Source organism: Gelidibacter maritimus, from assembly GCF_014062315.1.
GTDB classification, from domain to species: domain Bacteria; phylum Bacteroidota; class Bacteroidia; order Flavobacteriales; family Flavobacteriaceae; genus Gelidibacter; species Gelidibacter maritimus.
Genome location: NZ_JACGLT010000007.1, coordinates 1 through 230,686, shown reverse-complemented (window position 1 = coordinate 230,686; position 230,686 = coordinate 1). Strand labels below are relative to the sequence as shown.

The 230,686-nt window shown below is 37.8% G+C and carries 176 protein-coding genes and 1 tRNA gene (1 of these 177 cut by a window edge); 50 read left to right on the top strand and 127 right to left on the bottom strand.

Annotation, left to right across the window (positions count from 1 at the left end; all coding sequences use genetic code 11):
* The 21 genes from H3Z82_RS10960 to H3Z82_RS10860 form a co-directional block, all read right to left on the bottom strand.
* A protein-coding gene (locus H3Z82_RS10960) for a sulfatase family protein (RefSeq protein ID WP_182205543.1) crosses the window boundary here: on the bottom strand, nt 1-859 show its 5' portion. 746 nt of this gene lie to the left of the window's left edge; 859 of the gene's 1,605 nt are visible here — the first part of the coding sequence; it begins with the start codon at nt 857-859; the stop codon falls past the left edge of the window.
* A 240-nt stretch (nt 860-1,099) separates the two neighbouring features.
* Nucleotides 1,100-2,671: an arylsulfatase gene (locus H3Z82_RS10955; protein WP_182205542.1), complete on the bottom strand. Its 1,572-nt coding sequence runs from the start codon at nt 2,669-2,671 to the stop codon at nt 1,100-1,102.
* Between the two features lie 79 nt (nt 2,672-2,750).
* On the bottom strand, nt 2,751-3,026 hold the full coding sequence (locus tag H3Z82_RS10950; protein WP_182205541.1) for a hypothetical protein: 276 nt from the start codon (nt 3,024-3,026) through the stop codon (nt 2,751-2,753).
* 28 nt (nt 3,027-3,054) lie between these two features.
* Nucleotides 3,055-5,517, bottom strand: a complete 2,463-nt coding sequence (locus tag H3Z82_RS10945) for a DUF4982 domain-containing protein (RefSeq protein ID WP_182205540.1) — start codon at nt 5,515-5,517, stop codon at nt 3,055-3,057.
* 219 nt (nt 5,518-5,736) lie between these two features.
* On the bottom strand, nt 5,737-6,990 hold the full coding sequence (locus tag H3Z82_RS10940) for a glycoside hydrolase family 27 protein (protein WP_182205539.1): 1,254 nt from the start codon (nt 6,988-6,990) through the stop codon (nt 5,737-5,739).
* Between the two features lie 88 nt (nt 6,991-7,078).
* On the bottom strand, nt 7,079-10,192 hold the full coding sequence (locus tag H3Z82_RS10935; protein ID WP_182205538.1) for a glycoside hydrolase family 2 TIM barrel-domain containing protein: 3,114 nt from the start codon (nt 10,190-10,192) through the stop codon (nt 7,079-7,081).
* A 35-nt stretch (nt 10,193-10,227) separates the two neighbouring features.
* Complete coding sequence (locus tag H3Z82_RS10930; protein ID WP_182205537.1) at nt 10,228-10,878, bottom strand: SGNH/GDSL hydrolase family protein; 651 nt, start codon at nt 10,876-10,878, stop codon at nt 10,228-10,230.
* Nucleotides 10,879-10,906: 28 nt separating this feature from the next.
* Nucleotides 10,907-14,263: a glycoside hydrolase family 2 TIM barrel-domain containing protein gene (locus tag H3Z82_RS10925; protein WP_182205536.1), complete on the bottom strand. Its 3,357-nt coding sequence runs from the start codon at nt 14,261-14,263 to the stop codon at nt 10,907-10,909.
* Nucleotides 14,264-14,502: 239 nt separating this feature from the next.
* The gene (locus H3Z82_RS10920; RefSeq protein ID WP_182205535.1) at nt 14,503-15,681 is read right to left on the bottom strand and encodes a PNGase F N-terminal domain-containing protein; all 1,179 of its coding nucleotides are present in this window, start codon (nt 15,679-15,681) and stop codon (nt 14,503-14,505) included.
* 77 nt (nt 15,682-15,758) lie between these two features.
* Nucleotides 15,759-17,984 (bottom strand): GH92 family glycosyl hydrolase, encoded by a 2,226-nt coding sequence (locus H3Z82_RS10915; RefSeq protein WP_182205534.1) that lies wholly within the window; start codon nt 17,982-17,984, stop codon nt 15,759-15,761.
* Nucleotides 17,981-20,314 carry a GH92 family glycosyl hydrolase gene (locus tag H3Z82_RS10910; RefSeq protein ID WP_182205533.1) on the bottom strand — a complete coding sequence of 778 codons (2,334 nt, stop codon included), beginning with the start codon at nt 20,312-20,314 and terminating at the stop codon, nt 17,981-17,983. Before H3Z82_RS10910 ends, H3Z82_RS10915 begins: the two co-directional genes overlap by 4 nt.
* 196 nt (nt 20,315-20,510) lie before the next feature.
* Nucleotides 20,511-21,860 (bottom strand): alpha-L-fucosidase, encoded by a 1,350-nt coding sequence (locus H3Z82_RS10905; RefSeq protein WP_182205532.1) that lies wholly within the window; start codon nt 21,858-21,860, stop codon nt 20,511-20,513.
* A 2-nt stretch (nt 21,861-21,862) separates the two neighbouring features.
* Nucleotides 21,863-24,193, bottom strand: a complete 2,331-nt coding sequence (locus H3Z82_RS10900) for a glycoside hydrolase family 20 protein (RefSeq protein ID WP_182205531.1) — start codon at nt 24,191-24,193, stop codon at nt 21,863-21,865.
* A 92-nt stretch (nt 24,194-24,285) separates the two neighbouring features.
* On the bottom strand, nt 24,286-25,308 hold the full coding sequence (locus tag H3Z82_RS10895) for an isoaspartyl peptidase/L-asparaginase family protein (protein ID WP_182205530.1): 1,023 nt from the start codon (nt 25,306-25,308) through the stop codon (nt 24,286-24,288).
* A gap of 11 nt (nt 25,309-25,319) precedes the next feature.
* A complete protein-coding gene (locus H3Z82_RS10890; RefSeq protein ID WP_182205529.1) occupies nt 25,320-27,566 on the bottom strand; it encodes a GH92 family glycosyl hydrolase in 2,247 nt (748 codons plus the stop codon).
* Nucleotides 27,567-27,572: 6 nt separating this feature from the next.
* Nucleotides 27,573-28,688: a putative glycoside hydrolase gene (locus tag H3Z82_RS10885; RefSeq protein ID WP_182205528.1), complete on the bottom strand. Its 1,116-nt coding sequence runs from the start codon at nt 28,686-28,688 to the stop codon at nt 27,573-27,575.
* Nucleotides 28,689-28,710: 22 nt separating this feature from the next.
* Nucleotides 28,711-29,877 (bottom strand): glycoside hydrolase family 18 protein, encoded by a 1,167-nt coding sequence (locus H3Z82_RS10880; RefSeq protein ID WP_182205527.1) that lies wholly within the window; start codon nt 29,875-29,877, stop codon nt 28,711-28,713.
* Between the two features lie 88 nt (nt 29,878-29,965).
* Nucleotides 29,966-31,027, bottom strand: a complete 1,062-nt coding sequence (locus H3Z82_RS10875) for a carbohydrate-binding family 9-like protein (protein ID WP_182205526.1) — start codon at nt 31,025-31,027, stop codon at nt 29,966-29,968.
* 200 nt (nt 31,028-31,227) lie between these two features.
* Entirely contained in the window at nt 31,228-32,193 is a 966-nt protein-coding gene (locus tag H3Z82_RS10870) for a glycoside hydrolase family 130 protein (protein ID WP_182205525.1), read from the bottom strand.
* A 461-nt stretch (nt 32,194-32,654) separates the two neighbouring features.
* Nucleotides 32,655-34,532 carry a sodium:solute symporter family protein gene (locus H3Z82_RS10865; protein ID WP_182205524.1) on the bottom strand — a complete coding sequence of 626 codons (1,878 nt, stop codon included), beginning with the start codon at nt 34,530-34,532 and terminating at the stop codon, nt 32,655-32,657.
* Nucleotides 34,533-34,538: 6 nt separating this feature from the next.
* Nucleotides 34,539-36,803: a GH92 family glycosyl hydrolase gene (locus H3Z82_RS10860; protein ID WP_182205523.1), complete on the bottom strand. Its 2,265-nt coding sequence runs from the start codon at nt 36,801-36,803 to the stop codon at nt 34,539-34,541.
* Between the two features lie 211 nt (nt 36,804-37,014).
* Here H3Z82_RS10860 and H3Z82_RS10855 point away from each other — a divergent pair, with 211 nt between their 5' ends.
* Nucleotides 37,015-38,079: a sensor histidine kinase gene (locus H3Z82_RS10855; protein ID WP_182205522.1), complete on the top strand. Its 1,065-nt coding sequence runs from the start codon at nt 37,015-37,017 to the stop codon at nt 38,077-38,079.
* Between the two features lie 46 nt (nt 38,080-38,125).
* Nucleotides 38,126-38,836, top strand: a complete 711-nt coding sequence (locus H3Z82_RS10850) for a LytR/AlgR family response regulator transcription factor (protein ID WP_182205521.1) — start codon at nt 38,126-38,128, stop codon at nt 38,834-38,836.
* A 462-nt stretch (nt 38,837-39,298) separates the two neighbouring features.
* Here the strand turns inward: H3Z82_RS10850 and H3Z82_RS10845 are convergent, their stop codons facing one another.
* The 10 genes from H3Z82_RS10845 to H3Z82_RS10800 all read right to left on the bottom strand — a co-directional run bounded on the left by H3Z82_RS10845 (nt 39,299) and on the right by H3Z82_RS10800 (nt 54,875).
* Complete coding sequence (locus H3Z82_RS10845; RefSeq protein WP_182205520.1) at nt 39,299-41,212, bottom strand: SusD/RagB family nutrient-binding outer membrane lipoprotein; 1,914 nt, start codon at nt 41,210-41,212, stop codon at nt 39,299-39,301.
* Nucleotides 41,213-41,257: 45 nt separating this feature from the next.
* Nucleotides 41,258-44,389 (bottom strand): SusC/RagA family TonB-linked outer membrane protein, encoded by a 3,132-nt coding sequence (locus H3Z82_RS10840; protein ID WP_182205519.1) that lies wholly within the window; start codon nt 44,387-44,389, stop codon nt 41,258-41,260.
* A gap of 424 nt (nt 44,390-44,813) precedes the next feature.
* The gene (locus H3Z82_RS10835; protein WP_182205518.1) at nt 44,814-46,868 is read right to left on the bottom strand and encodes a family 20 glycosylhydrolase; all 2,055 of its coding nucleotides are present in this window, start codon (nt 46,866-46,868) and stop codon (nt 44,814-44,816) included.
* A 74-nt stretch (nt 46,869-46,942) separates the two neighbouring features.
* Nucleotides 46,943-48,124, bottom strand: a complete 1,182-nt coding sequence (locus H3Z82_RS10830; RefSeq protein WP_182205517.1) for a glycoside hydrolase family 27 protein — start codon at nt 48,122-48,124, stop codon at nt 46,943-46,945.
* Nucleotides 48,125-48,143: 19 nt separating this feature from the next.
* Nucleotides 48,144-50,228 (bottom strand): GDSL-type esterase/lipase family protein, encoded by a 2,085-nt coding sequence (locus H3Z82_RS10825; RefSeq protein ID WP_182205516.1) that lies wholly within the window; start codon nt 50,226-50,228, stop codon nt 48,144-48,146.
* Nucleotides 50,229-50,260: 32 nt separating this feature from the next.
* Nucleotides 50,261-50,956 (bottom strand): LrgB family protein, encoded by a 696-nt coding sequence (locus tag H3Z82_RS10820; RefSeq protein WP_182205515.1) that lies wholly within the window; start codon nt 50,954-50,956, stop codon nt 50,261-50,263.
* A complete protein-coding gene (locus H3Z82_RS10815) occupies nt 50,940-51,350 on the bottom strand; it encodes a CidA/LrgA family protein (RefSeq protein WP_235982433.1) in 411 nt (136 codons plus the stop codon). The genes H3Z82_RS10820 and H3Z82_RS10815 overlap by 17 nt, the downstream gene beginning before the upstream one ends.
* Before the next feature lie 234 nt (nt 51,351-51,584).
* Nucleotides 51,585-52,706: a sialidase family protein gene (locus H3Z82_RS10810; protein ID WP_182205514.1), complete on the bottom strand. Its 1,122-nt coding sequence runs from the start codon at nt 52,704-52,706 to the stop codon at nt 51,585-51,587.
* Nucleotides 52,707-52,726: 20 nt separating this feature from the next.
* Nucleotides 52,727-53,503, bottom strand: coding sequence for a creatininase family protein (locus H3Z82_RS10805; protein WP_235982432.1), 777 nt, complete (start codon nt 53,501-53,503; stop codon nt 52,727-52,729).
* 217 nt (nt 53,504-53,720) lie between these two features.
* Nucleotides 53,721-54,875, bottom strand: a complete 1,155-nt coding sequence (locus H3Z82_RS10800) for an AGE family epimerase/isomerase (RefSeq protein WP_182205513.1) — start codon at nt 54,873-54,875, stop codon at nt 53,721-53,723.
* Between the two features lie 130 nt (nt 54,876-55,005).
* Here H3Z82_RS10800 and H3Z82_RS10795 point away from each other — a divergent pair, with 130 nt between their 5' ends.
* Entirely contained in the window at nt 55,006-55,725 is a 720-nt protein-coding gene (locus tag H3Z82_RS10795; protein WP_182205512.1) for a FadR/GntR family transcriptional regulator, read from the top strand.
* On the opposite strand, the gene H3Z82_RS10790 is transcribed toward H3Z82_RS10795, so the two are convergent.
* The 7 genes from H3Z82_RS10790 to H3Z82_RS10760 form a co-directional block, all read right to left on the bottom strand.
* Entirely contained in the window at nt 55,722-56,171 is a 450-nt protein-coding gene (locus H3Z82_RS10790; RefSeq protein ID WP_182205511.1) for a YhcH/YjgK/YiaL family protein, read from the bottom strand. The two genes, H3Z82_RS10795 and H3Z82_RS10790, sit on opposite strands and share 4 nt — an antisense overlap.
* A gap of 28 nt (nt 56,172-56,199) precedes the next feature.
* Entirely contained in the window at nt 56,200-57,360 is a 1,161-nt protein-coding gene (locus H3Z82_RS10785) for a sialidase family protein (RefSeq protein ID WP_182205510.1), read from the bottom strand.
* 375 nt (nt 57,361-57,735) lie between these two features.
* On the bottom strand, nt 57,736-58,641 hold the full coding sequence (locus H3Z82_RS10780) for a dihydrodipicolinate synthase family protein (RefSeq protein WP_182205509.1): 906 nt from the start codon (nt 58,639-58,641) through the stop codon (nt 57,736-57,738).
* A 285-nt stretch (nt 58,642-58,926) separates the two neighbouring features.
* The gene (locus H3Z82_RS10775; protein WP_182205508.1) at nt 58,927-60,435 is read right to left on the bottom strand and encodes a RagB/SusD family nutrient uptake outer membrane protein; all 1,509 of its coding nucleotides are present in this window, start codon (nt 60,433-60,435) and stop codon (nt 58,927-58,929) included.
* Nucleotides 60,436-60,446: 11 nt separating this feature from the next.
* A complete protein-coding gene (locus tag H3Z82_RS10770) occupies nt 60,447-63,713 on the bottom strand; it encodes a SusC/RagA family TonB-linked outer membrane protein (protein ID WP_182205507.1) in 3,267 nt (1,088 codons plus the stop codon).
* Nucleotides 63,714-64,159: 446 nt separating this feature from the next.
* Complete coding sequence (locus H3Z82_RS10765) at nt 64,160-64,876, bottom strand: SDR family oxidoreductase (RefSeq protein WP_182205506.1); 717 nt, start codon at nt 64,874-64,876, stop codon at nt 64,160-64,162.
* A 20-nt stretch (nt 64,877-64,896) separates the two neighbouring features.
* The gene (locus H3Z82_RS10760; protein WP_182205505.1) at nt 64,897-65,358 is read right to left on the bottom strand and encodes a carboxymuconolactone decarboxylase family protein; all 462 of its coding nucleotides are present in this window, start codon (nt 65,356-65,358) and stop codon (nt 64,897-64,899) included.
* A 437-nt stretch (nt 65,359-65,795) separates the two neighbouring features.
* Here H3Z82_RS10760 and H3Z82_RS10755 point away from each other — a divergent pair, with 437 nt between their 5' ends.
* The 3 genes from H3Z82_RS10755 (at nt 65,796) to H3Z82_RS10745 (ending at nt 67,445) form a co-directional block, all read left to right on the top strand.
* On the top strand, nt 65,796-66,212 hold the full coding sequence (locus H3Z82_RS10755; protein ID WP_182205504.1) for a hypothetical protein: 417 nt from the start codon (nt 65,796-65,798) through the stop codon (nt 66,210-66,212).
* A 157-nt stretch (nt 66,213-66,369) separates the two neighbouring features.
* Nucleotides 66,370-66,915 (top strand): type ISP restriction/modification enzyme, encoded by a 546-nt coding sequence (locus tag H3Z82_RS10750; RefSeq protein WP_182205503.1) that lies wholly within the window; start codon nt 66,370-66,372, stop codon nt 66,913-66,915.
* 17 nt (nt 66,916-66,932) lie between these two features.
* On the top strand, nt 66,933-67,445 hold the full coding sequence (locus tag H3Z82_RS10745) for a GNAT family N-acetyltransferase (protein WP_182205502.1): 513 nt from the start codon (nt 66,933-66,935) through the stop codon (nt 67,443-67,445).
* Nucleotides 67,446-67,525: 80 nt separating this feature from the next.
* On the opposite strand, the gene H3Z82_RS10740 is transcribed toward H3Z82_RS10745, so the two are convergent.
* The 20 genes from H3Z82_RS10740 to H3Z82_RS19740 all read right to left on the bottom strand — a co-directional run bounded on the left by H3Z82_RS10740 (nt 67,526) and on the right by H3Z82_RS19740 (nt 85,123).
* Nucleotides 67,526-67,852, bottom strand: coding sequence for a 2Fe-2S iron-sulfur cluster-binding protein (locus H3Z82_RS10740; protein WP_182205501.1), 327 nt, complete (start codon nt 67,850-67,852; stop codon nt 67,526-67,528).
* A gap of 112 nt (nt 67,853-67,964) precedes the next feature.
* Nucleotides 67,965-68,261 carry a hypothetical protein gene (locus H3Z82_RS10735; RefSeq protein ID WP_182205500.1) on the bottom strand — a complete coding sequence of 99 codons (297 nt, stop codon included), beginning with the start codon at nt 68,259-68,261 and terminating at the stop codon, nt 67,965-67,967.
* Between the two features lie 150 nt (nt 68,262-68,411).
* Nucleotides 68,412-69,056, bottom strand: coding sequence for a carboxymuconolactone decarboxylase family protein (locus H3Z82_RS19825; protein WP_394368106.1), 645 nt, complete (start codon nt 69,054-69,056; stop codon nt 68,412-68,414).
* Between the two features lie 24 nt (nt 69,057-69,080).
* Entirely contained in the window at nt 69,081-69,497 is a 417-nt protein-coding gene (locus H3Z82_RS10720) for an OsmC family protein (RefSeq protein WP_182205499.1), read from the bottom strand.
* A 105-nt stretch (nt 69,498-69,602) separates the two neighbouring features.
* Entirely contained in the window at nt 69,603-69,947 is a 345-nt protein-coding gene (locus H3Z82_RS10715; protein ID WP_182205498.1) for a cupin domain-containing protein, read from the bottom strand.
* 214 nt (nt 69,948-70,161) lie between these two features.
* Complete coding sequence (locus H3Z82_RS10710) at nt 70,162-70,548, bottom strand: group III truncated hemoglobin (RefSeq protein ID WP_182205497.1); 387 nt, start codon at nt 70,546-70,548, stop codon at nt 70,162-70,164.
* Between the two features lie 2 nt (nt 70,549-70,550).
* Nucleotides 70,551-70,973: a cytochrome C gene (locus H3Z82_RS10705; RefSeq protein WP_182205496.1), complete on the bottom strand. Its 423-nt coding sequence runs from the start codon at nt 70,971-70,973 to the stop codon at nt 70,551-70,553.
* A gap of 4 nt (nt 70,974-70,977) precedes the next feature.
* On the bottom strand, nt 70,978-71,247 hold the full coding sequence (locus H3Z82_RS10700; RefSeq protein WP_182205495.1) for a hypothetical protein: 270 nt from the start codon (nt 71,245-71,247) through the stop codon (nt 70,978-70,980).
* Nucleotides 71,248-71,250: 3 nt separating this feature from the next.
* Nucleotides 71,251-72,258, bottom strand: coding sequence for a cbb3-type cytochrome c oxidase subunit II (locus H3Z82_RS10695; RefSeq protein WP_182205494.1), 1,008 nt, complete (start codon nt 72,256-72,258; stop codon nt 71,251-71,253).
* A gap of 13 nt (nt 72,259-72,271) precedes the next feature.
* Nucleotides 72,272-74,071 carry a cbb3-type cytochrome c oxidase subunit I gene (locus H3Z82_RS10690; RefSeq protein ID WP_182205493.1) on the bottom strand — a complete coding sequence of 600 codons (1,800 nt, stop codon included), beginning with the start codon at nt 74,069-74,071 and terminating at the stop codon, nt 72,272-72,274.
* Between the two features lie 816 nt (nt 74,072-74,887).
* Complete coding sequence (locus H3Z82_RS10685; RefSeq protein ID WP_182205492.1) at nt 74,888-76,465, bottom strand: T9SS type A sorting domain-containing protein; 1,578 nt, start codon at nt 76,463-76,465, stop codon at nt 74,888-74,890.
* 31 nt (nt 76,466-76,496) lie between these two features.
* Nucleotides 76,497-78,014, bottom strand: a complete 1,518-nt coding sequence (locus tag H3Z82_RS10680) for a CshA/CshB family fibrillar adhesin-related protein (RefSeq protein WP_182205491.1) — start codon at nt 78,012-78,014, stop codon at nt 76,497-76,499.
* 95 nt (nt 78,015-78,109) lie between these two features.
* Complete coding sequence (locus tag H3Z82_RS10675) at nt 78,110-78,697, bottom strand: hypothetical protein (RefSeq protein ID WP_182205490.1); 588 nt, start codon at nt 78,695-78,697, stop codon at nt 78,110-78,112.
* A 479-nt stretch (nt 78,698-79,176) separates the two neighbouring features.
* A complete protein-coding gene (locus H3Z82_RS10670) occupies nt 79,177-79,338 on the bottom strand; it encodes a hypothetical protein (RefSeq protein WP_182205489.1) in 162 nt (53 codons plus the stop codon).
* Nucleotides 79,339-79,438: 100 nt separating this feature from the next.
* Nucleotides 79,439-79,978 (bottom strand): hypothetical protein, encoded by a 540-nt coding sequence (locus H3Z82_RS10665; RefSeq protein ID WP_182205488.1) that lies wholly within the window; start codon nt 79,976-79,978, stop codon nt 79,439-79,441.
* A 154-nt stretch (nt 79,979-80,132) separates the two neighbouring features.
* Entirely contained in the window at nt 80,133-80,825 is a 693-nt protein-coding gene (locus H3Z82_RS10660; protein ID WP_182205487.1) for a hypothetical protein, read from the bottom strand.
* Between the two features lie 115 nt (nt 80,826-80,940).
* A complete protein-coding gene (locus tag H3Z82_RS10655) occupies nt 80,941-82,287 on the bottom strand; it encodes an McrC family protein (RefSeq protein WP_182205486.1) in 1,347 nt (448 codons plus the stop codon).
* A complete protein-coding gene (locus tag H3Z82_RS10650) occupies nt 82,287-83,855 on the bottom strand; it encodes an McrB family protein (protein ID WP_182205485.1) in 1,569 nt (522 codons plus the stop codon). The genes H3Z82_RS10655 and H3Z82_RS10650 overlap by 1 nt, the downstream gene beginning before the upstream one ends.
* 172 nt (nt 83,856-84,027) lie before the next feature.
* On the bottom strand, nt 84,028-84,891 hold the full coding sequence (locus tag H3Z82_RS10645; protein ID WP_182205484.1) for a hypothetical protein: 864 nt from the start codon (nt 84,889-84,891) through the stop codon (nt 84,028-84,030).
* Between the two features lie 109 nt (nt 84,892-85,000).
* Complete coding sequence (locus tag H3Z82_RS19740; protein ID WP_262890695.1) at nt 85,001-85,123, bottom strand: hypothetical protein; 123 nt, start codon at nt 85,121-85,123, stop codon at nt 85,001-85,003.
* Nucleotides 85,124-85,515: 392 nt separating this feature from the next.
* On the opposite strand from H3Z82_RS19740, the gene H3Z82_RS10640 reads away from it, so the two are divergent.
* The gene (locus tag H3Z82_RS10640; RefSeq protein ID WP_182205483.1) at nt 85,516-85,839 is read left to right on the top strand and encodes a hypothetical protein; all 324 of its coding nucleotides are present in this window, start codon (nt 85,516-85,518) and stop codon (nt 85,837-85,839) included.
* Nucleotides 85,840-86,062: 223 nt separating this feature from the next.
* Here the strand turns inward: H3Z82_RS10640 and H3Z82_RS10635 are convergent.
* A tRNA-Leu gene (locus H3Z82_RS10635) sits at nt 86,063-86,144 on the bottom strand.
* Nucleotides 86,145-86,293: 149 nt separating this feature from the next.
* Between H3Z82_RS10635 and H3Z82_RS10630 the strand changes: the two genes are divergently transcribed.
* The 7 genes from H3Z82_RS10630 (at nt 86,294) to H3Z82_RS10600 (ending at nt 94,571) form a co-directional block, all read left to right on the top strand.
* Nucleotides 86,294-87,685, top strand: coding sequence for a dipeptidase (locus tag H3Z82_RS10630; protein ID WP_182205482.1), 1,392 nt, complete (start codon nt 86,294-86,296; stop codon nt 87,683-87,685).
* A 186-nt stretch (nt 87,686-87,871) separates the two neighbouring features.
* Nucleotides 87,872-88,240, top strand: coding sequence for a BlaI/MecI/CopY family transcriptional regulator (locus H3Z82_RS10625; RefSeq protein ID WP_182205481.1), 369 nt, complete (start codon nt 87,872-87,874; stop codon nt 88,238-88,240).
* Between the two features lie 178 nt (nt 88,241-88,418).
* Nucleotides 88,419-90,578 carry a M56 family metallopeptidase gene (locus H3Z82_RS10620; protein ID WP_182205480.1) on the top strand — a complete coding sequence of 720 codons (2,160 nt, stop codon included), beginning with the start codon at nt 88,419-88,421 and terminating at the stop codon, nt 90,576-90,578.
* 506 nt (nt 90,579-91,084) lie between these two features.
* Nucleotides 91,085-92,434: a Gfo/Idh/MocA family protein gene (locus tag H3Z82_RS10615; RefSeq protein WP_182205479.1), complete on the top strand. Its 1,350-nt coding sequence runs from the start codon at nt 91,085-91,087 to the stop codon at nt 92,432-92,434.
* A gap of 13 nt (nt 92,435-92,447) precedes the next feature.
* On the top strand, nt 92,448-93,266 hold the full coding sequence (locus tag H3Z82_RS10610; RefSeq protein ID WP_182205478.1) for a 3-keto-disaccharide hydrolase: 819 nt from the start codon (nt 92,448-92,450) through the stop codon (nt 93,264-93,266).
* A gap of 99 nt (nt 93,267-93,365) precedes the next feature.
* Complete coding sequence (locus H3Z82_RS10605) at nt 93,366-93,959, top strand: 3-keto-disaccharide hydrolase (RefSeq protein ID WP_182205477.1); 594 nt, start codon at nt 93,366-93,368, stop codon at nt 93,957-93,959.
* Nucleotides 93,960-94,124: 165 nt separating this feature from the next.
* Nucleotides 94,125-94,571 (top strand): YybH family protein, encoded by a 447-nt coding sequence (locus H3Z82_RS10600; protein ID WP_182205476.1) that lies wholly within the window; start codon nt 94,125-94,127, stop codon nt 94,569-94,571.
* A gap of 336 nt (nt 94,572-94,907) precedes the next feature.
* Here H3Z82_RS10600 and H3Z82_RS10595 read toward each other — a convergent pair whose 3' ends face one another.
* From H3Z82_RS10595 to H3Z82_RS10585, 3 genes are all read right to left on the bottom strand, one after another.
* Nucleotides 94,908-95,189 carry an STAS domain-containing protein gene (locus H3Z82_RS10595; protein WP_182205475.1) on the bottom strand — a complete coding sequence of 94 codons (282 nt, stop codon included), beginning with the start codon at nt 95,187-95,189 and terminating at the stop codon, nt 94,908-94,910.
* A 275-nt stretch (nt 95,190-95,464) separates the two neighbouring features.
* Nucleotides 95,465-97,720 (bottom strand): S9 family peptidase, encoded by a 2,256-nt coding sequence (locus H3Z82_RS10590; protein WP_220459173.1) that lies wholly within the window; start codon nt 97,718-97,720, stop codon nt 95,465-95,467.
* 260 nt (nt 97,721-97,980) lie between these two features.
* Nucleotides 97,981-99,708: a DUF885 domain-containing protein gene (locus H3Z82_RS10585; RefSeq protein WP_182205474.1), complete on the bottom strand. Its 1,728-nt coding sequence runs from the start codon at nt 99,706-99,708 to the stop codon at nt 97,981-97,983.
* 377 nt (nt 99,709-100,085) lie between these two features.
* Between H3Z82_RS10585 and H3Z82_RS10580 the strand changes: the two genes are divergently transcribed.
* Complete coding sequence (locus H3Z82_RS10580) at nt 100,086-100,235, top strand: hypothetical protein (RefSeq protein ID WP_182205473.1); 150 nt, start codon at nt 100,086-100,088, stop codon at nt 100,233-100,235.
* Nucleotides 100,236-100,306: 71 nt separating this feature from the next.
* Here H3Z82_RS10580 and H3Z82_RS10575 read toward each other — a convergent pair whose 3' ends face one another.
* From H3Z82_RS10575 to H3Z82_RS10520, 12 genes are all read right to left on the bottom strand, one after another.
* Complete coding sequence (locus H3Z82_RS10575) at nt 100,307-100,885, bottom strand: PhnA domain-containing protein (protein ID WP_182205472.1); 579 nt, start codon at nt 100,883-100,885, stop codon at nt 100,307-100,309.
* 115 nt (nt 100,886-101,000) lie between these two features.
* Complete coding sequence (locus H3Z82_RS10570; RefSeq protein WP_182205560.1) at nt 101,001-101,363, bottom strand: MmcQ/YjbR family DNA-binding protein; 363 nt, start codon at nt 101,361-101,363, stop codon at nt 101,001-101,003.
* Between the two features lie 88 nt (nt 101,364-101,451).
* Nucleotides 101,452-102,279, bottom strand: a complete 828-nt coding sequence (locus H3Z82_RS10565) for a DUF4412 domain-containing protein (protein ID WP_235982431.1) — start codon at nt 102,277-102,279, stop codon at nt 101,452-101,454.
* A gap of 552 nt (nt 102,280-102,831) precedes the next feature.
* On the bottom strand, nt 102,832-103,536 hold the full coding sequence (locus H3Z82_RS10560; protein WP_182205471.1) for a hypothetical protein: 705 nt from the start codon (nt 103,534-103,536) through the stop codon (nt 102,832-102,834).
* Between the two features lie 112 nt (nt 103,537-103,648).
* Entirely contained in the window at nt 103,649-104,575 is a 927-nt protein-coding gene (locus H3Z82_RS10555) for a hypothetical protein (protein ID WP_182205470.1), read from the bottom strand.
* Nucleotides 104,576-104,706: 131 nt separating this feature from the next.
* Entirely contained in the window at nt 104,707-107,751 is a 3,045-nt protein-coding gene (locus H3Z82_RS10550) for a hypothetical protein (RefSeq protein ID WP_182205469.1), read from the bottom strand.
* Nucleotides 107,752-107,773: 22 nt separating this feature from the next.
* The gene (locus H3Z82_RS10545; RefSeq protein ID WP_182205468.1) at nt 107,774-108,346 is read right to left on the bottom strand and encodes a hypothetical protein; all 573 of its coding nucleotides are present in this window, start codon (nt 108,344-108,346) and stop codon (nt 107,774-107,776) included.
* An 11-nt stretch (nt 108,347-108,357) separates the two neighbouring features.
* Nucleotides 108,358-109,746 carry a T9SS type A sorting domain-containing protein gene (locus H3Z82_RS10540; RefSeq protein ID WP_182205467.1) on the bottom strand — a complete coding sequence of 463 codons (1,389 nt, stop codon included), beginning with the start codon at nt 109,744-109,746 and terminating at the stop codon, nt 108,358-108,360.
* Nucleotides 109,747-109,751: 5 nt separating this feature from the next.
* The gene (locus H3Z82_RS10535; RefSeq protein WP_182205466.1) at nt 109,752-110,276 is read right to left on the bottom strand and encodes a hypothetical protein; all 525 of its coding nucleotides are present in this window, start codon (nt 110,274-110,276) and stop codon (nt 109,752-109,754) included.
* Between the two features lie 11 nt (nt 110,277-110,287).
* Nucleotides 110,288-112,990, bottom strand: coding sequence for a T9SS type A sorting domain-containing protein (locus tag H3Z82_RS10530; RefSeq protein WP_182205465.1), 2,703 nt, complete (start codon nt 112,988-112,990; stop codon nt 110,288-110,290).
* A gap of 36 nt (nt 112,991-113,026) precedes the next feature.
* Nucleotides 113,027-113,851 carry a DUF4412 domain-containing protein gene (locus H3Z82_RS10525; protein ID WP_182205464.1) on the bottom strand — a complete coding sequence of 275 codons (825 nt, stop codon included), beginning with the start codon at nt 113,849-113,851 and terminating at the stop codon, nt 113,027-113,029.
* Between the two features lie 3 nt (nt 113,852-113,854).
* Nucleotides 113,855-114,268, bottom strand: coding sequence for a hypothetical protein (locus H3Z82_RS10520; RefSeq protein WP_182205463.1), 414 nt, complete (start codon nt 114,266-114,268; stop codon nt 113,855-113,857).
* Nucleotides 114,269-114,353: 85 nt separating this feature from the next.
* Between H3Z82_RS10520 and H3Z82_RS10515 the strand changes: the two genes are divergently transcribed.
* Together H3Z82_RS10515 and H3Z82_RS10510 are read left to right on the top strand one after the other, a co-directional pair.
* The gene (locus tag H3Z82_RS10515; RefSeq protein ID WP_182205462.1) at nt 114,354-114,905 is read left to right on the top strand and encodes an RNA polymerase sigma factor; all 552 of its coding nucleotides are present in this window, start codon (nt 114,354-114,356) and stop codon (nt 114,903-114,905) included.
* Nucleotides 114,902-115,633, top strand: a complete 732-nt coding sequence (locus H3Z82_RS10510; RefSeq protein ID WP_182205461.1) for a tetratricopeptide repeat protein — start codon at nt 114,902-114,904, stop codon at nt 115,631-115,633. Before H3Z82_RS10515 ends, H3Z82_RS10510 begins: the two co-directional genes overlap by 4 nt.
* On the opposite strand, the gene H3Z82_RS10505 is transcribed toward H3Z82_RS10510, so the two are convergent.
* From H3Z82_RS10505 to H3Z82_RS10480, 6 genes are all read right to left on the bottom strand, one after another.
* Nucleotides 115,610-118,666, bottom strand: coding sequence for a CHAT domain-containing protein (locus tag H3Z82_RS10505; RefSeq protein ID WP_182205460.1), 3,057 nt, complete (start codon nt 118,664-118,666; stop codon nt 115,610-115,612). The two genes, H3Z82_RS10510 and H3Z82_RS10505, sit on opposite strands and share 24 nt — an antisense overlap.
* 114 nt (nt 118,667-118,780) lie before the next feature.
* Nucleotides 118,781-119,530 carry a cyclase family protein gene (locus tag H3Z82_RS10500; RefSeq protein WP_182205558.1) on the bottom strand — a complete coding sequence of 250 codons (750 nt, stop codon included), beginning with the start codon at nt 119,528-119,530 and terminating at the stop codon, nt 118,781-118,783.
* 54 nt (nt 119,531-119,584) lie between these two features.
* On the bottom strand, nt 119,585-119,947 hold the full coding sequence (locus H3Z82_RS10495) for a hypothetical protein (protein ID WP_182205459.1): 363 nt from the start codon (nt 119,945-119,947) through the stop codon (nt 119,585-119,587).
* 322 nt (nt 119,948-120,269) lie between these two features.
* Nucleotides 120,270-121,436, bottom strand: a complete 1,167-nt coding sequence (gene hemW / locus H3Z82_RS10490; RefSeq protein ID WP_182205458.1) for a radical SAM family heme chaperone HemW — start codon at nt 121,434-121,436, stop codon at nt 120,270-120,272.
* 324 nt (nt 121,437-121,760) lie between these two features.
* The gene (gene ruvC / locus H3Z82_RS10485) at nt 121,761-122,372 is read right to left on the bottom strand and encodes a crossover junction endodeoxyribonuclease RuvC (RefSeq protein ID WP_235982430.1); all 612 of its coding nucleotides are present in this window, start codon (nt 122,370-122,372) and stop codon (nt 121,761-121,763) included.
* Complete coding sequence (locus tag H3Z82_RS10480) at nt 122,373-123,014, bottom strand: outer membrane beta-barrel protein (protein WP_182205457.1); 642 nt, start codon at nt 123,012-123,014, stop codon at nt 122,373-122,375.
* Nucleotides 123,015-123,185: 171 nt separating this feature from the next.
* Between H3Z82_RS10480 and H3Z82_RS10475 the strand changes: the two genes are divergently transcribed.
* The 3 genes from H3Z82_RS10475 to H3Z82_RS10465 are packed head-to-tail and all read left to right on the top strand — an operon-like array spanning nt 123,186 to nt 126,062.
* Nucleotides 123,186-124,010 (top strand): hypothetical protein, encoded by an 825-nt coding sequence (locus tag H3Z82_RS10475; RefSeq protein WP_235982429.1) that lies wholly within the window; start codon nt 123,186-123,188, stop codon nt 124,008-124,010.
* Nucleotides 124,007-125,134 (top strand): glycosyltransferase family 2 protein, encoded by a 1,128-nt coding sequence (locus H3Z82_RS10470; protein ID WP_182205455.1) that lies wholly within the window; start codon nt 124,007-124,009, stop codon nt 125,132-125,134. Before H3Z82_RS10475 ends, H3Z82_RS10470 begins: the two co-directional genes overlap by 4 nt.
* Nucleotides 125,135-125,183: 49 nt before the next feature.
* Nucleotides 125,184-126,062 carry an outer membrane beta-barrel protein gene (locus H3Z82_RS10465; RefSeq protein WP_182205454.1) on the top strand — a complete coding sequence of 293 codons (879 nt, stop codon included), beginning with the start codon at nt 125,184-125,186 and terminating at the stop codon, nt 126,060-126,062.
* On the opposite strand, the gene H3Z82_RS10460 is transcribed toward H3Z82_RS10465, so the two are convergent.
* The 8 genes from H3Z82_RS10460 to H3Z82_RS10425 form a co-directional block, all read right to left on the bottom strand.
* Complete coding sequence (locus H3Z82_RS10460) at nt 126,059-126,466, bottom strand: hypothetical protein (protein ID WP_317172445.1); 408 nt, start codon at nt 126,464-126,466, stop codon at nt 126,059-126,061. The two genes, H3Z82_RS10465 and H3Z82_RS10460, sit on opposite strands and share 4 nt — an antisense overlap.
* An 832-nt stretch (nt 126,467-127,298) precedes the next feature.
* Nucleotides 127,299-128,435, bottom strand: a complete 1,137-nt coding sequence (locus tag H3Z82_RS10455; protein WP_182205452.1) for a tetratricopeptide repeat protein — start codon at nt 128,433-128,435, stop codon at nt 127,299-127,301.
* 7 nt (nt 128,436-128,442) lie between these two features.
* A complete protein-coding gene (locus H3Z82_RS10450; protein WP_182205451.1) occupies nt 128,443-128,997 on the bottom strand; it encodes a hypothetical protein in 555 nt (184 codons plus the stop codon).
* Between the two features lie 7 nt (nt 128,998-129,004).
* Complete coding sequence (locus H3Z82_RS10445; protein ID WP_182205450.1) at nt 129,005-131,323, bottom strand: M56 family metallopeptidase; 2,319 nt, start codon at nt 131,321-131,323, stop codon at nt 129,005-129,007.
* Nucleotides 131,324-131,325: 2 nt separating this feature from the next.
* A complete protein-coding gene (locus tag H3Z82_RS10440) occupies nt 131,326-131,688 on the bottom strand; it encodes a BlaI/MecI/CopY family transcriptional regulator (RefSeq protein ID WP_182205449.1) in 363 nt (120 codons plus the stop codon).
* A gap of 652 nt (nt 131,689-132,340) precedes the next feature.
* On the bottom strand, nt 132,341-133,009 hold the full coding sequence (locus H3Z82_RS10435; RefSeq protein WP_182205448.1) for a response regulator: 669 nt from the start codon (nt 133,007-133,009) through the stop codon (nt 132,341-132,343).
* 6 nt (nt 133,010-133,015) lie between these two features.
* Nucleotides 133,016-135,046, bottom strand: a complete 2,031-nt coding sequence (locus H3Z82_RS19775) for a tetratricopeptide repeat-containing sensor histidine kinase (RefSeq protein ID WP_182205447.1) — start codon at nt 135,044-135,046, stop codon at nt 133,016-133,018.
* Nucleotides 135,047-135,178: 132 nt separating this feature from the next.
* Nucleotides 135,179-135,352: a hypothetical protein gene (locus H3Z82_RS10425; protein ID WP_182205446.1), complete on the bottom strand. Its 174-nt coding sequence runs from the start codon at nt 135,350-135,352 to the stop codon at nt 135,179-135,181.
* A gap of 1,104 nt (nt 135,353-136,456) precedes the next feature.
* Here H3Z82_RS10425 and H3Z82_RS10420 point away from each other — a divergent pair.
* Nucleotides 136,457-137,569 (top strand): mechanosensitive ion channel family protein, encoded by a 1,113-nt coding sequence (locus tag H3Z82_RS10420; protein ID WP_182205445.1) that lies wholly within the window; start codon nt 136,457-136,459, stop codon nt 137,567-137,569.
* A gap of 445 nt (nt 137,570-138,014) precedes the next feature.
* On the opposite strand, the gene H3Z82_RS10415 is transcribed toward H3Z82_RS10420, so the two are convergent.
* The 10 genes from H3Z82_RS10415 to H3Z82_RS10370 all read right to left on the bottom strand — a co-directional run bounded on the left by H3Z82_RS10415 (nt 138,015) and on the right by H3Z82_RS10370 (nt 156,423).
* Nucleotides 138,015-138,959: an NADP-dependent oxidoreductase gene (locus H3Z82_RS10415; protein ID WP_182205444.1), complete on the bottom strand. Its 945-nt coding sequence runs from the start codon at nt 138,957-138,959 to the stop codon at nt 138,015-138,017.
* 773 nt (nt 138,960-139,732) lie between these two features.
* A complete protein-coding gene (locus H3Z82_RS10410; RefSeq protein ID WP_220459172.1) occupies nt 139,733-142,207 on the bottom strand; it encodes a hypothetical protein in 2,475 nt (824 codons plus the stop codon).
* An 11-nt stretch (nt 142,208-142,218) separates the two neighbouring features.
* Nucleotides 142,219-143,958, bottom strand: a complete 1,740-nt coding sequence (locus tag H3Z82_RS10405) for a hypothetical protein (protein WP_235982428.1) — start codon at nt 143,956-143,958, stop codon at nt 142,219-142,221.
* 1 nt (nt 143,959) lies between these two features.
* The gene (locus H3Z82_RS10400) at nt 143,960-145,282 is read right to left on the bottom strand and encodes an MFS transporter (RefSeq protein ID WP_182205443.1); all 1,323 of its coding nucleotides are present in this window, start codon (nt 145,280-145,282) and stop codon (nt 143,960-143,962) included.
* Nucleotides 145,282-146,331 (bottom strand): glycoside hydrolase family 130 protein, encoded by a 1,050-nt coding sequence (locus tag H3Z82_RS10395; protein WP_182205442.1) that lies wholly within the window; start codon nt 146,329-146,331, stop codon nt 145,282-145,284. The genes H3Z82_RS10400 and H3Z82_RS10395 overlap by 1 nt, the downstream gene beginning before the upstream one ends.
* A 252-nt stretch (nt 146,332-146,583) precedes the next feature.
* Nucleotides 146,584-148,071, bottom strand: coding sequence for a RagB/SusD family nutrient uptake outer membrane protein (locus H3Z82_RS10390; RefSeq protein WP_182205441.1), 1,488 nt, complete (start codon nt 148,069-148,071; stop codon nt 146,584-146,586).
* A gap of 18 nt (nt 148,072-148,089) precedes the next feature.
* Nucleotides 148,090-151,113 carry a SusC/RagA family TonB-linked outer membrane protein gene (locus H3Z82_RS10385; RefSeq protein WP_182205440.1) on the bottom strand — a complete coding sequence of 1,008 codons (3,024 nt, stop codon included), beginning with the start codon at nt 151,111-151,113 and terminating at the stop codon, nt 148,090-148,092.
* Between the two features lie 203 nt (nt 151,114-151,316).
* The gene (locus H3Z82_RS10380; RefSeq protein WP_235982427.1) at nt 151,317-155,483 is read right to left on the bottom strand and encodes a hybrid sensor histidine kinase/response regulator transcription factor; all 4,167 of its coding nucleotides are present in this window, start codon (nt 155,481-155,483) and stop codon (nt 151,317-151,319) included.
* 178 nt (nt 155,484-155,661) lie between these two features.
* Complete coding sequence (locus H3Z82_RS10375) at nt 155,662-156,156, bottom strand: hypothetical protein (protein ID WP_182205439.1); 495 nt, start codon at nt 156,154-156,156, stop codon at nt 155,662-155,664.
* Entirely contained in the window at nt 156,157-156,423 is a 267-nt protein-coding gene (locus H3Z82_RS10370) for a HipA N-terminal domain-containing protein (RefSeq protein ID WP_182205438.1), read from the bottom strand.
* A gap of 915 nt (nt 156,424-157,338) precedes the next feature.
* On the opposite strand from H3Z82_RS10370, the gene H3Z82_RS10365 reads away from it, so the two are divergent.
* Nucleotides 157,339-157,626, top strand: a complete 288-nt coding sequence (locus H3Z82_RS10365; protein ID WP_182205437.1) for a GNAT family N-acetyltransferase — start codon at nt 157,339-157,341, stop codon at nt 157,624-157,626.
* 729 nt (nt 157,627-158,355) lie between these two features.
* Here H3Z82_RS10365 and H3Z82_RS10360 read toward each other — a convergent pair.
* The 8 genes from H3Z82_RS10360 to H3Z82_RS10325 all read right to left on the bottom strand — a co-directional run bounded on the left by H3Z82_RS10360 (nt 158,356) and on the right by H3Z82_RS10325 (nt 167,676).
* On the bottom strand, nt 158,356-159,192 hold the full coding sequence (locus tag H3Z82_RS10360) for an alpha/beta hydrolase (RefSeq protein ID WP_182205436.1): 837 nt from the start codon (nt 159,190-159,192) through the stop codon (nt 158,356-158,358).
* 132 nt (nt 159,193-159,324) lie between these two features.
* On the bottom strand, nt 159,325-160,638 hold the full coding sequence (locus H3Z82_RS10355; protein ID WP_182205435.1) for a DUF4374 domain-containing protein: 1,314 nt from the start codon (nt 160,636-160,638) through the stop codon (nt 159,325-159,327).
* Nucleotides 160,639-160,656: 18 nt separating this feature from the next.
* Nucleotides 160,657-163,041: a TonB-dependent receptor gene (locus H3Z82_RS10350; protein ID WP_182205434.1), complete on the bottom strand. Its 2,385-nt coding sequence runs from the start codon at nt 163,039-163,041 to the stop codon at nt 160,657-160,659.
* A 36-nt stretch (nt 163,042-163,077) separates the two neighbouring features.
* A complete protein-coding gene (locus H3Z82_RS10345; protein ID WP_182205433.1) occupies nt 163,078-163,899 on the bottom strand; it encodes a siderophore-interacting protein in 822 nt (273 codons plus the stop codon).
* Between the two features lie 83 nt (nt 163,900-163,982).
* Complete coding sequence (locus H3Z82_RS10340; protein ID WP_182205432.1) at nt 163,983-164,918, bottom strand: siderophore ABC transporter substrate-binding protein; 936 nt, start codon at nt 164,916-164,918, stop codon at nt 163,983-163,985.
* 12 nt (nt 164,919-164,930) lie between these two features.
* Nucleotides 164,931-165,698, bottom strand: a complete 768-nt coding sequence (locus H3Z82_RS10335) for an iron ABC transporter ATP-binding protein (protein WP_182205431.1) — start codon at nt 165,696-165,698, stop codon at nt 164,931-164,933.
* Entirely contained in the window at nt 165,695-166,645 is a 951-nt protein-coding gene (locus tag H3Z82_RS10330; RefSeq protein WP_182205430.1) for an iron chelate uptake ABC transporter family permease subunit, read from the bottom strand. Before H3Z82_RS10330 ends, H3Z82_RS10335 begins: the two co-directional genes overlap by 4 nt.
* Complete coding sequence (locus tag H3Z82_RS10325; RefSeq protein WP_317172444.1) at nt 166,642-167,676, bottom strand: ABC transporter permease; 1,035 nt, start codon at nt 167,674-167,676, stop codon at nt 166,642-166,644. Before H3Z82_RS10325 ends, H3Z82_RS10330 begins: the two co-directional genes overlap by 4 nt.
* Nucleotides 167,677-168,040: 364 nt before the next feature.
* Between H3Z82_RS10325 and H3Z82_RS10320 the strand changes: the two genes are divergently transcribed.
* Nucleotides 168,041-168,793 carry a helix-turn-helix domain-containing protein gene (locus H3Z82_RS10320; RefSeq protein ID WP_182205429.1) on the top strand — a complete coding sequence of 251 codons (753 nt, stop codon included), beginning with the start codon at nt 168,041-168,043 and terminating at the stop codon, nt 168,791-168,793.
* Between the two features lie 26 nt (nt 168,794-168,819).
* On the opposite strand, the gene H3Z82_RS10315 is transcribed toward H3Z82_RS10320, so the two are convergent.
* The 5 genes from H3Z82_RS10315 to H3Z82_RS10295 all read right to left on the bottom strand — a co-directional run bounded on the left by H3Z82_RS10315 (nt 168,820) and on the right by H3Z82_RS10295 (nt 174,553).
* On the bottom strand, nt 168,820-169,203 hold the full coding sequence (locus tag H3Z82_RS10315; RefSeq protein WP_182205553.1) for an acyl-CoA thioesterase: 384 nt from the start codon (nt 169,201-169,203) through the stop codon (nt 168,820-168,822).
* Nucleotides 169,203-169,769 (bottom strand): PAS domain-containing protein, encoded by a 567-nt coding sequence (locus H3Z82_RS10310; RefSeq protein ID WP_182205428.1) that lies wholly within the window; start codon nt 169,767-169,769, stop codon nt 169,203-169,205. Before H3Z82_RS10310 ends, H3Z82_RS10315 begins: the two co-directional genes overlap by 1 nt.
* Nucleotides 169,770-170,253: 484 nt before the next feature.
* A complete protein-coding gene (locus H3Z82_RS10305) occupies nt 170,254-170,895 on the bottom strand; it encodes a porin family protein (RefSeq protein WP_182205427.1) in 642 nt (213 codons plus the stop codon).
* Nucleotides 170,896-171,027: 132 nt separating this feature from the next.
* Nucleotides 171,028-171,423, bottom strand: a complete 396-nt coding sequence (locus tag H3Z82_RS10300; RefSeq protein WP_182205426.1) for a response regulator — start codon at nt 171,421-171,423, stop codon at nt 171,028-171,030.
* Nucleotides 171,395-174,553, bottom strand: coding sequence for a PAS domain S-box protein (locus H3Z82_RS10295; RefSeq protein ID WP_220459169.1), 3,159 nt, complete (start codon nt 174,551-174,553; stop codon nt 171,395-171,397). Before H3Z82_RS10295 ends, H3Z82_RS10300 begins: the two co-directional genes overlap by 29 nt.
* A gap of 588 nt (nt 174,554-175,141) precedes the next feature.
* Between H3Z82_RS10295 and H3Z82_RS10290 the strand changes: the two genes are divergently transcribed.
* Both H3Z82_RS10290 and H3Z82_RS10285 read left to right on the top strand, forming a co-directional pair.
* Complete coding sequence (locus H3Z82_RS10290) at nt 175,142-175,318, top strand: histone H1 (protein WP_182205424.1); 177 nt, start codon at nt 175,142-175,144, stop codon at nt 175,316-175,318.
* Nucleotides 175,319-175,687: 369 nt separating this feature from the next.
* The gene (locus H3Z82_RS10285) at nt 175,688-177,097 is read left to right on the top strand and encodes a sugar porter family MFS transporter (RefSeq protein ID WP_235982426.1); all 1,410 of its coding nucleotides are present in this window, start codon (nt 175,688-175,690) and stop codon (nt 177,095-177,097) included.
* A 56-nt stretch (nt 177,098-177,153) separates the two neighbouring features.
* Here the strand turns inward: H3Z82_RS10285 and H3Z82_RS10280 are convergent, their stop codons facing one another.
* Entirely contained in the window at nt 177,154-178,389 is a 1,236-nt protein-coding gene (locus tag H3Z82_RS10280; protein WP_182205423.1) for an ROK family protein, read from the bottom strand.
* Nucleotides 178,390-178,736: 347 nt separating this feature from the next.
* Here H3Z82_RS10280 and H3Z82_RS10275 point away from each other — a divergent pair, with 347 nt between their 5' ends.
* The 7 genes from H3Z82_RS10275 (at nt 178,737) to pafA (ending at nt 190,982) form a co-directional block, all read left to right on the top strand.
* Nucleotides 178,737-180,881 (top strand): hypothetical protein, encoded by a 2,145-nt coding sequence (locus tag H3Z82_RS10275; protein ID WP_182205422.1) that lies wholly within the window; start codon nt 178,737-178,739, stop codon nt 180,879-180,881.
* 32 nt (nt 180,882-180,913) lie between these two features.
* Nucleotides 180,914-182,110 (top strand): DUF5689 domain-containing protein, encoded by a 1,197-nt coding sequence (locus H3Z82_RS10270; RefSeq protein WP_182205421.1) that lies wholly within the window; start codon nt 180,914-180,916, stop codon nt 182,108-182,110.
* Between the two features lie 20 nt (nt 182,111-182,130).
* Entirely contained in the window at nt 182,131-185,361 is a 3,231-nt protein-coding gene (locus H3Z82_RS10265; RefSeq protein ID WP_182205420.1) for a SusC/RagA family TonB-linked outer membrane protein, read from the top strand.
* Nucleotides 185,362-185,383: 22 nt separating this feature from the next.
* The gene (locus H3Z82_RS10260; RefSeq protein WP_182205419.1) at nt 185,384-187,150 is read left to right on the top strand and encodes a RagB/SusD family nutrient uptake outer membrane protein; all 1,767 of its coding nucleotides are present in this window, start codon (nt 185,384-185,386) and stop codon (nt 187,148-187,150) included.
* Nucleotides 187,151-187,168: 18 nt separating this feature from the next.
* Complete coding sequence (locus tag H3Z82_RS10255; RefSeq protein ID WP_182205418.1) at nt 187,169-187,996, top strand: endonuclease/exonuclease/phosphatase family protein; 828 nt, start codon at nt 187,169-187,171, stop codon at nt 187,994-187,996.
* Between the two features lie 53 nt (nt 187,997-188,049).
* Nucleotides 188,050-189,258 (top strand): AGE family epimerase/isomerase, encoded by a 1,209-nt coding sequence (locus H3Z82_RS10250; RefSeq protein WP_182205417.1) that lies wholly within the window; start codon nt 188,050-188,052, stop codon nt 189,256-189,258.
* Between the two features lie 74 nt (nt 189,259-189,332).
* Complete coding sequence (gene pafA / locus H3Z82_RS10245) at nt 189,333-190,982, top strand: alkaline phosphatase PafA (RefSeq protein ID WP_182205416.1); 1,650 nt, start codon at nt 189,333-189,335, stop codon at nt 190,980-190,982.
* Nucleotides 190,983-191,199: 217 nt separating this feature from the next.
* On the opposite strand, the gene H3Z82_RS10240 is transcribed toward pafA, so the two are convergent.
* The 10 genes from H3Z82_RS10240 to H3Z82_RS10195 all read right to left on the bottom strand — a co-directional run bounded on the left by H3Z82_RS10240 (nt 191,200) and on the right by H3Z82_RS10195 (nt 205,624).
* On the bottom strand, nt 191,200-191,889 hold the full coding sequence (locus tag H3Z82_RS10240; protein WP_182205415.1) for an SGNH/GDSL hydrolase family protein: 690 nt from the start codon (nt 191,887-191,889) through the stop codon (nt 191,200-191,202).
* Nucleotides 191,890-192,112: 223 nt separating this feature from the next.
* The gene (locus H3Z82_RS19820; protein ID WP_394368107.1) at nt 192,113-192,238 is read right to left on the bottom strand and encodes a Fic family protein; all 126 of its coding nucleotides are present in this window, start codon (nt 192,236-192,238) and stop codon (nt 192,113-192,115) included.
* A gap of 579 nt (nt 192,239-192,817) precedes the next feature.
* On the bottom strand, nt 192,818-193,909 hold the full coding sequence (locus H3Z82_RS10230) for a Fic family protein (protein WP_182205414.1): 1,092 nt from the start codon (nt 193,907-193,909) through the stop codon (nt 192,818-192,820).
* A 564-nt stretch (nt 193,910-194,473) separates the two neighbouring features.
* Nucleotides 194,474-197,602, bottom strand: coding sequence for a type I restriction endonuclease subunit R (locus tag H3Z82_RS10225; RefSeq protein ID WP_182205413.1), 3,129 nt, complete (start codon nt 197,600-197,602; stop codon nt 194,474-194,476).
* A gap of 29 nt (nt 197,603-197,631) precedes the next feature.
* Nucleotides 197,632-198,822 carry a restriction endonuclease subunit S gene (locus tag H3Z82_RS10220; protein WP_182205412.1) on the bottom strand — a complete coding sequence of 397 codons (1,191 nt, stop codon included), beginning with the start codon at nt 198,820-198,822 and terminating at the stop codon, nt 197,632-197,634.
* Nucleotide 198,823: 1 nt separating this feature from the next.
* Nucleotides 198,824-201,586 carry a type I restriction-modification system subunit M gene (locus H3Z82_RS10215; RefSeq protein ID WP_182205411.1) on the bottom strand — a complete coding sequence of 921 codons (2,763 nt, stop codon included), beginning with the start codon at nt 201,584-201,586 and terminating at the stop codon, nt 198,824-198,826.
* Nucleotides 201,587-202,139: 553 nt separating this feature from the next.
* Nucleotides 202,140-203,477: a hypothetical protein gene (locus tag H3Z82_RS10210; protein WP_182205410.1), complete on the bottom strand. Its 1,338-nt coding sequence runs from the start codon at nt 203,475-203,477 to the stop codon at nt 202,140-202,142.
* A complete protein-coding gene (locus H3Z82_RS10205; RefSeq protein ID WP_182205409.1) occupies nt 203,470-203,856 on the bottom strand; it encodes a hypothetical protein in 387 nt (128 codons plus the stop codon). Before H3Z82_RS10205 ends, H3Z82_RS10210 begins: the two co-directional genes overlap by 8 nt.
* Before the next feature lie 168 nt (nt 203,857-204,024).
* On the bottom strand, nt 204,025-204,762 hold the full coding sequence (locus H3Z82_RS10200; protein WP_182205408.1) for a hypothetical protein: 738 nt from the start codon (nt 204,760-204,762) through the stop codon (nt 204,025-204,027).
* 613 nt (nt 204,763-205,375) lie between these two features.
* Nucleotides 205,376-205,624 carry a helix-turn-helix domain-containing protein gene (locus H3Z82_RS10195; protein ID WP_182205407.1) on the bottom strand — a complete coding sequence of 83 codons (249 nt, stop codon included), beginning with the start codon at nt 205,622-205,624 and terminating at the stop codon, nt 205,376-205,378.
* 1,202 nt (nt 205,625-206,826) lie between these two features.
* Here H3Z82_RS10195 and H3Z82_RS10190 point away from each other — a divergent pair.
* The 3 genes from H3Z82_RS10190 to H3Z82_RS10180 are packed head-to-tail and all read left to right on the top strand — an operon-like array spanning nt 206,827 to nt 213,594.
* Nucleotides 206,827-209,832: a SusC/RagA family TonB-linked outer membrane protein gene (locus H3Z82_RS10190; protein ID WP_182205406.1), complete on the top strand. Its 3,006-nt coding sequence runs from the start codon at nt 206,827-206,829 to the stop codon at nt 209,830-209,832.
* Between the two features lie 17 nt (nt 209,833-209,849).
* Entirely contained in the window at nt 209,850-211,277 is a 1,428-nt protein-coding gene (locus tag H3Z82_RS10185; RefSeq protein WP_182205405.1) for a RagB/SusD family nutrient uptake outer membrane protein, read from the top strand.
* 16 nt (nt 211,278-211,293) lie between these two features.
* A complete protein-coding gene (locus H3Z82_RS10180; RefSeq protein ID WP_182205404.1) occupies nt 211,294-213,594 on the top strand; it encodes a zinc-dependent metalloprotease in 2,301 nt (766 codons plus the stop codon).
* 119 nt (nt 213,595-213,713) lie between these two features.
* Here H3Z82_RS10180 and H3Z82_RS10175 read toward each other — a convergent pair whose 3' ends face one another.
* From H3Z82_RS10175 to H3Z82_RS10160, 4 genes are all read right to left on the bottom strand, one after another.
* Nucleotides 213,714-213,959, bottom strand: coding sequence for a DUF6520 family protein (locus H3Z82_RS10175; RefSeq protein ID WP_182205403.1), 246 nt, complete (start codon nt 213,957-213,959; stop codon nt 213,714-213,716).
* 77 nt (nt 213,960-214,036) lie between these two features.
* A complete protein-coding gene (locus tag H3Z82_RS10170) occupies nt 214,037-214,474 on the bottom strand; it encodes a MauE/DoxX family redox-associated membrane protein (RefSeq protein ID WP_182205402.1) in 438 nt (145 codons plus the stop codon).
* A 101-nt stretch (nt 214,475-214,575) separates the two neighbouring features.
* On the bottom strand, nt 214,576-215,550 hold the full coding sequence (locus H3Z82_RS10165) for a helix-turn-helix domain-containing protein (RefSeq protein WP_182205401.1): 975 nt from the start codon (nt 215,548-215,550) through the stop codon (nt 214,576-214,578).
* Nucleotides 215,551-215,571: 21 nt separating this feature from the next.
* Nucleotides 215,572-215,937 (bottom strand): DUF7793 family protein, encoded by a 366-nt coding sequence (locus H3Z82_RS10160; RefSeq protein WP_182205400.1) that lies wholly within the window; start codon nt 215,935-215,937, stop codon nt 215,572-215,574.
* A gap of 208 nt (nt 215,938-216,145) precedes the next feature.
* Between H3Z82_RS10160 and H3Z82_RS10155 the strand changes: the two genes are divergently transcribed.
* The 5 genes from H3Z82_RS10155 to H3Z82_RS10135 all read left to right on the top strand — a co-directional run bounded on the left by H3Z82_RS10155 (nt 216,146) and on the right by H3Z82_RS10135 (nt 221,457).
* Entirely contained in the window at nt 216,146-218,548 is a 2,403-nt protein-coding gene (locus H3Z82_RS10155; RefSeq protein ID WP_182205399.1) for an aminotransferase class I/II-fold pyridoxal phosphate-dependent enzyme, read from the top strand.
* A gap of 25 nt (nt 218,549-218,573) precedes the next feature.
* Nucleotides 218,574-219,413: an RteC domain-containing protein gene (locus tag H3Z82_RS10150; protein WP_182205398.1), complete on the top strand. Its 840-nt coding sequence runs from the start codon at nt 218,574-218,576 to the stop codon at nt 219,411-219,413.
* Nucleotides 219,414-219,737: 324 nt separating this feature from the next.
* Nucleotides 219,738-220,022, top strand: a complete 285-nt coding sequence (locus H3Z82_RS10145; RefSeq protein ID WP_182205397.1) for a helix-turn-helix domain-containing protein — start codon at nt 219,738-219,740, stop codon at nt 220,020-220,022.
* 3 nt (nt 220,023-220,025) lie between these two features.
* On the top strand, nt 220,026-220,811 hold the full coding sequence (locus tag H3Z82_RS10140) for a hypothetical protein (protein ID WP_182205396.1): 786 nt from the start codon (nt 220,026-220,028) through the stop codon (nt 220,809-220,811).
* Nucleotides 220,795-221,457 (top strand): P-loop NTPase family protein, encoded by a 663-nt coding sequence (locus tag H3Z82_RS10135; protein WP_182205395.1) that lies wholly within the window; start codon nt 220,795-220,797, stop codon nt 221,455-221,457. Before H3Z82_RS10140 ends, H3Z82_RS10135 begins: the two co-directional genes overlap by 17 nt.
* A gap of 102 nt (nt 221,458-221,559) precedes the next feature.
* Here H3Z82_RS10135 and H3Z82_RS10130 read toward each other — a convergent pair whose 3' ends face one another.
* Nucleotides 221,560-222,192: an N-acetylmuramoyl-L-alanine amidase family protein gene (locus tag H3Z82_RS10130; RefSeq protein ID WP_182205394.1), complete on the bottom strand. Its 633-nt coding sequence runs from the start codon at nt 222,190-222,192 to the stop codon at nt 221,560-221,562.
* Nucleotides 222,193-222,380: 188 nt separating this feature from the next.
* Here H3Z82_RS10130 and H3Z82_RS10125 point away from each other — a divergent pair, with 188 nt between their 5' ends.
* The 10 genes from H3Z82_RS10125 to H3Z82_RS10080 form a co-directional block, all read left to right on the top strand.
* Nucleotides 222,381-222,668 (top strand): hypothetical protein, encoded by a 288-nt coding sequence (locus H3Z82_RS10125; protein WP_182205393.1) that lies wholly within the window; start codon nt 222,381-222,383, stop codon nt 222,666-222,668.
* A 31-nt stretch (nt 222,669-222,699) separates the two neighbouring features.
* Nucleotides 222,700-222,984, top strand: a complete 285-nt coding sequence (locus tag H3Z82_RS10120) for a hypothetical protein (RefSeq protein WP_182205392.1) — start codon at nt 222,700-222,702, stop codon at nt 222,982-222,984.
* Nucleotides 222,971-225,376, top strand: a complete 2,406-nt coding sequence (locus tag H3Z82_RS10115) for a TraG family conjugative transposon ATPase (RefSeq protein ID WP_182205391.1) — start codon at nt 222,971-222,973, stop codon at nt 225,374-225,376. Before H3Z82_RS10120 ends, H3Z82_RS10115 begins: the two co-directional genes overlap by 14 nt.
* Nucleotide 225,377: 1 nt before the next feature.
* Entirely contained in the window at nt 225,378-225,947 is a 570-nt protein-coding gene (locus H3Z82_RS10110) for a conjugal transfer protein (protein WP_182205390.1), read from the top strand.
* 2 nt (nt 225,948-225,949) lie between these two features.
* On the top strand, nt 225,950-226,792 hold the full coding sequence (locus H3Z82_RS10105; RefSeq protein ID WP_182205389.1) for a hypothetical protein: 843 nt from the start codon (nt 225,950-225,952) through the stop codon (nt 226,790-226,792).
* Nucleotides 226,793-226,803: 11 nt separating this feature from the next.
* A complete protein-coding gene (locus H3Z82_RS10100) occupies nt 226,804-227,427 on the top strand; it encodes a conjugal transfer protein TraK (protein ID WP_182205388.1) in 624 nt (207 codons plus the stop codon).
* Entirely contained in the window at nt 227,408-228,337 is a 930-nt protein-coding gene (traM, locus tag H3Z82_RS10095; protein ID WP_182205387.1) for a conjugative transposon protein TraM, read from the top strand. The genes H3Z82_RS10100 and traM overlap by 20 nt, the downstream gene beginning before the upstream one ends.
* 29 nt (nt 228,338-228,366) lie before the next feature.
* Nucleotides 228,367-229,221, top strand: coding sequence for a DUF4138 domain-containing protein (locus tag H3Z82_RS10090; protein WP_182205386.1), 855 nt, complete (start codon nt 228,367-228,369; stop codon nt 229,219-229,221).
* Between the two features lie 342 nt (nt 229,222-229,563).
* The gene (locus H3Z82_RS10085) at nt 229,564-230,202 is read left to right on the top strand and encodes a type IV toxin-antitoxin system AbiEi family antitoxin domain-containing protein (protein ID WP_182205385.1); all 639 of its coding nucleotides are present in this window, start codon (nt 229,564-229,566) and stop codon (nt 230,200-230,202) included.
* The coding region (locus H3Z82_RS10080) for a nucleotidyl transferase AbiEii/AbiGii toxin family protein (protein ID WP_182205384.1) at nt 230,199-230,686 on the top strand (488 nt) is incomplete at its 3' end. The genes H3Z82_RS10085 and H3Z82_RS10080, both read left to right, overlap by 4 nt.

The window sequence follows — 230,686 nt, the reverse complement described above, 5'->3', positions numbered from 1 at the left end:
CGCGCTGCTCTTCATTCATCGTGCCTAAACTTTCACCCAGACGACTCCATTCCTGAATACCCAATTCTTTGACGGTTTGTGGTGTTAATTTGGTATCATTAATAAGCGACATGTGTTTCAAAATTCCCATTTCGGCAGTTTTGGCTGCAGTACCTCTGGTCTTATAATCATCAAATAAGGTTTCTGGTAATGGAAAGGTCTTTTGAGTATATTCCTTATAATACTTTTCACTTGGCAACCAGGCGCGATGTGGCGCTTTGTGCAAGTACATCAACATAAAGGGCTTGTTTGGATCTCGGCGATTTTTCATCCAATCCAAAGTCAGATCAGTTGTGATGTCCGTAACGTACCCCTCAATGATCGTATCTCCTTTTTGAGTAATAAATCGCGGATTGTAATAATCGCCCTGACCAGGTAAAATCTTGAATTCATCAAATCCTTTTGGGTTGTTGCCAAAGTGCAATTTTCCAAACATGGCGGTTTGATAACCTGCTTTCTGAAGAATTTGCGGAAACGTAACATTGGCGGTATCAAACTTACTCAAGTTGTCTATTTTCCCGTTGATATGGCTGTGTTTACCAGTAAGTATCACCGCTCGTGATGGCGCACAAATGGAATTGGTGACCGTCGCATTCGTAAAAAGCATGCCTTCGTCAGCAATCCGATCTATATTTGGCGTATTGATTAACGTTTTGTCATAAGCACTGATGGCTTGATAAGCATGATCATCGGACATGATGAAAATGATATTAGGTTTTTCATTTGACGTATCTTCTGTTTTTGCAGAAGTATTAATTTGCTTACAGCTTACTATGAGCAGGCCACCAATAGCAATGAATAAGTGTTTAAAATATTTCATGTAAAATTTATTTTTAATTTAATGCTTTTCGGTTTTTAAAATCTGCAAAGTATCATCGACCATATCTGCAGTTCTAATATATTTCATTCTTAAGTTTTGACCAATTCGAGGTAACTATTCCAACATCGTTTCAACAGCCTATTCGCTCTGTGGAAACTCTGTGGAACTCTGTGGAACTCTGTGTCACATCTTTTAATACCGATCAAAAATCCTCAATTTCCAATCGTTAATCCCCACTTACTACTTAAAAAGTGCTTCCACCCCATCAATCCTAAAGGATTCATTTTCGGGAGTCTTATGCTCTTTCTTCACAATCTCATAAAATTTCTCCAGCATTTCGGGATGTTGGTCCATGATATTGTGCTCCTCTCGGATATCAGTTTCCAAATCGTACAACTCGACTTCCTTATTGCCGCCTTTTATGTTTTTCCAAATCATTTTCCATTTGCCCATTCTTACGGCGACCTGTCCATTATAACCGGCGAATTCCCAATAGAGGTACTCGTGTTCCTTTTGTTTATCGGTATTTGTCAAGGTGTTATAAAAACTAATTCCATCGGTCGGCGTATCGGTTTGGACATGGGCAATTTCATTAAAAGTAGGCATCATATCATAAAACGCAGACATATGATCGCTGGTCGTTCCTGCCTTGATTCTTGCTGGCCAAGTGGCTATCATCGGTACCCGGATGCCGCCTTCGTAAGTATAGCCTTTCCCCCTTCCAACCTGTTCTTGCAATTCCCCTCCACTGTTGAACCATACCGGATCTGCACCGCCATCATTTGCCGGACCATTATCTGATGTAAAAATAATTAAGGTGTTATCATATAAGCCTTCGTCCTTTAAGTAGCTCACCAATTTCCCAACATTTTCGTCCAAGTAAGAAATCATAGCCGCATAGGACGCATGCGGATACCGTGTTGGAAAGTAACTTCCGCGCTCTTTCTTGAAATAATACGGATCTTCATCACCGAACTTATCAACGTAATAATCCACCCATTTTTGTGGGGCTTGCAACGGCACATGTGGAATAGGGCTGGCCCAGTACATAAAAAACGGCTGCTTTTTATTCTTATCAATAAAAGCCATCATCTTTTCAAAAATCAATTCAGGACTATAATCGGGTTGTTGGTATTTCGCATAGGCCATCAATGAAAATTCATCGCTATCCTTGGCTAAACCTTCATGAGGCGCTACGGTATCATTTTTAAGGTGGTAGCGGATTTCATTTTCGTACAAATGCACGGGAGTGTAGGTATGCGCTAATCTTTGACAATTGTATCCAAAGAAATAATCGAAACCCATTTCGGTAGGAATGGATTCAGTCTGCGGTGCACCCAATCCCCACTTTCCAACAATTCCTGTCTTATAATTGGCCGATTTTAATAAATCAGCAATAGTAACCGTATTTTTTGGCATTGGGCGTTGACCTTCCAAAGTGGAATCGGCAATCATGGCACGATAGTTCCAGACGTTCCCACGCTCTGTCCATTCATCATTACCACGGATACTCGCATGGCCGCCGTGCAAACCGGTCAGTAGTGATGCTCGAGCAGGTGCACATACCGGCGAGGCTGAATAATGCTGGGTAAATAGCATCCCTTCTTTGGCTAAGGCATCAATGTTTGGCGTTTCAATTTTAGTCTGTCCGTATACGCCCAAATCGCCGTAACCCAAATCGTCCGCAAGTATATAAATGATGTTTGGTTTCTGAGATATCGCCACATGTTCTTGGTTGGCTACTTTCCCGTTTTTACATCCCCACATGAAAACCATGCAGCTTAAAAAAATAAAGATTCTTAATAGTTTCATTTTTTATCTGTTTATTTTGATATAATCGATTCTTAATAGAAGCATTTAATCTCAATTGTGAGTTATGGAGTTTATTGTTTTAAAAAAAGCTGCCTACTGTAATGGTTAAGCAAATCGCTAAAGCAATAACACTAATTAAAGTCAGGATTTTTATTTTATGTTTTACAAGATGGTGTATTCCAATAATTATAAATATTATTTGAGCCAGCATAAAAGGAATTGAGAGCATTTCTTGAAAAACACCAATGATTACAATATCTACTTGATATTTATAAAGTATATAAATACCAAAAAAATAAAGAATTATTACAGAATTTATGATGATAAGATTTCTATCTGTGATTAGCTGCTTCATTTTCGTTCATTTTGCAATAGATTAAATATTAAAAATGATTCGTTGCAATGTTTATTTTTCCTGTTTTCAATCCCTTTCCTGAAACTGTTAATACAATCTCACCTGCATCTTCAGCCGATTGTACAAGAACCACTAATTTACCACTAAATAATTTCATAGTGGGCAAGTGGAACATCTCCAATGAGGTTGCATCGCCATTAGCGGCCGCTCTGTACGATCCAGTGCCCTTGACGTCGAAATTTAATTGATTGGTAGCGGTAGGACATGGAATTCCGTTTTTATCAACTACAGATACCGTAACAAATGCCAAATCCTTACCGTCTGCTTTAAGCTCAGTTCTATCAGCTTCCAAAACAAGTTGATAGGGCTTGCCTGCCGTATGTGTTTCTTTTTCTGCCACAGCGTTTCCATTAGCATCGTAGGCCACGACTTTTATAGTGCCTGGCTCATATTTGACGTCCATCCACATTAAACGATACCGTTGGGTTGGTGTACTCTTATTTTTAGTTTGAATGCCCATGCTTTTTCCATTCACGAACAATTCGGCACTATTATAACTGGTATAGACAAATACAGGTGTTACTTCGCCCTCTCGGCCTTCCCAGTTCCAATGTGGGAGCATGTGCAAGGTGTCATCGTTGATATTCCAACGGCTTCGATACAAATAGAATCGGTCCTTAGGCAAGCCAGCCAAATCACTGATTCCAAAGTAAGAGCTTCTCGATGGCCATTTATCATCATACGGTGTGGGTTCGCCTAAATAATCAAAACCGGTCCATACAAACTCGCCAATCACCCATGGTTTATCATCCTGCAACACAAAATCTTCATCCGGAATGTTAGACCAACTACAGGCTTCCAAATCATAGGAGGAGGATTGCAAATCAGGATATTGTTTCATTTTTGCTTCTACCACTGGGAATTTATAGATGCCACGGGAACTCACAGTAGATGCGGTTTCTGAACCTAAAATCATACCCTGCGGAAAGGCTTCATACGCTTCTTCATATAAGTGCACACGGTAATTCAACCCTGGAATATCCAAAACGGCTCCAAATCCTGACGCTATTGTGGCCTTAACCTGATCCATACCCACAGTGACCGGTCGGGTTGGGTCTTCACGATGGAAAATGTCCTGCAACCATTTGGCGCGTTTGGCGCCTTCGCTTCCCCATTGGTCAGGCACTTCATTTCCGGAACTCCACATGACAATACTGGGGTGATTTCTGGTGGCATGCACCAAATTGACCACATCTTTTTCAGCATCCGTATCAAAATACAAATGATAGCCATTTTCTACTTTGGGTTTTGCCCATTCGTCAAAACTTTCTGCTAAAAACAAAAAGCCCATTTCGTCACACAGTTCCAATTGTTCCAATGAGGGCATGTTATGGGAACTACGAATGGCATTGGCACCCAGGTCTTTTAAAATGGTCAATTGTCGGCGTAATGCTGCGGTATTAATGGCTGTGCCGATAGGTCCCAAATCGTGGTGCAGACAAACGCCCTTAAATTTGATGATAGAATCATTCAGGCTAAATCCTTTCTTAGCTTCGTAATTTATTTTCCGAATCCCAAAACGGGTCATGGTTGCATCCTTTAGAACATCATCAGAATATAGTTGCGACGTGGCTGAGTAAAGATACGGATGGTCCGGACCCCATAATATAGGATTGTTTACCGCAATGTTTTGTTCAAATTCGTTGCCATAAATAGCATTAGTGGTATCCTGTGAAACGAGGTTGCCCTCAGCATCTTTAATTTGGGTAATTAATTTTAAGTTTTCTCCAGAAACTTTAGTCTTGACATTCACTTTTGCTACCGTAGCAGTGATTAATGGCGTGGTAATAAATGTGCCCCACTGATCAATGCTGTTCTTGTTTTTGACAATCACTCGGACGTTGCGATATAAACCCGCGCCAGGATACCAACGTGATGATTTTTCACGATTGGACAATCTGACCGCTAAGATATTATCTTGATTTGCTCTAATATATTCAGTAACATCAAAATAAAAATAGCTATATCCGTAATTCCAGCTGCCCACTTTTTTTCCGTTAAGAAAAATTTCGGGTTCGCTCATAGCCCCTTCAAATAAGAGAATGACTTTTTTATCTTCGGAAAAATCTGGAACAGAAAACTTGGTACGGTACCACCCCACCCCAATATAAGGCAAGGCACCAGTGCGGCCAGTTTTTTCAGTGGCCACCTGCTCGTTGTTTTGGACAATGGCGACGGTTTGCTTGTCTATTTCTTTGTTGAACGGACCTTTGATGGCCCAATCATGTGGCACAATAACGTTTTCCCATTTCGAATCGTTAAAAGCCTCTAAATAAGCATTCTCAACATCGCCTTTATGAAAACGCCAGTTTTTTTCTAAGGTCAACACTTCTCTGGTTTTTTCTTGAGCACATACAGATACGGTCAATGCCATACACAAAGCGACAAGCAGGGTGTTCTTTTTTCTTATAAAAACATCAGCAATCTTCATTTTGGACTTAAAATATATTTATATATCATTTAGACGACACCTTAAATCATCATTTATAGATGATCGATACACCGGTATTTAAGATGTCGCCTCTACGAGGCTTATTTTTACTAATTTTCATTGGCTACAAAGATGTCATCCCTATGGGATTTCTGAGCTCCTGCCTGCCTGCCTGCCGGCAGGCAGGAGCGACATCCCAACGCACCATAATATTAATTCTTATTTATTCTGAAACACATTGAATGGTTTTGACGTACCATCAAGAGTCAAAACTACAACGCCGTGTGAAGGCACTTGAAAACCTAAAGCCTTATCTGTACTCGTCTCAAAGTCCTTCTTTGCCCATAAATCGCGATAACTATAACCTTCTGAAGGGTCCAAACCTACAGTTTCTAAATCAAAAGAAATCATTGCCGTTCTATTTGATCTGTTCAACAAAGTGACCGCCACTTTTCCGCTCATCGTCGAGATTAACGGTTTTGCCCAAACTTCCAAATCGCCACGATCAACCAGTCGGCGCGCCTGATAGACCAATGGATCTTGATTGAGCGCAATAATCTCTTCATTGGTCAATATGGATATGGTTTCATCGGTCATATATCGCAAATCATTTCCTGCTAAAAGTGGCGAATTCATCATACACCACATGGTAAAATGTGTTTTATCTTCTTCATAAGTCATTCCTCTCCCCACTTGTAACATGTCCATATCATTGACATGGCCGGGAGACGAGTATTTCCACAAATCGGCATTCAAATCGATGATGTTTAGAATCGAACTAAATTCGTTGGAAATATCACCTGAAATCCGCCACGAATCCGCAATTTGCAGTGCCCACTCGCCTGGAAATTCCCAACGGCAGATATTAAAAACCGTATTGGGTTTGATCTCTTTGATGATATTGGCGATTTGTGTGTAGCGGGTTTCTTCATCAAGCCCAAGCCAATCGCCACCGCACCAATCGACTTTAATGAAATCATAATTCCAATCGTTGAGCATCAGTTTCAAATCTTTACGATCGTGCCCCATCAGTCCAGAGCCAACACCAATAGTGTCATTGTCCCAATGCGACGCACAGGTATTGATGCCGGCGTCAGAATAGATTCCAGCTTTTAAACCTTTGGAATGGATGTAATCTGATATCACTTTCATCCCATTTGGAAACCGAACAGGATGGACGAGCAAGTCACCATGTTCATCACGACCGGCAAAAAAACCATCGTCCACATTGACATAGGTGTACCCAGCCTGCGCCATCCCCGAAGACACCATAAAATCTGCTTGTGCTTTGATCACTTCTTCGTTAATATCGACGTGAAAATTATTCCAACTGGACCAGCCCATAATCGGAGTTTGCGGGTTCAATAGGGCAGGTGAACTATTTTCATTTAAATCAAACGGTCTTGGATCTTGCTCTTGGTTTTTACAAGATACAAGCATCATAACCACAAAAAAGAGACAACATCTGATCATTTCAATATATTTTAAAAAACCAATATCGACTTTCTGCGTGTTGCATTAAAGTCGATATGGCATTTTTTTATAAACTTATTTTAATTAACTATTTCTCAATAGGTACTATCCAATAGGAGTAAGAATAGTCCTTATATGGCAGCATGTATTCTGGTAAAGGCAATCTTCCCCAACTATTGATACTCCCCAGTCCCTGTTGGAAACCATCAATATTGACAAACACTTCTTTGCGCGGATCAATTTCTCCCGCATGCTCTTGTTTTCTTTCGTCGCCACTGTGTAAATCGTCTTCTCTATAATTAAGCGCGGACACCGAAAAAGGTTCTTCACTCACAAATTTAATTCCCGATCCATCTTCCATTGTGAGTTCAGCCCAACGAACGTCCAATTTATTACCAGTTTCCTGTGGTCGGATGTATGGGAAGTACTGCTCCTCAATGGTTTGTTGGTACAGCCCTACTTTTGCAGCATGCTGTCTATCGGTGTAGGCTTCAAAAGGTCCTTTGCCGTAATAAGTAATATTCTTATAGGTTTCTGGCAGTTCTAATGTGTTGCCAAATTTATAGAAATTTGAATGCTCTCCTTTTAACGCTTTCAATTGGTTGGATACTTTTACCGCACCGTCCCCATTTACCACGAAGGTTTCAATAAGTTTGGCATCGCCGCCAAACAAGTCTCTTGTAAATGTAATTTCAATTTCAGTTTTTGAAAGCTGTTTTACTGACGTAGTAACCTCGCCACTTGTACCTGCATGTTTCCAAGCTTTATATCTTTTTTGTGTTCCAGCTCCATAATCATTATCGGTTGGCGCACGCCAAAAGTTGACTTGCGGACCTTTTTCCAATAAATTTTTATTGTTGTAATTAAAGTCGGTGATCGTACCTACTTTTTGATCAAAAGCAATCGAGAAATTGTCGCCTGTAACCGTTATGACGTCGCCCTGTGTCTTTGAACTTACCGAAGCAGTCGTAGCTTCGGGAACTTGAACCTTTCCTTCCTGAAGCTTAAATTGCTCATAAGCGACAACATAACCTGCATTTAATAAAGGTTCGTCTGACTTTAATGATGCAGACACATTTAGGAAATATTCAACACCTGTTTTAAGTTGGGTATTAAACGGAATTTTGATTGCATTTTTCTCCTGTGGTGCAACATCGATGGTTTCCAAAGTTCCTGATTCTACAACCTCACCATTGGCAATTATTTCCCAATTCAATTTATAGTTTGATAAATCTCTGAAAAAGTACCAGTTTTTAAGATCGATTACGCCTTTGGCCAAGTCATTTTCATAGAACTTAATTTCTTGTTGAATGTGTGCAACTTCGTGAATATGCGGATTTGGTCTTCGGTCTGGTTGCACCAATCCGTTATTCAAGAAGTTATTGTCACTTGGTGTACCTTCCGGCCCAAAATCGCCACCGTAGGCAAAGATTTCACGACCATTCTTTTCTATCTTAAGACCTTGATCTACAAAATCCCATATAAATCCACCTTGTAATTTATCGTATTTTTCATATAAATCCCAGTATTCCTTAAATCCGCCCATACTATTGCCCATAGCATGCGCATACTCACATTGAATGTAAGGCTTGGTTCTTCTATCATTCTTTGCATAGGCTTCTGCATCGGCGGGTGTTTCATACATTGGCACATACAAATCTGTGTTCCATTCATGGACGGCACGCTCGTGCTGTATTGGTCGTGTATCATCGATCTTTTTAGCCGATAAATACGTTTGGTAAAAGTTGTATCCATTTCCTGCTTCGTTCCCCATAGACCAAATGATGATCGATGGGTGGTTTTTATCGCGTTCCACCATCCGGTTTACACGCTGTAAATGCGCTTCTAACCACGCTGGATTGTTAGCTAAGGTTCTATCCAAGGCATATCCCATCCCGTGCGATTCGATATTGGCTTCATCTACCACGTAAATTCCATATTCATCACAGAGTTCATAAAAATAGGGGTCGTTTGGATAATGTGCCGTTCTTACCGCATTGATGTTGTATTCCTTAAAGATTTGAATATCTCTAAGCATATCTTCGCGTGAAATGACGTGTCCGGTATTTGGATCATGCTCGTGACGGTTGACACCCTTGATTAAGATAGGCTTCCCATTGACCAAAAAATTGCTGCCTTTAACTTCAGTCGTACGAAAACCGAGTTTTCTGGAAATGGCTTCGATGACATTTCCTTTTTTGTCTTTGACAACAATATTGAGTTGGTATAGATTCGGGATTTCAGCAGACCAGGTCTTTACCTGTGGAATGGTTTTAATGAAACTGAAGGTTTTGCCGGAATTCGGGTTTAGTTCATAAGCCGAGGTCGCGCTATACACCGATTGGTTATTTCTCGTAATTTCTACATCTATGCTTCCTTTTTGCTTTTTAGAATCAATACTTTTCAAATCTACCGATAGATCAAAAACGCCATCGGTATAGTTATTTTCCAGTCCGGCTTTTGCAAAATAATCTTCTATTTGGATATTTGGTCGTGCGTATAAATACACATCGCGCTCAATACCTGAAATTCTCCAAAAATCTTGACATTCCAAATAACTCCCATCACTCCAACGGTACACTTCTAAAGCGATACTGTTGTGTCCAGGTTTGACAAAATTGGTCACATTAAATTCTGCCGGCAATTTTGAACCTTGGCTGTAGCCCACTTTTTTTCCGTTGATCCAGATGTAAAACGCCGATTTCACTGCACCAAAATGAATAAAAATGTCTTTACCATTCCAATTGTTAGGCAGTTCAAAGGTTCTTTTATAAGAACCTACAGGGTTATCGCCATCTGGAATTTCTGGTGGGTTCAATTCGCCTTTTTGAAACGGATAAGTGGCATTCACATAAATAGGAATTCCAAAGCCTTCTACTTCCCAATTGGAAGGTACTTTAATCGTGTTCCAGTTTGAGGTATCAAAATCTTCTTTATAGAAATCCGTTGGACGTACTTCAGGCGTATCACTGTAATTAAACTGCCATATGCCGTTTAACAACATATAGTTGTCGGCTTTTGAGACATCATCTTCCTTCGCCAATTCTAACGAATTATAAGGAAAAAAAGTGGCGCGTGCATCCAACTTATTAATGCCTACGACATCAGGATTTTCGATGACGGGATCGAGGTTTTGTGACTGTACGGATGGTAATCCGAAACAAATCATAAAACCGAGGAGTATTGATTTATAGATTTTCATTTTGATATAATTTAAAAATGATTTTACTTTTTTCGTCAGTTGACGTATTTATCCAATATGCTTTTCCACTTTTGATAGCCTTCCTTGCTTAAATGCAGCCCATCATAAGTGTATTCCGGTTTTAAATATTTCTTAGCATTCCTCATGGGCTTATGCAAATTGATATAGCTTATGCGCTGTGCTTTAGCCAGCATTTTTAATCTTTTATTGGTGTCAATTATTTTTTGATGGTTGCTTTTATGACCAGAAAACTTGTCGCCAACATCCGGATTTACAGGCATAATGCTCTGCAGGTATATTTTTGTATTTGGCGATTGCTCTTTAATCTGTTCAATAATTTTCTCGATGTTATTTACCACATCCTCCATACTTTTCCCTCTGGCCAAGTCGTTCGTCCCGATCAACAAAAAAACCTTATCGGGTCTTGAGGAAGTTACTTCATTCAATCGGAATAAAATACCATCAGTAACATCGCCGCTGATACCTCTGTTCACGGCATTTATATCGGGAAATAAAACCTTCCAATCGCCACCTTCAGTAATGCTGTTCCCCAAAAAAATAATTTCATTTTCGGTATCCAGCGTATTCTCAAATACTTCCTTTCGCTTGTAATAATGGTCGGAATACTGTTGCGCATAACCAATACTTACAAATGCGAGTAAAAATATGATGAGAAGTTTTTTCATGCCTATGCTATGTCAGTTTTAATTTTGATTACTTCAGATTTCCATAGAGTTTACTCCAAGTAACAAAGTCTTCTTTTGTGCCATTTTCAAATGGAATTAAATAAAAACTATAGGTATGTTTGGTATCGCCTTTCATTTGATATTTTTCCATCGGCCTGCCTCCCCAACTATTATCACCTGCAAGTCCGCGTTGTCCTAAATCAACATTTAATTGGACTAAATCCTGTTCTTTAATATCATTGATATGTTTGGATGCGTTGATTTGTGGAATACCATCAGTCCTAAATTCTTCTTCCAAGACATCCGTACCGCTATAAGCAATACCAGCCGTGGTGTCAAAATCCTCGTTTGGCATGTGTAGGGCACCAATGCCCAAGCCTTGAAGTTGATTTGCTGCAACAACCAATAAACCGCTGTTATCGGCATCAGAGAACGCCGACCAGCGCACATCTACTTTGTATCCGTTTTCCTGCGGACGCACATAAGGCACGTATTGATCACTCACAGTCGATTCGTACAGATCAATGAAGGCAGAAGCTTTTCTGTCTATATAGTTTTCCCATGGGCCACGACCGAAAAAGGTCATGTTCTCGTATTTTTTTGGGAGTTGCATTCGCATCCCCACACGTGGAATATCAGCCGAATAATCAGTTTCATTTAATGTGTTATCAATTTTGACCACACCGTTTCCAAAAATATGATACTGCGATTCAAATGTGGTTTCTACGCCTGGTAAATTGTAGGTCACATCAATAGTAACGCTGCCATCATCATTAGACTTAGAAGTCAGCTTTGCTACTTTCATAAAAAGTGACGCCTTTTTCCATTCGATATTTTTGGCTTGCATCTGGCTACCAAAATCATTATCGGTTGGAGCGCGCCAAAAATTCGGTTTTGGACCATTGCCATCCTTCAATAATTCATTGCCTTCAAAAACATAGGATGTTATTTGTCCTTTTTCTTTATCAAAAACCAAGTTTAAGTTCTTGTTGGAGACCTCAAGATTATTTTTGGAATCCTTAATTTTCAATGTGCCTGTATTTCCGATCTGGGTAATTTCCTTTTTATATTTTCGAGACAACGGAATTTGTTCATGAGCGACTTCAAATCCTTTAGGAAGAATGCCCCAAGGCGCTTTTGTCGTTGCTGAAATTTCAACAAAATATTCGGTGTTCGCTTTGTAATCGACGTCTTTTAAAGGGATTCTAATCAATTTCCCAGTATGGGTTTCAACCGAAATGGTTTCAAACGGAATGGTTTTTAAAACGTTTCCATCTGCTTTTATTTCTGCGGTAAAATCAAATTGATCTAAATCGGTAAAATCATATAAATTCTCAAGCAATACCCGTAATTCATCATGGCGATTGATGCCCATTTCTTTGAAATTGATGAACTCATGTACTTTTTTAACTTCGTGCAAGGCAGGTTGAGGCGTCCGGTCCGGGAATACAATTCCGTTATTCAAAAACGAGTTATCTGTTGGCATGTTTTCACCAAAATCACCACCATAGGCATAAAAGCGTTCCCCATTTTCGTCGGTTTTCCATATAGATTGATCCACCCAATCCCAAATAAAACCACCTTGCAGATTGTCATATAATTCGATGATGTCCCAATATTCTTTAAAATTACCAGTACTATTTCCCATTGCATGAGCATATTCACTCGGGATATAAGGACGGTCTGTTTTGGTTTTTCCGATCATTTCAAAAGTTGCCGGAGTTGGATATTGTGGCACGAGAATATCCGTATTGGAATCCATGTCCCAGATACTGCCGTCATAATCCTTATAAGGACGCTCATATTGAACTGGACGTTTGGACCGGTCATTCTTCTTCATTTGGTCATAACCTTCAAAGAAGTTGACTCCGTTTCCAGCTTCATTCCCCATAGACCATATAATAACCGACGGATGGTTTTTATCACGTTTTACCAAACGTACCATTCTATCCACATGTGCATTTTCCCAACTTGGTTTTTTAGCCAATGAATACTTACCGTAATACATACCGTGCGATTCTATATTGGCTTCATCAACCACATACAACCCATACTCATCACACAATTCGTAAAAGCGTCTTTGTTGTGGATAGTGGCTCAAACGAACGGCATTGATATTGTTTTCTTTCCATAGACGAATATCTCTCATCATCAACTCTTCATCCACAACGTGTCCAGTTTCAGGATTCGCTTCTTGGGTATTCACACCTTTTAAGGTAATCCGTTGCCCATTGACCAAAAGTAAACCTTGCTTAATTTCAACCGATCTAAAACCAATTCTTGACGTGGTCACCTCAAGCGTCTTCCCTTTATTATCTTTTGTTTCAATCAGTAAGGTATATAAGTTAGGGTGTTCTGCACTCCATTGTTTAACGTTGGGAAGTGTGGCCGAAAATTCGACAGGACTATTATTTGATGTTTTTGCGGCAAATGGTTTTGACTCCGAGGCCACTATTTTATCATTAGCATCAAGCAACTTATAAGAAACAGTACCGTTAGCGGTTTTGGAAAGATGATTCTCCATGGCCACATAAAGTTCAAAAACACCATCCTTATAAGCACCATCCAAAACGGAAACTACTTCGTAATCCTGGATTCTTACTTTTGGTTGCGCATAAACATAAACACTTCGCTCGATTCCGCTTATTCTCCAGAAATCTTGACATTCTAAATAGGATCCATCCGTCCATCTAAAAATTTGAATGGCAATTTTGTTCTTACCTGGCTTCGCCGCATCTGTAATATCGAATTCTGCCGGTAATTTACTGCCTTGAGAATAACCAATATATTTTCCGTTAAGCCACACAAAACCACCTGATTTCATGGCACCAATATGTAAGAATATTTCCTTGCCATCCCAATCCTTATCGATATTGAAATCGCGAACATAAGTCCCTACAGGATTGTATTCGCTGGGAACTTTTCCTGGGTGTGCAGGATAAATGCGGTCCACAAATTCCATATCATCAGCAACAGGTGCTTTATAATCGGCAAATTCATATTGGTGGTTGACATAAATAGGAATCCCATACCCTTCCACTTCCCAGTTGGACGGTACCTTAATATCATCCCATGAAGATACATCCACGGATGGATCCATAAAGTTTGTTGGCCGATCAGCAGGATTTCTTACCCAATTAAATTTCCAAATTCCATCCAATAATTGATGGTATTTTGGCGTATTGTTCAACGCATCCTTTTCCGAAGTAAACGAAGTAAATGATGCGTGCGCATCCATCTTATTTTCACTAATTACGCCTTCGTTCATAATATAGTGGACGTAATCCGTTATTGGATTTTTTTCTTGAGCATTAACGTTGGAAACCACAAGAAAAACAAGCGCCAATTGGAGGACAGCTGAAGTCGATTTCTTTAAAATTGTCATGAGAATTTTTATAATATACTTGATTAAACTTTCAATAATCATATCGATTCACAATAGCTACATTTTTGAATATATGATAGCATTAGTAAGCGAAATTGATACTGATTATTGCTCCTTTAAGCCCTAAAATTAAGCAATATTTCATCAATAGGATTATGTATGACATATTAAATTTTTCGAAATCGGTTTCGTAAAATTAATAGGTCGTAACTTTTTAAAACATCATATAATGAGACTCCTTATTCATAAGTCAAATACGCCGAAACCAGCCAATGATTCAATTTATCACCGTCGACAGGGGTTGCTGGGATTTTAATTTTTATATTGTGATCACCTACTTTCAAATCGCCTAAATCCACCACCATCGGTTCCACAAAAGACCCTGGACACCAATTGGAACGCGACAAATCTGAAGATGCAATACGCTCTTCGATTTCCTTAATTTCGTATTTTCTGGTTTCCGAACTTATATAAGAAGCCGAATCTTTCTTAATCCACACACCTGAGGTTGGATTAAAACGTCTAAATGAGGCACAATCATCACGCCACGGAATGGTATCCAATACCAATTTTCCATCAAAATAGACACTGTTCTTAATTTTGATAAATTCGTCTCCCCCACTATGCCCACCGTGCCCGGTTGTGATATAATGCAGTTTTACGTTCTTGGCATCCTTTTTTAAGTGAATGGTTTGCTCTAGGTCATTATGGGCAAAATTATCAGGGATTTGCTGTCCGCCCACATAAGGAATTGTATTTACTATCGGCAACACGGACACTTTTTTCTGTTTTCTATCGGAATACGTGAGTTCCATATCAAAATCATAGCCTTCTCCTGTCCATGTATCAATCCAAACGCCCACATAAAATGTACCGGTGACCAAGCTTTCCAAATCGGTGATATCATGTTCCCAAACCACTTGTTTTTCCCATGATGGAATATAAACAGGTCTTCTGTATTTCACTTTGTTATCGCTATAATAACCAACGCCAAATGGGGTCATAAATCGCATTAATTCTACCACAGGACTATAGTTTTTACCAGTAACGAATCCAGCGTATTTATCATCGACATAAGAATCGGTCGGGAATTTTTCGTCCTTTTCAGCAATGGAAAGAATGGATAGTTTTTCTGGATCGGTGACCACAAAACAGGATCCGGATTTGTCCCAACGATCGCCAGCGGAACGCACAGTCAATTTGATTTTGACATCGGTTCCATTTGCAAATGTAGGAACAGTCACCTTTTTATAGACCAAACGTCCATCCATTAATCTGACGGCATCCGTATCTGTGCCTTTTTCTCCAGTAAAATTGAGAGGCTGCTTTTCAAAGACCCTGTAAGTTGAAGGATTTTGGGCGTAGGCTGAAAAGAGCGTCGCAAAAAGGAATGTAATTAATAGAGATCTGAATTTCATTTTCTGTTGTTTTTATATTTTGAAATTATACTTAGCCCTTCCACGTTTTAATAACCTGGCAAGGGTTCGCAAGATGATTATTCCAAAATGACTTTAAGTGTTTTAGCGTTTACCAATTCGTCATGGCTAACAAAATAGCCCTTGTGTTTTTTACCGTTGATTAAAATTTGCTTGATCTGCCCCTTACCAATTCTCTCGATGATCAAGGCGTCGTTTTTATAATAATTAGAATCTAATTGAATAGTGATTTTATCGAATAGAGGTTTCGTAATCGTGTATTTTGGGTCGCCCGGAGACACAGGATAGAAGCCCATCATAGAATAGACCGCCCAAGCCGACATGGTGCCGGTATCGTCATTGCCAGGAAGGCCATCAGCGGTGTTTTTAAAATGTTTTCTAAGCAGTTCCTCAACCATTTTCTGACTGCGCCATTCTTCACCTTTCACATAATTGAACAGATACGGATACGCAATCCCAGGTTCATTGGCCATGTCAAATTGTTCGGTATCAAAAATCTTTTGCAATTGATCCGTAAAACCTTTGTTGCCACCCATTAATTTAACTAATCCAGGTACATCATGCGGAATCATAAACGAATATTGCCAAGCATTACCCTCGATAAAACCGACGTTTTCAGCAAAGTTAGCGCCCTCATTTGGATCGAAAGGTTCGTACCAATCACCATTTTGCAATCTTGGACGCAACATTTTTAAATCTTTATCGAAAAGCTTTTTATAGGATAACGAACGATTTTTAAATCGCTTATAATCGTCCTTTTTGCCCAATGCATTTGCCAATAAAGCGATGGCATGATCGGCCGCATTGTATTCTTGGGTGGTTGACACCGAGCCGCCATGATCGGTGGTTAAATAACCTTTTTCAATATAGTCCTTTAGGCCTGGTCGCAAAGGATTGTTTTCAATCTGATCAGCACTTTTCAACATGGCTTCGTATGCTTTTTCAACATCAAAGTCTTGGATACCTTTTAAGTAGGTATCGGCAATGACAATACTTGCAGGATCGCCCACCATGGTAAAAGTTTCGGTAGAATTTAATTCCCATTTTGGGAGCCAGTCGTTTTCATCGTACATCTCCAACATGCTTTTGATCATATTGCTTTGTTGCTTCGGATATACGAGCGACAATAACTGATGTACATTCCGATAGGTATCCCACAGAGAAAACACGGTATAACGCGTGCCCTTGGTATTTCCGATTTTCCCGGTTTTAATTTCAGGGTAATCGCCATTCCAATCGTTTAAGGTGTTGGGATGGATCTGGGTGTGATATAAGGCCGTGTAAAAAATGGTCTTATCTTCTTTTGTTCCGCCTTCCACTTTAATTTTAGAAAGCGTTTCATTCCATGCGCTATAAGTTTCTTTATAAACATCCTCAAAGGATTTCCCTCCAGTTTCTTGTTCTAAATTTTCACGTGCATTTTCAATACTGACGTAACTTACGCCGATTTTAACCTCAATGGTTTCTGGCTTGTCAAAGTTATAAGTGAAATAACTCCCAATGCTATCGCCTACCACCATTTTAGTCGACTTTTCCATTATTCGTGTTTTGCCATTATAAGTCATCCATTGTGCTTCTACCCCTTCGTAAAATGCTGGTTCCTTCCATACTCCAAAGTTGTCTGCCGGCTTGGAGAACTTCGCAACAAAATAGACGGGATAAGCCGCTTCTGGACTGTTATAGCAAAAAGAGCCTACAGAACGCATGCCTTGAATCTCAGTATCGGATACAATTTGCACCATAGCGCCTTCTTCATTGGTCAGGCCCACGCCTAAATTCAATAGAATATTCGCTGGCCCTTCCGGAAAACTGAATTTACTCACGCCTACTCTTGTTGACGCGGTGAATTCTGCTCTAACGTCGTATTTGTCAATTTGTGTACTGTAATAACCAGCCTTAGCTAATTCGTTTCTGTAAGTGGAACCATATTTTAAATGATCTGTTTCCAACTCGCCCGTAGTCGGCATCAGCAGTAAAACACCTAATTCCGGGCAGCCTACACCACTTAAATTGACATGACTGAACCCCGTGAGAAACGTGTTCTCATGCACATATGGATTGGACAACCACTGACTGTCTTTTTCCAAGGGTAAGTTTTGCGGTCCAGCTACGTTGAACGGACTGATACTTGCCAAGCCCCTTGGTGCGATTGGGCCGGGATAAGTGGCGCCATAATTGGAGGTACCTATAATTGGATTGACATAATCAGCGGGTTCTTCTTGTGCAACACCACTAAAATTGCCACAAAAAATCAAGAGAATAAATAGTAATCTGAACTGTTTCATTTTTTAGGATTATTTTTTGACGTGCTTAATGAATACGGCACGCTTTCTTTGGCAGTTCCCCATGTTTTATTCGGGGTTTTGCCCATATTAAATTCTAATCGTCCTCCGTTTTGAAGGGTATCAAATTTCAAGAATGTTTTATTATATGGTTTCCCATTCAATTCGGCACTTTGAATGTAGACATTGGATTCTGAATTGTTTTTGGCCGTAATTTCAAAAGTGTTGCCATTTTCCAAATGCAATGTGGCTTTTTTAAACAGTGGACTCCCAATGACATACTCATCAACACCAGGCGTCACTGGATAAAAGCCCAAAGCACTGAACACATACCATGCTGATGTTTGTCCGTTATCTTCGTCACCACAATAGCCATCAGGCGTTGCGGAATACAATTTAGACATCACATTTCTAACTTTCTCTTGTGCTTTATACGGTTGATTTGCATAATTATACAAATAGATCATATGCTGGATGGGTTGGTTGCCGTGGGCATAATTCCCCATATTAACGATCTGCATTTCTCGGATTTCATGAATGGTAAATCCGTAGTAGGAATCATCAAATTTTGGTGGCATTTCAAAAACCTCATCCAGTTTTCCAGCAAACTTTTCTTTCCCACCCATCAAACTAATCAAACCGTTAATGTCATGAAAAACAGACCAGGTGTAATGTAAACTATTGCCTTCCGTAAAAGCATCGCCCCATTTTAAAGGATTAAACGGACTTTGGAAACTGCCATCTTTGTTCTTTCCACGCATCCATTTGGTTGAAGGATCGAACAGATGTTTGTAGTTCATCGATTGTTTAAAGTATTTATTTGCCAATTTAGGCTGACCCATTTTTTGGGCCATTTGGGCAATGGTGAAATCGGCGTAAGCATACTCTAAAGTTCTGGCGGCATTTTCATTGATATCTACATCGTATGGCACGTAACCTAATTTATTATAATAGGTCAATCCTGCCCTACCTACGGAGTTCACTGGTCGTCCATCGGCGACGGTGGCATTTTTCAACACCGCTTCCAACAAAATATCAGCATCCATATCTTTGGCTCCTTTTAAATAGGCATCCGCAATAATAGGTGCCGAATTGGATCCAATCATCACATCGCGATGTCCCGGACTTGCCCATTCTGGTAACCAACCCGATTCTTTATAAGTGTTGGCCAAGCCTTGCATGATTTTGCCATTAAGCTCTGGATACATCATATTAAAAAACGGAAAGACCGCTCTAAACGTGTCCCAAAAGCCATTGTCTGTAAACATATAGCCAGGTAAAACTTTGCCGTTATACGGACTGTAATGCATTATATTATCATCAGCATCAAACTCGTAAAACTTTCTTGGGAATAATAACACACGGTATAAAGAAGAATAGAAGGTTCTTAGATTGTCGATATTATCATCTTCAATCTGAATTTTATTTAATTCAGTTTCCCATGCTTGTTTTGCTTTCTCTTTGGTATCTTCAAATGAATCGGGTCCAATTTCTCTGAAAAGATTTAATCGGGCTTGTTCTGGACTAATAAAAGATGATGCTACTTTAACATGGACCACTTCGCCTTTTTTGGTTTTGAATCCAACAATTGCCCCAACGTGCTCGCCTTCACTATTCGTTGAGTTTTCAACCAATTGCCATCCATCTTTCCAAGTGTGATTGATTTCAAAGTCCTTATCAAATTCGGCCACAAAATAGTTGTGAAAATTTTCTGGAACTCCGCCATGATTATTTCGGGCATAGCCGATGATCTTTCGTTCTTCAGGAATAATTTTAACCATGGATCCCTTATTGAAAGCATCGAGGATGATATAGGAGTTTTCAGATTCTGGAAATGTAAATTTAAAACTGGCCGCTCTTTCAGTCGGCGTCACCTCAGCCACCACATCGTAATCGGCTAAATATACCGAGTAATGATAAGGCGTTACCGTTTCTGCCTTATGGGAAAACCAAGATTCCCGTTCATCCTCCTGAAATTTCAAATCGCCGGTAACCGCCATAAATGAGAACGCTGCATAATCATTTAGCCATGGACTCGGTTGGTGGGTCTGCTTGATACCGCGGATTTTATTCTCACGGTATTTATAGGTCCAACCATCGCCCATTTTAGAGGTCATTGGTGTCCAAAAATTCATACCCCATGGCGTGGCAATGGCGGGATAGGTATTCCCGTTGGATAAATCGAACGCAGAGTCCGTACCCATTAAGGGGTTTACGAAATCGACTACATTCTTACTGGCGATGTAGGAGTTCTGCTGTGCTTTGCTATCCTTATTACAGATTAATAAAGCAACTAATAATATCCACGAATATTTAAAAATTGAATTTGGCATTTTCGGTTGTCTGTTGTCGGTTGTCTGTTGTCGGTTATCGGTTGCCTGTTGTCGGTTATGTATTTCCGTTCAATCTGATTGCCGCATCATTCGTTCCTCAATCCTAGTAATGACATCGGCTTATGGTTTTGGCTTTCGAGGTTTAAAGTTTTATTGTTGGTCTTTGTCCTATATTCTTTACTCTTTCATCTAAACTTTAATTCAGCTCCACCGCCTGTCCATGGCCTCTATATAACTTCAATGCATCTTCAAGTTCCACTTCCAGAATGGTTACATTGGCATCCAAATTTTCAGTTTTTGGAACTTCAATTCTTAAAATTCCAGGAATATTATTCCACGCCGCTCCACCGTTTCTCTCAAAACTTAATTCCTGACCGCTTCCAACAACTTTGATGGATTTTATTTTATTTTGAATCCCTTTTAGAGAAATGTAATTGTTAGGGATATCAAATAAGGCCAGATAAATTTTGGTTTCGTCCTTACTTAGCAAAGATGGTCCATAAAAATGACCATAAGGCAAACCAGCTTTTGTACCAAACACTGCCGACTCATGCTTATTGATCCATTTACCCAAGGCTTCTAAGCGTTCCATTTCTGGTGCGCCAATAGTGCCATCTGGTTTTGGACCAATATTCAACAGTAAATTTCCACCTGAAGCAATGACTTCAACAAAAGTTCGGATAATTTGCGATACGGGTTTGTAATTGGTGTCTGATGGAAAGTGTCCCCAATTATCATTCATGGTCATACAAAACTCCCAAGATCCGTCAGGTCGTACCACCGGCACACCCTGTTCTGGAGTACTGTAATCACCATAAGTTTTTAAACGGGAATTGACAATGATATTTGGGTTCCATTTCAATAAGGTATCTTTTGTGGATTCTGCTTGCCAAGCTTCACTTGACTGCTCCCAATCGCCATCAAACCACCATAAATCAGGATGGTATTGATCATTCAATTCTTTGAGTTGGTCATGATTAAATTTCAAAAACCGTTGCCATGGCGACAGTTGATTCTGATTTTTCTGTGGATAGTTTTTGCGAGTATCAGGACGTGGGAACACGACGTCATAATCAGGATGCGACCAATCAATCAACGAATAATACAAACCTACCTTCAGGTCTTCTTTTCGCAAGGCATCTACTAATGGACCAACGAGATCGCGTTTTGCCGGTGTTTTCTCCACCACGTTCAATTTGCTCACTTTGGTATCCCATAGGGCTACCCCATCATGATGTTTTGTGGTCAATACCGCATAGCGTGCGCCTATTTTTTTAAATAATTTAGCCCATGCCTCTGGATCGTAATTTTTGGCGGTAAACTTCTTGCCTTGCGCCATATAATCGTCATACGAAATCTGCTTATGGTACAGCGACCAGGACTCGCCAATACCGTTGACACCATAATACCCCCAGTGCATAAAGATGCCGAGTTTTGCATCGTTGAACCATTCCTCTAATCGGTCTTCCTTTGATAGCTTCTCTTGTGCAGATAATGGACTGCCGATCAAGAGTGCTAAAATTGCTATAATCTTAAAATTTCTCATTGTTAATTTATTATAATTTCATCTACAAAAAGCCACGCATGACCTCCTTTGGGCACGGATTTTAAAACGGTGGCCACAACTTTTACGTAACGTGCCGATTGTTCTTCAAATTCAATGTTAAACGTTTTTAAATCGGACGATGGATTTTTGGCAAATGCTCTTTCTATTGTCCCAACCTCCTTAAAATTCTTGCCATCATCGGAAACAGAAACCGTAACGGATGTTGGAAAATAAATACTTGGCCCTTGATTTTCTAATGTTCCAACGCCTACTTCATGAATAGCCATGGATTCACCTAAATCAATTACAGCTTCCATGTCTTTGCCCAACCAAGCTTGCCAATGCCCATCTTGGTAGTTTTTAGTTGCACGTAATGTATTGACCAATCCAAATTCGCCCTCACCTTGGTAACGATCGTCGTATTTTACCTTAAACGTTACTGGCTTACCCACCGCTTTATGAAATTCGATGGTGGTATTAAATGGCTTGCCAATAGGCTGATTGTCTTTAAATACCGAAGCATGGATTTCAGTGGTTTCAGTAATTTTAATTGGTTCGGTATATTTTGTAGCGTTAGTATTTAATTCTTCATCATTTAAGGTGTAGCGAATGTCGGCATCCGTATATTCGTTTTTCAATTCGACCGAAACTTCCTTTGTATCCATATCAATTTGAATATCTTCCATCACCAAATATGAACTTTTTGCATAATTGATGCCCATCATGTCAAAACGCTTAAATAAGGTTTCAATACGATGAGAAAAATCATCCCAATCGCGCGATTCTTTAGTTGACCACAAAGTTTCTGACAGTGCCGCCAATCTTGGAAAAATCATATATTCTGAATGGTCAGTGGTTTTAATTTGCTCTGACCACAGATTGGCCTGGCCTCCAAGAACATGATTGGCTTCCGTCTCATTCATGGTTTCCACCACTGGATCAAATGTATAGACCTTACTCAAAGGCGTATATCCACCCCAAGCTAAAGGCTCTTCATTCTGTGGGCCTTGATAATGGTCAAAATAAGCATGTGAACCCGGAGTCATAATCACATCATGGCCTTGCTCCGCCGCCTCAACGCCACCTTTGGTTCCTCTCCAGCTCATCACTGTAGCTTCTGGCGCAATGCCACCTTCCAAAATTTCGTCCCAGCCAATCAACCGCTTTCCTTTGGAATTGATAAAACGCTCCATTCTTTTTATAAAGTAACTTTGTAGTTCTTCAACGTTCTCCAAGCCTTCAGTTTTCATGCGCTTCTGGCAATCCGGACATTTTTCCCAGTTGGTTTTGGTTGCTTCATCGCCACCAACGTGAATGTATTTAGAAGGAAAGATATCCATCACTTCCAACAGAACATTTTCTAAAAACTCAAAAGTATTTTCTTTTCCTGCACAATAAATATCGGTGATAGGCCACACACCACCCGACGGCACACCTACTGGCCGCTCATGACAGGACAATTCAGGATACGCAGCAATAGCTGAAGTTACGTGTGCCGGCATTTCAATTTCTGGAATAACTTCAACACTTCTCGTGGCTGCATAAGCTACCAAATCTTTTAACTCCTCTTGTGTATAAAATCCGCCATAAGTGCCTTTCTGTCCTGCGGTGGTCTCTTCACGTCCGTCCCAATGTTTATCTTCCTGATCCACTCTCCATGCGCCCACTTCAGTAAGTTTTGGGTACTTTTTGATTTCGATCCGCCAGCCTTGATCATCTACCAAATGTAAATGCAATACGTTCATTTTAAGAAAAGCCAACCGATCAATGGTCTTTTTTAAATAATCAATTTCAAAAAAATGACGGGATACATCCAACATCAATCCGCGATATCGGTATCGGGGATGATCATTAATCGTTAAATTTGGTATCTCCCAAACGATGTCTGATACTAATTTTGAGCTTTCAATATGTATTGGCAGCAATTGACGTAAAGTTTCCAATCCGTATAAAAATCCAGCATTTCCGCTTGCTGATATTTGTACACGATCAGAATTGACATTCATATGATAGGCCTCATCCTCTAAATTTTCATCCGTAATAAACTGTACAAAATTTGTATTTGGTGCCTGCTCCACGACGCCCAAAGTCCAACCTGCCGCTGTTTGAAATTTATCTGACACTACTGTAACCACTTCTTTTTGTGAAGCTTCGGAGATTACAAATTGTGTTTTGTCATTAAACTGAAATGATCCCTGTTCCAAGGTCAATTCTACAGGTTTTGGGATAATGGCGATATCAGCCTCGGTAAACACTTTGGATTGTTTACTGTCTTGGCATGAAACCATTAGGATTATCAAAATCATCCCCATCAATTGTTTTAATACATTCATTTTTAAAAATTTAATTTTATTATTATCTATTAACATGCCACGCCGTCTATTGTCATGTCCCCTATTGGCCTAATTATAAGTTATTTTGTTTCTTAATCTTCCCAAGCCATTTTAAACGTGGCATCTTCCATACGATTTCCGTTGGCTTCATCATAAATGGCATAGTTGAATCCGGAACGTAAACTGTAACCCGCATGCTCTCCATTTTTGTTGACGGCGATAAATCCAACTTGCAGATATTCCATGTCCTTATGATTTTTATGCTTGTTGAAAATACGCTCCACAATTTCCTTACAAGCTTCAAGTGGCGATTTCCCCTGACGCATCAATTCTACCACCATGGCACTTCCTGCCGTTCTTAATACCGCTTCACCTAAACCTGTTGCGGCGGCGGCTCCAACTTCATTATCTAAAAACAGACCTGCACCGATAATTGGGGAGTCCCCCACACGACCGTGCATTTTCCAAGCCGCACCACTTGTGGTACAACCTCCTGAAATATTGCCATCTTCGTCGATGACCAACATGGAAATTGTATCGTGATTTTCAATATTGATGACGGGTTTATATTTGGATTCTTCCATCCATTTTTTCCAATCTTTTTCTGATTCTGGGGTTAGCAAATTCTCTTCCTTAAAGCCTTCGGACAATGCAAATTGAAGGGCACCTGCTCCCGACAACATCACGTGAGGCGTATTCTCCAATACTTTTTTGGCTACTGAAATAGGATGTTTGATACCTTGCAAAAAAGATACTGATCCGCAATCGCTATTATGATCCATGATACAGGCGTCCAATGTTACTTTTCCGTCCCTATCAGGAAATCCGCCATAGCCGACACTTCTCACTTCTGGATCTGCTTCAGGAATTTTCATGCCAGCTTCAATAGCGTCCAAAGCCGATTTTCCGTTTTTTAATTGCTTCCAAGTTTCCTCGTTGGCCGGTAAACCGTGGTTCCAAGTGGAAATAACCAAAGGCTTGACTGCCTTTTTATTTGACACATTAGCTGCCACAACAGGCTGCTCCTTACTGGTCAAATTATTGCAGCTCAACACTGTGCTAACGCCTATAGTTCCTAAGGCTGCTTTTTTTATAAAATTTCTTCTATCTGACATCGTCTGATTTTTTAATTATATAGTTCTGATGATGGTGCTATTGTATTTTTAGTGGTCTTATTGGGTGTATTTCCCATGTTAAAAACCAATTCGCCACCGGCCATTATCTCTTTATGTGTGATGTGATTTCGATCTATATTTTCACCATTTAGAGAAATGGTTTGAATGTATATATTGTCTTTATTATTGTTCAAGGCTTTTACAGTAAAGGTTTTCCCGTTTTCCAAATTAACGGTGGCTGAATCGACCAACGGTGATCCAAAAGCATATACCCCTTGTGCAGGATTCATAGGATAAAAGCCCAAGGCACTGAACACGTACCAGGACGACATTTGCCCGCAGTCTTCATTCCCACAATGTCCGCTTGGTTCATTTTGATATTGGGTTTCTAAAATCTCCCGAACCAACTTTTGAGTCTTCCACGGCTTTTCAATATAATTGTACAAATAAGCCACATGGTGACTTGGTTCGTTACCATGTGCATATTGACCGATCATTCCCGTACTGAAAATTGGTAATACATCTTCAGGTAGCGGGTTTAAAGTGAACATGGAATCGAGTTTCTTCTCAAATACTTCCTTTCCACCAACGCGATCCGTAAGCCCTTCAATATTGTGCTGAACCGACCAAAAATATTGCCAGGCATTACTTTCGCAGAAATATGGCGAATAATCCTTAGGAACGAAATCCTCAACAAAAGTGCCATCTTTTAGCTTAGGACGCATAAATGTAGTTTGCGTATCATAAACATTTTTCCAATTTTCAGAGCGCTTTATAAAGGTATTATAATCGTCTGTTTTATCCAAGGCTTTCGCGAATTGGGCAATGCACCAATCGTCATAGGCATATTCCAAAGTTTTGGAAACGGACCAATCGTCTTCGTCGTCACCTGCTGGTACATAACCTAAAGCCATGTACTCATCAATTTGTCGAGAAGCATCTGTAGCACTGGCAACACACGCTTGGTAAGCCAAATCGACATCAAAATTTGCGATACCTTTAAAATAAGCGTCCACAATGACGGGAACAGCGTGGTAGCCAATCATCATATTGGTTTCATTCCCTTGCATGGGCCATACTGGTAAAAGACCTGTTTCCTTGTAATGGGCGAGCATGGAATTGACCATATCCGAAACCCTATTTGGATGCATGATGGTGTATAATGGATGTGCCGCTCTATAAGTATCCCATAACGAAAATGTATCGTATCTATCAAAACCTTGAGCATTCATGATGCTATCATTGGCGCCTTTATAATCGCCGTTATAATCACTTAATAAGGTGGGTGCCAACATGGACTGATAGAGCATCGTATAAAAAATATGCTTTTTGGTATCGTCAGCCATACTGATGTTGATTTTATTGAGTTGGATTTCCCATTTGTCTTCTGCCTGGTTTCTTATGTCATCAAAATCGAAATGTGGTGCTTCCTCTTCCAACGATTTGTACGCCCCTTCAATAGTTGCTGTAGATAAACCCGTTTTTAAAATAATTTGGTCGCCTTCTTCGGTGGCATAATCCAAAATAATCTTTGTGTTTTTACCTGTAACAGGCGACTTCGTCAGCGAATCATTTTTAAATAATTGATAAGATTTAAAAGGTTTAGAAAGTTTAATTACAAAATAAACCCGTTGGTCTTTTGCCCATCCTGTAGATTTCCGATAGCCTTCAATAGTGGTGTCATCAACCACATTAAAATGTGTTTCGGTGGGGCTGTCCCAATTTAAGGAATAGCCCAAATCGATGTGAATTTGCGTGCTGTCGTCCTTAGGAAACGTATAGCGATGGACTCCTGTTCTTTCTGTAGTAGTCAATTCAGCTTTAATGTCATAATCCAATAAATCGACCATATAATAGCCCGGTGATGCGGCTTCCTTTTCATGTGAAAAACTTGAAAACGGCTTAAAGTGATTGGCTTCTATACGTTCTGAAAATCGGCTGTTGGTAGGCATGACCAATATATCGTAGAGATCGCCGGCACCTGTTCCAGACAAGTGCATGTGCGAAAATCCGGTAATAATGGAGTCTTGGTAAAAATAACCGGCAATGCGATCCCAACCCGAAATTCCAATATCAGGACTCAATTGAACCATCCCAAAAGGAACGGTTGCACCAGGATAGGTGTTTCCAGGGCCGTCAGTTCCTATAAAGGGATTTACAAAACTGGTTAATTTAACTTGGCTGGATACATCCGCAGACTCTTTGCACTGAAGCAAGAACATTGCAAAAAACAGCGTTAAAAGACCAAACTTTTTCATTTCTACTTATTTAAAACTTTCTTTTATTTCTTTAATGGTTTGCAAAAAGGCATCCGTCAATTGCGGCCCATCAAAGAAAGTCACTCCTTTTGCGCCATTATCCTTTGCGTAATGAATGGCTTCGTTTAACTCTTCCGCAGATGTAAAAGGCGGCAGGAAAACGCCCGTATTCAATCCGACATTTTTAGGCTCTAAATCGGTGACACCCTGTTTGGTGGCGTACCCGATCCAATCAATTTCCTCGTTATAAAATCCGTGGTAAATCATTGGATATACCTCATCAATATGCCATTTATCCCAACGTTGACGTACCATATGATCGGCCATTTCAGGATAAGGAAAAACCGCAGCGGTTAATTTTTTATTGTGTTTGTGGACGATATCATAAGCGTCATTCACCAAATTTCGGATGGCATTCAACCTGAAATTCTTCCATTCCATATCGATGGCGGTGTTTTCACTTTCCAACGGATTTTTATGATGGATTTTTTCGAATTCGCTTATACAGACCTCACAATAGCAAAAATCGAATTCTGCCATTTCCGTGTCCTGTTTTAAATCGTATTTCGGAAGTAAACCGATGGGTAAGAAAATATCTGGAAATCGGATATAATCCAAATGTACACTTTCAATGCCCTCGACCTTTGCCATTTTCTCAACCAAACCTAAAATATGATTTCTGGATGCTTCCCTTGTTGGGCATAACCATTGGTAGTAATTGACATACGGACGGGTATCAAAACAGGATTTACCATCTCGACTGACCATATACCATTCCGGGTGATTTTGAGCAATCGTATCGCCTGGACGATTCACAGCCCACATCCATGCATGAACTTTTAAACCTTCATTGGCTGCTAATGGCACCAAACGCTCTAGTTCCTTTGGATCGGTTGATGTATTAATCAGAACCTCATCAATGCCACCTTCCTTGTATCTTTTAAATTCGGTGGTATAATCGGCATCAGCTTTGTTTTTATTGGAAGTGATCCAGGTACCGAATTTAAAATTATCCTCAGGAGATGACTTAAGATTCAATAGGTTCGCTTGTTTCCTTTCCTGTTGATTGCACCCAATCACAGTTAAAAGTAACGTGGCATATACGAGGAATCTAATTTTCATTGGTGTTTTTTTATACTAATATTTAATGCAAATTTTCAAAAAGCGTATTCAATAGCTCTTGGTCTTTATCTAAACTATATTCCCAGAACATAGCGCCGCCCAAGCCTTTTTCTTTGATATAGTCCGCCTTTAATTTGATTTCTTTTGGTGTATCATAAGAAATAAAAACATGTTCGGTGGGATTCCAGAGGTAAGATGCTTTTGCGGATTCATCGTACATTTTTTCATAGTTGCCCGATTTTAATTTTTCGAGAATTTCCCAGTAGGATATGATATATCCACCTTGATTGGCCGATGCGTATAAAGGGACCTCTGTAGGGGCAACTTTCTCCCATTGACGGCCATAAAAAGGAATTCCCAAGACCAGTTTTTCAACGGGAACGCCCGCTTCGATATGTCGGTCGATGGCTTCTACGCCACTATTGCCGCCGTACTTTTCTTTGTCTGATGGATATAAATTGGCATGGTGGCCCGTTTGAAACATCCAACCTTGGTAAAAGTCATAGCACATCACATTTATAAAATCGAGGTGCTTGTGTGCTTGTCCTAAATTGGTATGGTCGATATAGGCTTGATCGGCTCCAGTGGCGATGGTCAAGAGGTAATGTGTATTGTCTTTCTCACCTTGGACATCCAATGCTTGGCGGATTTCAGCCAAAAGCAAGGTAAAATTGTCTTTATCAGAGGGACGGAAATCATTGTCTTCTGCACGTTGGCCTGGATATTCCCAATCTAAGTCCACGCCATCAAAGTCGTGTTTTTTCAAAAGTTCCACACAGCTTTCTGCAAACTTTTTTCGTGACTCATCGTAGGCTGCCATGGTCGAAAACTGATCGGACCAAACCCAACCTCCTACAGAATAAAGTACTTTTAAATCGGGGTTTTGCTCTTTAAGACCAATCAATGTGGCAATTTTAGCCGCATCGGTTTCCAATTCAAAGGCCGCTTTACCTTCAACAATATTGGCGAAAGCAAAATTGATATGTGTGAGTTTTGTGGCGTCGATTTTCGAGAAATCATAATCTTCATAGCCCGCGGCGTATCCGATGATTTTTAAATCGACATCGGATTGTTTGTCATTTGCTTGCTCCTGATTTGATACGTCATGATTTGTTTCTCCCTTTTTTTCAGAAGCATTGTTGCACGCGAAAAAAAGCGGGATTAAAAAAATGTATTTGATCACTCTCATAATATAATTCTTTTTTAAACCTCTCAGGTTTTCCTCCTACACTGAAGCTTCGGCGGACAGGTAGAAACCTCACAGGTCTTTAACTAATTTATTGACTTAAAAATTCGCCATCCTCTTTTATGATGAGCATTTTATCTGTAAACGGACTTTTTGCTGAAATGGTCCATCCAAAACTATGGGTTTCAATTTTAGGCTGAATAGTTTTTCCTTCGACGACCATTGGGGATGCCGATAGTTGCTCAACCGAAGTTGCCCATTGTTTATTCGTTTCGTAATATTTTTTATGAGCACGGAATAAACCATACATTTCCCATTTGATTTTTTCATCCTTAGGAATTTCAAAGGTATCCTTTCCGCCAGCTTCTGTTGAAGAGAAATATACATAGCCCCACTTTTCAGGCTCGTGCATATTAATGACGCCTTGTGACGACCAGACCCAGTTGTATTCCGGCAGATAGTTGCCTTCGGCATCCTTTTTTCTTCCGTATTTCCCATCGATGATATCATGATCCCAATTAACTCTTGAGAAATTCACCCGCCAAAAATCATCTTTGGGAACGTTTTCTTCGAAATAAGCTTTTTTGAACACATCCCAAGGAATTGCCATTTCAAGTATCCAACCTTTGTCGGTATCCTTCGGGTTGTTCAAGGTGCCATCAATGGTAATGGCCGTTTTCATTCCAGTTGCCGTCCAATCGTTTAAAACTACGTTGCTTTCACGGTAAGGTTTGTTGATAAATAAATCCCAAATGGTGTTGATGGCGTTCACCTCGATTTCATAATAATTATGGGTATCACCGTCGGGATCAACAAAGACCTCGAAATCATTATTGTAGAAAATTATGGCGTCGTGTTCTGTGATATCTGCCCAAACGTGTGGCTCTTCCATTTTTGCCAAAATATAGAAATAAGTGTCGTCCCAAAGCATTTTGACTTGAGTGTCATAAGTTGGTTTTTTAACGCCTTCAATATCGATGAATAGCTTGGTCCAATCCACTTTGTTCCATGAGGCATCAGTATCCTTCCCGTCAACGTTAATGGCGTCAGAGGTGTGGTAGGCGATGTAACTCTCAGGCACGGGAATGCCTTTTGATTGCCCGAAGGTCATCATGGAAATACTGAAAAAGAGGGATGTTATAAATTTAATCATTGAATATTATTATTTATGTGATATGTCGCTCCGTGCTATGATATATCGCTTCGTTCTATGATATATCGCCCCGTTGGGGCTACCATTATTGTCTTGAATGACATGGCATTCATATATCGCCCCTTCAGGGCTAAAATAATCTCCGTATAATTATTTCTAATAATATTGCGGCACTATTTTCATGGACAAACCTATCAATTTTACAAACTATTATCCTTTGTAAACTGCACCACTTCGCTCAATTTCCCAAATGCCATGGCTACAACGGTATCTGCCGCACCATAGTAAATGGCTAATTTATCTTCTTCTATATCATGTAAAGCAGCACAAGGGAATACCACGTTGGGTACATCTCCTGTGGTTTCGTAAAGCTCTGCAGGACCCAATAAATACGGTTGGGTTCTAAATTTTACTTTATCGGGTTGGTTTTCATCTAATAGTGCAGCGCCCATGGCATAACGGAAACCGTTACAGGTAGTGATGACCCCGTGATAAATCATCAACCAGCCTTCATCGGTTAAAATTGGAATTGGTCCTGCACCAATCTTGGTACATTGCCAAGCACTATCCACAAATGCCGTTGTTTTCATGACGCATCGGTGCTCTCCCCAGTATTTCATATCCGGACTATAGCTGATGTAAATATCTCCAAATGGCGTATGCCCATTATCGCTTGGGCGACTCAACATTGCGTATTTGCCGTTGATCTTTTTAGGAAATAAGACTCCGTTTCTATTGAACGGCAAAAAGGCATTTTCGCACTGAAAAAACTCTTTAAAATCGTAGGTATAAGCAATCCCGATGGTTGGTCCGTGATAGCCATTACACCAGGTGATCCAATACCGATCTTCAATCCATACAACCCTTGGATCATATTTATAATCAGATTCGATCATTTCGGTATTTCCTGCTTGCATCACGATAGGCTCATGATTGATCTCCCAATCGATCCCATTTTTACTGAAGCCAGCAAAAATATTCATCTGCACCGATTTGTTATCACATCTGAAAACACCGGCATAGCCATCCTCAAAAGGCACCACGGCACTATTAAAAATACTGTTGGAGGATGGAATATCATATCTATTGATGATTGGATTTTCAGAATATCTCCAAATTACATCATTGCAACCTTCCGGTTTATCTTGCCAAGGAAATGTACTCATATACGGTAATTATTATTTATTGTTATTATTATTCGCTATAGAATCAAGACCGCTGCGCTTATAAAACAAAGAACAAAGACTTGATTGTAACTAATTGACAAACATATATTGTTTAAATTAAAATTGTCCAATCACTCTACTTAGAAATAGTTTCTAAACAGTAAAATGTCATTTTCAAAACCTCGTAATATCCTTTATTTCAAACGGGTCTGTTAACTTTTTATATTTTTTATCGAACACTAATGATTTATTTTCCTAATCCACTAATTTTTGCTCTGGCTACTTTTTAAGTCCTCAGTCGACAGTTGGCAGTTCTCAGCGTTCCATCGGTCATCAATCTTACAGCATTGGCCATGTAGTCTCTCACCACTTATAACTCACCACTCATAACTCACCACTTATAAAAATCCCTAATCTCTAATCCCTAATCCCTAATTCCTCATACCTCAACCCTTTCTCCCTTAATTCGGAATCTTCCGCACCTTATCCAACCAGGTAAACTTCAAAATTATGGAGGTTATCAAAAATACGCCTAAAGAAACAAATGCCTTAGGATAATCTCGGATAATAAAATAAATGGGCAGTATAATCATGCTGGATTGCCAAACAATCCCAATGGCACAATTTAACATGTCAGGCCAAAAGTCGGAATTGCGTTCAATCTTAGATTCTTCTTTCTTTAATTCGTTCAAGACAGGTTTCCAATATCCCCACGGATGCACATTGGAATAGAAGGATTTTAGCACCTCCATATCCGTCGGTTTTGTGAGATAGGTGCCTAAGAAGGATCCCAATAATGACACCCCAAATATGATTGGAAACAAGTAGATTGCCGATACATGCGACAAATCGTAAAGTAATGTGCCTTCAGTAAAATGTTCCTTATTTTGATCCATAAAAAACTGGAGACTGGCAATAATCAATCCCGAAAGCATGCCCCAGAAATAGCCCCAACCATTAAAGCGCCACCAGATCCATTTTAGGAAATTGGCCGCCACATAACCACCAAATAATGAACTGGTAATCCATAAGGTCAATGAGTTGATGGAATCGGCAAAAAAGCCCATAAATACACCAAGGCCGACCACGGCAAAGGATGCAATATGGCTCGCTCTAATATAATGTTTATTCGAAGCTTTTGGCTTGAAGTATTTTTTGTAAATATCATTGACAATATAAGCCGGACCAGCATTGACAAAAGCAGAAAAAGTAGACATAAATGCCGCCAAAAGTCCCGCTAAGAGCAGACCTTTAACGCCAACGGGAACATGAAAATTAACCACTTGTGGCAGTAAAATCTCTAAATCACCCCAGGCTAAGTTTGGATTTTCGGCCATTCCGGGTGCTAAAACTACCAAAGCAATAACCACCACGCCACCGATTAATAAATACCGAGGGATAAACAGCACAAGGTTGGTAAAACCACTCATATAGGCTGCTTCCTTAACTGTCTTGGTTGAGAGGATTCGTTGCATGTCAAAGCTCGGGGTTGGTCCTGCGATACTGGCAAAAAACCCTTTAAACAGGCTCATCCCAATTAAAGCGCCAAACATTTTATAACCTTCTGAATCGACCAAATCATTAAAAGCCTGATATTTTTCACCCCAATGGGTATCCAATTCCCAACCGAAGAAAATATTTTTCCACTCTTCCGTCAGCACGCTGGTAATTTCAATATCGGTAAACGCATAAAACGAATAGGCAGCGACTAAAATGCCTGCCAATACCATGATGCCATATTGCAAAACTTCAGTGGCCACTACCGAGAACATACCGCCTTTAATGGTGTAAATAGTAGTCAGCAATATAATAATAAGGGCATAAGATTGCTCTGAGGTTAACACTTCTGATCCACCCATATGCAGTGCTAAATCCCAAGGCAGAATCACGGTCATGAATTTACCCACACCTTCAAAGAAATAGGCAATAAACCCAATGGAGGCAATCACGGCAAAGAGTGCTACAATTTTATGTGAAGCTCGTCCTGCCCTATCATCACCAAATCGCGTCAAGATCCATTCTGATCCGGTCATAATATTGGAGCGTCGGATCCAAACGGCCAAAAACATCATGATGAAAATTTGATTCCATATTGGCCAGAGCCACATGAGCATAAAACTTTTGGTGCCGTATAGAAAAAGCCACCCAACCATGAGGGCGGTTCCGGAAATATCAAACATTCCTGAGCCGTTGCTCAATCCTAAATAATACCATTTTATGGAATTGCCACCAAGGAAGTAAGAGTCCAAACCTTTGGAAGCTCTTTTGGACATCCATATTCCCACGCCTAATGTTAAAACAATATAGACTGCAATAATTGATACGTCAATAATATCCATTGGCCTTTAGTTGTTGGATGGTTGTGAACTATTATCTACTCCCCAGTTTTTATTGGGTTGGTCACCCATCACAAAATGTAAAGTGCCACCTTTTAAAATCTCTTCATGTGAGATTCTTGTCTGATTAAAATCGTTTCCATTCAAGGTCGCGGATTGGATATAGAAGTTTTTATCCGACACGTTTTCGGCTTCAATGACAAATTCATTGCCCTCTGAAAGCTTGATTGTTGCTTTTTCAAAAATCGGTGTACCAATTTCATAGTCTGCCGACGCTGGATTCATAGGATATAAACCTATTGAACTCAACACGTACCATGCGCTCATTTGTCCGCAGTCTTCATTCCCACTTAAGCCATTTGGAGTGGTGTTATATTGCGTATCCATAATTTGGCGCGCCCAATATTGGGTCCGCCATGGCTGATTGGCATGATTGAACATATAGGCGATATGGTGGCTTGGTTCGTTACCATGCGCGTATTGCCCGATAAGTCCGGTGATGTCTGCGGAAATATTATCGCCGGTAATTTCAGAACTTTCTGTAAATAACTGCTCCAATCGTTTTGAAAATGCGTCATTTCCACCGTGGATTTTAATCAAATCATCCACATCCTGTGGTACAAACCAGCTGTGTTGCCAGGCGTTACCTTCGGTATAATCGGTTTGTTCTCTATGGTTGGAATGTTTTGGATCAAAAGGTTCGTTCCACGATTTGCCATCAACCGATTTTCCACGCATAAATCCGGATCCGGCATCATATAAATATTGGTAGGCTTTTGATCGGTTTAAGAAAAACTGATAGTCTTCTTCTTTTCCTAATTCTTTTGCCATTTCGGCCACACACCAATCGTTATAGGCATATTCCAAAGTAATAGTCACCGATTCATCCAATAAACTGTATGGAATATATCCGTATTTTTTATAGTGATCCAGGCCTCGTTCATCCTGCATCATCGTGTTTTTCATAGCTTCATAAGCTTTTTCAGCATCAAAACCACGAATTCCTTTTTTGTAGGCTTCAACAATCACAGGAATGGAATGGTAACCGGTCATGGTGTTAGTTTCATTTCCATATAAAGTCCAGACAGGTAAAATTTCACGGACTTCATAATACGCCAGCATGGAGTTGACCATATCCGAAACCCGATCTTTAGCAATGAATGTCAATAGCGGATGCTCTGCTCTAAAGGTATCCCAAAGTGACAAGGTCGAGTAGGCCGTATAGTCTTTGGCGGTGACGATGCTGTCATTTTCCAATCGGAATTGCCCATTCTTATCGCTAAAGGTTACGGGTGCCAATTGGGCATGGTATAGTGCCGTATAGAAAATGGTTTTTAACGAATCGTTTGCCGTTTCGACCTCAATGGTTGATAATGCTGATGTCCATAGTTTATCGGCATCGGCTCTGGTTTTATCAAAATCAAAACCACCAAGTCCCATATTGTCTTTTGCGTTATCAATACTCACCGATGACAAGGCTACTTTCGCAAACAACTCCCTGCTTTTTTCAGCAGGATCAAAGAATAATTGGGCCGAAGTTTTAACTCCTTCATTTTCGCCTTCTTGAAACACTTCGCCATCTACATAAATCTTATAGTCTGCTATTGGTTTTGAGAATTTCGCCACGAAAAATACTTTCTGATTATGTGCCCAACCTGTACTATGACGGTAGCCACTAATGGTGTATCGGTCTTCTACTTTCAGTGAAGTAGCCACCGCTTTATCCCAATTGATCGCAAATCCTAAATCGATGACAACGGCCTGTTCATCACCTTCTTTAAATGTGTATTTATGATAAGCCGTTCTCTCTGATGTGGTCAATTCGACGTTGACATCATGATCTTCCAAAAACACTTGGTAATACCCAGGCGTTGCGGTTTCGTTGCTATGATTATAGGTGGATTTATACGCAAGACTATCCCGGGAGATTGGATTTACCGTTAAATCGACCGCTTTATTAATGGGCATAAAAATAATATCGGCCAAGTCGCCAATTCCAGTACCGCTCAAGCTCAAATGACTGAAACCAATGGCTGTATCATCAGAGTAATGGTATCCTGAGCACCAATCCCATGCACTGATTCCGTTTACTGGACTCACTTGCAACATCCCAAAGGGCACGGTTGCACCAGGGTACGTATGTCCATGGCCACCGGTACCGATAAAGGGATCAACATAACTGTTAATTGCAGTTTCAGTTTTTACAGTTTCCGGCTGCTGATTGCAACTAACAATAAAAATTGCGGAGAGAATAAGGAGATATTTATTTTTCATACTTTTATTTTATTCCAAATTATCAAATACGTATTGTGCTTTAGTATCTAACTAATATCACTTGGTTTCAGGAACCTCCCATGCCTTAAACAAAAACTAATTTTTGAAATGGAGTTCACTCCATAAATTTTCATAAATTTAACCACAATTGAAATTAATTTAGACGGACAACACGTTAACTCTCCTGAACATCACGAAATTTTTTATTTAAATGACCTTTAGCTCCAAACGCATCTACAAAATATCATTTTGGCACCACATCATTTTTTGGGTGGTTTATTTTTTGTTCAACACGTTTCGTTGGGGGAGCTACTTTAATGACTATCTATATTCGATAAAAACAAATCTTTTAGGTTTCCCTATCCACATCGCATTATGCTATTTCAATATCTACTTCTTGATGCCAAAGTTTTTGTTCAAAAGAAGGTATATCCCTTACATTGTCCTGATTATCTCAGCCATCTATTTGATGGTTCTCGCCAAATTTAATCTCACTTACTTTTTAATAAGCAACAATGTCTGGCCAGAAGGTCCTGAACCAATAAATCATCTGACACTCAACTACACCATTGATATGATGATTGGAGAGCTTTATGTCATCACGTTTGTCACGGCCATTAAAGTGACTTTAGATTTTTTGAAAGAACAGAAAAGGGTAGCCGATCTTGAGAAAGACCAATTGGAAACTGAATTATTGTTTTTAAAATCGCAGATATCACCGCATTTCTTTTTCAATACACTCAATAACATCCATTCATTGGCATTGGAAAAGTCGAACAAAACGTCCAAAATTATCTTGAGGCTTTCAGAATTAATGCGGTATTTGCTTTATGAAACAAAGTCCAAGCGACAGTCTTTAGAGAAAGAAATTATCTGCATTCAGAATTATCTGGACTTGGAAAAAATCCGCCATGATGATTCACTTGAAGTGAATATGTCCATAGCAGGGGAATTAGAGAATAAAGAAATTGCGCCTATTTTACTGCTCACTTTTGTCGAAAATGCTTTCAAACATGGCGTTAGTAAAAATATTGGCGTCATTAAAGTAGACATAGATTTTAATATTGAAGGAGATTTTCTGTATTTTACCATCACCAATCCATTACCAGCGGTGTCAGATTTTAAAAATGAAATCAATCATTCCAGTGGAATAGGCTTGGAAAATGTGAAGAAAAGATTGATTTTAGGTTATAATAAGGACGATTTTGAGCTTACCATAAAAGACGACCATCATATCTTTGAAGTGAAACTCAAAATAAAAGTGAGCAATTTATAAACGATAAGGCTTAATGCCTTAACCGCTTTGTATTAAAACAAAAACCATGGAAATTAAATGTTTAATTATTGATGACGAGCCCTTGGCTGTTAATGTAATTAAAAATTATTTACAGAAAATTGAAGACATTGAATTGACCGATACCTTCAACAACGCTATTGATGCATTGAACTATTTAAAGCACCATAAGGTTGATGTCATTTTTCTGGATATCAATATGCCGGTCTTGGACGGCTTGAATTTCATAAAAAGTTTAAAAGAACCTCCTTTGATTATCATTACCAGTGCCTATACGGAATATGCCATTGAAACCTATGAACTTGATGTGTTGGATTATTTGGTAAAACCGTTTGAATTCCCAAGATTCATGAATGCCTTAAATAAGGTTTACAGGCGGATGAACATTACCCAACCCTCTTCAGAGGCCGCCACAACGCGTCCTTATCTTTTCATTAAAATTGATAAGAAAAAAATGAAAAAGGTGTTTTTGGACGAAATATTAGTGGTTGAAAGTTTAAAGGATTATTTAAAAATCAATACCACCAACGGGCGATTTCTAATCCACAGCACACTCTCAGATTTTACCAATTTATTACCTTCTACCGATTTTATCAGGATTCATAGGTCCTATACCATTTCTATCAACAAGATTGATGCGGTTGAGGGCAACAGTATTGAAATAGATGGGATGAGATATGTTATTGGTAGGTCTTATCTTGAGGAAGTCAAGGACAAGATTTTAAATTCTTCCATTTAGAATATTAGTACTAAGTATGAAGAATTAAGTATTAAGATATCATGCTTTTTGTACACTATCTTTTCTTCATTTCTTCCATTCGGAGAGCTCTTATACTTCCGGGCGAAAGCACATAGACTACCATTTCCAAAAAGTCCTATCATTCTGAACAAGAATAATTTCTAAAAGATGGACTATTGACGTCATACTTCACCACTTCTTAACATCTGATTTGCATGTATCTAAACTTTTTAATTTAGGGTCATTTTCATTTCTATCTTCACTAATGGCAGAGCATTATTCAAAGCGCATTAGACATCTTAAAGAAATCATTTATCAATTATAAGATGCCGTCAATTCCCCGCTTCGCTTTTTTGTTTTGCCTGCCTGTCGGCAGACAGGGGTTTCACTAAAAAAAGGGAGAACTTTTAAAAGTTCTCCCCTCTGACTAAACATAAAAATAAAAAAATGAAAACTAATTTTCTATTCCTGTTGTGCCCACCATAATGGCGTAAACACTGTATCAGGACCTCCTAATTTGTCAACGGCCTGCGCATACCCACTTGGGATATTACTACCAAAATTAGAAGGGTATTTTAATCTTTGAGCAAAAAACTTAATGCTGCTCGTCATATAATTACCATCGGTTAGGGCTGGCATATTGGTTAATGGCTCTTCAACGGCCGGGTTCTCAAAGAATGGTAAACCAAGTCTTCTCTGATCATTCCAAGTTTCCAATGGCAACCACGGTGTTTGTGCAATAAACTTTTGCGTAATAATTTTTGTCAAAAGATCGTTCTTCACATTACCATCTTCGTACAATCCGTTATCAGGATACTCCAAGTTAAATGTGCCTGCAGCACCAGTATAACCATCATTATACGTCATTGTTACCGATGTAGGTGGTTCTACAGTATGTGTCCAACTAACAGAAGTTCCAATTCTGCTGTAATCTTCTGAAGTTAAATAATCTGATAATTGACCAGACACATTATTATAAGCAAAACTGTCGGCAATACCTTGCTCGTAAGCAGTTTTTCCATCAATTGGCACTGTCCAACCTCTAACGGCGGCTTCGGCAATTAAGAAATAAGACTCCCACGAGGCAAAAAAGATTCTTTCGTTAGAACTGTTTCTATATTTATTGACTAAACGTGGAAGCGCCCCAATATGACCTGCAACTCTATTTATAGCACCTTTATCTCCCCAATTACCTCCAGTGAAAGCATTCCAGGTAAAAGCGGCATCAATTTCCTTGACAACATTGCCAGCATCGTTTATTAAAGTTCTTTCCGTAGTTTCTGCATTATTATCCCAAGATGGATACCCATTAAATTCTGGATTGTCAAGATCGCCTGGTATCGCATACAAATCATAAGCTCTTGGATCTATAGTGTTGTGTAAACCATCAAAGAAGAATCCAGCAGAAGGATCGTTTGTTTTGGTTGTAAAATGATCATCAAACTTAAGGCCCATATAATTGGATGGCTTAATATGTGAATGTTTATCTGCCGATAACACATCTGCAGAAGGAATACCACCTAATCCAATCATTAAATTATTAAGTGTTGATGACAGTCTAAAATCGTTCCATTCTCTCGTCATTACACCTGTGTAATTATCCCATCCTGGTTTTTCTGCAACTGCAAAGTTATCATCTGCCTCAGCAATATATATGTCAGTAGCAGCATCTTCAAATTCAGTTTGTGCTTTTGATGGGTCTGCTTCAGACAAACGCATTGCTAAACGCATTCTTAAGGAATTTCCATACTTTTTCCATTTTTCATAATTATAATTATAAGCTGGATCCAATTTCTTTAATGCATCATCTGGAGCTGAAACTTCAAGATTTAATGCATTGGTTGCTTCTTTTAATTCTTCAAGCATATAGTAATATACTGATTTTACATCTGAATATTCAGGATTAACGCCTTCAAATCCATCGATAGGAACAGGTCCAAAGTTATCGGACATTTCGCTCATGAGGTAAGCACGCCAAATTCTTGCAACCTGTTTAAGATTAGGCGTATGCTCTCCGGCAACACCTGATTCAATTTGCTGATTAGCAACTACAATACCAGCGTTGATAGTTCTTAACCATGACGATACGTAACGGTTGTAATAATCACTTGACCAGTCATCGTTTGGACTCCCCAAGGCTAATCCAGCGGGTCTTGTCATTCCTCCAACACGATCCCAATACAGCGCAAACATACGTTCTGATATATGAGGATCTTGTTGTGCTCCACCAATAGAGTTGTTAATAAAATATTCTATTTGTACCTGGTCGCCACTTGCCGCCACAGGATCTACGTTTATGTCTTCAAAGTCAGAGCAGGATAGAAATGCCAACAGCACTCCACCAACCAAACTTGTTTTATTAAATATTTTTCTCATAACTTGATATATTATATTTTTTGTAACTTAATAGATACATTTATTTTAGAAACTTACAGACAGGTTTAAAAATATACTGCTCGTTGTTGGAGGCGAAAGATATTCAAAGCCTGTAGCGTTTGTAGACGTTGCAAAGACAGACTCCGGATCAACACCATTTAAGTTGTTTTTCAACATCCATACGTTATTTGCGGAAAGTCCTACCTTAAGGTTCTGAATTCCTGAATCTCCCAACCAGTCTTTTGGAATCGTATAGTTGATATTCACGTTTCTTAATCTAACATTGGTGGCATCGTAAATATTAGCCTCGTTAATTCCTAAGTTTCCAGATTTAGTGGCAATGTGCTCCCAGTAAAGTCTTGGAGAAATACCTGTCGAATTGACAGTATATCCACCGGTTCCATCACTTACAACGCCGTCAACTACAATGTCAGCTCTTTCGCCATCAACTACAGTTATAGCAGCCGTTCCAGCTTCTTGGAGCGCATGGTTTGTACCAGAGAAAATCTCACCACCAACACGCGCATCAATCAGAAATCCTAAAGAGAGATTCTTATAGGTGAAGTTGTTAGCAAAACCAAGCATATAATCTGGTTGTTGATTACCTAATTTGAATTTTTCACCGTCAGCACCTGCTACTTCTGGGCGACCGCTAGCATCTACAACAATTTGCCCAAAATAAGGACTGTTTTGATCTTCCACTCTTTTGTACTTCGTACCCCATATTTCACCATAACCGCCTCTTTCAACAGCGAGCACTTCCAAGTTGTCAAAACCTCCTAGTCTGTATTGTGTAACATCATCAGCTAAACTTTCAATCGTGTTTTTGTTTGTTGAATAATTAAGACTTGCATCCCAACTAAAACCTTCAGGATTGTCAACAATTCTTGCATTAAGAGACAACTCAACACCTGTATTCTGTACATCTCCAGCATTAACCATCTTAGCATTATATCCACTAAATGGGTCCAATGGCAATTCAATCAATTGGTTGGTAGCGTTAGATTTGTACCAAGCAAAATCCAATCCTAATCGGTTGTTGAAGAATCGCGCTTCAAAACCAATTTCTTGCGATTTGATCAACTCACTCTTTAAGTCAGGGTTAAAAAGCGTATTGTTTGTACCTGCAGTAATGTTGCCATTAGAATCATTTCCAATCCAATAGCTGTTATAAAGTTTATAAGGTTCAAGGTCATTACCTACAGTTGCGTAAGACGCTCTAATTTTACCAAAGGTTAGCCATCCTGGTAATTCAGAACCTGCTTTTCTAATCATATCCGTAAACACGAAGGATGTACTGATAGATGGGTAGAAAAACGATCTGTTTTCTTTACTTAAAGTAGAAGACCAGTCGTTACGCCCTGTAAAATCCAAAAACAAGAACCCATCATAATTGATTTGGAAAGTTCCATAAATTGAATTTGTTCTTCGTTCTGTTCTACCTTGATTAACGCTTGGGCTATCGACACCATTATTCAAAGAGAACAAGTTTGGAACCACAAGCTCTCCAGAATTTCCGTTAATATAGTTAGAGTTTCTACCCATGATGTTTCCACCAATGGTTGCAGAACCTCCAAATTTACCAATAATATCATCTTGAGCAGCCATCAATAAGAAGCTGAAGTTTTTCTCAATAAAAGATTCCTTTCCAAAACTGTACCGTCCTGTATTATTACCTGGACTTCCAGAGTATAATTTAGACTCGGTGGTAGTGGTATAAATATCAGCACCAGCTCTTGCCTCAGCGCTTAACCAATCAGTAATGTCATATTTTATAGATCCATTTAATAAGAAACGGTCTCTTGCATCATTACTAAGCCTGTTTTGAGCAGACCAATATGGGTTTTCAGCATTTTCAGAAACGAACCATCTCATTTTACCAAATTCATCCGTGGTGTTTCTAAATTGAGTAATATCAACTGATCTTGGTAGTTGTGCTACCGTTCCGTAGGCGTTGTTGTTATTAAGTCCGTTTAATGGTCTATTGCCAGCTTTTGTATTGATATACTGTACTTTCACATCGGTTGTCCACCTTTTAGACTCACCAAATTTTGTGACTGCACGTGTGGTTAAATTCAATCGTTCCAAAGTTGATCCCGGAATATTACTATCATCGTTCAAATAACTTGCAGAGGTATATAAAGATGTACCATCTGTTACCTGCTGTTGGAATGATAAGCTATAGGTTTGATTAAACCCTCCATCATAAAAATTTCCAAGATTATCATAAGCTCTTAATGTTGTTGGGTTCCCTTCCCAATCTACAACAGATTGTCCTTCAATTTTAGGCCCCCAACTCAACTTGCTTATTTCTTCGTAAACCCCTAAATCTCCCTGACCAAACTGGCTCTGAAGTTCTGGTTCGATAAATAACCTTTCAAAACCTGTTGTAGCAGAAAAAGTAATACCTAAACCTTTTCTTGCGGTACCAGTTTTGGTAGTAATTAAGATGACACCGTTACCCGCTCGTGAACCATATAATGCCGCAGCAGAAGCACCTTTTAAAACCGTCATGGTCTCTATGTCATCTGGATTTAAATCTCCTAATCCATTTCCCATGTCTGGCGAAGGATTGAAGAAGTCATTATTATCAGCTCCTGTAAAGTTATCCATAGGAACACCATCCACAACAATCAATGGCTGGTTGTCACCTGTAAGCGAACTATTACCCCTTAGTACAATTTTTGATGAACTGGCAGGACCGTTACTTCCTTTAATCACTTGAATACCGGCAATTTTACCAGATAAGGCATTGGCAACGTTGGTTTCTCTTGCCTCTGAAATTGCCTCACCTTTTACTTCTTGAACGGCGTATCCTAAAGATTTACGTTCTCTTTTAATACCAAGTGCCGTCACTACCACTTCGTCCAATTGACTCACATCTTCAACAAGCGAAACGTTGATTGTGCTTTGACCATTAATGGCAATCTCTTGAGTAGTAAAGCCCACGTAGGAAAACTGCAAAATACCTTCCCCACTTGGTACATCAATACTGTAATTACCATCAAAATCTGTTGTTGTTCCGGTGCTCGTGCCTTTAACTACTACACTAACTCCTGGAAGTCCCAAACTGCTTGCGGCGTCCACAACTACTCCTTTTACCGTTGTTTGCGCCTGCATACCATAAGTGCATAGAATACCAAACACAAACAGTAATTTAAGTACCTTTTTTGTCATAATTTTGTTATAAGTTTAATTTGATTTCTTAAATCAATGTAAAAAACTTGTCATTTATAAATATTTTCGACTAATGACGCTTTTGGAAAGGAGTAGGGCAACATATAACCTTGTAGTTGGCGAATTATTGCCAAATTCGTATTAAAATGCTTCACAATTATGAGATCATCATTCACAGTAAATTATTCTGAAAATTGTAGTGTTTTCTGACTGTTTATTACTGCTTTTGAAACAACCTTTTTGAACTTGGCTAAAAGCAATTATAACTACCCAGCCTATTCCTAATTAAGCTAACTTCTACCCTTTTTTCCTTCCTATCGAGTGAAATGGTAAAATTCTTTAGAAATAGAGAGCAATGCGATTTTATATGATGATTGTCAAATAGTTACAGCTATATCCTAATAAAGATTACACTTTCAACACATTAAAAAATGGTTCTAAATTTTAAATCATTCACCTCTTTTACTTGATTGTTTTCGATGTCTACTGGAACACAAGTGAACATCCATTTCCAAGAGTTGTTATCCTGTGGAATTTTCAAGAGTACCGTATTCCATCCTTTTTTAAGTTGAATTTTTGTAGGTGCTCGGAAAAAATAATCCTCATCAATAAACGGAATTTCATCCGTTCTTGTTCCCAAATTGGGCTGTTTCCAATGGGGAGGTGCTATTTCGACGTTATTGACCCATAGTTTAGGATTCGTGGTGTGCCACTGCCCTTGATCAGGGAAAGGACCTACACGCCGACCCCCAGACCGTGACCAGCCTTGGAAACCTACCCAAAAATCTTGAATCCGATCATCTGGTGAATAGATTTCAGCAGTCGCATAATAGGTGCCGGTTTTTTCAGTAGTCAATGCCGGGAAACCGAAAAAGTGTTTAAAATGCAGCGTGCCGCCAACTTTTGGTGCAGACCATTTATAATTTTTTCCGTCAACATTATAAGAAGCGATCAATTCATTTTCAACTGGAAACTTCAAATTGACATTATTGTTATTCTCAAATGGCCCAATCACATTCCATTGAAAATCGGTTTGCCTGATATATGGGAATTCCTTGTCTTTAAAAAAGAAATCACGATGGACGATGACCTTGTCCTCAAAAGCTTTGAAGGCCTGTAATTCTGGTGTGTTTAAGGCTGGTAATTTGGCCCAATAATCCAGTTTATTCTCTTTTCTTCCTTTCCAAATCGCATCGGCATAGAAAACAATGGAGGGATAAATAGGGTTTTGTTTTAGAATATCTCGTTCATTCGCCACATTATTATCAGGCCAAGCACATAATATGCCTCCCAAAGCAAGTTCATCGCCTTTAGGCTGTCGGCAGGGCTGTTGAAAAAATAAGCGCGACATACCCGCAAAAGGATCCAAATGATTGATATAATTGGCGCGGGAGTCTATAAACCGATGTCCTGGTCTCGGATCAAACTGCGCCCAAAGCTGATTGATGGACGTAGAATCTCCCTTTACCTCAATACCTTCCATCCAAACGATAAGGTCTCTATCATGAGACTTGACGCGATCCATGATTTGTTTTACAAATCCGTCCTCCACGTATTCTTCACGATTCCGGACCTCATCTGTACCGATATGAATGTACGGCATGTCTTCGGCACTCGCCAATGAGCACAATTCATCAAACAAGTTCAATAGGGTAGGTAATGCGCGTTCATCTTTCATAGTTTCAAACCCCATTGCATCCCTAAACGCTCTCGAATGGCCAGGGATGTCAAATTCTGGAATCACCGTGATATGACGGGCTTTGCAAAATGCAAGGATGTCCTTAAATTCTTCCTGAGTATAATATTTACCCTTACCCCGTGAGGTAGCGGCTTCCGATTGCAATTGTGGATACAATTTGCTTTCCAATCGCCATCCTGGATCATCGGTTAAATGCCAATGGAACACATTGTATTTATATTGTGAAAGGACTTCAATCTGCTCTTTTAATTGGTCTATGGATTGGAAATTCCGTCCGGTATCGTGCATAAATCCTCGGATTTTAAATGCAGGCCAATCGGTGATTTCCAACTTTGGAAAAAGACCACCTTGCCCCTGTTTCCTGAAAATTTGCTGAAGTGTTCTTATGGCGTAGTAAGCGCCTTTCTCAGAAGTTGCCCAAATTTTAACATCTCTATCAATACTTAATTTATAGGCCTCCTCAGGGTTATCAACTGGAAGCTGTTCCTTAATAACTTGAATCTTCAGACCTTTGTAAGACTCTTTAATGCCTTGTTTTTTGAAGAATGCACTTATAACATCGGATTCATTTTTAAAATCGGAAGCCCCAATATGAAAACCTTTGAACGCCAACTCTCCTTCACCATAGCTGATTTCTTGTGGTGTTGGGATGATGGGATATTTGGCTTCAAGATGATTTACTTGTTGTGGATTGGAATAGCCGTTGAAAATAAACAACAGCTTTAAAGCCATAAAGTAAATGACTGCTTTAAAGTTGATATTATAAAGAGAAAATTTCATAAGATTTTAATTTACTAAGTCTATAGACCTAACAGGTTTCTAAAACCTGTTAGGTCTTGTTCGACTCAAACTTGTTATTTTGACAATCTGAAGACCACAACATCTCGTGAAGGCACATCAATGGACATCTTGGTGTCCGTAGCACCAACAATCGTATTTTGCCATAGGTCCTTTATTTTATAATCGCCTTCAAAATCCTTGACCCGGATTTTAGACCAATCAATCTCGTAGTTTTTGTCTGTTATTTCCCTATTAAAAAAGCAGATCGCTATGTCCCCATTGGTCAACGGTTTTTGCCAAATTTCAAAATTGCCATAATCTTCAATCTTAAAACCCTGTTTCCCCAAAACGTCTTGATTGATGGCAATTAATTCTTTATTGGTTAAAATACTATGATCTACCTGAGTCATATCCCTCAAATCGTTACCGGCCATTAAAGGTGCGGCCAACATACACCACATGCTAAAGTGGGCTCTTGCTTCATTTTCTGGCATATTGTTATTTCCAACGGCCAGCATATCCGGATCGTTCCAATGCCCAGGACCAGCATATTTTTCTAAGCCCACCTGCATGTCCACCAAGTCCGACCATCCAATGAGATTGCCCCATATATTGCCGTCGTATCTGGCGCCCATATCAATATCCAATGTCGTCCGCCACAGATGTCCTACATCTTTTGCCCATTCCCATGGCTTATTTTCACCCCATTCACAGAGACTAAAAACAATAGGTCTTCCGGCTTTAAATAGCTCATCTCTCATCAAGGTGTAAGAGGCAATGGCATCTTGCCCTTCAGTAAAGCACCAATCGTACTTTAAATAATCGACATCCCATTTGGCATAGGTCTCAGCATCCTGACGTTCAAAACCTTTACTTCCAGGTCGGCCGGCGCAAGTTTTTGTACCAGCATCAGAATAGATTCCGAATTTCAAGCCTTTGGAATGGACATAATCCACCAAACTCTTAATTCCTGACGGGAATTTTTCTTTATCCACGATAATATATCCATTTTCATCACGGCCTATTTGCCAGCAATCGTCAATCACGATGTATTCATAACCAACGTCCTTAAATCCGGTCTCCACCATGGCATCCGCCATTTCCTTGATCACCGTTTCGTTGACGCCGTCGCATTGAAAACTATTCCAGCTGTTCCAGCCCATAGGTGGGGTCAGTGCCAAATTATCGAATTTTTGAGCGGATATCCCATGTGATAAAAAGAACGCTACTAAAAGAAAGAAAAAATTTGTCTTCATGAATTTGATGTTTTATTTATTACATACTATTTGAAAAAGTCGGTGCAGGCAAGCCATAACTATTAATCAGATTACCATCGGAAAAGGGCCTATAACCATATTTGACATATCTCGGATTTTCGATTTCTGGCGACCATACCTGCAAGATACCATTTACAATTTTAGTTTGTGCAGGGACAAATTGTTTATGATCGTTAGCGATAAAAATATCTTGCACACTTGCATTGTTGAATGTTTTTAAACCTTCGCCATGTTTAAAATGAATTTCGAGCGTGTTGTCCATGACATTCACAAAATCCAAAAGCGGCCCAGAATAACCAATGTTAAAACCATAATCATTATGGAGTGCTATTTTAGACAAACGCCGTCCAACAATCCATTTTTTCCTTGGATGCACGTCTGTTTCATTCCCAACATCGTAGCTGACCGCCATTCCCGTATTTGGAATGCTCAGTAAACGCCTTTGTGAATCCCGAAAACTACCCCAAGTTGATCGGTTTAGACTACTTAATTGGACATAATAAAATGGTAATTCCTCATTTTTAAAATGATGGCGCCAATCATTCACCAACATCTTGAATAATTTTGAATGCATCTCAATTTGATCGGCATTGGATTCCCCTTGATACCAGATCACCCCTTTGATAGTGTAATCTCTAATGGGCAGTATACCCGCATCAAATAGAATAGTGGGCTGATAAGGATGTCGAGCTTTTATTTTAGTTTTGGAATGATCTTCCATATTGCGTTCAATTCTATTGGCAACCCACACATCAACCATCGGGTTTAAACGCGTGTCATTGAGAAGATCAATTGTTTCATGTTGTTGCTCCATAGCTTCCCTACTGATCCAACTTTGAGTAGGAGATCCGCCGATGGCGTTACAAATAATTCCGACCGGAACATTTAATTTTTTCTGAAGTGAATAGGCAAAAGCATAGGCCACCGCCGAAAATTTCTCAAGGTCCTTTGTATTTGAAGTGGTCCATCCTGAAGAATCAAAATAATCTGCCGCATTACAATTTTTAAGATCGGCTTCACTAAATTTTTCTCCTGACAGGGTTTTTCCATCCATAGAAAACAAAAACACCTGATCATTTAAGGAATCCTTTAAAACAGTGGTAGCACTTTCCATATCTCTCACCATAAAATCCATGTTGGATTGCCCCGAAGCCAACCAAACTTCACCGATGTACACTTTTTCTATGTTGTGAGATTTTGTGGAGGTGGAAAATTTTAGTGGATAGGGGCCACCGGCTTTCATCGACGGAAAGTCAACGTTCCAGTGCCCATTGAAATCGGCTTTTACACGTTTTGTTTCTTGGTTAAATTGAATGGTTACCGTATCATCATAGTTGGCGGTTCCATTAAAACTTATGGTTTCATTTCGTTGAAGAACCATGTTTTCTCCATAGAGCAACGGCAGTTTTAAATCGCCATAATCCCCAGTGATGGCACTGAATACTTTATTGGCGATAATTTGGGCGCCTTCTTTGGTGGGATGTAAATTATCTGGGAAATACTCTGGAAATCGATATAGAGGCTCGTGTAAATTAATTAAATCAACAGAGGCCTTTGCGGCAATAGTTTCTATTTTTGACTGAATTTCCTTAAAACTTTCCCGCATGCCTTCTTCAAACCAATGATGCCCCGAAAAAGTTGGGGTCATTTTGCAAATGATGACTTTGGGTTTGGTTGGCAGGTTTTTATAAACAGAAATCATATCCAAATAATCCTGTTCAAATTCGTCCTTATGCTTTGGCCAATTGTTATTGCCTTGGTCATTCAACCCCAAATGGATGATGACGATGTTGGGTGCAAAGTTTTGCGAGGCTTTAAACACCTCCTTTTCCCAATAAGGTTTGTGTCCGTTTTTCAGCATAGTAGCGCCCGAAAACCCAAAATTTTCTACCTCATAATTTGAGCCCAATAGTTGCTGAAGTTGTGCCGGATAACTATGTTCTTCCCGTTCCTCAATCCCAGCACCATAGGTGACGCTATTTCCTACACAAGCAACTTTTATAGTTTGGGAAGATAGGGCCAGCGAAAAAAGCAACATCCAAGACATGGTCAGAATCTGGCGATATTTTGAAATTGTCTTCATTATAAAACTCATCTTTTTGGTATTTTCTAAACTCATCCGACCATCCAAATCACAACATAGGGCGCAATCAGAGTGGTCAAGATGCCGTTGACACACATGGCCAATCCGCTATAAGCGCCTGACAAATGGCCGACTTCCAACGCGCGTGCTGTTCCGATGCCGTGCGCTGCAGTCCCTAAAGCTGTTCCCATAGCGGCTTCACTTTTTATGCCTGTTAGTTTCAAGAAACTCGGACCGAAAGCATTTCCAAATACACCAACCGCAATCACCACGCCTGCAGTGAGCGATGGAATGCCCTCTGTAATTTTCGTAATTTCAATAGCAATGGGTGTGGTGACGGATAATGACACTATCGACTTAATAATGACATCAGGCGCATTCAGATAAATTGAAAGTAATGAAACTGACAAAATACTAATCATACCGCCACAACAAACTGCCAAAAGAAAAGGATAAATATTATGTTTGATCAATTGATATTTCTCATAAAACAAAACGCCAAGTGCTACAATTGAAGGCCCTAAGAAAAAGGTCAAATACTTGCCGCCTATATTATAATCGTTAAAACTGACTTCAAACACTACCAAGAACAAAATAATTAATGTGATGGCGATCAAGACTGGATTGAATAACACCAATTTAATTTTTGTCCGTAATGCCCGAGCACCAAAAAAAGCGACCAACGTAAGGCCTATTCCAAAAACCGGAAGACTATAAAACGCTGTCATTTTTCTCAAGTTTTTGCTGTATCAATGCGGTCACATATAAAGTAATCAAAGTGCTTATCCCTACGGCAACCAACAGAATAATCCAATACGATTTAATAAAATCAAAATAAGACATGAGCCCAACACCGAAAGGAATAAAAAATAACACCAAATAATTCAACAAGGTATCAGAGGCAGGTTTCACCGATTCCAGTGTTATCAGTTTTACTTTCAACGCCACAAAAATCAGGATCATTCCCCAAACATTCCCAGGCACGGGTGTTTCCACGAGGTAATTGATCAATTCGCCCAAGCCAAGGAATAAAAACAAGATTAGGAAGGCTTTGAGCATTTTCAACCCGCTCTTGAGCAGATTCATAGTTTTCATATGGACTTTAAATGTCGCTTTACTCATTCGAAACATTTGAAATTTTAAAAGAATAGGCATATTTAGTTGCCAATTCAACGAGTTTGAGATGAGGAGCTAAAATAATCAAATCTTTAGTATTATGTTTAGGATGATGGCTAAACCTGTCAGGTCTAAGTCTTCATTAAACCATATCTACAAGGTTGTCCTCCTTCGGCGGACAGGTGGAAACCTTGCCGAAAGCTTTGGAAACCTTGTAGGAATGTATACTCGTTTAGAAGATTACTTTTTAGGCTTTTTGTAACTATCCTTTCCATCAGTCAACCAATCCAAAGAAAAGCTTACAAAAGGGTTTTTTGTGTACCCATCTTGCTCAAAAAACAAGCCGATATCGCCATTTTCAAGAATAGTCATATCCGAATATGCGGAAGGACCCTCGTAAATGGTTTTGCCCTCCGACCAAGTTTCACCTTCGTCATAGCTAATGCGCACCGTCATATTAACCCGGCCTTTTTCCGATTTGGCATTAGAGAAAAGAAGTCTGTTCTTTTTATATCCATCTTCAATTGCTGTATATCGAATGATACTTGCATTGCAACCCGGATCAATCAATTCTGGAGCTTCTTCAGTGGTCCATGTTTTACCTCCATCGGTAGACGTATGTACATAACGCATACCCTTTCCGTTGACCCGTGCATTGATCATCAAAGTACCATCTGCAAGTTCTATTATTTTTGACTCATCCGCTGGTTGAATTGGCGTATCTATAAAATACCAAGTTTTACCGTGGTCATCACTTCCAAACACATGAAGACCGCTGTTTAAATTGACCATAGTATGCAGCAATTTCCCAGAACGCGTTTGGATTCCTCTACCAGAAGTTATGAATTTAAAATCCTTGTGCCATTCCGGTTTTGCTATCTGAGAGGTGATATCTACAGGTTCACTCCAGGTTTTCCCATTGTCTGCACTTTTCACATAATGAAGGTAATAGATGTCTTTTTCAGTATCTAAGTTCATAAAATTGTAAAACATGAAAATTTCGTTGGTCACATGATCCACAATCAAGGAAGGATCTGAAGCCGATTGTCCATCTGGAAAATCGACCACAGTTTCAATATCAGACCAAGTTTTCCCATTATCAGCGCTACGTCTAATGATAATGTTGATGTCCCTACTCCACTTTAGATCGCCACAACCTGGAACACGCTCATCAATAGCAGCAATGACATCGCCATTTGGCGCAGTTATGATGGCTGGGATCCGATAACATTCAACCCCCTCTGTCATAGACGTGTTGAACAAATCTTGAAATACCGGTGCACCATCTGTGGTGGCTTTTTGGGCTGTTACGCCACAATTAAAAAGGAATATAGAGATGAGTACTACAATTAAGTTTTTCATATTATTAGACTTTAAATTAGTTATTCGTACATATTATATAGATCTGCATGATGCAATTCTTCAAAAAATTCAGCTATATTTTGGACAACGACATCTAAAAATGCTGTGCCCTTTGTTTGGGTAGCTTTCTTCGGGTTCCCCACTCCGGTATCCTCAGTGACATGAGTCCATTGGCGTTGCGCGCTGACCCAACCCTCTTTGAGTCCTTTGATTTTAAATTGTTTAGCACTTCCACTTCCAGCTTGACCCAGCGGCAATACTAAATGAGGTGCAATATGCTGCATTGCTGACGTTTCCAATTCGCCAGCATGGTCTCCCGGTTCATCAAAATAAGGAGTGGCATTGGCCGCTTGCCACCAATTGATTGAACAAACGAAAACTTTCGGAAACTCTACACTCAATTCACGGATCATTTGCTTAAAATTATTGCCTCCATGCGAATTGACAATAACCAATTTATGAATGTCATGCGCATTTAACACCTCAACAACATCTTTTAAAACCGCATATTGGGTACTGGGGTTCATGTTCATGCACAACGAAATATCCATCTGACCCGTATTGACTCCAAAAGGAATAGTTGGCAATACGATGACCTTTGCTTTCTTGTTCCAAGCTTTTTCTGCAGCCGCAATAGAAACATACTCTGCCTGATAATTATCGGTAGCATAGGGCAAATGGTAATTATGGGCTTCAGTGGCCCCCCAAGGCAAAACGGCAACGGTAAAAATGGTTTCTTTCACCGATTTCCAATTGGTTTCTGCCAACACATAAGGTCTTATGGTTTTTCCCATCATAACATATTTTGAACGAGTTCAATCAAATTTAGTTAAAATATAGCCTCCATTAAATGAGACAGCCGTTTTTTAATCAAACGCCATTTTACTCCTATTTTTTTCGACCTGAAGGATCTCTAATCGCTAATGATTTAGTTTCTATTTTACTTATTTACTAGTGGCACGCATTAAAACTGTAGTCTCAAGCTGCTCATAAAAGCATTTGATTTCTGATAATTTATTTTTTTATTCGTTCAAAAGTTTTCCAACATTGGTACATAGCTCTTGGAACATGGAAACAGCCTTTCCATTTTCCGCCTTTTAAATCCAACAACACTTCACCTTGCCTGTTTAAGTAGCCAAACCATTCGCCGTTATCGGCATCCGAAAAGTGTGACCAGGAATACTTGTGGACTTTTTCGTACCAGTCCATAAGCTCCTTCCTACCCGTATGCTCATAAGCTTTTGCCAATGCCACCAAGGCTTCCAGATGGACCCACCAGAGTTTTTGATCCCATTCCAACTGTTGTGGCGGTTTTCCTAAAGCATCCATGAAATAAAAGATACCGCCGTATTTTTCGTCCCAACTATATTCTAATATCCGTAAAATGGTGTCCGCAGCTTTTTCAATAAGTTGCTTGTCTTTCCTTCTCACCCCAATGTCTATCATAAACCACATGGCTTCAATCCCGTGTCCAGGATTTAAGAGGCGTCCGTTAAAGCTATCCTCATGAGAACCGTCCGGACGGACAAATTCGTAGATAAGTCCCGATTCCTTATCCAAGAAAACATTCATGACCTCATTGATGCTGAAATCGATGGTTTGATTAACCTCATCCTCATCCAAAACACCTTCAAGTTCCAATACCAAATTGGATAGAATCATCGGTAGGGAAAAACTTTTTAATGGTCTTTCTCCTGTCGATTTCTCGTAACTCCCCTTCGGATTATCCTTCTTTTTTAATATGTTAAGATAGGTTTTCTTAGCAAGTTGTTTGATCTCATCATCGCCAGATGCAATTGCATATTGGCTAAAAGCCATGGCTGCAAAACAATCAGAAAAAATATTATAAGGCTGTATCAGTGGTTTTCCTTCCTGTGTCGTCGAAAAATAGAAGTTACCCTCCTTGTCCATGCCGTGTTTTCTAATAAAATCAACACCATGTTTGGCCAATGTCAACCAATTCTCATTCTTCTCAACGTTATTATAGAGCATAGAAAAAGTCCAAGCCTGTCGCCCTTGGAGCCACATAAACTTATCAGTATCGTAAACTTCTCCTGTTTTATCCAAACAGGTGAAATAACCGCCGTAAGTTAAATCTATCGAATTTTTCTCCCAAAACGGGATGACATTATTTAGAAGTGTATTTTTGTAGAGTGATGTATGGTCCATTTAAAAGATATTTCTTAAAAATTAATCGCATTTTTTCAGTGTAAACTATTATATTTACATAATATGTTATACATAATACAAACTTAATGAAATTAGAATAATAAATTACATTTGCACAAAATAAATTAGCATGAAAAACCGTGTAGGCCTTAAACCGATAACCAATTTGAGCTTAGTTGACAAGGTAGAAATAAGCATTACTGAATATATCAAATCCAACAAGCTTGAAGTGGGCGATACCATCCCAAAGGAGATGGAGTTTGCCGAATCACTCGGTGTCAGTAGAACTGTTGTTAGGGAAGCACTGACCAGGCTGCGCACTATTGGGATTATCGATTCCAAAAAACATAAGGGGATGGTTCTTTCACAACCGGATTTTATTGAAAATTTTGAGAAGATCATGGAAACCAATTTGGTGGGCGATGATACCTTAAAGGATATTTTTGAGCTGCGATTGATTATGGAAATGGGTATGGTCGATTTGTTATTTGCCCGTAAGACAGATGAGGACATAGAGGAGTTGAGCAAAATAGTAGATGACATGGAAAAAGGCAAAGGCGAAACCCACATTTTCAGCCTTAAAAATGAAGTTGCCTTCCACGGCAAACTCTATGAAATGTCTGGAAATAAAACCTTACACCGACTTCAAAACATCTTACTTCCTGTTTTTCAGTATGTGCATAACCATAAATTGGATGATGCCAAAACCTATATGTACAAAAAGAAATTTGTAACGCATCGTGAACTTTTGAATTATCTTAAAGAAGGTAACAAAGAAAAATTCAGAAAAGGATTGGCCCGCCATTTAGAGCCGCACTTTGACAGAGTCCTTAAGGATGTAGCATTTTAAATTTTAACCTTAATTACTGCTTTCTTCACCTGTGACGGATCTCCGGTAGTTATATCTGGCATGTGAATGTCATTTGGAAAAAAGATGGCAAACATCCCTTTATTAACCGTTATGATGTCATAAGGCTCATCAAACAACATATAATCGTCCACCGCATCATAGGCCTTTTTAGGATCTTGTCCAGTATGCATCGTGACTCCCATTTGCTCGACACCATCAACAATATATTGCACATCAATATATTTTCGATGTGATTCGAGAAGGTTTCCATCGACTTGCTTGGTCGCATACTCCTTAAAAATGACAAAAAGATCATTTCCTTCAATCTCATGTTTGCCCATAGGCAAATCATTGAAATTGGTGTTTTCAATATAATTTAAGGCCTTTTTGATCCCAGGATGGATACTCTTATAAAGATTTGCATTTTCAATTTTGTCCAATATCATTGTCAATTGTTTTTAAGATAAAAAATTATTAAAACCACGCCTTTTTATCAGTTATCCTCTCAGGAAGAATCATCACATCCAAACGCATCCAGCCAGGAGGGCGATTGCCGGGAGTCATTTTTGGAAACCCTTCGCTATCCGATGTCTCAAAGACAATGGCAAGACGACCATCTGACAACTGTGTGATACAGCTATATCCAGCAGATTTATCATACAACAAATGGTCGTTTTCCCAAGTTTTTCCACCATTTAAACTGCGATAAATAAACAGATTTTGACGATCTTCATAGTTGGCACTGCCCAATCCACCAGCAGGTCCAACATAAAACAGCATAGTATCAATACCTAACATACTCCCTTGACAGCCGCCATAGTCGACTGACGATTGCAAACGGAAATCAATATGGCTTTCACCCCATGACATTCCTCCATCGTTACTTACTGCTACCGTTCGTTTACCTTTGCCCGCTCTCAGATTGTATCTCAAAACATTATGGGGCGACTCCGCTATTTGATATTCGCCGCCATCAGGGGCAGCATGTCCCGTTTGCCAAGTTTCTCCATGATCGTCGCTATATATCGTTCTGTTTTTAGAAATTTTCCTGTCGGTTTGACGCGTTGGTATGATCAGCCGGTTCTTAAATTGAAGACCCTGCATTTGAATACCCGCACCAGGCCCAAAACCACCAATATAATGATTGGGTGCCACAATATCTTGGGTTATATTTCGTGGTTTGCTCCAAGTCAATCCATCATCATCTGAAATGACGACCCACGCCGTATTTTTCAGCTTGCTATGATCATCGGAAGGCCATAAAGTTGTAAAAAGAAAGAGTCTTCCAGTGACTTGATCCACCAGGGCCACAGGATCCATGAATGCATCATCCCCACCGTCGGTCAAAAGCTGTATTTCAGACCAACTTTTCCCATGGTCTTCACTTCTCTTCAACGCAATATCTGTTGGCGTCTTATCGGTAGAACTAATTTTCCGCGCTTCTGCAAAGAGCAATAAGGTTCCTTTTTTGCTCGTAGTCAAGGTTGGGATTCGATAGGAATCAATCCCATCATCACCGGCATTAAAAACCGTTGTTTTAGGAATGGTATCAACAGATCTCTCCGAAGCTTCACTGTTAAAAAAACAGACTAAAGATAAAATCAAAACACACTTAAAAATCAATTTGCTGCTCATATCCACAAGTTTTTAGATAATTAAATAATTCATGATTGAAGTCAGTAATAAATTATATGCTTCTTGTAACCATATATTGCACAAATCAGACTAATAGCAGAAATGAAGCCCCATTGTTGCATTTAAAAGGTTTTCGACTGCGCTCAAACTGACAGTGTCTATTATCTTGTTTACTGATTTACACCATTATGAACTCTATAAAAAATGAGCATTGATCTACTCACCTCTTTATCACGAATCAATGGTTTTTGTAATGCCTTGTTTTAGGTAAACATGTGCAATTTTATCCAATATCACATGACAGCTCTTTAAGATAAAAAACCAAGTTTAAATAATCATTCAAACTTGGTTCCATTCAAAATGTGAAAATTGCTATTAATCACTTAGATGCTCTAATAAACCAATGGCATCCAGTTGTTTTCTAATGTCTTTATAAGTATCATCACCAAGAGTCGTATGTGGGAATCGACTTGGGCCACAATCAATGCCCAAGGTTTTCATAAAACCTTTTCCAACGCCGTTAAATCCGCCGTGACCGTCCAAAATCTCCACAAAACGAATCGCTTTCCTCTGCAATTCTGCCGCCTCGGCCATTTTTCCAGATTCAAACAAGTCTTTGATCTTAAGGTATAAGGGCGCCATGTGATTGTAGGTACTCCCTACCCATCCATCTGCTCCCAATGGCAAACTTGAAAGGAAAATTTCGTCAAAGCCAAACAAAAGATTGAACCTGCCATTCTCAAGAGGTTTGCAATGTAAGAAATCAATTAGATTATTATTGGTAAACTTAATGCCTTCAAGATTCGGAATTTCCTTTGATGCCACTTTTAAAAAGTCGAGCATATTTAAATTGGCGCCACTCAAAACTGGAATGTGATAGTAATAAAACGGGAGGTTAGGTGCGCACGCCGCTACCTCCTTACAATATTGAACCAACTTTTCGATATTATTAAGCCTAAAGTAAAATGGTGCCAACACGGCTATTGCGTCCACTTTATCGGCGGCATGGGCCGCCAGTTCCATGGCAACTTTTAAACTTGGGTCTCCAACGTGATCAATAAGATATAGATCGGACGATTTATTTTGAGACCATGCTTTGGTGATTTCTTTCCTTTCATCGGTAGATAATGAAGCGAAATCGCCCGTGGAACCATTCATAAATACACCTGAGATCTTATTTCGAACCAAAAACTTATGATATTCTGGAATGACATTTGTATTCACTGATCCGTCCTGATGCATTGGCGCATAAGTTGCGGCTATGAGGTTTTTTATTTTCATGTTATATAAGATGTCTTAAGGATTATCTTTAACTCCGTAAAATTTCTATTTGAGACTTGCTATCCCGATAACTATCGGGACAACCAACAGAATCTAATGCCCTTCGTTTTTAGAATCTGGGTTCGGATCCCGCCAAAAAGCGGGATTAGTTCAACCATCAAAACTTAGTGCGCTTCGCTTCTATGTTTTGCCTGCCTGTCGGCAGACAGGGGTTTCACTAAAAAAAAGAGAGTTGAGCTATTAACAAAACTCTCTTTTCTGGCTAACTCAAACAAAATTTCTCTACTAATCTGTATAACCTGTTGTTTGGTCCAACAACGGGTTTCTGCCGATCATATCCTGTGTAATTGGCAATAATAATTTATACTCATCACCAGGATTTAAAAAACTAATATTATCTATGACAAAACTGTTTCCAGCACGTCTTAAATCCCACCATCTTTTACCTTCACCGATGAACTCTTTATAGCGCTCCTCTAAGATTGCATTGGCATTGGCAGTTTCTGAACCATTAACATAATCTTGCGTGATCGGATCATAATCAGTACCATACGCGCGCTCACGAATCAGATTAATTTCTGCTGAAGGATCTTCACCCAAGAAGTTTTTAGCTTCAGCCAATAACAACAATACATCTGCGTATCTGTATAACGGGATATCATTGTCAAAAATACGTACTGAACCATCTACTCGTCCCAAGAATTTGTTAAATATTGAACCAAAATATTTTGGCTCATTATAGGTTGGATACCCTGACCCGCCGTTATCATCAATATACAATCTAACGAAAGTTGCATCTTTTCTGTCATCGTCGTTATCATCCAACAATAGTATGGTTTTTTCAGACTGACCATATCTATTTGCGCCATCTATTATGTAATCTGACATGGACGCTCCTTCGTCATTGTACTGAGGATTAATTTCGGTACTTCTACCAGTTAAGCTGTTGTAAAATGTTTCAGCTTCATCTTGCTGGTATTGTACAGCAAAAATAAATTCGTCGTTTTCTTCATTAGGTACTCCCCACAAACTTGAAATACTTGGCTCTAAACTTATTCCCATAGAGGATATCTCCTGAAGCGCTGTTTTTGCTTCTGTAAAATCGGGTATTCCACCTCCAAGCAAATTACCTGACCAGATGTACACATCGCCTTTAAGTGCTAAAGTGGCTGCTTTTGACCAAAATATTTTCTTGCCTTCCCAGAAGCTATCGTCAGATCCAAACGAACTTAAAGAAGCCGCTATATCGGATTTAATTAAATCCATAACATCCGCTTGTGGCGATCTTGGTTTACTCAAACCACTTGGGTCAATCTCCTTTAATGGCTCCAAAATAATAGGCACATCACCCCAGGTTTTTAAAAGCGTGTAATAGTATAACGCTCTTAATCCGTAGGCTTGGCCTAACAAATGTTCCTTTTCGGCTTCATTGGTAAAGGGTACATCCGGTAAATTCACGATAAAATCATTGACTCTGTGAATCCGCGTATAAAGCCCAGCCCAACCTCCAAAAGGAGCCGTTGCCACCGTAATGTTATTCTCAATTAAGCTCTCGTTGAATGGCGACTCAAAAGTACGTCCTCCCCAAATATCACTTCTCATTTCACCCAACAACCATAAATTTCCAGTTGACGCCCTTAAGTTGGCATAGAGTCCTGTATGGGCTGCCTTTGCTCCTTCTTCAGTATCCCAAAACCCCTGTACCGTGAGTTCACTCGGACTTGTTAATTCCAGTTCGTCTGAACACGAACTAAAAGTTACTACCGCAATTAATATATATATATACTTTTTCATATTCTTAAAATTTAAAACGTTACGTTAAGACCTAGTGTAAATGTTCTTGGTACCGGAAACGCTCCATACTGTACACCTCCAAGCTCTGGCGTATCACCACTCATGCTCTTAAAGTAATGTAAATTGGTACCTGTAGCGTAAATACTGAACCGTTGAATGAATCCATTAAAGTATTCCGTTGGCAAGTCATAGCTCAGCGTTACTTCACGCAGAGCCAAATAATCACCCTTTTCCCAGAATTTTTCGTTTCCGTAGTGCTGCAAATCAGTTGCTCCTTCACCTGCACGCCAAACGTTTTTTGAGCCGTTAACAAAAACAAAGCGCGGCCAATCGGTGTCGGTATTGGTTGGTGTCCAAGAATCACCTACTATTTCAGGCTGTGCCAAGTTACCTTGGGTTTGACCATAACCTTTATTGTTGATATGGTTCCAAACCAAATGTCCTGTAGCAAAATCTGTCTTGACAAAAAGATTAAATCTTTTATACTTGACACTGGTGGTAATACCTCCAACAAAATCAGGAGTGGTACGTCCAATTACCTTTCTATCCAAACCATTAATGATACCATCACCATTTTGGTCTACCCATTTTACATCTCCGGCCCAACGCTGGTTACGGCTATTTACAGGCATGTAATCATCTCTAATGCCGTTATCAGCGTCGGCTTCAGCTTGAGTGGCATAGATACCAGCCTGCTCAAAAGCCACTACCAAGTCATGACCAGAGCGTTGCCCCTCTTGGTAACCACCTACCCATTCTTCTTGCCCTGTACTTGGGTTCCAAATCAATGTACCTTCCTGTCTGTTTCGGTCATTGTCATTCTCTGGAAGGTTGATGACATAATTTTTATTGGTAGTAAAGGTCGCACCCAAATTCCAAGTTAAATCAGAGTTTCTAACGATATCGGTATTTAACTGTAACTCAAAACCTTTGTTTCTAATGGTACCGTTGTTAGTTAAAATACCGCTAAATCCTGTATAATATGGCAATGTCAAGACAGCTAATTTATCCTTGATATCTCTTGAATAGACATCGGCGATAAACGATATTCTATCATCAAAAAACGAAATGTCCAAACCAGCATTAAACGTGGTTGATTTTTCCCACACCAGATCTAAGGTTGGCAAATTAATATTTGCATAACCGGTTTGTCCGTTATACACATAAGGAATATTTGGTTCCTGTCCATAAATACCGTAAACGCCATAATTACTCAAAACATCTTGGTTACCATTGACCCCGTAACTTAATCTTGGTTTCAAGCGTGTAATAACATCCTTGATTGAAGAGTCTTTAAAAAATTGCTCGTTATGAGCATTCCACCCAACGGATACTCCAGGGAAAAAATCGTATTTGTTATTTCCCAATCGTGACGATCCATCATAACGATATGTGAATCCGAATAAATAACGGTCGTCATAATCATACAATAACCTTCCAAAAGTGGATACGATAACATACTCTGTTTCATAACTCTCAGGAATATCATCAGCTTCCGCCCCAGCGTTAAGTGTTTCAATCAAATCAGTTGGTGAATTTCTTGTTCCAGCTTTGGTAGTAAATTCATTATTCTTAAAATACTCACCGCCAACCAAGACGTTAAAATTATGATCTCCAAATTTTTTCATATAGTTTAAAGTCCCCGTCAATTGATTTCTCAAGGTGCGCTCTAAACTTACGGCCGCTTCTCGACTTGTTCTTAGCGTACTTGTATTACTACCTGTTCTGTAGGCTCTATTAAAACTTTCGTTATGATTGTTGATGGTAAAATGACTACCAGTTAATGATAAAGTCAAATCGTCCAAAAGATCCCAATCAATCCCCACTGAAGCTGATAAGCGTTGCTCTAAATTCTTTCTGATAAATTTATCCTGATAATAAAGTGGGTTACCAAAACCTTGATTTTGTCCAGGTGCATATTGGTCTGACCAGGTTCCGTCAGGGTTGCTGTCGTAAGTTCTGGAGGTAGCCGCTTGGCCTTGGAATCTTCTAAACACCGTATCATCACCACCTAATGGACTTCTACTTAAATTAGAATGTGAGTACAAGATATTTGAATTGACCTTAAACTTTTCGGTGATGTTATAAGAACCACTAAATTTCCCTGAATATCTTTTGAATCCAGATCCTAAAATCAGACCATCGTTATCCAAAAGTCCCAAACCTAAATAATAGGTTCCTTTTTCATTTCCACCATCAAAAGACAGATAATGGTCTATAGATGCGCTATTTTGATAAATTCGATCGGCTATTTCAGTGTCGTCATAAAAGATGATTTCCTGACCTGGGTTTAAAACATCCGGAATAGATTTCCAACCCGGTTGATTCAACAAATAGCTGTTGGAAGGTGTTAAGAGTTGCGTCGTAAATGGGTCGTTGGTAGCATTATTACCAGTCCCCATACTATTGGCGCCATCTAAGAAAGCTCCAAAAGAATTTGGATCACCTACAACTTCTCTGTACCATGCAATGGATTGTCTGTTGTAATTGATATGGTCTTCAGCTCCAAGATATTTCTGGTCATTTCGCTCGTGGTTGGAACTATACTTATAGCGATAATTGATTGAAGATCTACCAACCTTACCTGTTTTGGTCGTTACCAAAATAACACCATTTGCAGAACGTGCTCCATATATTGCGGTTGCCGCAGCATCTTTAAGCACTTCGATAGACTCAATATCGTCTGAGTTTAGAGCGTAAAAAGACCCTGGAATTCCGTCGATCAATATTAACGGCGAACCTGTACCGCTAAAGCCAGTACCTCCACGCAATATAATCTGTGGCGTAGATCCTGGTTGACCTGTGGTATTTGTCACTCTTAAGCCAGCAATTGTTCCTTGCAAGGCTGTTGCTGGGTTAGACCGTGTTGAGGTTTCTAATATTTGTGTATCCAGCTTTGAAACCGATGTGGTTAATTGCGCTCTACTCTGTTTACCGTAACCTGTAATAACAATTTCGTCAAGCATGGCCGTATCTTCAGTCAATTCGACGTTAATTGTAGTTTGGTTGGCGACAGTAACCTCCTGAGCCTTGAATCCCACATAACTAAACACAAGAATATCTCCTGTATTGGCATTAATAGTGTAGTTCCCGTCAAAATCTGTGGTTGCACCGGTACTCGTTCCTTTAATAATTACCGTGGCCCCTGCCAATGGCAATTGATCTCCAGACGACGTTACCGTTCCCGTAATTGCATTTTCCTGACCAAAACCAAAGATTGGTAAGGCGAAAAGCAAAATAAACATCAAATAAATGACATTCGAATCTTTTTTTCTCATATTAAACAATTTGAATTAGTTAAAAATGGATAGTTAAAGTCTAATCGTATTATGTTATACATAAGGCAATATTATTAATTTAATTTTACTTGACAAAGGATTTATTTAAGAAAGTTTTAACGGATGGAGGGCGGGATTTGGGTCAAGAAGGCATTAGCATTAGGCATTAGGGATGAGGGATTAGTGGGATTAGTGGGATTAGAGGGGAGTGATGAGTGGTGAGTTGTTGAGTCAAGAAGGGATTAGGGATGAGGGATGAGGGATGAGGGATTGGTGGGAGATCTGTGAAGATTTTCGGCTTAAGCATAATATAATTGGTGGCGCAAATATGCGGGAGAGGATTTGTGCTTTATGGAATAAAGAAAGCAGTAGATAAACCAGCTTTTGACACACACTACATGTAATCAAGAAAATAGGTGTAACGAAAGGACAAATTCCACTCTTAATTAATTTTCCGGTGTCTTAGGGTTTAACGGACGTATGGTCATATCACTAATGAGCATGTTGTCTGGCGTTTGCAGAATATGTACCAAAGTATTGGCCAAGTCTTGAGGGTGTAGCATATTTGAATGCGCCGCTATTCCTGAGCTTTCAAAAAAGTGGGTAGCAATAGAACCAGGATTGAAACAGGTGACTTTAATATTATAGAAACGAAGTTCTTTAAACAAGGCATCACTAAAACCCTGAACGCCATATTTTGTAGCGCAATATGCTGCAGATTCGGCCCTGCCCATACTTCCTAAAATAGAGCCGATATTTATTATATGTGACACTTCCTTTTTCTTTTTCATCAGACCAGCAATTTGCGAAGTGATATAATACATCCCATTTAAGTTGGTATTGATCATAGCGTGCCATTCTTCTGAGGGCATCTCGTCTATTTTACCAAAGGAACCGGCTCCCGCATTATTAATTAAAATATCGGGTGTCTTGTTTTCCGAAAATGTTTGGTTGACCCAACTTTTAACGGTTTCAAAATCTGAAATATCCAAAGAAACAGGAATAAATTGCGCCCCCAACTTTTGTTGAAGCGAACTAAGCGCTTGTGTGTTGCGCGCAAGACCATATACCTGAGTTCCGTTTTGAACTAAAGCTTCTGAAATGGCGGCACCAAGCCCGCTGCTTGCACCAGTGACTATGGCTATTTTTTCGTCAAGTTTCATAATTTGATTATTAGTATAAATTAAACGCTTTCATCCGGATTATAGCTTCCTGGCTCCACCCGAAAGCTTATGGCCAAACGATTCCAGCCATTTATGGCGATAATGGACATGGTTAATGCCACGAGTTCCTTTTCCGAAAAATGTTTCGTGACCTCCTGATACAACCCATCTGACATGTCGTTTCCTGAAATGAGCGTCATAGCTTCTGTCCAAGCGAGTGCGGCCCGTTCCCGATCGGTGTAAAACGATGTTTCCTTCCAAGCTGTCAATGCGTATAGACGTTGTTCGGTTTCTCCTGCTTTCCGCGCATCCTTGCTATGCATATCGATGCAATAGGCGCACCCATTTATTTGTGAAGCTCGCAGTTTGACGAGTTCATATAAACTGTGTTCCAAGCTCGAACCAGCCACATACTTTTCCAGTTCCAACATTCCTTTTAGAGCTTCTGGGGCCACGGTTTGATAATTCAATCGTTTTTTCATGTTTTTTTTGGGATTAAAGTGCTTTATAACTAAGTCATTCTATTGCAATTACAAAAATCAGTGGTTGTTCAGGAATCAGTAGTTAACTATAGGCTTCTTGAAGTCGTTTATAGCATAGATCAGACGGCGCATTAGCACATTCAAAATACATTTTGAAAGAAGCTATATAAAGGTAAGTATTTATTTAAACTCGGACAAGTTTGACTGAATTAACATTATTTGTCTTGAAAAGAAAATCAATTGATTAATTTTGTAGTAAATGAAAATGTAATTATTCACCACTCAACATAAATCCTCTTGTTTTTCCTTAAGCTTAAAGGGAATCAAGATGATTTCTAGCATTTAATCCTTTAGGAAAGGTATAAATGGTAGAAATTAGCTTAATTAGATATTGGGTGAATAGTGACACGAAAGCATATTCCTTAATCTAATCCGGCATGAAGCAACAATTTTCCAAATATGCCAACTCAACGGCCAAAAACAATTTCAATTACTGTCGCACGTGCTACAATCATCTCGCAGGTGTTGTGGGCGTTGCAATTACCGGTGCAATGGTAAAACGTGATTATTTAAAAAAATTAGAGACCGCTTATCTGGTCACCAAAAAAGGATGGGAATGGTTTTCACAATTTGATATATCGGAAAACGATTTTAATAAAAGTCGGCGCGCAGTAAGCCGCCAATGCATCGATGGGACGGAACGCCGACCGCATTTAGCTGGACAACTCGGTGATAAGTTGCTGGAGAAAATGCTCCACCGGGGTTGGTTTAAAAAAATCGAAAATTCGCGAGAACTAAAGGTCACGTCTGAAGGCCGTCAGGCATTGCATAGTTATTTGGGGATGGACCTCTAATGGTATTGGCAACTGCAGTAGCGCCGATACTTGGAATCATACCAATCCCCATTAAAGTTTATAAACGAAAGTAAGAACATAAAGGCGTATGCCATTCATCTTGCGCCTCCCTAAAGCAAGATTAAAACGTATGTAAAGTGTCATAAAACCAGGTCTTATGGATTTAAAAAACGATAATCAAACAGTTCGGACAAGTACAACTTTTTCGGTGCCTAAGGATGCACTTTGCCGATACCCAAAAATAGGACCTCCACTTTCTGACATCCCTCAAAATGGCACCCCCAATGTAACCGATATGAACGCGTCGAAGAATCTCTTGAGTCTGGACACCCCGACCATTAAGAGGTTAGAGCAACACTTAAAGCTGACTTTTCTGTCGGAAAAAGACACCTATAATCAGGTCTGCTTGGCTAACAGTCCCGAGGTACGTAACGAGTATAGGGATGTATTTGAGACCAAGGATTTGCTAAATTATATATTTGCCGTTTTACATTCACCTTGCTATCTTGAGAAGTATAAGGAGGTGTCAAAAATTGATATTTTAGAGATCCCTTATCCTAAAGATTCCTCAAGTTTTTGGAAACTGGTTGACCTGGGCGCAAAATTGCGAGATTTAGAACAATCAGAATTGCTATCCGATATAAATCATAGTCTCCAAACTGATAGGATTTTAAAAGTGATAGCCGAACTTAAAATTGAATAGAATTGAACTACCAAACAATGAAAATAACCCAGAGCACAAAAGAGGATATTCCCGAAATTTTCAGACTTTATAAATTGGCTACCGCATATCAGAAAATAAAATTCCCAGAAAACCATTGGCCAAAATTTGATCACGAGCTGGTAGCCACTGAAGTTATCGAAAACAGGCAATACAAATTGATCATCGGGAACAAGATTGCTTGTGTCTGGGCAATTACTTATAGCGATCCACAAATTTGGGAGGATGGCGATAATGACTCCTCCATTTTCATCCATAGAATTGCCACGAACCCCGATTTTAGAGGCAACAATTTCGTAAAACTCATTGCCGATTGGGCCAAGAATTTAGCACAAACACTAAATAGATCATTTATCAGAATGGATACTTGTGGCAAAAATGAACGCTTGATCAAACATTATGAACATTGCGGATTTAAGTTTTTGGGCACAAAAAAATTAAAAGACACCTCAGGCTTACCTTCGCATTATAGCAATGCTGATGTTTGTTTCTTTGAAATTGAATTAGCCTAATATTATTGAGAAAGTCAATAGCGACAGATTGGAATGTTGTCATTGAAAAAATCGACGGGCCTTGATAAAAAAGTGCCATTTTAGGTACGTTCCATTATTTTAAAAACCAGGTTGTGCAGTTCGGCATTGACTGGAATCTGACACGCCAAACGGCTGTTTTCTGCTGTATCATGGATTTTAGAAAGCGTGAGTTTTTCATCAGCATCCATGGTTTGAGAAAGATGGCCTTCAAGAATCTGTATATGGCAAGTACCGCACCAGGCTCTTCCTTTACAATCACCCCAATCTTCGATATATTTATCAAAAAGGAGTTCCATTAAGCTGTGATATTCGTTGGTCCGGAATTGCACTTTGCACGCTTCATCAAACTCATTGATGTAGGTAAGGACATAACTTTCTGATGTCATCTTGTTTTTTTAATCTTTAAATTTTAGGCATAAAAAGAACCCGCAATCAGAAGCGTAATGAATTTCTATTGATGGTCAGCATATTCAATGCCTCATTATTGACAAGTGGTAATCATTCAGTAATTGGATGGTTATCTGCTTTGGAATGACGCAAGCAGGTGGGACAATCCTTGACTTCACTTTGTTTTAATCGAATGCCGTCAATATACTTTTTTACAAATCGTTGAATCCGCATATAACTGCCCTTCCGATTATTGACATCTATTTGCTTGTCTCTGAACACCTCACGGATCTTCGCATCGTATTGCTGATAGCCCCAACACACGGGACATGTGCCCTCAGGAGCTTTGCCTTTGGTTTCACTTTCTGGCTTTCGCAGAAACTGTACTATGTTTTCAATTAAATTCATTGCTTTATGGTTTTAATATTATTTTATCTCAATCTCTTTACATTGGCTCAGCGTTTCGCTATTGAAACTTAAGCCATCTTAAACAAAAGCATAATGCTTTGATGCTTCAGAAAACGGATGCCATAATCACAATGAAGTTTAAAAAGATCTTTATTGATCCAATTTCAGCATTTCTTCCATCGCAATTGACGCGTGGGCATAAGCTGCACCTGCTCGCATTTCAGAAGCAACCCAGATAGCTTCCATCATTTGCTCATTACTGGCACCTTTCATTTTTGCTGTTTTCGTATGGCCCTTTATACAGTTTGCACATTGGGTAACATGTGATATACCGAGGGCGATCAGCTGCTTTGTTTTTTCATCAAGTGCACCTGCACTAAACACGGCATTGCTAAAAGGTCGCCACGCCTCCACCTGTTTTGGTGCCAGATCGGCTTTTTTTCGAGCCATTTCTGGAGTTGATGTAGGATATAAACGTTCTTCCGTATTTCCCTCCATAGCATCTACAGCAATAGACGCATGGGTGTAAGCACCACTTGCCCTGCCTGCAGCAGCCACCCATATAGCTTCCATAATTTCTTCCTTACTGGCACCCTTACGCATGGCTTGCGGGGTGTGCGCTTTAATGCAATACGGACATTGGGTCACATGCGCTACCGCAACCGCAATCAATTGTTTGGTTTTTTCATCCAAAGCACCTGCCTCAAAAACCGTTCGGCTAAAATTTCGCCAGGCTTCTATTTGTTTGGGTGCTAAATCTGCTTTTTTACGGGCTAACTCTTTTGCGTTGTTCATATCTTAATGTTTAATTGTTGATAATTATTGAAGTGTTGCATCCATAGTGATCTTTATACTCAATGCTTTGCTCACCGGACAATTGTCTTTGGCAGCATTGGCACATTCCATAAATTTATCCTGATTGATATTCGGGATTTTGGCCTTGAGCGTCAAATGAGATCCGGTAAGTTCTAATTTATCAGCATCCATGGTCACTTCTGAGGATACGTCAAGTGCATCGGGTGTATAGCCTTCTTTCCCTAAAATGAGGCTTAAAGCCATCGCGAAGCAACCAGCATGGGCGGCTGCAAGTAATTCGTCTGGATTGGTACTCTTGCCTTCACCAAAACGGGAATTGAAACAGTATTGTGACTTGTCCAAAACCTTGCTTTGGGTAGTTAGTTTACCTTCGCCTTCTTTTAAAGAGCCGTTCCATACGGCATTTGCTGTCCTTTTCATTGTGTTATTATTTATTGTTATTGTATATTGTTTTCTTGATTCCTGTTCTATAATCTTGAGTCTTGGTTCTTTGCTCTATATTCTTTGTTCTTTCCTCTTATTATATTAAGAATCCTTAACCACATCTTTGACACGTTTGGCACTATCGCCTTTGTTTAAACTCAATCGGACGATACTATCCTTAACTGCTGTTAGATCATGGGGCACATCGCCACTTAGAGAAATCAAATCGCCTCTATTCAGGTTATGAACTTTACCGTTGACCCCGAAATCGATAGAACCTTCAAAAATCTCAACCACAATGGCAAAGGGCGTTTTGTGTTCTTTCATTACCTGACCCTTCTTAAAAGCAATCCGAATTTCCTTGCCGTTTTCTGTGTCCAATAACACTTGTATGGTTGGTCGGGTTTCGTGGTACTGGATGTTGTTTATTAATGATGCTGTTTTCATATAAGATTTCTTTTTTTAGTTTCCCGCCTTTGCAAATGCTGCCGACGGGTAGTCTTGTTTCTTGTTGTTTGTTTTTCGAACTATGAATTATCTCTGTAAAGTTACGGTTAATTTTAAATAGGACAAAATTATCCGAATTAAAGTTTTGTTATAAAAAATCGCTCTTCATACATATGTAACCAAAGACGATAACAATATGCCATCTCTTGAACTTTTATATTAAAAAAGGATTGTCTTCACGGTACATCTCTATTCGCATCTGAAAAACCTCAGCTATTCGTGATGCGCGCCATTTGGCTTCCGCTACTTTTTCACCTTCAAAATTCTCATCAAGCGTGCTATAAAAAAGTTCCAACCATCTATCAAAGTGCTCTTTCATGACCGGTAGTCTTGCGTGTGGCGGGAACGGACTTCCTGTGTATGTGCGTTCGCCCAATAGCACCGTCTGCCAAAACGTGTACATTTTTACCAAATGTTCAGGCCAACGGTCCTCAATAACCTCATTAAATATAGGTGCCAATAAATGGTCTGAACGTACTTTATCATAAAAAGCATTTACAAGTAATTTAATATCCTCAAGTTTTAAAATTTCGGTCTCCATAATTAGAAAAATGATTTATAAAGTTCAGCATCCCAATACATAATCAGATAGTACAACCCAAAAGCAAAAACGATGATCAACAATGCCCATACCCAAGCCGGAATTGCTTTTGGCGTTTCAGATCCACGGATTATAAAAAACTCAGAGGTTTCACTTCCGTAGGCATTTATGGTAATAGGAATTTGAGCGTCGACGATTTCATTTTCTTTTAATCCCAAAACGGAAATCTCTGGTCCATTTCGCACTACAAAAGGGATTTCACGAACGCCTTCCACATTATTTGACGATTTTGCTACGATCTTTAAGATATGTTTTCCATCGGGAATTTTAGTGGTATCCAATACAATTTTCACCGGTGGCGCAAATGATGCGAACGGCTTTGGGTCGTCGTCCAAAAAAACGGTGATATTTCTGTTGTCTTCCATAGTTTTAAAATCCTTCGTTTTTAACAATATTCTTTATATGATCAGGATCGTCCTCTTTGGGGTTGATTAAAAATTTAATGCTGTAGAAGAGTGTAAATGCCACAATAATTACAGCTCCCCAAATAATATAATAATCCCATTCTCCCGATGGTCCAGTACCATGGGTAATATTTTCAAATCCTTTGGGCTGATTTTCCTTGCAGAGATCACAAGCATAAGAAAAATAGTGTCCCAAGAAAAATAGCCAAGCAAATAATAACAGTCTTGTTTTCATCGTCTATTGATTTAGTTCCATATCTATATATTGTCTCACTTTTGCCACATCTTCTTCAGTGACGACCTCTGAATCATTCCCCCAACTACTTCTCTCATGGGTTAGAATGGCCGCAATTTCAGCATCGGTCAGTTGGTCGCCAAAGGGTGGCATGACGCCATAATCCGTTCGTGCATTATAGCCTTGTATGACAACCTTAATAAGCGTTTCAGTGTTTTTATCGTTTACTATATCACTTCCAACCAACGACGGAAAGGCACCAACAATACCTTGCCCCGTTTCCTGATGACATGCCGCACAGACTTGTGAATAGAGTTTGGCCCCATCCAAGGACTGTTGCCCGCCTTCGGTTCTTTCAGCTTGAATTTTTTTCAAGGCCGGAATAAAGTCGTCAATATCGCCACTTGGCATGTCGGTTTGCTTCAGATATTTTAAATAATCAACCAAGCGTAAGGCATCATAAGAGGCAATTATCTTTTTGCCCGGTTTATTGAAATATGCTTTTGGCACGGCCACCACCTTAGCATCCTTGGGCATATAGGCGCTATCCACTTCCTTAAACAACCACGGATAGGATGGCATTACCGATTCTGGAACCACCGCTCTTGGATTGTATAAATGGAGTAAATGCCAATCTTCACTGGGTTGACGTTTTCCGATATTGGTTAAGTCAGGCCCCGTACGCTCACTACCTAATGTGGATGGCGATTGCCTCCAAAAATCCATTCGTTTTTTACTGTAAAAATAATCGGAAGGGATTGAGGGTCTATCACCCCATACATTGTCCATCTCAATATTACGTACCTGTTGCGTATGGCAGGCCATACAGTTCTCGGCAACATAGACGTTAAGCCCTTCCCGCTGGTGGGCGGTCAGTGGCTGCTCATCAGGAATTGGCTGGGTTTCTTGCATCTGAATAGCGGGCATAATAGCAATAAGAATACTTAAGGCAATAAATACACCGCCTGCCGTAAGCACTAAGTTTTTATGTTCTTTATGAAAATTAAGCATGTGATACGTAGTATTAAACAGTTATTTCTTCTACTTTTTGTGTTGCCGACGGCTTCTTAGTATAACCTTTCACCATATAATAAAAATTATAGGCGAACACCAAGTGCGATACAAACATGAGCGAACCTCCAACGGCACGCCAAACCCAATAGGGCTTCATCAGGATGACCGATTCAATAAAAGGATCGCCATCAATCCAGCTTAAACCTTTGTAGGTACCTCCTGCCATGAGCGACATCATATAGGCAAAAAGACCGATAAATGCCAACCAAAAATGCGCGCCAACAAACACCTGTGCGGGTTCCCTTCCGGTCAGTTTTGGTAAAATGGCATAAATGGACGCCCATAAGAAAAAGGCAATAATGCCATACATGGTCATGTGCGAATGGGCCACGTTAAAATCGGTAAAGTGCCAAACAAAATTCGTGAATCTGAACGCTTGTACACTGCCCTGCATTGAGCCTACAAAATAGAAGATGGTGCCCACCAAGAAGAAAGGTAACACATAACTTTTGGAGATATGGCTCCAACTTCCTTTCATGGTCATTAAAAAGTTAGTGGTACCTGCTACAACCGGTATCACCATGCCCGCACTAAACACGATGGCTATGGTTTGCAACCACCAAGGCAACGGACTGAACACAAAGTGATGGGTCCCGATCATGGTATAGAAGAGCATTTGTGTCCAAAATGCCAAAACCCCTAAGGAATAGGAATAAATAGGCTTGTTCAACGCCGATGGCAAGTAGTAATACACCAAACCTAAGGTGAAGGTCATAAACCACATGCCCACGCCTTGGTGCATATAATAACCTTGGATGACAGTTTCACCCAAGCCATCTTGATAAAAAGGCAAGTAACCAATTATCGCCAATACAATGGTCCAGATCAGCGATGCCAGGATAAACCAATTGGAGATGTATATTTCGGAAATTTTGCGGGTAGCCACCGTTTTATAAAAATTATAGAAGGTCAAAATCAAGCCAATGGCAAACATTAACATCACCGGCCAGATATACTCTCTATATTCTCCGCCCCCGTTATTGATACCTGCCATTAGACATAAACTCCCTATGAATACGGTGGCATTGATCAATCCCCAGGCATACCATGCCCAATTATAATTGTAGATTTTGTTGTTTGAGGTACGAGCTATTACAAAATAGCCAAGACCGATCATCGCTAATGAAGACCATCCCCAAAACACCATATTGGTATGCACTGGTCGCAACCTGCCAAAGCTCAACCACGCTTGGTGGTCCATCTCGGGCCAAAGGAATTTCATTCCCAAATACTGACCAATCAGGGTTCCAAGAACCAACCACAAAGCCGCTGCACCGATATAATAAATAACTATTTTCTTCAACTCCTGAGGTGTCTCAAGGCTAAGTGAGGTCTTTTTCTTTTCATCAAAAAAAGCATTGTTCGGGTCTTTTTCGACACGCTGGATCAAGCCTTTATCATCAATGGCCCTGTTGTCTCCAGAAAGTTCATTACCTTTTAATTTATAAGATAAAGCAGCTTTTCGTTTTTCGAGGATGGCATCAATATCACTCCCCTCCATTGCCACAAGCTCATCATCAAAAGCCATTCGGTTTTTGTCAAGTTGCCGACGTTTCATGGTATCGATATAGCCATTTAATTTCACGAATAATATGATGATCGCCACAATCATCACAATGGCTATCAAAATAAAGGTGCCAATAATTCCGGGACTGGAAAGCCAATTATCTGTGGTGATTTTCTCTTGGGCACTCAATAGATTTGGGATGGCCATTAAAATAAACAGGATTCCTATCTTAAAATTTCTCATAAAGTGATATGTATTATCTTTTCAACCGCTAATAAATTCAATATGTAAATCGGTTTAAACGTGTAGCGACCTCCGAATGTGATTTTATAATTCTCAGCAATACGCTACAAAACCATTATAATATGCAGCCAAACCTTAACAAATTACGATTGTCAACCGAGTACAACTACCCCGCAACAAATCGCAACAATGCGATGGTTAGTGAATCTACAAGAGCGATTCATTTGAATAAATAATAATGGTGTAGTACCTTTCGCTAGGCTTACCCTGCCTTTGGAAAAAGGTCTGTTTAAGAGGATTTTGCCTACTTAAACATAAAAGATCAGATTATGGGAGCAAACAGATCAAACATTTTGACAGTATTGCTCTTTATACAGCAGACCAAGATTTCATTTTATGAAGTGTCACATCAAATTAAACTGATTAGACACATGACCTTTTAATGATGGTCATAAAATATAGATCACGCTAATATTTCACAAAGGTAAGTGCTGAACACATCTAAGACAAATTTATCCGATATAAATTATAGAAACTTTAGTTACGCCGATGAGAATCACAAGAGTTTTCTATTTTTGGCAGACTAAATAACGACACTAAGACAATGATTATCAGATAAAATCTTATGAACAATGCAATTATAAAGAAAAAGAATAAATGAACCCGATTTTAAGTGTGGACCTAATTGGATGTGGTTGGAGCGAAAACGTTAAACCAAAATTGGCGACTCTCAAATTATATGAGAATCGCCAATAGTAGTTCGTTATTCTGTAATTGCGGCTTCAATAGGAGGTGTACCCTCTTATCAATTACAAATTATTTGATAATTATTTTTTTGACTTGATTTTGATATTTATTAGACAGTTTTACTAAATAAACACCCTGACTTAAGCTTGAGACATCTACCGTATTTTTAGCTTTGGTTTTCTCTATATATGCATTTAAAACCGTACGACCTTGAATGTCATACATTACTACCTTGCTATCTGCGCTAAGTGGCCCATTGATATATAAAGTTTGACCAGTGGCATAAATTTGTAAAGTCTCTGTTTCAGACTCCTCAATGGATAAGGCACGCGATTCAAATCTTAAAAAAAATCGTCCGCCACCTGTTATGGCCGTTTTTGAGGTGAAAGCATACGTGGCTTCGTTTAAAAGGGTCAACGTATTGTTTTCTCTATCTTCCAAGTACACTTGAATTTCATTCGGCAAGGTGGTATTCTCTATACTAAAAGTTATTTGATTGCCTTGTGCTACTTTCAGTCCTAATGGCACAACAACGTCATTCATGCTTGCAGTTCCAAGGCTTTGTATAGCCATTTCTTTACCCTTATGATCTTTCACCAAATGCGAATAAACCATGAAATTATTAGCCACACCATCAAAAAGCGCTGCATCATATCCAGGGTCAAGACCTAAGGTGGAAGTCTCACTAAAGTAAATTTCCGTAGCAAAATCGGCAGTGGCGTGTGCCGCTTTTAAGCGCAGCATCTGTTGCGGTGCTGTTGGCCGACCTAGTATAAAGTCGTCACCACCATTAAATACCCGCATATTTTGGGTGAATACAATTTGATTGTTAAGGGCAGATACATCATTAGCGAGTAAGAATGCTTGTCCTGGCGCAATTTTTTCATTGGCAAACGTCAGCCGATTGATAATAATAAAATTACCAATTGTACCACTACCAGAACGCGTGCCACTATTATAACCGTAAATGGCCTCAGCATTTGAATCTAACTTTGAGCTGTTTTCATCCAAAAATTTTTGTGGGTCCAAATAGGTTGGAAAAGGATTTCCCACCGAATTCCATCGGTTTTTACGTGACGTTGTAATTTCTACCGTTTCTGTCTCTGTAGAAACCTTTCCGGAAAATCTCAGCGTTTGTCCTACTTTACGAGCCGCTGCCCGATAACCAATGCCTCGTTGTAACAAAACACCTCCGTTTGTCGCCATATCATAATTTAGATATTTACGGGAAACATTGTCATACGGCCCAAAAGCATATATGGTTTTTTCTGAAGGATGCTGAGGCAAAACATCTGCGTTGGTCAAGAGACCATCCGCACTATAGTTCAAAAAATTGGCGTAGGTTTCTCCCACATTTTTCACAGGCATTGAAATAAGGTCATTACCTCCATTATCGCCACTTTTACCCACAAGATTTACATGACGGTCATAATTGACGATAATGGCATCATTCAATGGCTCGTTTAAAAACAAGGCCGAAAATTGATCTGAGGACGACTTTAAAGTCAGCTCTGAGGCTGAAATTGGCGTACCCGAACTTACATACACCCCTGTGCCAGCACTAACGGTCATGGTGGTGGATATGGTTTGCGAATTAACCGTCATGCTAGAGCATACGATTAAAAAAACGATGTAGAAATTTTTCATTTAAGTAGGTTTTTTTCGAAAAGAGATAGGGCTACTTACTCTTATTCATTAAATTGGGGTTGGCAACTCCTGGGGAGAGGATATAAATGCGATGGTCTTCGACTTCGCCGGTTAAGGCTGTACCCGTAGTTCGAGTGGCATCCTCAACGCTTCCAAAATAGCGTAAGCGCACATAAGTACTATATGGCGTACGAGTAGCCGGAACTGTCCATTCCAACACCACATTACCATCACCATTAGTGGCAATAGTTTTAGTTACGCGCTCGCTCTCATCAAATGTGCCGTTTAAGTCGAAATCAATCCAACCAGAAATCTTATCACCGGCCGTCGCTTGTTTATAAGGAATAGTAGCGGTGATTTTATCGCCAGGCTTATAGAAATCTTGATCCGCAAAACGACGGTATTCTATTGGCCAGGCATCTTCTTCATTAAGTCCTGCAGGTCCAGAAATATCATCGCCAAGTGCATCATCGGAAAAGTTATTGATATGATCAGCATCTGGGGGTGTACTTCCCAAATAACGTCTCGTTCCGCTAATTAATAATCCAGGGGTATAAGATGATGTATTTATGTTTACCGCCGGCCCATTTTCTTGTACACCATCATTTCCAAATGTAATATCGTCAATCAGATGGATAGGTTTTCCGTAGGATTCTGGGGCATCCCCAAAATCATAACCAGAGGTCAACAAACCAAAGGCGATGGCTGTTTTTCCACCGCCCTCAAATTCGGCGGAAAACTCCACGGCATACCCGTTAGCTTTTGTATCATAGGCTGAGTTATTATATTTAAGAAAGGCCACTGCACCTGTTTTGCCATCATTACCCTTTTCAAATAAGATGGATTTGGTACCAGATTGGTTATTTTCTTTTCTCATATTATAGCTTCCTTTGCCTATATCTTTATGAACTCCGGCCACGGTCCAATCTCCATCTCCAGAAGAAATTATATACTCATTGGAAGATAAATCCTCAGCGTCCGCCAATACCATCCCTCTTAGCCTTACAGGCTCCCCATCTGTTGTAGCCTTAACACGAACAACGATGTTGACTTTTCGTCCCTGATCATAGTCATTTATAATACCTGAAGCCATTTTATTATTTGGACTGCCATTGGTCCCGCCGTAGCCCCCCCGATTATACAAAATGTCAAGAAAATCACCTTTTTCTGAGGAGCCCTGATAGGTCCCTGGAATGTAAGAAACAATCTTTTTCCGACTAGTTAAACTTCCAGAAACATCCAACCTTGTAATCTCTGCTTCTACACACATATAACGTCCTCCCCCCAAATCAATACTGCCGTAAGATTTAGAACCAACCCTAAGCTGAACATTAGGCTTCCCATAAGGATGCCTAGAAATACTTTCATTATAATTTGAACCCCAAGTCAGCCAAAACACCCGGTCGGCATTTGGACTTGAGCTCGTGGCCGGATCAGCAAAGGTTCCCGTTAAAGGCTCTCCTGGAAAACAAGGCGATTGGGCAACGCCCTCCCAAGTATAGCCTACGAATATAGCTATCAAAGCGATAGTTTGAATATATCGTTTCATAGTATTCTATTTTAAAAAATGAATAATTACGGTCTGACCGCGAACACGATGTTCATAAAGGTTTTGGAAGACACCACAGCATTGGCCTTGACTTTCTAAGTGAGCACACCTGCGGCACTAAGGGTTAAGGTCTCAAATACAGCCTTATCATAATAGGTAATATAATAATCCAACTCGTTGGCCGGTAAAAGCGGTAAAGAGGTGGTACGGTTCGGACTTGCCACTTCTATAGAATTAAATTGTGCCGTATAACGGTTATAGAGATTTACAGAAAACACGCCTCCAGATTCCGAAAAACCGTCACCAGCAACAAAATGAGACCGATGGGTTGGAATGGCAATAGACGGCATATAGAAAAACTTTGGCATTGTAGCCTTAAGCTGTTGCATGACGCTCGATTCGGTCATCAACCGGTTCCATGATTGGTTCAACCAATAGTAATACCCCGGGGTAAGTCCGCCCACGGTACTGGTATTATAAATCAATAAACTATTGACGTTTCCCGACGCAATAGTAGTTGCATCGGTAAGACCGGTTAATGCAACCTGAGGGATCAACAGACCTCGGTTGTTAGAATGAATATCCAATTGCGAGGATGGACTCGGGTTTTCAGTACCAATGCCAACTTGGGCAAAAAGTAAATGACCTGTCAAGAAGACAAATAAAAGGGTAACTTTTTTCATAGGATTAAGAGATGTAGAATTTGGGATTCTAATTAAAAATTATCACTGAATTAAACTGTCGTATTTTTTTATTTAAAGCCATACGAACCTGCTCTTTTTTTTGAGCGCGCAAATGTAGATATTATTTTTAATTATCCTAAAAAAAACAAATAAAGTTGCATTTATGTTTCATTAGGTTTTTTGCAGATTATTCCACTCTAATTCAGTTGTTTGTGATGCAGATAAAAATCACGCTTTTACTACAAAACATGAGTGTGAGTAGGCTCTGATAACATTTTAAGATCATTTAAAATCAGCCAAATCTAATTTAATATGGATATTACCAACGTGTATGACTTTGGTTTTTTTATAAGTGCGGTAGGCCTGCCATAGTTACCTGCGGCGGCAATAGTATTTACTATTTTGATACTTTGTTTATATATATAGACAAGGTTTCCTTATTTTATTAAACAACTTCGAGATTTTTTCGGAAACGGGAATTACATAGATGGTTTCACCACTTTTCCAGTCATAATCAGCTCTATGCCAACGCCAATACCCACAGCCGAAATAAAATCAATAAGGTCATTCTCCATTGTAAATTGAATGATAATACCTACGACCAATAATATTATTCCGATTACTCTTACTTTATTCATCATGCGTTTTATTTTTTTATTCAGATTTTGAGTCCACTGCCTGGCCGCACTTCGTTCAGGTGCTACAGACCACAGGATTATGCCATTATATTATATAGATTTTTTATTTTAGAATCGTAATTCTTTCATTTTCTAAGTCGGTAATATACTTGAGTTCAAAACGCTGACCTTCGTCCAATTTGTTTATATCAAAGCTATATAGTACGAATTCATATTTTATATCGCTCAATTTATTTAGTTGCGTATAATTTTGTCTTTCGCTCTTTCTCCATTTTTCGAATAAATCCATGATGCGCTTGTCCGCATCAGAAATTTGCACAGCTTTTTTTATACGGTTTATTTCAGCAAGTAAATCAGATTTAAAGACTTTCTTGGATTCAGAATAGCCGTGAGCGTCTAAATAGTTCCAGACTTTATTGTTATGAATCTCGACCGAATCAATCAAATCTTCCACAAAGGCGTCACCCGCCACACCTTTTATTTTAAACGGCCATTTCTTTTCAACGATGCGTTCCGCGTTTTGATTAACAAAATTACCAATACTGAATAAGGTCCAAATTTCGAGGGTATCTGATGTCTTCTCAATTTGAGCAGAGGTCAAATGAGTAATAAACAAGATTAATGGAATTATGAGCTTTTTCATGGCATTCAGCAAAGCAATGTTTTGACTGGGACTTAGGGCTGACACACATCTAAAGTACTAAAAATAGACCAAGCCGGTGGGAATTTTGAAGAAATTTCTAAGTTGGCGGGAACTAAGTCATTATTTTTAATGGTGATGAGAAACGCATTTGATTTTAATAGACTATCTCTGTTATTATTAATCGTTTTATAAAATAGTCGTTGAGATCCACTTTTGATTCCAGCATTCGCTCAGCAATATATTTTGGGTCAATAATTCCTGAAGCGTCACGTACTTTAAGATACTCATTTAGGAAATCCGACTTATTTGCGATTGCGTTTAGGGCTATCGAATATCTTCCATCATAATTTAGTTCATTCCAATTTTTATGAGATTCGATAATAATGGCATCTTCATCAATAGGTTCTTGATCTTGAAGGGATGAAATGGATGTGCCGTATCTAAATGTTCCATCTGCCCGTAAATATTTTCGTTTGATTTTTAAAGTCGGATTATTGTATTTATTGATAGCCAATTTTTCAGAGTCTCGTTCTATCCAAATTGAATCTGGGACACTGTAAATTTCTAATTTTAAATTACTTTTTTCAAAAAGGTTCCTGCTGTCTTCAGAAACTTTTTGCCGAATTTCAGTCTGATTTTGTGATAATTCCTTTAGAAATTGATTGTAAGCCTTTTTTGTGCTTATATTAGGATATTTTCTTTTTAGAACGTCAGATTCAAAGTCATTCACAATATAGGTTAGAGTTTCACTATTCTCTTTACCTAAAATCGCTTCAAATTCCTTTATATCCTTTTGGTTTGAACAACCAAAGGTTAGAATTAAAATTAATAGTAGACTGTGTTTCATGGTTTTTACTGTGTGTTTTAGGTGAAACGTTTATTATATGAAAAGTAAGAGGTTATGAAACACGAAGTCTGATACGGGCCAAAACCCTTAATTTTACTACTGTTTCGACTATTTTCTATATATATCTTTGTTGTGCAATCGCTCTTTCTTTGGTTAATAAATTTAGTTTTAGTTCTATTTCATTTTCATTCATTGTTTTAATGAATTCCTTAAAGTTTTCAGATGACTGTGGAATTGCCAAACCTATTTTTTTTAATATGCCACTTGTCTCTTTAATTTTATATGTTTCAAAAAAGCTTGTCTCTTCATTTGGAAACAATAAAAATCCATTGTCCGAATTAAAACGATACATATATGCTATTGTCTTATAATAGATACTGGTAGCTCTTTCAGAATTTTCCGAGTATGAATGTTGTCGCCCCAATGGCATATATTTTGCATCACCGACGCTTTTCGGTTCAGCTCTGCTTATAAAATCTGGATAAATTGACTGGAAATTTTCGAATAGATAATGGCGATTTTTACCTGTCTTATTTTCAGGATGAATAAATTCGTCCTTTAAAAAGGTGTTCAAATACTCTTCCCAAAGCCAAGCACCATCAAACAACAAACCATAAACTTTATCCTTTTCTTTGCCAAAGGTTATTTTTTCGTGTCTTAAAATTTTTAAACAAATTTTTTGCAACATTGCATATTCTGTGAAATATGGATGTGAAAAAGGTTTTAAATTAGACGATATAATTTTTTGACGTGAATTCTTGTTATAAGAGTTTTGAGTAACAAAATTAAATTTGCTCACGATATCTCGCACTTCACTATCATTTGTTAATATGCCACTACCAAAGCGATGAGTTTTTATATATTCAATTGTATGTCGAATAAGTTGTGTTAAATTATTATTATAACTGTGTTCTCTTGTTGTGTATGCAATCTTTCCCATAAATGGAATGTTTCGAAGAATATGTCTTTTAACATCAATTGCTCCTTTTATATTTGCATCGTTATACTCTTCTCTTCTGTATGCTTTGTACAAACCTTGTGAATATGCTTTCTTTAAGTAATGTGGGAATAGATAAAGTAAGAAATCCCAAATATTTTCTTCGTTAGCTGTTTGGTCAAATTTTAAAAGATTTAGTGAGAATACTTTTTGCAACATATAATGCAAGAAGTAGTCATTTTTATCGTCTTTAGCAAAACGAGAAGAAATTGAAAGTTGACTGGTATTGCGTCCAATAAACCCCATTAAATTATATGTGGTTAAATTCTCTTCATCTAAAGAAAAAATATGTGATTTCTCAACATCATCACGATACTGACCTAAAGATTGAGGAAAAACAAGCAAATCAGGGTTGTCTTTCTGCAAATCAACAAGTGTGCGATTGGCAATGCAGGACAAATCATTAATATTTGGATTGTCGAAACTAATTAATTTTTTTCCGCCATTATTATCTGTTGTCCTCATTAGGCATTATATGCTTTTTTAAGGATTTCTATTCTTTCTTCTCCGTCTGGATATCCACGTAAATATTCTTTTAATAGTGGTTCAATACGGAAATCCCAAACCAAATTAAAATCTTCTCTTGGAATACCGTCCGAATCAAGAAAATAAGCAGCCCCAATATGATAAGAATTGTTTAGTCCTTCAATCAATGAAATTTGCTCATTTAAATTAGCCATTTTATTTTTTGCTTTATCTGGCAAATTCATATTGTCGGCACTTTTTTCTGCTGTAATTTCTACCCAAGTAAAACGTCTTCGCATAGCAAAATCAAAACTTTCAACGCTTCGGTCGATATCATTCATTGATCCAATAATAAAAACGTTCTCTGGAACAAAGAAAACTTCTCTTTCATTGTCGTGTAGATTAGAATATTGGGTTTTGACTGCACCCTTTTTACCTCTGTAACTTGGGTCAATTGAGAAAAACAGTTCTCCAAATATTTTAGAAATTTCTCCTCTATTAATCTCATCTATTACAAAAACAAAATTTTTGATACCGTTTTTAGTGTTTTCTTGTTTATTCACAAACTCTAACAAACCGAAATTAGATTTCAAGTAATTTACTACATCTTCCATATCTTTTTGGAAAGCACCCGAAGGCCTTGCTTGTTTTCCTTGATACGCATCATAAACATTTTTCTTTGTAATAGTAAAGTTGTATTGTGAAGGTGTATTTAATGACGAATATTTTAAAGATTCCTTAGAAGATAGACCGTAATCCCACGAACCAATTTTGGTCAGTACACCTTGTGCAATACTATTTCGAACTTGCGATAATAGGTTTTCCCAAGATTCATCGAAATTGTCAATTACATCTGATAGTTTTGATTCAGATGCTTTTTGACAAAATGATTTGAAAATACCATCTCTTAATTCAAATCCAATGTTACCAGTTTCATCAGGCGCGGTCGGTCTAAGGCCCTCAACAAAATCAGTATAATCGTAAGATGGATGAAATTGTACAAATGCGAATTGTCCACAATCTTCTAATTCTTCATCAGTTTGCACTCCAATCATTTGTTTGGCAATTTGCTTGGCCAAAAACGTTTTTCCTGTTCCTGGTGCACCAGTTAAAATTATGTTTTTATTTGAATTTAATAGTTCTAAATAATCCTTCATTTGCTGTTTGTTCTTTGCTTTTCCAAAAATTCTTTTAATGTCTTCTCCTATCGTGATTTCTTCTAATGTTGTTGCGTACCATTTAATATCTGTTAATTCAAATTCTTCACTTTTTAGCCACTTAATACCTATGGAAGATTTCGAAATTAAGTTTGTAACTATACCGATTTGCTTTATTCTTAGGTAACTTTTCGCATTTGGCTTTCTTCCTTTTACAAAAGTCGATTTTAAAGCAAACATATCCCCAATAGAAATTTGAGAAAATAAATTTGCATATTTTTCTTCCTCATAGCCGTTTTCCCATATGCCTTCATGTATAAACCTATCAATTTGACTTTTTCCTTCCCAAGTAAAGCCACCAATAAAATACCTCATATTTTCAATCAATTTTCCATTTTTTTTATGTTTCAATTTTTTTTCGAGTGTTATGTAATGTTTGGTGTAAAAATAGTTGCGTGGGATAAGCACCTAAAATAAGAAAAATTGACCGAGTCTGTGGAAATTTCGTCCTGTCACTCTTTTTAAGCATGAAGGATTAACGAGTAGGCGAGAACCAAGCAATTATTCTACGCGGTAACTGTTATTATTTTTTCAATTTACAAATCTCTCTTTGTGATTTCCAATTGATCTCTACATTTGGATATTTTGTTCTTAGTTTTGAATTTATTTCTTTTTCAAATTCCATCTCATTTTCTAAATATGTTGAACTATAAAACGAATATATCTCTCTTCCATTTTTTAAGATAGGTTCTTGAGGGTCAAGTAAGGGTTTTAAAATCTCAATAGCCTGATGAATTATCCAAGGAAATGGTCTAATATGCCTGTGCATATGATGATTTAGCCAATTATTAACCCACTCGATTTCATCCCAATTTATTTCTTTCGAATATTCTACTGATTCAAGGGTTTTGACAATTTTTATTAATGATGATAATCCAGTATTTTTTCCTTTACTTGTTGCGTAATCGATTCCAAGTAATCCTCTAATTCTATTTTCTAAAGATAATCTCAAAGAGTATAAAGTCAACAAATCTATTGAGTAGTTATTTTGATTTTGCTCTCTTATTTGATGTTTATAAAATAAATTTTTGGCAAAACTAAAATGTATTGCCGAAGGTAAGGTGTTAGTGCTCATTATAATAAAATCAACTTTTTCATTTTTGTCTAAAAGTTGGACAAAGTTTTTCAAGTCAGCAATCACAATTTTAATCTGCTTTTCAGTAAAATCACTTCCTAAATGAATTAAATAATCTATTGCTGATTGAATATGACATCTTGCAATCAATTGAGCTTCTTTGTCAAACCATTTTACTTTTAAAATATTATTTCTTTTACAATTATATTTTAATGATTTACCCCCTAATTGATTCAAGTAAAAAATTAAATGGTCAACATTTTCCTTGTCTATTTTATTGTAAATATTTTTTAATATTTCCGTTTGTTTCAATTGGAGATAGATTTTCTTTAATGGTTACCGACTAGTATACACGCCACCCAAAAGCACCCCTATCCTTCCTTATCCCCCACAACTTTCTAACAGTCAATACAAAAACAAGTTAGGCATCTTTTTGGTTGGTGTTAATTTCTTCACAATCTACCACCTTTTCACCAACTTTCCAATACGTATATCTACGTATTTCACCCTCCAAACCTTTGATTTTACGAGCTTTATTCGACATTTCTTCGACAATCCTCGCATAAAATCGTATTTAAAGGACCCAAACTCCAACCAATGTCGAACGAAATTGGGAGAAAACCCCCTAAAAACTGTCACAATCAGACAAATGGTGACAATACATGACAATAGGTGACATTACGCGACAATTCACGACATTAGGTGACAACTCACAGCAAAACACGACAAAATACGACTATAGGCGACAATACATGACAGAGGTTTGTGCATTACGAAATAAATCGCAAGACGCTCATTCCGCCATAATTTTTTTATTGCGAATGGCTTGGCAATAGAGTTTCATAAAAAGACATCGAAACGCATGAATTTTACGCCGTTAAAGTTTTATATTTTTAACTTATACACCACTAGAGGTTTTGAATTATGCCCCAACTAATGACCAACATAGACCAACCTGTTCATAAAAAGCCTTTGTTTTTATCGAAAAACTTAAATGAAAAATCATTTTTCTCAAACGTTATTTTTTTTTCGCTAAAATTAATTTCACTTGCCTTTTTAATTACATTTTCTTCTTGTGACAAAAGCTATGATAGTATGGATGATATAGTAGAAGTTATTATCGACCCAACATTAAAAGTAGATACTGTCTTACTTTATAGAGCTGATTTAGGAGACACACTTTCCACGACGGGAAAAATTTTAAATGGAATGTCATTTTATACTAGACGAGAAAAAGTTAAATACTCCCACACCTCGTGACATCACGCCCAGAAGCGTGATCTGCCTACCAATGCCATCATAAAACAAAAAAAGCCTCTCAAAAAATGAGAAGCTTTTAGCGACTACCTTGTAGTTGAAAAAGTGCGGGCGGGGAGACTCGAACTCCCACACCTCGCGGCATCACGCCCTAAAGCGTGACGTGTCTACCAATTCCATTATAAAACAAAAAAAGCCCCTCTAAAAAGAGAAGCTTCGATTTCTGTACAGGTGGGGAGACTCGAACTCCCACACCTCGCGGCACTAGATCCTAAGTCTAGCGTGTCTACCAATTCCACCACACCTGCATAGGTTCCGATTATTATCGGGTTGCAAATATAAACATTCCATTGAATATACAAATAACTTTATTCAAGAAAATTCACTTCATTTTTTGTACTTTTGATTCACTTGGAAATCAACTTCCAAAACATTGGAAATAATTAAATAATATAACATGCAAAACATAGACAGCTACGTAGAAAAAAACAAAGACCGATTTATAAATGAACTGATTGAACTTCTCAAAATCCCGTCCGTCAGTGCAGATTCTGCATTTAAAAAGGACGTTTTAAAAACCGCCGATGAAGTCAAGAAAAGTCTTGAAAAAGCAGGCTGTGATCATGTTGAAATTTGTGAAACTGAAGGCTACCCTATTGTTTATGGTGAAAAAATAATCGACAAAAACTTGCCAACAGTTTTGGTTTATGGACATTACGATGTGCAACCTGCCGACCCGATCGAGTTGTGGACTTCTCCTCCTTTTGAGCCGGTAATTAAAAAGACAGAACTGCATCCTGAAGGTGCCATTTATGCCAGAGGTGCCTGTGATGATAAAGGTCAAATGTACATGCACGTCAAAGCCATGGAGTTTATGACCTCAACCAACCAGTTGCCGTGTAATGTCAAATTCATGATAGAAGGTGAAGAGGAAGTCGGCAGTGTCAATCTCGGTAAGTTTGTAAAGGAAAATCATGAAAAGTTAAAGAACGATGTCATATTAATATCTGACACGGGCATGATTTCAAAAGAAACCCCATCAATCACCACAGGATTGAGAGGCTTGAGTTATGTAGAAGTGGAAGTGACCGGACCTAACCGCGATTTGCACTCTGGACTATATGGTGGCGCAGTGGCCAATCCGATCAATGTATTGACCAAGATGATTGCTGCGCTACACGATGAAAACAACCATATCACTATTCCTGGATTTTATGATAAGGTTGAAAATCTCTCAGACGAAGAGCGTGCGCAAATGGCAAAAGCACCGTTTTCATTGGAGGACTATAAAAAAGCATTGGACATTGATGATGTCTACGGCGAAAAAGGCTATACCACCAACGAACGCAATTCCATAAGACCAACTCTTGACGTCAACGGCATTTGGGGAGGTTATATTGGAGAAGGTGCCAAAACAGTCATTGCGAGTAAAGCGTTTGCCAAAATCTCAATGCGATTGGTGCCACATCAAGATTGGGAGGAAATTACCCAATTGTTTAAGAAACATTTTGAAAGTCTGGCGCCAAAAGGGGTGAAAGTCCTGGTCAAACCTCATCATGGTGGTCAAGGTTATGTGACGCCTATTGACAGTATTGGATATCAAGCCGCTTCAAAAGCTTATGAAGAGACTTTCGGAAAAACGCCAATTCCACAGCGCAGTGGTGGTAGCATTCCGATTGTTTCCCTCTTTGAGCAGGAATTGAAAAGCAAAACCATTTTAATGGGCTTCGGCTTGGACAGTGATGCCATCCACTCCCCTAACGAACATTTCGGGATCTGGAATTACTTGAAAGGGATTGCAACCATTCCGTTGTTTTATAAGCACTTCACGGAGTTGAGTAAAAAATAATTTTCTCGCAGACCTGCAGGGTCGCTGAGGCGCGAAGATTACAGGCCACGAATACACGAATGTTATATAAATATATTCGTGTATTCGTGGCTTTTTTTTATTTTTTACCATAAAAAAATTAATTTTTATTTGCTCACGTTGTTTTTTATTCTACATTTGTAGAACACATTCTAAATATGTAGAACAATGGAACTCACAAAAACAGAAGAAGACTTAATGAACCACCTTTGGAAAATGGAAAAAGCTTTTATGAAAGATATTCTTGAAGCCTATCCTGAACCAAAGCCTGCGCCGTCTACCGTGGCTACTTTATTGAAACGGATGCATGACAAACATTTTGTGGGCTATACACTTTACGGAAAATCAAGGGAATACTATCCATTGGTAAAGAAGAAAGATTATTTCAGCAAGCATGTGAACGGTCTCATCAAAAGTTTTTTTAACGACAGCGCTACGCAGTTTGCTTCGTTTTTCACAAAATCGACCAATCTCACTAAGGCAGAATTGGAAGATCTAAAAGCACTCATCGACAGCGAAATCAAAAAGAAACCATAACCATTCAATTTGAATTTCCGTTAAGGCGAAATGAGACCCAATAACAATCAATAACCTCGGGGTCCGACCGGTACAGGCGGACAAGCCCACGAAGTATAAATAAGGAATTGTCTTTTCGATCGAGGCAACCTAAAGTATTAAAACCCACTGGCGGGAACAAACTTAAAAACAACACATCATGCTTATCTATCTCTTAAAATCTGGCGCATGTTTGGCGATTTTTATGATCTTCTATAAATTCTTTTTAGAGAAGGAGAACATGCATGTGTTTAAACGTTTCTACTTATTGGGGGCGCTCATCATCGCATTTGCAATTCCAATGATCACTTTTACTCAATACATTGAAGTATCCGCTACACCGATGGTCAATGAAACTTTTGAACCCGTTGCTTTTTATACCGAGAGTGTGCCACAAATCGAGCAAACCAATTACTTACCCATTATTTTATGGAGTATTTATGCATCGGGTGTCTTAGTTTTTGGATTGCTGTTTATAAAGAACCTTATTCAGATTATTTTTAAAATCAAACGCAATCCGAAACAAAAATCCAAACAGGTTATCCATGTTCTTTTAAACGATTTGATCACTCCCCATACTTTTTTCAAATACATTTTTTTGAATAAGCAGAAATTTGAAAAACATGAAATTCCGCAAGAAGTATTTTGGCATGAAGAGGCACACGCCAAGCAGAAACACAGTATTGATGTCTTGTTTATAGAATTGCTTCAGGTCATCTTCTGGTTCAATCCGCTTATTTACTTTGCGAAACACGCCATAAAAATGAACCACGAATTCTTGGCAGATCAAGCCGTTTTAGACAGAGGCATTTCAACACCAACTTACCAACACATTTTATTGGCATTCTCATCTCCCGATTGCTATCGGGATGCGTCAGAGAGTCCGTTGGCAAACGCCATCAATTATTCATCAACCCGTCACGTTGCAGGCGTGATCAAAAAACGATTTACAGTTATGAAAACACACACCACAAAACGAAAAATATGGTTGAGAAGTCTTGTGCTTTTGCCATTAATTGCGCTGACCTTATATGGGTTTAGTGAGAAAAAGGAAGTTGTAAAACTCTCAACAACTCAAAATTTAAGTTCAGATACCATTCAAGATATCTTGATCTATATTGATGAAAACAATGCCATTTCACTAAATGGAAATCCTGTTAAAATTGAAGATTTGGAAACTGAGATCAACAATTTAAATCCACATTTATCGCAAGAACTAAAGCACATATTTTTAGATGCAACCATACAATATGTTGATTCTAAGAACACGGAAATAGTGGGAAAAATACAGTCCATTTTGGTGCAAGCCGATGTTTATTCTAATTCAACATCCAATATCAATACGTTAAGCGAATCAGGAAAATCGGAAAAAGCAGATAAAAACCAATACTCTGGGAAAACTCCTGAAGAAGCAATGAGTTTGTATGAAAATCAAATCTTGGCTTTATGGCCACTTGAAGAACTCTCTTCGCCATGGAAAGACGGTATTGAATTAAATAAAGAATCAAAGATTGAACAAATACATGTGACATCAGAACTTATTGATGAATACAATATCATTGCAAAAAGCATTAATTCCACACCTGAAGAAAAGAGATCGGTAAAAATGAAGAACTTAAACCAGATGATGTTCATTTACAACGCTATGTCAAAAGAGCAAAGGCAGGCATCTGAACCTTTTCCAAAATTTGGACCGTTCCAAGTTATCGAAAGCAATCAACAAAAAGCAACTCCCGAAGAAGTATCAGAATATAATAAATTGGCCAAATACTACAATGAACAATCGGATTATAGCTATGTCCTAAAACAAAAGGACATGAAGCGCGTCATTGAGATTTACAATAAAATGGATGCATCGCAAAAAGCCAACGCCGAACCATTGCCAAATTTTCCGCCCCCGCCTCCACCAGCAGCACCAAATCCAAAATCGAAAACAATACAAACTTTACCACCTCCCCCTCCGCCGCCACACGTAAAGCTTACAGCCGAGCAAAAGAAATTGTATATGGAGGCACTAAATAACAGCACTGCAGGACAGACCTATACCTATAAACGTAAAAGTAAAGATGGGAAGGACGGCCATGTTGTGTTCATATCAGATCGCGATGAAATAGATTCACCATCAAAAGCTGCATTAAATCATATAGCTGATATGAAGATTAAAGGCGCACTCTTTTTTTATAATGATAAAGCAATCTCAGCAGAGGAGGCCATGGAGTATGTTAAAACAGTTAGAGAACTTTATATTTCGACAGAACATATCGATAGTAAGCAACCTAAGGTATATATCTCCACCACGCCTATTCCCTCTCAGGATTAGTTCTGACCTTAAAGAGATGTAATAGCATATTCACTCATTTCCAAACCTCTCAGGTTTTCCTCCTTCGGCGGACAAGTTAAAACCTGAGAGGTTTTTTTAATAGCATTAATTTCTAAATCACAATTGTTCGAATAAAATAAGCTCCGAAAGGACAACAAATACTAAGCGTCTATGAAGTCAAAAGATGCCAAAGGAGTTGTTCATCTTAGACATTGATTATCTAAGCCATATCTAAAGAAGAGCTCATAAGTTTTCCTTCTTCGGCGGACAGATAAAACTTATCAGGCTTTTTTGTATGATCTCTGTTGCCCATATTTTCATTTAATGTATTTTAATGAGCAAATACGATGAAATTCTAAAACAAACCATTTCAATTTTCGGTCTATCTAAATTTCAATTATATTCGTATTTCAGAAACTGTAATCCATGCGCAAAATGCAAGTGAAAACAATCACTGCGTTTTCTAAAAGCGCTCAACTCATAATTAAACTATAAACACCTCTTCAATGGAAAAACCCAGACGATTATTTTTGAAAAACCTCGGCTTAGCAGGCGCGGCAGCTGTCTTGACGCCGTCAGCCTTTGCTAAAACACCGGAAGCAATCAATTTTCTTGAAAGAAAAACCTTAGAATCCAACAATCTTAAAACACTAAAAATCGCATTAATTGGTGCCGGCGGCATGGGTGTTGCTGATACCAATACAGCCTTACAGCACAAAAACATAGAACTAGTTGCCGTTTGTGATTTGTACGATGGACGGTTAAACGACGCTAAAAACAATTGGGGCAGCAATTTAATGCTCACCAAAAACTACAAAGACATTTTAAAACGTGCCGATATCGATGCTGTAATCATAGGAACACCAGATTTCTGGCATAAAAAAATAAGTATTGATGCCTTAAATGCCGGCAAACATGTGTATTGCGAAAAACCGATGGTGCACAGTGTCGATGAAGGTCACGAAATTATTGATGCTTGGAAAAAATCAGGCAAAGTGTATATCGTAGGCAGTCAAGGGATGTCTTCCTTGGGCAACGAAAAAGCAAAGGAGCTATTGGCTGCTGGTGCTATTGGTGAGCTCAATTATGCCGAGGGATTTTGGGCCCGAAACTCACCACTTGGCGCTTGGCAATATCCTATTCCAAAAGACGCTTCTACAAAAACGGTAGATTGGAAGAATTATCTTTCCATAAGTAAGGACCTTCCTTTTGATCCTTTACGCTTTTTTAGATGGCGAAATTACCTTGATTATGGAACGGGAATGGCTGGCGATTTGTTTGTACATCTCTTTTCCAGTTTACATTTTATTACAAATTCTTTAGGTCCCAATAAAATTGCCGCAATGGGAGGCTTGCGCTATTGGAAAGATGGCCGAGAGGTACCAGATGTTCTTTTAGGAATGTTTGATTATCCAGACACCAAAGAACATCCAGCCTTTAACCTTTCTTTGCGCTGTAATTTTGTGGATGGCACCAGTGGTACCACCTATTTAAAACTTGTGGGCAGCAAAGGATCTATGGATGTTGAATGGGATCGAGTAACTCTAAAGCGAAACGCAGGTGGTTCTAGCGATGATCCATTTTTAGCTGAAAAAGCCAAAGAAGAAGGAAGCATCCAATCTGATAGAAAAACCATGGAGCCACCATTAACCACCGTGTATAATGCCCAAAGCGGTTATAGAGGCGCCCATTATGATCATTTTGCGAATTTCTTTCATGCCATCCGAAATAATGGAACTGTGGCTGAAGATCCGCTTTTTGGGTTTCGTGCGGCCGCCCCTGCGCTACTCTGTAACGACAGTTATGAGAAAAATGCATTTATTGGATGGGACCCAAAGAACATGAAACTGATTTAATTTTATGATAACTATGAAAAAAACCATGATGAGCGTTTTATTGGCCATATCATTGATTGCCTGTAAAGATTCAAATAACGCACAACAACAAACTGAAGAAGGTAGCTTAACCCAAGAAAAAAGTAAAAGCGCTATTCAAAAGACTGAAGGCGAATGGCTTTATTTGTTTGACGGCACTAGCCTTGAAGGCTGGCGTGGTTATAATGAAGACGAGATGCCTCCAGGCTGGGTTATCAATAATGGTGAGCTCACCTATGACACTGAACTCGGATTGGAACAAGACTACACAGGTGGAAGAGACATTATTTATGGGGCCGAAGAGTTTGACAACTTTGAACTCTACTTGGAATGGAAACTTCCCAAAGGTGGTAATAGCGGCATTTTTTACCACATTAAGGAAGATTATCCCGCGCCTTATGATACAGCTCCGGAATACCAACTGATCGATGATGACAACTATGCTCAAATCCACGATCTGACGGGTTATAATAAAAGCATAGGTCACACCGAAAACCTTTCAGAGTTAAAGCCATTGAATAAAACTGCTGCCGATTATGCTATGCACGCTCCGGATCTTGATAAGAAAAAACTAAATCCTGTAGGTGAGTGGAACAGCAGCAAAATTGTATTCACACCCGAAAAAGTGGAACATTGGTTAAATGGTGAGAAAGTACTTTCTTTTGTACCGTGGAATGACGAATGGGAAGAGAAAAAAAATTCCGGGAAATGGAAGGAGAGTCCTAATTACGGTAAATTCAAGTCTGGTTATATTGGTTTACAAGATCACGCCAGTCCGATTTGGTTTCGAAATATAAAAATCAGAAAATTATAAGAAATGTCAGCCTAAGAAACATTTAGGCTGACATTTTTATTTAAACCGAGGCTCAAACAATCTGAAGTATAGAAAACATTGACCTCATAAATTTGAAATATGAAAAAAATTAGTTTGTTCGCGATAGTTCTTAGCATCGCATTGACCAGTTGCCATTCCGGCAAAGAACTTTTCAACGGAAAAAACCTTGACGGATGGCAAAAATATGGCACCGAAAAATGGTATGTAGAAGATGGTTTGTTGGTCTCTGAAAGTGGACCCGACAAAATGTATGGTTATCTCGCCACTGAAGAAAATTATAAAGACTTTGAAATCACATTAGAGTTTAAGCAAGAAGCCGATGGCAACAGCGGCGTGTTTATACGATCTGAGATTGAAGGCACCAAAATATCGGGGTGGCAGGTAGAAGTTGCACCGCCGAACCTTCATACTGGTGGCATTTATGAATCTTATGGTCGCGGGTGGTTAATAAAACCTTCTCCTGAAAAAGAAGCGGCGCTTAAATACGGCAAATGGAATAACTTAAAGATAAAAGTAAAAGGCAACCAAGTGACCAGCTGGTTAAATGGTGTGGAAATGGTTGATTTCTCCGATGAGAAAATAGGTGCGGCAAATGGCAAAATTGCCTTACAAATCCACGACGGTGGCGGCATTAAAGTGTATTGGAGAAACATCCGATTGAAGGAGCTCTAGCAGAAATTTTCAAGACCGTCAACTTGAATGAATTTATATTTAAATCTAACAGGTTTTCCTCCTTCTGCGGACAGGTAAAAACCTGTTAGATTTTTAAACAGGTATTTGCTGTAAACTTCGGTAGTTTTCCGATGCCAAAATTCAAAAGATCAAAAAACCATTGTTATGAGATTTAGTTATGCATTCTTGTTATTATTTGTGTTTTCTTGTCAATCATACGACAAAACCAATACGTTCCCGTCAGAACGCGAGGCGAGAACTGCCATAGAAAAAGTTTTAGCCGATCAGGAAATTGCCTGGAACAATCATGATTTGGAAGGCTTTATGCAAGGCTATTGGAAAAATGATTCGCTAAGGTTTTTCGGGAGCAATGGTCTTACTTATGGATGGGACAAGGCTCTGGCAAACTATAATAAAGGGTACCCCAGCCCTAATGAGAGTGGCACATTAAAATTTGTCGTTACGGATATCTCAAAGATTGAAAATGCCAATTATCTGGTATTTGGCGAATACCATTTAGAAAGAAACATAGGTAACGCCAATGGCATTTTTACCATTATATTCAAATACATTGATGGGCAATGGAAAATCATTGCGGATATGTCCTGTTGAAATATTTTCGAGCGTATTAATTAAAAAGCATTTACAGATCAGTAAATCAATGCCCAATTTTTATAGAGGTCATAAAAACTAAAATCAGTAAATAAGACAACATATACTGTCAGCGTGCGCATTTGAGAGCTTTCTAAACGCACCTTTTAAGCCTCGATAGCGCTCAGACACATGTTTTAATGATCACAGAGAGCATGTCATCAACTACAAAATTCCAATACATTTATTCTTCTTGAAGCACATCTTCTCGTACTAACTATAGGCAAGTACCATATTAAACATTCGTTTTATACCGTTAAAACGCCATGGAAGATAATCAGCGATTGGGGCTGCTCTTCAAGCAGCAGTTTCCTCAGACTTGAAATGCTCGTACAAGTCATCGCATCCCATTCCTATAATAGAAAGTTTTTTACGTTTAGCGAGCGATTCATTGTGTAATTGAGCCAAAACATTCACTCCATAACGGTCAATACTGGTCAGGCCTTCAATATTTATGACTAACGAATCACATTTATCAAAAATATTCGAAAACTCCTTTTTGAACAGATGAAGATTAAATTTGGTAAGTGTTCCTTTGACTTGAAAAAAAGCAGGGTGTTTGATGATTTCTAAATCCATAATAGCGTAAATTAGGTCGTTAAAAAATAAATTATGCGCTATTAATCATTGGGGGTGAGACAAATATGATAAATAATCTTAAAACTACACAATGTTTTCGACCAACGGTATTTTCATAGGTTTAGCGAAATATAAAGCGTAAGAAATTAGAATCAGAAACACTTAAAACTTTCGGTTTGGATAAAATCAATAATGGTCTTACCTCGGTTCTTGTTCAGAAATCTGCTCATATACCAACTTAAAAGTTTTGGTCCGAACTCAAGCCTATGATTTTTTTATTCCCATTTAAAATCCCAAATTGGCACCTCTCCCTTTAAATGCTCCACAAAATAATTCCATCGTTTTTTGGTAAAATATTTGCTCGCCTTTCCTTGATACCCATGTCGTTGACTTGGAAAAATCAACAAATCAAAATCCTTATCGGCGTTTACTAAAGCTTCGGCTAATTTAAACGTAGCGGAAGGATTGACGTTTTCATCAATGCCACCATGCACCAACAACAATTTTCCTTTCAAATTTTTGGCATTCGTTATATTGGACACCTCGTGATAGGTTGAATCTACTGGCCAACCTTGATACATTTCAGGCCACCAGGCTTTTTCCATTCTAAAATCGTGGTCTGCAGAACTTGCTACACCCACTTTATAAACATCCGGAAAAGCAAGCATTGCCCTTCCAGTATCGAATCCTCCTGCAGAATGACCAAATATCCCAACACGATCAGTATCAATCCAAGGATATTTCTCTCCTAAATGCGTGATGGCCAAAACATGATCTTCAAGGTTATTTCCCATGTTTTTATAGGAATGGTTATGAAATTCTTTTGAGCGCCCAGAGGTTCCCAGCCCATCCACCATCATCACAATAAAACCAAGTTCTGCCAAAGATTGATTCATAAAAGCTCTATCGAACGATTTTGGGAACATTTGCGTATGTGGACCAGTATAGGTATGATCTACTATTGGATAAAATTTGTTTGGATCAAAATTGGTCGGTTTCCAAATGGCACCATAAATAGTGGTTTTTCCATCTTTTGCAGTCAATTGAAATGGTTCAGGGGCCTGCCAATCTTTTGCCACAACCTCAGATACATCGGCCGATGTTAATTCGGCAGTTACTTTCCCAGATTTAGCCAATCGTAAAACGGTTTTGGTCGGACGGTTGACTGTGGAATAATTATCCACAAAATACCTTCCATCTTTGGAAAAAGACACCACGTGATGGGCGTTTTCAGCGGTCAATAAGGTTGTATTTCCCTTGAAATCTACTTTGTAAAGTTGTTGATGATAAGGATTCATCTTAGGATTCTTGCCTGACGCTAAAAAGAAGATCTCTTCCTTGTCTTCACTGACATGTACCACTGAATTGATATAATAGGTGCCTTGTGTCAAAGGAATTGTTTCTGTGGTTTCGATGTCCACCAAATAGAGTTGTCGCCATCCGCTGCGTTCTGACAGAAAAATCACTTTTTGTTTTCCTTCTAACTTTTTAAACCAAAAATTGTCGATATTCGTTGTACTTGTCTCTGCAATGAGCGTCTTCTCGGTATTATTTTTAAGGTCGATAAGTTTTAAAAACTCCTTTTGAAACCCTCTTTCCGCATAGCTGGCTAAAAATTGACCTGACCTCTCCATCCATTGAACAGCCACGGAATTGATATGGGTGCCAGTTGGTAAATCTGTCTTTACTTCCGTTTTACTTTCAACATTAAAAAACACAGGCTTGACAAGAACCATTGTGGTGTCTCCCGGAGAACCTCGATAATAGGATAGTAATTTTGATTTGTAAAGTGAATCGATACTGTGATCCAACAAATACATTTTTTCAGCATTTCTAAAATCGACAACATTGGCTGCAATATATTTGGAATCTTTCGACCAATTAACTCTGAAGTGTTTTGGTCGCTCCGCATTCTCTCCTTCCATGATATCGTACCATCCATAATACGTTGCGTACTCATATTCCTTTTCGCCATTGTGACTTAATTGGTATTCCTGCCCAGTATCGGTCGACTTTATATAGAGGTTATAATCTTTGGAGAACGCAATCCAGTTTCCATCTGGAGATTTGGATTCAAACGGATCCCTTTCATCTTTATCCTCCTTTTCTGCAAGCTGAAGTTCATAGGTTTTTAGATTGAGTGTATAGCTCTTCGATTCAAAATTAAATCTTAGATGTCCATCTTTTGTCCGCTCGATGTTTGAAAGCGATAATTTACCCGACTCAAGATCTTTTTCTTCAATCAGAGATAATTTTTGTGCCAGCCTATTCTGGTCGAACAAAGGTTGCACTTTATAATCTTTAAAATATAAAGCTTTATAAGTCTTGCCGTTTTTGTCATGATCTATAAACCAAAGCCCAGACTCATCCTCAAACCAATACACCTGCGTATAAAGATTATAAACAATTTGATTGTTTAAGTTTTCTGACCTAAAACTCTCAGCCCTTTGGTAGTCTTCTTGAGTGAGTTTTTGTGCCTGGATTTGGGTTGTTAGAAACAACATCAATACTGCATAATAGTACTTTTTCATAATGATCAATTTTTAAGGCCTGAAATCCAAAAGCCGATGGATTGTATTCAAATCCGAGTTTTAGGATGGTAGGTCAAAAGATATTCCCCTAATTACGATAACTATAAACAATAGTCAATTTAGCGTGTCATGCGCTTTATTAATAAAGAAAGACACTTTCAAAAGCCAAGCTCACTTCAGTTTTTCGCTACACATTTTAAGATAAGATACTTAACACACATTGTGTTTTGTAAAAACGATATACAAGACCTTCGTTCAACTTATTTTTTAGACCTCTTGATATAATCATTCACCCGTTCTTCCATAATCGCCAAGGTTACAGTGCCTTGTTCCAGAATAATTTCATGGAAAGCTCTGATGTCAAAATTGGCGCCTAGTTCGGTTTCTGCTTTTTTGCGCAACTCCCTTATTTTCAATTCTCCCATTTTATAAGACAAGGCTTGACCAGGCCAAGAAATATACCTATCTGTTTCCGTATTGACCTCGTGCATAGACAAGGCGGTATTTGACGACATATAGTCCACCACTTGCTCACGGGTCCATCCTTTGGCATGGATTCCGGTGTCAACCACCAACCTACAAGCGCGCCACATTTCGTAGGTCAATTTGCCAAACTGCTCATAAGGGGTTGTGTACATACCCATTTCATCCGCCAAAAATTCGCAATATAAACCCCAACCTTCACCATAAGCGGAGAGGTATAGATTTTTTCTAAACCGCGGAATACTATCGCCCAATTCATTATTTAAACTGCCTTGCAGATGATGACCTGGCACAGCCTCATGAACGGTTAATGCGGGTAGAGTGTACAGTGTTCTGCTGGGTAAATCGTAAGTATTTACCCAATAATAGCCTGGTTCCGTACTTTCTTTTGAGGTTCCAATATAGCGTCCTGCCGTGTATTTTGGAGCAATGGCATCAGGCACTGGCGCCACGCCATAAGGTTTACGGGGCAGGGTTTTAAAATAACGTGGTAATTGGGCATCCGCTCGTTTTGCCATATCGCGGGCAATCATCAGCAATTGCTCAGGCGTTTCAGCATAAAATTGCTTATCTGTTCTTAAAAAATGAAAGAAATCGGCAAAGCTACCTTCAAACTTCAATTCTTTGATAATTTGTTCCATCTCTGCTTTGATCCGCGCCACTTCACGTAATCCAATTTGATGGATATCATCCGCTGTATATTGCGTGCTGGTTGTATAAAAGTCAATTCTATTTTGATAGAACGCCTTTCCATTAGGCGTTTCGGAAACTCCTAACGTTGTTCTTGTTTTAGGGAAATATTCTGTTTCGAAAAAGTTTTTAATCCGCTTAAATTCGGGGGTCACCTTCGTTTCGATGGTTATTTTAGCAGCGCTCAGTACGGAATCCTTTTGAGCTTTAGTCAAATCATTCGGCAAGTTCTTAAATGGTGAATAATAGAAACTATCTTCAAAATCAGACACAATATGATCGTTATAAGTCGATTCATAACCTTTAAAAATGACCAAAGGTTGTGACACTCCTTTTTCCAAACCTTCCCTTAAGTTTTCAAGGTTCTGACTTACAAATTGCGGAATGGCATTCAATCGGTTTAAATACCCTTTGACTTGCGCATAGTTTGCCAACGGCCTGACCTGATAGGTTAGGTTGGTATGAAAGCCAGTGTCGGACAGCAACGGGTTTAAATATTGTTCAAACTTGTAATAATTAATTTTATCATTCAATACAAACCCCAAAAGATCCGCAGAGATTTTTTCGGTTTCACTCAAATCTGCAGTCTCTACCTTATTAAGTTCATCCAGTACTTGCTGGGCAAATTCAGCTTCAGACTTATAATACTCTTTGGTATACAATCCTAAAGGATAGACATGTCTATCGTAACCTCTATGCTGTTCGTATTTCTTAATCACACTATCCAAGACCATCTGAGAGTTTTGAGAAGATGTATTCTGAATCGAAAAAAGGAAAAGTAAAAGTGTGACGAGAATCGGTTGTAAAACTTTCATAAGATATTTCTGATTATGTTTTGGTAACAAGTGCATGAGCAAAATCAATAGATCAAACCCAACAAAACAAATTTAATCAAATCGGCTTAAAAGACGCAACTTATCCTGATGAGCTTGTGCCATGGCCTATAATAAGATAAAATAATATCTATTTTGGAATATTTTTGACTATTTACGTCTATTATAATTTTAGATATCCTACTCATATGCTTTTAACTTCATCAGCATTTTACCTGATGGAACTATAGGCGACTTTAAAAAATTAAATGGTTATTATTGTTGAAACGTCAGGAATTTCTAATATTTGAAACTATAAATCAACACTTCTAATCTGGCTTTTGAAATGATAGTCTTTGTTGACAGAAAACTTCTGTAGTATGAAAACAAAATATGTCTGGATCCTCCTGACCATAGCAGCCCTAATTACCATTTATGGCGTTCTCTCTGGAAAGTTTTTCTTTCTGTTTTTAATGTTGCCTTTTGGATTTGGACTTTTCCGAAGAAATGACAAGGATGAAGACAAGTGATGGGTGGGTTGGCATTGCGATAGATTGAAACTTCATAAGAATGAGATTTCAATCTATCTTACTTATAAGAATCAATTCTTTTTAACATATTTAGTGATAATGACAATCTGTTGGCCGTCAACACGACCTTCAATAAACTCGGCATTTTCATGATCCAATCGGATGTTTCTAACGGCTGTGCCTTGTTTGGCAACCATACTTGAGCCTTTAACCTTTAAATCCTTGATCAGCACCACCGAATCACCGGCTTCCAAGACCACGCCATTTACATCGCGGTGAATGATTTTGGCAGCCTCGTCCTCATGCTCGCCCGTGGCTCTTGCCAATGCCATAGCATCATCATCCAAATACATCATGTCCAACAAATCTTTTGGCCAGCCTTCGTTTCTTAAACGTTGAAGCATTCGCCAAGCCATGATTTGTACAGCCACATGCTCACTCCACATACTATCATTCAGGCAACGCCAATGGTTGGCATCCATCTCAACAGTACCTTCAATTTGGTCCAAACAGGTTTTACAGACCAACACATCATTGGCTACATTTTCATTCAGCGATGGTGGAATGGTGTATTGTGATAGATTTTCTTTAGAACCACATAGTTCACAAGTATTGTTGCTTCGATCTTGAAGCATTTGTAAAACAGACATAAGAGTAACGATTGAAGATTAATAGAACTTGAAATTCCAATTAAAGGTTTTGATTTTCCAAAGATAGAACTTTTTGAACTTGAAACTTGCAATTTTGACTTTTGAATCCTGAGCTTTAATTTAAGGAATCCCGCATCGTTTTGGGCAGTGCTTTGACCACCATAGCGTAGGAATGGTCAATGAGCTCCGTGAGGAATTTAGATGAAATATCGCCCATGGTTAAATCGACAGAATTCCAATGTTTTTTACTCATGTGGTAGCCAGGAGTGATGGCCTCATATTCAGCACGCAACTCTTCGGCATAATCAGGATCGCATTTTAGATTGATAAATTTTTGTCCAGCGTCCCATTTTTTTAAACCTATGAGGGCAAATATTTTACCCGCCACCTTAAAAACGAGCGTATCCGCATCAAATGGAAACTCTTCAGTGACCTCCTTTTTTGAAATACAATAGTGGCGAAGTTGTTCAATATTCATAAAAAACACGTTCATATTTAAATTGAACGTGTTTAAAATTAATGATTTTACAAATTGTTTTAAAAATTTCTCTCTATAACTTTAACTCCTACATAAATTTATAATCCGATTTCTTGATTGATCTTTTAACTTCCTCCAGACCAATACATTCCATGGTTGCATTTTCTTTTTTATTTTTTAAATTTTTCATATCCATATGGATCATGAGAACCTTATCATCTGGGTTAAAATAATCTTTGAGCGCATCAGGAACTTTGGTTTTAGTGTTTTTATAGATATCATCAAAGCTCACTTCAGCTTCTGTAGTAAAATACATAATCATTTCATACTCTTCATTTATAGCTTTTACACCTTTACAATCGTAGCCATTAATGGTTTTGTTTGGTAAGGTTTCAAAAGTGAATTGTTCTGTTTCTTGGTTAACTTCTTCCATATCCAAATCTGGCATTTTATGGGCCATACCAATATTGTTCCCTTCAGAATCCATAAACACGGCCATAATATTATGCTCATTGTCCATAACGGTAAACATATTATCCATCATGGCAGAAGTAAATCCGAAGTAAGGTGCGTCAGGTTTGAGGTAATAATCAAAAATGACTTCGCCTTCAGCAGTGGACATTTTTAGCGAGTATTTCCATGTAAAGTCGTAATTATTAGCAATAAGCGACGGATCTGCCTTTTCTCCACCAGCCCCAAATGGATTGATCTCAAACATTTTATCCATAGATTGAGACGCTTTTTCAGCCGCTTTATTGGCTGTTTTTTCAATAACCGCATTTTCAACCTTTTGTTCTACCCGTTTTTTAAGCCGTTTTAGGAATTGTGCCTTAGAAGTTGGAATAAAACATAGCGAAAAGAGACATACCAATAGCATTCTATAGTTAAGAGTTTTCATGTGATTTAGAGTTTTCATTTGACTTAATTTTAAATTATAAAATATGATGTTAGTATTCCATAATGATTAATACCTTAGTCTTTGCAAATCTTATTTTTACTAAGGTTCTTTACTTTAATCTTATGATAGTTTCCATAGCAACAAAAAAGCTTTTAGCATACACTTATGCCTAAAACAGGTCACAGTTTTGTATTATATAAAAGACACTTTTATCTTGCTATTAATCTAAGGGTGTTAATCCAGTAGTACTGAAAAATGGTTAAAAGCGCATCGTAAAAATCAGGTTTAGGAGCGCTTTAAATTCGTGGAGAATATGTTCAAATAAATGCAATGCTATTATTGCTCAGAAAATAAAAATATGAAAAAAAATAGACAACAGCAATTGTATGTTGTTAAATTATAGCGACTTGTCATTTTCATTCTATTATAGCAGAAGTAATTAAGAATGAAAATCTTAATAATTGCATCCTGAAGACTTCAATTCGACTTATATTTATTTCAGAATATTTATCGCTTAGGATATAAATCATACATAAACATGCTGTGGCGATATAAACTCACCAACCTTGTCTAAAAATATTTTCCTATCCATTTGCAATTGGGTATCCCCTCTACAGAAGTCACCGAAATTACATCAGGAAAAGAAGCCATCATCTCTGGGTCTGTTTCATGAATATTCTCAATTTTATATTCGATAAAATTAAAGCCTGTTTTCAAATTCAGGTTAAAACTGTAAGTAATTTCCATATCCGGATCATCACTCATGCTGGAGCGGGTTTGGACACACTCACCTTCATAATGAAAAATTGAAGTCACATAAATCAATTCAAAGTATGAACCTAAAACAGGTTCCTCATAGCCAGGATCAGTTATCCAAGGCATTAATGCTTCATCAGAAATGGCTGTTATAACACCTGCATAAGGATGATCAGTAGTAGCTAGCGATAACATTCCGGCTTCAAAAGATGGACGGTTATCTTTATCTGAAATCATGTCTTTTCCATCATCGCAAACGTCGAAAAGGGTATAAGCCAAGTCGTTCATAAAGTTTTCTTGAGTTTCTTTTGAAATCTTTGGAAGCTCAGTAGGAAACTCAAAATTGATGTGTCCTGATTTTGATACCGTCCCAATTTTAACAGGATTGTCCATGCCAAAAGGAAATACGACCACATTTACATCTGAGTTAGCCAACGCATAATCCTCTAATTTTGGCTGGCTTTGAGCAAAGCCTATGGTGGCAAATAAAAAACTGATAATTAAAAATGATGTTTTCATAAGATTAGCTTTTAGTTTTTTAATGTTTTTTTTAGCTTTTTTGATTTTAATACACATCGACAATTTTATATTTGCCGTTTTCGCACTATAGCTTTCGTTTCTAATGCACACTTCAATTGTTTGGTACAGCTCTGAAAAAATAAGTTGCATCCTGAGGTATTGCAGCTACTACGGTATGCTCGTGTTTTTTAAACCTTGACCTATCCTCTTCCGGGGCATCTGGAAAATAATGAGTTCCAATTACTTCTGTTTTCACTATATTCCAACCGGTTTTAAAGCTTAAGTCATAAATTACAGTGGTCTCAACCATTAAGGGTGTTCCCGTATTGCTTAAATCGCCTTTCCAATTTTCATGGGCCTTTATCGCGCAAGGTTTATTAACATAAACCCATGATAGTATATAACCTTCGTCACCAAAATATAAGTCTCCCGGAATTAATAGGTTTCGTGTTACTTTAACTGAGTTGCCAACGGTTAAGGTCCCGATTTTTTGATCATTTTGGAAGACCAATAAGTATGAATTGAGTTTAAAACCTGCATCTCCATTACTATATTTATAGGAATCTGGCTTGTGTATATCATAAAACGCATTGCTGTTCTTAAAGTTCTTCAAGGGTTGTAAAACAGGAACTTCGCTAGTTGGATTTAACTCAATAGTGCCATCGGATTTAATTAGGCCAACTTTTACATAATTGAGTTTATCATTTCTCGAATCGTAGGCATAACTAAACACAAGATCGGCTATACCCTTATTCCAATTTTCCAGTGTATTGTTGTCCTTGCTTGCTAGCGTGTTATGCCAATATTTATCTTTGATTTTGGTGTTTGTAGGAATCGGTTTTGCTTTTTGGGCCGTTTTATTATTTTTTTCCATCTCCCCAGCCTGTTTCATGATGGCTTTAATTTCTGGCGTATTCATAATACTATCACGCATTCGCTCTGCTTTCTCCATCATTTTTTCCTGCTCAGGTGTTTGAGAATAAGATAAACACCCTATAATCAGAATCAGAACTAATAAAATTTGTTTTAGTGTTTTCATGATTTTCTATTTATAGTCTTTCAGACGCTTGGTCATACTCCATGTATACAAAAGTTAAACTTCGTTTTTTTGAGATTGATATTTCAGCATTCACGAGCTTCATGGAGGCTAAAAACTCCGTTTTAGAATAGTTAACTGTAAGGATTGGTGCTTCCTCCCATAAAATTGATAAGATGATCCAAACCACGCATTTTATCTAGCTTGGAACCACCAAAGCCATAGCAAATAGTTTTAGCAACATTAAAAGCTAATTCTTTAAGGGCTTGGGCAATTTTAGCATCCATACCTGTGGTATCCATAATTATAATGGACTCACAAACTATGGCGTACAATTTGGCTAGGGTCACGCCGTAGACCGCAACGATACTAAGCGCCATTCCACCAATGGAACTTAAAGCTCCCATTTTTTTGAGAACAGAGATATAGATACGCATCACAATCATTAATCTATTGAGCGCGGCAATCGTCTCTTCACTTCCACCACCGCCAGTACCATTTCTCAAAATTCCGTACAATTCACCTTGAGGATTAATGGTCCAAAATGCCGTTTGGGTTCCAGACCCATCAAATATCTTGATATTGGCATCTCCCCGATAAATACGTTCATACCAATACAGGTAATCCGTGCTGTTACGGTCCAAATTTTCATACCAATTATTTGAAAGCGCCTTTGTACGCTCAACAAGGCTTATTCCATTTAAAAGTGTTAAGGTACTAGTGTCAAAAAGAGCCGCTTCCCGTACGGCCAATTGTGCTGTTTTTTCAATATTTATTCTAAAAGGATCGGCATTGCCATTAGTAAAACTCACATAATTGGACGTTGGTAAAAAATCAAAGGATTCTATAGTCTTTTCGTCTTCAATATGTAATTGTTGTTTATAAATACACACTCGCATCCCAGTGGCAAACGTGAAAGAATTATCAGTTACCTGTTCATCCAACGGCGCCAATAATGACATCGGTTTTGAGTGGTACTGATACCCACCCTTTTCAAATTCTATCTTAGCAGTTTCTAAGTCGTCATTCAAAAGTGCTTCGCCCCAACCTCGCGTAGAAAGTTTATATTTTAGTAAATCCACAATAGAGGTTGCCAAAGTTGGACCTTCACCCTCAAAATAGAAACTCAATCCGCCAAATATCAAACTTTTGACATCTAAAAAATGAGCATTTGTAGGTTCTTGATTTCTTTGTAAAATGGGATCCCAACCTGCTAATGTCCGTGTGACTAGTGTCTTGCCAACTTTAATGTTGAGATAAACACCAATAATACCTTGGTTGCTTTCTGCGGAATCTAATTCTAGTGTGAACTCCGCTTTTGCACTTAAACGTTTTTGATCCATTTGAAGCTCCACCTCATGATGTTCTTCGGGAATAGCATAAAATGAAAAAGTGTATGGCGGAATTTCCATACCGTTTACGTGAGACACAATTTTTTCTAAAGTGGCTGCCTGATCTTCCGCGTCAATTACTGAACCATTGGTTACTGCTGCCATTTGATTAAACGTATCTATAGTATGGGTTTCGGTCGAATTATACACATTAAGAACAATAACCGGTGGTCCATTTTGGTAGGTTATAAAATTCTTTTCTTCATAGACATCGCCATTATGACCGTCAGTCGCAAAAACAACCAGATCGTAACTGGTTCTTGACGCTTTCAACAACCATGTAAACAAATGTGAAGTGGTCACCCATTTATCAACTCGGGCAGCGGGGAAGTTTTCCAGGATCTTCTCCTCCATGGACGCTACAAAAAGATCCATATTTTCTTGATAATACGCCTTTGGCATACTAAAAGAACCATCGTATAAAATAAGAATCGAAGGGGTTTTCTGATTAGATTCCATTAAAACTTGAACCGTTTGCTTATTGTCTGCAAATGCAAAGTCACTGGCTTGCAAACCTTCCACAACTTGTCCTTCAGCATTTAACGGTTTCACTTCCAGTTTCACCAAAGTTTTATTCACGGGAAGTGCCTTAATTGACACTTCACTTACGGTTTTAAGTAATTGAGTACTAGAGGCATTAATAATGATAGGTGATTTACTGCCATTTTGAGTATCTGGAAATTTTATTTTTTCACCTTCCAAGGTAAATGGATCTGCCACAAACGAACGCTCTTCCATAAATTCCAATGGACTGTCAAAATTCTGATAGGCCAATGTTGGCGTAAATATGCGCAAGCTGCCAATGGGCATATAGGCAGATTGTTCTAAATCCAATCCATTAAGATTTGTAAAATGAATCTGACTTCCAATTAAATCCCTTGCTTTCCATGAGCCAGAAATCATTTCCAATTCTTTATCTGGATGTATGGCCTCTCTATAAGTGATTTTGATTTCGACCGTTTCCTCATTCAATTTTACTGCATCGGCTTCCGTCAATGCTCCATCATTTTTTAATTTTCCGAAGGGAATTTTAGGATCAAACAGATGCGCATAAGCAGTAGCACCATCCTTTTCAAATTGTACTGTGGGTGTCCTATAGTTGTCCCAGCGTAAATCAAAATCGGTTCGTCTAATATTATCGGTATCAGGAATGAGGTTCCAAAGCTTGTCAGCGAGAGCCGTTGCCTGAGAAGTGTCAATATTCTGCCCTGGCATTTCAAATTCTGAAGTGTCCACGTTCAGCTCCTTTTCCCATTGCTGCCACTGTTTTTTTGAAACGTCAAGATTGAAGTCTCTTTGAATTGGTCGCAGAAAAAAAGTCAAGGCTTCTTCGGGGGTAATATTGGTGCGCTCATACATCACTTTAGAAGTAAATCCTGCTTCCGAGTACATTTGGTTTAGCAATTCGGCCTTTTCACGTGGCGTTGCCATTCCATAACGCAAAGCCCCTTTTATCCCCCATTTAGATTGCCACCCTATTTGACCAATGGCTTTATTTGAAGCAGGCATCAGATAAATTTCGTCTTTCACAAAATTACACATTGCCTCAGCATCCTTAGATGCTACCAAAGCTTTCATCCGACCTTCCAAATAATCCGGACAGGTTTGTAAGGCCATGAGCATTTCTTCCCAAACTTTGTAAGGGATTTTCCCTGAACCTTTATAAGATTGATCATCATCTGAACACGATATAAAAGTTAATGGTAGGTGTGCTGCCATATAACACAATGCCAATTGCTGCATAAATTCACGTCGGCTCGTACCGCTTCCTACTTTAGAATTCTCCATGATTAAGTTTCATCTGTAGATATTAAAATTGTTCAGTAATAATTAGTTTTGCCAAATCGATGGTCTTTTCTTTATCCAAGTTTTCATCATTGGAGATATCGACCTTCAGTGTAAAGGAAACGCCGTTATAATACACCTCTAAATGTTGTTTTTTCGGGTTCCAATAGGCACGTTGGCCAACGCCATTGACTTCTACTAATTCCGGATGCGCCTCAAGATCTATGAAGTCTAAAAAAGATTCCAAATCTGCTTCGCCATCCACCCATTTTAACTGAACGAGATCAGATCGCGGGTAGCTCATTCTTTTACGATTTGAAGCCGATTTTTCTTTCACTACTTCTCTTCCATTTTCCCAATAATAACGAAGTGTTTCGCCCATCATCCCTTTCATGGTATTCATCTTCTTGGCCTTTGAAGCGTCGAATCCGGTAATTCTGGATGCCATTTCCAAGGTGAGCAAATCGTTGTAATCTCCGCTGAACACGAAGTCTGGATTGGGTTCGTCATGCGTTGATACGGGATCAGTAGTTTGCCCATTCCCTTTACAGGAAAAAAGGAGTGCAATAAAAATGAATATGTACCTATATTTTCTCATGACTGATTTCTTTAGTTCTTAATGAATTTGATAATCTGTTCCCCTTTGTTTTCAGAGTTGATATTTAGAAAATAAAGGCCTTTTGATAAGGCTGAAACATCCAATGAAGTAGATGATATGTTCTTATTTTGTCTTAAAACAATTTGACCTAATTGATTGATAACGTTCAATTGATAATTACCGCCAATTGGTTTGTTAATAATTAGAATGTTTGAGACTGGATTTGGGTAAATTGAATAAACACTTTGTTCTCTATCATCAAGAGACAAGACCCCACAGTTTGTCAAAACTGGCGCTCTTACTGATGCGGTGTTTGTTCCATTTCCTACCTGTCCATTATTGTTGAATCCCCAAGCCCATATATTTCCGTCTGTTTTCAGGGCTTTGGACTGAAGGTTACCAGCCGATACAGATTCCCAATCCTGATCCGTCCCAATTTGAACAGGAACATTTCTATTAATAATCGTATTGTCTCCCACTGAACCTGCTCCATTCAAACCCCATGCCCACAAAGTGCCATCCGTTTTTGTTGCTAGGGTATGGTGAAGACCTGCATCTACCGTTTTCCAATCAGTATCTGTTCCTATTTGAGTTGGGGTTAATCGCTGTAAATTTGTCCCATCGCCTAATTGCCCAAAATTATTAACGCCCCAAGCCCATAATGTTCCATCGGTCTTGATTGCGATAACGTGTTGATACCCCGTAGCTATGGCTTCCCAATCCGTATCGGTTCCTATTTTAGTTGGCACTCGCTTTGTTGTGGTTGTTCCATCACCCAATTGCCCTCCTGAATTATCTCCCCAAGCCCACAAAGTACCATCAGTTTTTATGGCTATCGTTATAATCCACCCAGCAAAAGCCTTTTTCCATTTGGTAGCATCGTTTTGGCTCACAACCTGAATAGGCAGATGAGAATTTTCTGAACCTCCATTTCCTAGTTCACCTTTTACATTAGATCCCCAAGCCCATAATGATCCATCAGTTTTCATACCCACACTGTGGCGGTGACCTGACGACACCCAGTCCCAATCAGTGTCTGTGCCGATTCTCGTTGGAAACTCTATGTTTGTGTTAGTTCCATCACCCAATTGCCCAAACCAATTATAGCCCCATCCCCATAGCGAGCCATCGGTTTTTATGGCTAAATAACTATATTCTTCTGTCGATATAAGTTTATAATCTGTATCTGTTCCTATTTGTTTTGGGATATTTGAATGAACACTGCCATCTCCTAATCCATAAGAGTTTATACCCCATGCCCATAAACTACCTTCCGGAGTCAATGCCATGGTATGTCTGTTTCCAACCGATACTGAATGCCAACATTGAGAGAAAATGTTTTCAGAAACCAACAAAAGGATACTAAAAATCAAAACTATTATGTGTACTTGCTTTTTCATAATTCTTATTTTAAGTGGATTAACTGTATTAAAAACTCCATAACCTTTATATACCAAAATGGAACAAAAACTGAATAATTAAATTTATGTTTCAATAGCGCAAAAGTTTTAAATCCATCCCGTTCCTTTCTAACAAACTCTCTCCCTTCTGGAGCTTTCGTTTTTGATTCGTAAATGCTTTTAAAACTCCTCAAAGCAGCCGAACCTTTTCTACGGCCATCTGTGACTATGTAAGTCATGGAATTGCCGTAATCTTTCCCTTTGATATAAGTTCCTGATGCAGCCCCAGTGGTTTTGTCCTCACCCACTTGTATAAGATTATAAACGCTGATTTGTTTTGGAACAAAACGCTCAAAATCGGCTTTAGTGAGTGTTTTCACAGGTTTCGAATTTTCAGAAACAACCACCTCCTTTTTCTGGGGAGTTTTCTCCTTTTCCAGTTCAGAACTCAAACCCGACACTTCCTTTGCTGAGTTTTGGCATGAGGTTAATAGCGCAAATACCATAACTATTTTTAAATATGCTTCCACATCCACCGCTGCTAGTTTTTAATGATTTTAATCGTTTGGGAATTCCTCTTTTCATCAAGCACATTCAAAACATATAGGCCTCTTGACAATGAGGACATATCCAATTCTGCGGAAGCACTATTGCTTTTCTGGCTCAACACCACTTGTCCTAAAGTATTAACCAATTTTAAATGATAGTTATTTGAAGATGGCGATTGAATAAACAACTTATTGGTAACCGGATTGGGATAAAACTTGACAATTTGATTTTCAAATTTTGAAATAGATAAAGTATAACTCACATTCACTCCAAATTCTGACGTATTTCCATTCGCATCGGTTGCCGTGGCAACTATATTCTCATAATCGCTGGGATCATAACCACTTGGAAGATCTATGGTAATGGTTTTAGCTCCTGGAGCGGTATAAGAATCTGAACCTATAAAAAACTTGCCTTGACCATTTAGCGCTCCAAAAAATTCAATTAATAAGGGGTATGTAGAGTTGGTCATAGCACTTGTAACTTCAAAAGTGATTTCTATACTATTCCCTCCTAAATAAGTAATATCACTAATTTCTGGGGTGTTTTGAAGGTTGTTGACGCCTGCATCAGCATCACCAACATCGTTTGTTGTGGCACCGCCTAAATCAATGCCTATAATTGCGTTATTATAAATACTGTTTTGTGAGATTCTTATTTGGGTCGCTATACCTGAACTAGGGTTTAGATATACACCTCTTGGACTGTTTGCTATAATATTATTAGCAATTGTACCCCCCACGATATCCCCCGAAATTTCTATTCCACTCGAACCATTTCCAATATTGGTAGTGCCATCTGCTCCAACACCAATCTTGTTGTTATCAATACTATTATTATTACAAGCCAATATCAAATTAATACCTTTAGCAGTGTTACCTGCAATAATATTACCCTTAATTTCATCATCACCACCAATGATATTATTGCTACTATTAAGCAGAACAACACCCCCTCCAGGGTTTGCAACTCCTGTAATACCATCTGGTAGAGTACCAACCATATTACTAAAAAAATGTGCATCACTTGCACCCTGAAAAAGTACATTTCTGCCACTGGTTGAACTTATACCATTACCGGAAATGACATTTTCTGAAATTTGAGTATCTGCTAAGGCCCCAAACAATACTAAACCTTCACTATTATTTTTAATAATTCCATCGCCATTTGGATTTAAGCCTATATAATTATTTTGAATATTATGTGAACTTCCAGAAGCAATTATTCCTCTTATACTATTTCCTGAAATAATGTTTCTATCCAATGAATTTGCACCTCCGATACTATTATTTGTAGAATTCTGATACAACCATATTCCAGTGGCATTAGGTAATGGAGCATTGCCCGAAGAATTTAGACCAATATAATTACCTATAATCTGGTTATTATCACCATAGCGTGCCCCAATACCTTCATATGTATTTCCCGAAATAATATTTCGAGCATTAGGTGTTGTTCCACCAATGGTGTTATTATTGCTTCCAACATTAATATAAATACCTATTGAATTAGGCATCGCTACATTTCCTGTAGCATCCATACCTATATAATTTCCAATTATAGTGTTTGAAACAACAGGACTTGTTTCACCTCCTTGAAAATAAATACCACCAAAAAACGGTTCTCCTGAACTTTTGAATCCATTTCCTGAAATGATATTTCCTTCTCCAGCCCCTTCACCTCCAATAGTTATATTATTTGCACCAAAGAGAAGTAATATGCCACCTCTAGTATTAGGTAAAGCTGCTGTCCCTGTAATATCTGTACCAATATAGTTACCGATAATAGTGATGTTTGTGGAATTAACACCACTGATGGACATTCCTGTCCCATCTTCAACCTCAGCTTCGTCATCTCCAAATCTATCATTCACACCAGCCGATATAATATTTCGAGCTGCTGGTGTATTGCCTCCTACGATATTATTGGGCGCATCTAAAAATTGAAGATTAAAACGGTTCCCTCTAGCTAATAGGCCAGTAGCATCCGTACCTAACAAATTTCCTTGAACAACATTATCAGAACATCCTATACCTTGAAATGTCACACCTCCAGAATAATTACCAGAAACAACATTGCCTTCAAAAGCGCCTGTACCACCTACTTTATTATTTCCGCTATCTAAAAAGAATACGCCCCATTCATTTCGATTTAATGTAGTGCCATCTGGTTTCAGCCCAAGATAATTACCTTGAACAGTCGTGTTTTGTGTTCTCACATAAATTCCATAACCTCCCGTATAATATGGAGCTACAGCCGACCTTTGAAAACCACCAATGGATAAGCCATAAATTTCAGAATTATTAGATACCCCTAAAAGTCTCAATCCAGAGTTATCTATTGGCAAAGTGGAACCATCGATCTCAATTACAGGCGAATTTTTTATTGTATATCCTGTTTGCGTACGACCATCAATAATTATGGGATTAGTAACGGCTGGTAACTCACTCCCCGTAATTACAATCGTAAATGGAGCCGTTCCAGATATATTAAACGCGATAATATCTTTAGTACTTGTTTTATTTGCATTTTGAATAGCGGCGCGTAGTGTACAATTGCCATTGGCATCGGCACAAATAGCATCATTAATATTGACGTCTGGCAAATCAGCTGTGCTGTTTACAGTATATGTGGTTTGCGAATATCCAAACAAAGTCAGATTTGCAAACAAAACGAAGAGTAGTAAATTTCTCATAATTTCATTTTTTTAGGTTAGTAATATCTTTTTAGCTTACATGAATTTATAATCTGATTTGTTGATCGTTTTATGAATTTCTTCAAGTCCTATACATTCCATCGTCGCACTCTCTTTTTCCTTTTTGAGGTTTTTCATGTCCATGTGGATCATTAAAACTTTGTCTTCAGGATTGAAATAATCTTTGAGCGCATCAGGAATCTTAGTTTTACTGTTTTTATAAATGTCATCAAAGCTTATCTCGGCATCCGTAATAAAATACATGGTCATTTCATAACCGTCATTCACCGCTTTGACGCCTTTACAATCAAACCCGTTTATGGTCTTGTCAGGTAATGTTTCAAAAGTGAAATTTTCGGAGGCTTCATCAGCATCCTCTATATCAATCTCTGGTATTTGATTGACCATGCCTATATTGTTCCCCTTAGAATCCATAAAAATTGCCATCACGTTTTGGTCATTATCCATGACCGTGCACATATTGTTCATCATGGCAGACGTAAATCCGAAATAGGCTACATCAGGTTTGAGATAATAATCAAAAACGATCTCCCCTTCCTTTGTGGCCATTTTTAACGTATATTTCCAAGTAAAATCATAAGTATCGGCAACCAAAGCAGGATCTGCTTTTTCGTTACTTCCGCCAAAAGGATTGATCTCAAACATTTTGTCCATGGACTGCGTTGCTTTTTCGGCAGCCTTGTTAGCGGTTTTTTCGATAACTGCATTCTCTACTTTTTGTTCTACTCGTTTTTTGAGCTTTTTCAGGAACTGTGCATTTACATTTGGTGTAAAAACGAAACACATCAGCAACAAAATAGACCAATGCAGTCGTTTTGGTTTAATTTTCAGTGTTTTCATGAGTTATAGGGTATTAAAAATGAGTTGTGAAGCATTCACTTCCTTAACTTCAAACTTTGATTTATCGAGTGAGAACATGTCTCCAGGAAGAAACATATCCCCAGGAAGAAACATATCACCTGGTAATTTCTTTTTATCGGTGTACATGGTAAAGATGGCTCCTTTATAAGGAGTGATTTGATTGTTTTCTATCTTATACTTCCCTTTAACACTCCCCAAAAAGAACTTTTTCTTAGGATATTTTTTAACCAGCATTTCAGCCCTATCTTTTTCGAAAAGCTCTAACCCTTCAATTTTGTTGGACTTTTCATTCACTACAAATACTACCTTGGTAGATTTCAACTGTCGTTTTTGGGAATAGGTGTTTTGTACTGCAAAACCCAATACAATTAGGCATACTATAATTTTAGATTTCATTTTGATTTGATTTAGAATGATTTATCTTTAGTGGTGGGAAAAAACCTAATGTTAACATTTTCTTAGAAAAATTTTCACAATTTATATGGAACACCATTACGTGGATGCCTTAAAGAATAATGACGACACGCTCATAAAAGAACTTTATGGGCGACATAGAGCTGAATTTTTTGGTTTTTCAAGAAAATATCGTATTTCAGAAATTGACAGTGCCGACATTTATCAGGAGGCCTTTTTGGCCATGAGAAAACATGCCATCTCAGGAAAATTAAACGAGGTCAGCTGTAGTTTTAAAACCTATCTCTTTGGAATTGGAAAGTATTTAATTTTTGACATACATAAAGCAGAAGCCTCCAAAAGCTCTTACAATGCAAACCTTCACAACACGGACTCAGATTACGAAAGCATCACCGTTGATATCACACAAGAACTGACTGAAGAACAAAAATTATTAAGGCATTTTTTCAATCAATTAGGAAAAAGTTGCCAGCAGATGTTAACATTAAGCTTTTACAGAGGACTAACCAATGAAGAAATAGCAAAACAATACGGTTATGAAAGTGAAGCGGTAGTTCGAAGTCAAAAATCGCGTTGCCTGAAAACACTGAAGAACCTGATCAAAACATCCCCAAGATGACAATTAATGAAACATTGATAGAAAAATATTTTTCTAAGCGCCTAACCGAAGTAGAGCTTTTAGAATTCAATAAACGCTATCATACTAATGAGAATTTTAAACAAGAAGTCGATTTTCTGAAAAATGTACAAGCGGTCTCAAAGGCCGATGATGATGTTCAATTTAAGAATCAGTTAGCTTCTTACGAAACTCAAATATCGCCAAAAAAAGCATTCGCTAAGACCAAATGGCTAAAACCCTTGATTGCAGTGGCGGCCATTTTAATTTTTGCTCTTGGATTTTTATTTGTATTGAACACCCCGAGCAACAAAGACGCATTATTTAGCACTTATTTTGAACCGTCTAAAAACGTTAGCGCGCCCATTATACGTTCTGATGCAAATGACCAATTGGCCAACAATGCTTTTATTGCTTACGTTGAAACCGATTATCAGGCTGCTCTTTCGTTATTTGAACAGGCTTTTGAAAGCACAAAAAATTCAGAATTGTTATTTTATAAAGGGAATTCGCTTTTGGCTTTAGATAAAACCAAAGAAGCGATTGAAGTTTTCAAGACCCACCTCACCTATTCTGATGCCTTGACCAAACGGACCCATTGGTATTTGGCATTGGCGTATTTAAAATCTGGTCAAGTTGAAAAAGCAAAGCAAGAACTCAGGATTTTTATTGATTCTGGAGAGACTTTCAAATTAGCTGAAGCTAAATCACTTCTTAAAAAACTTGACTAGTTTTTTACTAAAAAAACCTAAAACAACAATGGGTAAAATAGCAAAATAAACCCAATAACTTCGTGCTTCAACTAGTGCATCGGTGTTTCCAGAAAGCACAAACCCCGACCAATAATAGGGATGTTTCAACAAATGGTCTTCAGTATAGTTTAGATAATCCAATTTGGCGTTTTTCAGGGCTTCATCTTTGGTCTCGCCCAATTTTAAATGCTCATAAAAATAAGTCATGATTTTTGCGGTGGCTTCATCATCCACCTTCCAAAGACTAACCACGGTGCTCGGCACACCTGCATAACTGAAGGCACGCGATAGACTAATCACACCCTCACCATTTTCATAAAAGCCACTGCCGGTATCACAAGCACTTAAGACCGCCATATCAGCATCTAAACTCTCGTGATAAAGCTCCGATATAAATAGTTGGTTATCATTTTCGCCATAAAAGGTTAATGATGAAAACTCGGGATGCAATTCATCAATATTGGAGTGCATCGCTAAATGCAGAACATTTGAGTCTTCAACATGTTCAAGAAATTCATTTTTTGATGCATTGATAAAACTCTTTCCTTCAAAAATATCAAGAATTGCGTTGACCTCATCTGACGCTCTTGGTAATTTGTTTTGAATATTGGATGCAGAGAAAGCACCTACCTTAAGGGTTTCATAATTGGAATGCATCTTTCTTTGTTCTTGATACAATAACAACGACGAAGCATAACCTACTGAAGGCATTTTTTTATCCAGCAAAAGCGCTTCAAAAGGAAAATAATTTAAAGCACCATCTGCTACTATAATTATTCTGTTATAAGGTTCAAGATCAATACTGTCAAATAACAACCTGCGCATGGCATTAAAAGACGACTCATAATCTTGTTTTCGTAGCTTTAATTTATCCAAGCATATTTTTAATGTACTCATTGTTTTCAGCTTGTCTATAGGCGGTAATAATGCAATACTATTTTTGGAAATTGAAAAAGTATATAATTTCTTATTTGTAACTATATATTTTAAAATAAGCTTTCTCTCTTTCAGTGACTTCTGAAGTGTTGCTATGTCAAAACTTTTAATATGGAGCTGATAATAGGTTTTATTCTCTTCCTTAATAGAATCTTGAATTTTGACCAAATCCGATTTCAACTCATAAATTTTATCTTTCCAGAGTGAAATTTTTTCCTCAGGACCGTCTTTTGCAAGTGCCAAAGCGTCTTGATAAAAATTAAGTTCTGACTTTATATTTTCCTCTTGATTGATAAAACGCTTAGGAACGTCAACTTCTTGACGCCGAGTGTTGAAAACAAATTTTGACCAAGTTAATTTGGAGGCATTGTTTTCAATGGTATTTAGGATTTCCGACACTACTGCTGAATTGTTGTCTTGAAGTGAGCCAACTTCTAACAAACGTTCGTTAATATCATTGTAAACTGTAAATAAGCGTTCATTGTACCGTTGCCCTAAATACAACTGATTGTAAATTTTAGCGGCCAACAGATAACGATGGGTTGCTTTTCTTAAATTTTCATGGGTACCATCTTGCTGAAAAAGTTGCGCGTAAAAATCGCCCATCATCAGAAACCCCTCAATAGTTTCGAAGGAAATTAATGGTAATAGATCAGAAACCGATAACTTGTCAATACTTCTATCAGATGTATTCAATAAGGCAAATGACTGATCAAAAAGCAGTCTCGCTTTGTTTTGGTCATACAAGCCTTGGGCCGTGCGTGCGCTAAGAATGGTCCATTTAAATTTATTGGCAATATCTTCATCAACTTTCAACTTTTGTAGGGCGTCCAACACTTTCTCCGCCTCAAGATAGCGTTCTGCACTGACCAATAGTTCTGCTTTGTACAGTTGGAAAACAAATGATTTTGTATAATAAGTGGTCATATATTTTTCTTGAAGACCAATGGCTTTTTCCACCAAATCCAAAGCATCTTGATTGCTCTTTTTCTCTACTATGGAACCGTAAAATTTCAATGTGGAGGTCAGAAATTTGACCTCAAAACCGAGCAGTGTCTTATTGGGGTCAATGGTATTTAGAATAGTGTTTGCATAAAGAGCGGTCTTTAACGTATCATTTTTTCGCGCATAATGATGCATCAAATCCGACCAGTTAGAAAGTTGATCCCTATAGATTTCCTCCTCGTTTCTAAGAAATCCCGACTTTTTAACAACCTCTTCTTCCCGTAGTTTTTTCTTCTTCAGAATATATTCCTCTGCCCTGTCAAAATCGCCATAATAGGAATACCAATAAAATAAGTTACCATAGCAACTGTACAAGTGTTTTTTGTTGTCATCGCCTCCCAAATCCTCCCAAATAGTTTTCGCCTTTAGTAAGGATACTAGCTCCTTCTTGCGTAACCCCAGGTGCCGATATTCCACTGCAATATTATTATAAGCTTGTGCTACATCTGTATGGTTTTCGCCAACGATTTTTTTATATAAATTGAGTGACGCCTGGTAATTTTCAACCGCTTTAGAATAATCGCCCAGTTGGCTGTGGATATACCCGATATCATATATCAAATCGACAAATATCTTATCAGTTTTGGACAAGGTATCTTCTAGAAACTCATAACCCAATTGCGCTTGCTCTAAAGCATGTTGCCAGTTGCCCAAATAAGCGGTTTGGTGATAAACTCTGTTTTGCACTTGATACTGAAACATTCGGTCCGGACGTTGCACACTCGCATATAAATCTCGAGCCTTTATAGATGCCTGCAATGCACTGTCAAGATATTGCTCCCTGGCTTTCTTAGTAATCCCCTTATCCGAATTATGATAATTATAACTTTGAAATTCATAATAGGCAGAATTGGTATGGAAATATTTAGCGTTGAGATATGTTTGATAATCTTGTGGTGCGCGATATTGAAATTCTATAGCTTGTTTTCTGATGGATATTGCCTGATCATAATCGCCCTGGTTGTGAATGGAGTCCGCTAAAATGGTTAAGCTATCCTTTTGATAAATGGTTTGAGAATATCCAAAAGACAGCCAAAATAGAGGTAGAAAAAAGAGAGCAAGATGTCTCATTGTAAGTCTGGTTACGCTTCTTAAATGTAAACAATTTAAGCGACGAAGCACAGATTTATCTTAGCATTTTCAATTTTAATCCCGACGCTTTCTTTCAAAGATTCTAAATGCGTATCACTCTATAAGCTTATATAGTACCGGTTTGCTCGGTGATGCATCGTTTACAAATGGAGCTATCTGCAGATTTAATAGATAACTGCCGTCCTCTATTTTATTTTTAACATAGATGAGCTCAGTGATGGTACAATCCATCCTACGCTCGCCATTAAAATTCCAAAAAGCTTTATGTGAGAGCAATTTCCCTCCATCATGCTCTCGATCAACGCTTGGTAAATCTATTAACAAATGCTTGACCCCATGCTCTCTGATGAAAACCACGGCTTCTTCGGTTAAATAGGTCCAATTGGTTTCGGAATAATGTCGGCTCTTTTTATTTTTTGTATTGGGCAGCGTCCGAATCACCAATGCTTCAGGTGTTTTACCCTTTAACAATACCTCTATTTGATGTTTGGAAATGACGGTATCCTTCATATAATTTTCTGGAGCAACAGATATCAATTCCGCAGTAAAGAAAAACTGCTCTAAATTTTCATTGATGGAATGGAATTCTTCCGTAATATGCCCTATGCATTCCGTATGGGTGCCGTGGGCGTGGGGATTAAAATAAATATTATTGAAATTGACTGAACCACCAGCTTTCACGCTTCCCTTCCAATTGCGGCTTTTTACAGGTTCTATTTTTGGCTCTTCAATAGACCACACATTTACATTCTTACCGCTCGCTTGTAAAGGGATGGATATATCAAGAGGTTGAGATAAATCTACTTTGTAAATATTTGACTGGTAATGTATGGTTGTTTTCATCATTTCACTTGTATTTTAACTGTTTTTATCTCTTAGCCCTGTCAAGGTTTAAAATCACTTTAAAATTAAAGATTTATTATCTTCAAAATCTTGATTCGTGGAATAAAATATTTTAAAATTCGGCAAATCGCCAAACCGCTCAATGACCTCATTTTTCAATATATAAGTTAGTTTAGATGATAGAATTGTATGGTAAGAAGACCATTCAAAATCTGCAATTGTATCCACTAATTGGTCATGAACAGGATTATTATGGATATATAAAATCAATTTTATAAAATAATCCTGAGAAGATACTATTTTTCTTTTGAAAAGTTTTGCAATCACGCTTTCGGTTCGGTCATACCTTTTATTTACAGCTTGTGTGTAAGCATTGAACAGATGTAAAAGTTGCTTTGACGGATGAACTTTGTCCATATTTTATATAGTGTTCGTAGAGTAATTTAATTGTTCTATCTTGATTTCGATAAATTCATTAAACCTTATTAAACAATGAAAATGGTTTTTTGGTAAGCACCAACAATAAGTATCTACTACAGGATAAATATACTTTAGGTAAAGTGAGAAAAACATCTGTAATTCTGTTCGTCATAGAAAGTAGCATCACCCCTGTTTTGCCGATTATAAAAATGGTACTCATGACCGAATTCTATTTTATCTAATGACGCCATATTATTTAAAACTCTCTCAAAACTCTCTCCGGGTTTTAAACTCTTTGGGAGTTATAACAGCGTGATCTTTAATTCAACATAAATAAATCAGAGGCAATACCATCACTCAAAAATTTACCTTTTTTAGTGACCAGCAATTTGCCATCCTCAAGATACATTAAATGTTCAATAATATGTTTTTGGGATTGTTCTAAAAGATAGGTTTTGTATTTTTCTCCGAATTCTTCTTCTATCTTTTCTAAAGAAATACCCCAAATGGTTCGTAATCCAGTCATTACATATTCGTTGTAATGATCCGTAATAGATAAAGTTTCAGTTTCAATGGGAACGACGTTTTTTTCCAAAGAATTAATGTATTTGGAGTTATTGGGCACATTCCAACCCCGATGCTTTCCGTCAAAAGAATGTGCTGAAGGCCCAATGCCCAAATAGGGTTTGCCTTGCCAATAAGCCGAGTTGTTTCTGCTGAAATATTCTGGTTTCCCAAAATTGGAAAGTTCGTAATGTATAAAGCCCGCTTTTTCAAGCTTCTCAATCATGATGTGAAATTGCTCTTGTGCCAAATCATCATCCACATTTTTAACCAGGCCTTTTTTTATAAAGGTCTCCAAAGCAGTCTTAGGCTCTACGGTCAAGGCATAGCTTGAAATATGGGGGATATTGAAGGCCAAGGCGGTATCAATGTTTTGAATCCAGCGTTCGTTGCTCATTCCCGGAATGCCGTAAATTAAGTCGATTGAAATATTATCAAAGTGCTTGGTAGCCTCTTCCAAACATTTAATTGCCTCTTCTGAATTGTGCGCGCGGTTCATCAGTTTTAAGTCTTGCTCAAAAAACGATTGGATGCCTATGGAAAGTCGGTTGATGCCGATAGTTTTATAATCTTTGAAAATTGTTGGAGGACGTACTTCGGCTGGGTTCAATGAGACCGAATTACTAATAAGATCATCGGGATTGGCTTCTATCGTAATTTCTGGATTTTCAGAAATATCATAGTTTTTGTATACTTCATCAATCAAAAATCTTAACTCATCAATCGATAATAAACTTGGAGTGCCACCACCAAAATAAATAGTTTCAACCACCTGGTTTTTGAATTCATCTTTTCGCAATTCCATTTCTTTGGCTAAAGCAGCTACCAATTCATCTTTCTTTTTTAAGGAAGTCGAAAAATGAAAATTGCAGTAGTGACAAGCTTGTTTACAAAATGGGATGTGGATATAGATGCCAGACATGATAACGATTTACGATTTACGAAAATAAAAAAGCTAATTCACAAAGGTGCACAAAGACCCACGAAGTTTCACAAGGACTTAATAAGTTAAATAAAAACCACCACTTGAAACTGAGACTGAGACTGAGACGGCAATGCTGATTGCCAACTGCCGACTGCCGACTAAACAAAGCTATTTCACAAAGTTGCACAAAGACCCACGAAGGTTCACAAAGGACTTATTAAGTTAAATAAATACCATTACTTGAAAACTGAGACTGAGACGGCCAATGCTAATGGCCAACTGCTGACTGCTAACTGCCAACTCAAGACTAACAACCGCTTACTAACTCCGCTTCTTCTTTCTCAAGTCAATAATCGGATTGTTTTTTGGACCTCCTTTTGTAGCGGATGAACTGCTACTATTCTGCTTCACGAAAGCGGCCCAACCCGTATAGCTTTTACCAATTTCAATTTTACCCGAATTGTAAAAATGGCAAACTGCTGCTGCCAATCCATCCGTCGCGTCGAGGTTTTTTGGCAATGTTTTTAATCCTAATAAACTTTGAAGCATTTTTGCAACTTGCTCCTTACTTGCGTTTCCGCTACCTGTGATTGCCATTTTTATTTTTTTAGGCGAGTATTCGGTAATTGGTACCTCTCTACTTAATCCCGCAGCCATGGCCACACCTTGAGCGCGCCCCAACTTTAACATACTTTGCACGTTCTTCCCGAAAAACGGTGCTTCAATGGCTATTTCATCAGGGTGATACGTATCAATTAGTTCAATAGTACGTTCAAAAATAAGTTTGAGTTTCAGGTAATGGTCGCTATACTTTTTAAGATCGAGTTCGTTCAGTTGCAAAAACAGCATTTTTTTATCAACTATTTTTATAAGTCCAAACCCCATTATGGTCGTCCCTGGATCAATTCCTAAAATAATTTTTTCTTTTGTCATTTAAAAGCAATAATTGCATCCGCTCAAAGATAAGGATACGCCGAACGCAACATACATTAAATCGCCATTAAACGAAAATCCATCAGTAGTCACATCATACTTATCTGTTCCCGAAAGCCCATACGCATAACCAGCATCAGCAAAAACGGAAACCGATTTTGATATTCTATAATGGACTTCTGCCCCTCCCAAAAAATTCAAATAAGTATAGGTGTTATTGGCAAAACTGCCTAACGGCTTGGTCATACTCACACCTGGACCCGCATGGGCCACAACACCAATTCGCGGTGGTAGGAAGGTCAACAGGTCTTTAAAATCATATACCGCTTGTAAGTTAATTCGTGTATAATTCATTTTATAAGGCAAAGACCCTGTCTCTGAAGAGGCCCTATTATAACCAACGTCAAGTTTTGCTCCTAAATTATCGGAAAGCATATGCTGTACCCCCAAGTTAACCGTAGGAAAATTAATGTACTTGGAATAATAGCCTGCATCTTCGCCTCTATCAATCGGGTTGTTAACCCCCAATGCAAGCTGCAGTTTCCATTTTTCAACGTCTTTTTGCGCCAGGGAGATCGTGCTGGTCAAAAGAGTTAAAAATAAAAGCCAAGTTAAGTTTTGTGTTTTTAAATATGGGGTCATAAGCTAATTATCATTTAATTTGTGACTATGTTAACGGCACTCTTATACAAAACTAAACATTTCTTGCATGTCCTTATTAAATTAAGTCTTGTTCTTGCCGCTTTTTACATGATTTACGTAAAATTATTTCGAAATAGCGATTTGAGTTTTCCCGAATTTCTACAAAATTTGATGAAATTCAGTTCCATTTCATCAATTTCCGTCATAATCTTACTGTTTTTGAGTATTTCCAACTGGTTTTTTGAAATCAAAAAATGGCAGACTTTGGTAAGTTCAATTACTGAAATTTCATTTATTGAAGCAAAAGCACAGAGTTTAGGTGCACTTACCGCCTCTCTATGGACTCCAAACCGTATTGGTGACTATGGCGCAAAAGCTTTATATTTTCAAGCATCACTACGAAAAAAAATAATGTTGTTGAATCTCGTGGGCAATAGTGCGCAAATGGGAGTAACCACAGGGTTTGGAACGGTTGGGTTGGGTTATTATGTGCTCCATTTTTACCCAGAATTCAACCATAAAGCCATCTTTATTTGGCTTGCGACATTTATCGCTATGGGGCTTTTAGTCATTTCAATATTGAGAACAAAGTGGTTTGGTGGTCAGAAGAAAACCATTAATAGGCTATTTGTTTTTATAAAGAAAATTTCTCACAAAATCATACTTAAAGTGGTTTTGAGTGCTTTGGTGCGTTACCTCATTTTCTCCCTTCAGTTTTATTATCTGCTGCATTTATTTGGAGTGGATATAAACTTCATGGTAGCCATGACTACCATTTCAAGCATGTACTTATTAGCGTCAATCATTCCATCTATTCTCATCTTTGATGTCGTCGTTAAGGGTGGCATTGCGGTTTACTTATTCGGATTGATTGGTGTCTCAGAGCCTGTTGTTCTCTCGGTAGTTACCCTTATCTGGATTCTGAATTTTGCACTTCCAAGCGTGATTGGGAGCTATTATATGCTCAGGCACAAACTTCCTAAAACCGTGTCATGATTTTTATTTGTTTTGGTATCAGTTTACTTTACGTTCTAGTCATGGCAAGTTTTATTTTGGGCTTTGATCGTGTCAAAACATTTCAATTGTCACATCTAAAACCAAAAACACATTTTAGCATTATTATTGCGTTCAGGAATGAGGAAAAAAGGCTCCCTCCACTTTTGGAATCCATAGTAAACCTGAACTATCCAAACGATCATTTCGAAATTATTTTTGTTGATGATGAATCTAACGACACTTCGGTTCAACTGGTCCGTTCAATGTTGGCAAATAACAGACACCTCAACGTCACACTCATTAAAAATATACGAAGCAGCAATTCACCAAAAAAGGATGCCATTAGTTTAGGCATTTCAGAAGCTCAATATGACTGGATTGTAACTACGGATGCCGATTGTGTACTGCCAAAATATTGGTTGGAGAGCTTTGATGAATTCATCCAAAAAAGGTTACCCGATTTTATTGCCGCGCCGATAACCTACGTCAATTGCCATGGTTTTTTACAGAATTTCCAACTCTTGGATGTTTTGAGTTTGCAAGGCGCAACTATTGGAGGCTTTGGTATAAGAAAGCCATTTCTATGCAATGGTGCGAACTTAGCTTATAAAAAGGAGCTTTTTAAAACGCTAAATGGTTTTCAAGGCAATAAAGAAATAGCTAGCGGTGATGATGTTTTTTTACTTGAAAAAGCCACAAAATTAAATGCAAACAAGGTGCATTATTTAAAATGCCAAGATGCTGTTGTTGCTACGTCTGCATTAACTTCATGGTCCGAATTGGTTGAACAACGCGTACGCTGGGCAGCCAAAACAAACACTTATAAAAACTGGTTCGGAAAACTGGTGGGATTGATTGTTTTAAGTCTAAATGCACTTTTGATTAGCTGTGTCTTATTAGTTATTATCGGCATTATGGCTCCTCTTCATTTGCTAATAATCTTCCTCGTTAAATTTAGTATTGATTTTCTGTTGATTTTTAAAACTGCCAATTTCTTCAATCAGAAAAACCATTTAAAACATTACTATATATCATCATTTCTCTATCCTTTTTTCAGTGTTATTATAATCTTCCTCACTGTATTTAAGGGATTTAAATGGAAAGATAGGTCTTATAAAAAATAGCGACCTACCATTTCTTTTTGTAGATTTACAATCAGGTAACTTTCGGTTTATGAAAAAATTATTTCTAATTGCATTGCTCTTGTTCAGTTCCACTTTAGCCATTGCCCAAAAATCCTATACTATTGATGGGCAATCCATTCAATTAAAAACGGCCGTTGATGGTCCTGTGGCTTTACTTTGGAATATTATTGATGAGGAGTATCGTTATTTCATTAAAACCCAAGATGATCAGTTGGTGGAATTGATCAATACAAAAAATGCCAACGGTGTGTATCAGGAACAATATAAATCGGCCTTAAAAGACATCACCAATAACACATTAGACGTATCTAAACTCAAGTTGCGTTTACCAAGTTTAGCCCGTTTTATTGAGCGTTATAATACCGCTGTCAATCCAGATTACATCTCCATGCATGCCAGTTTTCATCCTGAAATCCGGTTGGGCATTTTTGGAGGTATCACCAACAGCCCGTTTGTGGAAAACCCGCAAAATGTGAAATCGGCTGTCTTTGGTGCAGAAGTTGAAATGCTAGTGACTGCGAACAGAAGACATTCCGGCTATTTGCAATTGCGTCAAGTTGCTGAAAAAGATGAGTTCAAATACCAAACGACAGAACTTTCTTTAGGGTACCGTTATCGGTTTATTGAAAATTCGAGATTTAGCGTGTATGGCGATGCCAAATTTGCCACCTTGAATTTCACAAAGGCTACTGTCATTTATATTGATGAGAATGACACGATCAATACAGAGCATATTGATGAAACCGCCTTCGATATTCCGCTTATAATTGGATTGGGTGCGGATGTAAAATTGAGCAATACCATCTATGCCAATCTGGGCTATAACCAGATTTTTGCCATTTTTTTTAAAAATCAAGGTAATTTTTCTTCGGATATCACCCTCGGACTCAAATTTAAAATCAACTAGTTAATATTGACAATAACCGGTAAACTAAATTCGGTAGCCACTTGTTGACTGCGTTTAATGGCGGGGTATATTTTTGGAAGCGAATCAAAACTGTGCCTTAAGATACTGTCTAAATGTGGGATTTGAGCTTTAGTGTTCGAATCCATAATAATGTCACGGATTGAAAATTGGCCAGTTTTATCGATATGTATTTTCAAAAGTACCGTATCTGAAACATCTTCACTGACTATTATTATCTGTTTTTCTAAATGTGAACTAAGCAATTCGTGTAGGTGATTTTCAAAACAGATTTTTTTTTCCTGATTGGTGGTTGCTGCATCACAATCAGAAAACGTTGGGTACTCATCAACATCATTCCAATTTATCGCCTGCATTTCTTCTTCTAAAAGTTGTTCGGAGGACACTTTTTTGGATTGAAAATAATCACAAGAGCACAAGAAGATAAAAAAAACAAGTATTAATGGCTTCATTTCATAGCGTACTGAAGCTGAAAAATACAATTTTTTTAGAGAATAAATTCACTCAAAGTCATTCAGTTCAATTATTTATTTCCACCAATGGTTTTTAATACCCGCCACTGGTACCAATCGAAAAATCGTTTTAATTTTAGAGTACAGTTTTTATACATAAACTTAACCGCAGGTAGGCAAGGTTTTAAAAAGAAAATAAGTCAAAATAGAGGTCAGAAGATAAATGTTTATTTATTATACCGCCATAATAAGTTTAAATAGGATAATAGACGCTATCAGTTCGAGCGCAGTCGAGAACCTTCTAAATGCAAATAATTGGCTTCAACTCACTGCGTAAGTTAACTTCATTCAACCTATATTCTGAATTTATTAATGCTCAGCCTGACATATCCTATAAATGGTCACAGGATGCATGTAATTAACTACTGACCTCTAAACAATTCACTATGGACTAAAGTGCCTTTCTAAAACACACTGAAAGTCTGTTGCACCTGTCTGACTGCAGTCAGTTTCGTGAAATTTATGCTGAATAATTTATGCCTCTACTTTCAGGGAGCGAATGACTCTGTGAAAACCTGCAGGCCGGCAGGTTCGTGATCCCGATAGTTATCGGGACGTGTCAAAATTTTTAGAAGCTAAAGCGAGATGTACTAAAGAACATAGTTTTAACTTTACTTGAAACCAATAGCATATTAGAGCCTTGCTGCAACCCTTTGCACCCAACAACTATCAGGATTACGCCAAAAGCATAGTAACATAATGATGGCTATTCAGATGCCATGAATTTTTCATCTTTAAGTTCTCTCAAGCGCATGTTTGCAAACGGTGTATAAATACTTTTTGGAAATTTATCCTTAAACACTTCATAAACCTTGATTTTGGAATCCCTGTCGGCATAGTACTCGTCCTTTGTCCGTACTAAAAAAAATTGTGCCGTCTCATCCTGTGGATTCTCTTTTATGGCAGATTGAAGGGCCGCAATGGCTTCCTTATACTTTCCTTGCTGATTTAAGACGGTGGCCAATTTAGTGTATTCAGCGTTTAATGGCTGATCCATAATGAACAGCGCCTCAGAAATCCACTTTTCAGCGGCAGCGTAGTCCTTAATTTTTTCGTACAATTGACCTAAAATATAAAGGTTGGTTGCGTTCTTTGGATCGAATTGCAAGGCTTGTTTCGCATGGACAATCGCTTTATCATACAAGGCTTGCTGGGCATAGCAGAAACTCAATTTTTCATGGATAAACTGAGAGTTTTCACCCAAATCCAATAATTTTTCAAACCAGAGTGAAGCTTCTATATAATCCTCTTTCCAATAAAAATTAAGCGCTTTCAAATTGATCAACTCCACATTGTTGGCATAACTCTCCAAACCCTTGTTAATATAACGAAGCGACGTCTCATGGTTTCTTTTCGCCAGAAAATACCTGCCTAGTTTATAAATGGCTTTCTGATGGGTAGGATCAAGTTCATAGGCCGAATGAAACCTGTTCATTGCGGTAGAATCGCCCTGCTTTTCAAATACCAGACCCAATTCGTAATGATAATTTGGGTTTCTATAATCGAGAAATACCAATTCACTCAACAATACTGCCGCATCATTAAGTTTCTTGCTTCTTGAGAGTAATTTGGCATAATCATATTTTATGAGCGCATCCTCAGGAAAGGCATTGAGCGCAAGATCATAGTTTTTTAAGGCCAAATCATAGTTACCAAGCGCCAGATAAGCTTTAGCCATCTTTTCATAGACCAGGTCTTGCTGCTCATAGGCTTTATACGTCTCTATGGCTTTCGAATAATTGCCATGCGCATACAAGCTGTCCGCTCGTTTTAAGAGCATGCTCTGCGCTTGCATGGACCATGTGAGCAACGTAATTATTAAAAAAATACAAAATTTAATCATGAGGGTTTTAATTGATATTGGGCATTATCTTTTTAGTGGTTTTGCCATCAGTAATATTTAAATGGGTAAAATATGGGTCTCGATCCAGTAAAATAATTAAACCATCATAACGTTTTTGTTCGGCCTCTGTGAATTGATCAAAATCATCCACCACCAATTTTAAAATGCCATCTTGGGTACTGTTCTCCCAGTGTTCCTTAGCTTTATCAGTTCTTCGAGAATCAACATAGTCTTGATATGACTTTTGATGTTTCATTTTTTCAATTATTTCAAAGATCTTGGCAGCATCACTTCCATTTTGCACATCCTTGGTCAGCAGTTTATCTGTTGTATACTTCAAATGAACTACAAATCTGTAATAAGATTCACGAGACATGATATAAGCATCGGTTTCCATCACAAATTTTTCAAAAATAGATTGCGATGTGGCACCCATTTTTTCCATATCTAAAAGTTCATTTTCTAAGCTATGTTTAAGTTGATCATCAGATATACTTTTGTAATCCATTTGCTGGGCAAAAGCATTTAAAGAAATAAGAATGAACAGAAAGAATTTCGCCATAGTTCAACTATTTGTTCACGTTAAAAAGCATAGGAAGACTGTAAGGAACAGTTACTGCCTTACCTCTCTGCTTCCCAGGACCCATTTTTGGCAACATGCCAATCACTCTAACGGCTTCCTTTTCCAATTCGGGATGAGAGGCTCTGGCTCTGATGCTTGAAATAGTGCCGTCGGTCTCAATTTTAAAAATAACGGTCAAGCGTTGTTTTCCAGTCAAACCAACTTTTTTGGCCAGTTCCAGATTGAAGTTTTTATTGACGAATTCCGCGATATTGTCCGAAGTACACTTTTTACGCTCATCATTCGAATCTAAACTTTCACAAGATGGAAATACAGGGGCCTCATCAACCACGGCATACGGGATTTCCGTTAAACCAAGTATTTTGTTCTGTTCTTCAGATTGTAAGGCTTTCAAATAATCCTGATCCGATTGTTCTGTATTCTCCTTATCCGTATCTGGTGCATCCGCCATAACCTGAAACAAAATGGGTAAACTATACGGCACGGTAACGGTTTTTCCTTTTTGTTTACCAGGCGTAAAATCTGGCATGGATTCAATGACCCTAACGGCTTCTGCTTCCAACCCTGGATGCGGCGCTCTTGCCATAACATCTTTTACTTTTCCGTCCTTACCTATTTTGAAGATAACATTGATGCGTTGTCTGCCTGTCAGGCCTAATGTAGTTGCTAAATCTACATTGAAATTTTTATTGACAAACTGCGATACCTTATCTGAGGTACATCGTTTAGCATCATCCTTGAATCCCGATGCTTCACAGCCTTCAAATAATGGCACTTCTTCAATTACGGCATAAGGCACTTCTATATCAAAGGTTTCAGAGGCTTCTTTTTTCTCTTCCTTATCGTTTTTACCAAAATCCAGGACGGTAGAACTTTTACCATCTGTGATGTTGAGTTTATAATAAAAGTCATCTTTCTTGATTAAAGCCATTTTTTTAGCTTTCATTTCCTTTTCGCTATCTGATAATTTGCCCATATCATCAACAACTAGACGCAACTCTCCATCTCCTGAAGAGTTTTCCCAATTATATTTCCCTTGGACTGATTTTTTGTAGGAAAGATATTCTTCATAGGTTGGTTGCTTTGATCCATAATGCTCCAAGCTGCGCTCCTCATCCTCGTTTAATCCAACAGCTTTCTTTTTTTCAGTTAATTTTGTAAATTTATACTTTAAAAAAACCTGTGCTTTAGCAACCTCCTGTTTGCTTTGTATATAATTATCACCTATATCACCATAGTTTTTATAGGCTATATAAAAGTCATCTGGTGCATCTTTTAAACCTATAATTTCCTTGTAATATTTTTCTATTAACTCTGGAAATGTCAATTCCTGATTTAAAATTTCGTTTGAAATCACGGGTAAAGGATCTTTAATTAGACTCGCATAAGACGAGGTGTACATCAACATGCCCATAACCATAGGCACTACTAAGGCATATTTAATAAGACGGATTTGTTTTGATTTTGATTTGCTTAACATGACGATTCGTTTTTTGACCTGCCCGTTATGGAATGTAAATTGTTTTCCAAATACGTTCAGGCGGGTTAATGATTGTTTGAAAAATGGATTGATGAATGAGATGTGCTGGGTCTCAAAAACTTGAGACAATAGACTTTGATAATAGGCCGATTTGCCTTTGTACTTTACGGCTTTTGCATCGGCGATGAACTCGTGCAAATTGGAAAGCTTGTTTTGGTATATATAAATTAGCGGATTGAACCAAAACACGATTCTCAGAATTTCGAAAACCAATAAATCCCAACTGTGCTTCTCTTTGACATGCACCATTTCGTGCTGTAGGATATGTTCTTTCTTATCATCTGAAATATTAGTTCCCAAAAAGATATAGTGAAAAAAAGAGAAGGCTGTACTCTTGTTCAACAAATACACAATCAGAGCATCACCCTGCCAACGTTGCGGATTTTTATAAAGCAGTCTACCTATCTTAACAATTTTATACGTTAAGAGAAGCGTCGCCAATAGTATTCCAGCTATCCAAACGTAAGTCCAAGAAAAACTTGCCGCTTGTTCTGTAATCTGTTCAGCTCCCATCTCTATAACAGTGCTATCAAGCGTAGGTGAAACGTCGCCAATGATGACAAGTGGCAATCGGACGACCATAGGTTCCGGAACGATGGCCTTGATGCTCTCAAATTTTAAAAATGGCAATATAAACGACAAGCATGCCGTACCGATCAAATACGCACGATTCCAATTAAAAAAAGTTTCATTTTTTAAAAACACATCGTAAATGATCAAAAAGAACACTTGAAACGCAACGGTCTGTAGAATATAGTGTAACATAATTAGTCGTCTTTTTTATTGATTTCCTTTAAAATGGATTCCATATCCTTTAGGCTCAAGTCATTTTTCTTGACAAAAAATGAGACCATACTTTTAAACGAGCCTTGAAAATAATCGTTCACCAACATATTGATGCTCTGATTGCTGTATTCTGATTTGGTCAACAACGGAAAATAGGTATGGCCCTTGCCCTTTTTTTCATAGTCCACAAAACCTTTGCTTTCCAAAATGCGCACAATGGTTGATACCGTATTATAGGCCGGTTTCGGTTTTGGCAATTCTTCAATAATTTGTTTGACATTGGCTTTTTGCAGTTGCCATAACACCTGCATAATCTCTTCTTCGGCTTTGGTAAGTTGTTTCATAATAACTTCCTGCGAAGGCAGGAATCTTTTAGTTAAACGTGATTTTCATTAAGATTGAGCAGATTAAAATTTTGCAATCCACCAACTTAACGATGCTAATATAACTAAAATATTAGTTCAAACTAATTTATTAGTTAAAAGATTTGAAAAAAAAATGTTTTGGAGGTAGGAGTGTATCAATTATGAACCACCTCAGGAAGTCCATGAACTATTAAACTGAAAAACAACTATCCTTCCATATATTTAATTTGGAGTATCAGAATATCTGTGGGTATATTGGGCTTGGATCCCGCCAATCCCGATAGCAATCTGGAGGGATTATCTCGATAGCAATCGGGAGGACTAGCATATTCCAGCGCGCCTTCGGCTTTTGGAACATGCCTGCGTGTCGGCAGACAGGGGTTTCACTAAAAAAACCTAATAATCTTCCTGACGGTTAATTATTAGGTTTTAACTTTTTTTGCTATTAACTCAACAAATTACTTAGAGGGATTAATTAATTATTGTTGACGATTCAAATATAGACAATGGATCTGACTTTTTGTTACGGGAAAACCGTAAACATATTACGGGAAAACCGTAGTTTTTAAGCGCAGTAGGGGTTTAGAGAATCTTCAAAAAATGATAAAACAGAAACTTTAACAGTTTTTTATTAAATAAAACCCTTTTTTCGTGCATTTTCAATCAACGTTTCATCCTTTCCATCCTCAACAGAAAACAAAAGTTTAAGTTGTTTCTTGCGTTTTTCAATGGCACTCAAAGATAAATTAATATGCTCCCTTAAGGTTACCGTCCTGACACCTTGCGATAATAGATGCAGAATTTTCCGATTGACATCATCAACATAAATATCAGTGGTCACCGTTTTCTTAATAAAATTACTGACCGTGCTGCTGTAATAAGGTGGCGATGACATGATATGCTGAAAGGCCTCAGCCAATTCGCTAGACGTTAAGTCACTTTTAATCAAAAACCCATCCGGATTGATATCCTTGATAATGCTATGCACTCTATAAGATTCATCAAACATAGTTAAGATTACAATTTTGGCATTTGGCATGATGTCCCGCGTCAATGTGGCAAGGTCTTCTCCGGAGGTCAATTTGCCATCTGAAGAACTAGGCAGACTGATATCAAAAAAGCAAATATCATACGGCTTTTCATTGGCGGCACGCTGCAGCAACTGATTCGCGGTATCACAGTCATTTGCCGTATCTATACGTAAAATTTGATTTTCTTTTTTGGTGGACATTAAGGTGTTTTGGTACCCTTCAATGATGATAGGATGATCATCTACCATTAATATATGTATGTGTTGCATTGGTTTTTAAGGTGTATAGGGGATTTTAACTTTTATGGTTGTACCTTGATTTATTTTTGATTGGAAGACTACCGTCCCATTGAGCTCATCAACTCTGGATTTGATATTTTTCAGTCCGATGCCTTTTTTGCTCTTATTTGGATCAAAACCAGTTCCGTCATCATTAATGAGTAAGCAAATTACAGATTTTTTTAGTTCAATGCTAATTTTAACAGTTTTGGCGTTAGCGTGCTTGTAGATGTTTTGGAGCGACTCCTGCAGCATTCGGTAAATATTTATCTTGACTTTATTTGAAACCAAATCCCAATCTATGTCGTGGGTATAATCAAAATCGTACATCAATTGATAGGCTTTACACTGTTCCTTTATCAACACTTTCAAAATATCCATAAATTTGGAACCTGCGACAAAATCAGTGTTTAAATCGTGGGAAATTTTCCGAATGTCCTCTTCAATAATCTTCAATTCAGAGATGTACTTGGACCTTACCTGAGCGGCTTCTTTTCCATCATTCAAGTTATAACTGTCTAAGCTCAATCGCGCCCCAAACAGACGCCCCAGCACACCATCATGCAACTCTTGTGAAATCCGTCTTTTCTCCTCTGCCCTTGCGCCATCAACTTTATCCTGTTGTGATAACATTAAATTATAAATCTCTTCATTGGCCAATTGCTGGTCTTGCTTGAACTTTAAAGCTTTGTTTTTGTTGCGTTGTGTAATTATGATATAGACCAAAGCAGATGCCACTAACAAGACAATGGAGCTAATGGTCCACCACAGTTTTTCGGTGGCAATCCGTTTGTTTTCCAATTCTATTTGATCGGTCTCAAACTCTATGCGCGCAAACTTATTTCTAATGCTCCGTTCATGAGCCAATAGGCTATCACTTAATTTGATATGCTCTTTTAAATAAACCTTTCCCTCGTCTCCAGGTTTAAGCTCGGAAAGCAGAACCATAGATTCCAATAGAATGTCATTGGATGAAATGTCAGTGGCTAAGTGGTAAGATTCCTCCGCGTATTTTAGCGCTTGGTCTTCCAGACCCCGACCTTTATAAAATTCTGAAAGATCAATGGTCACATAGAGCTTGGTCACTTGGTCGTTGAGACTATCAGAAATATGATAGGCTCTTTCAAACATCTGTTCCATTTGTTCAAAATCCTTGCTTCCATTTAGGTATCGCGCATAGGCCACATTGTCCAATACCAAGGCATAAAAATCTGGTTCTAAATCAAATAACTCTTTATAATTTAAAATGCCTTCATAAAGCGACAATGCCTTCTTATAATTACCCATTTCCTTATGAACATGCGCCAAATTATTTTCTGAAGACAATTGCAGAATGAATCCTTCCTTCATTTTTTTTGCAATCCCGTAAGCGGTCTCATGGTACTCAAGTGCCTTTTCAAAAATTTTCATCGTGGTGGCACCGGTACCAAGCCTTGTATAAAGTAACCATAAACTCTCCATCAAGTACTCGTCCTCAGGAAGATGCTTGGCTAATTTTATAGCTTCAATTGCACTTTCTTCACTGCCTATATAATCTTTTTCTAAGTCTTGGATTTCAGAAATGTTGATTAAGATTTCCACTTGACGTGACGTAAGCTCTAACTGTTCAGATATCTTATAGGCTTTTGTATAATAAAAATAAGCACTGTCATTCTGAATCCTATTCTGATGGTGGTACCAACCTAAGTTGTGGTTGGCAATGGCCATGGCCAAAGAATCATTAATGGATTTTGATAATTTAAGTGTTTTGAAGTTGATTCGTTTAAATTCATCGAAATTACCAATGTAAATACTCAACAGCGAATAATTGTGATTGGCCTTAATGATGACAGAATCAACTTTTAATGCATTAGCATAATCAACCGCTTTTTTTGCATAAGCAAATTGATCGGAAAGCGAAAGTTCATTGTTCTTACTGAGCGATTGGAATTTTAAGATGCTATCGTATTCTGGCGACTCCAATATTTTTTGGGAATAAGCTTTCGCTCCGAAAAGAAATAAAACAATTAGAAGGTTTAACCTGAACACGTGGGATTGTTATTTTTGAATGCTTCCAAATTTATAATAATTTATTTAATCTCTCCGGTTTAATTTACCCCAACGCGAAAAGCTCTTATTGATTGTAATAAGAGCTTATACGTATTGAAAAATACTTTAAATCTATCCTTGGGTCGGGATACGTATGCCACTCCTTGAGTGGGCTAACAAATCAAATTGTGTTTTGGACTGCTCGTACTTATTTGCTTCGGCTTTAGTTGGAGAAGGTGTTGTACCAGTTTGGCTTGATACTATTAAAAATAAAACAAGTAATAAAGTAATTTTTAAAGTTTTCATTTAATTACAATTTAGGGGATTAAATACTATTTTAGTTAATTAATAATTTGAGCATAAAAAATGTCATTCGAGGGAAGAATGGATTATTAATTTTTGAGCACAATAGGCTCTAGCATTGCAATTTCATGTCGAGGGAAGTAAGGACATGCAATAACACCTTGTGTAAAAAATGGATTAAAGTTTCTTGAAATAAGTTGGTTTAGTTAGCTTATCTAAGAGATACAAATATATTATAAAAAAGTTATTAACAAAATTATCGAGGGTGGAAATTCAAAAAAATCCGATGAACTGCAACTTATACCAAGATTTAGTAAGAAATCGCGACAAAACAAATTAAATTCCTACAAAATAGAAATCTGTCATAATCCATGCCATCCTAACTTCAACTAATGCACCAACCATCCTAAAACAAAAAAGCATCCCGATTCTGTTAAAAACAGAAAAGGAAAGCTTCTCATCGGAATGCCAAATTGCTCTGGCATCACTACGTTCCGTTCCGATAACTATCGGATTACGGAAACAACACAACATCTTTTGGTTCCCTTAAGTAGGGAAACTCGCTAAAAAAAAACCTAAATTTCTTTAGAGCTCCAGCCCCCGATAACTTCGGGATTGTGGCTTGCGGGCGACTCGCAACCGAATCATATATCCCAACGAGACCAATATCTTTGAAAAAAGTTCTTATAACGTTGTTGACGAATTGCATCCATAAACCTACGGATCATGGTAGCAGTTGATTTCATCAGATGCAAAAATAGTAAATTGAATTAATAAATGATGGTTTATATTGAATAATCTTTTGTGGGTTCTAATAACCACCATTGGAGCTTGATTATCATTCATTTCATTAATTTACCTACACCACTAAAAAGGCCCTATTCATCATTGGAGGAACTAAACCTGCAGTGTATTCCAAAAGCTATCAGAGCTGTCCTTTTGGAATATTTAAATTCCATCGCTAGTAGTTCACCTTCACAATCCTGATTGCATCTTGGTACGACAATCCGCTATGCGCTACTACCCGCTAATTAAGCTCTCAAATGATGGTACAATTAGTTTTCAGCCGAGGTTTATTTTCTATAAAAAAATGGTTAACTTTAATTCGTGCGAGAATACTTTAAAATCCATAATTCAGATCTAATTTACGGCGGCATTGTTGTTGCAACAACAGTAATTCTTTATCTCCTGACCATTGTAATCCACAAATGGATTGTTCAGAGAAGACGCAAGAAGTTGCCGGGACGGAACATAGCCCCAATGAATCGGATAAAGAACGTCCTTATTGTGCTTTGGATGATTTTGGGCGCAATGGCCCTCAGCTTTATTTTTATTGAAGAGGACCAATACGAAGCTTTGACCAACCATTTCAAATTGGTGCTGTACTTAGCGTTTGTCATTATTCTTACTATTATAGCCGCTACATTTGTCGGTTCACGGATTAAAAAAAGTCTTGCCAAGAAAGTACATAACAAAGAAGATATCACCAGTTTAAAATTTTTGCGCTATGTAGCAGTGATTGGTATCTATTTTACAGGAATCTTATTTTGTCTCTTGGCTATACCTTCTTTACATGCTGTTGCACAGACGGCATTAGGTGGAGCAGGAATCATTGCTCTTGTAGTAGGTATCTCATCGCAAGAGGCACTTTCAAATCTCATTGGCGGATTTTTCATTATTGCTTTTAAACCATTTAAGGTAGGCGATATCATAAAATTGAATGATACGCAAATTGGTAAGGTAGCAGATATTACGCTTCGTCATACCGTAATTCGAACTTTTACCAATAGAATGATTGTGATACCCAATTCAATTATCAATAAAGAAAAGTTGGTTAACTATGATCTTATAGAATCAAAGTGTTGCGAATATGTGGAGATGGGCATATCATACGATAGTGACGTAGGACTTGCCAAAAAAATCATGCAAGAAGAATGTGCGAGGCACCCTTTAATTATCGACAACCGTTCTGCTGCCGACAAACAAGAAGGCAAGCCTAAAATAAGAATCGCTGTAGTTGAATTGGAAGATTCAGCGGTCGTAATTCGGGTTTGGGCCTGGGCTAAAAATTATAGTGATTCTATTGCCGTAAAGCGCGATTTATTTGAAAGCATCAAAGAACGTTTTGAGGCGGAAGGTATCGAAATACCATATCCATACCGTAGCATTGTTATTAAAAATCCGGGTGAATCCTCACCGGAGGCAGCAGTCCCTCCTTAAAATAATCTCAGGAATTCAGTTTAAAATTTAATCTTTGGCTCCTGATCTCTAAAATTCCAAAAATGAAGTATTTACTTGTGCTGATAGTTATTATTTAAGGTTTAAACCCTATATTGGCTCTATATCTTATGACTTTTCTATATCCTAAAATCACAAAACCATATGAGATACGGTAGGATTTACGACATCACAAATAGTGACTTACGAAGAAAGTTTGACCAGTTAATTTAAAGCCAGAGCTACGAATCGAGGTCCGAAACTGCTCAGGATTTGATATGCGATAAACTCGTCACCTAAGATCGGGATGAAAAATGTGACGATTCGAGTTTTCATTAGCGTATTTTGTTATACTAAATTATTAAGACATATTATCGAATACAAAGCCCATAGTGTAATGTCGCTAAGTACATTTGCATGAGAATTACAAACTGACAGGCCCAATTATTCAGGCTACCGTAATTACAATCTTTCCTTTAACATGGCCTTCCTCCAATGCCAAATGCGCGTCTCTAATTTGGTCAATTGTAAAACTTTTAGAGATATGAGGCTTTAATTCACCAGTATTCAACAAATGAGCAATAGCTTGCATGTCTTTTTTATTGTTTTCAAGACTGAATCTTACACCGATGCGTCCTGCTTTTTCTGCTTTTTCTTCAACCTCGGCGTTGGTTGCACTGGGGATGCTGATCAAAATCCCACCTTCTTTCAGCGATTTTAAAGAGCGGTCAATATAATCGCCTCCAATTAAATCGAAAACCACATCCATATTTTGTGCTTCTTTTTCGAATTTTTGCGACTTATAATCAATAAAATGATCGGCTCCCAACGCTTTTACATAATCTTCTTTGGCTTCAGATGCCGTTGCCCAGACTTCAGCACCAAAATGTTTGGCAAACTGAACTCCATAATGGCCTACACCGCCAGAAGCAGCGTGTATCAGCACCTTGGTATCCGCGTTTAATTTGCCGAAATATTTCAGGGCTTGGTAGGCCGTAATGGCTGCAATTGTACTGGCTGCTGCATCAGCAAAACTCACACTCTCGGGTTTAAGGGTCAGGTGTTGTTCTTTTGCCACAAAATATTCAGCATAAGTTTTTCCAAATCCGGGAAATCCGATAATACCAAAAACGGCATCACCAGGTTTAAATTCCGTAACGTTCTCTCCTACTTTTTCTACCACGCCACTTGCGTCCCAGCCTAAAATTGGATGCTCGAGCTCCAATAAGGGCTCACTAAAACGATTTCCATTACGAGTTTTCACTTCAATAGGGTTGATACTGGCCACTTTGGTTTTTATCAGAATTTCATCTTTATTGATAGTCGGAATTGGAATATCTTGGACAATGAGTTGATCTACATCACCAATTTGTTTAAGAATAACTGCTTTCATAAAGGTCTTTTTAAGGTTTAGACTCACTTGTTTTATTAGCTCAATAAGATATGAATAAAACATGAAGATTTGTCAATCGCATAGCACCTGAGATTACGTAAAACCCAATACTTCATTACCATGTGCAAAATTTTAGGTTTTAAGGATTAGTGTGATTATGTCTAACACAGGAGAGGCAATGCCTCTATTGCTATGTAATAAAGCCGTTATTTATGGTATAGTCAATTAGCCGAGTAAAAGCTTTTAGAGCGCAGTTCAGAGGGGTTAGAAACATGGAATTCTTCCTATACAGACTTACAACAATTTATGCATAATCCTAAAATCCCACAACTTTTTGACTTGATCCGGATTCTTCCTATACAGACTTACAACAATTTATGCATAATCCCATAAATCCGAGAAAAATCAATGCTATAAACGAAAAAAGCCCATCTTTCGATGAGCTTTTCGCGGTCTGGACGGGACTCGAACTTAGTCCGTTTATCCCAGCCTATATCAGCACTCTTGTAAAATCTCTTTGTCTATGTTGACGATTTGTGACCTTATCCCCGAGGGCGATGGCACAAATTGATTTCGTCTGATGCAAAAATAGTAAATTCAACCAATTAACAACACCTAATATTAATAAAAGTTTTTCTATAGTATTATTGAGATTTATCAGGCGGATACGGTAACTTGTAATATAGGTCCCACTGGAATCCATAGGTCAAAAACAGCTCCGAAGGACGACCTGCTCACCTAAAAACCATCCATTAGCCATAGGAAATATATGTTCATTTTGATTTTTTAAAATCAGGATCCATTTCAGGAGTACGAAGGCCAGCAACTTCATTTGCCATTAGGATGAACACATTCCAACACAAACCACGAGTGGACAGCCACCAAGAATCGGTGGTTTCCCATTTGGTTGGAATAAACTCTTTGCTATATGGCCATTTGGGATTGAGGTTGATTTCTGCCCAAGCACGGTTTTCCATAAGAGCTAGTGCTTTCTTCCATCCGTGCCTATATCCAACAACATAGCCACAATATTCGGGTCTCATCCAGCTCCCTCCGTTATAATAGAAGCCATCTCTTGCACCATCTTTATAATTAGACTCTCCAAATTCCCTAAAAGGCTGATAATCTGCAGTCATATATGAATACCCATTTTCGCTATTATCCAGTCGAACAGCTACGGGCGCTGTAGTTCCAAACTCTGGGTGCGGCGAATTTGGTACTTTGTTTAATATGGGAATTTGTTCCAGATGGTTGATCACCATTTCGTCCGTTAAAATGGGTTCATTAAACAGCCATAATGAGAAGAATTCTGGCTCTAAATCGGTCATCGTAATAATATCCGGATAATCTCGATCAAATACGATATGTTTTCTATCCTCGTCATAAAAATTGAGATAACCGGTTATGGCTTTCTGAATATATTCATCTGATATATCATATCCGAGCTCCCTTATTGTTTTTAAGGCAATGGCAAATATTCCCTGATTCACAGCCAATCTATCCGTTTTAGGTTCATATTTATTAACATCTATCTGACTTAAAGTAAAATGGGACTCACAGATACCATCGCCATCAGGATCAAATTCATTAAGTACATAGGCCACCGCTTTATCTATTTTATCCTTGGGCAGGACAGCATTAAAACGTCTTTTATTCAGCATGGCCCAAATTAAAAACTGAATGGTCGCTTCGTTGTCCTTAGCTTCAATTGTTCCCATATAAGGCGTAATGATATTAGCCACAGCACCTGTGGAATTTTGCGTTTTTGCCCATTGCCCCCAAATTTCCAGATTTAAGTCTTCATTGTAATTGGACACTACGGAGAAAAAGGAATCCCGATTATACATGTCTGGTGCATAATTCAAATTTGGTACATTCAATGGCGTAAAATCGTCAACAGAGGTGATCCACGTGAGCATATTAAAGTTGGCATACAACATTTTTTCAATCAAAGTCCCTTTGAACCCTTTTCCCTCAGATAGACGGGATTGTGAGGCAATCACAAAATCATGATGGTCCACCCAAGGCTCAATAAACACATAGCTCGTTTTTGTGGCCTTCTCACCCATTCCCATTTTATTGTAGGCTTGTTTTAAAGGTTGATGCTCTACAATCTGCAAATCCTTAATTTGAATGGTCGCTTCTACCCCTGACTGTGTCCCCAAAAACATCGATACCCCGTCATTTTCTATATAGGGTACCATAATGCTGCCTTTAAACAAGGTCCAATCATTTTCCTTTATAGGGAATTGATCAATATATTTAATGCCATGCTCCAATTCGACCGTCTTCTGACCATTTTTAGTTCTAAAAAGCTTAAGGGCTATGGGAGAATTTCCTTTGGCAAGGAACGAGATGGTATATGTTTTTTGATCTTCAAAGGGCACAGCAACTTCAAATCCTGAGCGATTTCCAGGTTTGCAATGAAGTGTTATTGATTCAGATTGATGTTTAATCCCGGCACCTCCGATGTCTTGAAAATCAGAAGAGAACTTTAGGTTGATTTCTTTGCCCTGATCCAAATCATACAGTTCACCAAATTTCTGTTGGATATAATGTTTGCCCTTTGCTCTTTCGTCCAACGTAGCAACGGAAAGCAATTCCGGATCGGGCAATATTCGCATGCCTACAAAACCACCACCATGACCGTTAAACCGTCTGCGCGTAGATCGTGTGTAGTGATTTTTATAACCCGCATCCATCAAGATACCGACCAACTGATTATCGGAGGTCACAAAACCAGCCGAAGGAAATATTTCGTGAGCAAATCCACCTGGAAAATCGTCATATTCAAAAGTAACATACTTGGATGGAGGATTTGCGGGTATAAAGTTTTCTTCCAGTGTATAGTATAATGAAGGCATGCCTGACTGCAACAAATCAATGCTTTTTTTGACAACATTCGAATTGATGACTTCATAGGTGACCGTCATGGACAAATTCAAATCAAAGTCTGACAAATAGGTTTCTTTTGAGAGGATTATGAAATTGTCGGTACCTGACCATTGTGAACCTTTCCAATTACTAATTTCGGTGGTTTCACTAAAATCCAAATTGGTGACTTTAAGCTTAAATTCTTCGGAATTATGGAAGACTAATTGGTTGCCATTATAAATATCCACATTAAAACCATCTTCAGCATTTCCTACAACCTTGAGCTTGATATCTTGGCCCCATCCAATGGCTCCGTATAGACAGAACAATAACGACAACCATACGGTTCCAATTTTTATATAAAACTTAATCATTTCCAAACCGTTTAGTTTTCTGAATATCTATAATCTATGACGACGCCATCAGCATACAATTTCCCGTTCTTTTCGAATACATTAGCAGTTTGGGGAACCATCACCAACAGTGCTGCATTTTCCTTTGAGATATTAAAAGTGAAGTCTCCTTTTACATTTTCCCTAATAAACCTTCTTTGTATGGCATCATAAATCTTTAACGATTTTTCACCCACAGAAATGGTCACAGATTTTGCTTCTTGGTTAGGGTTATAATACAGATACGATGGCAATGCTGCATTGCGATAAAAATCGGTCGCCAATAAATCCAATTGCAATATATTATCCACATTTGTTGCTGAAACAATTGCTCCTGCAATCCCCACGTGTCCACTTCCATAAACGCTAAATTGGGACACATCGGGATTTCCATCTACCCAATGTGGACCATCACCAATAGCGATGGGCGCCTTAATATGCTCATATTCCTCAAAATGCGACTGTTTGATCAGACCTTCATAGGCAATAACTCCTTTGGTATGGTGTTTAAGTTCTGGGATGGATTGATGTTCATCAGATATTTCATAAGGATAGAATAATTTTAATGCATTGCTAGCGTTCAACATCCATTTCCCGATTGTATTTGCATAACGCTGGTCGTATCTGACCATCGGAACTAGGGGCCACATGGTGTCATAAGTATTCATTAAAAAGCCAAATCCTCCATGATCGACAGTACTTCCAACTATTCCAGAAATATCGTATCCGTTCCAATTGCCTACCAACACGCCCCACCCCTCTCTACAGACCGAGGTACCGTCAAACGTCCATTCCAAAATTTTAGTATAGTTGTAATCAGTTCCTTCTTCAGCATTCAATCGTGCAGCCACATAGGCTCCAAATGGCATTAGAATTTCATAAAACCGATTATCCTTTTGCGCCAAAAGAGCCTCTAAAGAATTTTTGGCCCCAACCAAATATTTGGGCTCCTTAAATTTCTGATAGGCAGAATACAAGACATAAGCATGACCTGCTGCCGCGTCCTCTTGTTTGCATATCCAATTATCTTGAGGTTCCAAGGTGGCATAATTAAAAAAGGAATGTGAATAATTTCCTTCTAAAACTGCATTGGCATCATAAAATTTCTCCGCAACCGAACGCATAATTTCTGTATAATGCTTTTCATCAGGATAAAAATTTGCGACGCCATAAAACAATACATTCGGATATACATCATACCACCAATCCCTTCCATATCCTCCACCCAGCATTGCCACTTCAGGACTGGTGTTGTTCATGACAATATCCCAATTGGTTTCTGAATTAAAATAGTTCTTAAGCATGGACACATAGTTTTTTCCATTTTGGTTTGATTTGTCGATACCTACAAGAGTTGCCCCAAACACAGAACCAACAGTTGCTAAGGACTCATGAAAAATCCCATCATTGTTTTGTGGACCCTGTCTTAAATCGCCCATCGCCGTATAAATCCCGAAGGTTTCCTGATCAAAATTTTTTCGGGAGTCGTCCATCCAAATCATGGGCCAATACTCCCCCGTTTGAGTCTCATCATAAACCAAGGCATCAAACTTTTTCGCCATATCTTTAAAGTCCATGACCTTAAAAGGTTCTGGTAAATTAGGCATGGCATCTACTCGACTTAAATGAAGCTGTCGGATCGAATTATCACCTGTGAATTGAGATGATCCCGTTTTGCAAGAAAAAAGTAGAAATCCGATGAATAGAGCCAGAATGTAATTTTTAATATTCATTTTATTTTACGCTTATAGGGTTAGTAATTACTGTATCTTCATCAATTGGTTCCTTGTTTAATAGTTCTTTCTCCAATAATTCCTTCTCTAAAGTTGATTGTTGCCTTAACAGCTGCTTGGCAATAATGATAGAAAGTAATTGAAGACTCCCAATAATCAATAAGGCGTAACGTAAAGCAATATCCGCATTTATAAAAAATGCAATAATCAAAAATGTACTTGCCCCTATAAAACGACCAACAAACAATCCGAATTCGTGATTTAGAATGTACGAGAATTCATTCCTATTTTCCAATTTTGATAGGATGTCAATGACTTTTAATTGAATCGGAAAATAGGCAATATCCAAAATTGGCCGAGCCATCAACAATAAGAACATAAATAGAATGACTCCTGTGGTATTGAACAGTAGCCCATTAAAAAAAGAAGCGAGGAAAAATGAAATCAATCCAACACTAAAAATAACCAAACGATGTTTAGGCTTCGAATATTTCCCCAAAATCAACATGATTACTGCCGCAATAATAGCTCCTATGGAAATAGCAGTCCCTAATGCCCCTTCGGAATGGAAGAACTTCATCATCAACATCGCTGGAGCCGTCACGATAAAACCTTGTGCCAGCCCTTTCAATACAGACAACTGAATCATTTTTTTCCAAAGTTTGTGAAATTTGAAATAAATAAATTTTTCACTCTTTGGTTTTTCGTAAGTTCCCAAATGAAATACAATGGAGGCGAGAAGTGTAATTAGAAATACGATCGTGGTAATAACCCTATAACCTGAATTTACAGCTTCATTAGAAATTGACTCCGCATTCCCGTGTCCTTTCATTAAGTACCAACCAATTAAAAATGGCACAGTGGAAGCAATGATGGTATAGATAAAAGTTTCCAGACCATAATAAAAATTTCGGGTTCTGTCCTGTGTTGTGGAGAGTACCAAATAATCCCGATTGGCCCAATACAGACCAAAGGACATCCCCATAATCAACCCAGCTCCTGCCAATCCAAAATAATTGATTTCCTTTAATGACATCATGAACACCATGGATACACCGCTCAGAAGCATCCCTAATGAAAATAATCTTTTAATATTTATTTTATTCAACAAATATCCATTAATCAGAAACGTAATTGGAATACCAACATAAATTGCCAATTGGTACAAGATGACCTTGGAAGGGTCATTTGAATTTCGCATAATATATGAGGCCACGAAAATATCAATGACCGGCAGTACAAATGCATAAATTGTATTGGTTATGATCAATATCTTAGCACTTCTCGTAAAATCTTTTAATCCAACCTTAGCTAAATCTATCATTATAGTCCTAATGTTTTTAATATGTCCTTGATTGAAAAATCAGCCAAACAAACATGTTCATCTGATGCCCCGTAATACATTCTAATGGTATCTCCATCAACGATATGTCCATTTGTGAATACCACGTTACCAAAGAATCCCGTTCTCTCGTATTCCGCAATCGGTTCCATAATGGGTTGTTCAGAACGCGCAATAACGATTGACGGGTCATATAAATCCATTAAAATAGCACCCAAACAATATCTATTTCCTTCAGTGGCACCATGATAGATCTCCAACCAGCCTTTCTCCGTTTTTATAGGTGCTGCGCCAGCGCCCAACCGTTTGCTATCAAACTTTCCTGACCTGGTTTTGGCAATACATTTGTGATTCCCCCAATGACAACCATCTGGCGATTCTGCCAACCAAATATAATTGCCTCCCAATTCAGGACTACTTGGTCTGTGGAGCGCGTAATATTTTCCGTTAATTTTCTCTTCAAAAATGGCACAATCCTTATTGTGAGGGCTGAAGATCATGCCCTTCTTATCAAAAGTCTTCCAGTCATTTGTGGTGCGCAGTCCCACTCCGACGCCGTTTGGTGAGACCATGGTATACGTTAAATAGTAAGCATCGTCAATTTTGGAAACTCTACAATCTTCAATGCCATACGATTCGTAGACGCCCTCTCCAAAAAGTGATGGAAAGGATTTATTCTCATAAAAATGGGTGCCATCGTCACTAAACAGAACTCTTAAATGCGATATGGTAGTCAAATAATCAACACCATCATAGTTTATCACTCGGGCATCCGCTGCGTTTAATTTGGGATCATCCATTTTGAAGTTCAAAAGCTCAACTTTCCCGAGATCATCATATATGGGTACAGTGAGAAAACCCTCTTTTTGAATGGTCCTTTCTGCTACCCTAACCAATAATCCTATTTTATCCTTAAATTGAAATACACCGGGATTTAGCAAACATTCAATAATCATATTTGGATTACTGGGGCTTAAATCATTAGGTGATAAAATTGGATTTTGACGATATCTTATTGCAATGTCACTCATTCCATATTTGATTTATTGGTTAATAAAATATTTTATAAAAAGTAACTAATGAAGAAACAGTAAAACCATATCACTTTGAAAGGAGAGGACTATCCCAATCATATCGAGACCTATTATCCTTTTAAGGATTGGCATTAACAACTAAATTCCAAAAATCGGACTGCATTAAAAAAAAGAGAAGTAGGATATCTGAGAAATACTACTTCTCCTTAATTAAAAACTAACTCAAACAATTCTCAATCTTATACTCATTTAGTACCCTGGATTCTGCGTAATGGTCCCTGCCGATTTATCCACTTCACCTTGCGGTATTGGGTATAAATAATTTTTGTCCTGAAAGTTCTTGCCGAGACCGGTTAAGAAGGATTTGGCCAATCCCCATCGTTTTAAATCGTTGAACCGCTGTGATTCAAACCCGAGTTCCACCCGTCTTTCATGGATCAACCACTCCTTAATTTGTGCCGCATCTGTAGAGCTGGGTCGGTCCTCCAAAGTACCGGCAGGTATTGCAGATCCGTCGGCAGTTGGCGTCGTCCGTGCACGTTCTCGAACTTGGTTGATTATGGTCATAGCCCCCTCGTAATCGGAAGTTTCGAGTAAGGCTTCGGCTTTCCAGAGCAGGACATCCGCATAACGCATGTATATTTTGTTACTTGGGGCATCGTCGTTTCCTTTGTTTTCGCCCACAGTATTTCCCAATAATTTTGAAACATTTTGATTCGGTACATCCACGGTGTATAACAATCTCGGATCATTAGGTTCAAACTCATTTAAAAAGTTGTCCGTTGGAGCTACAAATCCCCATCCTATCAAGGCACATAGGCCATTTCCTTTTCGCGGATTTTGATCTGAAATATGATCGTAAGCAAAAATCACTTCGTTATCCGTAAATTCTTTATCGACCGCAAAACTGTCAAAATAGTTGGTATTTAAACTATAGAACCCGAGAGCATCCAATTCGTTAACATAGGAGATCACCCCTGCCCAATCTTCATTGTACAAAGCCGCTTTAGCCTGTAGTGCAATCACGGCACCTTTTGAAACGCGCCAAGGTTCACTCGGTGACGGATACTTTGAATTTGGCAACAGTTCCTTTGCCGCGACTAAATCAGCATTAATCTGTGTCCAGACTTCTGATTCAGGGACGCGAACGGCCACCTCAAAAGCTTCTGCAAAAGAGGTTAAGGGCTCCGTAAGAAGTGGAACGTCGCCAAAATTATTGACCAGATCAAAATAGTAAAACGCCCTCAAGAAATGAACTTCGCCCAGCAATTGATTTTTACGGTTATCGCTAATACCCACTGCTTGGGTGACTTCTGGATTGGTCAAATAACTTATAGCAAGATTTATCCGATTAATGCCTTCGTAATCATAAAGCCATATCCCATTAAATGCACCGTTGTCGGCGGTGAAATTGAACGCGCTCAACTCGTCCATCCAGGCTTGATCGCCATCTGGATTCCATTTTTTGTTCATGTCATTAGAGGCAATGTCCTGAAGAATGAAATCATTTCGGGTGACCGTACCATCATCCCATTGCCAATCGCCTACCAAGTTTAAGGTGCTTGAAAGCAATTGATAGGAAGAACTTACGGAGGATTCCAAGGTATTTAGGGTGGGCGTTGTATCCACTTGATCCATGGTCAGTAGCCCAATAGGATCCTTGGTAAGCTCGTCATTACATCCCGTAAATGCTACAAAAAGACTTATAGTAATTAAACTTTTATATAATGTTTTCATAACTGATATTTTTAGAATTTAAAACTTAACATTTACGCCAAGGAGCACAGATGAGGCCAATGGATAAGTTCCCTTATCCGTAGTATCGGTTGATTCTGGATCTAAACCAGTATATTTTGTGGAGGTCAATAAATTTTGACCAGAGATATAAAAACGAAGATCCTGTAATCCTTGAATCGCATTCACGGTGTAACCGATTTCGATATTCTTTAGTCGGAAATATGAAGCATCTTCAACGTAGATACTGGATTGTTTACTACTTCCGTTATCTTCAAATGTCACTCTTGGAATGGTATTGCTTGTTCCCTCGCCATCCCATGCTCCTAAAATATGAGTGGTGTAGTTGAAAGGGCGGGTGTCGTAATCGATGATCTTTTTAGCATCATTATATTTGTCAACCCCTTCCACACCTTGAAACATACAGGAGAAATCAAAGCCTTTATAATTCGCAAATAAGGTCACGCCATAGGTCAGATCAGGAATGGCGTCTCCGGTGAATGTTCTATCATCGGAATTAATAATACCATCATCATTAAGGTCGGCAAACTTGATATCTCCTGGCTTGGCAGATGGATTCAAAGTACCACTTAAATGCGCATCAATTTCTGCCTGATTTTGATAAATACCTTCCATTTTATAGCCGAAAAAAGAATTCAAGGATTGCCCAACCTCTTTGGTCTGCAGTCTTTCCACGCTATTAATTAATGTGGCAAAATTTGCATTAATCCCATATTTGAAAGCATGGTCAGAGTTTCGATAATTTAAGGTGAATTCAAATCCTTTGTTAAGCACTTCTCCTGCATTCACAATGGTAGGTGACACATCTCCAACAATACTCGGCAAGCCCACCGGCAATAAAATGTCTGTCGTTCTTTTTACAAAATAATCTGCTGAAATGGACAAACTGTTTCGTAAAAATCCGAGATCGATACCAAAATTACTGGATTCTGAAGTTTCCCATTTCAAGTCATCATTGCCATAGCGGTCCACCACAACTTTACCGTCTACCTGACTTATTAAAGTCAGATAAGCATAATTGTCGATTTCCTGGTTTCCGAGTCTACCCCATCCGGCCCGCAGCTTGAGGTTGGACAACCAAGAGACATCCTTTAGGAAATTTTCATCCGAAATTTTCCATCCTGCAGAAACCGATGGGAAATATCCCCAACGATTCTTTTCAGAAAAACGCGAAGAAGCATCGGCCCTTAAGTTGGCTGTAACCATATATTTACCATCATATACATAGGTTCCCGATCCAAAAACCGAAAACAAAGCCCATTCAGAAGCGCTACCTCCGTTCCATACATCGACCTCCGTTCCACCATAATCTATATATCTAAAGGTAGGATCGGTAATGCCAAATCGCATCCTACTCGCTCCCACGGAAGAGTCATAATTTTCAATGAATTCAGTACCCACCAATACACTGAGATCATGTTTTTCAGCAATCGTTTTTACATAATTTAAGGTATTGTTGAACGTAATGGTACGTGATTCTGCGCGATCTTCATTCAAACTGTTCGGACGGTTTTGGCGTCCCTGGCCCTTGTCTCGATCACTTCCACCACCGTCGTCATCCCCAAAATTGGCGTTAAATTTTTTATTATGGTAAAATGATAAATCCACCCCAACATTGGTTCTAAAGGTCAATTCTTTGTCTTTTAAAAAGGAATACTCCGCATATATATTTCCAAATGTTCTAAAACTGCTCCGTACGTCATCTGTAAAGTAGGCTAAAGCCACTGGATTCTGGGACCATTCATATTTATCGCTCTCCCATCCCCCGGTATCTTTATCATTATGTTGGTAAAAAGGTAAATCTGTAAACGGATCATTTACTGAATAGGTGGGGTCATTCTTATCTTTATAGACTCCGAGAACTGGAGGTCTCAATAAAGCATGTCGGATAATTCCAGGCTCATCACCTTTAGAGGATAAAGCATCCTGCGTGGCATAGGTGAGTTGAAGATTGGTCCCAATTTTTAGACGTTCGGTCAGATCAACATTCAGGTTAGTTCTGTAATTTAAACGTTTGTATTTGTCATGGTCATACACTACAATCCCATCTTGGTCATTATACCCCAAGGATAATAAGAATTGAATTTTCTCACTTCCTCCACTGGCGGTCAATTGCAGGTTTTGTGATCTTCCGGTTTCGAATAATTCGTCCAACCAATCGGTATCAGAAAAGTCTGATCTGCCCTTATCCGCAGTATAAGGGTTGGTTCCCGATCTGCTGGAGTTGATCCATGCTTTCTCAACGGTGTTCATATATTGCTCTGTATTGAGCATTTTGGGAAGATTAGACGCATAGCTTATACCGGTATAATAATTCACATCAAAACTTACTTTCCCTACCTTACCGCTTTTGGTGGTTATTAAAACCACACCACCGGACGCTCTCGATCCATAAATGGCGGCCGCAGAGGCATCCTTCAAAATGGACATACTCTCAATATCCGCTGGATTCAAAAAATTAATGTCGCGGGTCGGAATCCCGTCAATGACATATAAAGGATCATTATTGCCAATAGTGCCTTCTCCACGAATCCGTACCTGTATGGGATCGCCAGGTGCACCAGTACTTGAGGTCACCTGAACCCCAGCAACTTGCCCTTGAAGTGCTTTGGCAACATTGACGACTCGGGTTTTTTCGAGGTTTGTCAAATTAACTACAGAGACCGCGCCGGTCAAGGTGGATTTTTTCTGTGAGGAATAGCCTACTAATACCACCTCATCCAAGGTTTCCAAATCTTCAGTGAGTTCCACGTTGATTTGTGTCTGCCCATTGACTGCTAATTCCATGGTGTTAAAACCTATACCACTAAAGACCAAAATAGCCTGTGAATCCATGACCGTAATATTGTAGTGCCCGTCAAAATCGGTGGCTGTACCATTAGTCGTTCCTTTTTCCACTACATTAATTCCGGGTAGCGGGCCATTCATATCCGATACCACACCGGTCACGTTTTGCGCATTTACAACACTTCCAAAGAACATAACCACTATTATATGCAGGCAATACGTTATTTGCTTTTTCATAATAAAGATGAATTAAACTGGTTAATAATTCGAGTATTTTTTTTCATGACAATAATAATTTAAGGGATTTAACAAAGCCATGATCGCCATTCCGAATTGGAGGCACAAATCACCTTATAAAGATATACGGGAGATTAAAATACAGTGTACACTATATAACCAAAAGTGTACACATCGGATATAAAACCTACATAATCAACTTGTTAATCGAAGGTATTGGTGCGTTTTTGACGGAGTTGATATTCCTTGGGCGTACTATTGTATATTTTTTTAAACTCTCGATAGAAGTAAGATCGGTTGTTAAACCCAGATTGGTAGCACACTTCGGATACGGTAAGGTTACTTTTTATAAGGAGTTCTGCAGCATGTTTTAAACGAATTGTCCTAATAAGATCGCCTGGTGAAAAACCAAATATTTGCTTGATCCTTCTGTACAATTGTGAACTACTCATGGCCAATTCCTGTTCAATAAAGGAGGCATTCATATGTTCGTTCTCAATATTATCACGAATAATTTCAATGACTTCCGTTATAAATTTCCTATCATCATTATCTATAGGAAGTTTGATAAGGTTCTCAACGATAGTATCCCGAGTAAAATGCTTCAAAATCAATTCTCTTTCCTCAAGTAGTTTTTCAATTCTGACCAATAAATGATCCGGATGGAATGGTTTAGGGATATAAGCATTTGCTCCACTTTCCAGTCCTTGAATCCGATGTATCACGTCAGCTTTTGCCGTGAGCATAATAAACGGAATATGACAGGTCTTGATATCTCTTTTGATTTTACTACAAAGTTCAATCCCATCCATATCGGGCATCATCACATCACTGATGATGAGATCAGGTTCATTGTTTTGTAAAACATTCATGGCCTCCACCCCGTTAAACGCAGTAAATATGATATAGTTCTCCTTTAACAATTCATTTAAAAATGTGTGGATTTCCTTCTCGTCTTCTACAATCAAAATCGATTTTCTTCTATTTAAAAGATTTTCAAGAGCAGAGATTTTATTTGGGGTTCTATAGGACAGTCCCGATTCTTCTCGTATAATATTTTGTAAATGACCTGAAATTAAAACTTGGCCCTCCTCATAATCTATTTCTTGATCCCTAAACGCGATCTTACTGCAAGGAAGCACGACCTTAAATGTGGTCGCCTTATTTTCTTCGCTTAAAACAAACACATCACCTCCAAGTAAGTTCACCATTTTTTTAATGTATGCCAACCCAATTCCAGTTCTGAACTTTTCGTTGGAAACCTCATTATCTGCTAAGAAAAAGCGGTCAAAAATGGAGTCTAACTTATCTTTGGGAATACCTTTTCCTGAATTCACCACTTCAATCTCCAGCGTATCTATATTATTTTCCTCTATACTTAAAGACAAGGTTATTTTTCCGTTTTCAGGAGTATACTTAAATGCGTTTGACAATAGATTGAATAATATGATTTCAATTTTATCCTTATCAAACCATCCAGATAGTTCCGAAGAAATTTCCAATTTGTAGTTGATATTTTTTTGTAACGCCCATTCATCAAACAATTCAGCGATCTGTTCCACTAAATTGACTAGGTCAAAATGCTTTATGGAAATTCCCAAATGTCCATATTCCGCCTTTCTAAATTCGAGCAACTGTTGTGTCAAAAAAAGTAATCTTGAAGAATTCCTTTCAATCATCCGGACATACTTTTCATCCGTATTGACAATAGCTGTGGACTTTGAAAGTTTTTGGATAGGTCCTAAAATCAAAGTTAATGGTGTTTGGAATTCGTGGGCAACATTGGTGAAAAAATTAAGCCTATTTTGATGAATTTCTTCCTCTCTTTGTTGAGAAAGAATGTTTTGCCTTAATGTATACTGCTTACTGAAATAGCTCCACACAAATAGAAGAAAAAGGATGAGCAACACCCCATACACGACTATGGCCACATTGGATTGCCAAAAAACAGGTTTGATTTGAATATTTATGGCACGAACCGGTTCTCCCCATACCCCATCACTATTGGACCATTTGAGCCATAATGAATACCTGCCTTTTGGCACATTCGTAAAAGAAAAAGTTCGTCTATTATTGATGATATTCCAGTCCTGGTCAAAACCATCTAACTTATAAGCATATTGGCTCTTCTCATTATTTATGTAGGTTAAAGCCGATAATTCGATATCAAAGAAGTTTTGATCATGGTTTAAAACAATGGAAGGATTAGAGGTGGAGTATGGGGAAATTACCAACCCTTGAAAATAAGGCACTTCCTCATTCTGACCACTAATTTTGTCCACAAGAATGTTTGGAATAACCTCTGACTCTTTAATTCGTGAAGACATGAAATAATTAAACCCTTTAACACCCCCGGCAAAAACATAGTCGGAACCTTTAGGTTGATAAATGGCTCCATCCGAAAACTCATTGTCCTGTAAGCCCTCATTTTTGGTATAATTAATAAATTTAGACTCCTCAACAATGTAATTGGATAAGCCAAAATTTGTACTTAACCAAAGATTGGAACTATCATCTGAAACAATCCCGTGAATCGTATTATTTCTAAGTCCGTCCTTTGTAGTGAAATTTTGAAATACAGGAATAGTATCATTTTTAAATTCCTTTAACAAGTTCAGTCCTAAACTCGTCCCTACCCAAAGGTTTTTTTCCGAATCCGTATGAAGGTATAAAATATCATTATTGGATAAACTTTGCGAATCATATTTGATATGTTCGAATGTCCTAAACACCTGGGACTCTTTATTAAAAAGATCCAATCCGCCCAGTCTTGTACCAATCCAAAGTTCATGATCATTTTTGGGTATAATTGAAAAAACAATATTGCTACTTAAAGCTTTTTTTTGGCCGCCTTCAGCCAAATAGTGTTTAAAGTCACTGACTTTTAAATGGTCACCATAACGAACCAACTTAAAACGCACCATCCCATAGCCATTGGTTCCAAGCCAAATAAATCCGGCCTGATCTTGATAAATGGCATAAGTAGACTTAAAAAATGAACAATTTTCACTATCCAAAATTTCTCCCCAGTTAATGAGCTTATCATTCTTGATGTCAAACGCGCTCAACCCATGTCCATCAGTCCCAATTAAAACAAGATCGTCCTGTCCCTTATGTAACGAAAATATGGCATTATTCAAGCCACTGTTGCTTTCATTGTAATTTTGGTATATTAGTTTTTCCTTGGGATTTAAATAAAATTGACTTTGCAAGCGGATCAAACCATTCCCTTTAGTCCCTACCCAAAATGAATGGTCTTCGACTTCCAGAAACGCCCGGACTATACCTCCTTCCAGTTCAGGGATCTGGGCCCTTGAAACCAAATTGAATACTTTTTTTTGTGGATATAGCTTAAATAGTCCATCGCCATCTGTTCCTGTCCAAATGATATTTTCCGTGCCCTGTAGGACAGCAGTTAGTTTTTGCTTCTGTAATTTGTCCGTCCATGGTGTAGTGACTATTTCACCTTTATTATTAATTATAGAATATCCCGAACCACGGTGCACCAAAACCCCTTCTCTTATTTTAGAGATAACTCTTCCTGGATCGGAGTCATCCAATAATTGATGCGTTTCATTTTCGACAGAGTACAGAAACGCAGTTTTTGATTCCGTAATATAGTAGATTCCATTTTTGGAAAGCGTCTCAAAGTCAACGACACGATTTGAAATTTCCTTAATTTGAGTCGCTTTTTTAATCCCATCGGAAGAAGCAACAATTTGTATGGAATAAAATTGTTGATTATTAAGTAGTAAAAGTAATTTTCCCGTGGTGGTGAATGTCATTTTCTTAACAGGATACCTCGGGAGGCCATCGATCTCTATCAATTGGAATTTCTCACCATCATAGTATCCAATACCCCAATCCTTAACAGCACAATAAACATTTTTAGACACATCAAGTGCCATGTTGAATTCTGACTCCGTCAATGGTGGCTTGTCATCTCTCGAGAAGAAGTATCTTGTGAATCTATTTGTTTTTTTATCGTATTTATTCAACCCATGAAGTGTCAATACCCAGATAAATCCCGATTTATCTTCGTTAATCTTAAGAACGACCTGGTTGGTAAGACTAGTCTCATTATCCAATTCGGGCCTAAAAATCTTAAAATTATTCCCATCGTACCTGTTTAAACCATCCCAGGTGCCAATCCATAATAAATTTTCGGAATCCTGAAAAATGGTGTTAACTGAGCTATTGGAAAGGCCATTTGTATTATCCAATTGTTCTGTTGAATATTCAAGAGGCTCATTAAAATTGGATAAGCCGACAGAAACCGCACTGGCTTCATTTTCAACCGAGTCGTTCAATATATCATCTGCAGGTTTTTTATTACAACCAATAATCGCAAAAAAAACAATAATTTTCAAGAGTAGATTAGATTTCAAAATCTCGCGTTGATTGATTCGAGGTATAAAACTAAACAAAAAACATTAAAATAGGACATTATGAAATTGACCTCTCATCATATTGATGTAGGCATAAATGGTAACCGATGGATCTAGTTCAAAAGAAATCAATCCGATATCCCTTCAAAATTGTTTTGCATTAAAGGCAGAGCCGAGAGACCAACAGTCTTCTTAATACCAATTTTGTTAATGCGTCAAGTTTAACAGAATTATCTAAAATGATTTGCCCAAATGAATATGCCTTAAAAAAGGAATTTAGGATTTGTTTTGGAACGGCAGTCAAACAATTGGTCATTAGCCTATGAATGAAGTATGCCAAGTATTCCCAAGCGGCTTTATCTGTGGCATCATTTTTAGATGAAAATTTAGCAATCCATAAGTCACCATTTTCATCACGTATATTCGCTTTAGGCCTGGCACCTCCTAACGAGGATCCAGCGACCATTAAAATTCCCAACCATTTTCTCACCTCCTCATTATTGCCTTTATTTTCAAAGTTTTGGGCTGCATCTTGTAGCTCTAAAACAAATGACCACGGAGGTGTAGGTATCCGCATGTTATTGTCCAAAAACGGACCATCATGATCTGTATTGAAACGCAATACCACCATACGACTTTCATCATATGCATCCAACTAATAGTCTATATCGTATAACGTTCTTGCTCTTTCGTCTCTTTCACTTACCAATTGTGCTTGTTTACGCTTCAACATGGTTCTTCCCCAAGTATCTGGCATACTATCCAAGAATACACCAAAGCTCTCTTTATTGCTTGGATACTGTGGCCCGCTATAGAATTGTATATCAGAGTCGAGAACCAATTGTTTTTTAGATTTCAGCCAATCATTATTGGACACAAAACTAAAGGCTTTTTTGTCCTTGGCATGCAATATCGAAAGCACCCCACATCAATTGAGGTTCTCGCACTATCTTCCAGTGTGCGTAAGTATATGTATCTATTTTTCCTTTTGGCATTTCAAGAGGGTTCAAGGTTGCTAATATAATTGGCATCAAATAGATGGTTTAAAGGAGAACAAAATCTTGGAGTTTCCTTCCAAATTCATCATCAGCCGTTAGCTTTAAAAAATCATCCTTAAGCCCCAACACACGCAATACTTAAAAATATGCTCCTATCGCTACACTTGGAGCTACAGACTCTATTAGATAAAGCGTACTCCTTATAAAATCTGCTCTTTCAGATACATGTTGTTGTGTAAGCTTTCTTCTTTTACGCGACAATTTTATATTCTCACCCATTTGCTTGAGAATATCTATTTGTTTAGGAAACAGTATTTGTTTTTTCTTACCCCAAAATCAATAATGTTTGTTATTTCAGTCAAAAGCAGTGATTATAATTGAAATAACAAACATAGACGACCTTTCACTTCAATAAGAACAAATTTGATATATCATTTCCTACAGAATGAGATATGGTATTTTATAATCACCGCATAGAAACAGCTTAAGGTTGCATTTGATAAATTAAAATTATATATTTATACTTCCCCAAAAACAGGTGTGTCATGATCGACAACAGACCCAAAGGAATTAAAATAGATCCTCTCAGATTGCAAAAGAACACAGCTAAGTCAGAACATAGAATAACACCTCAAAAGAAACCCAAGGATAGGAGGTAGAATGATAATTGGCAGTCTTATTGATTTGCTTTGCTAATGTTAATCGTGAATAAGAGAAAAGTATACAATCAGATGCCATGTCAGTCAGCTTTACCACTTCACATTAAAAGAAATCACAATATAAGATGCGCAATCTTTTCTTAAATAATTTCCCATACAAGACTTAATGCTTCCTTTATTATGGAATACCAAAATCCACCATTAATTGACAACACCGAATTGCAGCGATTTGAGATGCAATTCGATAACATTCTCATTTATCTAAGTTACAGAAAATCCAAAAATACGATAGAACTTTTTCATAGTGATTCTTGCAACGGAACTGATATTCCTGAGTTAAAGGATAAGCTTATCTCATCCGTTCTGAACCTTATTAAAACACATGGACTGAAGTTGATTCCAAGTTGTCCTTATGTGGCCCTCTATATTATGAATAATGCAGAATGGAGGGCATTTGTAATAGAATGATCTAAATGCTATGGTTCAGATAGGTTTTACAAATCAAAACATCCCCTTTCTTTAAGCGATTGGTCAGTAGCACAAGGCACTTCCACCTAAATAGCATGTTAGTAATGCTAAAACATGCTTCGATTCTATTGCCACATTTTAAGCTTAAGATTACAACATTACTTCAGTTTGATTTATGCCAGGTATTCCGGTTTCAAAATGTAGCATCTTTGTTTTTGCGCTAATAATCTATTTCAGTTAGATTAATACAACTTTAAAAGATCAAGACTAATTAAATCATCGTCTAAAAGGAGAGATATAATCAGCATACTTGATTCATAGATTTAGAACAAATTATTTCTTTTACCTATCGTAATATCAATATTATCCACGGTATATCCGATTACACCGTAGAGTATTTCATTCGGGAAAAATATTTCCTAATTTATCAAATCAAAAGTTGAACAGCTATTTGAAGGAAATTACCTATATATCTAAAACCAAGTAAAGCTCAATATTTCATATAGTCAGACAAGCTTTCACAACAACCTGCACTTTAGCAAACAGTTTTCAAATGGAAATAGATTTGAAACTATTGGGTCCACCAAGTTCTGGACTAGTCAGATTTATGATAGAGCAATAGAACGGAAAGTTGCGAAGATATGAAGGTTTTAAGAATTAAAGTTGTAAAGCAAACTAGTATGGTTAGATTATTCTGTACCATTATATAAAATTGGTATTATGTTAAGTTTAATCTCTAAATAAAAACTTTAATCCATCATATTCCGAAGGAATAATAACACTACCATGGTTTTCATTCTCATAATATTTATAATCCCAAAACAGACCCTTAGGAGCAACATCCTCTAAAAGCGATTTTAATGTCACAGCACCATCCATCTTATTATTATGATTTGCAGAAGTGAAAAAGAATTTAGTATTTGAGAAATCTGAATTTTTTAACTTTTCTGGAGCAATTCTTAATATCATCTCATCATCCCACCAAAAACTAGGATCAATTGCCAAGTAATGACTAAATAATTTTGGATGATGCATTAAAGTATAGACAGTGGCAAGACCGCCTAACGAATGTCCAATAAGAGTATTGTTTCCATTGGTATTATAGGATTTGTTGATAATTGGACGTAATTCCTTCTTAATAAAAGATAAAAATTTTTCCAATCCTCCTCCATCCTCAAGCATCTTATTATTACTTCTGAATTTCTCTGGAAGTTTTTTAGCACGCGTGGGCGTGAAATCCCGTATTCTGTTGGTATTGACTATACCGACAACAATCATTTCGGGCACGATTCCGCGTCCCATTCGCCCTCTACTTAGCATGTGCTGGATTCCGGTATATGAATGGAAGTTAATATTGGCATCCAATAAATAGACAACCGCATACTTCTTTTCTGTATTATCCCCATACCCTTCTGGAAGGTATATATAATAGGTCCGATTTTCATTCAAAATATTGGAGTAAACCTTATGTGATCTTCCTAACACTAACAAATTTCCTTGTTGATTTTGGGAAGACACCCCGAAAGTGATTAAGACACCTAGGAAAAAGAGATAAAGGCTATTCATCAGAAATACGCTTAGATTAATATTTTGAATAATACACTGCCACGGGATCCTCCGTATCTCCTCTATTCCTACTGAATACTCTGAGATGATACTAGAGAATCTAAGCGACAGTTTATAAGCTATCTCAATTTACTAGTAAGATAGTACGCCAACGGCCCTGATATTTGTAGCCATAACCGAAATCCCCTTTGTTGCCGTTGCTGAAACAGGGTCAATACTATAAATGGCAGGGTTTTCACCTTCTACTGTAATTGGAAAATAGAGCTTGCCTTCATGGGAAGCAGGCAAACCAGTGCTTACAATGGCATTTTTTGAAGGCATGCCATTTAACCAATTAAAGATTTTATCCTCCATTTTCACGATACCATATTGTGTTGCGGCTCCAGTAGATGCAACTTCTATATCATTATAAAACTCCAAGAGAAAGTAATCTTTGGTGATATGGTGAACTTTCCTGAATTTATAGCCGTCTGACAGTTCTTGAATGTTAAAGTAATAAGCAGCATCAAAAGCGTCTGCGCCTTTATCAATCTTTAAGGCGCCAGCAGGGTGGGTAGTATTTTCATCATAAGATCCAGAAAACACATACACATCACCATTATCAGATTTTCCTATTTGAGAATAATATTGAGACCTAAAGCGTCCTGAAGAATAACTGATTCGGTCGTCACGATAAATAGTTTTCAGTATCAAGTTGGCATCATATTTTGCCACCCACACACTGTCAGGGTAAGTTATTACTCCTGTACTTGAACCTCCTCCTGCATTAGGATCTTTTGGTTTTGAAACCACAAGTCCGGTTAAAAACTCACCATTACCTAAGTCTACAATGCCAGATAATGTTGCTTGTTCTCCTTCATGCACTATATTCAAAGTTGTTATCGTCCTTTCCTGCAGTGCAAGATTGTTCTCCAAATCAATCAAATTAAAGGTGACACCATCACTTCTTTCATTTCCGTTGTCATCCAAAAGTGAATTACCGTCACTGTCCACTGGCGTTTGCCCTCCCACACTGGTAATCGCCTTATTATTAAAGAACCCATACGAAGTAAAACGTGAGGTAATCTGAAACTGTCCCAGTTCATTGAGTTGCCCCATATCGTTCAAGTTGTATCCCAAGCCTACGCCAGGATCACCTTGTTGATAAATCAAACCAATAGCCGCTGAGGGATTGTCATTACATATCCAGGTATATCCTGATTGTTCAAGCTCTTGGCCATTCCCTGCAATAGAAAGATTCCCTTCCTCCAAATTGTCGGTCGTCAGTAAATATTCAGCAGACTCTCCTTCTGCGGAAACGAAGAAATGGAAACCACTCTCATTGGGGTCTGGTTCCACTCCCGGTACACTATCATCGCTACTACAGTTATAAAAACATAGTGACATAGCAAGCGCGGCGCTTATAAAAACGTTTTGTTTTTTGAAATTTAATTTTGATACTCTCATTATATTATTGTTTTAGAATTAATTATTGGAATTATTATTTATAAAATATCTTAGTTTAACGGCGAAACTTCTTCCTGGTTTTTGCAAACTATAATTATCAAAAAGCATCTCATTAGTGATGTTTTTCGCTTCCAGGGAAATGTTATAAGTTCCATTTTTAATGGAATAGGTCAGACTTATATCATGTGACCATTGGGTGGGAATTATCTTTTTGGAATTTGCGGCTCCTTCACTTTCCCATTGCCGAAAAAACTCATGTATGTATTGAGAGGCGTAGCCAATGGAAAGGCTGTTTCCTTCTCCCCACAACTTCTTAATATTGTAATCAGCATCAAGATTCCCAAAGAAGTAAGGGACGTTGGGCATCCTATCCTTAAAGTAAATAACCTCTTGTCCCGTTGAGGAATAGCGCTCCATGTTTCGAATGTTTTGGTAAGTCAGATTGGCACCGGCCGAAAAGTTATCCTTATAATAATAACGAGTTTCAATATCCACGCCTACATTCTGCACTTGGCCATGATTGGTATAAAACGCGCCCCCATACCTCTGTTCAATTTGCCGTCTTATATAATCTTGAATATTTCTGTAAATAAACCCCACGTCGGCATATAAAGAATGGTTTTGATTAAAGGAATAATTATAAGACATATTGAAATTGATGTTTTGGCTATGTTCCGCTTTGAGAGAAGCATCTCCTGTTTCTAAAACTTCATCACCAAAAAGCTCATTGGTGGTAGGTAACCTATATGTTTTTTCAAAAGACACCTTGAGTTGAAGTTCATTTCTAAAAAGATAACTGGTGGCCAAACCATAGCCACTTGAATTAAAGCTCCGCGATCCCTCCTCATATTCTGGCGTCGTGGTGTTTGAAATATCAATGGGACCGGTAACATTTACGGAATAATATTTACCAAACAATGACGTGTTCCATTGACGATACGGCGCAACGGTATAAGATGCGCCGAGCACGTTTTTGCTATTGGCCCGTTTAAAGTTATCCGCTTCCGAACTTGTTTCAGAATTGGCAACCGCATCTGAGGATTTTCGCTCAAAAGCACTAAATGTATTATTCAAGGCAAAATGATGTTTTGGATTAATTCTATACGAAAGATTTGAAATTATGGTCCCATTATTATTTTCAAATTTGCCGAGTGAATATTGCCCTTCACCCTTGGACGTTTTATTTCTATAATCTCCCAGCCAGTTGTACTGCCTAGCCAAAGTGTCTCTGTTTTTATTTCTAACCTGACTATAGTTTGCCATTATTGAAAGCTTTAAACCTTGAGTGAACAAGTTTGCCTTATTATACTCAAAGGAAGGAATCACACTACTAGACTCCCGCTCTTTTCCACCATATACAATTTTCATTAGATTGGCATTCTGTATATCGGCGTTCTCCTGCCCTATCGTTACTCCAAAAAGAAACTTATCTGCCCAGGTTTTGTTGACAATGCCTACCTTAGCTATGGCCGTTTCATTTCTATAACGATCATGGAACCGTTTAAACCAATGTTCTTCTTTAGAATAGGAATTTGTTTCCAGATCAAGTAGATTGGTTTTTACTTTATAGGAATTGTCCGAATAATTTTGAAACACATTCAAACGACTTGTAAATCCTGAGGCAGCTGTATACCCCAAATTTATATTGGATTTATGGGTATTAAACGATCCATAAGAATACGAGGCATCCAGATAAGTGTTTGAGTTTTGGTTGGTAATAATATTGATGGCACCACCCAACGCATCAGAGCCAAGTTCTATTGGCACCACACCCTTATACACTTCAATCCGATCTGCAATATTTAGTGCAATATTATTTATTTGGAACGCGGAGCCAAGGCCACTCATCGGTACACCATCTATAAACACCTTTACATGTTTTCCTGTAAAACCATTTAAACTAATGGACGCATCAGAACCAACACCGCCTGTTGACCTTACCTTGACCCCTGAAGCCTTCTCCAATAATGAAGAAAGATCAGTCGTGGTGTTATAATGGCCTTTGGCATCGAGGGCTACCACATTATAAGCGGTTTCACGCACTTTCTGTATCTTCGATTTTCCTTGCAATCTTACCTCATCCAAAATCATGTTTTTATCGGCGACCATGACAAAATCATGGATTATTTCTTGATTTTCATATAATGAAATAGCGAAGGTCTCCTTTACAAACCCCATACTGACAGATATAAGCGTATAATTTCCAACCGGTACTTGTAGTCTGTACTTTCCTATTTCATTTGTTTCCACATAATAGGATGTATTCTCTAAATAGACATAAGTATCAGCCATTACCTTTCCATCTTCCGAAACGACTCTTCCTGAGATCGAAGCCATGGCATGCTGGGCACAGGTAGAATGGATGGCAAATACCAATAAGCTAAAAATTAAAAAGTTCTTCATGGTTAGTTTAATGATAATTAAATAATTCACAGTGGTTTAAGAGGCCACCGATTCTTTTCTTCTGTCAGTTACAGACCTATCCTCAGAAACGCCCGCCTTCCAATAAGAATAGGCATAAAGCTCTTCTGTGCTCCAGTGTTTTTCCTTTCGGAAGTAATTTCGGAGTTCCTTTACCGTGGCAAATTCCGCGGCTATATAGGCAAAACGCGATGTTGTTGGGAGTTCAAGCATTTTTGCAGATTGTGCAAGTTGACTGCCATTTTGTGGCTCTTTGTTATGTACCCAGATAGTTTGGATGTCTGCCTTGGTTGAGAGAACTTGCTCATCCGCCTTGCTGTTGACCTCTATAATTGCAACACCTTCTGCATTAGCCGGCAACTGTTCCAAAATGACAGAAAGTACAGGAAGCGCAGTAGCATCCCCCACGAGAAAATAGGAATCTACCTGAGGGAACAATTCCTTTTTTTCGCGTTTCATCATAATTCCCAGGCTATCGCCTTTCTTGGCACTTATGGCCCATGCTGAGGCCGGACCTTCATCACCGTGAGCAATAAAATCAATCCAAATTTCATTGGAGGCCAGATCAATCCCCCTATGGGTGTAGGTGCGGACAATGGGTCGTAGGGATTCGGATGGGGCTATCCATGCTTCGCTATAGGCATCCCATTTTGGAAAATGTATTTCTTCAATTCCTGGAGGAGGAATCAATATCTTATTGTTCGCTCCTACCGTAGTTTTAGCAATAAGGTGGACATTCTCCCCTGTTAAAAAAACCCTTATATATGTCGGAGTGATATATGTTTTTCTCGTTACCGTAAACACGGATCTGATTGCTTGTGGATATTTGTTCTCGTTCATTATTTGATATGTTTATTGGTTGCACCACCTTTGTATTGAGATAGCACTGTCAAAAATTAATTAGTGTGCATTTAATAATCCCCTTAAAAAGCCGAGGCTACCTCATCCACCATTATATTCATGGAAGTGATTCCTCCAGTTCCAGATAGATACCATGCTTCTGAGTTCAGGTAGATGATTTTTTTGTTTTTAAATGCTTTTGTATGCTGAATCAGTTCATTCTCAATATCAGATGTGTTCAAGGGTTGATCCCCTATCGCAGCACTTCTATCTACTATAAATAAAATATCTGGATTGATTTTTTGAATAAACTCACTGGAAGCTCGAGTACCGTGAAGATGTGTGTCCAAACCAGGCGCAGCTTCTTTAACGCCTAAAATATCATGCACGAGCCCAAATCTCGAACCACTGCCATAGGCACTAAATCGTCCCTTATTGTGCAAAACCACCAGAGCAGTTTCATTGGAATTTGCAATTTTAGTCTTAACAAATTTTATCTTGGTTTCCAGATCAGCAAATGCTTTATCAAACACATCCTCCGTTTTAAAAATGGCCCCTAAGGCATCCAAATCTTTTTTAAGGGCGCCTAAAGGATCCTTGGTATCAAAATTATTATAGATTGTAGGTGCTATTTTCGAAAATGCAGGATAGGAGTCTGATAGTCGTGTGCCTGAAATGATTAAATCAGGCTGTAGTTCATTGATGGTTTCCAGATTGACCTCCACCAAACTGCCCACATTGATGATGTCATCATCTTCAGAAAATCGACTTAGATATTGGGGGACGGCCTGCTTTGGAATTCCGACAATATTGGTATTGATCAGTTCCAAATTTTCCAATGTTGCAAAATTAAGCACTACAAGTCGATCGGGATCTTGAGGGACTTCATCGGTTCCTAATCCGTGAATAATGCTGATTGTTTCAATATTAGTAACTGTGTCCTTTTTTTTGGTGGCGTTGTTGCATGAGAACAATGCTAAAAGAGAACATATAATTAATGTGGTTGAATAAATTTTCATGGTTTTATAGTTTTAATTAAAGTGATTAAAGTAATTGCAAAGTTTTTTTCCGTTGCTTTGGGAAATGCAGAAGCTGATTCCGAAGAGATCCTTTAAAATGTCCTCGTTGATAATTTCATTGGCCTTACCAAAATATTTGACCCTCCCGTTTTTGAGGGCTGCTATATAATCGGAATAGTGCGAGGCAAAATTGATATCGTGTAATACCACAATTATGGTTTTGCCGAGAACCTCCGTCAGTTTCCTTAGTATCTTCATTATTTGAACAGAATGGCGCATATCTAAATTGTTCAGCGGCTCATCCAAAAGAATATATTCAGTGTCTTGTGCTACAACCATGGCCAAATACGCTCTTTGTCTTTGCCCACCGCTCAATGCTTCCAAATACATGTCTTGAAGTTCAATTAAATCGAGAAAACCTAAGGTTTCTTCTATCTTTTCATGATCTTCTTCTGACAGACGTCCCTGTGAATACGGAAATCGACCAAAGGAGACCAATTCCTTTACAGTGAGTTTTAGCTCTATATTGTTAAATTGCTTAAGAATGGATAAATGCTGGGAGAGCACAGCGCTTTTGTAGTCGGTGTTCTTTTTTTCATTAACAAACACCTCTCCATTATCCTGCACGAGCAAACGGCTCATAATGGACAGTAGGGTACTTTTTCCTGTGCCGTTGCTTCCAATCAGCGATGTGATTTTGCCTTTAGGGAAACGCAGCGAAATATCATTTAGGACGACGTGATCTCCATAGTGCTTTGAAATATTCTTTATTTCAATCATAATTTTTTTCTTCTTATTAATAAGTACACAAAATAAATCCCACCTATAAAATTGATGATTGTACTGATAGGCGTGGAAAGCTCAAAGATATATTCGGTTAAAAATTGACCTCCGACCAAAACAACAAGTGTCACTAATGCACAAACAGGAATGATCACTTCGTGTTTATAGGTATTCAGGATCTCATAGGTCAGATTGCTAACCAATAAGCCCAAGAAAAGCACAGGTCCCACAAGAGCAGTGGACACTGACACCAGTACGGCAATAACCACTAAGAACAGTCGAATGTTTTTGTTATAGTTAAGTCCAAGATTAATAGCTTGATCTCTTCCCAAAGCCAGAATATTCAACCGCTTTATATATCGGAAACTCAGTAATATGGTTATCCCGAGGATAAACAAGGCGTAGGCAAGAAGATCCTGATTGATATTGCTGAAGGATGCAAACATCTTCCCTTGAACAATAAAGAAATTATTGGGATCAATAAGTAATTGCAAAAAGGAGCTCAGGGTATTAAGGAGTATTCCAAGCACCAATCCAATCAATAGAAGCAAATACATATTCCTGACCCCTTTACGATAGATGAGCATGTAAAGAACAAAGGCAAAACCGACCATGCAGACAATGGACAATAGGAAATTCTCAAGGTTATTCACGGCCTTAAATGATTCAGACGCATAAATGAAAACCAAAAGGGTTTGTAGTAGCATAAAGACCGATTCGAAGCCCATAATGGAAGGCGTGAGAATCCGATTTGTGGTCAAGGTCTGAAATGTAACAGTGGAATAAGCTACACTACATGATACCACTACGATAGCTGCCAGTTTCATGCCTCTGTAATGCAGAGCAAACTCCCAACTATTCCCTAAGCTGAAAAACAGATAGAACACCATCGAAACAATGGCAAGACTACTTATCAACATAATATTTCTACTGTTGTTTCTCATCTTCTTCGCAGTAACATAATTAGAAAAATAGCACCACCTACTATACCTACCATGAGTCCAATGGGTATCTCAAAAGGATAGATAACCAGACGCCCGATAATGTCACATGTGAGTAGGAAAATCGCTCCAAAGAGTGCGATTTCAGGTAGAACTTTCTTAATATTATCCCCGTAAATCATGGTTACCAAATTTGGAACCACCAACCCCAAAAAAGGAATGGCACCTGCGGTAAGTACGATAGCGCTTAAAGTAAGAGATACACTAAAGAGACCAAGGTTCATTACGAACCGGTAATTAAGTCCTAAGTTTTTTGAAAAATCTTCACCCATTCCAATTAAAGTGAACTTATTGGCATAGAGATAAGTTATTGCAACTGCTGGAAGGCTGAAATAAATCATTTCATACCTGCCGCTTAGAACCCCAGAAAAGTCTGCCATCATCCATGCATTGACATCCTGAACGATATTGAGGTTTATAGCAAAGAAAGTGGCTACGGAATTCAGAATGGCTCCAAACATCAAACCTACAAGCGGAACAAAAATGACATTCCGAATTCGGATGCTGTCGACAATCTTTAAGAACAGTAAACTTGCTGCAAACGTAAAGACAAAGGCAAATCCACCTTTCATAAGCGTCCCGGCTGACGGAATTAAGATCAAACCCAATAAAAGCCCCAACTGTGCCGCATCCAGAGAACCTGCAGTCGTTGGAGATACAAACTTGTTGCGCGTGAGTTGTTGCATGATTAATCCAGAAACACTCATTCCAATTCCTGCCAGGACCAAAGAAATGGTGCGTGGAAATCGACTTGCACTTATTAAAAATAATTTATCAGCATCCCCAGTTAAAATATCAAAAACTGAAATATCAGCCACTCCCACAAAAATCGAAACCACAGATGCCCCTAATAACAGTGCGATCAAAAGATGCCTTATTTTTAGCTTATTGCCTTTCATTGAAGAAACTCCCGAGGCAGATGTTGATTCATTAAACAACATTTTATTAGAGACTTTTTGGAGTGCTTTTATCATTTTTTTTTGCTTGTTCTATATTTTAAAATAATCTTATTCTTATTTAGACTAAGTTTAAATTATATTTACACAAAAATAGAAAGGACCTGTAAATGATGTTTAATAGAAGTGGAAACCTTTTTAATATAATTGGAATATTACAGATTTTAATAAAGCACATGGTATGCCTCATCAATCACATAAAAGACGTTTAACAATTGACTCTGGTTGGCTGGAAGAACATAAGATAAAGATTATCAACACTAAAATTGGCTGCTCTAAATGCTCAAAGCACCTTTCCAGGAATTTTTTACTCTTAGATGTATCAATAGAATTCGAACCTGACTGTGATTATTGTTTCAAGGTGGATGGGGATTGCATTATCATGGAATTCATATTTGAGTGCGCAAGAAGCGGATTGGGAAGCCAAGAAAAAGAAAGATTTCCAGTGAACACGCACAACGTTCATTTTTCTCCAGCGATGGAACAAAAATTTAGAATACCTGAGGTCAATCCATCAGATATGATCGTCATTATCCTCTCACTTGAGTTATACTTTAGATTGATCCCAAAAAACTCTGGTCTACTTAATAAATTTTCTGACAGTATTAAATTAGGCAAAAGCTGCAGTCTGTTTGATTCTTATGTCACCTTTACCACATGGATTCAATCCGTTCTCAACGATATTGACAAATGTAATTATGTAGGAGAACTTAAACGTCTTTATCTCGAAAATAAAATTCAAGAATTACTTCTGCTGCATTTCGATCTTTATCAGCAATACCATTTAAACTCCCAAGCCCAAAAAATCTCAGATGAAAATTTTGAAAAGTTGAAAGAGGCTAAAAGTATTCTAGACACCAACTACGTGAATGCCCCAAGTTTAAAAGAGTTATCGAAACAGATTTATTTAAATGAATATGCCTTAAAAAAAGAATTTAAAATCTGTTTTGGAACGACGATCAAACAATATGTCATAAGCTTGAGAATGAAATATGCCATGGATCTCATAAAAGAGGGAGAGCATTCCATTACGGATATTGCCCATAAATGTGGTTACAAAGGATTGGTTCAGTTTTCGACCGCTTTTAAAAAATTCTACGGAAAACCACCAACAAGTTTATCGCGATTGATATAACTAAATAAAATAAATCGTTATATGGGCTATATGATCTTTACCGGTTTTTTATTGCCATCAATTGCAACAAACGTAAACTCACCAGAAACCGCTTTTTCCCTAGCATTTGTATACATTTCCTCAACAAATATATCAACCCTCACTTTTAAACTTGTCGTTCCGACCTTAGTCACATAACCATTCAATTCAATAATGGTTCCCGCTGGTATTGGTTTTGTAAAATCTATCTTATCACTACAAACTGTTACCATTTGTTGGCGGCTAAATCGGGTTGCCGTAATAAAGGCCGTTTCGTCCATGAGCTGCATAGCAGTACCTCCAAAAAGAGTATCATAATGGTTCGTGGTATTGGGGAAAACAGCTTTAAAAATTGAGGTTCTCGATTGATCAATTTGTTCTTGTACGTTTATCATATTACTTCTTTTTCAAAGGCTATAAAGTGGGTGGGTCTGTCATTGATTAATGGAATAATATTAACCTCACAGGAATACGCCGTCCCATCTTTTTTATGGTTAACAATTACTTCTTTAAATGGCACTTGCTTCAGGATTTTATTTCTGATCCTGCTTTTGCTGACTTTCAATGTTTCTTCTCCTTGTAAAAATCTGGGTGTTTTATTCATTGCAAAGCTCTTGGAATATCCAGTCATGATTGAAAATCCATCATTGACCCAAATTATGTTTTGTTGTAAATCTGTGATGATTATAGCCTCATAATCATTTTCAGGGAAAACGGCGCTCAGGTCGTTACTCCAATTGAATTTTTTTGCTAATTCTAATACCTTCTCCCTTTCCTGTCGTTTTATCGCCTTTTTTACCTGTAGGTTAAATCCTTCCATATAGAGATCCCAACTCAACAATGGCATTGACTTAACTTTTGGGTTTTGGATGTGTGGCTCAACTTTTTCGAATTCTTCTTTAGATAGAGCGGATAAATACACATCCAGACACATCATACCGTTTAGATTATTTTTCATGCTAGGTGTTTTCAATTTCGGAAATTGATGACCAAAAAACCATTTATTTGTGTATAAAAATACAAGTTTTTTTGATAGATCTTGAAGTACTTCACAATTAACGACGGACAACGGGAATTGAAAATAGTTCTACAAGTTGAACCAAAATGTTTGGCACCTTGCATCTGGATTCACTGCTAGAAATCAAACAGAAATAGATAACTTAAAGATGGTTTTATTAATAAGTTATATTGTGACCATACTAAAAACCTGAACGCTACCTTACTGCAACTTCTCACCTGTTGCTTTTTTAAGTTTTATAACTTATGTTTATACCGTTATAAATCCAAATTGTTATGATAAACAAAAGACCAAAAGGAATTAAAATCGACCCAAGAAGATTACAGCTGGTACGTGCAAAATTTGATTCTAAAACTATTTCTTCAAGACTTCCTAAAGACAAAAAATAGGAATGCTACGCGCATGCAAACCTTCAAAACCACTCTTAAACCCCTAAATTCCAACCCAATATTAATTTTATGGCATTTGTTTTTAAAGTGCCATCCAGGTGTTTTGGGACGTTCCCCGTATCTATCAACCCAAGATCATTTCTTACCTCAATGGTAAGATCATTGTTCTCATTAAGAGAAATATTAGTACCTATCCCGAGAGAGAGTCCGAAATCAAAATCTTTCTGTTCTGAAACACTGTCACTATCGTCATACGCGTATCCTGAACTTATTTTGGTATTAAATAGATAGTTAAAAAATGGACCACCATTTACAAAGAATTTAGAGCTTCCAAACTCGTACTTAAGCAAGACAGGGATATTGATATACTCATGGATTTGATTGAAATTTTCCTTCCCAGTTTGTTGAGCTTGGTTATCGAAATAAATGAGTTGTATTTTCTTAACCTTGCGTTCGTAGTTGATATTGGTTTTAAGAGATAGGTTTTCCGTTAGATAATAGTCCAATGTCGCACCTAGCAAATAACCTACTTTAAAATTATTATATGCATATTCAGATCCTCTGACATGCGGATAGTTTATTCCAGCATTTAATCCTATTTTGAAATCATTTTGTGCAGTTAAAGCCATGGAGCACATGAAGCCAATCGTGATAAGCAATATATTGGTTTTTTTCATTATTTGCGAGGTGATTTGGGAGGGTTATTAGTAGTTTTAGTTTTTCGTATGTACGTATTATATTCGTTTAAATAGCAGGTGTGGTATTAGAATCCTCAATAAGGACTCAATTGAAGCACTAGCAGCGCAGAATCAAATGGCATTCTTCACGCCATAATTCAATTTTATTTCTTTCAGAACCTCTCGTTTTAATGGTTTTACTAAAAATGAAGAGCCTAACTGATGCTTCTCGGCCATACGCATATCAGATAAATCCAAGGACGAAGTTAAAATAAAAACCTTTAAGTTATAGAAATACTTATCATTTGTAATAGCCTCCAAAAACTCCCAGCCATTCATGACAGGCATATTGATATCCAAAAAAATTAGATAAGATTTTTTAGGGTTTTTATGGATATAATCAATTGCTGTTAAGCCATTTTGAAAAACCTCTATGGAGAAATTTTCAAACTCTGATTCTATAACCTTTTTTTGAACAAAATTTGTAACACTATCATCATCAATTAATAAAATTTCGTGAATCTTCATCCTGAATGGTATTGGTTTTATTAGTAATTTCACGGATAACCACATCAAGTTCGTTGGCTGCCTCCGAAATCATTTCCATAATTTCATCATTGGACTTCCCTCCCCCATTAAGCTCCCTGGACAGATATGTTAAGCCCATTATTTTAGAAAGTGGAGAGCGAATGACGTGAGATTGCAACCAAGCAATTTCTCGCAGGTTTTTATTCTGTTTTTTAATGCGTTGTAATTGTTGACGAGAATCTGTGACATCTAATGACGAGCCTACGGATCGAATTGGATTTCCTAATTTATCCCTTAAAATATAACACCTATCAACAAAAAACACTTCAGAACCGTCAGAAGAGAGAATTCTATACTCACCCTGCCAAGATTTTTTTCGTTTATTACGAAATGCTCTGTTTATCGATTCCCATGTTTTATCTCGATCCTCCGCATGCATTTTGCTAAACCAAGAGTTTTCCTTTGAAAACGTTTCAGTCTTTCCATATCTAAATGGCTGCTTACGACTTTTGCCCCGCACTACCTTTTGTTTTCCATGATCAATTTCCCATATAATTTCATTACTGGCCTGCATAGCCAATCTAAATTTCTCATTACTGATGGTCAATTGATCTTCATATTTTTTCCTCTCTGTAATGTCTTGAATCGTTCCTTCTAACTGAATGGGCTCACCTAAATTAGTTGTCAACATCCTAATCTCCTGACGCACCCATTTCACTTTACCCGATTTGGTTAGTATTCTATGCTCAAAGCTTCGCAACTTTCCTGGCTCCAAATTCTCAGAAGGATTACTTGTGATTAGGTATCTATCGTCAGGGTGGAATGCTTTGGCAATACTTTCCATTGTAGGAGTAAATGTCTCAGGAGAACGTTCATAAATACTGTAGGTTTCTTCACTCCAAACTGACTCATCGCAATTAAACTCTTTAACCCAATAACCAATTTTAGCAATCTTTTGGGCAGTTCGGAGACGTTCATATGCTTTTTTCAAGTTTTCTTCTACACTTCTTTGCTCTGTAACATCTTGAGCTGCAGCTACAAAAACTTTCGATTCAGATATACTTGTGCCCGACCATTTCAGTATTTTTATCTGACCATTTTTCGTTATAAACCTGGTTTCAATTGATTTTGAATCATCAACCGCATCAACCATTTTTTTCAACTTATATAGAAATGTGCGTTGATCATCGCTATGAATAAATTGAGAAATAGATCGATTTTTGATTTTGTCATCATCATATTCGAGCAATTCAATAAATGCTTTATTGCATTTCTTAATATACCCATCAAAACCAACGATGACATGTGGATCAGGAGAAATATTGAAAAAGTTACGATATTCTACTTCTGTAATTTTCTGTTTTACAATGGCCCCTATTTGTTTACTTACTGCTGCAAGTATGTTAATTTGATCATTAAGCTCACCTTCCCTAAGGTGGGAAAAACAAATAATACAGCCCAAGTATTCTTCATTATATAGTAATGGTAGACCTATTGCCGTATGGATATTTGAAGCATCTGCTGCGGCATACCGGAGGAACTTCCTATCATTGGAAATATCCGTCCATACCGTAACTTTTTTCTCAGTCCATGTGTAACCAGGCAGTCCTTCTCCAGGACTTAAACTGTCTAAACTTGAAGAATTATGATAAAATTTTTCGATCGTTTCGTTACAACTCGATTTAGAAATTAAATTTAGTCGATTTTCATCAGGAGAAACGAGCCAAATTTCGCTGACACATATTCTAGAAATTTGTAATAGATGGTTTAAACCCTTATTTAAACATTTTGTCAGTAATCCTGGTTTCCCTATAGCCAAAGTCATGGCAGTAACTAAGTTATCCACCATTTTTTTCTCAACTTCGGCAGTAACATCAACTGTATTGGCTACAATCCCCTCAATTAGCGGAGTGTTAAGATGATTAGTCAATTCCGTTCGAATCCACCGCCAATTGCCCTCAGCATCAGGAAATCGATATGGTTGAATTGATATGCTCTTTTTTTCTAATATCTCACTCAAATAGGTTTCCATAAGAGGCACGTCAACTTCATAGATAAAATCAAAGAAACTTTTACCGACATAGACCTCAGGATCACTGCCTAAAATCGTATTTGAACTTGGTGACACATATTTAAATGTTCCATTACTATCTAGTATTGCAATAAGATCTTTACCATTTTCAATCAATGATTTAAATTGGGCCTCACTGTAAATCAGGTCTTGGTACATTTCACTTCTTTTCAGGACATGTCCAAGATGGGAAGCCATTGTTTTAAGAAACTGAAAATCAGCCGCACACACCTCCTTGGTATTGTGACTATTACCAAAACCAATAAACCCATAAAACTCTTCTCGTACCCAGATCGGAATCAGCAGAATATATTTAATGTCTCTATTTTCTAAAAATTCTTGAATCCACGGAGAATTTAGGCTATCAACAGCTCCCTCAAAATGATCTTTATTTTGAAGCCGTTGCATGACATTTGTTAAATTAGAAAAAGGAATATCTTGAAGGTCAAGATCGTAATTTTCGAAGTCTAAACTTCCTTTATGCCACTCCAATTTATGCGACGTTGATTTATCCTCAAGATTATTCTTGAACTGAAAAATACAATCCACTTCAACTATATTTCCTATGGTGTTGAAGCAATCATGTAATGATTTGAAGACGTCGTCAGTTTTAAGTAATAATTGATTAATTTCGTCAATCGCACTTAAATATGGCTTTTGTGAATCTATTTGTTCTCCACGATAATCACATTCGTTTAAATTGATGGCAATAACAAGTTTCGCTGTTTTTTTTCCATACTCAATTAAGTTGCTTTTAATCCGAGCACTTATATAACTCCCATCCCGCTTTCGATGCCTGACCTCCCTCTCTTCATAAGGTTCGCTACTGAGTATTGAATCGTTGACTCCGTTTTCCGAGTCAGGAGTATCTAATGTAGAACGGACCTCTGTAATGGTCATGTTAAAAAACTCCTCCTGACTGTAACCGTATTGCATGATGGCTTCATTATTGACTTTCAAGAAACGTAACGTTTCCAAATCATATATCCACATAGGGAAAGGTGCCAGTTCAAAAGCTGTTTGATATATGTTAGAATCATGCAAATTGGAGTCCGCCATGGTATTATTGTTTTTACATACTTGGTCTAAATAAATTAATCTACCAAGTTAGTCAATTTCTAAACTACAATGAGATCCAATACCATTGTATTAGAGATAATAAAGCTATTGTTCATCATTGCAACGCTTTATATATATTAAAATTCAACAAGCTTCGGATCATGATCATAGTTTATAAAAAAAGCCTACTCCTTAAAATCTACGACGACGGAGTAGGCCTAAAATTAAAACAATAAAAATAAATCCATCATTTCAACCGTTTCAAATCTATGGTAAAAAATAATATTTCCCATACACCCCTGCTGCAATTTTCTGAATTCTATATAAATGTTTTTTATTTCATTTGTCAAGATCTGGATCAGATCACGGAATATACTCATGGAATCAATACTATCCGTTAAAAAACTTCACTCATTGACGGTTTTCTGGACTATCTACTTAAGAATAAGACTGGATTTTCTCTATTATCAATCCTTTCGAACCCTGATCGTAAACAAACTCCAGCGTTGGTAATTTCTTGATCTATTGCAGGTATTTAGGCAGAAAAATTATATTTTCGCCATTTTAAAAATTTAAAATACAAATCTTATGAAAGAACTTATTGAAAACATGCAAAGCACTTACGAAGCATTTGAAAGTGACGCTAAATTACAGTTGGAAAGCGGAAACAAATCTGCAGGAACAAGAGCGAGAAAAGCGTCATTGGCCTTAGAAAAATTATTGAAAGAATTCCGTAAGGTGTCTATTGCGGAATCAAAAAAATAAGCATTAACACCCAGTGAGAATCGCACGCATAAGGATAAGAATTTAATGCTTACCATATCCAATTACAATCAAAAACCCCTTCAGTTTTGGAGGGGTTTTCTTGTATATTACAATCTCGTTTTATTAAGGAATCAGGATTACTCCTCCTCCATTTAATCCGATCACGAAACAACGTAATCTCCCCTATTCACCATAGCGCTTTTTACTTTGCAACCCAATACGTTTTCAAACTAAAGATATCTTTTATAGATTAAATGATTTTACTCATCAAATCCATTCTTACAGAATTTAATTATTAATTTTTTTAATTAATACATGGTATATAAATAATTTTATTTAACATTGCAAGTCTTAACCATTCTTTTTGCCATGGATATAAAAATGATCAACAAAGAAGTAAATTTTGCCTACTTAAGCTTTCTTTCGATTGTAGCCGCCCTAGGGGGCTTCTTATTTGGATACGATACCGCTGTAATATCGGGAACCATAAGCATGGTGACAAAGCAATTCGATTTAAGCCCCGTCATGCAGGGATGGTACGTTAGTTCTGCACTCATTGGCTCAATTTTGGGTGTTTCAATTGCAGGGTGGTTTAGTGACTTAATTGGAAGAAAAAAAAGCATGGGACTATCAGCTCTTTTCTTTTTAATTTCTGCAACAGGCTGTGCGTTAGCGACTACTATGGATATTTTAGTAGTATATAGAATATTGGGAGGTATTGGCATTGGAATGATCTCAATAATTTCGCCGATGTACATTTCTGAAATTGCTCATGAGAAAATCAGAGGAAGTTTAGTAACCCTTTACCAATTAGCCATCACACTAGGGTTTTTAGGAGCATATTTAGTAAATTTCAAGCTCCTTGATCATTCCACATCTGCACCTTTAAAAGGCAACCACTTAATGGACCTGGTTTTTATTAAGGAAGTTTGGAGAGGCATGTTAGGTATGGAAGCCATTCCTGCCGCAATTTTTTTAATAATTGTTTTTTTATTACCTGAGAGTCCAAGATGGCTTTTTATGAAAAACAAAGAGAATAAAGCAGTCAAAGTACTATCGGATATATTTCGCTCTAAAGAAAGAGTTATGATACAATTAAAAGACATGCAACAGGCGCTGAGCAAACAACAATTGTCCACCTGGGAAACACTCAAGACGCCTGCACTCTTTAAAGCTGTATTAATCGGGGCCGCCATTGCCATATTAGGTCAATTTATGGGTGTTAACGCCGTCCTGTATTACGGACCTTCTATATTTGAGCAAAGCGGTCTATCAGGCGGCGACGCTTTATTTTATCAAGTTTTGGTTGGAGGGGTCAACGTTCTCACCACCATATTGGCATTCTATATTATCGATAAGGTTGGACGAAAGAAACTGGTGTATTTTGGGGTAACAGGAATGATTGTAACACTTCTGCTCATATCAGGATATTTTTACACCGAAAACACTTTAAGCTTTCCGAGCCATTTTCTTCTAATATTTTTCTTAGCCTACATTTTCTTTACGGCAATCTCTATTTCGGCTGTAATCTTCGTATTGCTCTCTGAAATGTACCCAACAAAAATTAGAGGCATAGCCATGTCAATATCAGGCTTTTCATTATGGGTTGGAACTTTTATTGTAGGTCAGCTAACCCCATGGCTATTAGAAACACTTTCCCCTGAAGGCACCTTCTTACTGTTTGCAATTATGTGCTTGCCCTACATGTATATAATATGGAAATTAGTTCCAGAAACAACTGGCAAAACGCTTGAGGAAATTGAAGAGTTTTGGAAATAAAATATGGATTGAAAGCAATACAACACAACCATAAGAACCTAAGATGTTACCGCAAATCAAAAGGATGTTAACAACTTATTTTTTGCTAGAAAACAAGCACCCATGGCGCCCGCCCCTTCCGTTATCTTAGAAATTTCTATCCTAGTATCATTCCTCACCAAACTTAATGAGTATTTATTAATGGCCATCTGGAGCGGCAAGAAAAAATGATCTCCTGAACGCGTTAAGGCACCGCCAAAAACGATCAATTCGGGATTGTAAAGATGAAGCACACTCGTAATCCCCTTCCCTAGTTTACTAGCCATTGATCCAATTAATTCTATAGCCAGCATATCATCTTTCTTCGCAGCATCCACAATGTCCATCATTTTAATTTTATTCCAATCTTTAAATTTCTTCTGAAGCGACGAACTTGATCCCTGGCCCAGCTTATCAACTATCTGATTCACTAAAGCTCTTCCAGAAACTTCCGTTTCGAGACATCCTTTTTTACCACATCGGCATATCAGTTCATTTTCAAAGAACGGAATATGCCCAAATTCTCCAGAATACCCAGATTTGCCATATTGAAGTTTTCCATTGACCATAGCCCCTAGCCCGACACCATAATCAACATTTATGTAGATGACATTAGATCTGCTTTTGAGATCCTCTCTTCTAAATTCACAAAATGCCTTTGCTCGTGTATCATTCTCAACATAGGTCATTACGCCCACCCTTTCGTGTATTATTTCCCCTAAAGATTTATCATGAAAGTTATAATAATTATGACTATGCCCGGTATGGCGATTAACTCTTCCCGAAACGTTCAATCCAATCCTAATGAGATTTTTTTTCCACAAAGGATTGGTTTCCATAAAATTCAAAATAATCTCACATAGCCTGCTTAAAGATTGCTCATTATTTTCGAGATCAAATTTTATGTTTTTTTCATAAGCAATCACCTTTTCTTTAATGTCCATAAGACAAAGATCGAGTGAATTATTCTCTAATTCGACCCCCAGAAAAAAATTAGACCCTCCTAACAACCCATACTTATTAGGTCGACGCCCAACACCCGTTCCCACTTTCCCCAAGTCTTCAACAACCTCATCATCTATTAATTCCTGGAGCAATGTACTTATCTTGGGAGCACTCGTGTTAAGTTTTTTACACAGCTCATTAATTGTTAAGGAGTTTTTTTTATCCATATGCTGAACAATCTTTTTCTTCAAGACATAATTCTTAAAGACTACACCTGTCATTTGATTAACCGAAGGTTGATTAAAAAATACATGATTCTTAATTTGCATAGGAGGTTATTTTTGATCCCTAAACTCGATAAAGTCTTGGCGTTATGTTTAAAATTGATTTTTATTAAGATACAAACATATTATTCACATCAAAGAACACTGAAGTTAAGAAGAAACTACATTTTAATAACACACCTTAAGACTCAGACATAATCAATACAGAATCAGCAACTTAATAATTTCAGGTCATCATTTTATAAATATACTATGAATCTTATTAAAACAAACCAAAACTAAACTTAATAATTTATTAATAATAATTTAATTTAACAATAATCCATTAATTAATAAATAAATTTTATATTAGCATTATTATTGAGATTTGTATTCATACTTTAATTTATGCCATGTCTAAAATAATCTTGAATTTAACATTCGCGCTTATCACTTTTTTAGGATTCGCTCAATCTACGCTTATCGTTGCGGGTGGCCAACCGGACAATGATATTGTCACTATATTAAAAGCGAATAATATTCAACACCACTATTATCAAAACATTTCCAAAGCCATAAAAAAGGCAAAACGAGGACAAGGATTATTTCTTATCAGCAATGATGGAGAACTTCAAAAGCAAATCGATTTAAAAATTTTTAAAAAAGCCAAATCAAAAAACCTCCATATATATATTGAAGGGGGGCTCGGCCTACCCGGTCTTTCTTCAGCAGGAGAACTTAATATTCTTAAAGAAAGAGGAGTGGTCTTAACCAATACCATTCCTGGTTTGTCCTCAATGGATATACTCGGTATCAATAATAAAGAAATAGTTCTGTATGAAGATGATATCAAACTATTTAAGAGCCCATTAGTTGTGCTTGGTAAAGTTGCTGGATCAGAAAGGGCAGAATACGGAATTGAGGATATTGAAACATATCCGCTGTTATTTCATATGGAAAAAAATTTTTTAGTCTCAGCCACAAGGCTTAGCAATGTGATAAAAGGAAGGTTTGGACCAACTGAAAATTGGAAGCATTTGTTTGGTTATATAATATCTTGGCTAAGAAGTTCACCAACAATTTTGGATTCTTGGCCCACCTCTGTTCACCCTAACCATAACGCAAACTCTCAAATAGATAAGGATGCAATTACCAAGTCTGTGACCAAAGGTTCTGAGTGGTTTTTCAACACAAAATTACTTGTTCATCCTAATTGGGAAAGCGAGTATTATCAAAAAACTGATAAAAACGGTAAGAATGTAGTGCATCCAGCGGTTGCTAAACATAAGCCTATCGGAAATGGCCTGAATGGCATTTTAGAAGGCCATGCTTCAAGAATTAATCCCGATGGATCGCAGCCTTACCGTTGGTGGATCAGGGCTGATTGTCAAGCAGAAACCGCATTTGCCCTCTCTTCTTCAGCGCTTTTGAAAGACAATGAAAAATATACCGCTACGGCAAAAAATCTTTTGACTTACCTCTTCAAAAACTCAAATCTTCGTCAAGGAGAAAGAAATGATCCTGACAGTCCTTCATTTGGACTTATTGGATGGTCAACAACAGATCCAGACGCTTATTATGGCGATGATAATGCGCGTGCCTTACTTGCTGTTATAGGTGCAAGCACAAACCTTAACATATCAGACTGGAACGAGCAATTGGTAGAAGGCATATTAGCTAATTTCAGAACTGCAGGAACGAATGGATTTAGAGGTCCATGGTTCAGAGATGCAGGTATGCAAAAAACAACTTGGCAAAAGCTGGGTCAGAGAAATATTGTCAATATTCATCCTCATTATGAATCTTGGTTGTGGGCGCTCTATTTATGGCTTTATGATAAAACTGAATACGCTCCTTTGCTGGAAAAATCAAAAGCAGCTATTGCTATAACAATGGAGGCATTTCCAGATTGGAAATGGACCAACGGGATCCAACAAGAATATACCCGCATGATACTTCCTCTTGCCTGGCTAGTTCGGGTAGATGATACTCCTAAGCACAGAGAGTGGCTCAATATGGTAATTCAAAAACTGACGAAAGATTTGGATCCATCGGGAGCTATTCCTGAAAGATTCGGAAAATCAGGTTTTGGACGATATGAAAAAATACAATCCAATGCGGAATATGGAACAAAAGAGGCTCCTTTAATAAGCTCTACAGAAGACAAAGTTTCTGATATGCTCTATACGATGAATTTTGCGTTGTTTTCATTAAACGAGGCCTACCAAGCGACAGGAAACAACCACTACGAAGCATTGACAAAGAGCATTGCTGACTTCTTAGTTAAGATTCAGATTGCCTCCACCGATCAACCCGATTTGGATGGCGCATGGTTTAGAGCTTTTGACTATGGAAAGTGGGAGTATTGGGCGTCAAATGCCGATTCAGATTGGGGTCCTTGGGGAACACTTACCGGTTGGACACAAAGTTGGATCATTAATGGATTGATTCACCATCATACTAACACGAACCTTTGGGATTCTTCGAAAAAACATTATCAGAATTCTGAATTCAAGAACATAACTTCCTCAAAAATTAACACAATGCTTACTCAATAACATTACAATTTCAATTTTTAATTTAGAAAACTATGAAAAATCACCTCTTATTAAGTTTAACGCTTATCGTATTAACATTTAGTACTGGATGTTCTAACGACGATTCTCCCACAATTGATGCTACATCTAAACCAGAAAGCATAACTGCATTAAGAAAAGTACAACTCACAGATAATTTGAAATTCGGTGAAACTTCAATCTCTGGTGTTGTTATTTCAGATCCTAATCATGGAAACTTTCAAAGTGATATTCTTGCAGTGCAGCAAATGGGAGCAACCGCAGGAATCTTATTAGAATTAACCAATGCTGTAAGATATGAAGTTGGTGATGAAGTGACTATCAATCTGGATGGATCAACTTTACATCATGTTGATGGAGAATTAAGAGTAAAAAACCTCTCTGCTGTAAATGTAAGCCCAACTGGTAAAAAGTTGGAAATTCAACCACGCACAACCGATCTCCCAACGTTATCTGCCGAAACGCAATATTGGGGCCCTATATTAGTAGCGATCGAATCAATTGCATTTTCTTCGAATCCTACAATTTTAGGGGGAATTAATGATATTAACGACGGTGTTATCAATGCCAAGTTAGCGGTTATTGAATCAGCCGATTTCTACAATGAGCAAGCTCCAGAGAAATTTGATAAGATTGTTGGGATTTCTAGGCAACATAATGATGACTTAATTATTTACCCAAGAACCGCAGAAGACTTGACTCTTGCTGTTACAGAAGTAAAAGAAGATTTTGAGGATGACACCTCCACAAGTTATGATACCAAAACACTTGATTTTAAAACTGGAACTTGGATGCTCTCAGGTGGTATCACAGCATCCACCTCCGCTGATTTAAAAAATGGTAGTCAAAGTATCCGACTTCGAGGCAGCATCACTAATGAAAACAGAACAGGGATTTTAGAAATGGAATTTGATGTTGAAAATGTGAAAGGCATCCGACTATCCCATGGCATCTACCCTGCCAACGCTGAAGTTAATAATGTTAACCCTACCACGGTTGATTTAGAAATTTCACGGGATAATGGAAACACGTATGAGTTTGTCTCTATGTTCACAATTGATGTTAATTCTGACATGCTGATTACTGAAGAAGTTCCAGTTCAAGTTGAAACTGGAGAAAAAGTGCGATTTAGATTGGTCAACTCTTCCACTCCATTCGGAAACAACAACAAACCTAGGATAAGTATTGATGATTTCACCTTCATATATTAATCTACAAAACCATTCTATAGATGAAAATTATTAAAATAATATTGGGAGCTCTAATTATCATGGCGTTTCCAAGTGACATATATAGCAAGTCTCAACAAGACCCAGTGACATTAAGTGGGGTCATTTTATCTGAAACCCAAGAGCCCATTCCTGGCGCTGTCATAAAACATACCGAAAGTGACAAATATACCTTGACTGGGTTTGACGGTGATTTTGAATTAACCTTATCCGCGCAATCAGGTCATATAGAGATTTCTTATTTAGGATATAAAAAGTTAAAATTGGCTTTTGACGGAACCAAAACCGACTATACAATTGAGTTAACGCCAGATATTACGGCATTAGATGAAATATTAGTTGTTGGTTATGGCACTCAGAAAAAAGAAAATATGACGGGAGCCGTTGACCAAGTAGATTCGGAAATTTTTGAGAATCGTCCAATCACTAATATAGCACAAGGGCTTCAGGGCGCTATTGCCAATTTGAACCTAACCCCTGCCGACGGGAAGCCCACCCAATCTGCTGCTTTCAATATCAGAGGTGCTACTTCCATTGGACAAGGAGGAAATGCGCTTGTATTGATTGATGGTGTTGAAGGTGATCCAGCACTATTAAATCCTAATGATATTGCTACGGTATCTGTTTTGAAAGATGCCTCCTCAGCGGCAATATATGGAGCAAGAGCAGCATTTGGTGTAGTGTTGATTACTACAAAAACTGCAGGCAAGGAAAGAATGCAAATAAAATATTCAAGAAACTATAGCCTAAAATCACCTACAGTCATTCCAGATTATGTAACAGATGGATACACCTGGGCCTCCATGTTTAACGAAGCATTTTCAAGTTGGAACAACTATGCCAGCACACCTCAAAATGTCAATAAAACCATGAGGTTCTCGCAACAATACTTGGAAGAGTTAAAAAGGCGCTCAATGGACCCTGATGCTCCTAAAATTGAAATTGATCCGGCCACTGGAGAGTATGTGTATTACTACAGCACTAATTGGCAAGACGAGTTATATAAAGGCTCTACACATTCTTTGGATCAAAACATTTCAATATCGCAAGGTAGTGAAAAATCGGAGTTTTATCTGACGGGACAATCCTTAAGCCAGCCGGGATTATTTAAGTATAATTCAGATGACTATCAAATGTATAATTTTAGAGCCAAAGGATCTGTAGAGTTACTTCCATGGCTAAGAGTAGGCAATAACGCTAGCTTTTCAAAGGTTAAGTACCACAATCCAATGAACGTTGGTGAAGCTGGAGGAATTTGGAGAAACATGGTTGCAGAAGGGCATCCAATGGCTCCAATGCTCAATCCAGATGGCACTCTAACCCATTCTGCAGCGTATACCGTAGGGGATTATTTTTATGGTAAAAACGGTTACGACAAAGAAAGTAAGGTATTTAGGAACACCACAAATTTTGAAACCAATTTCTTCAATAACTCTCTAAGTATTAAAGGTGATTTTACATATCAACTAACTAACAGAGATGAAACACGAAAGCGCGTTCCAGTTCCTTATAGCCGAACGCCTGGTGTTATCCAATATCTTGGTTCTGCATATAATGATTACAGGGTAATTCAACAAGAAACCGAATATATCTCCACCAACCTATATGGTGAATATGTAACTAAAATTAATGATGCGCACAACTTCAAAATTCTCGGAGGTTTCAATTACGAGCTAAATACTTTTAAACGGCTGGGCTCACAACGTAACGGACTCTTGTATGAAGATGCCAATGACTTAAATCTTGCTGTTGGAGAATCTATATTAACCAGTGGAGGATACGAGCAATGGGCAGTGGCTGGAGGCTTCTTCAGATTTAACTATGATTACAAAAACAGGTATTTATTAGAAGTAAATGGTAGATATGATGGGTCCTCTAAGTTTCCAAAAAACCAGCGTTATGCATTTTTCCCATCAATTTCTGCTGGATGGAATATTTCTTCTGAACCATTTTGGAATATTTCAAAGGACTTAATTACATATTTAAAAGTAAGAGCATCCTATGGTTCTTTAGGAAATGGTAATATTTCATCTTATATGTTCCAAGAACAACTGGTTGTCAATCGCTCCAACAGAATTTTAAACGGCGATTTACCCATGACCACATCTGACCCTACGGTAATACCTGATGGATTGACTTGGGAAACGGTAACTACTAAAAATATTGGAATTGACTTAGCTATGCTCAAAAACAAGCTTAACATTTCAGCAGATGTTTTTAATCGTAAGACCACCGATATGTTTACTTTAGGGCCTGAGTTACCTGCCATTTTTGGGGCTCGACCGCCACGAGGTAATTACGCAGATCTAGAAACTGTTGGATGGGAATTATCGGTAGCATGGCGTAATAGTTTTGCGCTTGCCACAAAACCTTTCAACTACTCTATCAAAGCTAATGTTGCTGATAATCAAACAACCATTTTAAAATATAATAACCCGAACAAAAGGTTAAACGATTATTATGTAGGCCAAAAGCTCGGCGAAATATGGGGCTTAACAACTGATGGTTTTTTCTTGTCCGAACAGGATATCCGTACCTCTGCAGATCAAAGCCTTTTTAGCTCAACGGCTGCAGGAATTTGGAGACCGGGTGATATAAAATTTAAGGATCTTAATAATGATGGTGCCATTAATCATGGAGAGAACACCGCAACAAACCCTGGAGATCGAAGAATTATAGGTAACTCGAGCCCTCGATATATGTTTGGTTTAAATTTAGGCGCCGATTGGAACAATATATTTTTCAATGCATTTTTCCAGGGTGTAGGCAAAAGAGATTGGTATCCCAGCAGAGGAGCAAATGCCTTCTGGGGTCAATATAACGCACCATATGGCCACCCTTTAGAGTCTCAAATAGGCAATATTTGGAGTCCAGAAAATCCGGACGCATATTTCCCTCGTTATACTGGATACCTTGCGTGGGCTTCTGGGGGCACCTTGCGTGAAAAACAAACCCGATACCTACAAAATGCAGCATATGTTCGGTTAAAGAATATCCAAATTGGATATAATTTACCTGAAGATGTTTCAAAAATGATTGGAGCAAATCAAGTTCAATTATATGTTTCAGGAGAAAATTTATGGACATATTCTCCAATGTATAAAAACACGAAAGGGATAGATGTAGAGAATATAGGAGCGTCCGATCAAGATTTAGGAAATTCTAATTATGGCGATGCCTTTAACTATCCTATATTAAAAAACATTTCTGTAGGTGCTAGCATTACCTTTTAAGAGCAATTTAAAACAATAAATAATGAAAAAAATATTCTATATCGGTCTTGTCATCATTGCATTCAATAGCTGTAGCAAGCTAGAGCAAGACCCTGTATCAACCGTAGGACCTGAAGCTGTTTTTAATTCAGAAAGCGGACTCAAATTGTATTCTAATTCATTTTACAATGTCCTTCCTTCAACAACAAGTATCATTAGAGGAGACAACATGTCAGACATTACAGCCCGAAAAGATGTTCCTGACTTTTTTAGACCAGGCGCATATGGCCCAAGACAGAGTACCGGTTGGAGCTGGAGTCAACTTCGAAATATAAATTACTTCATAGAAAAAAATCATAGTCAAGATGTCTCTCCGGCAATCAGAGCTCATTATATGGGAATAGCCAAATTTTTTCGAGCTTGGTTTTATTTCGATAAAGTTAAACGGTTTGGCGACGTGCCATGGATCAACAAAGCTTTAGATGTGGAAGATGATGACGTTCTATATGGAAATAGAGACTCTAGGACCTTAGTTATGGACTCTATTATTGCAGATTTAGATTACGCAATAGAACATGTCAATACGGTTAGCGACGACTCTAGGTCATTAATAACATCAAACGTGGCAGCCGCTTTTCAGTCAAGAGTGGCGTTATTTGAAGGAACATTCAGAAAATACCATACAGATTATAATCTTCAGGATACATCAAACAAGTTCTTGCTGAAGGCAGTAGAAGCTGCGGAAACAGTGATGAACCAAGGAGGGTTTTCGCTTAATAATGCGGGAAGTACACCTTATCGAAATCTTTTTACCAGCAAATCTGTGATTAGCTCTGAAGTCATTCTTGCCAATCTTTATGACGAAAACCTCGGTATTCTTCACGATGCCAATTGGTATTACACGAGTTCTACTTATGGCGATCGGTTAAACCTAACACGCCGATTTGTAAACACCTATCTCAATTCCGATGGTACTCCATTCTCTTCCAGAGCTGGCTATAGAGAATTAACTTTTCAAGAAGAAGTAGTAAACAGAGACCATAGGCTTTCGCAAACTATCCGTACTCCTGGTTATGAGAGAGTAATCGGGGGACAGTCAGTAGAATCACCTCCGACATTTTCTTACACCTATACTGGATATCAGCCTATTAAATGGGTCTTAGATGATGATACTTACGACAGCGGTGGGCATAATGACAATATTATACCAATTATTAGATACAGTGAGGTTCTGTTAAATTATGCCGAGGCCAAAGCGGAAATGAATGAACTGACAGATACAGATTGGAATAACACGATAGGAGCTTTAAGAAGAAGAGCAGGTGTTACGGGTGGAACAACCTCCTTACCTACAATTGTAGACACTTACCTGCAACGTGAGTTTTATCCCGAAATTAACGACCCTATTCTTTTGGAAGTCCGAAGAGAGCGTGGCATAGAATTAGCCCTAGAAGGTTTTAGATTCTATGACTTGGTTCGGTGGGCTAAGGGTGAGTTGGTGGAGAAGCCTTGGAATGGCATGTACGTACCGTCTCTAAATACACCGTTAGATCTAAATCAAGATGGTCAAATGGATGTTTCATTTTATCGTGGAACTTCACCTAATCCAATTCAGGGAGTAACCTATGTTGACGTTTCTGACTATATCCGTGGAGAGAGCAATCCGATGCAATTATCAAATACAACAAGTGGCGAAATCATTTGGCTTGGCAATATTCCAATTGAATGGAAGGACAAATTCTATTTATATCCAATACCTGAAGCTGATCGTCTAATTAATCCAAACCTAGGACAAAACCCGGGGTGGTAATCAAAAAATAAAAATACTATGAAATTTCTATCTATTTTAATGTCCGCATTTATCCTCGCTTGCTCGAGCGATAACTCTACAAAAGATGACGTGGATGCAGAGAAACCTAAGTCCAATTTAAAAGTAATGACCTATAATATCCATATTGCCAACCCTCCTTCTAAAGGAGCAGGTTTTGTGGATATAAATGCTATCGCCAATGTCATTAATACTGAAAAACCAGACTTGGTGGCCTTACAAGAGGTGGACCGTTTTACAGAACGTTCCGGAAAAGACCTTGATCAAGCCAAAGCAATTGCTGATCAAACCAACATGTACTATTACTTTGCAAAGGCACTCAACCGCTCAGGAGGTGATTATGGCGTTGCCATACTTTCCAAATATCCATTACTTAGCACCAAACAACACGCCTTGCCAGGAGCTGACGGCATGGAAGCAGAACTCAGAACTATTGGCATTGTTGAAGTAACGCTAACTACTGGAGAGAAAGTAATTTTTGGTTCTACACACATTGATCACAAATCTGACGATAGCCGTCGTGTACAGGCCAGGGAAATAATTACATTTTTAAAGCCTTATGAGAATATTCCAATAATATTGGGAGGCGATTTCAACATGACTCCTGAGAATGAAATTTGGAATACGTTCAACACTACATTTATTAGGGGGTGTACAGTTTGTCCAGGAACGTTTCCAGCAGTAAATGCAAACACCACCATTGATTATATTCTGCTAAATAAAGTGGCCGCTAATAAATTTACAATCAAAGATTACTACACGGTGGAGGAAAATTATGCATCTGACCATCTTCCGCTCATTATGGAATTAGAGTACTCGACAGAATAATCAGTCGAAAATTAATCAATATTAACCTAAAACTATTTAACAATTTAAATGTCATGCTGAAAGAAGATTTTACCCGCTATAAAAAACTCTATCGTGAAAACCTATTCGACAACGTCATTCCTTTTTGGATGACCCACTCTTTAGATAAAAGAAATGGAGGCTACTATAGCTGTTTAAAAACTAATGGTGACGTTTATGACACAGAGAAGTTAATTTGGTTACAATGCAGACAAGTGTGGACCTTCGCCAAATTTTACAATGAAATTGAGCGCAATACAGAATGGTTAAACATTGCAAAACATGGTGCTGATTTTTTAGAGAAGCATGGGCGTGATAAAGCCGGTAATTGGTATTTTTCCTTACAAGAAAAAGGCGCGCCATTGATTCAGCCATACAATATATTTTCTGATTGTTTTGCGGCAATGGCATTCTCCCAACTAAGCAAAGCTCTTAATAATGAAAATTACACTCGCATAGCAAAACAAACCTTTGAGAATATTTTGCTAAGACAGAGCAATCCCAAAGGCACTTATAATAAATCTTATCCGGGCACTAGAGAGTTAAAAAACTTAGCACTTCCTATGATCCTCAGCAACCTCGTCCAGGAATTAAGTCACATCTTGGACGAAACTACGGTCAAGGACCAACTCACTTCAGTAAAAGACTTAATAATAAATCAGTTTTACAATGCCGATAAAGGAATTATTGTTGAAAACGTAGGTCCAAATGGAGAGTTTGTTGACAGCTTTGCCGGGCGACTTGTCAATCCTGGCCATGGCTTGGAGACTCTTTGGTTTTTAATGGATGTCGGAGAAAAACTAAAAGATCCTAAATTAATTGAAAAGTGTGCAAACATAGTCATATCAACCTTAGAATACAGTTGGGACAAAGACCATGGTGGTATTTTCTATTTTATGGATTTAAAGGGGAATCCTCCAGAGCAATTGGAATGGGATCAGAAATTATGGTGGCCACATATTGAGGCTATGATTGCGTGTTTAAAAGGATTTTATCACACGCAAAATCCTGAATTATGGCAATGGTTTGTAAAACTTCATGATTATACATGGGGCAAATTTGTTGATGAAGAGCATGGTGAGTGGTTTGGGTATTTAAGCCGTGAAGGCAAGGTTACCCATGATCTAAAAGGTGGAAAATGGAAAGGCTGTTTTCACGTGCCAAGAGGATTATTTAATCTTTGGCAACTGATGGATAAACTGGAGAAAATGCAGGAAAAAAAGGTTCCAATTGCTCAGTTATAAAACATATAACATTTTCAGCAATTATTTTAGCACCGCTACTTCAATCAATAATTAGACTAAAACGCCATAAAAAAATGAAAATCAAGACCCTAACATTAGTTGTAATTTTATTTTTACAGAACAGTCTTTATGCTCAAAATAATAGTATTGACAAACAACAAGAAAAGCCAAAGCTAGTTATTGGCATTGTAGTGGATCAAATGAGAGCGGATTACGTGTATAGATACTGGAATAAGTATGGTAATAATGGATTCAAAAAACTTGTAAATCAAGGTTTCATTTTCAAAAACAATCATTATAATTACATACCCACCTATACCGCACCAGGACATGCCTCAATTTTTACTGGAACAAGTCCAATGAACCACGGCATCATTGCCAACGAATGGTTCGACAAACAAACCGCAGAGACCATTTATTGCGTTTCCGATCCGGGAGTCTCACCAGTGGGTACAACATCAAAGGCTGGCGCTATGTCTCCGCACCGTTTAAAATCAACCACCATTACAGATGAAAACAGGTTGAGCTCACAATTCCGAGGCAAAACCATAGGAATTGCGCTGAAAGACCGAAGCGCCATATTGCCCGCAGGCCACACGGCAAATGCAGCATATTGGTTCCACGGGGAAAATGAAGGTAAATGGATTACCAGCAGCTATTATATGCAAAAACTTCCAAAATGGGTCACCAAATTTAATAATTCAAGGAAAGTAGATGAATATCTAAAAGTTTGGGACACTTATTACGATATAGAATCTTATACTGAAAGCGGACCAGATATCAATAATTTTGAAAAAGGATTCAAAGGAAAAGAAACCGCTTCCTTCCCCTATGATTTGAAAGCCTTGAAAGCAAAAAATGGCGGTTATGACATTTTAAAATCAGTTGCTTATGGTGGCGATTTAACCACTGACTTCGCAATTGCTGCCATCGACGGAGAAAAACTGGGTCAAGGAGAAAATACCGACTTTCTGACAATAAGTTATTCAAATACAGATTATATTGGCCATAACTTCGGGGTCAATTCCAAAGAACTACAAGATGCTTACATTCGTTTGGATCTTAATATTGCTACTCTTATTGATCACCTTGATAAGCAAGTCGGAAAAGGCAAATACACTCTTTTTTTAACTTCAGATCATGGTGCAGCCGAAGTACCATCCTATTTAGAGTCGGTAAAAATTCCTGCTTACAACTTTAACACTGGAGCCATGAGAAATGCTCTTAAGACTTATTTAGAAGAGAAATATGGAATTGCTAATCTTATTAGCAACGTATCCAATAATCAAATATTCTTCAATCACTCAGCTCTCAGGAATGCAAAAATCAATGCTAAAGATTTAGAGCGTGATGTAGCAGAATTTGTATTGGCAACAGATATGGTAGACAAAGTGTATGTGCGTTCCCAAATGTTGAACGGCTACTATAACTCAGGCATTGCATCTATGCTTCAAAATGGTTATGATCATAACCGTAGCGGAGACGTCCTTTATATCTTAGAACCTGGCACTATACCAACTGTAGTTAAAAAAGGAACCACACATGGTAGCGGACATACGTATGATACCCATGTTCCATTAATTTTTTATGGACATGGAGTTAAGCACGGCAGCACATCGGAATATACTTCCATAGTTGATATTGCGCCTACAGTTTCAAACCTTTTAAACATACCAAATCCTAATGGTGTTTCAGGGCAACCTTTGTTTCAATTACTTGATTAAATAATAAATTTATGCAAGAACTATCTACACCGGATAGCTTGGGTTAAGGCAATTTAAACACACTATTGAAAAGCAAGTAAAACAGAACAAGCAGTTAAGGGCTATATCAACCTTTAACTGCTTGTTGTTTTTAGAAGAATCAGAAGATCTTTTATAGTGGATTAATGTGGGTAAAAAGAGAGGCTAATTACCCGCTTAAAAATCATTATAAATGAATCTATTTGCTTTCTAAAGCCTTTCTTATTCCCTCTTCAATGAGTGGCTCCATAATTAAATACCCTTCCTTGTTAGGATGGATTCCGTCATCACCCAATTCAGCTCTTAATCCATTTGAAGCATTAACCATAGCGGTAAAATAATCTACATAAATAAGGTCGCGCTCGTGGGCAAACTTCTCTATGAGGCCATTGAGTTCAACAACTTTCTGCGCCGGTTCTAACCCTGGTCTCCAAGGAAAATCTGAAGCAGGCAATACAGAACACAATATAATTTCTATATTGTTAGCCACAGCTATTTCAGTCATGGATTTAATATTATCCATAATCATTTCAATTGTTGACGGTCCCGTATTCTGGGCAATATCATTTGTTCCTGCCAATAACACGACTACTGATGGATTTAAATTGACTACATCTTGCCTAAAACGCAAAAGCATTTGAGGCGTGGTCTGACCCCCTATCCCACGATTAATATAATCCTTGTTCGCAAAAAACTCAGGTCGCTTTTTTCCCCAGCCTTCCGTAATGGAATTACCCATAAACACAATACGATGTTCAGTTGGTTTAGGAGCATCTAATTGAGCGTTAAGATTTTGATATCTTTTCAAATTAGGCCAATCTTGACCCTGAGACGTTGAAGTTAAGATGCAAAATAAAAAGACGCTTAAAGGACGTGTGTAAATTTTCATAATTGTTAAATTGTTAATAGGTATTTATTATTATTTAATTAATCTGTCAATCATTTTGTGTACTTCTATTTAATACACTGGTCACTAAACGTTTTACCCTTTCCATTTCTTCAGGTTGACTCGAAGCTAAAAAAGAGTTAAACTTGCCAAAATATCACTATTAATTAATGGTTTTTTTTTGCGCATTAAAAAGTCTGCCATTTTGTTGTAAAATTTCAAAAAATCAAGCTGCTGCTATTCGCTTATTGCCATCTGCAAAGGAGTGATTTTTTACAATTAAATATAAGAACATTATTGCTTTTTCTTCTAAGGTTATATAAAAATCATCTTCACTAAAACCTTTTGTAATCTGAGCTATGGAACTTTCAAAGCTGTTGTCTTTTTGGGCTTGGGTAAGCCAAACCGTCTCCTGTTAAAATTGTACCTTAATTTGAGTAGAACCATCTTTGGTTTGATAAATTTCTATTTGGTTTTATTCTTTCATTTAGTATTTCATTGGTCTGACGGAATTTCCGAATAGCCTATTTTTTAAACCATTGAGTATTTTCCGGTAATTAATAATTGACTATTTTTCCTAATCTTTCTCCTGCTTGCATCTTTCAATCTCTGCTTCGCTTAACAATCTGCTTACAAAAGCTGTCTTCAAAATACCTTGCATAGGACTTGAGCTTGTTCTAAACGCTCTGCTATGTCCTGATAAACGACTTTCTATTGCTTGGACAATTTGTTGATGTTTATGGTCTGGAAATAGAACTAAAGTTTCCTTTATAGATTTCACTCCTACACTACCTTGTCCAGTATTTCCTGTTTCCGAACCAAAAAACTACTGAGTTAGCAGCCATGAACCTTATAGTTTTGTAACTTACATTTTTAATCATGTAAGTTGCAAATTATCTCGTGGCTCATAGATGATTTGCAACATCATTTGCTAATCATTTACTATAGACAGTAATCTTTTAAAAGCATAAATAGTTGGTCTCCTCCCTGCGCCCGCTTCTGCAATAACAAGAACCTTTTCTTTCACTAAAATATCTAAAAGCCGTGTTGTACTCGATTTTGGAATACCCGAATTTTTCGAAAAATAGTTAGAGGAAAATATGGGTTGAATAAAAATAGTGTCTAAACAATGAACCGCATATTGGCTATGGGTGCTTTCTATTATTTCCTTTTTAACCTCCTCGTATAGATTAATAATTGCTCTTGTCTTATTTATATTCTTTTCTGCCTGAACAATAATAGCATTTAAAAAAAACCGGATCCAATTTGTCCAAACCCCACTATCTGTAATATTTTTTAAAGCATCATAATACTCAGACCTGTGATTTTCTAAATAATCACTGAGATAAAAAACAGGTTCATGTATTATTTTCTTATGATACAAAAATAAAGGAATTAGGATCCGTCCCATTCTACCGTTTCCGTCTAAAAATGGATGAATTATCTCAAACTGTGCATGTACAATCGCCAATTGAACAATCACATCCAATTCTTCATGATGCATATATTTTTCCCAGTTGCTTAGTGCCTCCATCATAACTGGAACGGTTGGCGGTACAAATCTGGCATCATCTATAGTAGACCCTGGTGCACCAATAAAGTTTTGAATACGCCTAAAATTTCCTGGATCTGCGCTGCTACCTCTAACGTCATGCATTAAAGTATTGTGCATTTTACGAATTAGGTTTAGCGTAAGTGGGATACTTTGCATCTGCTCTCTTCCTTCCTTTAAGGCAATACGATAATTTATAACTTCATAAATATCGTCTTTCTTGTAGTCTTCAACATCTTGTTCTCCTTCAAACTGCAAAACATCTCTTAAAGAGGCTTGAGTTCCTTCAATTTTTGATGAGTGTACAGCTTCTTGCGTGCGTAATGGCGCTAAAAGCACATCAGGGTTGATAACTGATTGTAGAAGACCATCATAACGGGCTATATACCTGTTCGCTTTTCCCATAAGGTCTATGAACTTATGCCATTCTATAGCTTCAATTGGTAATGTATGTGGTATATAGGGTTTCATCTTTGTGACTTATGCATGAGTAACAATAATCTTTGTGACCCAAATATAACAAAATATGAATCACAAATTGTTTTGTGATTCACAAATGAGTTATAAATTTTTAATTCTTAATCTTTGCTTTAATTTTCTCCAACAACACACTTGCCCGCCCATAATCCTACTCTTGATGGCAACTTAAAATTACTACTTCACTTAACACGGACGGTACATAAGCTGCTTTCAAGAATGCTCTGATTTAGTTCTTGTGCTCTTAACAATCTTTCAATCTTTATTGCTAGCCTCTCATCCCTTTGCTTCCACCCTAAACATTAGCTACTCTAAATGCTCATTTTAGTCAGATATCCGTGCTAAAACCGATGGGTGGTGCAACACGTCTGCAACCGTATATCATCTCAGTAGAGTAATAAATCTTGATTAAAAAATAAAAAAATCCAATTTTGTATCCTCATTTCCAAACGCCTTTTTAATTTGTTTAAAAAGTTAACCGTTAACACTTTTGCTTAAATTGTTGTTGACTTCTATTATTTTATAACGCTAACAGGTTAATTAGAGAAATTCAATTATTTAAAACTCAAAGCCGCCTTCCAGAATAAACTTCTGTAAAAACGCATCTACTTTAATATTCACTTTATATTGAGGCATTGTAGTATCTTCTATTTCTTCAAAGTAGGCTTTGGCTTTTTCTTTATTAACTGTTTCTTTGAGCTCCGAGAATCTACCGTATTCGTTTATGTTTTTTACTGTAAGTCCTAAATCCATCATACTCCTTAAGCGTGTTTCGTCTAATCCTAATATGGTTGCTACTTTACGTATTTGATCGTTTTTTGCATTAAATTGGTAAATGTTGATATAATCTTTTAAGGTTTTACCAGCTTCAAGTTTAGCATTACCACGTTGCACATCATGCAGGAACAGATTGGCATATTTTTGCTGCTCTTGTGTTAGCGAGGCAAAAGATTTATGTAACTCGTCCAATGTTTGCTGTAATTCGTCTTTACTGACATCCTTACTGTTTAGTTTTTTGAGATACTTTTCAAAACGGGAGTTCATATAATCGGCGTCAATTTTCCCTGTATCGATTTCTGTGATGTGACCTTCAATTTCATAAGGGACCTCCAAGTCACCACCGCTGCCACCGTTACCCAACAATTCTTTATAACGTAGTACGAGGATGTCATAAATATATTTGTCTAGTGCCAGTGTTATTGTTTTTCTCCCTTTTCCTTTTCCAAAAGTGTATTCTAATTTAGACCAAGTGAAACCCTGCACTTTTGCTGCTTCCAAAAACGCATTATATTCATTAAATAACTTTGCAAAACGCCCCCGTTCCGCTAGGTCATCTGGAAGTTTCTCAAAATTATCAATTCCGGCAAGATTAAATAGTTGCGCAATATCCTTATAAACATTGTTCATTGCCTTTAAGTTAAACGGTAATCGTTCTACAAACAGGCCTGTAGGTTTATCTCCCGAATATAACTTTATAGCCGCATCAACGTTGCGTTCCATGGTATGTGGTTTACGGTAATAGCGTATGGTTCCGTGTGGTTTTTCATCTCTTTTAAAAAGACGGTTTGTACGCGAAAAAGCTTGGATGATATTTTCGTAGGCCATTAGTTTATCCATATATAGCGTATTTACCCACTTACTATCAAAACCCGTCAGCATCTGATCTACCACAATTAAGATATCAAGTTGCTTTTCTGGTTCAGTAGCTATTCTTAAGTATGGAGCTTTATGTGCTAATCTAGAAGCTATATCTTTTTTCATTTTGCCATAGTTGGCTAATTTGAAATCTTGATCATACCGTTCATTATAATCTTCAATGATTTCTATAAGTGCATCTTCTTTATACTCTGAATTACCATTATTGTCTATAGTTGGATCGAATAATGCGGTGACTTTTAGATCTGGTTTTGCATTTTTCAGTAATCGATAATAATTAATAGCATCAGGAATGCTTTGTGTTGCAAATATGGCGTGAAATTTTCCGCCTTGGCTTAAAAGCAACCAATTTTCTAATATATCATCAACTACTGTATGTGTGTGCTCTGCCCGTTCGTATTGTGAGGCAGGCAAAAGGTCTTCTATACCTGTAACGTATTTTCCTGCATTGTTATAGGAGCCAGCCATTTTGACCTCATTCATATACTTTAAAAAGATTTTTTTCTTTTTAGGGTCCTCCAAGGCCTCTTGAACATTATTTGCTTTGGCTTTCTCTAAAGCCACAGCGGTACGCAGGTCCTTATCTTTGTAGGTTAAAACCTTATACGGGTCAAAGCCTAAAACGTTTTTATCTCTAATGCCATCGGCAATACTGTAACGGTGCAATTCGTCTCCAAACACAGTAGCTGTGGTATTCATTTTCTTTTGATTTTCATCTTGTATTGGCGTGCCTGTAAAACCAAAGAAAATTGCCCAAGGAAATGTTTCTTTAATGGTAATTAACATATCGCCAAAAGTGGAACGGTGGGCCTCATCTACAATAAACACCATACGTTTACTGTTCATTATTTTTAAATCTGCGGCATTTAAGCCCCCTTCTTCGTCGTTAATAAGGCTCATTTTTTGGATAGAGGTGACAATTAATGTATTTGCAGGATCGTCACTTTTTAATTTTGTGACTAAAACACCTGTATTTTCTGTAGCTTGTACTTCTTCATTATCATCTGAGAAACCTCTGTATTCTTTAAGTGACTGTGTACCAAGTTCAATTCTATCCATTAAAAATACCACCTTGTCTGCATCTTTAGAGTTAGCGATAAGCTGTGCGCTTTTAAAGCTGGTCATGGTTTTACCAGAACCGGTTGTGTGCCATATAAAACCACCAAGGGCATTTTTACTTTTCCAGTCTGTTTTGGCAACTTTATCGCTTATAGCATTAGCTGCATAATACTGATAGCTACGCATTACTTTAAGCACGCCATCTGAACTATCTGGTACGGTATAGAAACCTATTAGGCGGTGTGCCATTGGAATAGACAACAATGATGTGGCGATATCTGACCAAAGATTAATAGGCTCATTATTAAAATCTGCCCATTGGAAATAGAAATCCTTATTAAAATTTCCATCTGGACCCGGGTTTGCAAAGTATCTGGTTTGCTCTGGCTCCATAGCCACAAATATCTGAACCAGGGAAAATATACCTGTAAACACATTAGCACGAGCGTATTTTTCTATCTGGTTGTAGGCCTGACTTACAGGCACACCACTTTTTTTAAGCTCTATATGGATGAGAGGCATCCCGTTGATAAGTAGCATTAAATCGCCACGACGGTCGCCCAATATATTAGATTTACTTTTATACCGCGGTTGTTGTGCGATTTGGTACCTACTTTGCCCAGCTGCAATTTCGTGGCGGTCGTATATTTTTAGGCTCACCTCTTTACCAAAGTGTAGGGTATCATCAGGATTGTCTCTAGTAATGGCTACTGTTTTACCATTGATAAACCCATTTAATTTTAGCGGTGTGCGTAAGGTGTTTACCTGCTCTATTATTTGTTGCATTTCGCCTTCTGTAAGTGGGTGATCATTAAGACGGTCTATATCGCGGTTATTCTCGAAAAGAATATTTGCCCAGTTATTAAGTAAATCTTTTTCTGTTGGGTTTTTAATGATTTTATTTTCCCAGCCTTTGTGTGTTAAGGCTTCTATAAGGGCTTTTTCAAACTCACTTTCTTTATTGAATATCATAGGTATAAACGGTACTGGTTGGGTTGGTATTAGGAAACAAATAGTTTATTGAGACAGGCTTTTTTGATGTTGTTGAGTTTTTTTAGTTGCATGGTGTGTCCTGCTATAAGTTCATCCAAATTTGTGAAGTATCTTCCAATTTTAAACTGTTCATTTTCACTAGGCAACAAAATATCTATTTCCATAACTTTTGTTTTAGATATGTTGAATCTTGATATTCCCTGAGCTAGAATTTTCATATTTTCTCTGAAAAATTGAGAACGCATGTAGTAGGCTGCATAATGACTATCAACTTTAATTTTAAAACGATATCCAAAGCAAAAACTATTCAAATAAACATTCTTATCATTTTCTAACCATACAGAAGACATTCCAACTTCCTCTGGTGTTTCTGAGGAGGTGGTAAATAGAATATCGCCATACTGAACTGAATTCTGAGTATCATCGATTTCAATTTTTTCTAATTGATTCTTATCTGTAATCTCATTATTGAAAACATTTGTGTAAGGAATGTAATGAGCTGTACCTTTACCAAAGTCATCTTTAGTTTTACCTGAAAGACCAGTAAAAGTACTACCGATATTACCAAGTTGAAAACTTTTCCACTCCCCATCAAATCCTTTAAAACGTATCTCTGGAACGCTTGCCCCATTTTGAGGAAACATTTTGGTGAGCATAGCTTTTTTAAGGTTTTTGAGTTTTGTGAGTTGGGTTTGGTGGTTATTGTTCAAATTATCTAATTGCCATAAGAAAGCGCTTATTAACTCTTGTTCTTTTATTTCTGAAGGAAATGAAATTAACATTTTGGTAATCATTTCCATTCTCACAGAATCCACTGATGATTTTGCGGTCATTGCCAAAACTCTCTTGCCAAAATTTTCAGAAAAATAATAGTAGAAATATTTAGCTGTGAGTTTCTCAAAATCAAACATTCGATAAACTCTTTGATGCAAATCATATTTTCCATTAACATAGTGGTAAACTTTCCCAGTTCCAACACCATCACCAACGGTTAATACCGCCTCCTCGTCGAATAGATATTTGTCACTTTTCTCAATTGTTGCTGACCTTACATAAAAATCATATTCTCCATTCTTAATATTATCTTGCGTATTACTTTTTCCTGTTGATATAGAACATAGGTTCTCAGCATTATCCTGAATCCAATCCTCCGTAAACCCCGCAAACCGCAATTCTGGACTTATCTTTTTTGTTTCCATTTTATGCATTGGTTTTTAAAAGGTTTTTAAACTCGGTGAGGGCTTTTACATCGTGTTCATTTCCTGTAAGGTCGTCCAGTAATTCTGCCAATGAATTTTCGGCTTCATTTATGTCTTGTGCTACCTGTGAGTAGGTGGTAGCATACTTTTCGGCTAGATGTTTTAACTCTAGAGAAAAGGTATCTATAGTTGCGCTCGGTAAGTTGATTAGGGCGTGCACTATTGGTTTAACCCATTTGTGTTCTAGTAGGTTGTTTACTTGCCCATTGGTTAAATTTTCTATGGTTTCTTTGGTTAGCATGTGTAAAGCTGCTTCTTCTTTTTTTACTTCTGCTTTTAGTTCTTTTTGTTCTGTAAGTAGTTGGCTAGCTATTACCAGTTGATACTCTAAGGAATCTTCTGGAAAGCTAAACTCACTTTGCAACTGTACAAGGTACTTATTCACGTTTGTTTTGCTGAAGGTGCCATCTTTATTCGCATCCATAGCATCCCACTGTATTAGTTTGTGCGTTTTAATAAACTGCTCTTTTTCTGGCTTACGTGCTTTATTATCGAGTAGAGCGATATACTTTTTGAGAGCATTTATTTCTTCGGTTTCTACATCTGCATAAACTTCTTTGATTGCTTCGTTTAATTCTTTAACCACAAAAGCATCATTTTTATCGTTTAGTAAATTGCTGTCTTTTTCTTCTTCAGGAAGTGCTTCGATAAGTTCTTCAATCTCTGTAGCAATATTGAGAAGACGGTTTTCTTTTTTAGTTAATGCTTCTAGTTCTTCAGTTAAAAAACGTTCTTGCACAAGGTTAAAAGGCATAATGCGTCCTTTCCATCCTTCTTGTACTTCTACTTCTTTACCCTTTTTCTTTTTTATCACCATATTAGGTTCTACCACACGAGTAGCATTAAAGCCTTCGGTTTGTATGATTTCTAAATCTACATTAATAGTTTCCCATTTATCATCTAATAGTTGGTAAGCATGGTATTTATCTATTAGCTGAATTGGTTCAAGGCGTTTAAAGATATCGTTACTTAAGATGGTTTTTTCTTTATTGATTTTGACTTCGTTTATATTTTTTAATAAACGCTGGTCTAAATACGGCTCAAAGTCGTTGAAAGCTTCGTTATATTGCGCTATAAAATCTTTTACAGTGGCGTGCGAGGTAATACTTTCGGTAATGTTGTCCACTTTAAGTTTTGCGTTGACATCTGATGTTCTTTCAAACAGGGCGTCGCGTAAGCCTGGAAAAGCACTCCAATAGTCCTTTAGTGCATCTATTTCATTTACAGGAATACCACCAAACATTGATGCGTAGATATCCCATTTTTCGGCATTTGGTGATGAATCTACGTATCTAGGAATGTTGAGATTATACTCATTGACACGTATTTCATCGCGCGTTACTACTTTAGAAAACTTCGGTATGGTTTCTCTGTCGCGTACCGTATCTGCAATGCGCTTGATGTCGCTAGCGCGTAGTTTGTTGTTTTTTCCTTCTTTAACAAATCCTTTTGAAGCGTCTATAATGAGCACGTCTGTATGGCTTCGTTTTTGTTTTAGTACAAAAATAATGGTAGGAATACCTGTGCCAAAGAAAATGCCAGCAGGTAGGCCGATGATGGCGTCTATATGGTTGTGTTCAATAAGCTGTTTACGAATATTGCCCTCTTCACCACCACGGAATAGCACCCCGTGTGGTAGTACAATATTCATTATACCATCTGGTTTTAAGTGGTATAAATCATGTAAAAGGAATGCAAAATCTGCTTTTGTTTTAGGCGCCAGTCCAAAACGCGAATATCTTGGGTCTGTCTCTTTGTTGTCTGGAGACCATTTTTGCGAGTATGGTGGATTTGATACTACAGCATCTACATATAATGTATTGTAAGTGTGCGCAGGATCGTTTTCATCAAAGTATGGCCAGTCGTCTTCTAAGGTATCTCCATTTCTGGTTTGTATGTTTTCTGGTAGCATACCACGCATAACCAGGTTCATTCTGGTTAGGTTATAGGTGTTTTGTTTGAGCTCTTGTGCGTAGTACTTGATGTTGTTTTTATCATCCATATACTTTGCAATGCTGTTACCTATATTGATAAGCAAGGACCCGGAACCACTACAGGAATCGTAAATCTGTATTTCATTACGGTCTTTAAGGTGGTCTGATACAATTTCTGACATTAAAACGGATACCTCGTGTGGGGTGTAAAATTCCCCTGCTTTTTTACCGGCATTGGCAGCAAACTTTTCAATAAGATACTCATAGATAAAGCCCAGCACATCATAGTCTTGCCTGCCATCCATAGGGATATCTTTAATAAGGTGTAACAAATCGCTAATAGCTTTGGTTTGTTTTCCTGCTGTTTCCCCTAGTTTACTTAATCCCGTTTCTAATGTTTTAAAGATACCATCAAATAATTTTTTGTGTTTTGGGCTTATTAATCGGCTAAAGGCAGACAAGGCTTCGCGCACATTGGACACGTCAAAGTCTTTACCTTTGCTAATCCAGGTGCTGAATAAATCGTCGTAAGCAATAAAGTAGCCGATGTTTCTCTTTATAAAATCTACTGTCTCAGTATCGGCTTCGTTAAGATCAAGAATATCGTCTGCGGTAAAGTCTTGTTGGCGTAAAAATTGTAATTGTTTTTCTGATAGGTATTTATAAAAGATGAAGCCTAATATATAATCTTTGTATTCGTTAGCTTCAATTTTTGAACGCATTTGGTTGGCCGATTCCCAAATTTTGGCTGCTAGTTGTTGTTTGTTCATTTTTATTCAATGCTTTTAAAATATAAATTCACGGTTCATCGTGACTTTCTATAATATTATTTTTTAGTTTATCTAAAAAGATTGTTAGGTGAATTTCGCGGAAATTCGGGTTCTAGGTCGGTTTGCTTTTACGCTCTGTGAGTCCATTTTTTTGATAGCCATAACCAACGTGTTTTTTTGCTAATCTGTTAATTGCAGCGTAAGCTATGGGTTCAGATTTTGATTAGAGGGTTGATGGCATTTGGTTAGTTAAAGTTTAAAGGATACTAAAGTACATAATATTTATTAATGGATGTTTTAGCTTTTGTTGAAAACTCCTGAATTAGTACAATAGAGGTGATGCAGTCGACACGGCATTCATGTTGAGTCGCACCGATCACACGAATGCTAATGTAGGCTTTCCCATTTTTTGGGGAAGCCTACAAAAGACGGAAGGCTACATAGTTTACAAACTGATTGGCTACAAAACAAAAGCTCTTAAAGCGGCTTGAAAAAGTTCAGATTCTGAAATTTTATGGGGTTGTGCAACGGTTGCCATTGTTGGCATGGGTTTTTATTCTGATTTATTTACTATGTATTCGTAAATCGAAGCAATTATTTGTCTGATTCCGTCATCGAATTTTCCTGTGCCCAATACTTTTTTGAATTTGATTCCGTCAAATTCAGTTTCGAATAGTACTTGTCCTTTTTCAGTCGAAATGTTCAATGGAATTTCCACGTCATATTCCAAGTCATACTCAAACTTTTCAAAGTCTTTTTTCTTAAGAATTACTTGCTTTGTATCAGTCGATTCAAAAAGAGTATTTTCATCAAGTCTTATTATTTTACGAATCTTGTCTTTTTCTTTTATAGTTGTAACTTGAATAATCTCAAATTCTTTCGATTTTTCATCTTCCACAACTTCTAATTTACTCGGTAATATTCTCTCAATTTTTGACTTATCCTTAATTAGTATTTTAGAATACTCTTTACTTTTTGAGTCCTTTATTTTGAAATCAAAATTAGAGTTCTCTGTGATTTTAAAAATTGGTTCAAATATTTTCTTTCTATCTTCAGGACTGTAATTTGAAATTATTTCTGATACATTTTCCTCATCATAATCGTCATCTAAAACTATATTTTGATATTTGTAACCAACATCAATTGCCCAATCTCGTATTTCCTTATTTTCAATTGATTGCTTCATTACTTTGTCAACTGCAAGTCCAATTTCAAAACTCCCGAAATCTAAATCTACCATTCTATAATCCAAGTCAGGTGCAAGTTTTTTAAATGATGCATTTAGTTTTTTCTCATCAGTCATTACTTCCTTAAAGGATTCGAAAAAATCAGCTTTCAAAAAGCTTTTAAATGAAGTTGAAATATTCTTTAAAAGCTCACTCACAAGCTCATTAAATCCAATCGTATCAGAATATTTACTACTCGTTGGTGCTAATTTGATATAAAAGGCTTGTTCACGAAGTGAACGTAAATAAGCTTTAGTTTCAAAGTTTTTTATAAAATCATAGTAGTATGATTGAACTGTTGGCTCGAAATTCAAATAGGAATCTCGAGTAGGAAGGTAATTTTCCGACAAGAATTTACTTTGAGTAATATCAACACCAATAATCTTTCCATTAAAATCTTGCTCAATTTTATAAATGAAATTTTGATTTGAAAAGATTACTTCTCTTAGTGTAGTTTGTTTTGTTAGGTAGTCAAAAATTGTTTGCTCCTCTAGTTCAAGAAGTAAATATATATCGCTAATTTTTAATGTATCAACAAGATAGAGCAGGTAGTGTCTATTATTTTTTATCAGATGAGTTAATATTGGTTCATCCAAATAAATAATGTCTTCAATCTTTTGGAATTGGCTTAAGTCGAAATCTATATTTTTGTTTTGGTTAGTCATTTCGGTTCACAATTTCGAAATTTTCTACGACATTAAACTCTTCTGTCGGGAAAAATGTATAATGCTTTTTGTTATTTCCGCCATATTTTATTCCGTGACTATCGTTAATAATTCCACGAGCAATTTTGGAATAATTAACTCTTTTATTTTTCGACAAGCTCTTTAGCATTTGATTGGCTGAATCAAAGCTGTTGAAAACTGATATCCCCCAAGCAATACACATATCCTGATACTTTGGCTTTAGCAGTACGGCTTGTGGAACAAATGATTTTTCCGAAATATCACTTTCTACGCAACGGAATAAATTCATTTCTCCTATTTCGTTTTGCGATGGGCAGTTTTTTATTTTGTCAATATTTTCTTGAAACTTTAATTTCATTCTATCAATCTTATTTTTTAGCTTGTCTTTCCAACGGTCTTGTGTATCTTGATTAGTGGCGTGTTCGATCACCTAATTTAGCAAATAAAAACCGAATAGAAAATCCGCGAAGATTTTCGTAAGAAAGTTAAAACCAGTCATTAATTATACTTTATTAGGCATAAGTATTTATTTCAGCTTTATGTTTTCTCCTGTTATTGTCTTAATTAATAATTCAGCTGTTTCTAAAGAAATGATTTTTCCTAAAATCATATCGTTAAACTTCGCCTTTATTATTTCAGTCCAATTCTTTTTATTTAATCCACTTATTAAATCTTTAATTTCATCTGTTTCGTTAAATATAATTTCTTGTCCGAATTCCAGTTTTGATATTTGACTTTTAAGATTCTCAAAATTATGCTCAATCTGACTAATTTCCTCTCTAGAGAAATAATCATATTCTTGTTTGATTTTACTTTCCCTAAAATACCATTCGATTAACTCAATAAAAGGTTCAAAAAAGTAACTTTTAAAAAGCTCTTGCCATTCATTATAATTTCCACTAGCTTCATACCATTCATAGGCTAATTCGATATAAAAGTTCGTAAATTTTCTTTCTATTTCAAATTTATCTTTTATTTCAAAATAAGCAAATGCTCCTTGAATTTCACGGGTTGATAATGTGTCAATAAATTCAGCACTTTCTTTATATCTATTATGAGATTTTTTTACTTCAATTCTTTTATTGTTTAAATCTTTAAAATCCTCACTAATTCTCTCTAAAGTTCTATTTGATATTGGTTGTTCATAAAGAAAATTGAAAAACTGTGTTATTTTTATTTGAAGATGGTTTCTATCAGCATATCTAATGTCAGAAGCGTAAGTTGCAATTTTATCTGTTATTTCGTCTAAATCAAGGTTTCTCATTTTTCATATTTTGCACAACTTGTATACACAAGCACCAAACACACCTATTCAATTTCAAAAGGAAGGCGTACTTTCTGGTGCTTTTACCTTCGTAATATAATCCAATATTCCCATCTCATGAAATTGATTCTCAATATTTTTAATTATGGGATTCACCTGATTGAAATCATATTGCTTTTCAATTTGCTAGGCCCAACACCCCCAGAGAACTAAAAAGCCAATCAAAGCTTAGAAGGTTTAATTGAACAATTACAGAACGGGTATCTATAAATAGGCATGGCGTATCAACGCTATAGATACTCCATAGATACTCCATGGATACTCCATGGATAGTGCATGGATAGTCCATGCGATGATATCACTCGCTTATTTCACATTTTTGCGTCCTCAAAAATACTTACATATATCCATTGTTCCTATAAGTAGAACTACGTAATTTTCATACTATTATTTAAATTATGCCAACGTTCTTCCTGTCAACAAAAAAGCCTTTACAGTTAAGTAATAGCTTTCATTTTATTCGGTGAATTTCGTTTCTTGTATTCCAGAACACTCCTATTCTGATAATTTATCTCTTTTAAGTAATTCATATGATCAAATATTGAATGTTTCACTAATTATCATTAAATACAAAATCAAAATCAAATAGTTCTTTCGGGGCAACTTGTAAACCCACAGACAATTCATAAATAGTAGATAATTGAATATTTACCTCTCCTTTTTCATATTTGGCAATATCACTATAGTCAAGATTGCATCTTTGAGAAAGTTTCCTTAAACTAAGGTTTTTATCCTTGCGAAGCGCCCTTATTCGTTTCCCAAATTGAATTTGAAAATTATCTTTATTATTACTTTTTGCCATATGCAATTGCAATGTGGCCAAAATCTTAATAAAAAATGTGGGTGAAATAACCCACAATTAAAAAAGATTTATTATATTAGCCAATAATATTTTAATTTTGCGATTCTTCATGATAAAATATTGAAGCATTCGCTTTGAGTCTCGTATCAGAAAACTGGTAATTTAAAGGAACGAGATGATAAGTAGATGCTCACGTCAACTGGCGTGGGCTCTCTTATTGTTCCTCGGTATACCAGTACCCCTGATGCAGTAAGTTGAGTTCCACGCCTTTTCGTTTCCATACCTCAAGGGCGTTACTCCACTTACCAAAAATCATTTGATCTCTGCTTATGCATATGTAAATGATAAATAGTATAAAATTTAATTGCGGAATTTGCCTATGGTTACACATCATTATTGAGACAATACAAAAGGAGTTTGCAACAAACACCTCGCTATCGCCAATTGCAAGCTCTAAAATCCCCTAAGAACAAGGCAGCACTATAAACAACAGTGCCACATAGCGAACTATTAGAATTAGTCTTTAGGATAGCTGCCGCTATGCGAAAAACCATATGCGGCAACTTCCTAATTTAACTTTAAAAATTGAAGCCTATGCACTTATTGTAGTCACAAAAAAAAAAACCTCCTTACAAATGTTGGCACAATCGTTCCGGAGGTCAAATTAACTAATATAACAATTACTTTAGCAAATTTATGACATTAAAACATATAACCCAATGCAGGCGCCTTTTATTGTTTTTGATTTTTGTAACACGCGTCACTTCTTATCCCCCATTAATAGCCAAACACACAACGGCGCTTGCATTTTTTAACAATAAACCCATGGAAAACCCACTTCAGAGAGCGCGTACCATCCTTGTATTAGATGATGATACCCAAAATCTGAAAGGGTGGTCATCAATACCGGCACTGCAAAACTATAGATCGTGAAAAGACGGAAATATTGCAACTAATGCCACATAACAAAATATTAGAATTAGTCTTTGGGAAAGGGCTGCCACAAACTGGAGATTTGCTAACATTAAACGGCAGCCCCGCTTCCCTAAATAATAACACCAATTGCCTATGACATAACAAAAAACAGATAACAAAGCCGTAACGCATAAAACGGCACAAAAAAAAGCCCGCTCCCAGTTTACCACGACATCGGAGCAGGCCAACAGTTAAAATTAATCTATCACTTTAACCATTACAAAACTATGATAAAAAATTATAAATCAGTAAGGAGGCGGCGCATTTTTGTCAGCTGTCTCTTCTTCCTTAGTGTTTCCCTGACTCTATCTGCGCAGGACCTGTTGGTCTCCGGCCAGGTTACTGATGGGCAGCTACCCATATCTGGCGCAAATGTGCTTATTAAAAATACTACAAATGGTGTAGTAACAGACTTTGATGGGCGTTATACTATTACAGCCAGACCAACTGATACGCTGCAAATATCCTATTTGGGATATACAACGCTTACCATCCCCATAAACAACCACAGCACCATCAATGTTACCTTACAAGAAGATGCTACCGCATTAGGAGAAGTACAAATCAACGCTGGCTATTACAGCACTACCGACCGTGAGAAAACGGGAAGTATTGCGCGGATTACGGCTAAGGAGATTGAATTGCAGCCGGTTAATAATCCCTTAGGCGCCATGCAAGGCTATATGTCAGGCGTAAATATTGTGCAAAATACAGGCGTGCCCGGTGGTGGTTATGATATTCAAATTAGAGGGAAGAATTTTATCAATGGTGGGACCGATCCTCTTTTTATTGTTGATGGGGTTCCTTTTAGTTCACAGTCATTAGGAGCTACTGAAGTATCAGGACTTATCCTAAGGGGAAATATAAGTCCGCTAAATTCAATTAACCCGAATGACATAGAAAGCATTGAGGTTTTAAAGGACGCAGATGCCACGGCAATTTATGGATCCAGAGGAGCCAATGGAGTGGTTTTGATAACCTCAAAAAAAGGGATTGTAGGAAAAACACAACTACAAATAGATTTCAGCAATTCTTTGGGACAAGTATCCAATTTTGTTGAATTAATGAATACTGAACAATATTTGGAAGTACGCAGAGAAGGTATCATAAACGATGGATTTGAAGCATATCTTGACAATCCATCATTCGATTTTGCTTGGCCCGATCTAAAGACCTGGGATCAAAATCGTTATACGGATTGGCAAAAAGAATTAATCGGAGGTAATGCACATCGAAGAAATGCACAGTTAAGACTTTCAGGAGGAAATCCACAGACAAGGTATTTGATTAGTGCAGCTCATCAAAATGAAAGCACAGTATTCCCTGGAAAATCGAATTATAAAAAAACCTCAGTCCACAACAATATCAACCATCATTCACAAGGAGGTAAATTCACGATTAATCTTTCAACTATATATACCCATGAAAAAAATTCGTTACCTCAAGAAGACTTTTCTTATTCAGCTTACACTCTCGAACCCAATGCTCCTAAACTTTATAATGAAGTTGGTGAGTTGAATTGGGAAAACAATTCATGGGACAATCCTTTGGCTTCTTTACTTGAAGAGTACAGAGCAAATATAAACTCCCTTAACGCAAATACTTATATTTCATATAAGCTAATGCCCAACTTAGAGTTTAAATCTAGTCTGGGGTTTAACAGCTACAGGTTAGATTCTTTCAAAACTTTACCAAGTTCGGCAACAAATCCAGCTTTGGGATTCATTCCCCAAAATTACTCAAACCTTACTACAAACGCTTCCCAAAGACAATCCTGGATTGTGGAACCTCAGCTTCAATGGAAACACCAATGGAAAAAAATTAAGCTGGACATTCTGTTTGGAACAACATTTCAAAAGGAAACGAACAAACAATTGGTCCAAAAAGGAACCGGTTACCCCAATAACAGCCTATTGCGTAATCTAGCCGCCGCAGAGATTGTGAAAGTTCAACGAGATATGGATGGCGAATATAGTTACACAGCCGTTTTTGGACGAATAAACTTAAATCTTGATGAAAGATACATTTTAAATCTCACCGGACGGAGGGATGGCTCCTCTCGGTTTGGACCAGGCAGACAATTTGGGAATTTCGGAGCCGTGGGTATAGCTTGGGTATTTTCCGAAGAAGACATATTTAAAAACAATACTATTTTAAGCTTTGGAAAGTTTCGAGCGAGTTATGGTATCACAGGTAGTGATAACATTGGTGACTATAAGTTTTTGAACACTTACAACATTACCGGTTATGATTATGATGGCACAACCGCGCTGCAGCCCACAGGGATATTCAATCCGATTTTCGGCTGGGAATCCAATAAAAAATTAGAAACTGCCATAGAACTGGCTTTATTAAAAGACAGAATCAACCTCACCACTTCATGGTATCGCAACAAATCCTCCAACCAACTCATTGGCATACCATTAGCAGCAACCACCGGTTTTTCACAACTTACAGGAAACTTTGATGCAACCGTAGAGAATACAGGTTTTGAAATGGATATACAGACCGTCAATTTAAAAACTAATTATTTAAAATGGTCAACCTCCTTCAATATCACGTTACCCGAAAATAAGTTGGTAAAATTCGACGATCTAGAAAATTCAACTTTCGCCAACCGTTATGTCATCGGACAACCTCTTACAATTGTAAAATTGTATCATGCCTTGGGTGTAAACCCTGAAACTGGGATATATCAATTTAAAGATTATAATGGGGATGGGAATATTAGCAGTTTAGCAGACAGACAATGGGCAAAAGACTTAGCTCCTGAATTCTATGGAGGCTTTGGTAATACCCTCAGTTACGGCAATCTGACACTTAACGTTTTCTTCCAGTTTAAAAAACAGCAGGCATTCAACCTGATGCGGTTTTCTACAATCCCTGGATACAGAAGAAATGCACCTGTAGACTTATTCGACAGATGGCAACAGAATGGAGATATTAAAGCTATCCAAAAATCATCTGGTGGCTTCGGAATGGGTGTGGATACTGGTTCATTACAACAAGATAGTAGCGCAGCCGTTTCGGATGCCTCTTTTATAAGACTTAGGAACATTTCCTTAAATTATAAAGTACCTCAAATAAGCAATAACTTGGACATTAATGTTTACCTCCAGGGACAAAATTTACTGACTTTCACAAATTATAAAGGTCCCGACCCAGAGTATCCCAGTTACAGCCGCTTACCTCCTTTAAGACAATTCACCTTGGGTATGAAAATAGCCTTTTAACTAAAACTCACATAACAATGAAAATAAAACACAACAGAGACATAAAATTCAATAAAAAGCTCTCCATGAACATGTGCAACATCCTTAATCGATGGACATTGTTCTTTTTCGTAATGTTCTCGTTAGGTTGTTCCGAATTCGTTATAGTTGACGCTCCAAAGAATTTATTGACATCAGATATTGTTTTCAAAGACAAATCGACAGTTGAATCAGCTTTAGCAAATATTTACTATAAAATGAGGGAAAAGGGTATGGTTTCTGGCGATTTTGGACTGACCACCACTATGGGGACATACAGTGATGAGCTTGATTATTTCGGTTCTGATACTGAGTACCAGAACTTATATCACAACAATGTCATGACTAATAACACCAAAATATTAGGATGGTGGAATCACGCCTACAACCTTGTCTATAGTGCAAACGACATCATTGAAGGTTTAGAAAACTCAGAAACTTTGTCCTCTTCTGACAAACAAATATTTCTGGGACAGTCATTGTTCGTACGCGCTTATATCCATTATCTATTGACTAATATCTTTGGTGATATCCCTTACATAACCTCCACCGATTATTTGGAAAATAACAAGATGTCCCGCATGTCTATATCTGAAGTAAATTCGCAGATAATTACCGATCTTGTTAATGCTACCTATTTTCTCAAAGATATTAATGCTATCGATGGAGAACGGGTCTGGCCGGGTTATCATGCCGCCATGGCATTATTAGCAAGAATGTATCTCTATAATGAACAATGGGAATTGGCAGCATCAACCGCTACTGTACTAATCGACAAATACAGTTTGGAAGAAGATGTGAACGATGTCTTTCTTAAAAAATCTTCAGAAACCATTTGGCAGCTTAAACCAGGCGAACACCCACGAAATACCCAAGAAGCTAACCAATTGATCATACGAAATATTCCCGGTCAAAAATATGCTCTTTCCAATTCATTATTGGATGATTTTGAGGCTGGGGACTTAAGATATGCTAAATGGGTGGATAGTATTTCTGATGCAGAAAACAACATAACATTATATTACGCCAATAAGTATAAAGCGAATTTTGGTGAATTGGAATCATTGGAATATTCTATAATCTTTAGATTGGCGGAACAGTATCTCATTCGGGCAGAGGCAATGGCCAATTTGGCAAATAAAGCTGCCGCACAACAGGACTTAAATACAATAAGAAACAGAGCAGGCCTACCCCCTACTCCTGCCAATACGGTTAATGACCTCTTGGATGCTATTTTACATGAACGACGCGTGGAACTATTTGCGGAGCACGGCCAGCGCTGGCTTGATCTTAAACGTACCGGTCGTACCCATGAAACTTTAAAAGACTTAAAACCTTATTGGCAAACAACCGATGTGCACCTTCCTATTCCAGAAGCTGAATTGGAACTAAATCGGAATTTACAACCCCAAAATGACGGTTATTAACGTAATAAAACATATTATGAAAAATATTGCATTAATCTGTTTATTGATAGGACTTAACATAAAGTTATCATTTGGTAATATCCAGACAATTATCGATCCGTCATCAACTTCAGAACAAGCCGCGAAACAACCATTTTTGACCACCTTAATGAAGAATGGGGACCTATTTCTGAACATACCACACCAATTACTGGATACGCCCATGTTGTTTGTAAGGTATGATCAAAGTATGGAACGAAAATTCATGCAAGTGGAGTGGTCCTTGCATAAAGATAAAATTCTATTAAAAGTCCCACCAATACATTCATCTGCTGGAAATATTTTGCCTTTAAAACCGAATCTTGCCCTGAGTGAAAATATTCTATCTATCTTTCCTGTGGAGCCTCAGAAGAACTATAAAGACATCTATACGGTCAACATCACCAATCTTGTTCTTAATCAAGTCATTGAATGGACTTCTGATTTTACAGAAAGCATTGTGCCACAGATCTCCATGCTTATGGATGTTAAAGGTTTGGAGAATGAAGTGATTATAAAAACCCAACGGGGAATAATTCTTAACCAATCTAAGGTTTCTATTCCTGTATTCTTTGGTTTTTGTGCCTTACCAAAACCTATGGAGTCTAGGCGGTATGATTATCGAATGGGCTTTTTTACTGAATTAGCCACAGTGAAAAACTTTGATACCAACAACAGAATAGCTAATATAACCAGATGGAGACTTCAAAAAAAAAATAAAGACCAATTAATTAGCGTCCCGATTAAGCCAATTACTTTCCTAATGTCACCTGAGATTCCAAAAAAATGGCGCCCATATATTAAAGCTGGAATAGAGGAGTGGTTGCCGGCATTCAAAGCAGCAGGATTTAACAATGCGATTGTCGTAAAGGAAGTTGAAAGCTTAGATAATTGGGCGTTGCATAGTATCAGTAATTCTGTTGTACATTGGGGACAAAAAAGATATTTAAGAGGTTTTGAAGATTCACGAGGTAGCACCATTTCTAAAATTATCGATCACAGGTCTGGCGAGATTTTAAAAGCTGATATTCATTTGGGTTCTTCCCTAAAATCCCTGACCGACAATTATTTCATCAGGGTTGGTCCTATGGACAAAAGGTCGCAAAAGTTTCCTTTTCCAGATGATCTTTTAGGCTCTTTGATCCAAGAATTAACTGCACACGAAGCAGGGCATGCGGTAGGAATAATGGATGGTAATTTTGGAGAATATAGCTATCCTTTTGAAAAAATGAATGATGTAAAATGGCTTGATACTATGGGCTATACTCCAAGTGTCATGAACTATACACGATATAATAACATCGTCCAACCCGAGGATAGCATTTCACCATCATTACTGATTAAAAAAGTGGGACCCGCGGATATTTACAATATTGAATGGGCCTACACCGAGTTCTCAAAGAGCATATCTGAAAATGAAAAAGAAGAAACATTGGAAGGAATGGTTAGATTACAGGATTCAATACCATGGTACCGTTATAACAATACTTTGTTTGAAATTATCGGTCCAGCGGCATCTAATGAGGTCGTTGAAACAAAAGATCCAGTGCGAAGCACTAATATGGCACTCAAGAACATCAAACGAGTTATTGCGCTATTGCCAATTGTGTGCAGTGATCAAAAAGATAATGCCAGATTGGAACGTCTATATAAAAAGACTCTTAAATTGTGGTGGAATCATATGAAACACGTATTGACTCTTATTGGAGGCTATGACATCCACTATAAGTCCATCAATCAACCAGGTAAGCTTTACACCCCAATTAATTGGAAGATTCAAGAAGAAGCACTTGATTTTCTATTAGAGAATGTATTCGATCCACCACATTGGTTAACAGAACCGGAATTTGAAGTAAGAACAATGTATTCAACTTATCCAGATTATGTTGTCTCCTATCAACAACAATTGCTTATAGATATGCTCGATGCCGCAAGATTTAAACGATTGAATTATCTGGAAACATTATCCGATCATAAAGGTTCTGTTCGAGATTATTTAACCAAACTTCAAACAGGACTTTTCAAAGAACTAAGTGGTAATGTCGTAGCTAAGAATCGACGGAAACAAGAAATACAAAAGACTTATATTGATATGTTAGTCATGGTGTTAGAAAAAAAACGAATGACTTTTGATGCTGAATCAAAATATTTTGATTATCCTGATTATATAAAAGGTCATATTATGGAGCAATTACTAATTTTAAAAGCGGAGATAGTGGGCTGGCTTAATAATAACAAAGATGCACCTACAGTTGGTCATTGGGAGTTTTGCTTAAAAAAACTTAATACATTATTATAAATAAAAGTCGGTTGATTGTGCTCAATAGAAAATAAGCTTTACATAAACCATTTGTTGAAAACAATCATAAAAGGGCGCCTTCAATGAAGGCACCCTTTTTTATTAACCATTCTTAATGATCAATCTTTACGCAATGCAATACTTTCGGTAGTTGGTTGTGAATACAACTGTTTACCCATAAACTCACATGCATTCTCCCCTACCGGTCCACATTCATCTCCGATTACCACGGACTGCCAACCAAACAATGGGTCAAAGTAGTGTGCAATTTGATTATCAGAAGTGGAATTTGTAGCAAAAGCGAAGCTCACGGCCATGACTATAACCAAGAGCGGTAAAATAAATTTAAAAACTTTAGTTTTCATAATACTTATATTAATAAATTATGATCTACTCTGTTTTACAGGTTTTCGATCTTCCCCTGTCACTACGTAGTAATATTTTAATTGAGATTATATTTCTGCTTCCTTTGAATTAGAATTCCGATTAGTGCGATCAAAAAAAAGAAACTATTAAAAATTAAATGATCCTTCCACCCTAACGCTTGCAACACCCCACCACATGAACAAGGAGTATTGGCTGCAGAATTTAATATGATAACGATATAAACTGTGAACAATATCATGAGGAAAAGTGACATATAGAGCCCCAAAAGGCGGGTTTTTACAAAACATAATAAACTGGCAATAAGCAGTTCTGTCACAACTACCACCCAAGACAACCAACCTGCCACTGGCCTCAACAATGTAGCCTGTCCCAATTGTATTTGAAACGTTTTAAAATCCAAAAGTTTACTCACCGCTGCATATACAAACAACAGAACGAACAGTAAACTGACCATCCACGGTATTTTTTTAGTAAAGGATTCTGGAACTCTCATATCATTTGATTTGATATGGTAAAGTTCGGGACATCTATTTGATTATAAGGGAGTAATTTTTGTAGAAAAGGGATTAAAAAATTGAAGTAATTAATAAAATCCTATACATTATTCATTTTGCGCATCTCGCTTGGCGAATGTCCATAGGCGTTTTTGAACGCTCTTGAAAAATGAGGCAAACTTTTGAAACCGGTCATTTCGGCAATACTTTTAAAGAGGCGGTCGCTGTAGAGCACCATCATCAATGCCTTTCTCAGACGCTCCTCAATCAAAAACTTATGGACCGTAGTGCCGTATAACTCCTTGAAACCATACTTGAGCTTAAATTCGTTGGTTCCAAGTTGTAGTGCAAATTCTTTAAGCGATGGAAAGTCATCCTCTAGATTGGCAAGAATCATGTCGTGGGCTCTTTTGATTTTTTGAATATCCTCCAAACTCAATCGTACTTTTGACTTTTTCAGTAAAGCGGTCCTGTCTTTTAAAGACCTCTTGTTTCCTTTAAGCTTTACTTTATTGATCTTACCAGAAATCCCAGATTGAAGTTTCTTTTGATAATTGGTATGGTGAATGACGGTGATAAGTGTGCGATAGCCTTGTGCATTTTTATAATATCTTGAGACATATACAGTTTTAGGTATCTCAAGGCCGCCTTTGGATTTGAATACCAAGTCGACGGAGGTATCATAGGCGCGCCTCTTTGCGCACTGCTGAAAAACATTTTTCCATTTTTTGACAGAACCCTCCGTTAAAAGTGCTTCAAAAGGTCGGTCAATGATATTCCTTTTACGGCGCGACAGGGTTTTACAAGCTAGCTTATTAACCATCTCAACCATTCCATGTTCATCAATGATGAAACTCATTTGAACAACATCCAAAATGGCAGCATTCCGATTGACATAACCCTGATGGATCAAAACGTCTTGAAACTCTTCTGCCAAAACATTAAAACCAAGGATAAAAGACTCAAGAATGTCATTATGTTCTGAGCGTTTGATTCTTTGGTAATAACTTCCTGATAACATTTTTAATAGCATCACTCTAAGTGAAGATAGTCTTTGTTCTATATGTTCTTCCATGGTAGCGAGCTTTTAAAAAATTTACCTGAACCTATTCAAAAATTTAATAGCCTCTTTATGGTTCAAAAACGATTTTGTAGGTATGGTAGGCGCATTGGTTGTTACATATATGTCGGATAACATTTCTGAAACTGGAGAATCAATAACAAAGGCAACGGCATTAACAAAAGCGGATCCTTCTAAGGATAAATAGGCACGTGCTGCTTTATTTATTCCCTGTATGGCCCTAATGTCACAAAGTACGGGCATAAATCGCCCTGCCTGTAACTGAAGTCGATCTTTTACTATACGGACCGATCTTGAAATGTCCAGGTCAATGTTCTTGTATATGACATGTACTATTCCATCAATTATCTCATAGGTTGCATAATCATTTTCAGCTAACATAATTAAGCATTTTTAAAAACTGGCAAACTCAAAATTACTAAATATACTATTGTTTTATTTAACCTATCAGGAGGGAGGATTAGCAAATAAGGATTAAAAACTTGCCTAAAACGGATAAATGTTTGACTAATCGGGATTATAGTTAGGTTAAATCCTACAAAATCGACCAAAAGATATTAAATTTTATCCCACATAAAAAATAAAAATCATGGCAAAAATCCAACACAACAACTTTTTAGATTCTGTAAATGATGTATTTACAGATGCAAAAAAGGCCGGCGTTCTACATTTATACGCCGACGGCAATCAGTTTTCCGGACGCACCATAAGCGTTGAAAACAATTCATTATTCCATTTTGGAACGACGGGATATTTAGGATTGGAACAAGACCCTCGTTTAAAAGAAGCGGCGATTACTGCCATTGACAAATATGGCACGCAGTTTCCGCTATCAAAGTCCTATATCTCCAACCCGCTTTATAAAGCGTTGGAAGAAAAGGTGTACGGTATGTACAACCATCCGATTGTGATTACCAAAAACAGCACCCTCGGGCATTTAGGCGTCATCCCGAGTGCTGTCAAAGATCAAGATGCCATTATCCTGGACCATCAGGTACACTGGAGTGTGCAAAGTGCGGCAAAAATCTTAAAAACAAGAAGTGTACCTATTGACATGATTCGCCATAACGATCTGAACATGTTGGAGGATAAAATCAAACGCCATTCGAATGGGAGACGAAAAATTTGGTATATGGCCGATGGTATTTATTCAATGTTTGGAGATTTTGCACCGGTTAAGGAATTAAAAATGTTAGGCGACAAATACCCACAATTGCATCTCTATTTTGATGACGTCCACGGAATGAGCTGGATTGGAAAGAATGGCTCTGGATATGTGATGAGTGAATTGGATGAACTTTCAGAAAACATGCTCTTGTTCGGGACCCTGAGCAAAACATTTGGTGCCAGTGGCTCGGTTTTGGTATGCCCCAATAAAAAAATGCATCAAGAAATAAAAACCTTTGGAGGTCCACTAACATTTTCCGCTCAACTTGAACCTGCTTCGGTTGCTGCCGCCACGGCCTCGGCGGAAATTCATTTAAGTACTGAAATCTATACGCTTCAATATGAGCTGGAACAACGCATCGCCTACTTTAATGATCTTATTCATGAGACGACATTGCCTCTTGTAGACAAAAACAATTCGCCTGTATTTTATATAGGAACAGGGATGCCAAAAACAGGCTACAACTTTGTGAACCGTTTAATGAAGGAAGGATATTATACAAATCTTGGGTTATTCCCTGCCGTTCCAGTTAAGAACACAGGGGTAAGAATAACGATATCTCTTCACAACCAAAAGGAAGAAATTAAGGGACTTGTGGATGCCATGGCTTACCATTTACCAAAAGCACTTGAGGAAACCCACACCGATCTCAATCGTGTCCATAGTGCCTTTAAGATGGAGCGCAAGCCAAAACCAAAAAAACAATTAACAAGCACAAATCTCAATTTTGGCATGGAAACTACAATAACTAAAATTGATAAAGCCCTTTGGAACTCCCATATAGGTCAGAATGGCATCCATAACTGGGACGGCCTACTTTTTCTCGAACAGACATTTAGGGGAAATCAATTAAAGGAGCACAACTGGGACTTTTACTATATTTTGATCCTTGACGAAAACGAGAAACCCGTTTTGGCTACTTTTATGACAGTGTGCTTATGGAAGGATGATATGTTCGCGAATGTAGTGGCATCAAAGACCATTGAAAAAGAACGTCTATCAGACCCTTATCATTTAACCTCAAAAGTGTTGTCATTGGGCTCCCTTTTTACCGAAGGAGAACATCTTTTTATAGACGAAGCACATCCTTTAAAGAATGATGCCCTCATAATGTTGATGAAAAACTTGGAAATATTGGAATCAGAGGCTGGTGCCCAGATGATTGTTTTACGTGATTTTACTGAAGCACACAGTTTACACAACTATTTTCAGGGCCAGGGCTTTGTTCGGATCCAAATGCCAAAGGCCTGCGAAATACACTTAGCAAACAACGAGTCGATAGAGCGCTATACTTCCAAACTTTCCGCAAGAAACAAAAGACATTTGAGAAAGGAAATTTTGGCCTATGAGCCCCGGTTGAACATATCTGTCCTACAGGAACTGGATTACGATCAGGTATCTCAGGTGTATAAATTATACACCAACGTCCAACAACATAATTTAGGTCTAAACACCTTTGTTTATCCCGAGAAACTATTCCTGCACATGTCTGAGCACCCCAATTGGGAATTTATAATCCTGTCCCCTAAGGACACGCCCCAAGAGATCATAGGCGTGATGTTCTGCTATAAAAACAAGCTGACCTATGTGCCTTCGTTAGTGGGGATGGATTACGACAAACTCAATCTTTACCACACTTACCGGCAATTGTTATATCAAACCATAAAAAGAGCTATCGATCTCAGTTTCCAACGTATTAATATAGGACTGACAGCTTCTTTTGAAAAAAGAAAACTTGGAGCCACAGTGGCAGACAACTACGCTTATGTTCAAACTTCTGACAACTTTACTTTGGAACTCATCGGCCTGATGGAATCCAAATAATTAGAAAAAGTGATAGTGTTTAAATATGAATTATCAAGAATTTATATCGGAATTTGAAATGCACCTCGATGCCCTAGAAACTAGAACCGATGATGTTTTATATAAAGCAGAACACGGCATTTCCCGTACGGAGAAATACATCAAATCACTACGCCAAAAGGTTGTTGAAATAGGTTTTAAAAGTAAGGAAGAGGAAATCAGCTTTTTCAAGCATATCAAGCCCCAAATCTTCAGTAAGCTCATTTATTATGTGAAACTTTTTAATATTGAGAGCAAACGCCCTAGGAGCAGTTCCAAATTCCAGATCAAATATCTCAATGAACACATCAACAAATTACAGGTGTACTTTAATGACAACCTAGAGTTTTACCACTATTATCGGAGAGGTGCCACCACACTGGATGCGGAATATTTCACCAGGGGCAAGTCAGATCTAAGGATGCCCACGGAATCCTATCATTTTTTTATAGACGATCAATTTGCCACATCCCAGGACAGTACCGTGGCCATGATCATGGCCTACGACATGCTTATTGTGTATTTAAAACAGGAAATTGAAAAATTGGAATCCAATAATCATGTAAATCATAATGTCATGAAAAACACATCGTCAAAACTATTTTGGACGGGAAACAAAACCGAATTAATTGAATTGATCTACGCCCTACATAGTAGTGGTGCAATTAATAGTGGTACGGCGGACATCAAAGAACTGGCTTCAGTATTTGAGCAGATGTTCAAAATTGATCTCGGCAACTACTACCACACTTTTATAGAAATCAGAGCTCGAAAATCGAGTAAAACTAAATTTCTGGATAAACTGACCGACTCCCTGAACAGACGGTTTGAAGACTCCGACGAATAATCCCTAGGTCATCCCAACTTGGGAAAAATTAATCCATCGCTTTCTGCATAGCTTTTGATACCGTTTAAAGGCAGAATCTCTGCACTTCTTTGTCGATATCCAATAAAACTCGTCAAATTCTATGACAATAATTCTTTCCCACCTCTGGACGGACTATTGATGCTTTGACAATAAAAGCCATCAAATTTGCATAACGAAAGTCAAATCGAAGATTCACGAACTCGTATTTATTAAAATATTTAAAGTCGTGAGCTAAATCAAGTCAGGGGCTATCACTTTTGTTGACATCAATGCGATAGTCCCTTTCACTAAAACCCTTTTATTATGCCGACAAGTATTATTACCACCGATGACCTTCGGGAATTCAAAATGGAATTGCTCGATGCCATTAAAACCCTTTTAGCCAAACAATCTAAAGGGCAATTAAAAAGATACCTCAAATCTTCTGAGGTTATGGATTTGCTACAGTTAAGCCCAGGAACCTTGCAAAATCTTCGTATCAATGGCACCCTACCCTACAGTAAAGTTGGTGGGATTATATACTACGATGCCGAAGAAATACAGGAGGTTCTTACAAAGAACCGGATACAGCACGGATTAAATTCTTAGGTCATGAACTACATAAAGCTACTTAATGCGGCTTTTGAAAAATTCTTTGTTGATGACCGTCTCAAGCCAACACATATCAGCCTTTACCTGGCATTGTTTCAGGAATGGAACTGTAACCGCTTTGGCGAAATCTTCAAGGTGAACCGCAGAGACCTGATGACCGCTTCAAAAATAGGGTCAAAATCCTCGTATCACCGATGCATCAGGGACCTCCACGATTGGGATTATCTCTCCTATATTCCTTCCAATAGTCCTTACAAAGGCAGCAAAATACAGATGTCAGTGTTATGGGTCGACGATGACAATGTCAAGGAACAAAACAATGCTGATTTGGAACAGGTTGATGATGGGTACCGTCCCAAAAATGAACCTGCTCAGGGACAGTACAGTCCCTTATTGGAACAGATAGCGGAACACTACCATCCCAGGACAGAACCCAAGTTGGGACGGTATGGTCCCAGACGGAGACTTATAATGGGATCTACTATAAACAATACCAAACAAGTAAACAATAACAAACAGCCAAAGGACTGGCAGACGGTTATTGATATTTTTGTTGAAAAAGGTTTTCATGCTGATGAAGGAAAAAAATTCTTCGAGTATTACGAGAGCCGGAATTGGAAAACAGGTGATGGCAACAGCATTCGAGATTGGCGTGCCCTCGCCAGTCATTGGATGGAAAAAGCCGAGTTATTCAAAAAAGACAGCAATGCAAACACAAAACCACCGTCCAAATTTAGGGACAACTTAAAAACCACCAAATACAAAGATTATGGCCAACCCCTCTAAAATTATCGAAAATGACGTAGAATATTCATTGGGTACGTTTGATGGCAAAACCGTGATTTATGATTTTGACCTGATCCTAACCTATTTATCCGTAAAGGGAAAGTTATTATTTGGTGACCACTTCAAAATTTACGAAGAAGACCTTGAAATTATTAGCAAACTATGCCATTATTTTATCAAGGACAGGACGTATTGCAAAAAAATGGATATAGATCCTACTAAAGGCATTCTTCTTTCAGGCCCCGTGGGATGCGGAAAAACGACATTGATGCGACTTTTAAGACATATCGTACCTCTGCAAAGACCGTATGAAGTTATTCCTTGCCGCAATATAGTGTTTAGTTTTAATCACCTTGGCTTTAAGACCATCGAAGATTACGGCAACAGTAAATCCTTCTGTTTTGATGATCTCGGCATAGAGCCTGCAGGCCGATTTTATGGAAAGGACTTAAATGTCATGGGTGAAGTGCTGTTATCCCGATACGAACTGTACCTGGATTCGAATAAAAGAATTAAAACGTACGCTACCACCAATCTCGGCGCCGATGAACTTGAAGAACATTATGGTCACCGGGTACGGAGCAGAATGCGGGAATTGTTTAATTTAATGGCCTTTGATGAAAGGGCAATTGATAAGAGAAAATGATTTATTTATGCCATGATTTGTAGATGATTACTAACTCTATAACAAATTGCGTCACTATTTCCCTTAAACGTTTGGTAAGCAAAAAATAAATCGCTTTCATAATCAATATTTCATTATTGTCAATAAAATTACTTGTGCAATGGCCTTCGCGTTCCGATTGCTGGATAGATACGCATGCTCATCTAAATTACTCAAAAAACCCATTTCCAAAAGTAATGAAGGACACTGGTCTACAGTCTCCCGTAACACCTGAAAATTCCCAAACTTCACACCCCTACTCTCAAATCCCAATTTTTCCTTGAACATCGCTTGCCATCCAAAAGCCAACCAGATGGCATTTCTCGCATATTGTGAGGTTACCTTAGACACATACACTTCAATTCCCCTAGCTTCCGAATTATTGGCATGGTTGCAATGCAAGGAAACAAATAGATCAGCTTCTAGGGCTTTCGCAAGTTTAGTTCTATCTGATAATGTTATGAGCGTATCACCATATCTGGTCAAATAAATATCGAGCGGTTTTTCCGCCAGTTCATTAAGCCTTAAAATTTCCTTCGCAACCCTCATTACAACATCCTTTTCTTGGATGCCATTTATTCCGATGGCACCAGTATCTTTTCCACCGTGTCCTACATCTATAATTATTGTTTTTTGAGTTGCCGATTCCTGTCCAAAAATGAAACACATTTTTAGAAGCAAAATGACAAAGCTGACGTTTTTGAGCACTTTTTTCATTTTTATTTTTCAGGATATCAACAAGAAGTGTACAAAATCCCATAAAATTTAACACCAAATAATAGTAAAGGAATTCAAATGAAATCAAATAATATTTTATTTATAAATATTTGATTATCAATTGTTTGTAAACAAATATATGTAAATTTCCGATAACGAAAACAATCAAAAATCTAAACTGTTCCGTTATGAAAAAATCAAACTATTTCGCAGCTATTATTTCACTGTTCTCTACTTCACTTTTTGCGCAGATTGGAGGTATTGAAGATTCCGTTAATGATGTTTCGGACACCATTAGAACAATTTTTCCAATTATTCTAGGGGTCATCTTCCTTGTGGGCTTTCTGTTTAACGCAGGACACTTCTTTGGGGAAAACGCAGATCTTAAAAAAGGGATTACAAGAGTTCTTGTGTTTGTCCTTATTGCTGGTGCGGTGGTCGGGATATTCACTTACCTAATCTCCATCGTCGTCTAACTCTTTAAGAGGAATATATTATTAAAGCGATATGAAGAAATTCGAGATCTATAAGAACATCAGGAAACGGGCGGTCATATTTGGACTGCCCATCTCCCTGTTTGCATTAATGATGGTGTCGATTATAGCTTCGCTCTTAATCATCATATTCTCTTTCAGCTTTATGTTGATTATTGGCATCCTGATTTTCAATGCAACCCTTTATGTAGCCCTGTCAAAATTGACCCACAATCCACAGCTTTTTCAAATAGTGAAAGCCTTTCCAAGAATTATCAGCAATAAAAAAAATTCCGGTTTTGATTATGAAGAAGATTAACCTTTCAGCCTATCGTCCAATTGCGGATATTCAGGACAATATCATTTTTGCCAATAATGGCAATGTAGTTGTGTGTTATGAAGGGATATTACCTGAAACATACTCTCTATCCGAAAAAGATTTTGAGGATTTACACGGTGCTTGGTTTCAGGCCTTAAAATCACTGGCTGTAGGTACCGTAGTTCACAAACAGGATATCTATATCAAGAAATTTTATACGTCCGAACAACTGCCCAATTCAACCTTTCTGGAAAAGGCAACGCACGACCATTTTAAAGGGCGTGAGTATATGGAACACCGTTGTTACTTGTTCTTCATACTTACCAAGAACAAAACATTGAACAACCCAAAATATGTCAATCCGCTCCGAAACGTCACCAAGGACATTGTTCAAAAATTAGACGATAACTTAAAGAGCTTCATTGGTTCTGTAAGCGATTCCGTTTCCTTTATCAATAACAGTAGAAAGATTGAACTTATTCCTCGCGAAGCGGAAGAAATCCAAGAATTGACCAATTCTTATTTCAATGGGTTCAATGAAGGATTTGACACCGATATTTTACTTGAAAAGAAAAGCGTCACTATAGGCGAAAACTATTTTGATGCCCTGGCCATCAATAGCGAACTGTGCTTTGGCGAAAGTGTACAGAGTAGCAAGACCAATGAGAAATTCACATCTGACGATTTTGTGTTTCATCAAGGGTTTATTGATGGTTTAGGGCTTACGCTCAACGAAAACCATATTGTCAACCAAATTATCTATTTGGACGATAAGCAAAAGTGGCGTAAGCTACTTGACAAGAAGGTCGAGGAACTTAACAAAAGTTCAAATTTCGGTTCGCAGAACAAAGTTGTTCTCGGCAAAATCCAACACATCCTTGACCAGATAAATGCCGATGACAATTCGAGGATTATTCGTGGTCATATCAACATCATCTATTGGGACAAAAATCCAGAAAATTTAGCTCGGATAGGTTCTAAAATCAAGACTGAATTCAAAGAATTGGATATCATCCCATATTATCCACGAGGCGAAGAACGAAAGAATTATATACTCAACAGTTATTGTTGTTTCTCTTCAAATTTCAGCAATACCGATATGTACGTGACGGATTTGAAACACGCGCTTTGCCTGTTCATCAATAACACCAATTATAAATCTGACCCTTCAGGAATTATTTTCAATGATAGAGAGCATAACATTCCTGTTTTAAAGGATGTTTGGGACGAACGTAAGAAACGCATCAAGGCACGGAACTTTGCCATTTTCGCACCTACTGGCGAAGGCAAATCATTTCTGGCCAATAATATCCTGCGTCAATATTTTGAAAGTGGCGTTCGTTTGGTCATTATTGACTTAGGTGGCTCTTACACCAAATTTGCCAAACTCTACCCAGAACAATATACGATTCTACGTTATGAAAGTGGAAAGAATCTCGGTATCAATCCATTTTATATCAGCGACATAAATGACCTGACACCCGAACGATTAGAAGACCTATCAGTTTTTCTCTTTGAGCTGTTTGCCTCGGATTTAAAAGTGACCAAGGCACAATCCGTTTCTGTCAAAAAAATCCTGCGCCATTATTACGATAGTATACCAGAGTATCACTCTCTGGATGGCTTCTACCACTTTATAGAGAGTAATCAAAAAGACCTCTTAAATCAACTAAAAATCCACCCCGACTACTTCAATGTTACCAGCTTCTTACACGTCATGTCGGAATATGTTGGCGATGGTCTATATAGCTTTCTATTTGAAGTTAGCGAAGACCAGACCTATAAAATTGAGGACAAACGCCTGATAGTTTTTGAACTGGATGAAGTCAAAGACAATAAAGAAATCCTGTCCGTAATGTTGAAACTCATAAAATCGGCTATCCAACGGACGATTTGGAAAAACCGTGCTGAAAAAGGCATGATCCTTTTTGATGAGTTTGCCAAGCAACTGAAGTTCGAGAACGTCCTCGAAAGTGTAGAATTCTACTACCAAGCCATCCGTAAACAGAACGGTGCCATCGGCATCATTCTGCAATCCATCAACCAACTTCCCAACAACGCCACTTCAGCAAGCATTCTGGAAAACACCCAAGTCATTTATAGTCTAAACAATGAAAAAGGCTATGCTGAATTGGTTAAGCGTCTCAATCTTTCAACTCACGATCTCAACCAATTAAAATCCATCAAGAACAATCTTACAGGGCCTCGAAAATACACGGAGATGTTTATCAAGATTGGAAAGCAAAGCAACATTTTCAGACTCGAAGTTCCCAAGGAGGTGTATGCAGCCTATCTCACGGATGGCCAGGAAAACGAGACCATAATGAAACTCTATGAGCAACATCGCGATATGAAAAAAGCCATCATTGAATTCACTTCTAAATCCATATAAAATGAAAATCAAATTTCTCACCACCGGAATCGCCTTGCTACTAAGTTTTAGTTTACATGCCCAAGGCATGCCTGTTTACGACAACACCAACTTTGTAAGCTTGGTGAAATCACTCGTAGAATCAGCCAAACAGACCTCACAGCTTTTAAAAACCGCTGAGTTTCTAAAACAGCAAAAGGAGAATCTCGAGACCGTCAACAATGTGGTCCGACAGATGAATGCCGTCAGGGAGATTGGGCGGAACAACCAGCGGTTGATCCAGGTCATGCAGAATGATTTAAGGGACATTCTCAATTCCCCTTATATAAAGCCAGATGAAATGACACGCATTTCAGAATCCTTCACTGCCATCGTCGAAAATTCACTGGAGACCATGGTCTTTATTGATCAGATCCTATCCAGTGACTATCTCAAAATGAGCGATGCCGAACGTGCCACCATACTGAAACAGAAAGAGGAAGAATCCAAAGAAATGGTTTCCAATATTGGCATTCGGACGCGGCGCTACAAAGACATTATTTCCTTCAGAAAAATGCAGGACAAAATCAATAACCGGGACACAGAATACTAAACATGACCAGTATGATTATTTTAGGAATCGGACTGGAATATATCGATACGATTTTCCAGACCATACAGAACAGCAGTTTTTCGCAATATACCATTGCGGGCATGAAGACGCTTGCCGTACTGTTTTTTCTGGTCAATATTCTTAAAAAATACAATGAAGGCATCGTGGACAAGGACGGCTACACCTGGGGATTGAGCCCTACCGAACTGGCCAAAAATTTTGCAGTAGTCCTCTTGGTGATCTTCTCAACACAGGTACTGGGGTTTTTTGATGCCATTTTAGTGGCGATCGAGTCACAGTATCGTGGGACCGCCCCTGCCCTTCTACCTCTGCATTTGCAGGACATTGACATAGAAGCGGACATCAATCTCATGGATGCGATGAAAAGCGCTATGACCTTGCTTTATGAAGCCTTGGTCACCCCGCTGTACGGATTCAAGATTTTGGCTTTCATTCTGAGTGTCATCCTGTGGATCCTTGACCTGTTCATCTATCCACTTTTTTTGGCGGAACGCTTTTTTCTTTTGGGGATCATGCAGGCATTTTTTCCGTTGGTCATCAGCCTGGCGGTATTCGAGAAGTTCCGGTCGCTTGCGTATTCCTTTTTTAAGCTTTACGCTGCAGTATATATGCTCGTTCCTGCATTTTTCTTGGTCAACATCTTTATCAATGCGATTTACACTGAAATAAACACCAATTTTTGGACCAACCTATTCGGTACCGACTTCGGGCAAGGGTTCTTCGCACCGGTGGTACAGTTGGGTTCAATAGGTTTTATCGTGTTTCTAAAATTCAAGTTATATGCGCGCGCCACCTCCTTCACTCTCAGATTATTCAACAACTAAAGTAGCATGTCATGAAAACACCATATCAGAACATTTATAACCTCATCAAACTGAATAGACTTATCGTTTTGGCAGTCGTTGTTTGTGCTTTTACAACCAGTACATTCTCCGTTTGGATGGCCTTCACAACCCATAAAAATGCGCTCAACCATGCTTTCGCCATCAACACCGATGGCAGTGTTATTCCCCTAAAGCTCGTCACCCAAAAAGAGAATTTTACGGTGGAAGCCCTATCACATTTGGAACTGTTCCATACCTATTTTTATAATATCGATGCGAGCAATTATGAGCGTCACCTACAAAAAGCACTGTGGCTGGGCAATAGTTCAGTGGACAATGTGTACCGACAGAAAAAGGCCGATGGGGTGTACAATCGTTTGCTGCAATATTCATTGCTTCAAAAAGTGTTGCGCATTGATTCGAGAATTACTGAATCCAACGGCACCTATACATTTATCACAACCACCATTTTTGAAATCAACAGAGGGTCGATCACCGACACCTATGAACTCGTGTCCACGGGCAGTTTGATTCTGGTTGATCGGAATTTCCCGAACAATCCGCATGGATTATTGATCACCGATTATTTTGAAAACACCTTAAAAAAGACCTCCAATGAAAGTAGAAAAAAATAAAATTGTCTTTGTTACTGTATTGGCAGTGATTGTCATATTCCTGATTGCCTATTCCTTGATGGTTATGGGCGATGATAAAAGTGAGAGTGAAAATCTCGAACACACCTTGATTCCACCTATAGAAGAGAATCAAAAACAGTACAGATCCAAATTGGACGCCATCAACGACCTAAAGGACGTACGGGAAACCACTGTGCCAAGTATCTATGATGAAAAACTGATGGACTCCCTGGGCTTTTATGATCGGGACTTACCCGATCGAGAAAAAGAGCGGATTGTGGATAGCATCTATTCCGCAGGGAAAATTAAATATTCTGAACGGACCTATCAGAATCTTGGAGATAAAAAACCAGCAACCAAAAAAGTACAAGAAATAGATTCAATGGAAATAAAAAGGGAACAGCAGATTGCAGCGAAGGAATTGGGTCTGGAACATCAACTGTTCTTTGCCGCCTCACCCAAAGCTGATGAAAGCTCATTTATCGGGACTACCGATGAAACCATACATGTCGTTGTTGATGGCGACCAGATCGTGAAAGCCAATAGTCGCTTGCGAATGCGACTTACCAAAGCTGCAGTGATCAATAACAGGAAATTGCCAAAAAATACCCTTGTATTTGGATTTATTAGTTTCCAGCCCAATCGTGCACTGATCAACATCGAAAACATCCAACATCAGCCTACCAAGCTCAAAGCCTTTGACCTGCAAGATGGTAGCGAGGGCATTTATATTGAAAATAATTTTCGTGCTGAAGCCACCCATGAAGTGGTGGACGACCTTATTGGGGACATCAATATTCCGAGTGTACCACAAGTGGGCGGTATCACTAAGGTATTGAAACGCAATAATCGCAGCATTAAAGTAACCATACTGAACAATTACAAACTTATTTTAAAACCAAGGCCATAGGCCTATTAGATATTAAAAATCTGACTCTTATGAAAACCTATATTATTATTTCAACTGTTTTTATCTGCATGTTCTTGCCACAACTTTGCTCAGCACAAGACGCAATAAGAACGCCCCAAGCTCTGGACACCATTTATGCCAATGACACCAAGAATGTCGCCCTTTTTTTTCCTGAACCCATCCGACAGGGCATCACCGGGTCCGCTCATTTTGTTTTTACTTATAACCGTGAGAAGGAGCACTATTTCGGACTGCTACAAGCGACCCCTGGAAAGGACAGCAATCTTTTGGTCATCAATAGAGATGGTTCGGTATTCTCGTATATTGTCAGCTATAAAGAGAAGCTTTCAAAGCTCAATTATTTCATTCCAATCTCCAGCAGCATCGGAAACGAAAAACCAATACCGAGGGACTTCATTCCAGCGACATCCAAAGAAATCAACAATGAGAACAAGGCATACTACCACCAAGAATTAAGTTCCCATCTTCTTGAGCGGAAACCTCGCAGAGGCAAGACCAAAAAACGACGGCAGAACATTGTTTTGGGCGTGGAAGCTATCGTTTACAATCAAAATGAATTTTACTTCGTTATCAAAATCGATAACAAGTCCACACTGGATTACGATATCAACTTCCTAAAGCTTTCGATCGCAACAAAACAGAAAGGAAAACGTAAATCTGTACAACGTCTCTATAAAGAGCCAATTTTCACAAAGCACCTGCCCTCCAAAATTATAAAAGGTGAATCGGTGCGATTAGTTTATGTGCTGCCAAAATTCTCACTCTCAAGCAACCGTAGGGCTATTTTAGAGTTGAACGAAAAAGATGGAGAACGCCATGTCGAAATGCGAATATCGCATAGACTTATAAACAATCCACATTAATGTACCTTAAATAGTGTCCAATTGTGATTTGGAATAGAAATGTTTAGCTTGAAGACTTGTTTATCAACAACCTTTACAGATCCTTAATTCTCTGTTTCCTTTCTGAAACATTTTGACCCAAACACTATGGCTATATTGATTTTAACCGAACTAACTTTTGAAAAACATGTTCTTGTGTAAAAAACGCGAAGGCAATTTATATAAACGACTACAAATTCACTGTAACTATTTCAGCACATAATCGGAAATATTCCGATTATGTGCTTGCTCCATTACATATTAATGCTATATTTGTATTAATTAATCGGAAAATATCCGATTATCATTCATAAAAATTACATCATGGAGTTTAGACAGAGGATAAAGGAATATGCAGAAACACCTATATCCAGGCACCTGATTTTAGATATATTAAAAGATTATAAGCGTCCAAATGATAAAATCAGTGAGTTGCTTAAAAGCAAAAAGCTTATTTCAATCAGAAGAGGACTATATATAACAGGACCTAAATTGGACTTACCAACACCAGAACCATTTCTGATAGCCAATCACCTTAGGGGACCGAGTTACGTTTCCTTAGAATCCGCATTGTCCTATTGGAACATGATACCGGAAAGGGCCTATGAAATAAGTTCAGTAACCCTACAAACTTCAAAGATATATAAAACTGCTGTTGGACGTTTTAGTTACCAACAATCAAAGGCTCCTTATTATTCATATGGGATAAAAAACATAGACTATTCACCTAAACAAACCGTGTTAATTGCGTCACCAGAAAAGGCCTTGTGCGACAAAATAGTTCTAACACCCAAAATTCATCTTAGAAGCATCAAACAAACACGGGAATTTTTAACGGAAGATCTTCGCATGGACAGTGATGTATTAAGCACATTAAATACAAAAATCATGGACTTATGGATTGAAAGCGCTCCTAAAAAAAGTAGTCTAAAAATGCTTATTAAAACGCTGATGGAATTATGATAAAAGAATGGATAGAGGAATATAACCCTCAGAATGAGGAAGAGATATTATCTGCATTACGAGAAATAATGCAAGAAATTACTTTAGCAGGCTTATCAAGAACTGATTTTTTTGAGCAGGCAGCTTTTTATGGAGGAACCGCGCTCCGGATTTTCTATAGATTGGATAGATATTCAGAAGATTTGGATTTCTCATTACTTAAGCCCAATCCCCATTTTTCAATTGAGCCCTATTTCAATGCCATTATAGATGAATTTAAGTCATTGGGCCTGACCATTCGTATCAAGGAAAAGAAAAAAACAAAACAAACGGCTATCGATTCTGCTTTTCTAAAAGCCGAAACCATATGGCAAGAAATTGTACTAGAAGACATCATCAGGGAAACAGGAGTGCGCTCCAACAAGACCTTAAAGATAAAAATAGAAGTTGATCGACAGCCTCCACTAGATTTCCAAACCGAAGAAAAGTTATTGCTCCGTCCATT

Coding starts and splice junctions, on each gene's coding strand:
- H3Z82_RS10955 (WP_182205542.1), bottom strand. CDS start 2,671: ATGAAACTATTAAGAATCTTTATTTTTTTAAGCTGCATGGTTTTCATG.
- H3Z82_RS10950 (WP_182205541.1), bottom strand. CDS start 3,026: ATGAAGCAGCTAATCACAGATAGAAATCTTATCATCATAAATTCTGTA.
- H3Z82_RS10945 (WP_182205540.1), bottom strand. CDS start 5,517: ATGAAGATTGCTGATGTTTTTATAAGAAAAAAGAACACCCTGCTTGTC.
- H3Z82_RS10940 (WP_182205539.1), bottom strand. CDS start 6,990: ATGATCAGATGTTGTCTCTTTTTTGTGGTTATGATGCTTGTATCTTGT.
- H3Z82_RS10935 (WP_182205538.1), bottom strand. CDS start 10,192: ATGAAAATCTATAAATCAATACTCCTCGGTTTTATGATTTGTTTCGGA.
- H3Z82_RS10930 (WP_182205537.1), bottom strand. CDS start 10,878: ATGAAAAAACTTCTCATCATATTTTTACTCGCATTTGTAAGTATTGGT.
- H3Z82_RS10925 (WP_182205536.1), bottom strand. CDS start 14,263: ATGACAATTTTAAAGAAATCGACTTCAGCTGTCCTCCAATTGGCGCTT.
- H3Z82_RS10920 (WP_182205535.1), bottom strand. CDS start 15,681: ATGAAATTCAGATCTCTATTAATTACATTCCTTTTTGCGACGCTCTTT.
- H3Z82_RS10915 (WP_182205534.1), bottom strand. CDS start 17,984: ATGAAACAGTTCAGATTACTATTTATTCTCTTGATTTTTTGTGGCAAT.
- H3Z82_RS10910 (WP_182205533.1), bottom strand. CDS start 20,314: ATGCCAAATTCAATTTTTAAATATTCGTGGATATTATTAGTTGCTTTA.
- H3Z82_RS10905 (WP_182205532.1), bottom strand. CDS start 21,860: ATGAGAAATTTTAAGATTATAGCAATTTTAGCACTCTTGATCGGCAGT.
- H3Z82_RS10900 (WP_182205531.1), bottom strand. CDS start 24,193: ATGAATGTATTAAAACAATTGATGGGGATGATTTTGATAATCCTAATG.
- H3Z82_RS10895 (WP_182205530.1), bottom strand. CDS start 25,308: ATGTCAGATAGAAGAAATTTTATAAAAAAAGCAGCCTTAGGAACTATA.
- H3Z82_RS10890 (WP_182205529.1), bottom strand. CDS start 27,566: ATGAAAAAGTTTGGTCTTTTAACGCTGTTTTTTGCAATGTTCTTGCTT.
- H3Z82_RS10885 (WP_182205528.1), bottom strand. CDS start 28,688: ATGAAAATTAGATTCCTCGTATATGCCACGTTACTTTTAACTGTGATT.
- H3Z82_RS10880 (WP_182205527.1), bottom strand. CDS start 29,877: ATGAGAGTGATCAAATACATTTTTTTAATCCCGCTTTTTTTCGCGTGC.
- H3Z82_RS10875 (WP_182205526.1), bottom strand. CDS start 31,027: ATGATTAAATTTATAACATCCCTCTTTTTCAGTATTTCCATGATGACC.
- H3Z82_RS10870 (WP_182205525.1), bottom strand. CDS start 32,193: ATGAGTACATTTCCTTGGCAAGATAAACCGGAAGGTTGCAATGATGTA.
- H3Z82_RS10865 (WP_182205524.1), bottom strand. CDS start 34,532: ATGGATATTATTGACGTATCAATTATTGCAGTCTATATTGTTTTAACA.
- H3Z82_RS10860 (WP_182205523.1), bottom strand. CDS start 36,803: ATGAAAAATAAATATCTCCTTATTCTCTCCGCAATTTTTATTGTTAGT.
- H3Z82_RS10855 (WP_182205522.1), top strand. CDS start 37,015: ATGACCTTTAGCTCCAAACGCATCTACAAAATATCATTTTGGCACCAC.
- H3Z82_RS10850 (WP_182205521.1), top strand. CDS start 38,126: ATGGAAATTAAATGTTTAATTATTGATGACGAGCCCTTGGCTGTTAAT.
- H3Z82_RS10845 (WP_182205520.1), bottom strand. CDS start 41,212: ATGAGAAAAATATTTAATAAAACAAGTTTGGTTGGTGGAGTGCTGTTG.
- H3Z82_RS10840 (WP_182205519.1), bottom strand. CDS start 44,389: ATGACAAAAAAGGTACTTAAATTACTGTTTGTGTTTGGTATTCTATGC.
- H3Z82_RS10835 (WP_182205518.1), bottom strand. CDS start 46,868: ATGAAATTTTCTCTTTATAATATCAACTTTAAAGCAGTCATTTACTTT.
- H3Z82_RS10830 (WP_182205517.1), bottom strand. CDS start 48,124: ATGAAGACAAATTTTTTCTTTCTTTTAGTAGCGTTCTTTTTATCACAT.
- H3Z82_RS10825 (WP_182205516.1), bottom strand. CDS start 50,228: ATGAAGACAATTTCAAAATATCGCCAGATTCTGACCATGTCTTGGATG.
- H3Z82_RS10820 (WP_182205515.1), bottom strand. CDS start 50,956: ATGACAGCGTTTTATAGTCTTCCGGTTTTTGGAATAGGCCTTACGTTG.
- H3Z82_RS10815 (WP_235982433.1), bottom strand. CDS start 51,350: ATGAGTAAAGCGACATTTAAAGTCCATATGAAAACTATGAATCTGCTC.
- H3Z82_RS10810 (WP_182205514.1), bottom strand. CDS start 52,706: ATGAAAAACTTAATTGTAGTACTCATCTCTATATTCCTTTTTAATTGT.
- H3Z82_RS10805 (WP_235982432.1), bottom strand. CDS start 53,503: ATGATGGGAAAAACCATAAGACCTTATGTGTTGGCAGAAACCAATTGG.
- H3Z82_RS10800 (WP_182205513.1), bottom strand. CDS start 54,875: ATGGACCATACATCACTCTACAAAAATACACTTCTAAATAATGTCATC.
- H3Z82_RS10795 (WP_182205512.1), top strand. CDS start 55,006: ATGAAAAACCGTGTAGGCCTTAAACCGATAACCAATTTGAGCTTAGTT.
- H3Z82_RS10790 (WP_182205511.1), bottom strand. CDS start 56,171: ATGATATTGGACAAAATTGAAAATGCAAATCTTTATAAGAGTATCCAT.
- H3Z82_RS10785 (WP_182205510.1), bottom strand. CDS start 57,360: ATGAGCAGCAAATTGATTTTTAAGTGTGTTTTGATTTTATCTTTAGTC.
- H3Z82_RS10780 (WP_182205509.1), bottom strand. CDS start 58,641: ATGAAAATAAAAAACCTCATAGCCGCAACTTATGCGCCAATGCATCAG.
- H3Z82_RS10775 (WP_182205508.1), bottom strand. CDS start 60,435: ATGAAAAAGTATATATATATATTAATTGCGGTAGTAACTTTTAGTTCG.
- H3Z82_RS10770 (WP_182205507.1), bottom strand. CDS start 63,713: ATGAGAAAAAAAGATTCGAATGTCATTTATTTGATGTTTATTTTGCTT.
- H3Z82_RS10765 (WP_182205506.1), bottom strand. CDS start 64,876: ATGAAACTTGACGAAAAAATAGCCATAGTCACTGGTGCAAGCAGCGGG.
- H3Z82_RS10760 (WP_182205505.1), bottom strand. CDS start 65,358: ATGAAAAAACGATTGAATTATCAAACCGTGGCCCCAGAAGCTCTAAAA.
- H3Z82_RS10755 (WP_182205504.1), top strand. CDS start 65,796: ATGAAGCAACAATTTTCCAAATATGCCAACTCAACGGCCAAAAACAAT.
- H3Z82_RS10750 (WP_182205503.1), top strand. CDS start 66,370: ATGGATTTAAAAAACGATAATCAAACAGTTCGGACAAGTACAACTTTT.
- H3Z82_RS10745 (WP_182205502.1), top strand. CDS start 66,933: ATGAAAATAACCCAGAGCACAAAAGAGGATATTCCCGAAATTTTCAGA.
- H3Z82_RS10740 (WP_182205501.1), bottom strand. CDS start 67,852: ATGACATCAGAAAGTTATGTCCTTACCTACATCAATGAGTTTGATGAA.
- H3Z82_RS10735 (WP_182205500.1), bottom strand. CDS start 68,261: ATGAATTTAATTGAAAACATAGTACAGTTTCTGCGAAAGCCAGAAAGT.
- H3Z82_RS19825 (WP_394368106.1), bottom strand. CDS start 69,056: ATGAACAACGCAAAAGAGTTAGCCCGTAAAAAAGCAGATTTAGCACCC.
- H3Z82_RS10720 (WP_182205499.1), bottom strand. CDS start 69,497: ATGAAAAGGACAGCAAATGCCGTATGGAACGGCTCTTTAAAAGAAGGC.
- H3Z82_RS10715 (WP_182205498.1), bottom strand. CDS start 69,947: ATGAAAACAGCATCATTAATAAACAACATCCAGTACCACGAAACCCGA.
- H3Z82_RS10710 (WP_182205497.1), bottom strand. CDS start 70,548: ATGGAGACCGAAATTTTAAAACTTGAGGATATTAAATTACTTGTAAAT.
- H3Z82_RS10705 (WP_182205496.1), bottom strand. CDS start 70,973: ATGGAAGACAACAGAAATATCACCGTTTTTTTGGACGACGACCCAAAG.
- H3Z82_RS10700 (WP_182205495.1), bottom strand. CDS start 71,247: ATGAAAACAAGACTGTTATTATTTGCTTGGCTATTTTTCTTGGGACAC.
- H3Z82_RS10695 (WP_182205494.1), bottom strand. CDS start 72,258: ATGCTTAATTTTCATAAAGAACATAAAAACTTAGTGCTTACGGCAGGC.
- H3Z82_RS10690 (WP_182205493.1), bottom strand. CDS start 74,071: ATGAGAAATTTTAAGATAGGAATCCTGTTTATTTTAATGGCCATCCCA.
- H3Z82_RS10685 (WP_182205492.1), bottom strand. CDS start 76,465: ATGAAAAATTTCTACATCGTTTTTTTAATCGTATGCTCTAGCATGACG.
- H3Z82_RS10680 (WP_182205491.1), bottom strand. CDS start 78,014: ATGAAACGATATATTCAAACTATCGCTTTGATAGCTATATTCGTAGGC.
- H3Z82_RS10675 (WP_182205490.1), bottom strand. CDS start 78,697: ATGAAAAAAGTTACCCTTTTATTTGTCTTCTTGACAGGTCATTTACTT.
- H3Z82_RS10670 (WP_182205489.1), bottom strand. CDS start 79,338: ATGATGAATAAAGTAAGAGTAATCGGAATAATATTATTGGTCGTAGGT.
- H3Z82_RS10665 (WP_182205488.1), bottom strand. CDS start 79,978: ATGAAAAAGCTCATAATTCCATTAATCTTGTTTATTACTCATTTGACC.
- H3Z82_RS10660 (WP_182205487.1), bottom strand. CDS start 80,825: ATGAAACACAGTCTACTATTAATTTTAATTCTAACCTTTGGTTGTTCA.
- H3Z82_RS10655 (WP_182205486.1), bottom strand. CDS start 82,287: ATGAGGACAACAGATAATAATGGCGGAAAAAAATTAATTAGTTTCGAC.
- H3Z82_RS19740 (WP_262890695.1), bottom strand. CDS start 85,123: ATGTCGAATAAAGCTCGTAAAATCAAAGGTTTGGAGGGTGAAATACGT.
- H3Z82_RS10640 (WP_182205483.1), top strand. CDS start 85,516: ATGACCAACATAGACCAACCTGTTCATAAAAAGCCTTTGTTTTTATCG.
- H3Z82_RS10630 (WP_182205482.1), top strand. CDS start 86,294: ATGCAAAACATAGACAGCTACGTAGAAAAAAACAAAGACCGATTTATA.
- H3Z82_RS10625 (WP_182205481.1), top strand. CDS start 87,872: ATGGAACTCACAAAAACAGAAGAAGACTTAATGAACCACCTTTGGAAA.
- H3Z82_RS10620 (WP_182205480.1), top strand. CDS start 88,419: ATGCTTATCTATCTCTTAAAATCTGGCGCATGTTTGGCGATTTTTATG.
- H3Z82_RS10615 (WP_182205479.1), top strand. CDS start 91,085: ATGGAAAAACCCAGACGATTATTTTTGAAAAACCTCGGCTTAGCAGGC.
- H3Z82_RS10610 (WP_182205478.1), top strand. CDS start 92,448: ATGAAAAAAACCATGATGAGCGTTTTATTGGCCATATCATTGATTGCC.
- H3Z82_RS10605 (WP_182205477.1), top strand. CDS start 93,366: ATGAAAAAAATTAGTTTGTTCGCGATAGTTCTTAGCATCGCATTGACC.
- H3Z82_RS10600 (WP_182205476.1), top strand. CDS start 94,125: ATGAGATTTAGTTATGCATTCTTGTTATTATTTGTGTTTTCTTGTCAA.
- H3Z82_RS10595 (WP_182205475.1), bottom strand. CDS start 95,189: ATGGATTTAGAAATCATCAAACACCCTGCTTTTTTTCAAGTCAAAGGA.
- H3Z82_RS10590 (WP_220459173.1), bottom strand. CDS start 97,720: ATGAAAAAGTACTATTATGCAGTATTGATGTTGTTTCTAACAACCCAA.
- H3Z82_RS10585 (WP_182205474.1), bottom strand. CDS start 99,708: ATGAAAGTTTTACAACCGATTCTCGTCACACTTTTACTTTTCCTTTTT.
- H3Z82_RS10580 (WP_182205473.1), top strand. CDS start 100,086: ATGAAAACAAAATATGTCTGGATCCTCCTGACCATAGCAGCCCTAATT.
- H3Z82_RS10575 (WP_182205472.1), bottom strand. CDS start 100,885: ATGTCTGTTTTACAAATGCTTCAAGATCGAAGCAACAATACTTGTGAA.
- H3Z82_RS10570 (WP_182205560.1), bottom strand. CDS start 101,363: ATGAATATTGAACAACTTCGCCACTATTGTATTTCAAAAAAGGAGGTC.
- H3Z82_RS10565 (WP_235982431.1), bottom strand. CDS start 102,279: ATGAAAACTCTAAATCACATGAAAACTCTTAACTATAGAATGCTATTG.
- H3Z82_RS10560 (WP_182205471.1), bottom strand. CDS start 103,536: ATGAAAACATCATTTTTAATTATCAGTTTTTTATTTGCCACCATAGGC.
- H3Z82_RS10555 (WP_182205470.1), bottom strand. CDS start 104,575: ATGAAAACACTAAAACAAATTTTATTAGTTCTGATTCTGATTATAGGG.
- H3Z82_RS10550 (WP_182205469.1), bottom strand. CDS start 107,751: ATGGAGAATTCTAAAGTAGGAAGCGGTACGAGCCGACGTGAATTTATG.
- H3Z82_RS10545 (WP_182205468.1), bottom strand. CDS start 108,346: ATGAGAAAATATAGGTACATATTCATTTTTATTGCACTCCTTTTTTCC.
- H3Z82_RS10540 (WP_182205467.1), bottom strand. CDS start 109,746: ATGAAAAAGCAAGTACACATAATAGTTTTGATTTTTAGTATCCTTTTG.
- H3Z82_RS10530 (WP_182205465.1), bottom strand. CDS start 112,990: ATGAGAAATTTACTACTCTTCGTTTTGTTTGCAAATCTGACTTTGTTT.
- H3Z82_RS10525 (WP_182205464.1), bottom strand. CDS start 113,851: ATGAAAACACTGAAAATTAAACCAAAACGACTGCATTGGTCTATTTTG.
- H3Z82_RS10520 (WP_182205463.1), bottom strand. CDS start 114,268: ATGAAATCTAAAATTATAGTATGCCTAATTGTATTGGGTTTTGCAGTA.
- H3Z82_RS10515 (WP_182205462.1), top strand. CDS start 114,354: ATGGAACACCATTACGTGGATGCCTTAAAGAATAATGACGACACGCTC.
- H3Z82_RS10510 (WP_182205461.1), top strand. CDS start 114,902: ATGACAATTAATGAAACATTGATAGAAAAATATTTTTCTAAGCGCCTA.
- H3Z82_RS10505 (WP_182205460.1), bottom strand. CDS start 118,666: ATGAGACATCTTGCTCTCTTTTTTCTACCTCTATTTTGGCTGTCTTTT.
- H3Z82_RS10500 (WP_182205558.1), bottom strand. CDS start 119,530: ATGAAAACAACCATACATTACCAGTCAAATATTTACAAAGTAGATTTA.
- H3Z82_RS10495 (WP_182205459.1), bottom strand. CDS start 119,947: ATGGACAAAGTTCATCCGTCAAAGCAACTTTTACATCTGTTCAATGCT.
- hemW (WP_182205458.1), bottom strand. CDS start 121,436: ATGTCTGGCATCTATATCCACATCCCATTTTGTAAACAAGCTTGTCAC.
- ruvC (WP_235982430.1), bottom strand. CDS start 122,372: ATGACAAAAGAAAAAATTATTTTAGGAATTGATCCAGGGACGACCATA.
- H3Z82_RS10480 (WP_182205457.1), bottom strand. CDS start 123,014: ATGACCCCATATTTAAAAACACAAAACTTAACTTGGCTTTTATTTTTA.
- H3Z82_RS10475 (WP_235982429.1), top strand. CDS start 123,186: ATGAAATTCAGTTCCATTTCATCAATTTCCGTCATAATCTTACTGTTT.
- H3Z82_RS10470 (WP_182205455.1), top strand. CDS start 124,007: ATGATTTTTATTTGTTTTGGTATCAGTTTACTTTACGTTCTAGTCATG.
- H3Z82_RS10465 (WP_182205454.1), top strand. CDS start 125,184: ATGAAAAAATTATTTCTAATTGCATTGCTCTTGTTCAGTTCCACTTTA.
- H3Z82_RS10455 (WP_182205452.1), bottom strand. CDS start 128,435: ATGATTAAATTTTGTATTTTTTTAATAATTACGTTGCTCACATGGTCC.
- H3Z82_RS10450 (WP_182205451.1), bottom strand. CDS start 128,997: ATGGCGAAATTCTTTCTGTTCATTCTTATTTCTTTAAATGCTTTTGCC.
- H3Z82_RS10445 (WP_182205450.1), bottom strand. CDS start 131,323: ATGTTACACTATATTCTACAGACCGTTGCGTTTCAAGTGTTCTTTTTG.
- H3Z82_RS10440 (WP_182205449.1), bottom strand. CDS start 131,688: ATGAAACAACTTACCAAAGCCGAAGAAGAGATTATGCAGGTGTTATGG.
- H3Z82_RS10435 (WP_182205448.1), bottom strand. CDS start 133,009: ATGCAACACATACATATATTAATGGTAGATGATCATCCTATCATCATT.
- H3Z82_RS10425 (WP_182205446.1), bottom strand. CDS start 135,352: ATGAAAACTTTAAAAATTACTTTATTACTTGTTTTATTTTTAATAGTA.
- H3Z82_RS10415 (WP_182205444.1), bottom strand. CDS start 138,959: ATGAAAGCAGTTATTCTTAAACAAATTGGTGATGTAGATCAACTCATT.
- H3Z82_RS10410 (WP_220459172.1), bottom strand. CDS start 142,207: ATGATTAAGTTTTATATAAAAATTGGAACCGTATGGTTGTCGTTATTG.
- H3Z82_RS10405 (WP_235982428.1), bottom strand. CDS start 143,958: ATGAATATTAAAAATTACATTCTGGCTCTATTCATCGGATTTCTACTT.
- H3Z82_RS10400 (WP_182205443.1), bottom strand. CDS start 145,282: ATGATAGATTTAGCTAAGGTTGGATTAAAAGATTTTACGAGAAGTGCT.
- H3Z82_RS10395 (WP_182205442.1), bottom strand. CDS start 146,331: ATGAGTGACATTGCAATAAGATATCGTCAAAATCCAATTTTATCACCT.
- H3Z82_RS10390 (WP_182205441.1), bottom strand. CDS start 148,071: ATGAAAACATTATATAAAAGTTTAATTACTATAAGTCTTTTTGTAGCA.
- H3Z82_RS10385 (WP_182205440.1), bottom strand. CDS start 151,113: ATGAAAAAGCAAATAACGTATTGCCTGCATATAATAGTGGTTATGTTC.
- H3Z82_RS10365 (WP_182205437.1), top strand. CDS start 157,339: ATGGAATACCAAAATCCACCATTAATTGACAACACCGAATTGCAGCGA.
- H3Z82_RS10360 (WP_182205436.1), bottom strand. CDS start 159,192: ATGAATAGCCTTTATCTCTTTTTCCTAGGTGTCTTAATCACTTTCGGG.
- H3Z82_RS10355 (WP_182205435.1), bottom strand. CDS start 160,638: ATGAGAGTATCAAAATTAAATTTCAAAAAACAAAACGTTTTTATAAGC.
- H3Z82_RS10350 (WP_182205434.1), bottom strand. CDS start 163,041: ATGAAGAACTTTTTAATTTTTAGCTTATTGGTATTTGCCATCCATTCT.
- H3Z82_RS10345 (WP_182205433.1), bottom strand. CDS start 163,899: ATGAACGAGAACAAATATCCACAAGCAATCAGATCCGTGTTTACGGTA.
- H3Z82_RS10340 (WP_182205432.1), bottom strand. CDS start 164,918: ATGAAAATTTATTCAACCACATTAATTATATGTTCTCTTTTAGCATTG.
- H3Z82_RS10335 (WP_182205431.1), bottom strand. CDS start 165,698: ATGATTGAAATAAAGAATATTTCAAAGCACTATGGAGATCACGTCGTC.
- H3Z82_RS10330 (WP_182205430.1), bottom strand. CDS start 166,645: ATGAGAAACAACAGTAGAAATATTATGTTGATAAGTAGTCTTGCCATT.
- H3Z82_RS10325 (WP_317172444.1), bottom strand. CDS start 167,676: ATGATAAAAGCACTCCAAAAAGTCTCTAATAAAATGTTGTTTAATGAA.
- H3Z82_RS10320 (WP_182205429.1), top strand. CDS start 168,041: ATGGAATTCATATTTGAGTGCGCAAGAAGCGGATTGGGAAGCCAAGAA.
- H3Z82_RS10310 (WP_182205428.1), bottom strand. CDS start 169,769: ATGAAAAATAATCTAAACGGTATGATGTGTCTGGATGTGTATTTATCC.
- H3Z82_RS10305 (WP_182205427.1), bottom strand. CDS start 170,895: ATGAAAAAAACCAATATATTGCTTATCACGATTGGCTTCATGTGCTCC.
- H3Z82_RS10300 (WP_182205426.1), bottom strand. CDS start 171,423: ATGAAGATTCACGAAATTTTATTAATTGATGATGATAGTGTTACAAAT.
- H3Z82_RS10295 (WP_220459169.1), bottom strand. CDS start 174,553: ATGGCGGACTCCAATTTGCATGATTCTAACATATATCAAACAGCTTTT.
- H3Z82_RS10290 (WP_182205424.1), top strand. CDS start 175,142: ATGAAAGAACTTATTGAAAACATGCAAAGCACTTACGAAGCATTTGAA.
- H3Z82_RS10285 (WP_235982426.1), top strand. CDS start 175,688: ATGGATATAAAAATGATCAACAAAGAAGTAAATTTTGCCTACTTAAGC.
- H3Z82_RS10280 (WP_182205423.1), bottom strand. CDS start 178,389: ATGCAAATTAAGAATCATGTATTTTTTAATCAACCTTCGGTTAATCAA.
- H3Z82_RS10275 (WP_182205422.1), top strand. CDS start 178,737: ATGTCTAAAATAATCTTGAATTTAACATTCGCGCTTATCACTTTTTTA.
- H3Z82_RS10270 (WP_182205421.1), top strand. CDS start 180,914: ATGAAAAATCACCTCTTATTAAGTTTAACGCTTATCGTATTAACATTT.
- H3Z82_RS10265 (WP_182205420.1), top strand. CDS start 182,131: ATGAAAATTATTAAAATAATATTGGGAGCTCTAATTATCATGGCGTTT.
- H3Z82_RS10260 (WP_182205419.1), top strand. CDS start 185,384: ATGAAAAAAATATTCTATATCGGTCTTGTCATCATTGCATTCAATAGC.
- H3Z82_RS10255 (WP_182205418.1), top strand. CDS start 187,169: ATGAAATTTCTATCTATTTTAATGTCCGCATTTATCCTCGCTTGCTCG.
- H3Z82_RS10250 (WP_182205417.1), top strand. CDS start 188,050: ATGCTGAAAGAAGATTTTACCCGCTATAAAAAACTCTATCGTGAAAAC.
- pafA (WP_182205416.1), top strand. CDS start 189,333: ATGAAAATCAAGACCCTAACATTAGTTGTAATTTTATTTTTACAGAAC.
- H3Z82_RS10240 (WP_182205415.1), bottom strand. CDS start 191,889: ATGAAAATTTACACACGTCCTTTAAGCGTCTTTTTATTTTGCATCTTA.
- H3Z82_RS10230 (WP_182205414.1), bottom strand. CDS start 193,909: ATGAAACCCTATATACCACATACATTACCAATTGAAGCTATAGAATGG.
- H3Z82_RS10225 (WP_182205413.1), bottom strand. CDS start 197,602: ATGATATTCAATAAAGAAAGTGAGTTTGAAAAAGCCCTTATAGAAGCC.
- H3Z82_RS10220 (WP_182205412.1), bottom strand. CDS start 198,822: ATGGAAACAAAAAAGATAAGTCCAGAATTGCGGTTTGCGGGGTTTACG.
- H3Z82_RS10215 (WP_182205411.1), bottom strand. CDS start 201,586: ATGAACAAACAACAACTAGCAGCCAAAATTTGGGAATCGGCCAACCAA.
- H3Z82_RS10210 (WP_182205410.1), bottom strand. CDS start 203,477: ATGACTAACCAAAACAAAAATATAGATTTCGACTTAAGCCAATTCCAA.
- H3Z82_RS10205 (WP_182205409.1), bottom strand. CDS start 203,856: ATGAAATTAAAGTTTCAAGAAAATATTGACAAAATAAAAAACTGCCCA.
- H3Z82_RS10200 (WP_182205408.1), bottom strand. CDS start 204,762: ATGAGAAACCTTGATTTAGACGAAATAACAGATAAAATTGCAACTTAC.
- H3Z82_RS10195 (WP_182205407.1), bottom strand. CDS start 205,624: ATGGCAAAAAGTAATAATAAAGATAATTTTCAAATTCAATTTGGGAAA.
- H3Z82_RS10190 (WP_182205406.1), top strand. CDS start 206,827: ATGATAAAAAATTATAAATCAGTAAGGAGGCGGCGCATTTTTGTCAGC.
- H3Z82_RS10185 (WP_182205405.1), top strand. CDS start 209,850: ATGAAAATAAAACACAACAGAGACATAAAATTCAATAAAAAGCTCTCC.
- H3Z82_RS10180 (WP_182205404.1), top strand. CDS start 211,294: ATGAAAAATATTGCATTAATCTGTTTATTGATAGGACTTAACATAAAG.
- H3Z82_RS10175 (WP_182205403.1), bottom strand. CDS start 213,959: ATGAAAACTAAAGTTTTTAAATTTATTTTACCGCTCTTGGTTATAGTC.
- H3Z82_RS10170 (WP_182205402.1), bottom strand. CDS start 214,474: ATGAGAGTTCCAGAATCCTTTACTAAAAAAATACCGTGGATGGTCAGT.
- H3Z82_RS10165 (WP_182205401.1), bottom strand. CDS start 215,550: ATGGAAGAACATATAGAACAAAGACTATCTTCACTTAGAGTGATGCTA.
- H3Z82_RS10160 (WP_182205400.1), bottom strand. CDS start 215,937: ATGTTAGCTGAAAATGATTATGCAACCTATGAGATAATTGATGGAATA.
- H3Z82_RS10155 (WP_182205399.1), top strand. CDS start 216,146: ATGGCAAAAATCCAACACAACAACTTTTTAGATTCTGTAAATGATGTA.
- H3Z82_RS10150 (WP_182205398.1), top strand. CDS start 218,574: ATGAATTATCAAGAATTTATATCGGAATTTGAAATGCACCTCGATGCC.
- H3Z82_RS10145 (WP_182205397.1), top strand. CDS start 219,738: ATGCCGACAAGTATTATTACCACCGATGACCTTCGGGAATTCAAAATG.
- H3Z82_RS10140 (WP_182205396.1), top strand. CDS start 220,026: ATGAACTACATAAAGCTACTTAATGCGGCTTTTGAAAAATTCTTTGTT.
- H3Z82_RS10135 (WP_182205395.1), top strand. CDS start 220,795: ATGGCCAACCCCTCTAAAATTATCGAAAATGACGTAGAATATTCATTG.
- H3Z82_RS10130 (WP_182205394.1), bottom strand. CDS start 222,192: ATGAAAAAAGTGCTCAAAAACGTCAGCTTTGTCATTTTGCTTCTAAAA.
- H3Z82_RS10125 (WP_182205393.1), top strand. CDS start 222,381: ATGAAAAAATCAAACTATTTCGCAGCTATTATTTCACTGTTCTCTACT.
- H3Z82_RS10120 (WP_182205392.1), top strand. CDS start 222,700: ATGAAGAAATTCGAGATCTATAAGAACATCAGGAAACGGGCGGTCATA.
- H3Z82_RS10115 (WP_182205391.1), top strand. CDS start 222,971: ATGAAGAAGATTAACCTTTCAGCCTATCGTCCAATTGCGGATATTCAG.
- H3Z82_RS10110 (WP_182205390.1), top strand. CDS start 225,378: ATGAAAATCAAATTTCTCACCACCGGAATCGCCTTGCTACTAAGTTTT.
- H3Z82_RS10105 (WP_182205389.1), top strand. CDS start 225,950: ATGACCAGTATGATTATTTTAGGAATCGGACTGGAATATATCGATACG.
- H3Z82_RS10100 (WP_182205388.1), top strand. CDS start 226,804: ATGAAAACACCATATCAGAACATTTATAACCTCATCAAACTGAATAGA.
- traM (WP_182205387.1), top strand. CDS start 227,408: ATGAAAGTAGAAAAAAATAAAATTGTCTTTGTTACTGTATTGGCAGTG.
- H3Z82_RS10090 (WP_182205386.1), top strand. CDS start 228,367: ATGAAAACCTATATTATTATTTCAACTGTTTTTATCTGCATGTTCTTG.
- H3Z82_RS10085 (WP_182205385.1), top strand. CDS start 229,564: ATGGAGTTTAGACAGAGGATAAAGGAATATGCAGAAACACCTATATCC.